The organism is Pseudomonas sp. P4795 (assembly GCF_048822895.1).
Classification (GTDB): Bacteria; Pseudomonadota; Gammaproteobacteria; order Pseudomonadales; family Pseudomonadaceae; genus Aquipseudomonas.
This window is the reverse complement of sequence record NZ_JBMFBT010000002.1, coordinates 1-228225: the sequence shown is the minus strand read 5'-3', so window position 1 is coordinate 228225 and position 228225 is coordinate 1. Positions and strand designations below refer to the sequence as shown.

General features: G+C 58.5%; 204 protein-coding genes and 4 pseudogenes (1 of these 208 only partly in view). 119 read left to right on the top strand and 89 right to left on the bottom strand.

The features are described 5' to 3' along the window. Positions 1-303, top strand: partial view of a C40 family peptidase gene (locus ACOI8A_RS05285; RefSeq protein ID WP_420657649.1) — the 3' portion only. The gene continues 465 nt to the left of window position 1, outside the view; only the last 303 of its 768 coding nucleotides appear in the window; its start codon lies off the left edge, out of view; it ends in the stop codon at positions 301-303. Positions 304-328: 25 nt separating this feature from the next. Then, positions 329-493: a hypothetical protein gene (locus ACOI8A_RS05280; RefSeq protein WP_420657648.1), complete on the top strand. Its 165-nt coding sequence runs from the start codon at positions 329-331 to the stop codon at positions 491-493. Here the strand turns inward: ACOI8A_RS05280 and ACOI8A_RS05275 are convergent. Continuing rightward, complete coding sequence (locus ACOI8A_RS05275) at positions 462-701, bottom strand: hypothetical protein (RefSeq protein WP_420657647.1); 240 nt, start codon at positions 699-701, stop codon at positions 462-464. The genes ACOI8A_RS05280 and ACOI8A_RS05275 overlap by 32 nt on opposite strands. A 79-nt stretch (positions 702-780) precedes the next feature. Further along, positions 781-1041, bottom strand: a complete 261-nt coding sequence (locus ACOI8A_RS05270; protein WP_109503461.1) for a hypothetical protein — start codon at positions 1039-1041, stop codon at positions 781-783. A 116-nt stretch (positions 1042-1157) separates the two neighbouring features. Here ACOI8A_RS05270 and ACOI8A_RS05265 point away from each other — a divergent pair, with 116 nt between their 5' ends. From ACOI8A_RS05265 to ACOI8A_RS05225, 9 genes are read left to right on the top strand one after another with little or no spacing between them, the layout of a single operon-like run. Further along, complete coding sequence (locus ACOI8A_RS05265) at positions 1158-1502, top strand: hypothetical protein (RefSeq protein WP_420651164.1); 345 nt, start codon at positions 1158-1160, stop codon at positions 1500-1502. A 39-nt stretch (positions 1503-1541) separates the two neighbouring features. Beyond that, on the top strand, positions 1542-2141 hold the full coding sequence (locus ACOI8A_RS05260; RefSeq protein ID WP_420651163.1) for a tail assembly protein: 600 nt from the start codon (positions 1542-1544) through the stop codon (positions 2139-2141). Positions 2142-2199: 58 nt separating this feature from the next. Next, positions 2200-5763, top strand: a complete 3564-nt coding sequence (locus ACOI8A_RS05255; protein ID WP_420657646.1) for a host specificity protein J — start codon at positions 2200-2202, stop codon at positions 5761-5763. A gap of 3 nt (positions 5764-5766) precedes the next feature. Beyond that, the gene (locus ACOI8A_RS05250; protein ID WP_420651148.1) at positions 5767-6123 is read left to right on the top strand and encodes a hypothetical protein; all 357 of its coding nucleotides are present in this window, start codon (positions 5767-5769) and stop codon (positions 6121-6123) included. After that, positions 6120-6782, top strand: coding sequence for a hypothetical protein (locus ACOI8A_RS05245; protein ID WP_420651149.1), 663 nt, complete (start codon positions 6120-6122; stop codon positions 6780-6782). The genes ACOI8A_RS05250 and ACOI8A_RS05245 overlap by 4 nt, the downstream gene beginning before the upstream one ends. A gap of 24 nt (positions 6783-6806) precedes the next feature. After that, complete coding sequence (locus ACOI8A_RS05240) at positions 6807-8015, top strand: hypothetical protein (protein ID WP_420651150.1); 1209 nt, start codon at positions 6807-6809, stop codon at positions 8013-8015. Next, positions 8015-8365 (top strand): tail fiber assembly protein, encoded by a 351-nt coding sequence (locus tag ACOI8A_RS05235; protein WP_420651151.1) that lies wholly within the window; start codon positions 8015-8017, stop codon positions 8363-8365. Before ACOI8A_RS05240 ends, ACOI8A_RS05235 begins: the two co-directional genes overlap by 1 nt. A gap of 29 nt (positions 8366-8394) precedes the next feature. Next, positions 8395-8820 carry a cell wall hydrolase gene (locus ACOI8A_RS05230; protein ID WP_420657644.1) on the top strand — a complete coding sequence of 142 codons (426 nt, stop codon included), beginning with the start codon at positions 8395-8397 and terminating at the stop codon, positions 8818-8820. Continuing rightward, positions 8820-9317, top strand: coding sequence for a lysis system i-spanin subunit Rz (locus tag ACOI8A_RS05225; protein ID WP_420657642.1), 498 nt, complete (start codon positions 8820-8822; stop codon positions 9315-9317). Before ACOI8A_RS05230 ends, ACOI8A_RS05225 begins: the two co-directional genes overlap by 1 nt. Positions 9318-9632: 315 nt before the next feature. Here the strand turns inward: ACOI8A_RS05225 and mnmC are convergent, their stop codons facing one another. Beyond that, entirely contained in the window at positions 9633-11612 is a 1980-nt protein-coding gene (gene mnmC / locus ACOI8A_RS05220; RefSeq protein ID WP_420646574.1) for a bifunctional tRNA (5-methylaminomethyl-2-thiouridine)(34)-methyltransferase MnmD/FAD-dependent 5-carboxymethylaminomethyl-2-thiouridine(34) oxidoreductase MnmC, read from the bottom strand. 355 nt (positions 11613-11967) lie between these two features. On the opposite strand from mnmC, the gene pap reads away from it, so the two are divergent. Next, complete coding sequence (gene pap, locus ACOI8A_RS05215; protein WP_420646575.1) at positions 11968-13482, top strand: polyphosphate:AMP phosphotransferase; 1515 nt, start codon at positions 11968-11970, stop codon at positions 13480-13482. 103 nt (positions 13483-13585) lie between these two features. Next, a complete protein-coding gene (locus ACOI8A_RS05210; protein ID WP_420646576.1) occupies positions 13586-14770 on the top strand; it encodes a thiolase family protein in 1185 nt (394 codons plus the stop codon). A 137-nt stretch (positions 14771-14907) separates the two neighbouring features. Here ACOI8A_RS05210 and ACOI8A_RS05205 read toward each other — a convergent pair whose 3' ends face one another. Beyond that, positions 14908-15102, bottom strand: coding sequence for a DUF6316 family protein (locus ACOI8A_RS05205; RefSeq protein WP_420646577.1), 195 nt, complete (start codon positions 15100-15102; stop codon positions 14908-14910). 212 nt (positions 15103-15314) lie between these two features. Between ACOI8A_RS05205 and ACOI8A_RS05200 the strand changes: the two genes are divergently transcribed. Further along, on the top strand, positions 15315-16274 hold the full coding sequence (locus ACOI8A_RS05200) for a DMT family transporter (protein ID WP_420646578.1): 960 nt from the start codon (positions 15315-15317) through the stop codon (positions 16272-16274). Between the two features lie 105 nt (positions 16275-16379). On the opposite strand, the gene ACOI8A_RS05195 is transcribed toward ACOI8A_RS05200, so the two are convergent. After that, positions 16380-17774, bottom strand: coding sequence for a class II fumarate hydratase (locus tag ACOI8A_RS05195; protein ID WP_420646579.1), 1395 nt, complete (start codon positions 17772-17774; stop codon positions 16380-16382). A 192-nt stretch (positions 17775-17966) separates the two neighbouring features. Between ACOI8A_RS05195 and ACOI8A_RS05190 the strand changes: the two genes are divergently transcribed. From ACOI8A_RS05190 to ACOI8A_RS05170, 5 genes are all read left to right on the top strand, one after another. Further along, positions 17967-18488 carry a DUF2059 domain-containing protein gene (locus tag ACOI8A_RS05190; RefSeq protein WP_064676461.1) on the top strand — a complete coding sequence of 174 codons (522 nt, stop codon included), beginning with the start codon at positions 17967-17969 and terminating at the stop codon, positions 18486-18488. Between the two features lie 12 nt (positions 18489-18500). Beyond that, positions 18501-18800 (top strand): BolA family protein, encoded by a 300-nt coding sequence (locus ACOI8A_RS05185; protein ID WP_420646580.1) that lies wholly within the window; start codon positions 18501-18503, stop codon positions 18798-18800. Positions 18801-19111: 311 nt separating this feature from the next. After that, positions 19112-20053, top strand: coding sequence for a rhodanese-related sulfurtransferase (locus ACOI8A_RS05180; protein ID WP_420646581.1), 942 nt, complete (start codon positions 19112-19114; stop codon positions 20051-20053). A 36-nt stretch (positions 20054-20089) separates the two neighbouring features. Then, positions 20090-20692 carry a DsbA family protein gene (locus tag ACOI8A_RS05175; protein WP_420646686.1) on the top strand — a complete coding sequence of 201 codons (603 nt, stop codon included), beginning with the start codon at positions 20090-20092 and terminating at the stop codon, positions 20690-20692. After that, on the top strand, positions 20685-22502 hold the full coding sequence (locus ACOI8A_RS05170) for an ABC transporter ATP-binding protein (RefSeq protein WP_420646582.1): 1818 nt from the start codon (positions 20685-20687) through the stop codon (positions 22500-22502). The genes ACOI8A_RS05175 and ACOI8A_RS05170 overlap by 8 nt, the downstream gene beginning before the upstream one ends. A 1-nt stretch (position 22503) precedes the next feature. On the opposite strand, the gene ACOI8A_RS05165 is transcribed toward ACOI8A_RS05170, so the two are convergent. Beyond that, entirely contained in the window at positions 22504-27096 is a 4593-nt protein-coding gene (locus tag ACOI8A_RS05165; RefSeq protein ID WP_420646583.1) for a deaminase domain-containing protein, read from the bottom strand. Between the two features lie 229 nt (positions 27097-27325). Between ACOI8A_RS05165 and ACOI8A_RS05160 the strand changes: the two genes are divergently transcribed. Both ACOI8A_RS05160 and ACOI8A_RS05155 read left to right on the top strand, forming a co-directional pair. Beyond that, on the top strand, positions 27326-29785 hold the full coding sequence (locus ACOI8A_RS05160; RefSeq protein WP_420646584.1) for an EAL domain-containing protein: 2460 nt from the start codon (positions 27326-27328) through the stop codon (positions 29783-29785). A 46-nt stretch (positions 29786-29831) separates the two neighbouring features. Then, positions 29832-30626, top strand: coding sequence for a TenA family transcriptional regulator (locus ACOI8A_RS05155; RefSeq protein WP_420646585.1), 795 nt, complete (start codon positions 29832-29834; stop codon positions 30624-30626). 55 nt (positions 30627-30681) lie between these two features. Here the strand turns inward: ACOI8A_RS05155 and ACOI8A_RS05150 are convergent, their stop codons facing one another. The 5 genes from ACOI8A_RS05150 to ACOI8A_RS05130 form a co-directional block, all read right to left on the bottom strand. Further along, a complete protein-coding gene (locus tag ACOI8A_RS05150) occupies positions 30682-31608 on the bottom strand; it encodes a GGDEF domain-containing protein (protein ID WP_420646586.1) in 927 nt (308 codons plus the stop codon). A gap of 361 nt (positions 31609-31969) precedes the next feature. Beyond that, positions 31970-32710 carry a YciK family oxidoreductase gene (locus ACOI8A_RS05145; RefSeq protein ID WP_420646587.1) on the bottom strand — a complete coding sequence of 247 codons (741 nt, stop codon included), beginning with the start codon at positions 32708-32710 and terminating at the stop codon, positions 31970-31972. A 33-nt stretch (positions 32711-32743) separates the two neighbouring features. Further along, the gene (mupP, locus tag ACOI8A_RS05140; RefSeq protein ID WP_420646588.1) at positions 32744-33415 is read right to left on the bottom strand and encodes an N-acetylmuramic acid 6-phosphate phosphatase MupP; all 672 of its coding nucleotides are present in this window, start codon (positions 33413-33415) and stop codon (positions 32744-32746) included. A gap of 4 nt (positions 33416-33419) precedes the next feature. After that, entirely contained in the window at positions 33420-34118 is a 699-nt protein-coding gene (gene ubiG, locus ACOI8A_RS05135) for a bifunctional 2-polyprenyl-6-hydroxyphenol methylase/3-demethylubiquinol 3-O-methyltransferase UbiG (protein ID WP_420646589.1), read from the bottom strand. 57 nt (positions 34119-34175) lie between these two features. Then, positions 34176-35510 carry a TRZ/ATZ family hydrolase gene (locus tag ACOI8A_RS05130; protein ID WP_420646590.1) on the bottom strand — a complete coding sequence of 445 codons (1335 nt, stop codon included), beginning with the start codon at positions 35508-35510 and terminating at the stop codon, positions 34176-34178. 108 nt (positions 35511-35618) lie between these two features. Here ACOI8A_RS05130 and mtnA point away from each other — a divergent pair, with 108 nt between their 5' ends. The 33 genes from mtnA to ACOI8A_RS04965 all read left to right on the top strand — a co-directional run bounded on the left by mtnA (position 35619) and on the right by ACOI8A_RS04965 (position 77668). Continuing rightward, positions 35619-36695 (top strand): S-methyl-5-thioribose-1-phosphate isomerase, encoded by a 1077-nt coding sequence (mtnA, locus tag ACOI8A_RS05125; RefSeq protein WP_420646591.1) that lies wholly within the window; start codon positions 35619-35621, stop codon positions 36693-36695. Between the two features lie 424 nt (positions 36696-37119). Then, a complete protein-coding gene (gene gyrA, locus ACOI8A_RS05120) occupies positions 37120-39909 on the top strand; it encodes a DNA gyrase subunit A (protein WP_420646592.1) in 2790 nt (929 codons plus the stop codon). A gap of 103 nt (positions 39910-40012) precedes the next feature. After that, positions 40013-41098: a 3-phosphoserine/phosphohydroxythreonine transaminase gene (gene serC, locus ACOI8A_RS05115; RefSeq protein WP_420646593.1), complete on the top strand. Its 1086-nt coding sequence runs from the start codon at positions 40013-40015 to the stop codon at positions 41096-41098. Beyond that, the gene (pheA, locus tag ACOI8A_RS05110; protein WP_007908404.1) at positions 41098-42192 is read left to right on the top strand and encodes a prephenate dehydratase; all 1095 of its coding nucleotides are present in this window, start codon (positions 41098-41100) and stop codon (positions 42190-42192) included. The genes serC and pheA overlap by 1 nt, the downstream gene beginning before the upstream one ends. Before the next feature lie 13 nt (positions 42193-42205). Further along, complete coding sequence (gene hisC, locus ACOI8A_RS05105; protein WP_420646594.1) at positions 42206-43318, top strand: histidinol-phosphate transaminase; 1113 nt, start codon at positions 42206-42208, stop codon at positions 43316-43318. Between the two features lie 28 nt (positions 43319-43346). Continuing rightward, positions 43347-45554: a bifunctional prephenate dehydrogenase/3-phosphoshikimate 1-carboxyvinyltransferase gene (locus ACOI8A_RS05100; protein ID WP_420646687.1), complete on the top strand. Its 2208-nt coding sequence runs from the start codon at positions 43347-43349 to the stop codon at positions 45552-45554. Next, positions 45551-46240, top strand: a complete 690-nt coding sequence (gene cmk / locus ACOI8A_RS05095; protein WP_420646595.1) for a (d)CMP kinase — start codon at positions 45551-45553, stop codon at positions 46238-46240. The genes ACOI8A_RS05100 and cmk overlap by 4 nt, the downstream gene beginning before the upstream one ends. A 119-nt stretch (positions 46241-46359) precedes the next feature. Beyond that, the gene (gene rpsA / locus ACOI8A_RS05090) at positions 46360-48051 is read left to right on the top strand and encodes a 30S ribosomal protein S1 (RefSeq protein WP_420646596.1); all 1692 of its coding nucleotides are present in this window, start codon (positions 46360-46362) and stop codon (positions 48049-48051) included. Positions 48052-48264: 213 nt separating this feature from the next. After that, positions 48265-48543 (top strand): hypothetical protein, encoded by a 279-nt coding sequence (locus ACOI8A_RS05085; protein WP_420646597.1) that lies wholly within the window; start codon positions 48265-48267, stop codon positions 48541-48543. Positions 48544-48692: 149 nt separating this feature from the next. After that, the gene (gene ihfB, locus ACOI8A_RS05080; RefSeq protein WP_003189779.1) at positions 48693-48989 is read left to right on the top strand and encodes an integration host factor subunit beta; all 297 of its coding nucleotides are present in this window, start codon (positions 48693-48695) and stop codon (positions 48987-48989) included. 27 nt (positions 48990-49016) lie between these two features. Further along, on the top strand, positions 49017-49256 hold the full coding sequence (locus ACOI8A_RS05075) for a lipopolysaccharide assembly protein LapA domain-containing protein (RefSeq protein WP_420646598.1): 240 nt from the start codon (positions 49017-49019) through the stop codon (positions 49254-49256). A 230-nt stretch (positions 49257-49486) separates the two neighbouring features. Next, positions 49487-50563: a dTDP-glucose 4,6-dehydratase gene (gene rfbB, locus ACOI8A_RS05070; RefSeq protein WP_420646599.1), complete on the top strand. Its 1077-nt coding sequence runs from the start codon at positions 49487-49489 to the stop codon at positions 50561-50563. Next, on the top strand, positions 50560-51453 hold the full coding sequence (rfbD, locus tag ACOI8A_RS05065; protein WP_420646688.1) for a dTDP-4-dehydrorhamnose reductase: 894 nt from the start codon (positions 50560-50562) through the stop codon (positions 51451-51453). Before rfbB ends, rfbD begins: the two co-directional genes overlap by 4 nt. Beyond that, positions 51450-52340 carry a glucose-1-phosphate thymidylyltransferase RfbA gene (gene rfbA, locus ACOI8A_RS05060; RefSeq protein WP_420646600.1) on the top strand — a complete coding sequence of 297 codons (891 nt, stop codon included), beginning with the start codon at positions 51450-51452 and terminating at the stop codon, positions 52338-52340. The genes rfbD and rfbA overlap by 4 nt, the downstream gene beginning before the upstream one ends. A gap of 54 nt (positions 52341-52394) precedes the next feature. Beyond that, positions 52395-53318, top strand: coding sequence for a glycosyltransferase (locus ACOI8A_RS05055; RefSeq protein ID WP_420646601.1), 924 nt, complete (start codon positions 52395-52397; stop codon positions 53316-53318). Next, positions 53315-54277 carry a UDP-glucose 4-epimerase family protein gene (locus ACOI8A_RS05050; RefSeq protein WP_420646602.1) on the top strand — a complete coding sequence of 321 codons (963 nt, stop codon included), beginning with the start codon at positions 53315-53317 and terminating at the stop codon, positions 54275-54277. The genes ACOI8A_RS05055 and ACOI8A_RS05050 overlap by 4 nt, the downstream gene beginning before the upstream one ends. 384 nt (positions 54278-54661) lie before the next feature. Then, positions 54662-55654: a glycosyltransferase family 2 protein gene (locus ACOI8A_RS05045; protein WP_420651190.1), complete on the top strand. Its 993-nt coding sequence runs from the start codon at positions 54662-54664 to the stop codon at positions 55652-55654. Between the two features lie 117 nt (positions 55655-55771). Continuing rightward, positions 55772-56602, top strand: coding sequence for an ABC transporter permease (locus ACOI8A_RS05040; protein ID WP_420646604.1), 831 nt, complete (start codon positions 55772-55774; stop codon positions 56600-56602). 44 nt (positions 56603-56646) lie between these two features. Further along, entirely contained in the window at positions 56647-60135 is a 3489-nt protein-coding gene (locus ACOI8A_RS05035) for a glycosyltransferase (RefSeq protein WP_420646605.1), read from the top strand. Further along, positions 60132-61076: an NAD-dependent epimerase/dehydratase family protein gene (locus ACOI8A_RS05030; protein ID WP_420646606.1), complete on the top strand. Its 945-nt coding sequence runs from the start codon at positions 60132-60134 to the stop codon at positions 61074-61076. Before ACOI8A_RS05035 ends, ACOI8A_RS05030 begins: the two co-directional genes overlap by 4 nt. Beyond that, positions 61076-62119 carry a glycosyltransferase gene (locus ACOI8A_RS05025; RefSeq protein ID WP_420646607.1) on the top strand — a complete coding sequence of 348 codons (1044 nt, stop codon included), beginning with the start codon at positions 61076-61078 and terminating at the stop codon, positions 62117-62119. The genes ACOI8A_RS05030 and ACOI8A_RS05025 overlap by 1 nt, the downstream gene beginning before the upstream one ends. A gap of 92 nt (positions 62120-62211) precedes the next feature. Then, positions 62212-63546 carry an ABC transporter ATP-binding protein gene (locus ACOI8A_RS05020; RefSeq protein WP_420646689.1) on the top strand — a complete coding sequence of 445 codons (1335 nt, stop codon included), beginning with the start codon at positions 62212-62214 and terminating at the stop codon, positions 63544-63546. Next, positions 63543-65540, top strand: coding sequence for a class I SAM-dependent methyltransferase (locus ACOI8A_RS05015; protein ID WP_420646608.1), 1998 nt, complete (start codon positions 63543-63545; stop codon positions 65538-65540). The genes ACOI8A_RS05020 and ACOI8A_RS05015 overlap by 4 nt, the downstream gene beginning before the upstream one ends. A gap of 407 nt (positions 65541-65947) precedes the next feature. Next, positions 65948-67369 (top strand): UbiA family prenyltransferase, encoded by a 1422-nt coding sequence (locus tag ACOI8A_RS05010; protein ID WP_420646609.1) that lies wholly within the window; start codon positions 65948-65950, stop codon positions 67367-67369. After that, positions 67366-68682 carry an FAD-binding protein gene (locus ACOI8A_RS05005; protein WP_420646610.1) on the top strand — a complete coding sequence of 439 codons (1317 nt, stop codon included), beginning with the start codon at positions 67366-67368 and terminating at the stop codon, positions 68680-68682. The genes ACOI8A_RS05010 and ACOI8A_RS05005 overlap by 4 nt, the downstream gene beginning before the upstream one ends. Next, positions 68679-69419, top strand: a complete 741-nt coding sequence (locus ACOI8A_RS05000) for an SDR family oxidoreductase (RefSeq protein WP_420646611.1) — start codon at positions 68679-68681, stop codon at positions 69417-69419. The genes ACOI8A_RS05005 and ACOI8A_RS05000 overlap by 4 nt, the downstream gene beginning before the upstream one ends. Before the next feature lie 23 nt (positions 69420-69442). Further along, positions 69443-71371: a hypothetical protein gene (locus ACOI8A_RS04995; protein ID WP_420646612.1), complete on the top strand. Its 1929-nt coding sequence runs from the start codon at positions 69443-69445 to the stop codon at positions 71369-71371. Next, complete coding sequence (locus tag ACOI8A_RS04990; RefSeq protein ID WP_420646613.1) at positions 71368-72318, top strand: NAD-dependent epimerase/dehydratase family protein; 951 nt, start codon at positions 71368-71370, stop codon at positions 72316-72318. Before ACOI8A_RS04995 ends, ACOI8A_RS04990 begins: the two co-directional genes overlap by 4 nt. A 2-nt stretch (positions 72319-72320) precedes the next feature. After that, positions 72321-73607, top strand: a complete 1287-nt coding sequence (locus ACOI8A_RS04985; protein ID WP_420651187.1) for an NAD(P)/FAD-dependent oxidoreductase — start codon at positions 72321-72323, stop codon at positions 73605-73607. Then, on the top strand, positions 73604-74005 hold the full coding sequence (locus ACOI8A_RS04980; protein ID WP_420646615.1) for a GtrA family protein: 402 nt from the start codon (positions 73604-73606) through the stop codon (positions 74003-74005). The genes ACOI8A_RS04985 and ACOI8A_RS04980 overlap by 4 nt, the downstream gene beginning before the upstream one ends. Positions 74006-74102: 97 nt before the next feature. Next, on the top strand, positions 74103-75125 hold the full coding sequence (locus ACOI8A_RS04975; RefSeq protein WP_420646616.1) for an MraY family glycosyltransferase: 1023 nt from the start codon (positions 74103-74105) through the stop codon (positions 75123-75125). A gap of 111 nt (positions 75126-75236) precedes the next feature. After that, complete coding sequence (locus ACOI8A_RS04970; protein WP_420646617.1) at positions 75237-77231, top strand: polysaccharide biosynthesis protein; 1995 nt, start codon at positions 75237-75239, stop codon at positions 77229-77231. 113 nt (positions 77232-77344) lie between these two features. After that, positions 77345-77668 carry a ComEA family DNA-binding protein gene (locus ACOI8A_RS04965; RefSeq protein ID WP_420646618.1) on the top strand — a complete coding sequence of 108 codons (324 nt, stop codon included), beginning with the start codon at positions 77345-77347 and terminating at the stop codon, positions 77666-77668. 165 nt (positions 77669-77833) lie between these two features. On the opposite strand, the gene ACOI8A_RS04960 is transcribed toward ACOI8A_RS04965, so the two are convergent. From ACOI8A_RS04960 to eat, 5 genes and pseudogenes are all read right to left on the bottom strand, one after another. Further along, the gene (locus ACOI8A_RS04960) at positions 77834-78406 is read right to left on the bottom strand and encodes a TetR/AcrR family transcriptional regulator (protein ID WP_420646619.1); all 573 of its coding nucleotides are present in this window, start codon (positions 78404-78406) and stop codon (positions 77834-77836) included. A 213-nt stretch (positions 78407-78619) separates the two neighbouring features. Next, positions 78620-80266: an alginate O-acetyltransferase AlgX-related protein gene (locus ACOI8A_RS04955; RefSeq protein ID WP_420646620.1), complete on the bottom strand. Its 1647-nt coding sequence runs from the start codon at positions 80264-80266 to the stop codon at positions 78620-78622. After that, on the bottom strand, positions 80170-81648 hold the full coding sequence (locus tag ACOI8A_RS04950; RefSeq protein WP_420646621.1) for an MBOAT family O-acyltransferase: 1479 nt from the start codon (positions 81646-81648) through the stop codon (positions 80170-80172). Before ACOI8A_RS04950 ends, ACOI8A_RS04955 begins: the two co-directional genes overlap by 97 nt. A gap of 401 nt (positions 81649-82049) precedes the next feature. Continuing rightward, on the bottom strand, positions 82050-82217 hold the full coding sequence (locus ACOI8A_RS04945) for a DUF2897 family protein (RefSeq protein ID WP_420646622.1): 168 nt from the start codon (positions 82215-82217) through the stop codon (positions 82050-82052). Between the two features lie 174 nt (positions 82218-82391). Beyond that, a pseudogene (gene eat, locus ACOI8A_RS04940) lies at positions 82392-83420 on the bottom strand (ethanolamine permease); the annotation flags it as partial. Between the two features lie 414 nt (positions 83421-83834). On the opposite strand from eat, the gene kdpF reads away from it, so the two are divergent. The 6 genes from kdpF (at position 83835) to ACOI8A_RS04910 (ending at position 92081) form a co-directional block, all read left to right on the top strand. Beyond that, the gene (gene kdpF, locus ACOI8A_RS04935) at positions 83835-83924 is read left to right on the top strand and encodes a K(+)-transporting ATPase subunit F (RefSeq protein WP_007899818.1); all 90 of its coding nucleotides are present in this window, start codon (positions 83835-83837) and stop codon (positions 83922-83924) included. A gap of 8 nt (positions 83925-83932) precedes the next feature. Next, complete coding sequence (gene kdpA, locus ACOI8A_RS04930; RefSeq protein WP_420651184.1) at positions 83933-85627, top strand: potassium-transporting ATPase subunit KdpA; 1695 nt, start codon at positions 83933-83935, stop codon at positions 85625-85627. Positions 85628-85637: 10 nt separating this feature from the next. Next, positions 85638-87704, top strand: coding sequence for a potassium-transporting ATPase subunit KdpB (kdpB, locus tag ACOI8A_RS04925; protein ID WP_420646624.1), 2067 nt, complete (start codon positions 85638-85640; stop codon positions 87702-87704). Positions 87705-88014: 310 nt separating this feature from the next. Next, the gene (kdpC, locus tag ACOI8A_RS04920; RefSeq protein ID WP_420646625.1) at positions 88015-88560 is read left to right on the top strand and encodes a potassium-transporting ATPase subunit KdpC; all 546 of its coding nucleotides are present in this window, start codon (positions 88015-88017) and stop codon (positions 88558-88560) included. Positions 88561-88682: 122 nt separating this feature from the next. Continuing rightward, positions 88683-91334 (top strand): DUF4118 domain-containing protein, encoded by a 2652-nt coding sequence (locus ACOI8A_RS04915; RefSeq protein WP_420651183.1) that lies wholly within the window; start codon positions 88683-88685, stop codon positions 91332-91334. A 48-nt stretch (positions 91335-91382) separates the two neighbouring features. Beyond that, the gene (locus ACOI8A_RS04910) at positions 91383-92081 is read left to right on the top strand and encodes a response regulator (RefSeq protein ID WP_420646627.1); all 699 of its coding nucleotides are present in this window, start codon (positions 91383-91385) and stop codon (positions 92079-92081) included. 141 nt (positions 92082-92222) lie between these two features. Here the strand turns inward: ACOI8A_RS04910 and ACOI8A_RS04905 are convergent, their stop codons facing one another. Then, a complete protein-coding gene (locus ACOI8A_RS04905) occupies positions 92223-93269 on the bottom strand; it encodes a patatin-like phospholipase family protein (protein ID WP_420646628.1) in 1047 nt (348 codons plus the stop codon). Between the two features lie 215 nt (positions 93270-93484). On the opposite strand from ACOI8A_RS04905, the gene ACOI8A_RS04900 reads away from it, so the two are divergent. From ACOI8A_RS04900 to ACOI8A_RS04890, 3 genes are all read left to right on the top strand, one after another. Then, positions 93485-93763: a hypothetical protein gene (locus tag ACOI8A_RS04900; protein ID WP_401269573.1), complete on the top strand. Its 279-nt coding sequence runs from the start codon at positions 93485-93487 to the stop codon at positions 93761-93763. 77 nt (positions 93764-93840) lie between these two features. After that, positions 93841-94605: a CHAD domain-containing protein gene (locus ACOI8A_RS04895; protein ID WP_420646629.1), complete on the top strand. Its 765-nt coding sequence runs from the start codon at positions 93841-93843 to the stop codon at positions 94603-94605. Between the two features lie 120 nt (positions 94606-94725). After that, positions 94726-95520, top strand: coding sequence for an acyl-CoA thioesterase (locus tag ACOI8A_RS04890; protein WP_420646630.1), 795 nt, complete (start codon positions 94726-94728; stop codon positions 95518-95520). A gap of 44 nt (positions 95521-95564) precedes the next feature. Here the strand turns inward: ACOI8A_RS04890 and ACOI8A_RS04885 are convergent. The 3 genes and pseudogenes from ACOI8A_RS04885 to ACOI8A_RS04875 all read right to left on the bottom strand — a co-directional run. Then, positions 95565-95783 (bottom strand): annotated as a pseudogene (locus ACOI8A_RS04885) (terminase); the annotation flags it as partial. A gap of 218 nt (positions 95784-96001) precedes the next feature. Beyond that, on the bottom strand, positions 96002-97483 hold the full coding sequence (locus tag ACOI8A_RS04880; RefSeq protein WP_420651181.1) for a methyl-accepting chemotaxis protein: 1482 nt from the start codon (positions 97481-97483) through the stop codon (positions 96002-96004). Positions 97484-97580: 97 nt separating this feature from the next. Next, on the bottom strand, positions 97581-98387 hold the full coding sequence (locus ACOI8A_RS04875; protein WP_420646632.1) for a TatD family hydrolase: 807 nt from the start codon (positions 98385-98387) through the stop codon (positions 97581-97583). 235 nt (positions 98388-98622) lie between these two features. Between ACOI8A_RS04875 and ACOI8A_RS04870 the strand changes: the two genes are divergently transcribed. From ACOI8A_RS04870 to ACOI8A_RS04860, 3 genes are all read left to right on the top strand, one after another. Continuing rightward, positions 98623-100044, top strand: coding sequence for a transglycosylase SLT domain-containing protein (locus ACOI8A_RS04870; protein WP_420646633.1), 1422 nt, complete (start codon positions 98623-98625; stop codon positions 100042-100044). Between the two features lie 107 nt (positions 100045-100151). Further along, positions 100152-100586 (top strand): DoxX family protein, encoded by a 435-nt coding sequence (locus tag ACOI8A_RS04865; protein WP_420646634.1) that lies wholly within the window; start codon positions 100152-100154, stop codon positions 100584-100586. Positions 100587-100837: 251 nt separating this feature from the next. Further along, entirely contained in the window at positions 100838-101146 is a 309-nt protein-coding gene (locus ACOI8A_RS04860) for a class I SAM-dependent methyltransferase (protein WP_420646635.1), read from the top strand. Positions 101147-101149: 3 nt separating this feature from the next. Here ACOI8A_RS04860 and greB read toward each other — a convergent pair whose 3' ends face one another. The 3 genes from greB to ACOI8A_RS04845 are packed head-to-tail and all read right to left on the bottom strand — an operon-like array spanning position 101150 to position 104869. After that, the gene (gene greB / locus ACOI8A_RS04855; RefSeq protein ID WP_420646636.1) at positions 101150-101647 is read right to left on the bottom strand and encodes a transcription elongation factor GreB; all 498 of its coding nucleotides are present in this window, start codon (positions 101645-101647) and stop codon (positions 101150-101152) included. Between the two features lie 34 nt (positions 101648-101681). Further along, positions 101682-104186 carry an ABC transporter permease gene (locus tag ACOI8A_RS04850; RefSeq protein ID WP_420651180.1) on the bottom strand — a complete coding sequence of 835 codons (2505 nt, stop codon included), beginning with the start codon at positions 104184-104186 and terminating at the stop codon, positions 101682-101684. Continuing rightward, on the bottom strand, positions 104186-104869 hold the full coding sequence (locus tag ACOI8A_RS04845; protein WP_420646638.1) for an ABC transporter ATP-binding protein: 684 nt from the start codon (positions 104867-104869) through the stop codon (positions 104186-104188). Before ACOI8A_RS04845 ends, ACOI8A_RS04850 begins: the two co-directional genes overlap by 1 nt. Positions 104870-104879: 10 nt before the next feature. Here ACOI8A_RS04845 and ACOI8A_RS04840 point away from each other — a divergent pair, with 10 nt between their 5' ends. From ACOI8A_RS04840 to ACOI8A_RS04830, 3 genes are all read left to right on the top strand, one after another. Continuing rightward, positions 104880-105485, top strand: a complete 606-nt coding sequence (locus ACOI8A_RS04840; protein WP_420646639.1) for an arylesterase — start codon at positions 104880-104882, stop codon at positions 105483-105485. A gap of 57 nt (positions 105486-105542) precedes the next feature. Further along, a complete protein-coding gene (locus tag ACOI8A_RS04835) occupies positions 105543-105836 on the top strand; it encodes a hypothetical protein (protein WP_420646640.1) in 294 nt (97 codons plus the stop codon). Positions 105837-105973: 137 nt separating this feature from the next. Continuing rightward, positions 105974-106945 carry a L,D-transpeptidase family protein gene (locus tag ACOI8A_RS04830; RefSeq protein ID WP_420646641.1) on the top strand — a complete coding sequence of 324 codons (972 nt, stop codon included), beginning with the start codon at positions 105974-105976 and terminating at the stop codon, positions 106943-106945. A 125-nt stretch (positions 106946-107070) separates the two neighbouring features. Here the strand turns inward: ACOI8A_RS04830 and oprI are convergent, their stop codons facing one another. Then, positions 107071-107322: an outer membrane lipoprotei OprI gene (gene oprI, locus ACOI8A_RS04825; RefSeq protein ID WP_003199355.1), complete on the bottom strand. Its 252-nt coding sequence runs from the start codon at positions 107320-107322 to the stop codon at positions 107071-107073. 638 nt (positions 107323-107960) lie between these two features. On the opposite strand from oprI, the gene ACOI8A_RS04820 reads away from it, so the two are divergent. Next, positions 107961-108242 carry a GNAT family N-acetyltransferase gene (locus ACOI8A_RS04820; RefSeq protein WP_420646642.1) on the top strand — a complete coding sequence of 94 codons (282 nt, stop codon included), beginning with the start codon at positions 107961-107963 and terminating at the stop codon, positions 108240-108242. A 69-nt stretch (positions 108243-108311) separates the two neighbouring features. Here the strand turns inward: ACOI8A_RS04820 and ACOI8A_RS04815 are convergent, their stop codons facing one another. Both ACOI8A_RS04815 and ACOI8A_RS04810 read right to left on the bottom strand, forming a co-directional pair. Continuing rightward, entirely contained in the window at positions 108312-109388 is a 1077-nt protein-coding gene (locus ACOI8A_RS04815) for a 3-deoxy-7-phosphoheptulonate synthase (protein ID WP_420646643.1), read from the bottom strand. Between the two features lie 141 nt (positions 109389-109529). Then, complete coding sequence (locus ACOI8A_RS04810) at positions 109530-109973, bottom strand: PilZ domain-containing protein (protein WP_420646644.1); 444 nt, start codon at positions 109971-109973, stop codon at positions 109530-109532. On the opposite strand from ACOI8A_RS04810, the gene ACOI8A_RS04805 reads away from it, so the two are divergent. From ACOI8A_RS04805 to cysB, 5 genes are all read left to right on the top strand, one after another. After that, positions 109972-110358 carry a thioredoxin family protein gene (locus ACOI8A_RS04805; RefSeq protein ID WP_420646645.1) on the top strand — a complete coding sequence of 129 codons (387 nt, stop codon included), beginning with the start codon at positions 109972-109974 and terminating at the stop codon, positions 110356-110358. The genes ACOI8A_RS04810 and ACOI8A_RS04805 overlap by 2 nt on opposite strands. Next, the gene (locus ACOI8A_RS04800; protein ID WP_420646646.1) at positions 110355-111311 is read left to right on the top strand and encodes a putative 2-dehydropantoate 2-reductase; all 957 of its coding nucleotides are present in this window, start codon (positions 110355-110357) and stop codon (positions 111309-111311) included. The genes ACOI8A_RS04805 and ACOI8A_RS04800 overlap by 4 nt, the downstream gene beginning before the upstream one ends. A 23-nt stretch (positions 111312-111334) precedes the next feature. Beyond that, complete coding sequence (locus ACOI8A_RS04795; protein ID WP_420646647.1) at positions 111335-112240, top strand: 5'-nucleotidase; 906 nt, start codon at positions 111335-111337, stop codon at positions 112238-112240. Between the two features lie 99 nt (positions 112241-112339). After that, a complete protein-coding gene (locus tag ACOI8A_RS04790; protein WP_420646648.1) occupies positions 112340-112843 on the top strand; it encodes a universal stress protein in 504 nt (167 codons plus the stop codon). 112 nt (positions 112844-112955) lie between these two features. After that, on the top strand, positions 112956-113930 hold the full coding sequence (cysB, locus tag ACOI8A_RS04785) for an HTH-type transcriptional regulator CysB (protein WP_093224933.1): 975 nt from the start codon (positions 112956-112958) through the stop codon (positions 113928-113930). Between the two features lie 8 nt (positions 113931-113938). Here cysB and ACOI8A_RS04780 read toward each other — a convergent pair whose 3' ends face one another. Both ACOI8A_RS04780 and ACOI8A_RS04775 read right to left on the bottom strand, forming a co-directional pair. Further along, positions 113939-114421: a GreA/GreB family elongation factor gene (locus ACOI8A_RS04780; protein ID WP_420646649.1), complete on the bottom strand. Its 483-nt coding sequence runs from the start codon at positions 114419-114421 to the stop codon at positions 113939-113941. A 2-nt stretch (positions 114422-114423) separates the two neighbouring features. Then, the gene (locus ACOI8A_RS04775) at positions 114424-114837 is read right to left on the bottom strand and encodes a hypothetical protein (RefSeq protein WP_420646650.1); all 414 of its coding nucleotides are present in this window, start codon (positions 114835-114837) and stop codon (positions 114424-114426) included. 124 nt (positions 114838-114961) lie between these two features. Here ACOI8A_RS04775 and earP point away from each other — a divergent pair, with 124 nt between their 5' ends. Further along, a complete protein-coding gene (earP, locus tag ACOI8A_RS04770) occupies positions 114962-116104 on the top strand; it encodes an elongation factor P maturation arginine rhamnosyltransferase EarP (protein WP_420646651.1) in 1143 nt (380 codons plus the stop codon). A gap of 48 nt (positions 116105-116152) precedes the next feature. Then, the gene (locus ACOI8A_RS04765; RefSeq protein ID WP_223483792.1) at positions 116153-116722 is read left to right on the top strand and encodes an elongation factor P; all 570 of its coding nucleotides are present in this window, start codon (positions 116153-116155) and stop codon (positions 116720-116722) included. A 68-nt stretch (positions 116723-116790) separates the two neighbouring features. Here ACOI8A_RS04765 and ACOI8A_RS04760 read toward each other — a convergent pair whose 3' ends face one another. The 3 genes from ACOI8A_RS04760 to ACOI8A_RS04750 form a co-directional block, all read right to left on the bottom strand. Then, positions 116791-117210, bottom strand: coding sequence for an organic hydroperoxide resistance protein (locus ACOI8A_RS04760; protein WP_420646652.1), 420 nt, complete (start codon positions 117208-117210; stop codon positions 116791-116793). 574 nt (positions 117211-117784) lie between these two features. After that, entirely contained in the window at positions 117785-118249 is a 465-nt protein-coding gene (locus tag ACOI8A_RS04755) for a MarR family winged helix-turn-helix transcriptional regulator (RefSeq protein WP_420646653.1), read from the bottom strand. A 63-nt stretch (positions 118250-118312) separates the two neighbouring features. Then, positions 118313-119275: a LysR family transcriptional regulator gene (locus ACOI8A_RS04750; RefSeq protein ID WP_420646654.1), complete on the bottom strand. Its 963-nt coding sequence runs from the start codon at positions 119273-119275 to the stop codon at positions 118313-118315. Positions 119276-119386: 111 nt separating this feature from the next. Between ACOI8A_RS04750 and ACOI8A_RS04745 the strand changes: the two genes are divergently transcribed. Continuing rightward, complete coding sequence (locus ACOI8A_RS04745) at positions 119387-120136, top strand: sulfite exporter TauE/SafE family protein (protein WP_420646655.1); 750 nt, start codon at positions 119387-119389, stop codon at positions 120134-120136. Here ACOI8A_RS04745 and ACOI8A_RS04740 read toward each other — a convergent pair. Continuing rightward, positions 120126-120980, bottom strand: a complete 855-nt coding sequence (locus ACOI8A_RS04740; RefSeq protein ID WP_026000633.1) for a LysR substrate-binding domain-containing protein — start codon at positions 120978-120980, stop codon at positions 120126-120128. The genes ACOI8A_RS04745 and ACOI8A_RS04740 overlap by 11 nt on opposite strands. A gap of 97 nt (positions 120981-121077) precedes the next feature. Here ACOI8A_RS04740 and ACOI8A_RS04735 point away from each other — a divergent pair, with 97 nt between their 5' ends. Then, positions 121078-121293, top strand: coding sequence for a DUF1127 domain-containing protein (locus ACOI8A_RS04735; protein WP_420646656.1), 216 nt, complete (start codon positions 121078-121080; stop codon positions 121291-121293). 64 nt (positions 121294-121357) lie between these two features. Then, positions 121358-122584: a winged helix-turn-helix domain-containing protein gene (locus ACOI8A_RS04730; RefSeq protein WP_420646657.1), complete on the top strand. Its 1227-nt coding sequence runs from the start codon at positions 121358-121360 to the stop codon at positions 122582-122584. A gap of 131 nt (positions 122585-122715) precedes the next feature. Here ACOI8A_RS04730 and ACOI8A_RS04725 read toward each other — a convergent pair whose 3' ends face one another. Next, on the bottom strand, positions 122716-124062 hold the full coding sequence (locus tag ACOI8A_RS04725) for a class II 3-deoxy-7-phosphoheptulonate synthase (protein WP_007964815.1): 1347 nt from the start codon (positions 124060-124062) through the stop codon (positions 122716-122718). A 152-nt stretch (positions 124063-124214) separates the two neighbouring features. Between ACOI8A_RS04725 and ACOI8A_RS04720 the strand changes: the two genes are divergently transcribed. Further along, positions 124215-124970 carry a spermidine synthase gene (locus ACOI8A_RS04720; RefSeq protein WP_420651179.1) on the top strand — a complete coding sequence of 252 codons (756 nt, stop codon included), beginning with the start codon at positions 124215-124217 and terminating at the stop codon, positions 124968-124970. Between the two features lie 109 nt (positions 124971-125079). On the opposite strand, the gene ACOI8A_RS04715 is transcribed toward ACOI8A_RS04720, so the two are convergent. Further along, positions 125080-125871: a crotonase/enoyl-CoA hydratase family protein gene (locus ACOI8A_RS04715; RefSeq protein WP_420646659.1), complete on the bottom strand. Its 792-nt coding sequence runs from the start codon at positions 125869-125871 to the stop codon at positions 125080-125082. A gap of 421 nt (positions 125872-126292) precedes the next feature. On the opposite strand from ACOI8A_RS04715, the gene ACOI8A_RS04710 reads away from it, so the two are divergent. After that, on the top strand, positions 126293-127966 hold the full coding sequence (locus ACOI8A_RS04710; protein WP_420646660.1) for a DEAD/DEAH box helicase: 1674 nt from the start codon (positions 126293-126295) through the stop codon (positions 127964-127966). A gap of 148 nt (positions 127967-128114) precedes the next feature. Here the strand turns inward: ACOI8A_RS04710 and ACOI8A_RS04705 are convergent, their stop codons facing one another. Next, positions 128115-128882, bottom strand: coding sequence for a DODA-type extradiol aromatic ring-opening family dioxygenase (locus tag ACOI8A_RS04705; protein ID WP_420646661.1), 768 nt, complete (start codon positions 128880-128882; stop codon positions 128115-128117). A 102-nt stretch (positions 128883-128984) separates the two neighbouring features. On the opposite strand from ACOI8A_RS04705, the gene ACOI8A_RS04700 reads away from it, so the two are divergent. Continuing rightward, positions 128985-129641 carry a thiopurine S-methyltransferase gene (locus ACOI8A_RS04700; RefSeq protein WP_420646662.1) on the top strand — a complete coding sequence of 219 codons (657 nt, stop codon included), beginning with the start codon at positions 128985-128987 and terminating at the stop codon, positions 129639-129641. 55 nt (positions 129642-129696) lie between these two features. Here the strand turns inward: ACOI8A_RS04700 and htpX are convergent, their stop codons facing one another. Together htpX and ACOI8A_RS04690 are read right to left on the bottom strand one after the other, a co-directional pair. Beyond that, a complete protein-coding gene (htpX, locus tag ACOI8A_RS04695; protein ID WP_420646663.1) occupies positions 129697-130584 on the bottom strand; it encodes a protease HtpX in 888 nt (295 codons plus the stop codon). 304 nt (positions 130585-130888) lie between these two features. Next, positions 130889-132100, bottom strand: a complete 1212-nt coding sequence (locus ACOI8A_RS04690) for a pyridoxal phosphate-dependent aminotransferase (protein ID WP_420646664.1) — start codon at positions 132098-132100, stop codon at positions 130889-130891. A gap of 224 nt (positions 132101-132324) precedes the next feature. On the opposite strand from ACOI8A_RS04690, the gene msrB reads away from it, so the two are divergent. The 3 genes from msrB (at position 132325) to ACOI8A_RS04675 (ending at position 133765) form a co-directional block, all read left to right on the top strand. Next, positions 132325-132720 carry a peptide-methionine (R)-S-oxide reductase MsrB gene (gene msrB / locus ACOI8A_RS04685; protein ID WP_420646665.1) on the top strand — a complete coding sequence of 132 codons (396 nt, stop codon included), beginning with the start codon at positions 132325-132327 and terminating at the stop codon, positions 132718-132720. Between the two features lie 101 nt (positions 132721-132821). Beyond that, positions 132822-133307, top strand: coding sequence for a glutathione peroxidase (locus ACOI8A_RS04680; protein ID WP_420646666.1), 486 nt, complete (start codon positions 132822-132824; stop codon positions 133305-133307). After that, positions 133304-133765 (top strand): MarR family winged helix-turn-helix transcriptional regulator, encoded by a 462-nt coding sequence (locus ACOI8A_RS04675; RefSeq protein ID WP_420646667.1) that lies wholly within the window; start codon positions 133304-133306, stop codon positions 133763-133765. Before ACOI8A_RS04680 ends, ACOI8A_RS04675 begins: the two co-directional genes overlap by 4 nt. Here the strand turns inward: ACOI8A_RS04675 and ACOI8A_RS04670 are convergent. Continuing rightward, the gene (locus ACOI8A_RS04670) at positions 133749-136070 is read right to left on the bottom strand and encodes a response regulator (protein WP_420646668.1); all 2322 of its coding nucleotides are present in this window, start codon (positions 136068-136070) and stop codon (positions 133749-133751) included. The two genes, ACOI8A_RS04675 and ACOI8A_RS04670, sit on opposite strands and share 17 nt — an antisense overlap. 165 nt (positions 136071-136235) lie before the next feature. Here ACOI8A_RS04670 and ACOI8A_RS04665 point away from each other — a divergent pair, with 165 nt between their 5' ends. Both ACOI8A_RS04665 and ACOI8A_RS04660 read left to right on the top strand, forming a co-directional pair. After that, on the top strand, positions 136236-137126 hold the full coding sequence (locus ACOI8A_RS04665) for an ATP-binding protein (RefSeq protein ID WP_420646669.1): 891 nt from the start codon (positions 136236-136238) through the stop codon (positions 137124-137126). Beyond that, positions 137123-137605 (top strand): GAF domain-containing protein, encoded by a 483-nt coding sequence (locus tag ACOI8A_RS04660; protein ID WP_420646670.1) that lies wholly within the window; start codon positions 137123-137125, stop codon positions 137603-137605. The genes ACOI8A_RS04665 and ACOI8A_RS04660 overlap by 4 nt, the downstream gene beginning before the upstream one ends. Here ACOI8A_RS04660 and ACOI8A_RS04655 read toward each other — a convergent pair whose 3' ends face one another. Genes ACOI8A_RS04655 through ACOI8A_RS04645 form a run of 3 tightly spaced genes read right to left on the bottom strand, consistent with a single transcriptional unit; the run spans position 137606 to position 144879 of the window. Then, on the bottom strand, positions 137606-140551 hold the full coding sequence (locus ACOI8A_RS04655; protein WP_420646671.1) for an HD domain-containing phosphohydrolase: 2946 nt from the start codon (positions 140549-140551) through the stop codon (positions 137606-137608). Between the two features lie 48 nt (positions 140552-140599). After that, entirely contained in the window at positions 140600-144244 is a 3645-nt protein-coding gene (locus tag ACOI8A_RS04650) for a transporter substrate-binding domain-containing protein (protein ID WP_420651178.1), read from the bottom strand. 8 nt (positions 144245-144252) lie between these two features. Then, positions 144253-144879 carry a response regulator gene (locus ACOI8A_RS04645; RefSeq protein ID WP_420650472.1) on the bottom strand — a complete coding sequence of 209 codons (627 nt, stop codon included), beginning with the start codon at positions 144877-144879 and terminating at the stop codon, positions 144253-144255. 104 nt (positions 144880-144983) lie between these two features. On the opposite strand from ACOI8A_RS04645, the gene ACOI8A_RS04640 reads away from it, so the two are divergent. The 6 genes from ACOI8A_RS04640 (at position 144984) to ACOI8A_RS04615 (ending at position 149431) form a co-directional block, all read left to right on the top strand. Beyond that, a complete protein-coding gene (locus ACOI8A_RS04640) occupies positions 144984-145268 on the top strand; it encodes a helix-turn-helix transcriptional regulator (RefSeq protein ID WP_420650473.1) in 285 nt (94 codons plus the stop codon). A 65-nt stretch (positions 145269-145333) separates the two neighbouring features. Further along, complete coding sequence (locus ACOI8A_RS04635; RefSeq protein WP_420651177.1) at positions 145334-147277, top strand: primase-helicase family protein; 1944 nt, start codon at positions 145334-145336, stop codon at positions 147275-147277. A 184-nt stretch (positions 147278-147461) separates the two neighbouring features. After that, positions 147462-147995 (top strand): hypothetical protein, encoded by a 534-nt coding sequence (locus ACOI8A_RS04630; protein WP_420650475.1) that lies wholly within the window; start codon positions 147462-147464, stop codon positions 147993-147995. Positions 147996-148001: 6 nt separating this feature from the next. Further along, positions 148002-148442 (top strand): type II toxin-antitoxin system YafO family toxin, encoded by a 441-nt coding sequence (locus ACOI8A_RS04625; RefSeq protein ID WP_420651176.1) that lies wholly within the window; start codon positions 148002-148004, stop codon positions 148440-148442. A 57-nt stretch (positions 148443-148499) separates the two neighbouring features. Beyond that, entirely contained in the window at positions 148500-148715 is a 216-nt protein-coding gene (locus ACOI8A_RS04620) for a hypothetical protein (protein ID WP_420650477.1), read from the top strand. Positions 148716-148795: 80 nt separating this feature from the next. Next, positions 148796-149431, top strand: a complete 636-nt coding sequence (locus ACOI8A_RS04615) for a hypothetical protein (protein WP_420650478.1) — start codon at positions 148796-148798, stop codon at positions 149429-149431. Between the two features lie 175 nt (positions 149432-149606). Here ACOI8A_RS04615 and ACOI8A_RS04610 read toward each other — a convergent pair whose 3' ends face one another. From ACOI8A_RS04610 to ACOI8A_RS04575, 8 genes are read right to left on the bottom strand one after another with little or no spacing between them, the layout of a single operon-like run. Beyond that, positions 149607-149909, bottom strand: a complete 303-nt coding sequence (locus ACOI8A_RS04610) for a hypothetical protein (RefSeq protein ID WP_420650479.1) — start codon at positions 149907-149909, stop codon at positions 149607-149609. 11 nt (positions 149910-149920) lie between these two features. After that, positions 149921-150856 (bottom strand): hypothetical protein, encoded by a 936-nt coding sequence (locus ACOI8A_RS04605; protein ID WP_420650480.1) that lies wholly within the window; start codon positions 150854-150856, stop codon positions 149921-149923. Further along, on the bottom strand, positions 150856-151401 hold the full coding sequence (locus ACOI8A_RS04600) for a hypothetical protein (protein ID WP_420650481.1): 546 nt from the start codon (positions 151399-151401) through the stop codon (positions 150856-150858). The genes ACOI8A_RS04605 and ACOI8A_RS04600 overlap by 1 nt, the downstream gene beginning before the upstream one ends. Continuing rightward, entirely contained in the window at positions 151394-151648 is a 255-nt protein-coding gene (locus ACOI8A_RS04595; RefSeq protein ID WP_420650482.1) for a hypothetical protein, read from the bottom strand. The genes ACOI8A_RS04600 and ACOI8A_RS04595 overlap by 8 nt, the downstream gene beginning before the upstream one ends. Beyond that, positions 151645-155019 (bottom strand): hypothetical protein, encoded by a 3375-nt coding sequence (locus ACOI8A_RS04590; protein ID WP_420650483.1) that lies wholly within the window; start codon positions 155017-155019, stop codon positions 151645-151647. Before ACOI8A_RS04590 ends, ACOI8A_RS04595 begins: the two co-directional genes overlap by 4 nt. Before the next feature lies 1 nt (position 155020). Then, entirely contained in the window at positions 155021-155932 is a 912-nt protein-coding gene (locus ACOI8A_RS04585; RefSeq protein WP_420651175.1) for a hypothetical protein, read from the bottom strand. A gap of 32 nt (positions 155933-155964) precedes the next feature. Continuing rightward, positions 155965-156162, bottom strand: coding sequence for a hypothetical protein (locus ACOI8A_RS04580; protein ID WP_420650485.1), 198 nt, complete (start codon positions 156160-156162; stop codon positions 155965-155967). Then, complete coding sequence (locus tag ACOI8A_RS04575) at positions 156159-156623, bottom strand: hypothetical protein (protein ID WP_420650486.1); 465 nt, start codon at positions 156621-156623, stop codon at positions 156159-156161. Before ACOI8A_RS04575 ends, ACOI8A_RS04580 begins: the two co-directional genes overlap by 4 nt. Before the next feature lie 628 nt (positions 156624-157251). On the opposite strand from ACOI8A_RS04575, the gene ACOI8A_RS04570 reads away from it, so the two are divergent. Then, positions 157252-157845: a recombinase family protein gene (locus ACOI8A_RS04570; RefSeq protein WP_420651174.1), complete on the top strand. Its 594-nt coding sequence runs from the start codon at positions 157252-157254 to the stop codon at positions 157843-157845. Between the two features lie 469 nt (positions 157846-158314). Here ACOI8A_RS04570 and ACOI8A_RS04565 read toward each other — a convergent pair whose 3' ends face one another. The 7 genes from ACOI8A_RS04565 to ACOI8A_RS04535 form a co-directional block, all read right to left on the bottom strand. Beyond that, positions 158315-159616, bottom strand: a complete 1302-nt coding sequence (locus ACOI8A_RS04565) for a tyrosine-type recombinase/integrase (RefSeq protein ID WP_420650488.1) — start codon at positions 159614-159616, stop codon at positions 158315-158317. 483 nt (positions 159617-160099) lie between these two features. Further along, positions 160100-161428, bottom strand: coding sequence for a deoxyguanosinetriphosphate triphosphohydrolase (locus ACOI8A_RS04560; RefSeq protein WP_420651173.1), 1329 nt, complete (start codon positions 161426-161428; stop codon positions 160100-160102). 68 nt (positions 161429-161496) lie between these two features. After that, a complete protein-coding gene (locus ACOI8A_RS04555) occupies positions 161497-162660 on the bottom strand; it encodes an EAL domain-containing protein (RefSeq protein WP_420650494.1) in 1164 nt (387 codons plus the stop codon). A gap of 123 nt (positions 162661-162783) precedes the next feature. After that, a complete protein-coding gene (locus ACOI8A_RS04550; RefSeq protein WP_420651172.1) occupies positions 162784-163122 on the bottom strand; it encodes a hypothetical protein in 339 nt (112 codons plus the stop codon). Next, positions 163119-163508, bottom strand: coding sequence for a phage holin family protein (locus tag ACOI8A_RS04545; protein WP_420650496.1), 390 nt, complete (start codon positions 163506-163508; stop codon positions 163119-163121). Before ACOI8A_RS04545 ends, ACOI8A_RS04550 begins: the two co-directional genes overlap by 4 nt. Positions 163509-163510: 2 nt before the next feature. Next, positions 163511-163825 (bottom strand): DUF883 family protein, encoded by a 315-nt coding sequence (locus tag ACOI8A_RS04540; RefSeq protein WP_420650497.1) that lies wholly within the window; start codon positions 163823-163825, stop codon positions 163511-163513. Between the two features lie 252 nt (positions 163826-164077). After that, complete coding sequence (locus ACOI8A_RS04535) at positions 164078-165790, bottom strand: cation:proton antiporter (protein WP_420650498.1); 1713 nt, start codon at positions 165788-165790, stop codon at positions 164078-164080. A 192-nt stretch (positions 165791-165982) separates the two neighbouring features. Here ACOI8A_RS04535 and ACOI8A_RS04530 point away from each other — a divergent pair, with 192 nt between their 5' ends. The 3 genes from ACOI8A_RS04530 to ACOI8A_RS04520 all read left to right on the top strand — a co-directional run bounded on the left by ACOI8A_RS04530 (position 165983) and on the right by ACOI8A_RS04520 (position 167680). After that, positions 165983-166219 (top strand): glutaredoxin family protein, encoded by a 237-nt coding sequence (locus ACOI8A_RS04530; RefSeq protein ID WP_420650499.1) that lies wholly within the window; start codon positions 165983-165985, stop codon positions 166217-166219. A 172-nt stretch (positions 166220-166391) separates the two neighbouring features. Further along, positions 166392-166709: a transcriptional regulator gene (locus tag ACOI8A_RS04525; RefSeq protein ID WP_420650500.1), complete on the top strand. Its 318-nt coding sequence runs from the start codon at positions 166392-166394 to the stop codon at positions 166707-166709. 80 nt (positions 166710-166789) lie between these two features. Beyond that, complete coding sequence (locus ACOI8A_RS04520) at positions 166790-167680, top strand: pseudouridine synthase (protein ID WP_420650501.1); 891 nt, start codon at positions 166790-166792, stop codon at positions 167678-167680. 74 nt (positions 167681-167754) lie between these two features. Here the strand turns inward: ACOI8A_RS04520 and ACOI8A_RS04515 are convergent, their stop codons facing one another. Both ACOI8A_RS04515 and mobA read right to left on the bottom strand, forming a co-directional pair. Further along, positions 167755-167976 (bottom strand): YgdI/YgdR family lipoprotein, encoded by a 222-nt coding sequence (locus ACOI8A_RS04515; RefSeq protein ID WP_420650502.1) that lies wholly within the window; start codon positions 167974-167976, stop codon positions 167755-167757. Positions 167977-168055: 79 nt separating this feature from the next. Further along, a complete protein-coding gene (mobA, locus tag ACOI8A_RS04510) occupies positions 168056-168658 on the bottom strand; it encodes a molybdenum cofactor guanylyltransferase MobA (RefSeq protein WP_420650503.1) in 603 nt (200 codons plus the stop codon). A gap of 79 nt (positions 168659-168737) precedes the next feature. Here mobA and moaB point away from each other — a divergent pair, with 79 nt between their 5' ends. Both moaB and glp read left to right on the top strand, forming a co-directional pair. Further along, positions 168738-169277, top strand: coding sequence for a molybdenum cofactor biosynthesis protein B (gene moaB / locus ACOI8A_RS04505; protein ID WP_420650504.1), 540 nt, complete (start codon positions 168738-168740; stop codon positions 169275-169277). Next, positions 169261-170487, top strand: a complete 1227-nt coding sequence (glp, locus tag ACOI8A_RS04500) for a gephyrin-like molybdotransferase Glp (RefSeq protein WP_420650505.1) — start codon at positions 169261-169263, stop codon at positions 170485-170487. Before moaB ends, glp begins: the two co-directional genes overlap by 17 nt. Before the next feature lie 57 nt (positions 170488-170544). Here glp and ACOI8A_RS04495 read toward each other — a convergent pair whose 3' ends face one another. Continuing rightward, a complete protein-coding gene (locus tag ACOI8A_RS04495; protein WP_420651171.1) occupies positions 170545-170853 on the bottom strand; it encodes a hypothetical protein in 309 nt (102 codons plus the stop codon). Between the two features lie 313 nt (positions 170854-171166). Between ACOI8A_RS04495 and yegS the strand changes: the two genes are divergently transcribed. Continuing rightward, on the top strand, positions 171167-172084 hold the full coding sequence (gene yegS / locus ACOI8A_RS04490; protein WP_420650506.1) for a lipid kinase YegS: 918 nt from the start codon (positions 171167-171169) through the stop codon (positions 172082-172084). Here the strand turns inward: yegS and ACOI8A_RS04485 are convergent. The 3 genes from ACOI8A_RS04485 to ACOI8A_RS04475 all read right to left on the bottom strand — a co-directional run bounded on the left by ACOI8A_RS04485 (position 172068) and on the right by ACOI8A_RS04475 (position 174541). Next, positions 172068-172727, bottom strand: a complete 660-nt coding sequence (locus tag ACOI8A_RS04485) for a response regulator (RefSeq protein WP_420650507.1) — start codon at positions 172725-172727, stop codon at positions 172068-172070. The two genes, yegS and ACOI8A_RS04485, sit on opposite strands and share 17 nt — an antisense overlap. After that, a complete protein-coding gene (locus tag ACOI8A_RS04480) occupies positions 172724-173617 on the bottom strand; it encodes a sensor histidine kinase (protein WP_420650552.1) in 894 nt (297 codons plus the stop codon). Before ACOI8A_RS04480 ends, ACOI8A_RS04485 begins: the two co-directional genes overlap by 4 nt. Before the next feature lie 468 nt (positions 173618-174085). Further along, positions 174086-174541 (bottom strand): hypothetical protein, encoded by a 456-nt coding sequence (locus ACOI8A_RS04475; RefSeq protein ID WP_420651170.1) that lies wholly within the window; start codon positions 174539-174541, stop codon positions 174086-174088. Positions 174542-174997: 456 nt separating this feature from the next. Here ACOI8A_RS04475 and ACOI8A_RS04470 point away from each other — a divergent pair, with 456 nt between their 5' ends. Next, on the top strand, positions 174998-175933 hold the full coding sequence (locus ACOI8A_RS04470; protein ID WP_420650509.1) for a chemotaxis protein CheV: 936 nt from the start codon (positions 174998-175000) through the stop codon (positions 175931-175933). A gap of 86 nt (positions 175934-176019) precedes the next feature. Next, positions 176020-176826: an MOSC domain-containing protein gene (locus ACOI8A_RS04465; RefSeq protein WP_420650510.1), complete on the top strand. Its 807-nt coding sequence runs from the start codon at positions 176020-176022 to the stop codon at positions 176824-176826. 71 nt (positions 176827-176897) lie between these two features. Here ACOI8A_RS04465 and ACOI8A_RS04460 read toward each other — a convergent pair whose 3' ends face one another. The 9 genes and pseudogenes from ACOI8A_RS04460 to ACOI8A_RS04420 form a co-directional block, all read right to left on the bottom strand. Then, positions 176898-177182 (bottom strand): pyrimidine/purine nucleoside phosphorylase, encoded by a 285-nt coding sequence (locus ACOI8A_RS04460; RefSeq protein WP_249482929.1) that lies wholly within the window; start codon positions 177180-177182, stop codon positions 176898-176900. Positions 177183-177263: 81 nt separating this feature from the next. After that, entirely contained in the window at positions 177264-177806 is a 543-nt protein-coding gene (locus tag ACOI8A_RS04455) for an exonuclease domain-containing protein (protein ID WP_420650511.1), read from the bottom strand. A 69-nt stretch (positions 177807-177875) separates the two neighbouring features. Further along, positions 177876-178235: pseudogene (locus ACOI8A_RS04450) on the bottom strand (acetyl-CoA carboxylase biotin carboxyl carrier protein subunit); the annotation flags it as partial. A 134-nt stretch (positions 178236-178369) separates the two neighbouring features. Then, positions 178370-179837 (bottom strand): annotated as a pseudogene (locus ACOI8A_RS04445) (acetyl-CoA carboxylase biotin carboxylase subunit); the annotation flags it as partial. A gap of 68 nt (positions 179838-179905) precedes the next feature. After that, on the bottom strand, positions 179906-180703 hold the full coding sequence (locus ACOI8A_RS04440) for an enoyl-CoA hydratase/isomerase family protein (protein ID WP_420650512.1): 798 nt from the start codon (positions 180701-180703) through the stop codon (positions 179906-179908). Then, entirely contained in the window at positions 180700-181857 is a 1158-nt protein-coding gene (gene atuD, locus ACOI8A_RS04435; protein ID WP_420650513.1) for a citronellyl-CoA dehydrogenase, read from the bottom strand. Before atuD ends, ACOI8A_RS04440 begins: the two co-directional genes overlap by 4 nt. 27 nt (positions 181858-181884) lie before the next feature. After that, the gene (gene atuC, locus ACOI8A_RS04430; RefSeq protein ID WP_420650514.1) at positions 181885-183501 is read right to left on the bottom strand and encodes a geranyl-CoA carboxylase subunit beta; all 1617 of its coding nucleotides are present in this window, start codon (positions 183499-183501) and stop codon (positions 181885-181887) included. Between the two features lie 3 nt (positions 183502-183504). Continuing rightward, positions 183505-184374, bottom strand: a complete 870-nt coding sequence (locus ACOI8A_RS04425; protein WP_420650515.1) for an SDR family oxidoreductase — start codon at positions 184372-184374, stop codon at positions 183505-183507. Positions 184375-184386: 12 nt separating this feature from the next. Further along, complete coding sequence (locus ACOI8A_RS04420; protein WP_420650516.1) at positions 184387-186177, bottom strand: acyclic terpene utilization AtuA family protein; 1791 nt, start codon at positions 186175-186177, stop codon at positions 184387-184389. A 187-nt stretch (positions 186178-186364) separates the two neighbouring features. On the opposite strand from ACOI8A_RS04420, the gene ACOI8A_RS04415 reads away from it, so the two are divergent. The 3 genes from ACOI8A_RS04415 to ACOI8A_RS04405 all read left to right on the top strand — a co-directional run bounded on the left by ACOI8A_RS04415 (position 186365) and on the right by ACOI8A_RS04405 (position 188978). Beyond that, positions 186365-186988: a TetR/AcrR family transcriptional regulator gene (locus tag ACOI8A_RS04415; protein ID WP_420650517.1), complete on the top strand. Its 624-nt coding sequence runs from the start codon at positions 186365-186367 to the stop codon at positions 186986-186988. A gap of 91 nt (positions 186989-187079) precedes the next feature. Then, positions 187080-187877: a substrate-binding periplasmic protein gene (locus tag ACOI8A_RS04410; protein ID WP_420650518.1), complete on the top strand. Its 798-nt coding sequence runs from the start codon at positions 187080-187082 to the stop codon at positions 187875-187877. Between the two features lie 87 nt (positions 187878-187964). Next, on the top strand, positions 187965-188978 hold the full coding sequence (locus ACOI8A_RS04405) for a GNAT family N-acetyltransferase (RefSeq protein WP_420650519.1): 1014 nt from the start codon (positions 187965-187967) through the stop codon (positions 188976-188978). Between the two features lie 108 nt (positions 188979-189086). Here ACOI8A_RS04405 and ACOI8A_RS04400 read toward each other — a convergent pair whose 3' ends face one another. After that, on the bottom strand, positions 189087-189641 hold the full coding sequence (locus ACOI8A_RS04400; RefSeq protein WP_420650520.1) for an RNA polymerase factor sigma-70: 555 nt from the start codon (positions 189639-189641) through the stop codon (positions 189087-189089). A gap of 369 nt (positions 189642-190010) precedes the next feature. Between ACOI8A_RS04400 and ACOI8A_RS04395 the strand changes: the two genes are divergently transcribed. Both ACOI8A_RS04395 and ACOI8A_RS04390 read left to right on the top strand, forming a co-directional pair. Beyond that, positions 190011-203009, top strand: a complete 12999-nt coding sequence (locus ACOI8A_RS04395) for a non-ribosomal peptide synthetase (RefSeq protein WP_420650521.1) — start codon at positions 190011-190013, stop codon at positions 203007-203009. A 292-nt stretch (positions 203010-203301) separates the two neighbouring features. Continuing rightward, positions 203302-204339, top strand: a complete 1038-nt coding sequence (locus ACOI8A_RS04390; RefSeq protein WP_420650522.1) for a ParB/Srx family N-terminal domain-containing protein — start codon at positions 203302-203304, stop codon at positions 204337-204339. A gap of 34 nt (positions 204340-204373) precedes the next feature. On the opposite strand, the gene dsbG is transcribed toward ACOI8A_RS04390, so the two are convergent. Genes dsbG through dsbD form a run of 3 tightly spaced genes read right to left on the bottom strand, consistent with a single transcriptional unit; the run spans position 204374 to position 207725 of the window. Then, a complete protein-coding gene (gene dsbG, locus ACOI8A_RS04385; RefSeq protein ID WP_420650523.1) occupies positions 204374-205144 on the bottom strand; it encodes a thiol:disulfide interchange protein DsbG in 771 nt (256 codons plus the stop codon). Next, positions 205120-205992, bottom strand: coding sequence for a prolipoprotein diacylglyceryl transferase family protein (locus tag ACOI8A_RS04380; protein ID WP_420650524.1), 873 nt, complete (start codon positions 205990-205992; stop codon positions 205120-205122). Before ACOI8A_RS04380 ends, dsbG begins: the two co-directional genes overlap by 25 nt. Then, positions 205992-207725, bottom strand: coding sequence for a protein-disulfide reductase DsbD (gene dsbD, locus ACOI8A_RS04375; RefSeq protein WP_420650525.1), 1734 nt, complete (start codon positions 207723-207725; stop codon positions 205992-205994). Before dsbD ends, ACOI8A_RS04380 begins: the two co-directional genes overlap by 1 nt. A 153-nt stretch (positions 207726-207878) precedes the next feature. Here dsbD and ACOI8A_RS04370 point away from each other — a divergent pair, with 153 nt between their 5' ends. From ACOI8A_RS04370 to ACOI8A_RS04350, 5 genes are all read left to right on the top strand, one after another. Further along, positions 207879-208559, top strand: coding sequence for a response regulator (locus ACOI8A_RS04370; protein WP_420650526.1), 681 nt, complete (start codon positions 207879-207881; stop codon positions 208557-208559). After that, positions 208559-209881 (top strand): ATP-binding protein, encoded by a 1323-nt coding sequence (locus ACOI8A_RS04365; RefSeq protein ID WP_420650527.1) that lies wholly within the window; start codon positions 208559-208561, stop codon positions 209879-209881. Before ACOI8A_RS04370 ends, ACOI8A_RS04365 begins: the two co-directional genes overlap by 1 nt. A 124-nt stretch (positions 209882-210005) precedes the next feature. Further along, on the top strand, positions 210006-210491 hold the full coding sequence (locus ACOI8A_RS04360) for a GNAT family N-acetyltransferase (RefSeq protein WP_420650528.1): 486 nt from the start codon (positions 210006-210008) through the stop codon (positions 210489-210491). A gap of 141 nt (positions 210492-210632) precedes the next feature. Beyond that, the gene (locus ACOI8A_RS04355) at positions 210633-212045 is read left to right on the top strand and encodes an aspartate aminotransferase family protein (RefSeq protein ID WP_420650529.1); all 1413 of its coding nucleotides are present in this window, start codon (positions 210633-210635) and stop codon (positions 212043-212045) included. Between the two features lie 82 nt (positions 212046-212127). After that, positions 212128-212349 carry an MbtH family protein gene (locus ACOI8A_RS04350; protein ID WP_420650530.1) on the top strand — a complete coding sequence of 74 codons (222 nt, stop codon included), beginning with the start codon at positions 212128-212130 and terminating at the stop codon, positions 212347-212349. Between the two features lie 63 nt (positions 212350-212412). Here the strand turns inward: ACOI8A_RS04350 and ACOI8A_RS04345 are convergent, their stop codons facing one another. The 10 genes from ACOI8A_RS04345 to soxR all read right to left on the bottom strand — a co-directional run bounded on the left by ACOI8A_RS04345 (position 212413) and on the right by soxR (position 219868). Next, positions 212413-213318, bottom strand: coding sequence for a metal ABC transporter substrate-binding protein (locus ACOI8A_RS04345; protein ID WP_420650531.1), 906 nt, complete (start codon positions 213316-213318; stop codon positions 212413-212415). Then, complete coding sequence (locus ACOI8A_RS04340; RefSeq protein ID WP_420650532.1) at positions 213319-214218, bottom strand: metal ABC transporter permease; 900 nt, start codon at positions 214216-214218, stop codon at positions 213319-213321. Further along, positions 214218-214961, bottom strand: coding sequence for a metal ABC transporter ATP-binding protein (locus ACOI8A_RS04335; protein ID WP_420650533.1), 744 nt, complete (start codon positions 214959-214961; stop codon positions 214218-214220). Before ACOI8A_RS04335 ends, ACOI8A_RS04340 begins: the two co-directional genes overlap by 1 nt. Continuing rightward, entirely contained in the window at positions 214958-215887 is a 930-nt protein-coding gene (locus ACOI8A_RS04330) for a metal ABC transporter substrate-binding protein (protein ID WP_420650534.1), read from the bottom strand. The genes ACOI8A_RS04335 and ACOI8A_RS04330 overlap by 4 nt, the downstream gene beginning before the upstream one ends. 35 nt (positions 215888-215922) lie before the next feature. Beyond that, entirely contained in the window at positions 215923-216498 is a 576-nt protein-coding gene (locus tag ACOI8A_RS04325; RefSeq protein ID WP_420650535.1) for a DUF6162 family protein, read from the bottom strand. Next, entirely contained in the window at positions 216495-216839 is a 345-nt protein-coding gene (locus ACOI8A_RS04320) for a hypothetical protein (protein ID WP_420650536.1), read from the bottom strand. The genes ACOI8A_RS04325 and ACOI8A_RS04320 overlap by 4 nt, the downstream gene beginning before the upstream one ends. Continuing rightward, entirely contained in the window at positions 216836-217375 is a 540-nt protein-coding gene (locus tag ACOI8A_RS04315) for a thiamine pyrophosphate-binding protein (protein WP_420650537.1), read from the bottom strand. Before ACOI8A_RS04315 ends, ACOI8A_RS04320 begins: the two co-directional genes overlap by 4 nt. Next, entirely contained in the window at positions 217372-218571 is a 1200-nt protein-coding gene (locus tag ACOI8A_RS04310; RefSeq protein ID WP_420650538.1) for a PepSY-associated TM helix domain-containing protein, read from the bottom strand. The genes ACOI8A_RS04315 and ACOI8A_RS04310 overlap by 4 nt, the downstream gene beginning before the upstream one ends. A gap of 260 nt (positions 218572-218831) precedes the next feature. Continuing rightward, entirely contained in the window at positions 218832-219290 is a 459-nt protein-coding gene (locus ACOI8A_RS04305) for a VOC family protein (RefSeq protein ID WP_420650539.1), read from the bottom strand. A gap of 119 nt (positions 219291-219409) precedes the next feature. Further along, entirely contained in the window at positions 219410-219868 is a 459-nt protein-coding gene (gene soxR / locus ACOI8A_RS04300) for a redox-sensitive transcriptional activator SoxR (protein ID WP_420650540.1), read from the bottom strand. Between the two features lie 93 nt (positions 219869-219961). Here soxR and ACOI8A_RS04295 point away from each other — a divergent pair, with 93 nt between their 5' ends. The 5 genes from ACOI8A_RS04295 to ACOI8A_RS04275 all read left to right on the top strand — a co-directional run bounded on the left by ACOI8A_RS04295 (position 219962) and on the right by ACOI8A_RS04275 (position 224671). Beyond that, positions 219962-220327: an antibiotic biosynthesis monooxygenase gene (locus ACOI8A_RS04295; RefSeq protein ID WP_420650541.1), complete on the top strand. Its 366-nt coding sequence runs from the start codon at positions 219962-219964 to the stop codon at positions 220325-220327. A gap of 121 nt (positions 220328-220448) precedes the next feature. Continuing rightward, on the top strand, positions 220449-220718 hold the full coding sequence (locus ACOI8A_RS04290; RefSeq protein WP_420650542.1) for a hypothetical protein: 270 nt from the start codon (positions 220449-220451) through the stop codon (positions 220716-220718). Between the two features lie 100 nt (positions 220719-220818). Then, entirely contained in the window at positions 220819-221433 is a 615-nt protein-coding gene (locus tag ACOI8A_RS04285) for a LysE family translocator (RefSeq protein ID WP_420650543.1), read from the top strand. Positions 221434-221638: 205 nt separating this feature from the next. Next, a complete protein-coding gene (locus tag ACOI8A_RS04280; RefSeq protein WP_420650544.1) occupies positions 221639-222805 on the top strand; it encodes an aminotransferase class V-fold PLP-dependent enzyme in 1167 nt (388 codons plus the stop codon). A gap of 57 nt (positions 222806-222862) precedes the next feature. Further along, positions 222863-224671: an aminopeptidase P family protein gene (locus ACOI8A_RS04275; RefSeq protein WP_420650545.1), complete on the top strand. Its 1809-nt coding sequence runs from the start codon at positions 222863-222865 to the stop codon at positions 224669-224671. A gap of 61 nt (positions 224672-224732) precedes the next feature. On the opposite strand, the gene ACOI8A_RS04270 is transcribed toward ACOI8A_RS04275, so the two are convergent. Further along, positions 224733-225323: a 2-hydroxychromene-2-carboxylate isomerase gene (locus tag ACOI8A_RS04270; protein ID WP_420650546.1), complete on the bottom strand. Its 591-nt coding sequence runs from the start codon at positions 225321-225323 to the stop codon at positions 224733-224735. A gap of 29 nt (positions 225324-225352) precedes the next feature. Further along, entirely contained in the window at positions 225353-226081 is a 729-nt protein-coding gene (locus ACOI8A_RS04265; RefSeq protein WP_420650547.1) for an SDR family oxidoreductase, read from the bottom strand. Between the two features lie 93 nt (positions 226082-226174). Here ACOI8A_RS04265 and ACOI8A_RS04260 point away from each other — a divergent pair, with 93 nt between their 5' ends. Continuing rightward, positions 226175-226744, top strand: a complete 570-nt coding sequence (locus tag ACOI8A_RS04260) for a TetR/AcrR family transcriptional regulator (RefSeq protein ID WP_420650548.1) — start codon at positions 226175-226177, stop codon at positions 226742-226744. 10 nt (positions 226745-226754) lie between these two features. Here ACOI8A_RS04260 and ACOI8A_RS04255 read toward each other — a convergent pair whose 3' ends face one another. Then, a complete protein-coding gene (locus tag ACOI8A_RS04255; protein WP_420650549.1) occupies positions 226755-227036 on the bottom strand; it encodes a hypothetical protein in 282 nt (93 codons plus the stop codon). Positions 227037-227205: 169 nt separating this feature from the next. Next, entirely contained in the window at positions 227206-228093 is an 888-nt protein-coding gene (gene rhtA, locus ACOI8A_RS04250; RefSeq protein ID WP_420650550.1) for a threonine/homoserine exporter RhtA, read from the bottom strand. Positions 228094-228225 lie beyond the last annotated feature (132 nt).

The window sequence follows — 228225 nt, the reverse complement described above, 5'->3', positions numbered from 1 at the left end:
GACAACGTCAGTCTCTACGAAGCGAACTACGAGGCCGCCGGTTTCTTTCGCGTAGACCAGCCTCGGCGCGGCGACATGATCGTCATGCAGGTCGGTCGAACAGTGCACCCGAACCATGCGGGGATTTACCTCGGCGCTGAGCCGGCTCTGCCGGGCGGCGAGGATTCGGCTACGTTCGGCCCCGGTCCGTTTCTGCTGCACCACCTGTACGGGCGCCCGAGCGAGATCATCGTCTTCGGTGGTCCGTGGCTGGACCGAACACGCCTGATCCTCAGGCACAAAGATGCACAACCAACTACATGATGCGGCTCGGCCGCGGGAGATATCCATGAGCGAGAAACAAAAACATCAAGAGAAAGCCAACCTGATTGAGCGTCGGCTTCAAAGCATTGAGTCAGATATTGAAGGTCGTCGCGCTGCCGACAAAAGGATTGCGGCTCAAGCGGACAAACTGCAAGTGTTTATCGGCGGACTTGTGGCTGTTCCGTCGTAATGAGGCAGGCGGATTTCGCCGTTTCTATCACTTTGTTGTAGATCTTATTGTTCCCCTCGGCATCTTCTTTATGGTCCTTACGCATCGACTCGATCATCTGATTGAACAGGATCAGGTCGAGAGCATCTTTCTTCCTAACCGATGCAATCAACGCTGTGATTATTTGCGACTGGGCGATAACGGTTTCTTCTAGAGCTTTGTTTGACACATTGACCTCCAGGTCATAACGCGCCGAAATTGGCGCAATCCCAGTCCTTGGGCTTGCAGGCAAAGGACTGGGAAATCCTTTAATCGGTTTTGAGTTCCTTCAGCCCTTCGTTTGGCTGAATGGTTATATCAATGCCTTCAAGAAAACTGTCTTCGCCCCGGGTAAGCTCAATCGACATGCCTGGAATCAGCGTTTGTTCGACGACCCAGCCACCAGCAAATTTGTATTTGACGTCTACCGGACGAGGCAGGCCCTTGAAGTTGACGGTGAGCTTTTTCCCTACCTCAGTTTTCTCAAGGGATTCCAAGAAAACACGCGCCAGATCTTCTTCGATAGCCATGACTGCCTCCACTGGGTGAGCAGCAACGCTACTACGCACGAATCATTGGGCGTTACTGGGGATTCGTACAGCAGCAACCGGTGATACAGTCAGCGCTTTCAGGATGAGGATTGATCATGCGGATTTTGATAGCGGCGGCAGCAATGGCGGTTTTGGCGGGGTGTGTGTCGCCCAGCGACCTAGAAAAGAACGATCCTAGTATCACTACGGCGACGAAAAAAGATCCAAAACGCTATGCCTTGTGTGTCTTCCCAAAGTGGCAATCGGAGCGAACGGATTCGTCAATGGTTGAAACTGAAATAGGATATCGATTGTGGGTGGCAAGCAACAACATGGCCGATGAGCTGCTTGAAATCAAAAAGACTTCAAGTGGTAGCTCCGTAACACTTCATCAGCGAATGGCGTGGTCAGCCATGCCAGGCAGGAGCGGGATCGAATCGGCAGTTAAAAGCTGCCTCTGACCCTAAATATTCAATCAGCCGCCTCCGGGCGGTTTTTTTATGCCCGAGGAAGACATGTCAGCACTCGCAATCAATTATCAGCCCATGACTACGATCAAGCTTTCCGGTTCGCTGGCAAAAAAGTTTGGCCGAACTCATCGTCGGCTACTGGACTCAGGCAGGTCTTGGGAAGTGCTCAAGGCACTCAAATACACGATAAGTGGGTTTGAAGAAGAAATCCGGCGCCTTGATCGACTCGGCATGCGATTCGCAGTTTTTCGGAACGGCAAAAATGTCGGCTTTGATGGCTTTGACTTGGCCGGTACGCGTGAGATTCGCATTGTTCCTGTAATCGAAGGCAGCAAGCGCGCTGGCATTCTTCAAACAGTCCTCGGCGCGGTGCTCTTGGTGGTCAGCATCTGGGTTCCGGCTCTGGCCCCTGCGGGTATCGCCTTGGTTGCTGGTGGTGTGCTCCAAATGCTGAGCCCCCAAGCTTCCGGCCTCAAGCAAAGCTCATCGCCAGAGAACGCCCCGTCCTACGCCTTCGGCAGCGCCAAGAACACCACGGCGAGCGGCAACCCTGTGCCGATCTGCATCGGCGACCGGAGATGGGGCGGGATGATCATCTCAGCATCGATTTACGCCGAAGACAAAACGTAACAACGCACGCAGTAAGCAGGCCGCCCATGAGGCGGTTTTTTTTCGCCTGGAGGAAAGTATGGGCGCAGCACAGATGATCGATATCCACGGCGCGAAAGGCGGGGAAAGCAAGCCGAAGTCGCCGACCGAGGCCAGCGATAGCCTGCGCTCGACCAACTTGGCAAAAATCCTGATCGCCGTGGGCGAGGGTGAGTTCGACAGCGTCCCGACCGATTACGACATCTACCTGGACAACACGCCAATCCGCGATGCCAGCGGCAACTACAACTTTCCGAACGTGCGCTGGGATTGGCGTTCCGGCTCGGTCGATCAGACGTACATCCCGGGCATCCCGTCCGTAGAGAACGAAACGTCGCTGAACGTTGAGTTGCGCAGCGATGCGCCGTGGGTGCGCTCGATCACTAACACGCAACTTTCGGCCGTGCGCGTGCGCCTGGCATGGCCCGCGCTGCAACGACAGGACGATCAGGGCAATGTCGGCGGCTACCGCGTCGAGTACGCCATCGACGTGGCCACCGACGGCGGCGCCTATCAGCAAGTGCTGGTGGACGCGGCCGACGGCAAGACCACGACCCGCTACGAGCGCTCGCGCCGCATCGATTTACCGGACGCCACCACGGGCTGGCAGATCCGCGTGCGCCGCCTGACGCCGAACCAGAATACGAACAAGATCGCCGACACGATGCTGGTCGCCGGTTACACCGAAGTGATCGACGCCAAGCTGCGCTACCCGAATACCGCGCTGCTCTACATCGAGTTCGACGCCGAGCAGTTCACCAACATTCCGGCCGTGACTGTGAAGTGCAAGGCGCGGCGCTGGATGGTTCCGAGCAACTACGACCCAATCCTTCGCACCTACACCGGGACGTGGGATGGCAGCATGAAGTCGGCGTGGACCAACAACCCGGCGTGGATCACCTACGGGGTGTGCACCGAAGACCGTTTCGGCCTCGGCAAGCGCATCAAGCCGTTCATGGTCGACAAATGGGAGCTGTACCGGATCGCACAGTACTGCGACCAGTTGGTGCCGAATGGGTTGGGCGGCGTAGAGCCGCGCTTCCTATGCGACATGAACCTGCAAGGCAAGGCGGATGCCTGGTCGCTGCTGCGCGATATCGCCGGTATTTACCGTGGCATGACGTACTGGGCGCAGGGGCAACTGGTGATGCAGGCCGACATGCCGCGTGCGCAGGATTTTGACTACGTCTTCACCCGGGCCAACGTCATCGACGGCAAGTTCTCCTACGGCAGCGCCTCGGCGAAGACCCGGTACACCCGTGCGCTGGTCAGCTATGACAACCCGGCGAACAACTACGACACCGACGTCATTCCGTTCGCGGATCTGGCTCTGCAACGTCGCTACGGCGACCGGCCAACCGAATTGAGCGCCATTGGCTGCACTCGCGCTTCCGAGGCGCAGCGGCGCGGAAAGTGGGCGATTCTCAGCAACAACCAAGACCGTACCGTGTCGTTCAAGACCGGTATGGAGGGGGTGATTCCACTGCCGGGCCATATCATCCCGGTGGCGGATTCGCTGCTGGCAGGGCGCGAGGTGGGCGGGCGGATCTCGTCGGCGTCCGGCCGCGTGGTGACGCTTGATCGTGACACTCAAGCCAAGGCTGGTGATCGGCTGATCATCAACTTGCCCGGCGGCCGCGCGGAAGCTCGCACAGTGCAGAGCGTCAACGGCCGAGCCGTGACCGTTACCACCAACTACAGCGAGCCGCCGATTGCGCAACTGCAATGGGCGCTCGACGCCGATGACCTTGCGATTCCGCTGTATCGCGTGTTGCGCACCCGGCGCACGACCGAAGGCGACTTCGAGATCAGCGCTCTGCAATACGAGCCGAGCAAGTTCGCCTACATCGATACCGGTGCACGCTTGGAAGAGCGTCCGATCAGCGTGATTCCGATCACCGTGGTGCCAGCGCCGGCGAGTGTATCCCTGTCCTCGACCTCGTCTGTTGTTCAGGGTCTGGCCGTGGCCACCATGACCATCAGCTGGCCAGCCGTGCCCGGAGCGGTTGGCTATGACGTGGAGTGGCGCAAGGACAGCGGTAACTGGATCAAGCTGCAGCGCACTGGGATGACCAACGTGGACGTGGTCGGTATTTATGCGGGCGCCTACGTGGCTCGCGTTCGCGCGGTGAGTGCATTCGACATCACTTCGATCTGGCGTAACTCTATTCTGACCAACCTCACGGGCAAGCAGGGATTGCCGCCGGCGCTCAGCTACCTGACGGCCACGCCGCTTTTGTTCGGCATCTACCTGAAGTGGGGTTTCCCTGCTGGTGCAGAGGACAGTCAGCGGACGGAAATCTGGTACGGCCCGACGACTGTACTTGATGCCGCCACTAAGCTGACCGATCTGGCCTATCCGCAGAGTGACTTCTCCATGCTCGGCCTGCGGGCCGGTGTGACGTTTTACTTCTGGGGCCGGATCGTCGACAAGATCGGCAACATCGGGCCGTGGTATCCGATCGGGATTGGTGTGCAAGGGCAGTCGAGTTCGGACGCCGCCGCGATTCTGGAAATGATCGCCGGCCAGATTGGCGAAACGGAACTTGGCCAGGACTTGTTGGACGAGATCCAGAAAATTCCCGGCCTTCAGGATCAGATCGACGCGCTTGATGGGCTGAAGGGTTACAACCCAGAACAGGCCTACCTGAAAGGCCAACTGATTGTCGGAGGAGGGCAGATCTATCAGGCGGTTCAGGATGTACCGCTCGCAACGCCTCCGCCGAATCTCGTGTACTGGGCCGACGTAGGCGACCTTCTTGAAACGGCCAATGGCTTGGCTGAGCAGGTCGCTACTCACACAACACAAATCACTGAGCTGGACGGCGAGGTAACGGCTACCTCGTCGGCCTTCGAGGCGCTTCGCGCTTCATGGCGTGATGACGACGGGCAGGGTGATCTGGATGGCGCCCTGAAGGAATGGGGAAGCACAGCCGCAATCGCCAAGGAAGAAAAGGTGCGCGCCTCGGAGCATCTGGCAATAGCGCAAAAGACCGAAACGCTCACATCAAAAGTCGGCGAGAACGAAGCCAGTGTCACAGATCTGCGGCAGACCGTGGCCACCGACAAGGAAGCCACGGCGCAGGCGCTCACTCAGGTGAATGTGAAGGTCGGCGAGAACACAGTCGCCATTCAAGAAACCTCGACCGCCTACGCGGACACCAGCGGCAAGCTCTCGACCATGTGGTCGGTGAAGATGCAGGTCACCCAGAATGGCCAGTACGTGGCGGCGGGTATTGGGCTTGGGATCGAAAACACCGGCGCCGGTCTGCAAAGCCAGTTTCTAGTCAGCGCTGACCGGTTTGCCATCGTCAACACCATTGCCGGCGGCGCCATCTCCGTCCCGTTCGCGGTGCAGGGTGGGCAGGTGTTCATGAACTCGGCGTTCATCGCCGACGGCACGATCACCAACGCCAAGATTGGCAACTACATCAGCTCGACCAACTACATTGCCGGCCAGCAAGGCTGGATTCTCAACAAAGACGGGACGCTTGAGATCAACGGCATCGTGCCTGGACAGGGCCGACTGGTGATTAACTCGCTGAACGTCTCCGTCTACGACAGCAACAACACGTTGCGCGTCCGGCTCGGTTATTTGGGGTGATCAATGGCTTCATTCGGCCTGCGTGTTTTTGACGAGAGCGGCCAGCTCGCCATGGACACCAACAGCTTTACCTACCAAGTGATCTGGCAGGGCGCAATCGACTTCAGTGGGGCCGTGCCCAGCTACACCATCAGCATCCCCGGCTTCAACCCGGCCAACTGCGTGCTCATGATCATCCCGACGAGGGCGCAGGATGTGCAGGCGGCGGAGAACGATGGCCTGGGCAACACCAAGTCCTACCCCTTTGTAACCACGTCAGTCGGCCAAGTGATAGTTCTCCCGAAGAATCCATCGTCGACCGCCTCAACTCTGCAGACAAGGATCGTCGCCAAGGGTTACGCCATCAGGTACTCGACATGAGCTATGGGTTTCAGAGCATCAACGATAATTCATTTGTTCAGATCGATTCGGATGCACCAAGGCTCTGCGTTTTGACCAAAGGGTCGTATTCCGGCAGCACCAATGTCACCGGGACGTTTGCGAGGGCGGTGACAAGCGCGGATCCACCGCTTGTGTTCATTCGCCCAAATCAGACCGGGACCATCCAGGTGCCGATCTCGGTATGGTTCACCGGAGGCCCCGGCAATTGGACCGGGTTCTCCATGAAGGCTTCGGTGGTTGATGCAAACCTCAGCGGTCTGTACTTCGTGGCCGCTTGGGCGTCGATGGGGACAGCCGCGTACGGGATGTGCCTTTGGGATGGGGCTGGCGCGCTCGTTTACGACAGCGGTGCGCCTGCCGTCGTGGTCACTTTTGCCGCTGGCAACTGGACCTACGCGGGCAGTGAGCAGCTGACGGTTGGTCGTCGCTACATCTGGACGATCAGCAAACTCCTCGGAGTCGGCGAGTACATCTCCCTTAACCCGTTCGCGATGAATTGCCATAACGACGCAACCGGTGGCGGCTGTGCGCTGGGTGTCGATTACGCTGGGGGGCGAATAATGATGTACAGCCTCGCAACAACTGCCTGGACTGACCAAGGTCACCGTCCATTCCTCTGCGCCAAATTACTGGCCTGATCCTGAATTTTCTGGAGACACTCAATGCCCTGGTACAAGTCAGGAACGGTTTCTGTCACCCAAAATTCCAACGCCATCATCGGCACGAATACAGCATTTATCGCCAATAGCCGGGTAGGGGATGCTTTTCGTGGCCCAGACGGCGGTTGGTACGAGGTCACCAACATCGCCAGCAATACTGCGCTGTCGATCGCACCGCCCTATCTGGGGGCCACCAACGCATCCGGCACTTATGCGCTGGCGCCGATGCAGGGTTACGTCAAAGATTCAGCTGATGCGCTGCGGGCGCTGGTCAACCAGTTCGGCGGTGTGTTGGCTGTGCTTGGCGTTGATCCTACGACCGCCGGCGTTCGTGCTGCTCTTAACCTGACGAACAGCGACGGGGTTCCCGAGGGCGCAACGAATCTGTATTTCTCAGCGGTCAGGGCGATCGCCTCGGCGCTCTCAGGGTTCGTGACCACGACAAATACGCCAGTAGTCGCGACTGACTCAATTGTCATCGCCGCCGGCAAGCTTCAGGCGCAAGTTTCATCGGCCGCCGCATCGGCCGCGGCTGCCGCCTCCTTGGGCGTCGGTCGTGGTTATATTGACGGGCTGCTTCCGGTATACACGTCCGGCACCGGGATCAGCGTTACCTCGGGAACGGCCTACATTCCCGGCCCAGGCAAAAACATCTACGTCCCGAACGGTCTGACGCTTTCGGGGCTGAGCCTGTCTGGCAACACTTGGTACTACCTTTACCTTTACGACAACGCAGGAACGCCGGCGATTGAGCTGGTCGCCACGACACCTTCCGCACCCTATAGCGGAACCGCGAGAACTAAGACCGGTGATGCGTCCCGTCGATTTATCTGCGCTCTTCGAACCAGCGGCGCGACAGGGCTGTACAGCTTCATCGTCAACCAAGGATTTATCGAGTACCGCGAAAATATTCCGGCAGCGCCGTTTCGCGTGCTTGCCGCCGGCGCCGCGACCACTCCGACCGGTGTCAACTGCTCGACAGTGGTGCCCCCTGTGACACAGACCGCGATTTTCATGTTCTCCAACATTGGGACGCCGGTGATGTTTGTCCAATTTCCCGGATTGACCTCAGCTGTTCTTCAGCAGGTCGCGGCGGGCACCAGATTCAAGTCTCAAGCGCCCCTTTCCACCGCTCAGTTTGTGGATTATTCCAACAGCGGCACGGGCGGCAACTCTTACATTGATGTCTGTGGCTACGGGATGGAACGATGATGGCTTATGCAATTACTGCGATCGGTTGGCGAGGCGTTGACCCTGATACCGAGTTGGCGCCGGGCGAAACATTGGTAGAGGAAGTCCCGGGTTGGCTGGTGAGTCTTGACGCTGATCGGGAGAGGGTTGCTAGCGCAAAATCGCAGCTGGATACGTTGCGCGCCACTGCCAACGAAGTTTTAAGCCCCTTGCAGGCCGGCGTAGACATTGACGAGATCAGTGATGACGATCGAGTGCTGTGGAAAGCATGGAAGCGTTATCTGATCGCTCTCAGCAAAACACTAGAACGCCCCGGATGGCCAGACACCCCCGACTGGCCTGCATTACCTGACCCTGAAACCCGCCATTGAGCGGGTATTTTTTTGCTTGGAGAAAACCGATGACAGCAACCGAAAAAGATCGCGATATCTTGGCGCGCACACTTTACGGCGAGGCTCGTGGCGAAGGTGCGGCCGGCCAGATCGCCGTGGCCTGGACAATCCGTAACCGCGTCTTCGATGGTAGGGAGAAGTCGTGGTGGGGCGAGGGCTATGCCGGTGTGTGCCTGAAGAAGTACCAGTTCAGTTGCTGGAACCAGAACGACCCGAACTACGCCTACCTGAGTGGCGCCAAACCGATCCCGGCCGCGCAGTTCGCCCAGGCCCAGCGCGCAGCTGACCAGGTGATGTCGGGCGCAGTACCAGATCCAACTGGCGGGGCCACGCACTACTACGCGACCACGATGCCCAAGGCTCCGACCTGGGCGGCGAAGGGCAAGGAGACACTGCGCCTGGGGCATCACGTGTTCTTCAAGGATGTGCCGTGATGACGCCAGTGCAGAAGCTGGCCGTGGTGCTGCTGGCGATGGCCATTGCTTGTTTTTCCACATGGAAAGTGGATGCCTGGCGCTACGGAAAGCAGCTGAGTGACCAGGCCCTGGCCCACCAGTCCGACCTGACCACCATCGGCAATGCCGCGCACGCCCAAACCAGTCAGGCGCTGGAGAAGCAGCAGGCCGCCGAGCAAGCCCGTGCCGACCTAGATGCCAAAGCAACCAAGGAGAAAACGAATGATCTCGCTGAAAATGAAAGGCTGCGCCGTGCTGCTGACGACTCTGCTCGCCGGCTGCGCATCGCGGGCAGTTGTCGTGCCGATAGCGGCGACGTGTCCGGTACCACCAACCCCGCCGGCCTGGGTAATGCAGGAACCGTCGAACTCACTTCAATTGCTGGGCGAACTGTTTTCGATATCCGCGCCGGAATCATCGCGGATCAAGCAGCCTTGAGGGTGTTGCAGAAGCATGTGAGAGAATCGTGTCAGTAGGGATTGTGATCGGTCGGCAGAACGCCGGAGGAAGGGGAAAATGCTTTGTACCAGTTTTCGTACCAACAGTAGTTCCTTGGAGTTCCTTTCAGGGGCCTCAAAAGGCGCTAAAACCCCCGTTCTAGCGCCTCTGGAATACGCCAGCTAATCCGCACATAAATTCCTTACCGGTTTTTCCGTTGGGGAGGGTCAATCGTTTCTGCGCCAGAAGGGCGCGCACTCAGAAACTGACCCGGTGCGGATGTGGGAGTTTTAGAACGATAAGTTATAAGACGCAGTGGCTGACGGGCGGAAGGGCCATCCGCCGCGCTGGATTTATTTGCCTCGAATAAGCTGGCGCAAGGCGAAACGGTTGGGATGACAGGCCTCGGCGACGGCGCGCGGCAGTGGCAGCGGCTCGTTGTCCAGCCACGCTGCGAGCAATTCGCCGGACAGCGGCGCGGTGATCAAACCGCGCGAACCGTGGCCGCTGTTGACGTACAAACCGTCGAGCCACGGACAGGCGATGTCTGGCACCTGGCGGGCATCTTTGCCGAGTGCCGCGTACGCTTCTGCGAAGGCTTGGCGGTCGGCGAGCGGGCCGACGATCGGCAGATAATCCGGGCTGGTGCAGCGGAATGCGGCACGACCCTGCAGGCTTTCGGCGTCGAGTTCGCTGATGTGTAGACGGCTGACCAGGTCCGAGGAAATTTCTTCAAGCATTGCCAGATTGCCCTGGTGCTCGGCAGTGGTCGGGGTCAGGTCGTCGCTGGTGAAATCGAAACTCGCGCCAAGCGTGTGTTCACCCAGACGCGCCGGGGCGACGTAGCCTTCGGCGCACACCACGGTAGTCAGAGCCTGACTCTGGTCGGTCTGCGCGAGACGGGTGATTTGTCCGCGAATGCGCTTGAGTGGCAAGTCAGCGCTTTGCGCAAAGCGCTTGATCTCGGCGGCGCCGGCCAAAATCACCACGGGTGCTTCGGCTATCAACCGTTCTCCATCGAACGCCTGCCACTGATCGCCGACTTTGCGCAGTTCCACGGCTTCTTGATGGCTGAGCAATTCAATCCCCGGTTGCGCGGCTTGTGCCTGACACAACGCCGGCGGATGCACCCAGCCACCTTGCGGGTAGAACAGACCACCGTGGGCCAGCGCGACCCCGGCGCGGGCTTGCGCCGCAGGCTGATCGAGCCAGTGCACCAAATCATCTGGAAACGCCGCAGCGATTTGCGTATGACGCTCGGCTTCCTTGGCATTGAACGCCAGTTGCAGCACGCCGCAATCGTCCCAGTCGGTGCCGCGTTGCAGGCTTTCGAGCAGGCGTCGGGTGTAGCCGAATCCGCTGACGATCATTTGCGAAAGCGCCGTACCATGCGCGGACAATTTCAGATAGAGCACGCCTTGCGGGTTGCCCGAAGCCTCCTGCGCCACCGCGTCGTGGCGCTCCAGCAGGCTGACCTGCCAACCGCGTGCGGCGAGGCTGGCGGCGCTGGCGCAACCCGCCAGACCGGCGCCGATCACCAGCGCGCGGCGTTCACCGCTTAGAGGCGCAGGGCGGGCGAACCATGGTTTGGCCGCGAGCGGTGGCGCTGCATCTTCTGGCCAGCCAAGAAACGCGCCGCGCAGGATTTCCCATTTATGGCCAATGCCCGGTGTGCGTTTCATCTTGAACCCGGCAGCGTTGAGCAGGCGTCGCACCCAACCGGTGCTGGTGAAGGTGCTGATGGTCGAACCGGGCGCTGCCAGTCGCGCCAGTTCGGCGAATAGCTCGGCGGTCCACATGTCGGGGTTTTTCGCCGGGGCGAAACCGTCGAGAAACCATGCGTCGATCTGCGCGTCGAGTTGCGGCAGTTGCTCCAGCGCATCGCCGATCAGCAGGGTCAAGGTCACGCGACCGTTATCCAGCACGATGCGCTGAAAACCTTGGTGGATCGCCACGTATTGCGCGAGCAACTGATCGGCCAACGGTTTCAGCTCTGGCCACAACGCCAAGGCGCGTTGCAGGTCGGCGGGGCTCAGTGGGTACTTTTCCACGCTGACAAAATGAAGTCGCGCACCGGCCACCGCGTGTTGTTCGAACAGCTGCCATGCGCAAAGAAAATTCAGCCCGGTGCCGAACCCGGTTTCGCCGATCACCAGCCGCCCGTTTGACCCCAGCTCGGCAAAACGCTCGGCCAGGCGGTTCTGTTCGAGGAACACATAACGGGTTTCATCCAGCCCCGACAGGTCGGAAAAATACACATCATTGAACACCCGCGAGCGCGGGAGTCCCTGGTCATCCCAGTCGAGTTGGGCGTGGGGCAATGCAGGTTTCATGGCAGGCTCGGCAACGACAAGGGCGCCATTCTAGCCGATCAGGCGGGCGGCGCTTGATCCATGGCAAGCCGGGCATTGGCAGGTTGAAGCACACTCGATGGTTGGAGATGAGTCGGCGAACTCTTGTGGCGAGGGAGCTTGCTCCCGCCGGGTTGCGAAGCAGCCCTGAAATCAGGCGATTCGATTAAACCTGACACAACGCAACTGCCTGATTTGCGACTGCTGCGCAGTCGAGCGGGAGCAAGCTCCCTCGCCACAGGATGTGCATTCATGCAACTTGCTTTAAGGCAGGAATTTCTGCGCCACGCTCGTGCCCAATCCGCTAGTCTTGCTGCATTCTGAAAAGGAGTCGCCCATGTTCGAATCCGCTGAAATCGGTCACGCCATCGACAAAGAAAACTACGAGGCCGCAGTCCCTGCGCTGCGTGAAGCGCTGCTCGAAGCGCAGTTCGAGTTGCAGCAGCAAAAGCGTTTCCCGGTGATCATTCTGATCAACGGCATCGAAGGCGCCGGCAAGGGCGAGACGGTCAAACTGCTCAACGAATGGATGGACCCGCGCCTGATCGAAGTGCGCACTTTCGATCAGCAGACCGACGAAGAACTGGCGCGACCACCGGCCTGGCGCTACTGGCGGATGCTCCCGGCCAAGGGGCGCATGGGGATTTTCTTCGGCAACTGGTACAGCCAGATGTTGCAGGCGCGAGTGCACGGGATGTTCAAGGACCCGCGACTCGATCAGGCCATCGCGGGTGCCGAGCGCCTGGAAAAGATGCTCTGCGACGAAGGCGCGCTGATCTTCAAATTCTGGTTCCACCTGTCCAAGAAACAGATGAAGGCACGGCTCAAGGCACTCGCCGACGACCCGCTACACAGCTGGCGCATCAGCCCGCTGGACTGGCAGCAATCGGCAACCTACGACAAGTTCGTGAAATTCGGCGAGCGCGTGCTGCGCCGCACCAGTCGCGACTACGCGCCATGGCATGTGATTGAAGGCATGGACGCGCATTACCGCAGTCTGGCGGTGGGCAAGATCTTGCTTGAGGGGCTGCAAGCGGCGCTGAAGCGTCCGGATGTCCGTCCAAAAGATGTCAGCGCGCAGCCGCTGGGTATCGCTGTCGATCAGTTGAACCTGCTCGACAGCCTCAAACTGACCCAGCATCTGGACAAGAAAGACTACGAAGAACAACTGATCACCGAGCAGGCGCGGCTGTCGGGTCTGATGCGTGACAAACGCATGCGTCGCCACGCTTTGATTGCGGTGTTCGAGGGCAATGATGCCGCGGGCAAGGGCGGGGCGATTCGCCGGGTGGCGGCGGCGCTCGATCCGCGTCAGTACAGCATCGTGCCGATTGCCGCGCCGACTGAAGAAGAACGTGCGCAGCCGTATCTGTGGCGTTTCTGGCGACACATTCCGGCACGCGGCAAGTTCACCGTGTTCGACCGCTCGTGGTACGGACGGGTGCTGGTGGAACGGGTCGAGGGCTTTTGCAGCACCGCCGACTGGATGCGTGCTTACGGCGAGATCAACGACTTCGAAGAGCAGATCGCCGATGCCGGGGTGATCGTGGTCAAGTTCTGGCTGGCGATCGACAAGGACACGCAAATGGAGCGTTTCCAGGAGCGCGAGGAAATCCCGTTCAAGCGCTTCAAGATCACCGAAGACGACTGGCGCAACCGCGACAAGTGGGACGCGTATCGCTCGGCAGTCGGCGACATGGTCGACCGCACCAGCACCGAAATCTCGCCGTGGACGCTGGTCGAGGCCAATGACAAGCGCTGGGCGCGGGTCAAAGTCTTGCGCACCATCAACCAGGCGCTGGAAGAGGCATTCGAGAAATCCGACAAGAAGGCCAAAAAACACAAAGACTGAAAACGATGAACACGCATACGCGAGGTGAATGATTGTCGCGGTCGGGAATCGGGTGGACTTATGCTCGGTCCACTCTCAACCGACAACAACAATGAGGTATGCCATGCGTGAAGTGGTGATCGTCGACAGCGTACGGACCGGCCTGGCCAAATCCTTTCGCGGCAAGTTCAACCAGACCCGCCCCGATGACATGGCCGCGCATTGCGTCAACGCGCTGCTCTCGCGCAACGACATCGACCCGGCCAGCGTCGAGGATTGCATCGTCGGCGCCGGTTCCAACGAGGGCGCGCAGGGCTACAACATCGGCCGTAATGTGGCGGTGCTCTCGCAATTGGGCACTGGCACGGCGGGCATGACCCTCAACCGTTTCTGTTCGTCGGGCTTGCAGGCGATTGCCATTGCGGCGAACCAGATTGCCTCAGGCTGCAGCGACATCATTGTCGCGGGTGGCGTCGAGTCGATCAGCCTGACCATGAAAAGCGTCAACACCGATCACCTGATCAACCCGCTGCTCAAGCAGCAGGCGCCGGGCATCTATTACACGATGGGCCAGACGGCCGAAATCGTCGCACGTTGCTATGACGTCAGCCGTGAGGCGCAGGATCGTTATGCGCTGCAAAGTCAGATTCGCACTGCGCAGGCGCAGGCGGCGGGTTTGTTCAACGATGAAATCGTGCCGATGGCGGTTAAATACCGGGTAGAGGACAAGAACACTGGGGACGTGCAGATCCTTGACGGCATCGTCGAGCGCGATGACTGCAATCGCCCGGACACCACTTATGAAAGCCTCGCCGGGCTGAAACCGGTATTCGCCGAGGACGGTTCGGTGACCGCCGGCAATTCGTCGCAGCTGTCCGACGGTGCGTCGATGACGCTGGTGATGAGCCTGGAAAAAGCCCTGCAACTGGGGCTCAAGCCGAAAGCGTTTTTCCGTGGTTTCACCGTGGCCGGTTGCGCGCCGGATGAAATGGGCATCGGCCCGGTGTTCTCGGTGCCGAAACTGCTCAAGGCAAAAGGTTTGCAAGTGGCGGATATCGATTTGTGGGAATTGAACGAGGCGTTCGCTTCGCAGTGCCTGTACAGCCGTGATCGGCTGGAGATCGACAACGAGAAGTACAACGTCAATGGCGGCTCGATTTCGATTGGTCACCCGTTCGGCATGACCGGATCGCGGCAGGTCGGACATCTGGTGCGCGAGTTGCAGCGGCGCAATTTGCGTTATGGGATTGTGACCATGTGCGTGGGTGGCGGGATGGGGGCGACGGGGTTGTTTGAGGCGGTTCGTTAAGCTCTGAGATATTTTTTGTCAGTTGGATAGTCATCGCTGGCAAGCCAGCTCCGACAGGTTTTCGGGGTAGACACCGATATTGTGTACACCAGCGAACACTGTGGGAGCTGGCTTGCCAGCGATTGGATCACCACAACTTACCTGTGGGAATCCAACAGCTGCATCCGCGCGATGTAGGCGCGGATCTCTTGCTCGGCTTTCTCGGGACTGTCAAACGGCCCTTCGAGGGTATTCTCCCGGGTGCTGAAAAACAGTTCGCCATTCACCCGGCACAGGCGATCGCTGCGAAAGTGCGTGGCGGGAGCGGGATCCTGGGCGCGCATGCCTAACATGACGGTCTCCTTGGTCAGTAGTGTCCCGAGTGGATGCAACGAGCTTATGCCTGAACCACTTACCGCGCCCGGCGAGCCGATCAACGGCCAATCGTCAATATTCTGCTGCGACCTGCACAGTTGCGTTTGCGGCTGGAGCGCAACTGTCTCTGTGTCGCCTGTGCCGCTGCGCCTAGAATGGCCGTTCCTGTCGCAGTCTTTTTGGGGTTCTCATGCACGTTTCATCGGGTCGCTGGGTCTACGGAATGTTCCTCGCCTTGCTGACCGCGGTGCTGTGGGGAATTCTGCCGATCAAACTCAAACAGGTGCTGCTGGTGATGGACCCGGTCACCGTGACCTGGTTTCGTTTGTTGGTGTCAGGCGGCTGTCTGTTCATTTATCTGGCGGCTACCCGACGTTTACCGAGTCGCAAGGTGCTCGGGCCAAAGGGCGGCTGGCTGGTGCTGATGGCGGTGCTCGGGCTGGTCGGCAATTACGTGTTGTACCTGATGGGCCTCAACCTGCTCAGCCCCGGAACCGCGCAATTGGTGGTGCAGATGGGGCCGATCATGTTGCTGATCGCCAGCCTGTTCGTGTTCAAGGAGCGCTTCAGCATTGGCCAGGGTATCGGGCTGCTGGTGCTGTTGCTTGGCTTTGCGCTGTTCTTCAATCAGCGCCTGGCTGAGCTGCTGACCTCGTTGTCCGATTACACCGCAGGCGTGCTGCTGGTGCTGCTGGCTTCAACCGTGTGGACGTTTTATGCGCTGGGCCAGAAGCAGTTGCTGACGGTGTGGAATTCGCTGCAGGTGATGATGGTGATTTACCTGTTCTGCGCGTTGCTGCTGACGCCGTGGGTGCATCCGCTGGAAGCGTTGGAACTGAGTCCATTGCAAGGCTGGCTGCTGCTGGCGTGCTGCATGAATACCTTGATTGCGTATGGCGCGTTTGCCGAAGCGCTGGCGCATTGGGAAGCATCAAGGGTCAGTGCGACGTTGGCGATTACGCCATTGGTGACGTTCGGTGCGGTGGCGATTGCGGCGCGGATGTGGCCGGAATATGTGCATGCCGAGCAGATCAATGCGCTGGGCTACGGCGGGGCGGTGTTGGTGGTGGTTGGATCGGCGCTGGTGGCGTTGGGGCCTTCGTTGATTGCCGGATTACGCGCGCGGCGGTTACGGATGGCTGCCGGTTAACCGCGTCATCGTTCATCGCGGGCAAGCCACGCTCCCACAGGGTTATGCAATTTCCTGTGGGAGCGTGGCTTGCCCGCGATGGCGGACTATAAATCACTACAAATTTCAGCCCTTGGCACCAGCCTCGATCATGTTCTCCGGCCGCACCCACGCATCAAACTCTGCATCGGTCAGATAACCCAGTTGCAGCGCCGCCTCACGCAAGGTCAGCCCCTCGCTGTAAGCCTTCTTGGCAATCTCCGCCGATTTGTCATAACCGATATGCGGATTCAGCGCCGTCACCAGCATCAAGCCACGTTCCAGATGCTTGGCCATGACTTCGGCATCCGGTTCCAGCCCGGCAATGCAGTGCTGCTGGAAGTTGCTGCAGCCATCGGCCAGCAGGCGAATCGATTGCAGCAGGTTATGGATGATCACCGGTTTGAACACGTTCAATTGCAGGTGACCTTGACTCGCCGCGAAACCGATCGCGACGTCATTGCCCATGACCTGACAGGCGAGCATCGACAGCGCTTCACACTGCGTCGGGTTGACCTTGCCGGGCATGATCGAGCTGCCCGGTTCATTGGCCGGCAAACGCACCTCGGCAAAACCCGCGCGTGGGCCGGAGCCGAGCAGACGCAGGTCGTTGGCGATTTTCATCAGCGCCACGGCGAGGGTTTTCAGCGCGCCGGAGAGGGTGGTCAGCGGCTCGTGACCGGCCAGCGCGGCAAACTTGTTCGGCGCGGTGACGAATGGCAAACCGGACAGCGCCGCCAGTTCTGCTGCTATCGCCTCACCAAAACCATGTGGCGAATTCAGCCCGGTACCTACAGCCGTGCCGCCCTGCGCCAGCTCACACACTGCCGGCAATGCCGCACGAATCGCGCGTTCGGCGTAATCCAGTTGCGCGATGTACGCCGAAATTTCCTGGCCGAAGGTGATCGGCGTCGCGTCCATCATGTGCGTGCGTCCGGTTTTCACCAGTTTCATATGGCGCGCCGCCAGTTCCGCCAAGCCTCCGGACAGCTCGGCGATGGCCGGCAGCAGTTGCGCCTGCACCGCTTGCACGGTGGCGATGCTCATGGCCGTCGGGAAGCAGTCATTGGAGCTTTGCGAGCGGTTGACGTGATCGTTCGGGTGTACCGGCGACTTGCCGCCGCGCGGTTTGCCGGCCAGTTCGTTGGCGCGACCGGCAATCACCTCGTTGACGTTCATGTTGCTTTGCGTGCCGCTGCCGGTCTGCCAGACCACCAGCGGGAAGTGTTCGTCGTGCTGGCCGTCGAGGATTTCGTCGGCGGCTTGCTCGATCAGGCGGGCGATGTCGGCCGGCAGGTCGCCATTGCGGTCATTGACCCGGGCCGCGGCTTTCTTGATCAGGGCCAGTGCGTGCAGCACCGGCAGCGGCATTTTTTCCTGGCCGATGGCGAAATTGATCAGCGAGCGTTGCGTCTGAGCGCCCCAGTAGGCGTCGTCCGGGACATCGATCTGGCCCAGGCTGTCGGTTTCGATACGGCTCATCGTGCACACTCCTGTTGGTCTGTTTGCGCTGTTTAGGCCGGGCTCGACCCAAGTGGTTCCATCGATCTGATTGTTGACCGCTAACGCCCGCCAATCAAGCGCGGCAAGGCTCGGGGGTTGAGCCGCAGCGTTATTCAGGCGCAGAATGGTCGCCCTTGGGGTTTTACCTCGCTCAGCTGAAAAGGAAACTCGATGACTCGTCTTCGTGCCATCTGTACCGCGGTAGCTCTGGTTTGCGCCAGCGGCCCGGTTTTTGCCGATACCGCCAGCCATAACGCCAGTGCCGAAGCCTTCCTGACCCTGGCACACGCTGACAAACTGGGCACTCCGGTGTACATGCAAGTTCAGCAAATGTTCGCTCAGCGCTTTGAGCAGACCAAAGCCCCGGAATCCAAGAAAGCCCTTCTGGAAACCTATCAGGCCAAGGCCAACGCCGCGCTGGATCAGGCCATTGGCTGGAACAAGCTCAAGCCGGACATGGTCAAGCTCTACACCACCAACTTCAGCGAATCCGAGCTGAAAGACCTGGTAGCGTTCTACAAGTCGCCACTGGGCAAGAAAGTCCTGGAAAAAATGCCGCAGCTGACTCAGCAATCGGCCCAGATGACTCAAGCCAAGCTGGAAAGCGCAGTGCCTGTAGTCAACAAGCTGCTGGCTGACATGACCGCCGAGCTGGAGCCTAAAGGCGCCGCTCCTGCCAAGAAAAAGCCATAAGCGGAGTTCGTGATGAGCATGCAACAACGCATCGAATCGACGCTGGGCCTGCTACAGCCCGAGCATCTGCAAGTGCTGGATGAAAGCCACATGCACAGTCGCGGGTTACAGACCCACTACAAAGCTGTGGTTGTCAGCGCGCAGTTCGAGGGTCTGAGTCGGGTCAAGCGCCACCAGAAAGTCTACGGCACGCTCGGCGAGCTGATGGGCGAGTTTCATGCGTTGGCGCTGCACACCTACACCCCGCAGGAATGGGTAGACGTCGGCACCGCTCCGGCCTCGCCGACGTGTGCCGGCGGCAGCAAGCACTGATTTGGATCTGAAGAGTCATTGTGTCGAGGGGCTTTTGTGGCGAGGGGATTTATCCCCGTTGGGCTGCGAAGCGGCCCCAAAACCATTCAACTCCGTTGTTTCTGCCGAAACCGCGTTTACCGGGTTTACGACTGCTGCGCAGCCGAACGGGGATAAATCCCCTCGCCACAGGGTCTTGTGTTGCTACATAGATATCTGGCGGTCCTAAAATCTTCGTGTTTTTGCTAGAATCCGCAACGCGCCGCTCACCCGGCGCGTTTTTTTTCGCATCCGGTTCACCCTTTACGAGGGTAGCCACCTGGAGAATTACCATGACACAACCGATTGTCGTGGCGGCACTGTATAAGTTCGTCACCCTCGAAGATTACGTCAACCTGCGCGAGCCACTGCTGCAAGCGATGGTCGACAACGGCATCAAAGGCACGCTGCTGATTGCTGAAGAAGGCATCAACGGCACCGTTTCCGGTAGCCGCGAAGGCATCGACGGCCTGCTCGCCTGGCTGCGCAGCGATCCGCGTATGGTCGACATCGATCACAAGGAATCGTACTGCGACGACCAGCCGTTCTACCGCACCAAGGTCAAGCTCAAGAAAGAGATCGTGACCCTCGGTGTCGAAGGCGTCGACCCGAACAAAAAGGTCGGCACCTACGTTGAACCGCAAGACTGGAACGCGCTGATCAGCGACCCGGAAGTGCTGTTGATCGACACGCGCAACGATTACGAAGTGTCGATCGGCACCTTCGAAGGCGCCATCGATCCGAAAACCACCAGTTTTCGCGAATTCCCTGATTACATCAAAGCTCACTTCAACCCGGCCGTGCACAAGAAGGTTGCGATGTTCTGCACCGGTGGCATTCGCTGCGAGAAGGCCTCGAGCTACATGCTCGGCGAGGGCTACGAAGAGGTTTACCACCTCAAGGGCGGCATCCTGAAGTACCTCGAAGAAGTGCCGCAGGAAGAAACCAAGTGGCAGGGCGACTGCTTCGTGTTCGACAACCGCGTGACCGTGCGCCACGACCTCAGCGAAGGCGACTACGATCAATGTCATGCCTGCCGCACACCGGTCAGTGTTGAAGATCGCGCTTCCGAGCACTATGTGGCCGGCATCAGCTGCCCACATTGCTGGGACACGCTGAGCGAGAAGACTCGCCGCAGTGCGATCGACCGCCAGAAGCAGATCGAACTGGCCAAGGCCCGCAACATGCCGCACCCGATCGGCTACAACTATAAGCAAGCATCCACCGAGGCCTGAACCATGTCAGCGCGCCTGCTCTATGTGATGGATCCGATGTGTTCCTGGTGCTGGGGATTTGCTCCGGTGGCCAAGGCGCTGGTCGAGCAGGCGCAGGCAGCCGGGGTCGAGCTGCACCTGGTGGTCGGCGGCTTGCGCACCGGCAGTGGTTCGGCGCTGGAGCCGACCACCCGGCGCTATATCCTCGAGCATTGGCAAGCAGTCACCGACACCACCGGTCAGCCGTTCAATTTCTACGGTGCGCTGCCCGATGGTTTTGTCTACGACACTGAGCCGGCCTGTCGCGCCATCGTCACCGCGCGCAGTCTGGCACCGGATTGCGCATGGATTCTGCTCGGTCTGATTCAACAAGCGTTTTACGTTGAAGGCCGCGACGTCACCCGCGCCAGCGTGCTTGTCGAGTTGGCGGAACAGGCCGGCGTACCGCGCATCGAATTTGCCGCTGCTTTCGACCGGGCCGATCAGCACCTCGCCACCGAAGCCGATTTCACCTGGGTGCAGGATCTGGGCATCGCCGGATTCCCGACCCTGCTCGCCGAGCGCAATGGCCAACTGGCGTTGCTGACCAACGGTTACCAGCCGCTCAGCGAACTGTCGCCGCTGCTCGGCCGATGGCTGGAGCGCGCCGCCTGTGTCTGACCCGGCCGATGACACGCCAGCCGTAAAGCGTGTCGACCGGCTGAGCTGGGCAGAAGTCCGGCGACTGGCACTGCATCACAAAAAATCCCTGTGGATCGCCAACGGCGTGGCCGTACTGGCGACGCTGTGCAGCGTGCCGATTCCGTTGCTGCTGCCGTTGCTGGTGGACGAAGTCCTGCTCGGCCACGGTGATTCCGCACTGAAAGTCATGAACCATCTGCTGCCGTCGATGTGGCAGCAAGCGGCGGGCTATATCGGCCTGATGCTGCTGGTCACACTGACCCTGCGCTGCGGCTCCCTATGCTTTGGCGTCCTGCAGTCGCGGCTGTTTGCGCGCCTGGCCAAAGACATCGTCTACCGCATTCGCGTGCGTTTGATCGATCGCCTCAAACGCATTTCCCTCGCCGAGTACGAAAGCCTCGGCAGCGGCACGGTAACCACGCATCTGGTGACCGATCTCGACACGCTGGACAAGTTTGTCGGCGAAACCCTCAGCCGGTTTCTGGTGGCGATGCTGACGCTGGTCGGCACCGCGAGCATCCTGATGTGGATGCACTGGAAACTCGCGCTGCTGATTCTGCTGTTCAATCCGCTGGTGATCTACGCCACGGTGCAGTTGGGCAAACGGGTCAAGCATCTCAAGAAACTCGAGAACGACAGCACCGCGCGCTTCACCCAGGCGCTGAGCGAAACCCTCGATGCGATTCAGGAAGTGCGCGCCGGCAACCGTCAGGGATTCTTCCTCGGACGGCTTGGTTTGCGCGCGCAGGAAGTGCGCAACTACGCGGTCAATTCGCAGTGGAAGACTGATGCTTCCAACCGCGCCAGCGGTCTGTTGTTTCAGTTCGGCATCGATATCTTTCGCGCGGCGGCCATGCTGACCGTGCTGTTTTCCGACCTGTCGATCGGGCAGATGTTGGCGGTGTTCAGTTACCTGTGGTTCATGATCGGCCCGGTCGAACAACTGCTCAATCTGCAATATGCCTACTACGCGGCCGGCGGTGCGCTGACGCGGATCAACGAGTTGCTGGCGCGGGCCGACGAGCCGCAATATCCGGGCGGCGTCGATCCGTTCAAGGGCCGCGACACCGTGGGCATTCAGGTGCAAGGACTGAGCTTCGGGTATGGCGATGATCTGGTGCTGGATCAGCTCGATCTGTCGATTGCACCGGGCGAGAAAGTCGCGATTGTCGGGGCCAGTGGCGGCGGCAAAAGTACTTTGGTGCAGTTGCTGCTCGGGCTATACACGCCGTTGTCCGGGACTATTCGATTCGGTGGTTCGACCCAGCAGGAAATCGGCCTCGACACCGTGCGTGAAAACGTCGCGGTGGTGCTGCAACATCCCGCGCTGTTCAACGACACAGTACGCGCGAACCTGACCATGGGCCGCACGCGCAGTGACGAAGCCTGCTGGCAGGCACTGGAAATCGCTCAGCTCGAAGCGACCATTCGCGCACTGCCGGAAGGGCTCGACAGCATCGTCGGCCGCTCCGGGGTGCGCTTGTCCGGTGGCCAGCGCCAACGCTTGGCGATTGCGCGGATGATCCTCGCCGAGCCGAAAGTGGTGATCCTCGACGAAGCCACCTCGGCCCTCGACGCCGCCACCGAATACAATCTGCATCAGGCCATGGCGCGCTTCCTCAATGGCCGCACCACGCTGATCATCGCCCACCGCCTGTCAGCGGTGAAGCAGGCTGATCGGGTGCTGGTGTTCGATGGCGGGCAAGTGGCCGAGGATGGCGACCATCAGCAACTGATTGCCGATGGCGGGTTGTACGCCAAGCTTTATGGGCATTTGCAGCGCTTGTAGGTCATTTCCATAGCACCTGCAGTGCGTCAGACGCGCCGTTATGACCAAACTCCTTGATCACCACCGAACAGCTGTTGCATGGCGGCATGGTGGTCGCCACGTCGATCGTCTGGATGTCCTTGCTGTCTGGATACTTGGCGCGGATCACGCTGATCAGTTTGGCCTCGCTGTCCAGCGAAGTCGGTCGCGTGGTCAACGCAGGCGTGTAGGTCTCGATGTTTTTTATCGTATGCGGGATGGCCAGCACTTTGCCGTCGCTGGATAGGTTCAACGACGTTCTGCTGAATGTCTGGCCGAAATCAATGTTGAAGTAGGTGGTATCTCCCACTATGACATTGCCCGGCGCGACTGAATTTTTGAACAGCGGCAATTCGCTGGTCAGTCCCTGTGCACCTGACACGCTGACGTAAACTTCGCGGGCGCCGGTCGTAGTCACGATATCTGCAAAGGCGATATTTCGTGGGTTGCCCGCGCGGAATCTGCGCGGCAGCAGTTTCTGGAATTTAGCCATCGTCGCATTGATCCGCAGATCAGCGTTGGGCCTGACGTTGATTGTGCTGCTGGCAAACAGCGTGTCGAAGATGTCTGCGCTTCTCTGGCGAAAGGTCTGCGAGGCGTCCCGACTGCGCGACCACGACGTGGCGCCAGCCGGGAGTGTGCTGACAATCATCCGTGTGGAGTGGTCGAACAGCACGGCTTCGCCAGGGCTGGTATCGACCTTGAGCAGCTTCAGGGTATCGGGCGGGTTCACGTGACCACCAATGGGAATGGCAATGTCATTCATGGTTTTCAAGGCGCGCTCGACAGTATCGACCCCGTATATCCTGGCCATGTTGTTGGCGTTGATGGAGCCGGTATACACCGTCAGCAATTCCTCACGCAGATCGGCCGCCAATGATGAAGCCTTGTTGAACGTCAGTGCGTCACTCAGGCTTTGCTGGATTGGCAACTCGGCGACGTAAAACTCAGCGGCATCAAGGCGCGCGAAAACATATTGCTTCGCGCCGTCCATTGACTCGACGATGATCGCCCCCGATTTGAACGTGTGAAGGTCGCCTTGGCTGGTTACGCGGATATCGACGCGAGCATAGATGCCTTTGCGAAAGTCCACTTTACCCTTTAGGTGCGCGCGGGCTCGCAGGCCATTGACTGTCAGGTTTGGACGGCCAGGCGCGGGGATGTAAACAGTGTCTCCGAACCAGAGTGCCCAGCCCTTTGTTGTATCGAAGGTACCGTCGGCCGGAGTAGGCGCTGGAGTTCTTGTCACGTAACGGGTCATGCAGTCATCACCCCCCGCGCGCCGGATCCGGCACGGGAGCGCAGTGAGCCTGTCAGTGGTGTCTATCGTGTCGGTGCGACGCAGGACGTTTTGGTCGAGTCGGTAGGCTGCATCATCGATGAATGTCGTTTGACTGCCGTCGACCTCCATTATCTGGCGGATTCTGCTGTTCTGCGCTACCTCGACAATCGTGAAACCGTCAGCGGTCTGCGTCGGTAGATACGCGGTTCGCCCGAGTGTCATTTTAGTGCCGAGTGTCGGGCCGAAAGGTTTGCCGGCCAAGGGGTCGATTACTCGATAGTCCGCTGCGCCGGCATCTGCAATGTTACGAACAGGGACATTGTCGACCCCTTTTACGGATGCCAGATCATCTACACCGGACAGAAGCCGGTAGTGGCCGGAATCCGCCAGTTGCGGGATACCGTTGATGAAGTCGTATTGACCGGTCTTGCGGGCGATTTTTTCAATACCTTTGGCCGCGCTCTTGAGCGCGAACCTGGTCGCCGCATAGAGTCCCCGCGCAGCAGCGGCGACCAGTGTCGGAACACCGTCCAGTGGATTGAAATTCTGCAGAGATGAGACCAGCAGTTTTCGCGACAGGCTGGAAAACTCGGGGAGAGCACTTTTGAAGCCCAGTCGGGCAGCGGTGCCGGCCAGTTTGGCGGTGCCGGAGATGAACTTGCCCAAGGGCAGAAAAAACGACACGGAGTCGGTATACATGCCAAACACCGCTGCTATGCGTTTGTTCGGATTGTCCGAATCCAGATCGTCGACATTGCCGAAGAACGGTAAAAACTTCAGAAGCTTGCCAAGCAGAGGGCCTTTCGACTCCCTGCGTTCCAGTTCCGTTTCCTGTCGTGCAGCAGCCAAAAGCTTTGCATCGTCGAAATAAAACAAATCGTTGGCAATGAACGCTGCAATCTTTGCTGTGCGCGTGGATGAAATACGCGGCGGGGTCTCGCTTGAGGGGTCAGCCCTGAACGCCTCGCCGAATTGGTCAATGATTGCGTTACATGTTGCATCTTTTTTCGGAATGCGGCCGTTTTCATGGGCATCCCAGTCAAAGGGCACTTCCCGACCACGCAGTACCTCAACTGTTGCCGAGCCGCCGAGCAATCGCCAGTCTTCAGTTGTCTTGCGGCCGTTTAACACACCAGGTGAAAAGTCGGGCAGCCTGCGAATGATTCCCGCGCGAGGCAGGCACTCGTACCAGCATGTGTGCTGGCCTTCGTTCAGTCGCAGGATGAACCCCATGCGCAGCCTTAGCGACTTTGTGAGAGCCGGTGTTTCCTGACCGAATTCGAGGTCTTTGGTGGGCGCTCTCAAGGTGAAAATTCTTGTTTCGCCATACTCCATGGCTTGCCGGTCATCATGGGGAAGCTGGGTAAACAGACTCATCAGCAGCGTTTTGTAGGCATCTTTGGTGGATGACAGATAAGTGTTGAAACTGGCTGCAAACAGCTTGTTGACATCGGGTAGCTTGCGCTTGATCACGATGTCGGGAATCCACTTGGCTGTGGTTTTCATGTTGCCGTTGGCATCGATACTGAAACGCGACGTGGATCTGCTCTGGCCGTCCGGCAGGGTGATGAACCATCCACAGGTGTGGTGCCGGTTCCACATGTATACATCGCGAAAGGCGTAGCTCTTGCTCTTGAAATCCGGTGGATCCTTTGGCCCGCTTCTGGCACCGTCCCCCTGGCCATAATCCCTGATCAGTTTTCGCCCATCCCGGGTAAATACATCCCAGCCGAATACTTTTCGTATCTGCTCATCGGCGATATCTCGTCGTAGTGGATAGTCGACGTCCATCTGGACGATGGCTGCTTTCAGAGCGCGGATGTGTTCGTCGAGTGCTTTGAGTGCGCGACCGTGTATTTCATCGCTTCTGACGTAATCCTCTTCTTCCTGCACGATGCCATTGGATATCGCCCAATCGACTGCGGGGGCAATTCTGCTCCACATGATCAGGTCTCGCTCCTGAGCCGTGGCTGTCTTGAGCGATTGCGCAGCGAAGTCCACCAGTTGCTGGAAGGTCATGTCAGGCACCCGCTCGGGCTGCAGCACTTCTGCGAGGGTTAGCCCTTGGACATAATTCACCCAGACTGGCGAGCTTCTGTAGGAGAGGTCAGGCGGAACGTCACGTACGTGGAAGTCACTGGGAAACTCGCACCGATAAAGACGGGCGAGCAGAATGGCTTCGCGCTGCGTCGCGGCGCGTTCGCTGCGCAGAAGATGCCTTTCGAACTGGCTCCAGATGGCCTGATAGCTTTTGCCGTAATTCCAGCGTTGTTGCCAGTCATATCCCGCAACCGTGCGCAGATCGTCGCCCTGCCGGCCCCATGTACGGATGGCTCTGCTCAGCAGTTTGTAACGGACGAAGGCTGATGTCTCCTGGTCGGGGCTGGCGCCGAACCATTCCAGCTTTTCCAGCAGTGCCTGGGCCAATCGGGAAGCGTCGGGTGATTGCAGGATCTTCTCGAGATAAACCGTAGGCGTAGTGCGAATCTGCTCGACAGTGGTCTGCGCGGCGATATTTCTCATCAGATAGCTGATTAGCGATGTTTGCGTACTGGGCAGAAATGACCTGACAGCGTCGATTATTCTTGCATTCGCTGTCTGCAACAGCAGCTTGTCCATGCTCATGTTTTGCTCGGGTGCCACAGCCCGGATGAGTGCCAGTGCTTTGCGATCGGTTGCCGAAGCCGGGTGCGTGAGCGAGTCGATGTTGACGCCGCAATCCAGCTGCAGCGAATGCCTGGCCAGTTTCTCTTGTAGCCAGTGAATGGACGCCTGATGCGCTGTTTCATCAACACGGTTCCAGGGGGCCATGCCGTAATACAGTGCCATCTTTGCGAGACTGAAATAACCGTCTGCGCGAATCTGACCACCAGTTTTGCGTGCGGCGGTTTCGATTCGGGATGAGTGGGACCGCCATTCGGGTATTTCTGCCAGAGACAAAGTGACCCGTTGAAGGCTGTCTGTTCGCTGTCCCTCATAAAGGCTCTTGTCACCCGTCATAGTGAGCATCAAATGGCTGGGAGAAGCGTTCACGCGCGCGCATATTTGTTTAAAGACTTTATCTTTCAGCAGCGTTTGCAGCGCCGTAGTGCCTTCCCTCGCGTCAAGTTCAAGAGGAGATGACAGTTGGGGTTTGATGAATGTGTGCGTCAGTGCGTCGGGAAGCGAAGGCGCCTGGCGCAGCTTCACTAAAAGCTCTTTGTATTCTGCTTCGAGCGCGTGATGACGCTGAGCGAAGGAGGGCGAGGATGTAGCAGCAGATAACTCGGTTTGCGGGATTGAAGGAGGTTGCATGATCGACTGTCCTTGTCGGAGCGATTGGTCTGGTAGTCTTCAGTTCGGGATTTGGCCGTTGAAGCATTTGCAGTTAACTGTTTTCCAACGGTCGCCCTGAGGTACATATCTATTGCCAGCAAGAAAAGGGCTGATCGGGTGCCGCTTGCCTAGACCCTGAACCCCACCTAGTCTCCTCCTAGCGATTTCGTCCGGATGACGAGCGGACAGTGCTCATGCAAGGAAAACCATGAAGCAAAAGCGCACTCTCGGAACGCCACGGTTGTTGGGCATCGTCTGGCCATTTATTGCCGTCGTGTTGTTTCAAGCGTTGTTGGGCGGTGTGAGCCTCTATGTTCTTTCCGCCGTGCGCGGGTATGTGGCGGGCGAGAGCCTCTGGTCCAAGGGCCAGAAGGACGCCATCTATTACCTCAACCTGTACGCCGACAGTCGCGATGAAGAGATTTTCCTCAAGTACCAGAGTGCGATTGCCGTGCCGCAGGGCGGTCATCAGTTGCGTCTGGCGCTGGATCGGCAACCGCCGGATCTGCAAGCGGCGCGCGAGGGCATTCTCAAGGGCGGCAACCATCCCGACGATGTCTCCAGCCTGATCTGGCTGTATCTGAATTTTCGTCACTTCAGTTATCTGGAAACCGCCATCGAGCGCTGGACCGTCGGTGATGCTTATCTGGTGGAGCTTGATAACGTCGCGCAGGAGATGCATCAGCGCATCAGCGCTAATGCTGCCAGTGCAGGCGATATCCGGCGCTGGAAAGACCGCATCTTCGCCATCAATGACAGCGTGACCCCGGCCGCCAAGGGTTTCAGCGATGCACTGGGTGAAGGCTCACGGATGATCCTGCGCCTGCTGCTCTTGACCAACCTGGCCACGGCGCTCGGGCTGATCGTGCTGGCGCTGTGGCGCACCGACAAATTGCTCAAGCAGCGGCATGCGTTTGCCGAGGCGCTGCAGATGGAAAAGGATCGCGCGCACGTCACGCTGCAATCGATCGGGGACGGCGTCATCACCACCGATGTCGACGGTGCCATCGACTACATGAACCCCGCTGCCGAGGCCATGACTCACTGGAAAGCCGAGCAGGCTGCCGGCCTGCCACTGGCTGCGTTATTCAACTTGCTGGATGACAACGCCCAGACCGAGGGGCTGACGCTGATCGAGCACATTCTCAGCGGTCAGCTCAGCGGTGGTAGCGAGCATTCGAAACTGATCCAGCGCCTCGATGGCAGCACGGTTTCGGTGACGCTGGTCGGCGCGCCGATCCGCAACGCCGGTAAGGTCAGCGGCACCGTGCTGGTGTTGCATGACATGACTCAAGAACGGCAGTACATCGCCAACCTGTCGTGGCAGGCGACTCACGATGCTTTGACCGGGCTGGCCAACCGCCGCGAGTTCGAATATCGCCTCGAGCAGGCACTGCACAATCTCACGCGCCAGCCCGGGCGCCATGCGCTGATGTTCCTCGATCTGGATCAATTCAAACTGGTCAACGACACCTGCGGGCATGCGGCGGGCGATGAACTGCTGCGGCATATCTGTGCTCTTTTACAATCGGGCCTGCGCGAGGGCGACACGCTGGCGCGCCTGGGTGGCGACGAGTTCGGCATTCTGCTGGAGAACTGCGCGCCAGAAGCGGCCGAGAAGATTGCCGACAGCCTGCGGCAGACCGTACAGAATCTGCACTTCGTCTGGAAGGGCCGGCCGTTTCTGACCACCGTGAGCATCGGCCTGGTGCACGTTGCGCAGGCCCCGACCACCCTTGAAGCCTCACTGCGCGCGGCCGATATGGCCTGCTATATGGCCAAGGAAAAGGGGCGGAATCGAGTGCAGGTGTATCACGCCGACGATTCCGAGTTGTCGCTGCGCTTCGGCGAGATGGCCTGGGTCCAGCGTCTGCACATGGCCCTGGAAGAAAACCGTTTCTGTCTCTACGCCCAGGAAATAGCCCCGTTGGGATCTGGCGCCGGTGGTCGCGGGCACATCGAGATTCTGTTGCGTCTGCATGACGAGGCGGGGCGCATGATTCTTCCGGACAGCTTCATACCGGCAGCCGAACGTTACGGCTTGATGACTTCGCTGGATCGCTGGGTAGTTACTAACGTATTCAAGTTAATTGCCCAATGTATTAAAGAGCAGCACGAAGGCCCCTTGGCGATGTGTGCGATTAATCTTTCAGGCATTACTATAGGAGATGACGCGTTTTTGCACTTTCTGCGCGACCAGTTTGATAACTACTGCATACCTCCTGAAATGATTTGTTTTGAAATTACTGAAACCAGCGCTATTGCGAATTTGGGTAGTGCAATCCGTTTTATCAATGAACTCAAAGGCTTGGGTTGTTACTTTTCGCTTGATGATTTTTGCGCCGGAATGTCTTCATTCGCTTATCTGAAACATTTGCCTGTAGACTTCCTGAAGATCGACGGGAGTTTCGTAAAGGATATGCTGGACGACCCGATTAACCGCGCAATGGTCGAAGTGATCAATCACATTGGGCATGTCATGGGTAAACAGACAATTGCCGAGTTTGTCGAAACAGCGCAGATCGAGCAGGCATTGCTTGAGATCGGTGTGGATTACGCTCAGGGTTATGTGATTGAACGCCCGCAGTTGTTTACCTGCGACAGTTTGCAAAGTCGCCCCGCCAGACCGCAACCGCTGTTATTCAAAGCGCCTGGCACGTTCCGTTGAAGTCTCTCGCCGATCCGTATAATCACAAATCAAAAGGAGCCGAACAGTGATCGACACATTCAACCGAACCGGACCACTCATGGAAGCTGCAAGTTACCCCGCCTGGGCACAACAGTTGATCCAGGATTGCAGCGAGAGCAAACGCCGGGTTGTCGAACATGAACTTTATCTGCGCATGCGTGATAACAAGCTCAGCGCCAAAACCATGCGCCAGTACCTGATCGGGGGCTGGCCCGTCGTTGAGCAATTCGCGTTGTACATGGCGCAGAATCTGACTAAAACCAAGTTTGCCCGGCATCCGGGCGAAGACATGGCGCGGCGCTGGTTGATGCGCAATATCCGCGTCGAACTCAACCACGCCGATTACTGGGTGCATTGGAGTCGGGCGCACGGCGTGAGCCTCGAAGACTTGCAGGCGCAACAAGTGCCACCGGAACTGCATGCGCTAAGTCATTGGTGCTGGCACACCAGTTCGGCGGATTCGCTGATCGTGGCAATCGCTGCGACCAACTATGCAATCGAGGGCGCGACCGGGGAGTGGTCGGCGGTGGTCTGTTCCACCGGGGTATACGCTGCTGCGTTCCCGGAAGAGGATCGAAAGCGTGCGATGAAGTGGCTGAAGATGCACGCCCAGTACGACGATGCGCATCCTTGGGAAGCGCTGGAAATCATCTGCACGCTGGCCGGGATGAACCCGAGCAGGGCATTGCAGGCGGAACTGCGTCAGGCCGTGTGCAAGAGCTACGACTACATGTTCCTGTTTCTCGAGCGTTGCATGCAGCTCGAGTTGTCGGAGCGAGTAATGGTCGGGCGCGAACGCCGAGCGCTGGTTGAAAGCTGATTTCAGCTGATAAAAAAACGGGAGCCGCAAGGCTCCCGTTTTGGTTGGTGTGGATCTAACCGGCCATCGCCAGGCGATTACGGCCTTCGCGCTTGGCCACATACAGCGCACTGTCGGCGCGGCGCAACAGACTGTCGGCCGACTCGCCCGGCAGCAGCGTCGAGCAGCCGAGGCTCACGGTCAGCTCGATCAACTGATCATTGGCGTAATATTCCTGAGCCTGTGCGGCACTGCGCAAGCGCTCGCCGACCATCGCTGCGGCATCGCGGCTGGTGTTCGACAGCAAAATCAAAAACTCTTCGCCGCCGTAACGGAACACCATGTCGACATTGCGCAACTGGCCCTTGATCGACGCGGCCACGGCTTTGAGTACATCGTCGCCGGCGCTGTGACCGTGACTGTCGTTGACCCGTTTGAAATGGTCGATATCGAGCATCAGCAGCGATAGCGGTTGCTGATGCCGGCGTGACATCTCGATTTCGCGCTGCAGAGTTTGCTCCATGGCGATGCGGTTGCCGGTGCCGGTCAACGGATCGCGCAAAGCGCTCTGAGTCGCCGCGCGGTACAGCAGCGCATTGCGCATCGGGAACAGCAGCGATGACAGCAATGATTCGAGATTGCCTTGTTCTTGCTCGCTGAATCGCTGATTGCGGCGGAACACCAGCTCGCCCATGTGCTCGCCTTCATGGCTGAGGCTGTAGCTGAGCGAGTGATGACCGCGTGTGCCGAGCTCCAGGCGCAAATCACTGCCCTGATGCACATAGCTCAAGGCATCAAGCGGCACAAGGCGTTGAATTTCGCGAAAAAACAGACCGAGGATCCGTTGCGGCTCAAGACTGGTTTGCAGCTGCAAGCTCAGTTGTTGGCGCAGTTGCGCCAGACTGACCGGGCGTTGCAAAAGCGCAAGCTGCTGACCGAAGCCCAGGCGTTGCAATTTGGCACTGTCGAAGTCAATTGCATTGGTCTGGGAAGGTGATTTCATATGGCGTGAGCCCCTAAGCAGTAAGTCTGTCTTACAGGCTGGGTGAGAGCGGCTATGGGCTGCGCGTCATACTGATCCATCAGTCCCGTAGGACGTATGGCGTAAGTTTAGTCTGCCTGATGTCGATTAGTAAGCTATCGAATCAAGTCATGCCCCAGTGCCTTCACACGGCGTGCTTCGTGGGAAATTAGAGCGAAAGTCATGCCATTCGGTTCATGTTTATTAAAACCGTTTTGAATCAATGGCTTGAAGGTTGTTGGCGAGATGCGACGCTGGTTATTTGACTGAATTAGCTCGGCTGATAGCGGCAAATGTATGCCGCGACGGGAAACCGCCACGGCAACAAATGCGACGTATGGCACTACTGGGCGTTGAAAGCCTGGCCGTTGATGCCGGTACTGTCTGGACCCATGAGGTATAGATAGACCGGCATGATCTCTTCCGGCGTCGGGTTGTTCAGCGGGTTTTCCCCCGGATACGCCTGGGCACGCATGCTGGTGCGAGTCGCGCCAGGGTTGATGCTGTTGGAGCGCACCGGCGCGACGGTCTCGACCTCGTCAGCCAGCGTTTGCATCAGCCCTTCGGTGGCGAACTTGGAAACGCCATAGGCGCCCCAGTACGCGCGACCCTTGCGTCCGACGCTGCTGGAGGTGAACACCACCGAAGCGTCCTGCGACAGCTTGAGCAGTGGCAGCAGCGTGCTGGTCAGCATGAACATCGCGTTGACGTTGACCTGCATGACGCGCATGAAGTTTTCGCCGGACAGCTGTTCGATCGGCGTGCGCGGGCCGATGATCGATGCGTTGTGCAGCAGGCCGTCGAGGTGGCCGAACTCGGTTTCGATCATCGCTGCCAGTTCATCGTATTGATGGGGCAGGGCGGTTTCCAGATTGAACGGGATCACCGCGGGTTGCGGATGGCCGGCGGCTTCGATTTCGTCGTAGACCTGCGACAGGTTGGCTTCGGTCTTGCCCAGCAGCAGCACGGTCGCACCATGCGCAGCGTAGGTTTTCGCCGCAGCCGCACCAATGCCACGACCGGCACCGGTGACCAGAATGACCCGATCCTTGAGCAATTCGGGACGAGCGGAATAATCAAACATAAAAACCTCTACACAAATCCATTTTGATTTCGGTCAGCAGCTGCAGAGCGCGTTATCGAGGACTTTGCGCAATTCCAGCGGATGATCCACCACCACGTCCGCGCCCCAATGCCTTGGGTTGTCGTCCGGGTGAATGTAGCCATAGGTCACCGCGCAGGTCTTGGTCCCGGCATCGCGGCCGGACTCGATATCGCGCAGATCATCGCCCACAAACAGAACCGTCGCCGGATCCAGATCAAGCATCTTGCACGCAAGGATCAATGGTTCAGGATCCGGCTTGCTGTTTTTCACATGATCCGGGCAAATCAGCAGCGCCGAGCGCTCGGCCAGCCCCAGTTGTTGCATGATCGGCTCGGCAAAACGCAGCGGTTTGTTGGTGACCACGCCCCAGATCAGATTGGCTTTCTCGATGTCGGCCAGCAGTTCGCCCATGCCGTCGAACAGCTTGCTGTGCACCGCGCAGCCGACGACGTAGCGCTCGAGAAACTCCAGGCGCAGCTCCTCGAAGCCCGGCGATTCCGGGTCCATCGAGAAGGTCACCGCGACCATGGCTTTGGCGCCACCGGAGATCTCGTCGCGAATGTGCTTGTCGTTGATCGGCGGCAAACCACGGTCCGCGCGCATCGCCTGGCAAATTGCGATGAAGTCCGGCGCGGTGTCGAGCAGGGTGCCGTCCATGTCGAAAAGGACTGCTCTGATGGCCATCGGTTTATTCCTCGCGCAGGGTCTGGATCATGTAGTTGACGTCAACGTCCGCCGCCAGCTTGTAGTGCTTGGTCAGCGGGTTGTAGGTCAAACCGATGATGTCCTTGACGGTCAGGCCAGCCATACGGCTCCACGCGCCGAGCTCTGACGGGCGGATGAATTTCTTGAAGTCGTGAGTGCCGCGCGGCAGCAGCTTCATGATGTATTCGGCGCCGACAATGGCGAACAGATACGCCTTCGGGTTGCGGTTGATGGTCGAGAAGAACACTTGGCCGCCAGGCTTGACCATGCGGAAACAGGCGCGGATCACCGAGGATGGATCGGGTACGTGCTCGAGCATTTCCAGGCAGGTCACGACGTCGAACTGCTCAGGCATTTCTTCAGCGAGATCTTCGGCAGTGATTTGGCGGTATTCGACGCTGACGCCGGATTCGAGCTGATGCAATTGCGCGACCGCCAGCGGCGCTTCGCCCATGTCGATGCCCATCACGGTCGCGCCGCGCTGGGCCATGGCTTCGCTGAGGATGCCGCCGCCGCAACCGACGTCGAGCACCTTCTTGCCGGCCAGATTGACCCGTTCGTCGATCCAGTTGACGCGCAGCGGGTTGATGTCGTGCAGCGGTTTGAATTCGCTTTCACGGTCCCACCAGCGATGGGCCAGGGCTTCGAATTTGGCGATTTCGGCGTGGTCGACGTTGCTCATGGTGCAATCCTCTAAAACTTGAAAAAGGCTGTAGCTGCGGAGTTTGCTCCGCAGTGTTTACGATTCGGTGTGGCCGCTGATGCGCTGGCCCCAGGCTCTGGCGGTGGCGCCGAGCTGTTGTTCGTCCATGCGCGTCAGGCGACGATCGTCGAGCAATTGTTTGCCGGCGACCCACAGGTGTTTCACGCAGTCGCGGCCAGTGGCGTAGATCAGTTGCGAAACCGGGTCGTACACCGGTTGCTGCGCCAGCCCGGACAGGTCAAAAGCCACGATGTCGGCAGCTTTGCCGATTTCCAGCGAGCCGGTTTCAGCTTCGATCCCCAGCGCCCGCGCACCGTTCAACGTAGCCATGCGCAACGCGCGGTGGGCGTCGAGGGCGGTGGCCGAGCCGGCGACGGCCTTGGCCAGCAGCGCGGCGGTGCGGGTTTCGCCGAGCAGATCGAGATCATTGTTGCTCGCCGCGCCATCGGTGCCGACCGCGACGTTGACGCCAGCCTGCCACAGACGCTCGACCGGGCAGAAGCCGCTGGCCAGTTTCAGGTTGGATTCCGGGCAATGGATCACATTGGTGTTGCTTTCTACCAGCAACGCCAGGTCTTCATCGCTGATCTGGGTCATGTGCACGGCCTGGAAACGCGGCCCGAGCAAGCCCAGACGGCCGAGGCGCGCCAGTGGGCGCTCGCCGGTTTGCTCGACGGCTTGCTGCACTTCGAATGCAGTCTCGTGGACGTGCATGTGGATCGCGGCGTCCAGTTCCTCGGCGATCACGCGGATTTTCTCCAGGTTCTCATCGCCCACGGTGTAGGGTGCGTGAGGGCCGAAAGTGATCTTGATCCGCTCGTGGTGCTTGAGATCGCCGAACAGTTCGACGCCCTGGCGAATGGCTTCATCGGCGCTGCTGGCGCCGGGGATCGGGAAATCGAGGATCGGAATCGCGATCTGCGCGCGGATGCCGCTGTTGTGCACGCGCTCGCTGGCAACCTTGGGGAAGAAATACATGTCCGAGAAGCAGGTGATGCCACCTTTTATCTGCTCGGCAATCGCGAGGTCGGTGCCGTCGCGCACGAAATTTTCATCGACCCACTTGGCCTCGGCCGGCCAGATGTGCTTTTCCAGCCAGGTCATCAACGGCAGATCGTCAGCCAGACCGCGGAACAGTGTCATGGCCGCGTGGCCGTGAGCGTTGATCAGGCCAGGGGCCAGCAGCACGTCCGGCAGTTCGCGTACTTCGGTGGCGTTACACTTCAGCGCTTCGGCACGCGGGCCGATAAACACAATGCGACCGTCGCGGATGCCCAGACCATGCTCCTTGAGCACCACGCCTGCGGGTTCGACGGGTACCAGCCAGGTCGGCAGCAATAATAAGTCGAGCGCAATGGCAGGTTTCGGCATCGAGGGGCGGTTCCAGTGCTTTTGTAAAGGATGGCGAAGTATACCCGAGCGTCTTCGCGGGGGGATCGCTATAATCGGCGGCTTTTGTTCATGAGTGCGGGGTGTGGGATGCGCGATCGACTGTTGGCTGCGGAGAAAGTTAAGGCCATCGATTGGCGCGATGGCGCGCTCTACCTGCTGGATCAGCGTGTTTTGCCGTTCGAGGAAAACTGGATCGCCTACACCAGCGCCGCTGGCGTGGCCGAAGCGATTCGCTCGATGGTCGTGCGCGGCGCGCCGGCCATCGGCATCAGCGCGGCCTATGGCATCGTGCTCGCCGCGCGTGCTCGGGTTGCTGAAGGTGGCGACTGGTACGCGGCGCTGGAAGAGGATTTCGCGCTGCTGGCCGACTCCCGCCCGACCGCCGTCAACCTGTTCTGGGCGCTGGGGCGCATGCACGACCGGCTCGATCGCCTGAAACAAAACGCCGATCCGCTGGCGGCGCTGGAAGCCGAAGCCATCGCGATTCATGAAAGTGATCGCGAGGCCAACCTGACCATGGCCCAGCTCGGCGTCGACTTGATCCGCAAGCATCAGGGCAATGCTCAGGCGATTCTCACCCACTGCAACACCGGCGCTTTGGCCACCGGCGGTTTCGGCACGGCGCTGGGCGTGATTCGTGCGGCTTTTCTGGAAGGCATGGTCGAGCGTGTCTACGCCGACGAAACCCGGCCGTGGCTGCAAGGCTCGCGCCTTACTGCTTGGGAATTGGCTAATGAAGGCATTCCGGTGACCCTCAACGCTGACTCCGCCGCCGCGCACATCATGAAAACCAAAGGCGTGACCTGGGTGATCGTCGGCGCCGACCGCATCACTGCCAATGGCGATGTGGCGAACAAGATCGGTACCTATCAACTGGCGGTCAACGCCATGCACCACGGCGTGCGCTTCATGGTGGTGGCGCCGAGTTCGACCATCGACATGAACCTGGCCAGCGGCGATGACATTCCGATCGAAGAACGTGACGGTGCCGAATTGCTCGAAGTCGGCGGCAAGCGTGTCGGGGCGGATGTCGAGGCGTTCAACCCGGTGTTCGACGTGACCCCGGCGGATCTGATCGATGCGATCGTTACCGAGAAAGGCATCGTCGAGCGCCCGGATACGGCGAAGATGGCGCAGCTGATGTGCCGCAAGCGCCTGCATTGATTGCCATTGGCGCCTGAAAGGACGCCATCGCTGGCAAGCCAGCTCCCACACGATTCGTGAGTACCGCAAATCCTGTGGGAGCTGGCTTGCCAGCGATGAGGCCCTAAAAGTCAATAAACATCTCTAAACCAAACCAGATTTGTGCATTCGCAGAGTCTCTAAGCCTCTCTCGTCCCCCTTTCAGACGAATACCGGCCAACTAACTATGCTCCATGCGCTTGTGGGGGATAGGTGCGTGGCGGCGTTTGTGGTAGCATCGGGCGTTTTCCGAGGCAGTCCCACGGGGTTGTCTTCACTGCGCAAATCCAGGGTTCAACTTGTTGATTTGTCGTAAGTCGGCGCGTGGCACTCGGCCTGCATCGACGAGCTTCGTGATCCCTATGGATATGACGAGGTTTCACCAGAAAAAGGAATCAGGCTTCTCATGGGCGAACTGGCCAAAGAAATCCTCCCGGTCAATATCGAAGACGAGCTGAAACAGTCCTACCTCGACTACGCAATGAGCGTAATCGTGGGCCGTGCACTGCCGGATGCGCGCGATGGCTTGAAGCCCGTGCACCGTCGCGTGCTGTTCGCGATGAGCGAGCTGGGCAACGACTACAACAAGCCGTACAAGAAATCTGCCCGTGTTGTCGGTGACGTGATCGGTAAGTATCACCCGCACGGTGATACTGCGGTGTACGACACCATCGTCCGCATGGCGCAGCCATTCTCGCTGCGTTACTTGCTGGTTGACGGTCAGGGCAACTTCGGTTCGGTGGACGGCGACAACGCCGCGGCCATGCGATACACCGAAGTGCGTATGACCAAGCTGGCGCACGAGCTGCTGGCCGACCTGCACAAAGAAACCGTGGACTGGGTGCCGAACTACGACGGCACCGAAATGATCCCGGCGGTCATGCCGACCCGTATTCCCAACCTGCTGGTCAACGGCTCCAGCGGTATCGCCGTGGGCATGGCGACCAACATCCCGCCGCACAACCTCGGTGAAGTCATCGACGGTTGCCTGGCGCTTATCGACAATCCCGAGCTGACTGTCGATGAGCTGATGCAATACATCCCCGGTCCGGACTTCCCGACCGCCGCGATCATCAACGGTCGCGCCGGCATCATCGAGGCCTACCGTACCGGCCGTGGCCGCATTTATATGCGCGCCCGCTCGATCATCGAGGACATCGACAAGGTCGGTGGCCGTCAGCAGATCGTTATCACCGAACTGCCGTACCAGCTGAACAAGGCGCGTCTGATCGAGAAGATCGCCGAGCTGGTCAAAGAGAAGAAGCTCGAAGGCATCACCGAGCTGCGCGACGAGTCCGACAAGGACGGTATGCGCGTTGTGATCGAGCTGCGTCGCGGCGAAGTGCCTGAGGTGATCCTCAACAACCTCTACGCCCAGACCCAGCTGCAAAGCGTGTTCGGCATCAACATCGTGGCACTGATCGACGGCCGTCCGCGGATTCTCAATCTCAAGGATCTGCTGGAAGCTTTCGTACGTCACCGTCGCGAAGTGGTGACCCGCCGTACCGTGTTCGAACTGCGTAAAGCCCGCGAACGTGGCCACATCCTTGAAGGTCAAGCGGTTGCCCTGTCGAACATCGACCCGGTCATCGCCCTGATCAAGGCTTCGCCGACGCCGTCGGAAGCCAAGGAAGCGCTGATCAAGACTGCGTGGGAATCCTCCGCTGTGGTCGCGATGGTTGAGCGTGCCGGTGCTGACTCTTGCCGTCCAGAGACGCTGGACCCGCAATACGGTCTGCGCGAAGGCAAGTACTTCCTGTCGCCGGAACAGGCGCAAGCCATTCTGGAACTGCGTCTGCACCGTCTGACCGGTCTGGAGCACGAGAAGCTGCTGGCCGAGTATCAAGAGATCCTCAATCAGATCGGCGAGCTGATCCGCATCCTCAATAGCGCCGTGCGCCTGATGGAAGTGATCCGCGAAGAACTGGAAGTGATCCGCGCCGAATACGGCGACGTGCGCCGCACCGAGATTCTCGATGCGCGTCTCGATCTGACCCTGGGTGACATGATCCCGGAAGAAGAGCGCGTCGTGACCATTTCCAACGGTGGCTATGCCAAGACCCAGCCATTGGCTGCGTACCAGGCTCAGCGTCGTGGCGGCAAAGGCAAATCGGCAACCGGCGTCAAGGATGAGGACTACATCGCTCACCTGCTGGTCGCCAACAGCCACACCACGCTGCTGCTGTTCTCCAGCAAAGGCAAGGTGTACTGGCTGAAGACCTACGAGATTCCTGAAGCCTCGCGCGCTGCACGTGGTCGTCCACTGGTCAACCTGTTGCCGTTGGACAAGGACGAGACCATCACCGCGATGCTGCCGGTAGATCTCGAAGCGCTGCAAAAACGCGCTGGCGCCGAAGATGAAGATGATGCCGACGATGCAATCATCGAAGGTGAGCTGGTTGAAGCTGAAGAAGCCGCCGAGCTTGAAGAAGTCGACGGCGAAACCTCCGAGCTGGTGGCTGAGCCGACTGGTGAGTTCATCTTTATGGCCACCGCTTCCGGTACCGTCAAGAAGACCCCGCTGGCACGCTTCGCCCGTCCGCGCTCCAACGGCCTGATCGCCTTGAAGCTGAAAGAAGGCGACACGCTGATCGCGGCGGCCATCACCGATGGCTCGAAAGAAATCATGCTGTTCTCCGACGCCGGCAAGGTGATTCGTTTCGCTGAAGCGGCCGTGCGTGAGATGGGTCGTGGTGCTCGCGGTATTCGCGGCATGCGTATCCTCAAGGATCAGAAGCTGATCTCCATGCTGATTCCTGAGTCGGGCGCGCAGATTCTGACCGCTTCCGAGCGTGGTTTCGGCAAACGCACCGCGCTGAACAAGTTCCCACGCCGCGGTCGCGGTGGTCAGGGTGTGATCGCGATGGTCACCAAAGACCGCAACGGCAAGCTGGTCGGTGCGATCCAGGTGCAGGAAGGCGAGGAAGTCATGCTGATTTCCGACCAGGGCACGCTGGTGCGTACCCGGGTTGATGAAGTGTCGAGCCTGGGTCGTAACACCCAAGGCGTGACGCTGATCAAACTGGCCACTGATGAAACCCTGGTCGGGCTGGAGCGGGTTCAGGAGCCATCGGAAGTCGAAGGCGAAGAGCTTGAAGGTGAAGAAGGGCTGGTGACCGGTGCGGACGTCGTGATCGACGACGTTGCCGAGGACCAGCAACTCGACGCCGCAGCTGACGAAGAACCGCAGGAATAAGCGGACAAACAGGGGGCGGATGAGAATTCGCCCCCTTGTTGTTTGTCCCGTATGAATTGTTTGAAGCAGCGTTGATTACCAACAGATCAGAGCGAGATTGGATGTGAGCAAGCGAGCCTATAACTTCTGTGCCGGTCCCGCGGCGCTTCCCGAAGCTGTCCTCAAACGCGCCCAGGGCGAATTGCTCGACTGGCACGGCAAGGGCCTGTCGGTCATGGAAATGAGCCATCGCAGCGATGAGTTCGTGTCCATTGCGACCCAGGCCGAGCAGGATCTGCGTGACCTGCTGGATATCCCGTCGAACTACAAAGTGCTGTTTCTGCAAGGTGGCGCCAGCCAGCAATTTGCGCAGATCCCACTGAACCTGTTGCCTGAAGGCGCCAGCGCCGACTATATCGACACCGGTATCTGGTCGCAGAAAGCCATCGAAGAAGCTTCGCGCTACGGCCACGTCAATGTGGCAGCCACCGCCAAGCCTTACGACTATTTCGCCATTCCCGGCCAGAACGAATGGAACCTGTCGAAAGACGCGGCCTACGTTCACTACGCGCCGAACGAGACCATCGGCGGCCTGGAATTCCAGTGGATCCCGGAAACCGGTGACGTGCCGCTGGTGGCTGACATGTCTTCGGACATCCTCTCGCGTCCGGTCGACATCTCGCGTTTCGGCATGATCTACGCCGGCGCGCAGAAGAACATCGGCCCGAGCGGCATCGTGGTCAATATCATCCGCGAAGATCTGCTGGGCAAGGCGCGCTCGTTCTGCCCGACCATGCTCGACTATAAAGTCGCAGCGGATAACGGCTCGATGTACAACACGCCACCAACCCTGGCTTGGTACCTGTCCGGTCTGGTATTCCAGTGGCTGAAAGAGCAGGGCGGCGTTGCAGCCATCGGCAGGCTCAACGAAGTGAAGCAGCGCACGCTGTATGACTTCATCGACGCGAGCGGCCTCTACAGCAACCCGATCAACAAGTCGGATCGCTCGTGGATGAACGTGCCGTTCCGTCTGGCGGATGATCGTCTGGACAAGCCGTTCCTGGTCGGTGCCGAAGAGCGCGGTCTGCTCAACCTCAAGGGCCACCGCTCCGTGGGCGGCATGCGCGCTTCTATCTATAACGCCGTCGACATCACCGCCGTCAATGCGCTGGTGGCGTACATGGCAGAGTTCGAGAAGGAACACGGCTAATGTCTGAGCAAGAACTCAAGGCGCTGCGCGTACGCATTGACGCTCTGGACACCAAGGTCATGGAGCTGATCAGTGAGCGCGCGCGCTGCGCCCAGGAAGTCGCGCGCGTCAAGATGGCCTCGCTGGCCGAAGGCGAAGTGCCGGTGTTCTATCGCCCCGAGCGTGAAGCTCAGGTGCTCAAGCGCGTGATGGAGCGTAATCAGGGGCCGCTGGGCAACGAAGAAATGGCGCGGTTGTTCCGCGAAATCATGTCCTCGTGCCTGGCGCTGGAGCAGCCGCTGAAAGTGGCTTATCTCGGTCCCGAAGGTACCTTCACGCAAGCGGCGGCCATGAAGCATTTCGGCCACGCGGTGATCAGCAAGCCGATGGCGGCGATCGATGAAGTGTTCCGTGAAGTGGCTGCCGGTGCGGTGAATTTTGGCGTGGTGCCGGTGGAAAACTCCACCGAGGGCGCGGTCAACCACACCCTCGACAGCTTCCTCGAGCACGACATGGTGATCTGCGGCGAAGTCGAGCTGCGCATCCACCATCACCTGTTGGTTGGCGAGAACACCAAGACCGACAGCATCAGCCGCATCTATTCCCACGCGCAGTCGCTGGCCCAGTGCCGCAAATGGCTGGACGCGCATTACCCGAATGTCGAGCGCGTGGCGGTCTCGAGCAACGCCGAAGCGGCCAAGCGGGTCAAGGGTGAGTGGAATTCGGCGGCGATTGCCGGCGACATGGCGGCCGGTCTGTATGGCCTGACGCGTCTGGCCGAAAAGATCGAAGATCGCCCGGACAACTCGACGCGCTTCCTGATGATCGGTAACCAGGAAGTGCCGCCGACTGGCGACGACAAGACCTCGATCATCGTCTCCATGAGCAACAAGCCCGGTGCGCTGCATGAGCTGCTGGTGCCGTTCCATGACAACGGCATCGACCTGACCCGGATCGAAACCCGTCCGTCGCGCAGCGGCAAATGGACCTATGTGTTCTTCATCGACTTCGTCGGCCACCACCGTGATCCGCTGATCAAGGGTGTGCTGGAGAAGATCAGTCAGGAAGCAGTGGCACTCAAAGTGCTGGGTTCTTACCCGAAAGCAGTTCTCTAAGGGGCAGTAGCAAATGAGTGGCAACTTCCTCGCTCTGGCACAGCCGGGCGTGCAACAACTTTCGCCATACGTTCCGGGCAAGCCTGTGGACGAACTGGCGCGCGAGCTGGATCTGGATCCGGCGAGCATCGTCAAACTGGCGAGCAACGAAAATCCGCTGGGCGCCAGCCCGAAGGCGCTTGAGGCGATCCGTAATGAGTTGGCCGAGCTGACCCGTTATCCGGACGGCAATGGCTTCGCGCTGAAGTCGTTGCTGGCCGAACAGTGCCGCGTCGAACTCAATCAAGTGACGCTGGGCAACGGCTCTAACGATATTCTCGAGTTGGTCGCGCGTGCCTACCTGGCGCCGGGTCTGAATGCGGTGTTCAGCGAGCACGCGTTCGCGGTCTATCCGATCGCCACGCAAGCTGTCGGCGCGCAGGCCAAAGTGGTTCCGGCCAAGGATTGGGGGCATGACCTACCGGCGATGCTGGCGGCTATCGACGCCAACACCCGCGTGGTGTTCATCGCCAACCCGAACAACCCGACCGGCACCTGGTTCGGCGCTGAAGCGCTGGACGATTTCCTGCAAGACGTGCCTGAGCATGTGTTGGTAGTGCTCGATGAGGCCTATATCGAATACGCCGAAGGCAGTGATCTGCCGGACGGTCTGGATTTCCTCGCGGCCTATCCGAACCTACTGGTCTCGCGCACTTTCTCCAAGGCCTATGGCCTGGCAGCATTGCGCGTCGGTTATGGCTTGTCGACTCCAGTGGTCGCCGATGTGCTGAACCGCGTTCGTCAGCCATTCAACGTCAACAGCCTGGCTCTGGCTGCGGCGTGTGCGGCGTTGAAGGACGAAGAATATCTGGCGCAAAGCCGTGCGCTCAACGAAGCCGGCATGCAGCAGTTGCAAGCAGGTTTCCGTGAGTTGGGGCTGGGCTGGATCGAATCCAAAGGCAATTTCATCTGCGTCGATCTCGCTCAGGTTGCAGCTCCGGTATTCCAGGGCTTGCTGCGCGAAGGCGTAATCGTGCGTCCGGTGGCCAACTACGGCATGCCGAACCACCTGCGAGTGACCATTGGTCTGCCAGCGGAAAACAGCCGCTTCCTTGAAGCGCTGCGCAAGGTTCTGGCCCGTGGTTGATGTCACTGCACTGCAATCTGCTGCACCTATGATCGGTCGCCTTGTAGTGGTCGGTCTGGGATTGATCGGTGGTTCGTTTGCCAAAGGCTTGCGTGAAAGCGGCGTGTGCCGCGAAGTGGTCGGCGTCGATCTCGATCCGCAATCGCGCAAGCTGGCGGTCGAGTTGGGTGTGGTTGACCGTTGCGAAGAAGATCTGGTGGCTGCTTGCCAGGGCGCGGACGTGATTCAACTGGCGGTGCCGATCCTGGCCATGGAGAAAGTGCTGGCGCGGTTGGCGAGCATGGATCTGGGGTCGGCGATTCTGACTGACGTCGGCAGCGCCAAGGGCAATGTGGTGCGCGCAGCAACTGAAGCGTTCGGCGGCATGCCGGCGCGCTTCGTGCCGGGTCATCCGATTGCCGGCTCCGAGCAGAGCGGGGTGGAAGCCTCGAACGCCGAACTGTTCCGTCGGCACAAAGTGATCCTCACGCCGCTGGCGCAAACCGATCCGCAGGCACTGGCGGTGATTGACCGCTTGTGGCGCGAACTGGGTGCCGATGTCGAACACATGCAGGTCGAGCGTCACGACGAAGTGCTGGCTGCGACCAGTCATTTGCCGCACCTGCTGGCATTCGGTCTGGTCGATTCGTTGGCCAAGCGCAATGAAAACCTTGAGATCTTCCGGTACGCTGCGGGCGGTTTTCGCGATTTCACAAGAATCGCCGGAAGCGACCCGGTCATGTGGCACGACATCTTTCTCGCCAACCGCGAGGCTGTCCTGCGCACACTTGATACATTTCGCAGCGACCTCGACGCCTTGCGCGACGCGGTCGATGCAGGGGATGGGCACCAATTGTTGGGCGTCTTCACGCGCGCCCGGGTTGCCCGCGAGCATTTCAGTAAAATCCTGGCCCGCCGGGCCTATGTGGACGCTATGAATTCCAACGATCTGATTTTCCTGGCTCAACCTGGTGGACGCCTCTCCGGTCGGATTCGCGTACCGGGTGACAAATCGATTTCCCACCGTTCGATCATGCTCGGTTCCCTCGCTGAGGGCGTCACCGAAGTCGAAGGTTTCCTTGAGGGCGAAGACGCTCTGGCAACCTTGCAGGCGTTCCGCGACATGGGCGTGGTCATCGAAGGCCCGCACCACGGCCGCGTGACCATTCACGGTGTCGGCCTGCATGGTCTGAAGCCTGCGCCGGGCCCGATCTATCTGGGCAACTCCGGTACTTCGATGCGTCTGCTTTCCGGCCTGCTCGCCGCGCAGAACTTCGACAGCACTTTGACCGGCGATGCTTCGCTGTCCAAGCGTCCGATGAATCGTGTGGCCAATCCGCTGCGCGAAATGGGCGCCGTGATCGAGACCGCCGCCGAAGGTCGTCCGCCGATGGTCATTCGTGGCGGGCACAAGCTCAAGGGTCTGACCTACACCATGCCGATGGCTAGCGCCCAGGTTAAATCCTGCCTGCTGCTCGCCGGTCTGTACGCCGAAGGCAAGACCACCGTCACCGAGCCTGCACCAACTCGCGATCACACCGAGCGCATGCTGCGCGGCTTCGGCTACCCGGTCAGCGTCGATGGCGCGACGGCATCGGTCGAGTCCGGTAGCAAACTGACCGCAACCCACATCGAAGTACCGGGCGATATCTCTTCGTCGGCGTTCTTCCTCGTGGCCGCATCGATTGCCGAAGGTTCGGAGCTGGTTCTTGAGCATGTCGGCATCAATCCAACCCGTACTGGCGTAATCGACATTCTGCGTCTGATGGGCGCTGACATCACGCTGGAAAACCAGCGTGAAGTCGGCGGCGAGCCTGTAGCCGACCTGCGCGTGCGGGCAGCTAAACTCAAAGGTATCGAAATCCCGGAAGCACTGGTTCCGCTGGCTATCGACGAATTCCCGGTGCTGTTCGTGGCGGCTGCTTGCGCCGAGGGCCGTACCGTTTTGACTGGCGCCGAAGAGCTGCGGGTCAAGGAATCGGATCGCATCCAGGTCATGGCCGACGGTTTGCTGGCGCTGGGCGTCAAGTGCGAGCCGACTCCGGACGGCATCATCATTGATGGCGGGCAGATCGGCGGCGGTGAAGTGCATGGTCACGGCGATCACCGGATTGCCATGGCATTCAGCGTGGCTTCGCTGCGCGCCACTGCGCCGGTCCGCATCCATGATTGTGCCAACGTCGCGACGTCGTTCCCGAACTTCCTCGCGCTGTGCGCGCAGGTCGGCATTCGTGTGGCACAAGAGGCTCAGTCGTGAACAACATTGCACCGGTCATCACCATTGATGGGCCAAGCGGTTCGGGCAAAGGCACGATAGCCGGGATTCTGGCCAAGCGTCTGGGCTGGAATCTGCTGGATTCCGGTGCGCTGTATCGCCTGCTGGCATTCGCTGCGCATAACCATGGTGTCGATCTGACCAATGAAGAGCTGCTGAAAAAACTTGCCGCTCATCTGGATGTTCAGTTCATCGCGGCGACCGAAGGTCAGCTGCAGCGGATCATTCTGGAAGGTGATGAGGTCAGCGATGTGATTCGCACCGAGACCGTCGGTTCGGGGGCCTCGCAAGTGGCTGCATTGCCCGCTGTGCGTGAGGCGCTGCTGCAGCGTCAGCGTGCTTTTCAGGAAGCGCCGGGCCTGGTGGCTGATGGTCGTGACATGGGTACCGTGGTTTTTCCAGGTGCGCCGCTGAAGATTTTCCTCACCGCCAGTGCCGAGGAGCGAGCGCGCCGCCGATATTTGCAGTTGAAGGGCAAAGTCGAGGGTGTTAGTCTGTCGAGTCTGCTAGATGAGATCCGTGCACGCGATGAGCGTGATACCCAGCGCGCAGTAGCCCCGCTCAAGCCGGCGGCTGATGCCATACAGCTGGATTCCACGGAGTTGTCCATCGATCAGGTGCTTGCACGCATCATGAGCGAGATCGCACTCCGCGATATCGCCGGGTGACCAAGAAGCGACGCAGGGGACCAGTCATAGTCCTGCGCTGCCTCTTTAAATGAACGTAACCCACGTCGTCTGGGATGTGGAGATGGGCGTATTCTTCGCCCTTATACTCAGGAATTAAAATGAGCGAAAGCTTTGCGGAACTCTTTGAAGAAAGCCTAAAAACCCTGAACCTTCAGGCAGGCTCCATCATCACCGGTGTTATCGTTGATATCGATTACCAGGCTCGTTGGGTAACCGTTCACGCTGGTCTGAAGTCTGAAGCTCTGATCCCGCTGGAACAGTTCTACAACGATGCTGGCGATCTGACTATCAATGTCGGTGACGAAGTTCACGTTGCTCTGGACTCGGTTGAAGATGGCTTTGGTGAAACCAAGCTGTCCCGTGAGAAAGCCAAGCGCGCTGAGTGCTGGATCGTTCTGGAAGCAGCCTTCGCAGCTGAGGAAGTGGTCAAGGGCGTTATCAACGGTAAGGTTAAAGGCGGCTTCACTGTCGACGTTAACGGCATCCGTGCGTTCCTGCCAGGTTCCCTGGTTGACGTCCGTCCAGTGCGCGACACCACGCACCTGGAAGGCAAAGAGCTGGAATTCAAGGTCATCAAGCTGGACCAGAAGCGCAACAACGTTGTCGTTTCCCGTCGCAGTGTCCTGGAAGCCGAGAACTCCGCCGAGCGTGAAGCTCTGCTGGAATCCCTGCAGGAAGGCCAGCAAGTCAAAGGTATCGTCAAAAACCTCACCGATTACGGCGCATTCGTCGATCTGGGTGGCGTGGACGGCCTGCTGCACATCACCGACATGGCCTGGAAGCGCATCAAGCATCCTTCCGAGATCGTTAATGTTGGCGACGAAATCGACGTTAAGGTTCTGAAGTACGATCGCGAACGCAATCGTGTTTCCCTGGGCCTGAAGCAACTGGGCGAAGATCCATGGGTTGCTATCAAAGCCCGTTACCCAGAAAGCACTCGCGTTACCGCTCGTGTAACCAACCTGACCGACTACGGCTGCTTCGCTGAGCTGGAAGAAGGCGTTGAAGGTCTGGTACACGTTTCGGAAATGGACTGGACCAACAAGAACATCCACCCTTCGAAAGTCGTACAAGTCGGCGACGAAGTGGAAGTTATGGTTCTGGACATCGACGAAGAGCGTCGTCGTATCTCCCTGGGCATCAAGCAGTGCAAATCTAACCCGTGGGAAGATTTCTCTGGCCAGTTCAACAAGGGCGATAAAATCTCCGGCACCATCAAGTCGATCACCGATTTCGGTATCTTCATTGGTCTGGACGGCGGCATCGACGGTCTGGTTCACCTGTCCGACATCTCCTGGAACGAAGTGGGCGAAGAAGCCGTTCGCCGCTTCAAGAAGGGCGACGAGCTGGACACCGTTATCCTGTCGGTTGACCCAGAGCGCGAGCGTATCTCCCTGGGTATCAAGCAACTGGAAAGCGATCCGTTCTCCGAGTACGTCTCGGTTAACGACAAAGGCGCAATCGTTACTGGCACCGTGAAAGAAGTTGACGCCAAAGGCGCCATCATCGTTCTGGCCGACGATATCGAAGCGACTCTGAAAGCCTCCGAAATCAGCCGTGACCGCGTTGAAGACGCGCGCAACGTTCTGAAAGAAGGCCAGGAAGTAGAAGCCAAGATCATCAGCGTTGATCGCAAGAGCCGCGTAATCCAACTCTCCATCAAGTCGAAAGATGATGCTGAAGAGAAAGAAGCTATCCAGAGCCTGAAACAAGCTCCGGAAGCTGAAGGCGCAGCTGACACCACCATGGCTGGCCTTCTGCGCCAGGCAATGGCGGCCAAACAGAACTAAGTTCTGATTGGGCTGTAAAAAGGGCGACTTAGGTCGCCCTTTTTTATTGCCTGCGATTTGGTGCTTATGCCATGCATGGCTTGCTCGGATTACGAATGAAACCAATCACTTCGCTGGACTGTCTGTTCTTTAGTCGGAACAAATGTCTATTCGCGACTAGGCTTAGGCTGAAGATCGCAGTAGTCGGGCAGTGCGCCTGGCATAAGGAAGTGAATGAACAAGTTTATCGTCCTGATCGCAGTAATGCTGTTGGCAGGGTGTACCACCAGCGCCAAAACCCATGCGGTACGCGGTGTAAGTGGTATCGAGGTCGATTGTTCAGGTTTGGGCTCTGGCTGGGAAAAATGCCAGAAGCGTGCCGCGAAAGAATGCAAAGGGGCGGGTTACAAGGTTGTAGTGCGATCCGATGACGCCAAGGAGGAGGATGATTTTCCATTCGGTTTCAATCCGGCCGGTTATCTCACTCGCAACATGTTGGTGATTTGTCGTTGAGAGGGCAAATATCCAAACGTTGTGCTGCCCTGAAAAAGGGCGCTCCGACGACGAAGAAGATATGTCAATCCCTGGGCTGTTCAAATTCTTCCGGGCGTGCTAAAACCTTTCAAGCGCTGATCTAGCTGCTTGAAAAAGAAGGGAAAAATATGACGAAGTCGGAGTTGATCGAACGAATTGTCACCCATCAAGGGCTGCTCTCATCCAAAGATGTGGAGCTGGCCATCAAGACCATGCTTGAGCAAATGTCCCAATGTCTGGCCACTGGTGATCGCATCGAGATCCGTGGTTTTGGCAGCTTCTCCCTGCACTATCGCGCGCCGCGCGTAGGTCGCAATCCGAAAACCGGTCAGTCCGTCAGTCTCGACGGCAAGTTCGTTCCGCATTTCAAGCCTGGAAAGGAACTGCGAGATCGGGTGAACGAAGAAGAGGAGGAGGGGGTTTGATTGTCACCGTATTCAAAGGGACTGCGCATGCGTAATCTAAAACGCATCCTGTTGGCCGTGCTTATTCTGGTGCTGGTAATGGCAGTGCTCACCTTCGTTCTGGAGAACCAGCAATCGGTTTCATTGCTGTTTCTTGGTTGGGCGGGGCCGCAACTTCCGGTGTCGGTGGTTCTCGTGCTGGCATTGCTGATCGGTATGTTGATCGGGCCGGTTCTTGGCTGGTTTCTGGGACGTACGTCCAGAGCTAACCGCAAGCGCCTAGTCTGACATCGGCGTAAAGCAAACCGCGATCCAGACTTTGGCCACTGCTTGTCTATATCCATTAGTAAAACGTTCATTAAGCTGTAAAATGCTGCGCTTATCCGATACTGGCAGATTCCCAGATCGGTTCAGACTGACATCGTCAGAAGCCACAGCTGAAATGATGGCTTTTGCATTCATGGATTAGACAGCGCTCGCTCGACGGCCCTGTCAGCAACTCAAGGGTATGGTTTCGCGTGAAAATTCTAGTAACCGGCGGCGCAGGTTTTATTGGTTCGGCAGTCATTCGTCACATCATCTCCAATACTTCAGACGCAGTGATCAACGTCGACAAGTTGACGTACGCCGGTAACCTGGAGTCGCTGGCTGAAGTCAGCAGCGATTCGCGCTATGTGTTTGAGCGCGTCGACATCTGCGACCGTAACGAAATTGATCGCGTACTGCGTGAACACCAACCGGATGCGATCATGCATCTGGCCGCAGAATCCCACGTCGATCGCTCGATCACCGGTCCGTCCGAGTTTATCCAGACCAATATCATCGGTACGTATACCCTGCTGGAAGCCGCCCGCCAGTACTGGTCGGCGCTGGATGACACCCGCAAAGCCGCTTTCCGTTTTCACCATATTTCGACCGACGAAGTTTACGGCGACCTTGAAGGCCCGGAAGATCTCTTCACCGAAACCACGCCTTATCAGCCAAGCTCACCGTACTCGGCCAGCAAGGCAAGTTCCGATCACTTGGTTCGCGCCTGGGCCCGTACTTACGGTCTGCCGACTCTGGTGACCAACTGCTCGAACAATTACGGCCCTTGCCACTTCCCTGAGAAATTGATCCCGCTGATCATTCTCAACGCGCTGGAAGGCAAGCCGCTGCCAGTCTATGGCAAAGGCAATCAGGTTCGTGACTGGCTGTATGTCGAAGATCACGCCCGCGCGTTGTACAAAGTCGTGACCGAGGGCGTCATCGGCGAGACCTACAACATCGGTGGCCACAACGAGAAGCAAAACATCGAAGTCGTGCACACACTGTGCGCGCTGCTTGATGAACTGCGTCCTGATTCTGCTCACCGTCCGCATGCCAGCCTGATCACTTATGTTCAGGATCGTCCGGGTCACGACCAGCGTTATGCCATCGACGCGAGCAAAATCCAGCGTGAGTTGGGCTGGACGCCGGAAGAAACCTTCGAAACCGGTATTCGCAAAACCGTCGAGTGGTACCTCACTAACACTGAATGGGTAGAACACGTCAAAAGCGGTAGCTACCAGCAGTGGATCGACCAGAACTACGCAGATCGCTCGAACAAGGCATGAAAATTCTCCTGCTGGGCAAAAACGGTCAGGTAGGTTGGGAGCTCCAGCGCTCTCTTGCGCCGCTGGGCGAACTGATTGCGCTTGATCGTCATGCGGTTGATGGATTGTGCGGCGATTTGTCCGATCTGGATGCGTTGCGCGCAACCATCCGGCAAATCAAGCCAGACGTCATTGTCAACGCAGCAGCCTACACGGCGGTCGACAAGGCTGAGTCCGAGACGGAACTGGCCAGTCGTGTGAACGGTGACGCCAGCCAGCTCATGGCCGAGGAAGCCGCGACGCTGGGTGCCTGGCTGATTCACTACTCGACCGATTATGTTTTCAGCGGCCAAGGCTCTGCGCCCTGGCAGGAGACTGACGCCGTTGCTCCGGTGAATCACTACGGTGTGAGCAAGCTGGCGGGCGAGCAAGCCATCAGTGCGTCAGGCTGCAAGCACCTGATCTTTCGCACAAGCTGGGTCTATGGCGCACGCGGCAACAACTTTGCCAAGACCATGCTGCGGCTGGCGACCGACCGCGACACGCTCAACGTCATCACCGACCAGATCGGCGCACCGACGGGCGCCGACCTGATTGCCGACGTGACTGCGCTGGCCGTCCGTCAGGCCATGCAGCGTCCCGAGTTGTCGGGCTTGTATCACTTGGCAGCCAGCGGCGAAGTGTCCTGGCATGGCTATGCAAGCCATGTGATCGCATTCGCGCAAGACAATGGCGAGCAGCTCGCCGTCAAGACTGTCAGCCCGATCGATACCACCGCTTACCCGACACCTGCGCGGCGGCCTCTGAATTCACGCCTGAATACTCAGAAGCTGCGCGACAATTTTTCTCTACACTTGCCGGATTGGCAAAGTGGCGTAACCCGAATGCTTAGGGAAGTTCTGAACAAATGACCACGACAAATCGTAAAGGCATCATCCTCGCTGGCGGCTCGGGCACGCGCCTGCACCCGCTGACTCTTGGCGTATCCAAACAGATGTTGCCGATCTACGACAAGCCGATGATCTTTTATCCGCTGTCGGTGCTGATGCTGGCGGGTATGCGAGAGATTCTGATCATCTCCACCCCTGAAGACTTGCCGTTATTTCGCAAGCTGCTTGGCGATGGCAGCCTTTATGGGATCAAGCTGACCTATGCCGAGCAGCCTAGTCCGGATGGTCTGGCACAGGCCTTCATCATCGGTGAGGAATTTATCGGCAGTGATCCTTGCTGTTTGATTCTTGGCGACAATATTTTTTATGGTCAACATTTCTCCGACAATTTGCGTTCCGCCAGTTCGCAAACGAAAGGGGCTACCGTATTCGGCTATCACGTATCCGATCCGGAGCGTTTTGGTGTCGTCGAATTTGACAAAGACGGTCGGGCCTTGAGTATTGAGGAGAAACCCCTCAAGCCCAAGTCGAACTATGCGGTGACCGGTCTCTACTTCTACGACAACGAAGTGGTTGAGATCGCCAAGAACATCAAGCCTTCCGAGCGTGGTGAGTTGGAAATCACGGACGTGAACCGGGCCTATCTTGAGCGCAAGAATCTCAACGTCGAAATGTTGGGCCGTGGCTTTGCCTGGCTCGATACCGGGACTCATGATTCCCTGCTGGAAGCCAGTCATTTTGTACATACCATTGAACAGCGACAGGGCCTTAAAGTCGCCTGCCTTGAAGAGATTGCCTATCACAACGGCTGGATCACTCCCGAGCAACTGGCTGCACAGGCTAAAGCCCTGAAAAAGACGGGTTACGGCCAGTACCTGCAGAAGCTCCTGGACGCGCCCTCTAACTGATTCGAAATAGCATTTTTCGAACGGTAGCGCTCAATCGGTTCAAGTAGGAAAGGCATGCCAGTAAAACATCCCAAGGTTGCGGTTTTGCTGGCTGCCTTCAATGGCATGCAATGGATCGAGGAGCAGTTGGCTTCGATTCTTGGGCAGTCGCTTGTTGACGTCACATTGTTTATCAGTATTGATCCCTCCAGTGATGGTACGGAAGAATGGTGCTGCGCCTTTGCTGCTCGGCGCCCGAATGTTTTTGTTCTGCCGGCAGCAGGTAAATTTGGCGGTGCATCCCGTAACTTTTTTCGGCTGATTCGCGATGTCGACTTTCAGGGTTTTGATTATGTCGCTTTTGCCGATCAGGACGATGTCTGGCACGCGGACAAGCTCTTGCGTGCAACCCGTCACATCCAGGCAGGCCATATAGACGCCTATTCGAGCAACGTCACCGCATTCTGGCCGAACGGCGATACCCATCTAGTTAACAAGGCGCAGCCGCAGGTCGCCTGGGACTATCTGTTCGAGGCGGCTGGGCCTGGCTGCACTTATGTCATGAGCAACAAAATGGCAGGTGCGCTGAAAACCGACATGCTTGCCAATTGGCAGCGGTTGCAAGATGTCAGCCTTCACGACTGGTATTGCTACGCCTTTGCGCGCAGTCATGGCTACCGTTGGTACATCGACCCTGTCCCCTCAATGAATTACCGACAGCATGAGCGTAACCAGGTGGGGGCGAACAAGGGTCTCAATTCCCTGGTCGTTCGTTACAAGACGATTCATGAAGGCTGGTGGTTCCATCAGGTGCAGCTCATAGCCTGTCTGGTCGGTTTGCAGAGTGAGCCCTTTATAAAACCATGGCTGGGGCTTCGCCGTCGAAATCTGATGGGATTGTCTTTCAGTGCCTGGAAGTGTCGGCGTCGTGTTCGGGACAAGTTTTTTTTCTTTTTTGTCTGTTGGGCCGCTGCAGTTTTTGGAAATAAGAACGGATGAGAAAGCCCAAAGTGCTTGTGACGGGGGCGAACGGTTTCGTCGGTGAGGCGCTGGTATTTCGACTGCTTCTGGACAAGAAATTCACGCCGATCGCCGCAGTACGCGGCGAGACGCGTCTACAGGGGCTGTGTCCCGTCGTCCGCTTCGATATCGTCGAACTCGGCACCTTGCCGTCGCTCGCTGACGTCGAGGTAGTCGTGCACGCTGCAGCTAGAGTGCACGTGATGCATGAGACTGTGACGGATGCGCTGGCGGAATTTCGCAAGGTCAATGTGGAGGGGACTTTAAGGCTTGCCAGGTTGGCGGCAGAAGCGGGGGTGAAGAGGTTCATTTACCTGAGTTCGATTAAGGTGAACGGCGAGAGTACTCCGCGGGGTGAGAGGTTCATGCCTGACGATACGCCGGCTCCGGTAGATCCTTACGGTGTCTCAAAGCTGGAGGCCGAAATAGCGCTGCAACAGCTAGGTATGCAGTTGGGGATGGAAATCGTCATTATCCGTCCCCCTCTGGTATACGGGCCGGGAGTAAAGGCCAATTTCCATAGCATGATGCGCTGGGTGGCCAAGGGAGTGCCATTGCCATTGGGCGGGCTGTGCAATAATCGAAGCCTGGTCTCTATTGGTAATTTGGTGGACCTGATTGAACGCTGCATTGCTCACCCCGCTGCAGCGGGCAACACCTTTTTAGTCAGCGATGGCGAGGATTTGAGCACCACTCAATTGCTCCGGAGCATGGCCGCTGCCATGGGTGTGAAATCGCGGCTGGTGGCGATTCCACCAGCACTGTTGCGTTTGGGGGCGTTTCTCGTGTGCCGTCCTGCGATAGCGCAACGGTTGTGCGGCTCGTTACAGGTCGATATTCAGCAAACCTGCAGGATATTGGAGTGGTCACCTCCAGAGAAGATAGATCAAGCCTTGTGCAGGGTAGCGAATGAGTTCTTGCAACATGGCGTGCATTGAACTCTCGGGTTTCTTGATCGAAAGGCTTGCAAAAATTGACGAGGTTGACGCCTTCGGTCGGAATGGGCAGATGAGGTCGACACGTTTTGAATTCGAAAGGCAAGAAGGGCAGAATGCTACCCTTTTGCCAATGCGGGGCGCTTTGATACCCTAGCTGACTGGGCTGCGAGGCGTATTTGTCGCCGATCCGTGGATGCGCAAATCAAATGAATCGTAGGGTGATGTCATCGAGCTATTAACGGCAAGGCTTAATTCGCTACAATGCCTTTTTTTGCGTCGCCTTGGCTCAATGATGAGACCCTCGGGAGCTTTGTACGTTTTCTGCTGCGCTCGTGTAGTGAACGAATACGGTACTATTTTTATTTTTATGCGATGGAGTGCTCGGTGGTAATCCCTTTTTCATCTGTTCAGCAAGAGTCGGGTCCCGGATCCTTCGGTTCAGATGCTTCCACTGGAGTACCGTTGGTTTCAGTACTCCTGTGTACTTACAACGGTGAGCGGTTTTTAAGAGAGCAGTTGGAATCAATTGCACGGCAGACATATTCTGGCTGGGTTGTTGCGGTTTCTGATGACGGCTCTACGGATTCGACTCTGGAGATTCTTCAGGAATACAAGGAGAAGTGGGGAGAGGAAAAACTCAAGGTTTATTCCGGTCCACGACAAGGATTTGCTTTAAATTTCATCTCGCTGGCCTGCCGGAATGAAATTGAATCAGCGTTTTACGCCTGGGCTGACCAGGATGACATCTGGCGTGATCATAAGCTTGAGACCGCGCTCGATCAGCTCCAGACCATTCCTCAAGATGTACCCGCTCTGTATTGCGGCAGGACCGAGTTGATCAATGAGGATTGCCAATCCATCGGGCTCTCACCGTTATTCAATCGTCCTGCCACATTCTCCAACGCATTGGTGCAAAGTATCGGTGGGGGAAATACGATGGTGTTCAATCACGCAGCCTGCCGCCTCTTGCGAGAAACGGGCAAGTATCTGACCATCGTATCCCACGACTGGTGGGCATATCTGGCCGTGACCGGGGCAGGTGGGCGTATTCTTTATGACGCCACGCCCACCGTCCTTTACCGGCAGCACGCTGATAATATTATTGGTTCGAGTTCCGGCTTTTTCTCGCGGATTGATCGGCTGCGCATGATCTTCAAAGGGCGTTTTCGCAGTTGGAATGAGTCGAATATCCGTGCCTTGGACTCGATCGACTACCGATTGAACGAAGAAAACCGTAGCATATTGAACAGTTTCAAGGAGGCGAGGGCGCACCGGGGCGTGAGGCGGTTTATGTATCTGCGGCGCTCGGGAGTCTACCGGCAAACTTTTTTGGGCAATCTCGGCCTGATCCTCGCGGCAATCTTCGACGGTATTTGAAGAGGCGCCTGCCAGTGCTTCGACGCATCCGAAAGGTCAAAAGCCGGGCTTTCGCATACGTATTACCAAGATGATGATGCTCTTCATTTCAAACTTCGCATTTCCTCGGATTCGCTAATGAACCCCCATACACCGTCACCTTCCAGCATGTTCGATATGGTCCGCACCTTTTGGGAGCGCCGATCCATTATCCAAAAAATGACAGTCCGAGAGGTCATCGGTAGATACCGCGGTTCGGTCATGGGGCTGGCGTGGTCCTTTTTCAACCCGATTTTACTACTGGTTGTTTATACATTTATTTTTGGCGTGATTTTCAAATCTCGTTGGGGTAATACGGAGACTCATGACACCGGTGAGTTCGCTATAATTATTTTTTCGGGGATGATTGTGCATGGACTATTTGCAGAATGTTTCAATCGCGCGCCCGGTCAAATCGTCGGTAATCCCAATTACGTCAAAAAAATTATTTTCCCTTTAGAGATCCTGCCATGGATTTCAATGGGGGCTGCGCTGTTTCACACAGCCATCAGTTGGTTTGTTTTGCTGGTAGCAGAGTTGTTGCTCAAGGGCTCGATTCCCTGGACAGCCATATTATTTCCGGTCGTGTTGTTTCCTCTGGTGTTGCTCACTATGGGGTTTTCTTGGTTTCTGGCTGCGACTGGCGTCTACTTTCGGGATATTTCCCAACTCACGGGTATCATCACTACCGTTCTGATGTTTTTGTCACCGATGTTTTACCCTATGACCGCTATATCCGAACAATATAGATATCTTCTTTACCTGAATCCGTTGACCTTCATTATCGAAACATCCCGGGGTGTTTTGATCTGGGGAACTTTGCCTTCGATCGTTCCACTGGCTAGCTATTATTTGTTGAGCATCGTCGTCGCTTGGGCGGGCTTTTGGTGGTTCCAAAAAACCCGTAAAGGTTTCGCCGACGTCCTTTAAGGACGCGCGAACCGTTCGATAAATGTATTCGTAGAGAACATTCCATGAAACGACTCTTCAAAACGCTCCCATCCAGACTGGGAAAAAAACTGGAGCAGCGGCGATGGCAAGCTGCGTTGGAGACGAGCGCGCTGTTCAACGCCCCTTGGTATCTGGCACAAAATGCCGATGTGGCTGCCGCGGGAGTTGATCCGCTACGGCACTACCTGAGTGTCGGCTGGAGAGAGATGCGTGATCCCTGCGCGGAGTTTGATGGTACTTATTATCTCAGCCGTTATCCGGATGTGGCCGCTTTGGGCGTTCCTCCGTTAGTACACTACTGGCTGCATGGGCGTCATGAGGGCCGCCATCTCAATCCGTCACTGGATCTGGAATGGATAAACGCCAAGCATCTTGCAGAGCAAAAGGATGCGGATACAACCGTGCCGATTCTTTCATCGACTACGTCAAACCTGGCTCCTTACATCAGTGTGATCATTCCGACCTACAACAGATTGCGCCTGTTGCCCACGGTAATCGAGGCATGGCGTATTGTTGATAGGCAAACTGATTTTCCGTACGAGATTATCTTTTCGGATGACGGCTCGGAAGATGGCAGCGTCGAATTTCTTGAACAGGTCTCCAATCTTCCGATCAGGGTTCTGAAAAACGATCACGGTGGTGCGTCGAAAGCGAGAAATGCTGCCATAGGCGCCGCCGCAGGCGAGCGCTTACTCATAATTGGTGATGATATTTTCCCCGCACCGGATCTGTTGAATGTCCACGCAAATCTGGCAAAGCGACTGGGTCGCAATGTTGCAACGCTTGGCGTTGTTGATTGGGCTTCTGATCTGACGGTCAACCACTTGATGGAGCACATTACTGAAATCGGTAATGAGCAATTTAGTTATAACCGGTTGCCGGACGAGTCCTTTGTGGATTTCAGGCACTTTTATACCTGTAATATTTGTATTGATCGGGAGCTCGTTGCCTCTCAGGAAACGATTTTTGATGGTCGTTTTGACCAATACGGATTTGAAGACATCGAGTTGGGATATCGCCTCTCTTTGCAGGGTATGAAGATTTACTACAGTACCAGTGCCAAGGGCGATCATTATCATCCGTACGTTGTGGATGGTTTCTGCAAGCGCCAGATCTGTGCCGGTCGTATGGCGGTGGTTTTTCGAGATGCTCACCCGGGCGTAGGCAGGATACTCGGGATCGATACGCTCGCGGAGGCATTTAAGAATTCCAGAACGGAGCGTCAGGGGGTAAGCCAGGCAGAGTGGCAGGCGAGGCTTGATAGGCTGGTCGAGCGTTGCAATTATCTTGAAAGCTTAATCCAGAAAAATGGAAAGAAAGCCAGAAAGGTGATCGGCGCTTATTTGAGTTTTATTTATACGACGCTCTTTCGGGCGATGTACGAATATGGCGTCCTGCAAAGAATTTCGGGTAGTGACCAGGTTTTAGCCCTAGCAATGTCGCGACATTTTGGCCCGGTCTGGAATAGCTACTGGACGCAGTTGGAAAAGCACAAAACTGAGTCTCTGGAGTTCGATGACGAGTTGACGTCCAACTTATTTGCCGCTCATATCAGTCGCTCTGCCTCAGAGTTGCTCCAGCCTCAAATACAACGCCAGGCGTTCGATGAACTAGAGATGCTGTTTGCTATGTCCAATCAGCCAAGTGCTGATAACAACAAGCGTGTTCGTCTCCAACGACAGGCTGGCCGGGCGCTCTACTACCTCGCCAAGGATCCACGTTATCTTTTCAGGCGTCTACATGAGGCCGTGAAGCGTCGTACCGCCGCGCCGCAAGTAAAGGTTCAAGATTTTCCGGCATCGGGCTCAAGGGTTTCGTTGCGCTTGATCGTAAACCGCGACAATGCGCAGTCTGAGCAAATTATCGAGCGTTTTCGGGGCATTATGGGTGCCGACGCCTCGATATCCTGGCTTGAAAATGACGGAAAGTTGTCTGCTGAAAAAGTTCACAGTGACGATGCGGCTCAGGATTTCTGTTACTTTTGGCCCAATACCCTCGCCGATTTTCCGCACCGCGACCATCTGATCGGAGCCTGGCTTGCGCTCGTCGAAAATGCTTGCGACGTCGTGCTGCTTTCCTATGACTTGCGTAATGACGGTAACGTTAGTTATGGGCAACTGCGCAATCAGATGGTGTTCTCGCGGGCCATTAGCAGCAATATTCTGCGCAAGGACCTGAAGGGCGTGGAGTTTTGCGGAAAACTGTATCGAACTGAGTGCAGGCATATCAGTGCGGATAACATTTCATCCGTTTCTGAGCTCCTAGGTAGAGAAGTACAGTTCAATGAGCATAACTCCTGGTTTCAGACCAGCCAATTCAAACAACGATCAGCCGGTCAATCTTTACCCGCGCTGATAAAGTCACCAAAGAATCGCCCGCTTGTTTTCGTGTTCCCGGTATTTGTCGCGGTGGGTGGGGTGGAGCGTAATACGGTAGAAGTCATCCGACGACTCAACGATTCCTATGATTTTGTAATCGTCACGATGGAGCGCTTGCGCCATGAGCAGGGCAGCTTGGCTAGTCAGTTCCAGGATGCAGGCGCGCGAGTAATCGAGATGTCGGAAATTGCGCCGCACTCCGAGTTTTTGCGTATTCTCCTGCGCTTGAAAAACTGGCTTGCGCCGGATTTGGTATGGATTTGCAACGGCTCACCATGGCTTTGCGATAACGCATTGAACCTGCGAGCGCTATTTCGCGATATTCCGATCGTCGATCAAGAAGTATATGACGCCAAGGAAGGATGGATTAATCGTTACCATGAACCCGGTATTCGTTCCTTTGATCGGTTTATAGCAATCAATCAAAAGATTCGTCATCGTTTCGTGGGCGATTTGAACATTCCCTCGAGTCAGGTTGATTTGATTTATTCGGCAGTCGATATTCAGCGGATAATCGATTTCAAGGCGACGCAGAGCACCCCCGAGGCTGTCCGACTAAAGTTGGGACTGCCGGCAAGCAGTAAACTGTTTACATTTGTCGGGCGCCTGACTGATCAGAAACGCCCTCTTGAATTCCTGAAGATTGCGAAGTCACGCCAGGGATATCGGGACGAATTCTACGTTCTTGTCGGTGATGGGGAGCTTGCGAAAGAGTGCGTTGATTTCATCCAGCGAGAAAAGCTCGATAATGTCATGCGGATTCCGTACGTCGAAAATACACTTGAACTTGCCAGTGTCACGGAAGGCTTGGTCATCACATCGGCATACGAAGGTCTGCCAATTGCAATGATTGAGGTTTTGAACTTTGCTGTTCCTGTTTTTGCCACGGATACAGGTGATATTCAGAATGTCCTGGACGATTATGCTGGCGGGCGAACTATCCCGGTAGAGCTTGGCGGCGAATCGCGCGACATCGCATATGCAGAATGGTTAGCATCGTTGGCCCAATACAAGGCATCACTGCTGGCTTTTGAAAATGATATTTTGCAGCGATTCTCCAGCGCTGAGATCGCCAATCAGTACATCGATTGCTTCAATAAAGCCAGTCTAGGTTATGAAGAGGCTGCGTCATGAGGAAGGTTGTCCTGATCGGCGGTGGCGGTTTTATTGGGCAGCACGTTGCTCGTCACTTATTAAAAGATGGCCTGAAGGTTGATCTGTTGTGCCGCAACAGCCATTCTGAATCCGATGCCGTCATTCAGAATCTGGATGTTCACTATGGCGATTATGCTGATCGCGAGCTGTTGCGGAAAGTCTTATCAGGAGCGCACGCGGTAGTTCATCTGGCTCATGACAGTTTGCAGCTTAACCAGGCCTGCGATATGGCGGATGAGTATCAGCGCAATATCGCACCCGCTATCCAGTTGATGGAGGAGTGTATTGCTGCTGGCGTTGCCCGAGTCATATTTGTTTCCTCCGGTGGCACAGTCTACGGCAACCCGGATACCAGAAACCCGCTGAGAGAAGACGCGGCAGCGCAGCCCATTTCTCTCTACGGGACCTCTAAGCTCTGTATTGAGCATATGGTGCACTTGTACTGCCGGCAGCGTGGTTTGCCGGGTATCGTTGTGCGCCCGGCAAACGCCTATGGTCCTGGCCAGATTCCTTTCAAGGGGCAGGGCCTGGTGGCGACGGCGTTTGCGTCTGCTCTGCAGGGTAAATCCATTACGATTTTTGGTGATGGCGGGGCAGTACGTGATTATGTGCACGTCGATGATATTGCTTTTGCAATTACTGGGCTTCTCGAAACTGGCCAGATTGGCGAAGTTTACAATGTGGGTAGCGGAGTAGGGACTTCGGTTCTGCAGCTCGTCGAAGAGCATGTTTTGCCGATTGTGAGAAGCGCGGGGTACAACCTGCTGTTGGAAAGAAGGGACGCGCGCGCGATTGACGTTGCTTACAACGTGCTTGATGTAGAAAAGCTAAGTCGCTGCATTCATTTTTCACCCATTACTCTAGCTGCAGGCTTGCCTGGCAGTTGGGACTGGGTTCAGAACCATCTGAGTCGTAACTGATGACCAAGATTTCGGTAGTAATTCCAAGTTATAATCACCGCCACTATATTGAAAAGGCTGTCGAGAGCGTTTTAAATCAAAGTGAGCGCGATCTTGAGCTTATCGTTATCGATGATGGATCGACAGACGACTCGTTGTCTTATCTGCGGCAGATCAGTGACTCGCGATTCAAGCTTGTTGAACAGAAAAATTCAGGGGCACATAACGCAATCAATCGAGGGTTGGCGCTTGCTCAAGGTGAGTATCTAGCCATCCTGAACTCCGATGATATTTTTCATCCCGATAGGTTGAAGCGTTGCGTGGAAGCACTTCAGCGTGAAAATGCTGACCTGGTTACCACTTGGATCGAGGTTATCAATGCCGATGGCAAGCCATTAGGCGTTAAGGAAGCATGGAAAAACATGCTGCCTTGGTCGATCCCACATATGGAGAGATCATTTTCAGCGACAGACGATTTTTCCTTGAATTTGATCGTGTCAAACTTTGTATCGACCACTAGTAATATAGTATTTACCCGCAAGCTTTACGAAAAAATTGGCGGTATGCGCAATCTCAGATTCGCCCACGACTGGGACTTTATGTTTCGTGCTGCTGAAACGTCGAAGTGCGTCGTTCTGCCTGAAGCGCTTATGCAATACCGGATTCACGGGAGTAACACCATCTCTTCAAATCGAGCATGGATGCTGTTTGAGATTTGTTGGGTGATGGCAACTGGAATGCGGCGTTTTGAACGTGATTTGCTCTATAAGGGGGCGAGCGTCGAGAGCTGGCTGGTCGACGTCCATCGATTGCATAATTCGGTGAATCTCCAGGGTAACGACAAAGTTTATTGGATGATTCAGCAGTTTATCAGCTCGCAGGAAGCCAAGGGTGTAATGGAGGCAGAGCTACTTCTGCTGGATAGCGCCGAGCTTCGCGCCGGGTTCATCGAATATATTGTGATTGAGCAACCTCTTGCGGAGGCTGTCAGTGCTCCCGAAGTCCAGCGAATGTCATTGTTTTCGCTGTTGAAAATGTGGCTCAAGCAATACATCAAGGCATAACCGAGTCGTGAGGAGCCAGTTTTTGAGCGGCTCCAGGAGCGATTGTTTGATTGAGCGTGGTGTTGCCGCTCCCGAAATATATAGGCTGTGTAATGTCATCAGATAGCGCGATCATCATTTCAGATATTAGCAAGTGTTACCATATTTACGATAATCCTCAGGATCGTCTGAAACAGATGATCTTTCGTGGGCGGCAGAACCTGTTCAGAGAGTTTTGGGCGCTGAAGAACATTTCTTTCGAAGTGCCTCGTGGTGAGACAGTCGGCATTGTCGGGAGAAACGGTTCCGGCAAGTCGACGTTGCTTCAAATTATCGCTGGTACACTGACACCTACCAACGGCTCCGTCGCCAGTCATGGGCGTGTCGCGGCGCTGCTTGAGCTAGGCTCCGGATTCAATGCCGAATTCACTGGCCGCGAAAACGTTTACATGAACGCCGCGCTGTTGGGATTGAGTCAGGAAGAGATCGATAATCGCTTTGACAGCATTGCCTCTTTTGCAGATATCGGTCATTTTATTGATCAGCCCGTAAAGACTTATTCCAGTGGCATGCTGGTGCGACTAGCTTTCGCAGTTCAGGCACAAATTGATCCTGAGATTCTGATTGTCGACGAAGCACTGGCAGTAGGCGACGCAAAGTTTCAGGCGAAATGTTTTGATCGACTTAAAAGATTAAAAGATAACGGCACTAGTATTTTGCTTGTGACACACAGCAGTGAGCAGGTAGTCACGCATTGCTCGAGTGCCGTGCTGCTTGATCAAGGTCATATGGTTCAGCAAGGTAACCCGCGAGATGTTATCAATAGTTACTTGGATTTGCTGTTTGGCCGGGAGCAGAAGAAAAAATTAGAACTACCGTCGCCTTCTGAAGATGTAGTTGACGTCGAGTCCGAAGTCAGCAAAGTCCAGCCTGTTCCGATAGATACCACTCAGCTATCGTTTGATCTAGACAACTTTAGCAAACGTCCGCTTTATAATTCCTACGAATATCGCTGGGGAGATGGCAGCGCTCAGATAACCGATTTTTCCTTTTTCAGTGAAGGCGAGGAGTTTCCAGCGCTAATAAGCAATGGTTCTCAGGTTAATTTGAAAGTTGCAATAAAAATTATCCAGCCATTGATGCGGCCGATCCTCGGTATGACGATAAAAACAAAAGATGGCGTTACCCTTTTTGGCAGTAACTCTGAGCTTCTACAATGTGATGGTGTTCAGACCGTTTACGAAGGGGGTAAGACGCTCACAGCGGACATTTCTTTCAACTGTAATCTGGGTGACGGCGATTTTTTCATATCGCTAGGTCTTGCAACTCGTGAGGGTGAGGAAATCGTCCCGCACGACCGACGTTATGACTCAATCCACTTTGCAGTCAAAACTGACTCTCGTTTTTTTGGACTTACAAATTTGAACATGGGGATGAGTATTAAATGAGCCATTCATCTCTTGATCTCGCCGAACTGGGATATACATTTCAGGCTGAACAACGAATCTGGGCACGCACAACACCGGCGGCCTTTACTTACAGTGATGGTGATGGAACCGAAAATAAACTGTATCGGATCATCCACGAAGCATCTGACGTTTCTATTTTTTCCAAAGAGCTGCGTAACGCATGTAATGACTGGCCCACGCGCTATCATTTGAGCGCTTCGCGGGGAAATCTACTGCGACCATTGTCGCAGCGTCTCAAGGGCGATGTGCTTGAGATCGGTGCTGGATGCGGTGCCATTACCCGTTTTCTGGGCGAAAATGGTGGCAATATCATTGCCATTGAAGGTAGCAGTCGTCGTGCAATGATCGCTGCCGAGCGCACACGGGACCTGCCGAATGTCACAGTGATAAACGATCACTTTGATCTATTCGAGACAGATGTACGCTTTGACGTGATCACATTGATCGGTGTTCTGGAGTATTCCGGGGTTTTTGGCGCGGGCGCAGATCCGGTTCAGTCTATGCTGATGGCAGCCAGAAAGTTGCTCAAGCCTGAAGGGATACTTGTAGTCGCTATTGAAAACCAGTTGGGGCTCAAATATTTTGCAGGGGCGCCGGAAGATCATCTAAGTGTTCCGATGGTTGGTATTCAGGGCTTATACCAGCGGCCTGGTGTTGAAACATTTGGTCGTGTAGAACTCTCGAACCGATTTCTTCAGGCGGGTTTTCAGCGCATTGAGCTGGCACTCCCGCTTCCGGATTATAAATTGGCAACGAGTGTCGTCTTGCCTGCTGCCAGTGCAGAAAATTCTTCCTTCAATGGCTCGGTGCTTGCTGCTCAGACCGCGTCTCGTGACGCACAAACCTCATCCGAATATCTGAACTTTTCACTTGAGTGTGTATGGCCTGTTATCGCACAGAATGGCCTATTTCCTGATCTGGCAAACTCTTTCTTGTTTGTCGTTTCACCTGCCGCGAATAGAGATGAGCCCATCTTCGATAACCAAACTCTGGCCATTCATTATTCGAGCGAGCGGCAGGGGGCTTTCTGCAAGTTTGCGGAATTCAAGCAGGTGGGCGAGGTGGTCAGTGTGTTGCATCAGCGCTTATGCCCTGATGCGATAGCTGTGGATTCGGAAGATGAATACCAGCATGTTTTGCCAGCAGAGGCGTTTTCCTCCGGCCATGCGATGAGTGCTGAATTTGTCCGTATCGTCCAGACGCCGGGTTGGACGGCGAAACAGATTGCCCGGTTTCTCTCCACTTACCTGAACATCGTGCAGCAGTCGGTCGGTCTGGAGTCGGAAGGGTCTGAACTCGATCTATTGCTCAAAGTATCAGGTAAGTTACTGGACACTGTTCCTCAGAATATTATCTTGTCTGACGGCGCTCCTGCGATTATCGATCAGGAATGGTCAGTAAAAGGTGATATCTCGCTGGGCTATCTGGCCTACCGATCACTGACTACTCTGGTTCGGATGATTTCCAGTTTTGCTGTGCCTGCCGATATGCGTCTGTTAAATCAAGGGCAATTGTTTTGTGTGGTTTTTGCTCATCTTGGAGTCGATTTTACCGAGTCCATGTTTGAGGAGTACTCCCTCCAGGAGGCCCGTTTCATGACTTTTGTCTCGGGCGAAAAAAACGAAGCGATCAAATACACTGATTGGTCGTCACATCAATTACCAACTTTTCTTGATCGATCACGCTCTCTCACGCAGCCTTTGGTTGAGTTTGTTGGCCAGCTACAAGATTTGTCCGACACCTATCTGGCTCAGATCAAATGGCTTGAAGGGCAAAATGACTCGCGACGCGAGCAGATTGATCACCTTAATCAGCTAGTCGGCGAGACTCAGGCGCAAAAGCAGGCTTCGTTAGTCGAAAGTGAAAACAAGCTTCTGGCCCTGGCAGAAGAGCTTGAATCAATAAAAGAATCGAAAAGCTGGAATCTGATTTGTCGCTTACGTTCTATTCGACGCCTTTTCTTGAAAGGTTGACGTAGAGGTCAACTGCTCTGAAAGGCAATGTGCATACGGTGTCGACGAAAATTGGCTTTTGCCGCGATGCGTGTTGCCAGTCAGGTCTTGCTCGGTCCCTGGCCTGCCTGGCCCGCGCGTTCTCGCATAAATGTCTGATGGAGTGTTTGCCAGCAGTCTCCGTTCTTCTCTGTCGTCTGTGCAGCCCTGGCGCTTTGGGCCGACGCCGCTCGCTGCGGGCCGTTCTGCAGTTGTTGCGCTCTCGAATCCGTGAAAAAAGTCGTCTATTGTGGTAGTTTCTCCGCCCAAATGATTGGCAGACGGCGAATTGATTTGCTTTGGTTGTTCATCAGTGGCTGATGGGGGTCTCTAGCTCAAGATCGCTTTAAAACAGGCACAACCAGAGTCGCACTCAAGGAAGTTAAAGCTTGAATACCCCCCTCGTTGTCGATCTCGACGGCACCCTATTGCGCTCAGATTTACTATTGGAAACCGGGCTGGCCTTTGTTCGCCACCGACCTCTCAAGTCTCTCAGACTGTTCAAATGGCTTGTAAAGGGCAAGGCTGCGCTCAAAGCTAATCTTGCTCGCGCGGTAGACATTGATGTCACCGTTTTACCTTATGACCCTGCGGTTCTTGATCTTGTTAATTCCGCACGGAATTCCGGGCGAAAGGTAGTCCTAGCGACGGCCAGCCACATTTCCCTGGCCGAACGTATTGCTGAGCATCTGGGTATTTTCGATCAGGTGCTCGCCTCCGACGAAAAGGTCAATCTGTCATCCCATCGAAAGCGAGATTTGCTGGTCGAGCATTTTGGTGTGAAAGGCTTCGACTATGTCGGGAACTCTTCGGACGACTTGTCTGTGTGGGAAGTGGCGCGTGACGCTTATGTCGTTAACCCTGAGCGCGGGGTGGAGCGGCGTGCTCAGGCAATAGGTAACGTGAAGGAGGTGATGCTCTCCAACGTGGCCGGCGTCAAAGACTGGCGCAAAGCGTTGCGGCTACATCAGTGGATGAAAAATATCCTTATTTTTGTACCGCTTTTGGCTGCACACCAGTTGGGTAACTATTTACTGATCTGGCAGGGAGTCATGGCCTTTTTGTTTTTTGGCCTCTGCGCTTCCAGCGTCTATCTTCTCAATGATTTATTGGATCTGGCGGATGACAGGCACCATGGAACCAAGAGGTTTCGACCTTTTGCGTCCGGTCGCTTGAGCATCAGTTCCGGGATTATGGTGTTTCCGGTACTGTTGATCGGTGCCTTTGCCGGCGCTGCGCTGTTTTTACCTTGGGCGTTTGTTGCCACATTGGTTGCCTATTACATCCTCACATTTGCCTATTCTCTCTGGCTGAAGCGGCAAATGGCGGTGGACGTAATCGCATTGGCAGCACTTTATACTCTGCGCATTATCGCAGGCGCGGCGGCTTTCGGTCTGGAGCTTACTTTCTGGATCCTGGCGTTTTCCATGTTCATGTTTCTGAGTCTTGCACTGGTCAAGCGCTACGCGGAACTTGGAGAAGCCAGGCGCAAAGGTCTTACCCAGAAAACCCGCGGTCGTGGATACTATCCAGGCGATCTAGAGATGATCTCTTCATTGGGAGCATCATCCGGTTACCTCGCAGTCATGGTTTTGGCTCTTTATATCCATGATCAGGCCACTACCAGTTTATATGCTCATCCGCAAATCATCTGGCTAGCTTGCCCGCTCCTGCTGTTCTGGGTGACGCGAGTCTGGATGCTGACGCATCGTGGTCAGATGCATGATGACCCGGTTGTATTCGCCATACGGGATCGCGTCAGTCTGATGGTAGGCGCGTTGTTCTGCCTCGTTTTCTGGGCGGCAGCATGAGTGCCTCGTACCATTCCTGGGGGCGTTACCCCTATGAGTGGCTGACTGGCGACGCTTGTCAATGGCAGAGTGATTTGCCTGGTGCACTTCGGCGCATCGTGGATACCCACGGCACGACACTGCCTTTTGGTAACGGTCGTAGTTACGGCGACAGCTGTATGGCTGCGAGCGGGCACGTGCTCTCCATGCGGACGTTGGACCGATTTATCGAGGTTGACTGGGCAGAGGGGATCATTCGCGCAGAGGCGGGAGTGACGTTGGCCGAAATTCTATCGCTTGCAATTCCGCGAGGATGGTTTCTCGCAGTGACACCGGGAACCAAGTTCGTGACTCTGGGGGGCGCGATTGCCAATGACGTGCATGGAAAGAACCACCACGTCCGCGGCACATTCGGAAACCACGTCAGGTGTTTTGGTCTGGTGCGCAATTGCCAGGAACCTGTTGTCTGCTCTCCCTCGCAGAATGCCGATTTGTTCGCAGCAACCATAGGTGGGTTAGGGCTAACAGGGATTGTGAACTGGGCCGAGATTCAACTGATCCCGATACAATCCAGTCAAATTGATTGTTCGGTCGTTCGCTTCGACAATCTGGGAGAGTTCTTTTCCCTTTCTTCCGAGCTGGATCCACAGCATGAATACAGCGTGGCCTGGATTGATTGTCTGGCTAAAGGTGATCAAACCGGACGCGGCGTATTTATTGTCGGTGATCACGCCAAATACGGCAGTCTTGAGGTTGAAACTCGCTCCAGGCTCATGGTGCCGGTAGCGCCCCCTGTTTCGCTCATTAACCGACTCAGCTTGAAGGCTTTCAACGAAACGTACTGGCGGGTACACCCGGCAGCTCTGACCCGTAAACGAGTCAACTACGAACCGTTTTTTTATCCATTGGATCGAATTCTCCACTGGAATCGAATCTATGGTCGCAAAGGGTTTCAGCAATATCAGTGCGTAATCCCGGATGTCGAGGCAGAGTCGGCTACGCGTGAACTGCTAAAGAACATCGCGGATTCGGGACAAGGTTCGTTTTTGGCAGTGCTTAAACGTTGCGGAGATATCTCATCTCCCGGTTTGCTGTCTTTTCCTCGTCCAGGCACTTCATTGGCATTGGATTTTCCGCAGAATTCGAGGCTGGAGAAGGACTTGTTTTCCCGTCTTGACTGCATCGTCAGAGAGGCCGGCGGGCGCCTGTATCCCGCTAAAGATGCGCACATGCTAGGTAGTGACTTCCGTCGGTTTTATCCGGCGTGGGAGAAGCTGGAAGCTCTGCGAGACCCGTCCCTGAATTCCCGCTTTTGGAGAAGAGTTACAGCATGAAACGTGTTTTGATTATCGGAGCGACATCAGCGATCGCCAATGCCTGTGCCCGCCTGTGGGCAGAAGACGGCAGCGAGTTTTTTCTGGTTGCGCGCAACGCGGAAAAACTGGAACAGGCTGCAGCAGATCTGCGGGCGCGCGGTGCCAAGTCAGTAACAACCTGTACGTTGGATTTAGCTTATTTGGAGGAACACTCGACTCTGGTTGAAAGTTGCGTCCAGTCTTTGCGACAAATTGATATAGCTCTGATTGCTCATGGCACGCTGCCTGATCAGAAAGCGTGCGAGCAAGATGTGAATGTTGCTTTGAAAGAGTTCGCTAATAACGGTACTTCGGTGATCAGCCTTTTAACGTTGTTGGCGAATCAGTTCGAACGCCAACGTTGCGGCAGCATGGCGATAATTTCGTCGGTCGCCGGGGATAGGGGGCGCCCGTCAAACTACGTTTATGGCACAGCAAAAGCAGCGGTTTCCACGTTCTGTGAAGGTTTGCAGGCGCGGATGTTCAAACTTGGCGTTCACGTGATGACGATCAAACCGGGTTTTGTTGATACGCCGATGACTCAAGGTCTCAAGTTACCAGGTCTGTTGCTTGCGAGGCCTGATGACGTGGCGCGATTGATTCTGAGTGGTTTACAACGCAAGAAAGCGGTTCTTTACACGCCGCGGTTTTGGAGTTTAATCATGCTAGTTATCAAATTTGTACCTAATTTCGTTTTTAAAAGAATAAATCTGTAAGCCAAACTCAGTAGGGGTGTGTGTTGAAACTGAATGTTTTTTTAAAGGAACGCATAACGATCGAGCTTGGGGTAAAGCTCGTCGCTTTGCTGGCGTTTGGTTTTGCTGCGTTTGTTGCGTTGTACTATTCCGGACAGCCACTGCTGGAACAGCATGCTTTCCGGCAGACGCAAACCGCGTTGACGTCGTATTGGTTCATAAAGGATGGTTTCAGCCTTGCTTATCTGACGCCCGTAGGCGGCGCGCCATGGACCATCCCCTTTGAGTTTCCACTGTATCAATACATAGTTTCAGTCTTTTCCATGCTGACTGGTCTGGATCTGGGCGTGGTGGGGCGTGTCACCTCTTTTGTTTTTCTCGCATTGTGCGTTTTACCGGCAAAATCAATCTGCAAGAAGTTGTCGTTTGACAATGTAGTCCTGTATGTCTTTGTCGCTTTGTTGTTTTCGACGCCGATCTACTTGTTTTGGGGGCGTACCTTCATGATGGAAACCGCTGCATTGTTTTTTGCAGTGGTAGCGATAGATTACTTTGTGTCCTTCGTACGTACGCGTGCAAAATTGGATGCTGGGCTGTTTGTTTTTTTTATCGTACTGTCGGTTTTGCAGAAGGCTACAACAGGTTTTGCGGTGTTGGCCGTTATGGCGTTCGTATTTCTTTTTTATGAACTTCATAAAAATTCAGGCTTGTTTAAGTCCATCACCCCTCAGAATATCTTCTGGTGTCTCGTATTGTTCGCGGTGCCACTGGCGATAGGGTATGGCTGGACACGTTACACGGATATTGTGAAAGTCAAAAGTGAATTTGGTACCAGCATTACTTCTGCTGCGCTGTCCAAATGGAATTGGGGCACTTTTGATCAGCGTTTTTCTTCGAAGCTGTATGAAGACGTTTTATGGGGAAGAGTTTTAAAAGATAACTTTTCCGGATTTGTTGGTGTGCTGCTTGTGTTTGCAGCGCTGTTCTGCTCCCGCTCCGGAATGCTCAAGCGCGCGATCGGTGTGTCGTTGGTTCTGGGGCTTGCGCCGTTCCTCATTTTTACCAATTTACACTTGATACATAACTACTATCAAAGCGCTAACGTTCTGTTTCTGGTATTTGCACTGGCACTGGCCGTTGGTGAACGCTTGCAAGCAAATCAGCAAGGCAAAGGATGGTTCTTTTGTATCTTTCTAGCGTTGATGATCAATAACTACATTGCATTCGCCAATGGTTATTTTGTAAATGTAAAGGACACCTACACCATAGGTAACTCCAAGGATCTTGGCATCGCCTCGGTGCTAAAACACAGCCTTCGCAGTGATCAGGCTTTTGTGGCATTCGGGAATGACTGGAGTTCTGCACTCTCGTATTACTCGGAGCGTAAATCCTTCACCGTGCCTAGTTGGTTCAAAGGTTACGATGCAGTTGTGAAAAATCCGTCGTCGTTCCTGGGGCAGGCAGAACTGGGCGGTGAAGTCATCTGCCCTGATGCCAGAAAGCCGCACGTGCAGCATCTCAGCAGTCTCGTTGCTGATCCGCAGTGGAAGGTTTCAGAAGTCGCCGGCTGTTATGTGGCTGTGCAGAAACAACAGATCGGGCTGGACTACCCACGGGTGGACACGCTTGATTGCGAGGGCAGCCTCGATTACGTCGGTACTGAGGGCGTAGAGGTCGAACACGCAGTGAGAGTACGCGGTTGGACCACCGTCTCCGGTAAAAACAACGTCTTGCCAGACGCCGTTTACGTGACACTGATAGACGCGGCCGGGGCTATTTCTTACCACGATGCAGTGCAATTTCCGCGGGTTGACGTAGACGAGTACTTTGGGGTTCCAAATCTTGGCCCTTCCGGTTTTGGCGTGATGATCCCGTCACTCCCATCCGGAACCTATCACGTTGGCATTGCCAGGGTTGTAGACAAGCATCTGGAGTTTTGCCAGTTCCAAAAAGTTTTGCAGGTGGGTAAATGAACGCTATCAATTTAAACAGTCGAATCGTCATTCCGGGCGGAGCGGGTCTGGTTGGCCAGAATCTGGTCGCGCGGTTGAGGGCAAAGGGCTATACGGATATCACGGTATTCGATAAGCATAAGGCCAACCTGGCGATTTTGAAGCAGGTCCAGCCGGATGTGCGCGTTGAGTACGCTGATCTTGCAGAACCTGGTGATTGGCAAAAGAGTGTCACGGAAGCCGATGTGGTTGTGATGCTTCAGGCGCAGATTGGCGGGAACGATTATCAGGATTTCGTTCGTAACAATGTTGATTCCACCCGGTTGATCCTCGACGCTATCAAGTTGGGCAACTCACCCTATCTGGTGCACGTCAGCTCGTCTGTTGTGGAGTCTGTTGCGGACGACTTCTACACGCGGAGCAAGATAGAGCAAGAGCGGATCGTGCTTGAGAGCGGCACTGCCTGTCCAGTACTACGACCAACCTTGATGTTTGGCTGGTTTGATCGCAAACACTTGGGTTGGTTATCCAGATTCATGAAGCGGGTTCCGGTGTTTCCTATTCCCGGTGATGGCCGATACATGCGTCAGCCGTTGTACGTTGGTGACTTCTGCAATGTCATCATGAGTTGTATTGAAGGGCGTCGTGGCGCGGGTATCTATAATATTTCCGGTCATGAAAAAATTGACTATGTGGATATTATTCGGCAAATCAAGAAAAGCACAGGCGCGAAGACAATTATCGCGCATATTCCTTACAGACTGTTCTACTTTTTGATTTGGTTGTGGTCCCTGTTTGATAAAAATCCGCCGTTTACTACTCAACAGCTGGAAGCACTCAGTGCGAAAGATGAGTTTGAGGTAATCGACTGGCCCGGCATCTTCAACGTACCTTGTACGCCTTTTGCCGAGGCGATCAACGAAACCTTCAATGACCCGGTCTACGGTAAAGTAATTCTGGAGTTTTAATCATGGGGCAACGTATTGCAGTTTTGGGTGCAGGTCCCATGGGATTGGCTGTTGCCTATCAATTGGCACGAGACGGACATACTCCAATTGTGTTTGAGGCGGATGATCGCGTCGGTGGAATGACAGCGGCGTTTGATTTTTCAGGGCTCAGTATCGAGCGCTATTACCATTTTCATTGTATTTCCGACCATGACTTTTTGAATGTCCTGGGTGAGCTTGGTCTGGCTGACAAAATGCGCTGGACCGAAACCAAGATGGGATACTGGTATCAAAATCGCCTTCAGCCATGGGGTAATCCTGTGGCGCTGCTCAAGTTCCGTGGTTTGAGTCTGGTGGCGAAGATCCGCTACGGCCTTCATGCTTTTCTTTGCACCAAGCGAAATGACTGGCGCCCTCTCGATAATGTAGAGGCGACAGGCTGGATCAAGCGCTGGGTCGGAGCGGAGGCGTGGGAGGTACTTTGGCGTCGGCTGTTCGATTTCAAGTTTTACGAGTATACGGACAATCTTTCTGCTGCCTGGATCTGGAGTCGGATTCGACGTATCGGACGTTCCCGTTACAGTTTGTTCCGGGAGAAACTCGGCTATCTTGATGGCGGTTCCGAAACGCTTCTTCAGGCGATGAAGAAAGACATTGAGTCTAAGGGTGGAGAGTTCCGTCTGAGTTCCCCGGTGACCCGTGTCATGATGGACGGAAACAAGGTCCAGGGTGTTGAGGTTGCAGGGCGGGCTGAGCGATTCGACAAGGTGATTAGTACGATTCCTCTTCCTTATGTACCCAGAATAATGCCTGACTTGCCAAGTGATGTTCTGGCGAAATTTTCATCGCTGAAAAACGTCGCCGTGGTGTGCGTCATTGCGAAGTTGAAAAAAGCGTTGACAGAAAATTTCTGGCTGAATACCAATGACCCGGAGATGGATATTCCAGGTCTGGTTGAGTACACCAATCTGCGCCCGCTGGATCAACATATTGTATATGTACCTTTTTATATGCCCGGTGAAAATCCAAAATTTTCAGATTCCGATGCGGTTTTCATTGAAAAAGTCCGTACTTATTTGAAGAAGATTAATCCGCAACTGTCCGATTCTGATTTTATCGATGTGCGTGCTAGCCGCTATCGTTATGCTCAGCCGATTTGCGATCCGGGCTATCTGGACCGTCTTCCACCGGTATCACTGCCCATCGAGGGTTTGTGGGTGGCGGATACTTCCTACTACTACCCGGAAGACCGAGGTATTTCCGAAAGTATCGGCTTCGGCCGCAAAATGGCACGGGATGCAAGTCATTGATAAAGCAATTTGCTTCTCGTCAGTTTCTGATGTTCCTGTTGACCGGCGGGACGGCAGCGGCCGTGAACTTCGGCTCTAGAATTATCTACAGTCTGTGGTTTGACTTTTCGACTGCCGTAATTTTGGCGTACATCACCGGAATGATCACTGCGTTCTGCTTGATAAAATGCTTTGTTTTTACCAAGAGCGAACAATCCACCCAGCGATCAGTCCTGTGGTTCATACTGGTCAATGTAATTGCGGTTGCACAGACCTGGGCCATCAGTCTCGGCCTCGCCAATTACGCTCTGCCTGCGCTTGGAGTCAATTCGTTTCAACATGAGATCGCTCACGCAGTGGGGGTCGCAGTGCCGGTTTTCACCAGTTACATTGGCCATAAACGGTGGTCGTTCAAATGATTTCAGGCAAGCGGCGTACTTGCTTCTGGTGTCATGCTGACTCGCAATTGGATAAAGCTGTGCAGGTATCAGTGCCTCAGTCAGAAAGAGTTCATTCATGAATAATGTCTGGTGGGTTCCGGTCATTGCCGGTATCTCGTTTTTCCTGACGAAACTGCTTCGACACTACGCGCTTGTCCAGCGCTTGGTTGATGTGCCCAACGCCCGTAGCTCCCATGTTGTGCCGACACCTCGGGGGGGCGGGGTAGCCATTGTGTTGTCGTTCTTGCTTGCTGTTGCGCTGTTGTATGCTACGGGAGTTATCTCGCTCGGTGTTTTTGCGGCGTACATTGGCACGGGAGGGCTGATTGCCGTGATCGGGTTCATGGATGACCATGGGCATATCGCCGCGCGCTGGCGTCTTCTTGGGCATTTCGCCGCCGCATCCTGGGGGCTGTTCTGGTTGGGTGGCCTGCCAGTTGTCACCATTTTTGGATTTGATTTCGATTTGGGCTGGGTCGGAGACATCCTCGCGGTGTTCTATCTGGTATGGATGCTAAATCTCTACAACTTCATGGACGGAATAGACGGCATTGCCAGTGTCGAGGCCATATGCGTCTGTCTGGGGATATGCCTGCTGTACTGGATTAGCGACATGCCTGAACTGATCTGGCTTCCGTTATTTATGGCGGCGTCTGTTATCGGGTTTCTGTGGTGGAATTTCCCCCCCGCACGGATTTTCATGGGAGACGCAGGCAGTGGCTTTCTGGGCTGCGTGCTTGGCCTGCTTTCGTTGCACGCAGCATGGACAAAACCTCAAATGCTCTGGGCTTGGGTCATCTTGCTGGGTGTGTTTATCGTCGACGCGACCTTCACATTACTTCGGCGGCTGTTTCGAGGCGATAAAGTCTATGAAGCTCATCGCAGTCATGCCTATCAATTCGCATCTCGCAAGATGGGCAGTCATATGCCGGTCACGCTCGCGGTGGGAATGATTAATCTTTGCTGGTTGTTCCCCGTCGCTTTGCTCGTGTCGAAATTTGAACTTGATGGCCTTGTCGGGGTCGTTGTTGCTTATGCACCGTTAGTGTTTCTCGCGTTCAAGTATCGAGCAGGGGAGCTGGAAATAAATCAGGGATAGAAACGCAGCATCCGGAGGTGGTTTGGGTCTAGAGTACCATGGGTGTTTCGGCAGTTTTGAATGTGGCGATCCGGCTCATTCGAGGGAGCATAAGAGGTGACTGAGGGGGTTATGGATAAAATCAGGGTTTTTCTGCTCGGGCTGCCACGCCGTAAAAAGCGGTTGATCCAGGTCGCCACTGATGTGGTGCTGGTGTGGGCGGCGCTGTGGTTGGCCTTTATTGTCCGACTCGGCATTGATGACATGTATAACCCCTTGAGAGTGCACCTCTGGCTTTTTGCGTGCGCTCCGGTCATTGCCATCCCGCTGTTCATCCGGTTCGGTATGTATCGTGCGGTGATGCGCTATTTCGGCAACGATGCTCTTATCGCCATTATCAAAGCAGTCAGCCTGTCGTCACTGATCCTTGCGTTGGTTGTGTATTGGTACAGCAATCACGAAGCTGTGGTTCCTCGCTCCATCATTTTCAACTATTGGTGGCTAAGCCTCGTGGTGATCGGCGGATTGCGCCTTTGCATGCGCCAGTATTTCATGGGCGACTGGTTCAATGCCGCACAGCATGTGCCTTTTGCCAATCGTGATGATGGCCTGACCAAAGTAGCCGTCTACGGTGCAGGTGTTGCAGGCAATCAACTTGTCGCGGCGCTCAGGATGGGGCGTGTGATGCGTCCGGTTGCGTTTGTCGACGATGACGGCAGTATTGCCGACCGCTCAATTTCCGGGCTTCAAGTCTATAAACCCAAAAATATCCAGCAGATGATTGATGTCACCGGAGCTCAGGAAATTCTGCTCGCGCTGCCTTCTTCCACGCGCGCGCGACGCAGGGAGATTCTCAACCTGCTGGAGGGCTTCCCGCTGCATGTTCGCAGTGTCCCAAATTTCACTGACCTGGCGAGTGGGCGGGTGAAAGTCGACGATATCCAGGAAGTGGATATTGCAGATTTGCTTGGTCGCGATGCGGTGCCGGCGCAGCCCGATCTGCTCGAACGGTGTATCAAAGGCAAGACTGTGCTGGTGACAGGAGCCGGTGGCTCTATAGGTGCGGAACTCAGTCGGCAGATTTACGCCCTGGGTCCGACCACTCTGCTGTTATTCGACCATAGCGAATTCAATCTCTACAGCATTCTGTCCGAGCTGGAGGAGCGGGTTTCTCGTGAGTCGCTTTCCGTTCGCCTGTTGCCGATCCTCGGTTCCATTCGCCATCCTCACAAGCTCTTGGATGTGATGAAAACCTGGCGAGTGGATACTGTCTATCATGCAGCCGCCTACAAGCACGTGCCGATGGTTGAACACAATATTGCCGAGGGCGTGCTGAACAATGTTATCGGTACGCTCAACACGGCTCAGGCGGCGCTGCAATCGGGGGTGGCCAACTTCGTTCTGATCTCGACGGATAAAGCGGTTCGTCCAACGAATGTCATGGGCAGCACCAAGCGTCTTGCCGAGATGACTCTCCAGGCGTTGAGCCGAGAAATGGCCCCCGTTCTATTTGGTGACAAGGCCAATGTTTCCCGGGTTAACAAAACCCGCTTTACGATGGTGCGCTTCGGCAATGTGCTGGGATCTTCCGGTTCGGTCATTCCGCTGTTTCACAATCAGATCAAGTCCGGGGGGCCGTTGACGGTTACACATCCGAAAATCACCCGTTACTTCATGACTATTCCCGAAGCTGCGCAGTTGGTCATTCAGGCAGGGTCGATGGGGCGGGGCGGTGATGTCTTTGTGTTGGACATGGGCGAACCGGTGCGGATTGTCGAACTGGCAGAAAAAATGATCCATCTCTCCGGATTGAGCATTCGTTCGGAAAAGAATCCTCATGGTGACATTTCCATTGATTTTACCGGTCTAAGGCCGGGCGAAAAGCTGTATGAGGAGTTGCTGATTGGCGATAACGTTTGCGCTACCCAGCATCCGATGATCATGAGCGCAAACGAAGATCATCTGCCTTGGGAGACGCTGAAGGGCCGTCTTGACGAGCTATTGAGGTCCGTCGAAAACGACGACTACTCGCGCGTTCGTCAACTCCTTCGCGAGACCGTCAGCGGTTACTCGCCTGACGGTGAAATAGTCGACTGGATTTACCAGCAACGGCACCTGGATCCTTGATTGTTTCACATCTTGTAATAAACGTATTTTTGACTCTTTCCTGATACCGCCTAAGTTTGAGATGCAGCTTTGGAAAAGCTGTTTCTTCTAATCGGTATCATGGAGCTTCACTTATGCGTAAAGGCTATTTTTACTCGTTGGTTTTCGCGTTGTTGACAGGCGCTGCGGTAGCTGCGGTAGCTGCGCCAGTCGCCACCGACAGTGCGCGTCCGCCAATGACGGTGTCTCAATCGCCGCCGGCGAAAGTCGATCTCAACAACGCCGATGCAATCACTTTGCAAAAGTCGCTTGCGGGTGTTGGAGAGGCTAAAGCGAAAGCGATTGTTGCGTACCGTGAGAGTAACGGGCCTTTCGCTTCGATCGACGAGCTGTTGGAAGTGAAAGGCATCGGCAAGGCGATCCTTGACCGAAATCGCGATAATCTCGAAATCAATTAAGCGCGAAGTGAATAGAGAGGCCGGTCTTTGACCGGCCTTTTGACTTTCTGGAAGGGCAATCGCAGGCATAAATCATCAATACATCAATACATCAATACATCAATGATCATGAGCGCGGCCAATTGGCTGTAACACTAACGATGGAGTGATCAACACAATCATTGACTATGCGTCAGATGGGGTGATCTGCGCGTGTTTAAGGTGTGTGCCGACGACTTCTAGAATCCTGTCAGCCGTCTCGGGGTTCTTTACGCTGCGTGATAACAATAAAGCCCCTACCAGAGTTGCCATAATGACAATGGACCGATCAATCGTGTCTTCGCCCGGGAGAGTCCCTTGGACTTGTTCCAGGCGAGCATCGAGTACCCGATCAGTTGTTGGACTGGCTTGTCCACGTAACCCGAGTTCGGATGACATCGTGGGTAACGGGCAACCTTCTCCGGGGGAGGTTCGATGCCAATCCGAGAGATAGCTGTCGATGAATGCATGCAGCGGATTGTGCTCTGCAAAAAGAGCCGCGCAGTGCGCGTCCAGCTCCTCGCTCGCTGCTATCAGGGCCTTTTCCACCAGTTCGTCTTTGGACTTGAAGTGCGAGTAAAAGCCGCCATGGGTCAGCCCCAATGCTTTCATCAACGGTTGCAGGCCGGTCGCGCTGATGCCATCCCTGCGAAATCGGACCGAGGCTTCTTTGATGATCCGCTGATGTGTCTGAGCTTTGTGATTCAGCGAGTAACGCATTTGGAGTCTCCCCAACAATACGTCATCTTAAACAATCTAAATAAGATGGCGGCTGTACTTCTATAGCTAAGGCGCATAGAACACAGTTCAGCGTGAGGGCTATCCGCTGGGGCGTCATGGGGAGCGTAGGTGGTTTTTGTTGCTGATGAATCGTGATGTGATGAGCGTCACAGGCACCTGTTCATGTGCCTGTGACGCTCGACCAATTTTTTCCTAATGAGGCAGGGAGCTGGCACCGGGTTCGGGCGCTGTAATCAAAACCTCCGGGCAGGCCCCAGGAGCGTCCAGATCAAGGCGCAGTTCGGTAATCGCGGCTCCTTTGGCCCAACTGGAGTCAGGGGCAAAGGTCAGCGCAGTCAATCCGCTATTGGCCGAGAAACGTACACTGTCTGCTTCACTGAACTGCGTTCCTTGCGAGCGCCAGAACAGTTGGATCGGTACTCGTTGGGACGAGTCCCGGCAGCGGACGTTGAAGACGATTTTTCTCGCTTGAGTCGGTTCGACGGGAGAGTCGAGTCGATAGACAATGAACGGATCAGGACCTGTCACTGTGTAGGCATTCTGCTCTTTGCCAGCGAGATCATTGGCTCCGATCTGTAAACCTTGAGCGATCCTTTTGAAGGGGGTGATTTTTTTTGAAATTGAAAAAGACGGTGCGGATTTCTGGAAAAATTCGCTGAGGATTTCACGTTCCACCCCCATTACAAATACATAGTCCGGTTGATATTCCTCTACGAGTTCTGCGATCTCTCGATGGCTGGTAAACGCGTAGTGCAACTGCAGGGTCTCGCTGAAAGTTTCTGCCATGTACGGTGCCAATGCGTTACCGAACGAGTCGCGCAGCCAAAGCACTTTCTTTTTGTTCAGGGCTTTTTCTGACTTAACCAGCAGGGGCCGTTGTGATGCCTCCAGCGCGGAGTTACGTCCTAAGGCGAGTAACTTTCCGGATGGATATTCGTACTGCTCGATCGTAATCGGATTTCGATAAATGAAATCCAATATGACCTCTTCGTCCGGAACCGAGTCGGTTATTCTTTGGAATCTGGCCAGATCGCCGCCTGTTCTCGCGAGGATTTCAGTAGGCTGACTGATATCTTTGCTCGGCCACCTCAATTCAGGATGGGTAAGGGACAAGTTTTTCGCCAGTTCCTGGAAGGCAATACCTGCGCCCACAAAATTCCAGTGTGTGTCTGTTCGATAATACAGAGGACTATGTCCTTCGCTCTTGGCTTGGCGTAATGCTCCAGTGGGATTCACATAGGTATCAATATTGGCATTGCTGGTCAGATACTCGGTCCGGGACGAAGGCGAATGCTTCGCCCAGCCTGGCAAAAACTCCGGGTAGAGGGTGTCTTTATCGGGGCCGATGATAATTCGATAGGCGCTGACACCGTTATCCTTGTACCAGGACGTCCAAGACTTCGTGGCGTCAGTGACTAGCTGATTTGTCAAAATACTCTCGGGAGTCACACCGGTTCTTTTTACGGTAATCGACTTGGCGTACGCATCGCCGAGATAAAACCAGCCGTCTTTGCCGATGATTACCTGCTTGGGATCGATAGAGATACCCACGGCATAAAACGCGCGCCCCACCAATGGCATCAGGATGTCGGTGTTGTATAAATTGCTGACTGACCACCAGTTCAGGTTTTTTTGAACTGCTTGCGTGCCATAAGAAACAAGGTTGGCGGCTGGAATCAAAGTCAGCGAGATCAGGGCTAAGGCAAGAAATACATGGATTTTGGTTTTCATGAGTTCGCCGATCAAAAGTTGAAGTACAGAAAAACAGAACTGGTCGTCAAAATCGTTGAGTAGATGGCCACGCTGAACAGAAGCGACATGCCAACGATTTTTGGCCAACTGATCCGGCCTTGAGTCGTCAATTCAAAAGAGTTTTTCTGGGCGATGAGGATAAAACCGAAAGCGATCATGAGGTAGCAGACGGCATTCGCCGCGATGCCGGTAGGAAGCACCGTCAGTAAGTGGTCTACCAATACACCACCCCACGCAAAGCTTGAAGTCGGGACAACTTCAACTGGCGTCGCCACAGAACGAAAGTCCACCATGCCGGCAAGGATCCGCTTGGCATCATCGAGGGAATGCGCCCTGAAGAATACCCAGGTTACATTGACGAAAAGGAAGGTAGTCAGCCATGCCAGCGGTGTTGGCATGCGCATACCGCATTGTTTCCAAGCCCTGTGCAGCACCAGCGCCCCACCATGCAGCGCACCCCAGATAATGAACATCCAGCTGGCGCCATGCCACAGGCCGCCGAGTACAAAGGTGGCCATCAAGTTGATATAGATTCTTGCCGAAGAGCAGCGATTACCGCCAAGTGGGATGTACAGATAGTCGCGCAGATAGCGGCTGAGAGTCATGTGCCACCGGCGCCAGAAGTCCTGGATATCGTACGATTTGTAGGGCGAGTTGAAGTTTATAGGCAACCAGATGTTGAACAGAAGGGCTGCGCCAATGGCCATGTCACAATAGCCACTAAAGTCAAAATACAATTGGAAAGTATAAGAAAGACTGGTCGCCCAAGAACTATAAAAATCATGCTGTGCGCCAGGCTGGAAGCCAGCGTCTGCCCACACCGCAAACGTATCTGCGATCATGACTTTCTTGAACAGTCCAATGCTGAATATAAACAGGCCCATCAAGATATAACGGTATCTGATGGCAAGCGTCCAGCGGGACTGGAACTGCGACATCATTTCCTTGTGGTGCAGGATTGGGCCAGCGATGAGGTGCGGGAAAAAAGTTACAAAAAGCGCGTAGTTAATAAAATCGTATTCTTTGGCTTCGCCCCGATAGCTGTCTACGAGGAAAGCAATTTGAGTGAAGGTATAAAAGCTGATCCCTAGAGGCAGGATTATTTGCTGTAACTCGATATGAGAATTAGACAGTGAGTTGATGTTTTCAATAAAAAAGTTAGCGTATTTGAAGTAGCCCAGTAATCCCAGGTTTACTCCAATGCTCAAGGTTAAAATGGTTTTTCGGGATAGCTTGAGGCGCAGACCAGTCGTGGCCGGCGAAAGGGCGCTGCCTACCATGAAGTTGAAGAAAATTGAACCAAGTAGAAGCGGCAGATAAGCAACGCTCCAGTAACCATAGAAAAACAGACTTGCCGCTACCAACCAGCATTTTCCCGCGAGTATCAGGCGCCTCTTGTTAAGCAGGAAATAAACGAGGAAAACAATGGGTAGATAGAGCAATATGAACGTGGGAGAGCTGAATACCATTTTCCGTCTCGTATTAAAAATTGGCTGTATCTTTGTTTTTTCTAGATGGCGAAAGACTAGAGAGCCTGCGCGATCTGTTGTGACACATGGGGCCTGGATCTGCGAGACAGGCGGGCCTTTTTGTAACCTGAGCGTTGATGATGCAGTAACGCAAAAATTAACTTCTGGCCTGTTACTAACCGATCCGCTTTTTCTGCCGTCTATTGGAAATCTGTAGCAACAAAATTCCATTGCGCGGGAAAATACCACAAAGAAGGCTGTATTTATATTGAGACTAGTGATTGCGCGGAGTGGGGGATCGGGAAATTGACAGGGGATGCTGATCGGCTGGCTTGGGTAGCAATGGCACTGCCCGAGGGGGGGGTAAAACAAACCCCGCCAGTTCTGGCGGGGTTTTTTATTCAGCGATCCTGCGCATCCTTGACGTCCGCTGCGGCGTTGCGCTCAGCGACACGCTTACGTTGCTCGTCAGTCAGCTCGACCTTGGTGGCGGTGTCACGCAGCATCATCAGACCGCCAACGATCGAGCCGATTGCGACCACCAGAATCAACCAGGCATACCAGGGCATAACGGCTCTCCTTAAGGGCAGATCGACGGGCGAGGATTTCGCCGTGCGACGCTGCATACCACATTTGAGCGATGCTGATTCGCAGTGGTTCCATTCTAGGCCGCTTACACCCGGTATACCCGATTTGCCTTCACACGCCCGTCAACATCGCATCGGCCGGTGCATTCGCACGCGATCGCTGTAAATCGCCGCGATGCCGATCACGCCGCCGGCAATGATCGCGCGGTGCGGCGTCTGGAAGCGTGACAGTTTGGCCAGCGAGCTCGGCAGATAGCCCGCGCGGGCGAGGGCGAAGAACTGGCGCGAGTAGCCAAGAATGATCCCGTGGAAACTCGCCACCAGCCCGAACAGGCCGATCCAGACCAGCATGTGCAGCCAGCCGGAATTGTCGCCGACCACGGTTTTCATCGCCTGCGGCAGCGGGTCGTTGATGTTTGACAGGGTGCGCCAGTCGCCGACGCCACCGGCAAAGAACATCACGCCCATTGCCAGAAACACCAGGGTCAGAATGCCGCTGATGTAGGCTTTGGGAATCGTGCGTTTCGGGTCTTTGGCTTCTTCGGCGGCCATGGCGGCACCTTCGATAGCGAGGAAAAACCAGATCGCAAACGGAATCGCCGCGAACATCCCGGCTATCGCAGGTGCACCAAAAACATCCGAACCGGCCCAGCCATTCAGGGCGAAGTTGCTGAAGCTGAAGGCCGGCGCGACCACCCCCATGAACACCAGCAACTCAGCGACAGCCAACACGCACACCACCAGTTCGAAGGTCGCCGCCAGTTTCACCCCAAGGATGTTCAATCCCATGAACACGATGTAAGCGCCGACCGCCGCATGCTTCGGATCGAGCGCCGGAAACTGCACATTCAGGTAGGCGCCAATCGCCAGCGCGATGGCCGGCGGGGCGAAGACGAATTCGATCAGCGTCGCCAGCCCGGCGATCAATCCACCTTTTTCGCCGAATGCCCGGCGGCTGTAGGCGAAAGGCCCGCCCGCGTGGGGAATCGCGGTGGTCAGTTCGGTGAAGCTGAAGATGAAGCAGGTGTACATGGTCGCGACCATGAACGAGGTCACCAGAAAACCCAGCGTGCCGGCCACGCCCCAGCCGTAACTCCAGCCGAAATATTCCCCGGAAATCACCAGCCCGACGGCGATACCCCACAAGTGCAGCGTGCCCAGCGTGGGTTTGAGTTGTGTGTTCATGCGCTTGCTCCCTGAACGGTTTGGAAAGCTCGGGAGAGGGCGCGTGCAGTGGGCGTGCCATTTTGTATTTGCACGTCGTAATGCGTTGAATGCCGTCGTATCTGGGATGTTTACCGGTGTAGGGCGGATTTTCATGCGCCAGTCGGGTGCGATATCGACAGTACCGCCGTCATCGCGGGCAAGCCCGCTCCCACAGTGACCCGTGTTGTGCACAAATATTATGTTCTCCCGAGAAACCTGTGGGAGCTGGCTTGCCAGCGATGAGGCCCGTGCAAACACCGCCGTAAACCGCGCGTAAACCCACTCTTTACGCTTTCTTTATGTCCCGCCGCACCCCTCGCTCTCGTTCCTTTACAGCCTCCTTTCCGACAATGCCTCCACACGCGGCAATACGCCGTAACACGGAGATCTTCCATGAGCGTTCTGGACGGGGTGTCACTGCTACTGGCAGTGGGGCTGTTCATTTATCTGTTGGTTGCGCTGTTGCGCGCGGATCGGAACTAGGAGCGGCTATGCACAGTTATGACTATTGGCTGATCATCGCGTTCTTCGCGCTGGTTTTGCTGCCGGCGCCGTTCCTCGGGCGCTTTTACTACAAGGTGATGGAAGGTCAGCGCACGTGGCTGTCGCCAATCCTCGGGCCGGTCGAGCGTGGTTGCTATCGCGTCGCCGGGGTCAATCCGCAGGATGAACAGAGCTGGCAGAAATACACGCTGGCGCTGCTGGCGTTTAACTTGGCGGGTTTCCTGCTGTTGTTCACTATTTTGCTGTTCCAGGATCACCTGCCGCTGAACCCGCAAAACCTTCCGGGTCAGGAATGGACGCAGGCGTTCAACACCGCCGTCAGTTTCATGACCAACACCAACTGGCAGTCCTACAGCGGTGAAGCGACGCTCAGCTACCTGAGCCAGATGGTCGGCCTGACCGTGCAGAACTTCGTCAGTGCCGCCACCGGCCTCGCTGTGCTGGTCGCGCTGTGCCGTGGCATCGGTCGCAAATCGACCAAAACTCTGGGCAATTTCTGGGTCGACATGACCCGCGCCACGCTCTATGGATTGCTGCCGCTGTGTCTGCTGCTAGCGCTGTATCTGGTGTGGCAGGGCGTGCCGCAGACCTTCGCGCAATATGTGAACGCAGTGACCCTGCAGGGCGTCGATCAGGTGATCCCGCTCGGCCCGGCCGCGAGTCAGATTGCGATCAAGCAACTGGGCACCAACGGTGGTGGTTTCTTCGGCGTCAACTCGGCGCATCCGTTCGAGAACCCGACGGCGTGGAGCAACCTGTTTGAAGTGGGCTCGATCATCCTGATCCCGGTGGCGCTGGTGTTCACTTTCGGTCACTACGTCAAAGACCTGCGTCAGAGCCGCGCGATCCTCGCTTGCATGCTCGCGCTGTTCATCATCGGCGGCGCGACTTCGCTGTGGGCCGAATCTCAGCCAAACCCGACACTGAACAACGTCGCCGTCGAACAGACTGCGCCGCTGGAAGGTAAAGAAGCACGCTTCGGTACCACCGCCACCGTGCTGTGGTCGGTGACCACCACGGCGGCGTCGAACGGTTCGGTCAACGGCATGCACGACAGCCTCAACCCGCTGAGCGGCATGGTCGCGCTGGTCAACATGATGGTCGGCGAAGTGATCTTCGGCGGCGTCGGCGCGGGTCTGTACGGCATGTTGCTCAACGTGTTGATCGCGGTGTTCCTCGCCGGTTTGATGATCGGCCGTACCCCGGAATACCTCGGCAAGAAACTCCAGGCGCGTGAAGTGCAACTGCTGGTGGTGACCTTGCTGGTGATGCCGGTCGGTGTGCTGGTGCTCGGCGCGATTGCCGCCAGTCTGCCTGGCCCGGCGGCGACCATCAGCAACCCCGGCCCGCACGGTTTCAGCCAGTTGCTCTACGCCTACACCTCGGCCAGCGCCAACAACGGCTCGGCGTTCGGTGGCCTGGGTGCCAACACGCCGTTCCACAACCTGATGTTGGGCTTGGGCATGTTGATCGGTCGCTTCGGTTACATCCTCCCGGTACTGGCTCTGGCCGGCAGCCTGGCGATGAAGAAAACCGCGCCGATTGGCCAGAACAGCTTCCCGACTCACGGTGCGCTGTTTGTGACCCTGTTGACCGTGACCATTTTGCTGGTGGGCGGCCTGACGTTCTTGCCGACCCTGGCTCTTGGGCCAATCGCTGAACACCTGAGCATGGGCTTCTAAGGAATCCATCATGAATATGCATGTTCCTGCTTCAAAACCAGTGGCGCCTGCCAAGTCGGCTGAAGCCCCTAAAACCGCGATCAGCGCACTGTGGCGCCCGGCGCTGGTGCAAGCTTTCGTCAAACTCGATCCACGCCAGCTGAAGCGTTCACCAGTGATGCTGGTCGTCGAACTGACGGCGATTCTGACCACCGTGCTGTGCTTCATTCCCGACGAAACCGTGCCGACGTTTGTCGCCGCGCAAATCGCCCTGTGGTTGTGGTTCACCGTGCTGTTCGCCAACTTCGCCGAAGCCTTGGCCGAAGGTCGTGGCAAGGCCCGCGCCGACAGCCTCAAGGCTGGCAGCGAAGGCCTCAGCGCCCGTCGTAAATTGGCCAATGGCAGCTTTCAGGTAGTGCCGGCGACAAGTCTGCGCAAAGGCGATGTGGTGCGCGTCGAAGCCGGGGAGATGATCCCGGGTGATGGCGAAGTCATCGAAGGCATCGCTGCGGTCAACGAGGCGGCGATTACCGGCGAATCAGCGCCAGTGATTCGCGAGTCCGGCGGTGACCGCTCGGCCGTGACCGGCAACACGCGACTGGTGTCCGACTGGTTGCTGGTGCAGATCACTGCCAACCCCGGTGAGTCGACGCTCGACCGCATGATCGCGCTGGTCGAAGGCGCCAAACGCCAGAAAACCCCGAACGAAGTCGCGCTGGATATCCTGCTGATCGGCCTGACGTTGATCTTCCTGCTGGTGGTCGTGACCCTGCAACCGTTCGCGCATTTCGCCAACGGCAGCCTGCCGCTGGTGTTTCTGGTGGCGCTGCTGGTTACCCTGATTCCGACCACCATTGGCGGTCTGCTGTCGGCCATCGGTATCGCCGGGATGGATCGTCTGGTGCGCCTGAACGTGATCGCCAAATCCGGCCGTGCAGTCGAGGCCGCGGGTGATGTGCACGTACTGCTGCTGGACAAGACTGGCACCATCACCTTCGGTAACCGTCGTTGCAGCGCGGTGTATGCCGCACCGGGTGTGAGCGGTCGTGATCTGGCCGAAGGCGCGCTGTTTGCCTCGCTGGCGGATGAAACCGCTGAAGGCAAATCCATCGTCGAGTTTCTGCGTGGCCTGCATCCGCAACCGGAACCGTCGCCGGAAACCCTGACCGCCGTGCCGTTCAGCGCCGAAACCCGGCTGTCCGGTGTCGACTATCAGGGCCGCGTGTATCGCAAAGGCGCGGTGGATTCGCTGCTGGCATTTATCGGTCAGGCCCGTGCCGATCTTGCTGCGCCACTGTCGCGGGAAATCGACAAGATCGCGCAGAGCGGCGGCACTCCGCTGCTGGTGTGCGCCGACGGCAAACTGCTCGGTGCGATTCATCTGAAAGACGTAGTCAAACCGGGCATTCGCGAGCGCTTTGCCGAGCTGCGCAAGCTGGGAATTCGCACGGTAATGGTCACCGGCGACAACCCGCTGACCGCCGCCGCAATTGCCGCTGAAGCCGGCGTCGATGACGTACTTGCCGAAGCTACACCAGAGAAAAAACTCGCACGGATTCGTCTCGAGCAGAACGACGGACGTCTGGTCGCGATGTGCGGCGACGGCGCCAACGACGCCCCTGCGCTGGCTCAGGCTGACGTCGGCATGGCGATGAACGACGGCACCCAGGCGGCGCGCGAAGCGGCGAACATGGTCGACCTCGACAGCGACCCGACCAAGCTGCTGGACGTGGTGCAGATCGGCAAGGAATTGCTGGTCACCCGTGGCGCGCTGACGACCTTTTCCATCGCCAACGACGTCGCCAAATACTTTGCGATTCTGCCAGCGCTGTTTGCCGCGATTTATCCGCAGCTCGGCGTGTTGAACATCATGCATTTGAGCAGCCCGCAGAGCGCGATTCTCTCGGCCATCGTGTTTAACGCGCTGATCATCGTGGTGCTGATTCCTCTGGCGCTGCGCGGTGTTCGAGTGCAGGCGGCGAGTGCGGCGGCGTTGTTGCGGCGCAATCTGTTGATCTATGGGTTGGGCGGGTTGCTGGTGCCGTTTGTGGGGATCAAGGCGATCGACATGCTGTTGACGGCGTTGCATCTGGTTTAGGTGATGTGGCGTTCGCGAGGTCTGGGTAAGACTTGAGATCTTTTCCCCTCACCCTAGCCCTCCCGAAACGTCGGACCGCCCGGAGGGAGAGGGGACTGACCGGGGTGTATGGAAGAGCTACATCGACCTGAGAGATCGAGCTGATCTCAGGCCTTGCAAAAAAACACGATTTCCTCAAGCCGAATGCGGATTTTGAAAAGCATGCAGATCGGCTCCCTTTCCCCCTCGCCCCCTTGGGGGAGAGGGCTGGGGTGAGGGGGAAATGATCTCCCTGACACCCCACCCACTAACGAATTCGAGGATTCAAAAAATGTCCACAATGATACGTCCGGCCCTGAGCCTGCTGGTGCTGATGACCCTGGTTACCGGCGTTGCCTATCCGCTGGTGGTCACCGGTGTCGCGCAGGTCGCGTTCCCCGAGCAGGCCAACGGCAGCCTCGTCCACGATGCTGCCGGCAAGGTGCGCGGCTCGGCTCTGATAGCGCAGGATTTTGTCGGCGATGCGTGGTTCCACCCACGTCCTTCGGCCGGTGCCTTTGCTACGGTCTCCAGCAGCGCGAGCAACCTGGCACCGAGCAACCCGGCACTGGCCACGCGGGTGATCGATGACGCCAACAAGTTGCAGGTTCCCGGTCAAGGCCCGGTGCCGCTGGCACTGTTGACCACCTCCGGCAGCGGCCTCGATCCGCACTTGCCACCGGCAGCGATTGCCTATCAACTGGCGCGTGTTGCGGCGGCGCGCAATATGCCGGTGTCGACCTTGCAGCAGTTGCTGGATGCGCATATCGAACAGCCGCTGGTGGGACCACCGGTGGTCAATGTGCTGGCGTTGAACATGGCGCTAGAAAAGCTGTAGATCAAAAGATCGCAGCCTTCGTCAGCTCCTACAATGGATCGACGAACATCCTGTAGGAGCTGCCGCAGGCTGCGAGCTTTTAGCGAATACACCCAATTTCAAGACAGACAAGGCAACCTCAGATGAGTGACTCCGGCCGCGCCGATGCGCTGTTAGCAGACCTGCCCCGCGACGGTCGTGGCCGGCTCAAGGTATTCCTCGGCGCTGCGCCGGGCGTGGGCAAGACCTACGCCATGCTGCAAGCGGCCCACAGCCAGTTGCGCCAAGGCGTGAAAGTCATCGCCGGAGTGGTCGAAACCCATGGCCGCGCCGAGACCGAAGCGCTGCTCGGCGGTCTGCCGCAGCAACCGCTGGTGCGCTCGGAATACCGTGGCGTGACCCTCGAAGAAATGGATCTCGACGGACTGCTCGCGGCCAAACCCAAGCTTGTGCTGGTCGATGAGCTGGCCCACAGCAACGCCCCCGGCAGTCGTCACGCCAAACGCTGGCAAGACATTCAGGAACTGTTGTCCGCCGGCATCGACGTGTTCACCACGGTCAACGTTCAACATCTGGAAAGTCTCAACGATCAAGTGCGCGGCATCACTGGCGTGCAGGTACGCGAAACCCTGCCTGACTGGGTGTTGCAGGAAGCCTTCGAGCTGCTGCTGATCGACTTGCCGCCGCGCGAATTGCTCGAGCGTCTGCGCGAAGGCAAGGTCTATGTGCCGGAGCAGGCGCGCGCGGCGATCGATGCATTTTTTACTCAGACCAACCTCACCGCATTGCGTGAACTGGCGATGCAGACCGCCGCCGCGCAAGTCGATAACGATCTGGCGCAAGGTTATCGCCAACTCGGTCAAGCGGCGCCAGCGGTGCGCGGGCGCTTGCTGGTGGGAGTCGATGGCGATGCGCATGCCGAACGTCTGGTGCGGCATGCCAGTCGCGTCGCTCAGCGTCGACATCTGCCGTGGAGTCTGGTGCACGTCGACAACGGAACCGTACGCGACGAGCAATCGCGCTTGCGCTTGCAGAGCGCTCAACAACTGGCCGAACGCCTCGGCGGTGAAGTGGTTTTACTGCGCGCCGGTGAGGTGGCAAAAACCCTGATCCAGCATGCCGCCGAACGCCGCGCGAGTCTGGTACTGGTCGGCCAATCGCGTCCGAGTCTGCGCCGCAGAATGTTTGGCGGCGGCTTGGCTGCGCGGCTGTTGCGCCAGGCCCATGGCTTGGAAATCAACGTCCTCGACAGTGATCACGAGCAACATCAACCGCGCACACGATCCGCGCCGACGCTGGTGTGGTTCGACTATGCGCTGGCGCTGCTGGCAACAGTGTTGGCCACTGCGCTGGCGTGGGCGGTGTCGAGTGTTTTGCCGCTGCCGAACATCTCGCTGGTGTTCCTCGCCGCCGTGCTGCTGGTGGCGGTGCGCAGCAGTCTGGGGCCGGCGCTGGCGTGTGCCGCGTTGTCGTTTCTGACCTACGATTTTCTGTTCATTCCGCCGAATTTCTCCTTCAGCATTCAGCGCGAAGAAGACGTGCTGACCTTGCTGTTTTTCCTGCTGATGGCGGCGCTCACCGGCAACCTCGCGGCGCGTCAGCGTCGGCAGTTGCAGGCGTTGCGCGACACCCAGGAAGAAACCACCGAGCTGCTTGATCTGTCGCGCAAACTCACCGCTGCCACTGACCGCCAGGCTGTGGTCAGCGCCGCCGCGCAGCACCTCAACGGCTGGAGCGATCTGCAGCTGTGCCTGCTCAATCGCGACGGGCAGGGCGGCTGGAAAGTCGAGACCGGCGGGCCGCTGCAATTCAGCGAGTCGGAACGCGCCGCCGCCGACTGGGCCTGGCAACACGATCAACCGGCGGGCATGGGCACCGGCACGCTGCCGTTTGGTCGTTGGTGGTGGTGGCCGCTGTCGGTCGAGGACGGGCCGCTGGCGCTGCTCGGCGTGTGCGCCAAAGAAGGCCAGACTTTGAGCGGCCAGCGTCGGCGGTTGCTCACCGCTTTAAGTCAGCCATTGGCTCAGGCTCTGGCGCGCGCGCAGTTGGCGGATGATCTGGAAGCGGCGCGTCTGCACGGCGAAACCGAACAATTGCGCAGCGCCTTGCTGGCCTCCGTTTCCCACGATTTGCGCACGCCGTTGACTTCGATGCGCGGCAGCATCGACAGCCTGCTCGCACTGGGTGAAGCAATCCCGCTGGAAGATCGCCGCGAACTCCTCGAAGGCACCCGCGACGAAGCCGAACGGCTCGACCGCTATATTCAGAACCTGCTGGACATGACCCGACTAGGCCACGGAGCGCTGAAACTGGCGCGCGATTGGGTGTCGCCGGCAGATATCGTTGGCAGCGCACTGAATCGACTGCGCGCGGTGTTGGCGTCGTTGCAGGTCAGCACCGATGTGCCGGCCGAGTTGCCGCTGCTGTTTGTCCACGCTGCACTGATCGAGCAGGCGCTGGTCAATGTGCTGGAAAACGCCGCACGTTTCTCGCCGCTCAATGGCCGTCTGCAACTGCGCGCCGGGGCCGATGACAGCGAAGTGTTTTTCTCGGTCAGCGACGAAGGCCCGGGAATTCCCGCCGATGAACGCGCGAAGATTTTCGACATGTTCTACACCGCCGCGCGCGGTGATCGCGGCGGGCAGGGCACGGGGCTGGGGCTGGCGATTTGTCAGGGCATGGTCGGCGCGCACGGCGGGCGAATCAGCGTCGATGACGGCATCGACGGCCACGGCACTTGCATCACCTTGCACTTGCCTTTGCCTACCCAACCGGGAATGGACGATGAAGCCTGATCGCGCCTGCGCTACTCTCTTGCCAATCTTTTGCATTGATGTGAATTCATGAGCCAGACCGCGACCATTTTGGTCATCGATGACGAACCGCAGATTCGCAAATTTCTGCGCATCAGCCTCGTGTCCCAAGGCTACAAAGTGCTCGAAGCCGGCACCGGCACCGAAGGCCTGGCGCAAGCTGCGCTGAACAAACCGGATTTACTGGTGCTCGACCTCGGCTTGCCGGACATGGACGGCCAGCAAGTGTTGCGCGAGTTTCGCGAATGGGCAACGGCGCCAGTGCTGGTGCTGTCGGTGCGCGCCAGCGAAGGGCAGAAAGTCCAGGCACTGGATGGCGGCGCCAATGACTACGTGACCAAGCCGTTCGGCATTCAGGAATTTCTCGCCCGAGTGCGTGCTTTATTACGTCAGGCACCGGCCGGAGAGGCGCAGCAAGCGGCGCTGAATTTTGGTCCGTTGACGGTGGATCTGGCTTATCGGCGGGTGCTGCTCGACGGCGTCGAAGTGGCCCTGACGCGCAAGGAATACGCGGTGTTGGCGCAACTGGCGCGGCATCCGGGACGGGTGATTACCCAGCAGCAACTGCTCAAGGATATCTGGGGGCCGACGCACACCGAAGACAGTCATTACCTGCGCATCGTGGTCGGGCATCTGCGGCAGAAACTCGCCGACGACCCGACCCGGCCGCGGTTTATCGTGACCGAGGCGGGGGTTGGTTATCGCTTGATGAGTGAGAACAGCCTGTAGTTATGCGTTGACCAGACTGACGCCATCGCTGGCAAGCCAGCTCCCACAGGTATCTCGGGTGTGAATGAAATTTGTGTAACACACCGATCACTGTGGGAGCTGGCTTGCCAGCGATGAGGCCCTTCCAGGCGATAGAGAACTTCAGGGCTCTCTACTCTGCTCACTCTCATACCGATCCATCGTATCCCGCGCAATCTCTCGACCCAGCGCGATCAACTCCGGCGCTTTGTAGAACTCGAAAAACCGGCACACGCGCTTCGGCACGTTGATCAGTATGTCCGGCGGATACCCGGCAATCTTGTACTGCGCCAGCGAGGTTTGCATCACCTCGAAACTCTGGTTGATCAAGTCCAGCAACGATGCCGGCCCGACGTTATCGATGATGAACGAACCGGTTGCGGATTTTGGCGCACCTTCACGTTCAGGCGCGGCGGCCGGTTGCTGACTTTCCGGCTCCGCGCCTTCGACCCACGGATTGACCTCCGCAGATTGCGCGCGCAGAGCTTCCCGTTCCAGCTCCAGCAATTTCTCGGCCTGAGTCCGGCGAAACGGCATCTTCGAACCCAGCGAACTGATCAGGTTGTCGAAGCGGCTTCGAAACGCCGGCGGACGTTGAATGACCGGCAATTTGTAATGACGCTGGTTGGTCGAGTTCAGATTCACCGCAATGATCAAATCGCAATGGCTCGACACCACCGGCACAATAGGCAACGGATTGAGAATACCGCCGTCCACCAGCATTCGATTGCCTTGCATCACCGGAGTGAACAGGCTGGGAATCGCCGCCGAGGCGCGCATGGCTTGGTGCAGGCAGCCTTCCTGAAACCAGATTTCCTGCTGATTGGTCAGGTCGGCAGCCACCGCGGTATAGGGGATTCGCAGCTCTTCGATATTGATCTCGCCGACGATCTTGCGGATCTGCCCGAAGACTTTTTCGCCACGAATCGCACCAAGGCGGAAACTCACATCGACCAGACGCAGCACGTCGAGGTAGTCGAGGCTTTCGATCCAGTTCTTGTACTCGTCAAGTTTGCCGGCAGCATAGATTCCGCCCACGACGGCGCCCATTGAACAGCCGGCGATACAGGCGATTTCGTAACCACGACTTTCGATTTCTTCAATGACGCCGATATGGGCATAGCCCCGGGCGCCACCTGAACCCAGAACCAGTGCAACACGCTTTTTCATCAAACTTCCTCCGACAAGCTTGCACAATGCACCCATCGAGGGCGGGGCTTCAATCGCCGAGGTCGCTCGGGGCAGGGGCGGCGTCGTTTTTTCGATACTTCATGACCCGCTGACGCTATCTTTGCGCTGCGGCGGATTACCGGGGCGCAAGGCACTTTTTGCGCGCCAGACCGTCTTACCTGCACGACTGTTGACCTATCTTTGAGGTGTGAGTGATGAAAGCCTGGATCTGTGTGCCGTTGATGGCTTTGGCCTTGGCCGGTTGCGCCGGTAAAACCGCGTACCGCGACAGCTGCGGCAGCCAACTGGATACCGCGTGGCATGAGCTGGACCTGGCCAAGGCCGAAGGTTTCGCCGGCACCGTCAGCTACTCCAAAGCCCTGTCGTTGCTGACGGCGGCCAAGACTCAGCAGCAATTCGAAGGTTTCGAAGGTTGTGCGAGCAAGGCCGAGAAGGCGCGGTTCTACATTCGCGAATCGCGCGCCGGACGCTAAGCTGCTGACATGGCGCAAGTGCCGAAGGCTTGCGCCAGCGCATATTCGTGCCGAGTCATTGGATCGAGGAGCAAGTGATGTCTGCGTTGGTTGACCGGTTGGTGGCTCAGGTGCTGAGCATTGAAGTGCGGCTGCTGGCCTGTCAGGCACGTCTGACGGCGCGCACCGATCCCGAAGCGCTGCACGATTTGCGTACCACGGTGCGGCGCTTGCGCAGTCTGCTGCGGCCATTGCGTGGCTTGCCGGGTGTCGAGCAGCTGGAAACGGAGGCCTCCAGCGTCGGCCAACTGACCACGCCGTGGCGCGACCGCGAAGTGCTCGCGGCGTATCTGCTGGAGCATGATCAACCCGAGGCTGCACGTCGGCGCATGACGCAAATGGCCGAGGCGTATCCGGCGTTGGCGGCGAGCGGTGAAGTGGCTGCGTTGCTAATGATCCTCGACGCGTTTCCGCGTTTTCTGCGCGCGTCCCAGCGTCAGGGGCTGCTGAATGGTCTGGGTAAACGCATCGAAAAACGTCTGAGCAAACAATGGAAGAATCTCGATGTGGCGCTGCACGATCCGGCCCATGACCGCCATCGTTTGCGACTGCTGATCAAGCGTGTGCGTTATGGCATCGAGGCCTATCCCGAGCTTGATCGTCTGCCTGAGCCGGCGCTGGAGCGGTTGAAGTCGGCGCAAGCGGGGTTAGGCGACTGGCACGATTGCTGGCAATGGCTGGCCAAGGCTGAACTGGAAAGCGATCTGCAACCCTGCGTTGCGACCTGGCAGGCGACCATGATCAAGGCCGAAGCCAAGGCAGACCGGGTCCTCGAAAAACTCAGCTCGACCTGCTTCAAATAATCTTCAAATCAAATGCGGCGCGCGGCCTATCTGTCAGTCTCTTTGACCGGAATAGACGCTGCGCCGCTCTGCCATGCTGGTTAAGATCCCTGCATTCCCTTTCCAGTGTCCGAGGTTTCCATGCGCTTTAGCGATCTGCTCGATGTCGTCCGCGTTAAACCGGAGGTCACTATCCCGGCTGAATGGGGTCAGGGCCGCGCCAGTTTCGGCGGGCTGGTTGCCGCGCTGCAATACGAGGCCATGCGTGCCAAGGTGCCAGCGGAGCGGCCGGTACGCTCGCTGGCGATCACCTTTGTCGGCCCGGTCGAACCGCAAGTGCCGGTGAGCTTCGAAGTCGAAATCCTGCGTGAAGGCAAAGCCGTCATCCAGGTACTTGGTCGAGCCATGCAGAACGGTCAGGTGGTGACGATGGTGCAAGGCAGCTTCGGCGCCTCGCGCACGTCCGAGGTGGCTGTGGATGCGCAACCTGCGCCCGAGATGAAACACTTTGATGAGTGCCAGGAACTGCCCTACATCAAAGGCGTGACCCCGGAATTCATGCGTCACTTGGCGATGCGCTGGAGCGTCGGCGGCATGCCGTTTACCGGCACCAAATCGCGGCAAATGGGCGGCTGGGTGCGCTTGCGTGGGTATGTGAAGGAAGAACCGGTCAGCGAAGCGCATCTGCTGGCGCTGGTCGATGCCTGGCCTCCGGCATTGTTGCCGTATCTGAAGAAGCCGGCGCCGGGCAGTACGCTGACCTGGACCATCGAATTCGTTCAGCCGCTACGCGATTTGAGCACGCTGGATTGGTGCAAGTATCTGGCGGAAATCGAGTACGCGGCCGACGGTTACGGCCACGTCGCCGCCAAGCTGTGGAGCGAGCAGGGTGAGCTGATCGCCATGAGTCGGCAGACCGTGACCATTTTCGCCTGACTCACTGCCAGCGCTGGCGCTCACGCCCGGTACGAATCTTCGCGGTTGCCGTGGCGATGCAGCGCCAGTGCGGCAACGATGCCGATCGTGCCGATGGCGATGCTTGCCAGACTGGCGCTGAACACGCCGGAAACAATCAGCAGAAATGCGACGATGAACAGTGGCACGGCGATCAGGTGCAGGCCCAGATTGGTCGGGTGCTGATGATTACCCAGGTCCGTGCGCCATTGCCACGCGGGAAGGTTGGGATGACGTTTGCCCATGATGCTGCTCCTCAATCCAGGTTCGACTCTATGATTGAAGAATAGGCCCGGGCGGGAAGGGCGGCGAATCGAGGTTGGCTATGGAAGCGATAGGCGTCATCGCAGGATTCGATGTTGCCGCGGCTGACGCCATCGCTAGCAGGTTAGCTCCCACAGCAATCGTGTGATCGACCACACATCCCCTGTAGGAGCTGCCGAAGGCTGCGATCTTTTGATCTTCAAAGTTTCAACTGACCTATAGCCCTGCTCAACTCCCCGGCCAACGTCGCCAGTTCATTACTGGTAGTCGCCGAATCAACCGTCTGCTGCACGGTGTTCTCGGTCACATCACGAATGCTCACCACCGCGAGATTCATCTCCTCGGCAACCTGACTCTGCTGCTCGGCAGCCACGGCAATCTGCGTGTTGCTCTCGCGCATCTGCGCCACCGCTCCGGTGATCTCCGCCAATGCCTCGCCAGCCTCCTGCGCCTGCTGCACGCAGTCATCGGCCTTGTACGAACTCTCCTGCATGAAATCCACCGCATCGCGCGTCCCGGCCTGCAGCGCCGAGACCATAGTGGTGATTTCATCGGTTGAAGCCTGCACACGCTTGGCGAGGTTGCGCACCTCGTCGGCGACCACTGCAAAACCGCGTCCCATCTCTCCGGCGCGCGCCGCTTCGATGGCGGCATTCAGCGCGAGCAGATTGGTCTGCTCGGCAATGCTGTGAATCACGCTGACTACGCCGTTGATTTTCTGACTGTCCTCGGCCAGCCGTTGAATCATCTCGGCCGTCTGCTGCACGCCGCTGGACAGGCTGGCAATCGAAGTCTGCACGCGACTCACCACTTGTTGACCGCTGCCGGCCAGACCATCGGCGGTCTGCGACAGGTCGCGGGTGGCGCCGGCATGTTGGGCGATGTGGTAAACGGTGGCGGTCATCTCGTTGATCGCGGTGGCAGCCTGATCGGTTTCGCTCTGCTGGCCAAGCATGCCGTGACGTACCTCGTTCATGCTCGCCGCCAGTCGCGCAGCGCCGACATCCAATTGCCGCGCGGTGTTGGCCACTGTGGTGACCACCCGCTGATAACCGGCCTGCATCGCGTTGAAGGCATTGGCCATCTGTCCGACTTCATCCGTGCAGGCCAACGGCACGCGCGCGGCGAGATCGCCGGTTTTCTCGACGTGCAGCATCACGTCTTTCAAGGTGTTGAGTTGGCTGAGCAGGAAGCGAATCAGCAGTTGCGAAGCGCCGAGCATCGCCAGCATCAGGATCAACACCGCGACCGCGTAATTGGTGAAGCGCTCGCCGAACACCTGGCTCAGGCTCGGGCCGTAGGCAATCACTGCGACCTGCTGACCATCGGCACGGCCGAATACTTCGGCGCCGATCAGCAGGTTGTCACCGAACAGCGGCAGGTGATTGATCTCGATCCAGCCCGTGCTGTCGCTGATTTCCAGCAACGGTTGATCGTTGAGGCGCGGTGCTGCGCCCCGTTTGAAGGTCAGCACCTGATCGGCTTTGGGCAACGCTTGATCGGCCGGCCAGGCCTTGAGCAATTGCGCCTGAGCTTGCGCAGAGATTTGCGCAGCATGGCTGCGTGCCTGCTGTTCGAGTTGCACGGCGTACAACACCAGCAGCAGCGTGGTGACGAAGGCGACCGCGTTGACCGCCCAGAATTTGTATTTCAGCGAGATATTGCTAAGCCAGGCACCCATGGAAGGTCTTCTCTGATAGCGGAAACAGCATTGGCAAGGTGCCAGCATTGTGCCGCTATACAGAGGTTCGAATCTTGATATGCATCAATGGCGCGTATCAGGGGAGATTCGGCAGGCCGAAGAATGCCCGGGCACACGCGGTGGTATGCGTCGCCAGATCTACCTCGGTTTCACCGCGATGCAGTGCCACCTCGCGCAGCACTTCGGTCAGATACGCCGGCTCGTTGCGCCCGTTCTTCGGTTTGGGCCGCAACGTGCGCGGCAGCAAGTACGGCGCATCGCTTTCCAGCATCAGCCGTCCGCGTTTGATCTCTTTGACCAGTGGATGCAGATGCGTACCGCGCCGCTCGTCACAGATCCAGCCAGTGATGCCGATGTGCAAATCCATATCCAGATAACTGAACAGCGCCTTCTGCTCGCCAGTGAAGCAATGCACCACGGCGGCGGGCAATTGATCACGATAGTCGCGCAGTATTTCCAGCAAACGCTGGCTGGCATCACGCTCATGCAAGAACACCGGCAATTGCAGTTCGACCGCCAGCGCCAGATGTTCTTCGAGAACTTTTTCCTGCTGCGGACGCGGCGAGAAGTCGCGATTGAAATCCAGCCCGCATTCGCCGACCGCAACCACGTTCGATTCCTTCAGCAGGCTGCGCAAACGGCGTGCGCTGTCCGCATTCCAGTCACTGGCCGAATGCGGATGAATGCCGGCGGTAGCGAACAGTCGCTGGCCAGTTTCATCCAATTGTTGGCACAGCTCGAAGGCCTGCTCGCTGCCCTCGACGCTGGTGCCGGTCAGCACCAGTTGGCAGACCCCGGCGGCATAGGCGCGCTCGAGGACTGCCTGGTGTTTGTCGGCGAAACTCGGGTTGGTCAGGTTGACGCCGATATCGATGAGTTGCATGGTGCTACCTCGGGCCGAAGGCCGGAAAGCATATCAGAGCTGTCGGATTATAAAAAAATCCAAGAACTACAAAGACTTATGGCTGTCTGTTGAGGCCGCGTGACCGGTTGGGGTAGCAGCGATGCTATCACTGTGCCAGTCTGCCGCACTTTGCCAGCGCTCAGGCGCTCTGTTTTCGTCGGTGTTGTTGCCGCTTTCAACGGTGATTGCGCCCCGTATTCTTTCCGGAGAGTGGATGGTTCGTCCCTCGGTTTTGCTCCTGCTATGTGGCTCGTTACTGCTGCCGATGACGGCGGTCGCGCGCCTGCCCGGGCCGCTGCAAGCCGTGCCGGCCGCCAAGGTCCGCGATCTGGCGGAAATCCGCAGCAGTCGCGTGCTCAAAGTGCTGGTCAACCAGAGCCGCAACAGCTCCGGCGAAGTCCAAGGCCAGTCCATCGGCGTCGAATACCATCGCCTGCGCGCCTTCGAGCAATACCTCAATGGCCATGCCCGCGACGGCCAGGAAGTCACCCTCAAGATCATTCCCAAAGCCAAGGATCAACTGCTCGGCGCGTTACGGCGTGGCGAGGGGGATCTGGTGGCGCCGGGAGAATTGCTTGATCTGCAACCGGGCCTCGCCGTCGCCAGCAGCGAGCCGATTGCCACAAATGTGCCGCTGGTGCTGGTCGGGATCAAGGGCGAGCGACGCTACACCAAGGTTGAACAACTCGCCGGTAAAACCGTGGCACTGCCGACCGGCAGCGTGGCGGGGGAGGCGGTCAACCAGATCAACCAGAAACTCGCGCTGCATAAACTCGCGCCGATCAAGATCGAATGGGTCGATCCGACGCTGGCGGTCGAGGACGTGCTGGAAATGGTCCAGGGCGGGATTTTCCACCTGACCATCGTCGAGCAACCGATAGCCGAGCGCTGGGGCAAGATCCTGCCCAAGCTGCGCGTCGACCGGCAAGTGATGATCAGCGAACCGGGCGAGGAATACTGGTTTGTGCGCCGTGATGCATCGATGCTGCGCGCGAGCATCGACCGCTTCCTGACCGGCTACAAAAAACCGTCCAATGAAGATGCAGCATTCCTGCGCATCTACCGCCGTCTCTATCAAGTCCACTATCCGTTGGCCAAGGCTGATCGCCAGCGTCTGGAAAAACTCCGTCCGACGCTGCAAAAACATGCGGATGCGCAGAACATGGACTGGCTCAACCTGGCGGCGCTGGCCTTCAAGGAGTCGAGGCTGCAACCCAACGCGCGCAGTGGCAGCGGCCCGACCGGGCTGATGCAGATCACCCCGTCTGCGGCGCAGCGGGTCGGCGTCAGCAATATCCAGAATCTCGATGCGAATGTGCAGGCTGGGGCCAAGTATCTGGCGATGATCCGCCGCAAGTTCTTCAACAGCCCCAAGCTCAACGAGCGCGAACGCATGGCCTTCACCCTGGCGGCGTACAACATCGGCCCCGAGCGTGTGCAAGGCATGCGTGCCGAAGCGCGGCGCCGCGGCTTGAATCCCAATCAGTGGTTCTTCCAGGTCGAGCGCGTGGCCATGGAGCAGGTGGGAATGGGCCCGGTCAGCTATGTTAATAGCGTGAACAAGTATTACTTGGCGTTTGATCGGGAGCGGGAGTCGCTGGAGCCCCGTGCGCAAAAAGTAGCTTCACGCAAATGATCTAATAAATCGATTGTTATGGCGGAATATTTGCGCTTTTAACATGAAATTAACTGATTAATATAGCGGCCAACCAACAAGCACTTCTCACAACAAGGAAACGCAACATGAGCTCTCTGATCAACAAGGTACTGTTCACCCGCGCCGGTTACGGCCTGACCATTCTGCGTATTGCCGTCGGCGTGATCTTCGCCGCTCACGGTGCGCAGAAACTCTTCGGTCTGTTTGGTGGCTACGGCCTTGCTGGCACAGCGCAGTACATGGAAAGCCTCGGCCTGACCCCTGGCTACCTGATGGCCACACTGGCTGGCGGCACCGAATTCTTCGCCGGTCTGGCGCTGATCATCGGCCTGCTGGTTCGTCCGGCAGCACTTGGCCTGACGTTCCTGTCGCTGGTCGCCATCTTTACCGTGCACATCAGCAACGGCCTGTTCATGGCCAACAACGGTTATGAGTTCGCGCTGGCGCTGCTCGGTGGCAGCCTGGCAGTCATGATCGAAGGTGCAGGCAAGTTGTCGGTGGACCGCGCCATCGCCGGTTGACCGCTCTGGCTCAAGCCAAAGGCCCGCATTGTGCGGGCCTTTTTTGTTGCCGCTGATTCTTGACACTGGCCAGTCACGTTCTCTAGGATGCCGCTCATGCGCCGATTTAAACAGCTACTTGCGGGGCGCCAGGTGACTACACTTCAGTTGCCGTCAGAAGCCGGAACACTGGCTTCGAAATACCGCTAAAGCGCTGGTTCGGTGTTGCCTCTCACCTGCCATGCAGACTTTTGAGGCAGAGACACGACACGATGAATGCACTACGCCCTCCAGCACGTCCCGCGCCGATCACGGCACACGCCACTCAGCGCAATCCGAAAATCCTGCTTGGCGGTAAACACCAGCCGACCCTGTTGCGTTATCTCGATGGCTGGCCACGTCGCAGCGGCGGTCCTGCCGCATTCCTGATCCAGTTTGTCGAAGACGGCGAGTCGCTGGCACGGTTTGCCACAGACAGTTTTGATCTGGCGGTGATTCAGTCGCCGAGCACCGAAGATGCTCCTGAAATGATCAGGCAGCTGACGCGCGTCGCCCGCCAGGGCTTGATTACCCGGCGCTAAATGTCAGGGATATTCGATTGCGACGATGTAGACGAACTGCTCGCCAGTTGGCGTCTCGACCCGAACTTCGGCGTCGAGCGCCTTGCCGATCAAGGCGCGGGCCAGCGGTGAGTCGATGCTGATCAAGCCGAGTTTCAGATCCAGCTCATCCGGGCCGACAATGCGGTAGCGCGACTGCTTGCCGTCTTCATCTTCGATGGTCACCCATGCGCCGAAATACACCTTGTTCGGATCGCTGGGTTTTTCGCTGACCACCTTCAACGCTTCCAGACGTTTAGTCAGAAAGCGCACGCGACTGTCGATCTCGCGCAGCATCTTTTTGCCGTAGGTGTACTCGGCGTTTTCCGAGCGATCACCCTGAGCTGCCGCTTCGCTGACCGACTGCGTCACTTGCGGGCGGCGCACATGCCATAGCTCATGGAATTCGGCACGCATCCGCGCTTCACCTTCAGGGGTGATCAGCGCGGTGCCGGCGGTGCGGGGAGGGCGATAACGGCTCATGGCGATTTCTTGTGATAGAGACGGCGGGAGTCTATCAACCCTCGCGCAACACTGTCAGTGGACTTGCATTCAGTGCCCGGCGCGTGCCGAACACTCCGGCGCCACCGATCAGCGCCGCACCGATCAACGGCAGCACCAACAGCCACGGATGTGGATGCCACGGCAGGTCGAAGGCGTAGCGGTACAACACCAGACTCACCACTTCCGAACCGATGGCTGCGAGCAATCCGCTGACCGCGCCCAGCAGTCCGAACTCTATCCGTCGCGCCTTGACCAGCAACTTGCGCTCGGCACCCAGTGCACGCAACAGCGCACCTTGGCGAATGCGTTCATCCAGCGTTGCCTGCAAACCGGAGAACAGCACCGCCATGCCCGCCGCCAGAACAAACAACAACACATATTCCACCGCCAGCGTGACCTGGGCGAGGATGCTGCGCAGCTGTTCGAGCAAGGCTTCGACCTGCAGGATGGTCACGGCCGGGAACGCGCGCGACAGTTCGACGATCTGCTGATCGTGACCGGGTGCCAGATAGAAACTGGTCAGGTAGGTCGCCGGCAGATCCTTCAATGTGCCGGGCTGGAAGATCATGAAGAAGTTCGGCTGGAAGTTATCCCAGTTGATCTCCCTCAGGCTGGTGACCCTGGCTTCGCGATTGACCCCGCCGACGGTGAACACCATGTGGTCGCCAAGTTTGAGCTTGAGGCTTTCGGCGACCTTGCCTTCGACCGATACGCCGGGAACAGCGTCCGGCGCTTGCTCGGTCCACCAGGAACCGGCGGTGAGCTTGTTGCCGTTCGGCAAATCGGCGGCCCAAGTCAGGCTCAGGTCACGTTGAATCGCGCGGTCACCGGCCGAGTCCTTGCTGACCAGTTGCTGCACCGGTTCGCCATTGATGCTGATCAGGCGTCCCGGCACCACCGGATACAGCGGCGCCGCTTGCGCGGAGACTTTGATCAGATGATCAGTGAACGGCTGTTTGTCTGCCGGCAGAATGTTCAAAGCAAAATAGTTCGGCGCGTTTTTCGGCAACTGGTTCTGCCAAGTGTCGAGCAGTTCACCGCGCAATAAAGCGATCAGCGCCATGGACAGCAGGATCAGCCCGAATGCCAGCGCCTGACCCGCCGCTGCCAGTGGATGGCGCAGCAATTGCCCCAGACCCAGACGCCAAGGCAATGGCGCGCGAGCCAGCAGGCGGCGCAGGCTGTTGAGCAGCAACAGCAGCAGGCCGCCCAAAACCACAGCGGCAACCACGCCACCGCCGAGCAGGGCGAAAGTCAGCAACAGATCCAGGCTCAAGCGCCACATGATCAGGCCCAGCGCGCCCAGTGCCGCGCCGTAAACCATCCAGGTGCTCGACGGAATCGGCAGCATGTCGCGACGCAGCACGCGCAACGGTGGCACGCGACCCAACGCCGCTAACGGTGGCAAGGCGAAACCGGCCAGCGCCACCAGCCCCGTGCCGATCCCGGCTACCGCGGGCAGCAAACCTCCAGGAGGCACCGCAGTCGGCAGCAGGTCATGCAGCAGTGCGAATAAACCCAGCTGCGCCAGCCAGCCGAGTAAAGCGCCGCTCACACTGGCGAACAATCCCAGCACCGTCAGTTGCAAACTGAACAAGACCATGGTCTCGCGGCGCGACAAACCGAGGCAGCGCAAGAGGGCGCTTGCATCGAAGCGACGGCTGGCGAACCGGTTCGCCGACAGTGCCACTGCGACACCGGCCAACAGCACCGCGACCAGACTCGCCATATTCAGATAACGCTCAGCCTTGCCCAATGCGCCGCCAATCTGCTGGTTGCCATCACGGGCATCCTGAATTCGCTGATTCGCCGCCAAGCCCGGTTTGATCAATTGACGATAGGTTTCCAGCGCCTGCGGCTCACCCCGCCACAGTTCACGGAAGCTCACCCGGCTGCCGGGTTGCACCACGCCAGTGGCTGCAAGGTCGTCGAGGTTGATCAGCACCCGCGGGGTCAGGCTGTAGAAATTGCCTGCGCGATCCGGTTCGTAAGTCAGCACCCGCGTCAGTTTCAGCGTCTTTGAGCCGACGTCGATGCTGTCGCCGATCTTCAGATCCAGTGCGACCAGCAGGCGCGATTCCACCCAGGCTTCACCGGGTTGCGGTTCCCCGCCAGATTCTTCGGCAGCGAATGGCGCCGGGGCGCTCTTCAGTTCTCCGCGCAGAGGATAGGCGCGGTCCACTGCTTTGATGCTCGACAGTTGAATGCCGTTGTCGGTGGCGACCACGCTGGAGAATTCGACGATCTGCGCGTGATCCAGACGCAGCTCGGTGCCGCTTTTTATCTGTTCTTCGCGGGCCGGTGAGCTGCCTTCGAGCACCAGATCGGCACCGAGAAATTCGGTGGCGCGCAAGGTCATCGCGCCGTTGAGGCGAGCACCGAAGTAACCGATGGCGGTACTCGCCGCCACAGCCACCAACAGGGCGAAGAACAACACGCGCAATTCGCCGGCGCGGGCATCGCGCATCAGTTGGCGCAGGGCGAGACTGAACAGACGCAACAGCGGCAGACGTGCCATCAAGGCTCCAGAGGGGCGACCAACAGGCCGGCTTCAAGACGGATCAGGCGCCGGCAGCGATGTGCCAGGCGTTCGTCGTGGGTCACCAGCACCAGGGTGGTGCCGCGTTCCTTGTTCAATTCGAACAGCAAGTCGCTGATGCGCTCGCCGGTGTGGCTGTCGAGGTTGCCGGTGGGTTCGTCGGCGAACAGCACGTCCGGCTCGGCAGCAAACGCCCGGGCAATCGCCACGCGCTGCTGTTCACCGCCGGAGAGCTGGCGCGGCGAGTGCGTCAGGCGTTGGCCGAGGCCGACACGCTCGAGCAACTGGGTGGCGCGTTGGCGCGCGTCTTTGCGGCCGTCGAGCTCCAGCGGCAGCATGACGTTTTCCAGCGCATTGAGGCTGTCGAGCAACTGAAACGATTGAAAGACGAAACCGACGTGCTCGGCACGGATACGTGCGCGCTGATCTTCGTCGAGACCGCTCAGGCCCTGGCCAGCGAGCGTGACTTCGCCGCTGCTCGGCAGATCGAGGCCAGCGAGCAAACCGAGCAGGGTGGATTTGCCGGAACCGGACGCGCCAACGATGGCCAGGCTGTCGCCCTTGTTCAATTCCAGGCTGAGTTCGTGCAGGATGGTCAGTTCACCTTCCGCGCTGGGAACCACTTTGCTAAGGTTCTTCGCGGTGAGAATACTTGCGCCCATGGAGAATCCGATGCGTGTGTGGTTTTTGAGTGCTGGCCTGGCCTTGATGTGCATGGCCCAGAACGCAGCGGCGGGTACTGTCCTGATCGTTGGCGATAGTATCAGCGCCGGTTTCGGACTGGATACCCGCTTGGGGTGGGTATCGCTGCTTGAGCAACGGCTCAAGGCCGAAGGTTTCGACGACAAAGTGGTCAATGCGTCCATCAGCGGTGACACCAGTGCCGGAGGCCAGGCGCGCCTGCCCGCGCTGCTTGCAGAGCATAAACCCGAGCTGGTAATCCTCGAACTGGGCGGCAACGATGGCCTGCGCGGAATGCCCCCGGCGCAATTGCAACAAAATCTTGCTTCGATGATCGACAGCTCCCGCAAGCAAGGCGCCAAGGTGTTATTGCTCGGCATGCAACTGCCGCCCAATTATGGCAAGCGCTACACCGATGCTTTCGCACAGGTCTATGGCCAGCTCGCCGAGGATAAAAAGATCCCGCTGGTGCCGTTTTTCCTTGAAGGCGTCGGTGGCCATCCGGATCTGATGCAGGCCGATGGTCTGCACCCGGCGGTCGGGGCGCAGGGCAAGTTGCTGGAAAATGTCTGGCCGACGCTAAAACCGCTGCTTTGAGGCTTTTCTAGCGGCAGGCTTTCGGCTAATGTGGCGCCCCCCTGATCGGAGGCCCCGATGTCGCGTTCTGCCTGGTCCCTTTTTGCCTATCAACTGATCGAGCCTGACGAGCAGCTGGATCTGTTCGCCTGCCAGGAAGTGCGGGTGCATCTGGTAACCCGTCAACTGGAGCTCGGCGGCTCGGCCGATCGCACTCTGTGCGGCAGTCTGCTGCCGGCGCAACCGCGTTTGTCGAGCGTGGATCGCCGGGTGTTTCAGGATCAGCGCCTGTGTTCGCTGTGCCGGGCGATTCTCGAATCGCAGAAGCGCGGGACTTCGCCGATCTGGCCTGAGTTGCGTTTCGAGCTGTAGTTGGGGTGAAGAGGGCCGCTGCGCTTCCCATCGGGGGCAAGCCCCCTCGCCACAGGTCTTGTGGCTGCCCGAATATCCGAAGTGCGGTGTACAATTGCGCTCTTATACCCTTGTTGATCATGCGAAGGATGTCCCGGATGTTGCCGCGTTTGCCTGCCGTCACCCGCTGCCTGTCTCTTGCCGCCCTGTGTGTGGCCGGTCCCGTTGCTGCATTGGAGTTGCCCCTGCCACCGCCCGGTGAAGACATCATCGGCCAGGTGCAGGTGATCAAGGCCAAGTACGAAGATACCTTCGCCGACCTTGGCACCACCTACGATCTGGGCTATTCGGAAATGGTCGCGGCCAACCCGGGCGTCGATGCCTGGTTGCCGGGCGCCGGTACCGAGATCGTGTTGCCGACGCGTTTCATTTTGCCGCCCGGCCCGCGTGAAGGCATCGTGATCAACCTTGCCGAATACCGCCTCTACTATTTCCCGAAAGGCCGGAACGTGGTTTACACCTTCCCGCTGGGTATCGGTCGCGAGGGCTGGGGCTCGCCAATCGCCCACACCACCATCACCGCAAAAACGCCGAATCCGACCTGGACTCCGCCAGCCTCGATCAAGGCTGAACATGCCGCCGACGGCGATCCGCTGCCGAACGTTGTGCCGGCCGGTCCGGATAACCCGCTGGGTCCGTTCAAGTTCACCCTGGGCACGCCGGGCTACTTGATCCACGGCTCGAACAAGAAGTTCGGCATCGGCATGCGCACCAGCCACGGTTGCTTCCGCATGTTCAACAACAACGTGCTGGAAATGGCCGGCATGGTTCCGGTGGGCACCTCGGTACGGATCATCAACGATGCGTACAAGTTTGGTCGCAGTGGCGGCAAGGTCTATCTGGAAGCGCACACGCCGATCGACGACAAGGGCAACCCGTCGGTGGTCGACAAGCACACCGCTGTGATCAACGCGATGCTCAAGCGTGAAGACATCACCAACAACCTGCGCATGGACTGGAATGTGGTGCGTGACGTGGTCGCGGCCGAAGATGGTCTGCCAACTGAAATTGGCACGCCAGGCACGGCGGCACCGATGGTTTCCAGCGCCCCGCTCGATCTGCAGCAGTAAGCGCAGACAAAAAACCCGCCGATGCGTGATGCGTCGGCGGGTTTTTTATTGCATGAAGAAAATTTCAGGCAAAAAAAAGCCGACCCAAAAAAACGGGTCGGCTTGATAACAATCCCGAAGGACTATTACTTGCGGCTAGCTTTGTCCAGCATGCGCAGAGCACGCTCGTTAGCTTCGTCAGCAGTCTGTTGTGCTTTTTGAGCAGCAGCCAGAGCTTCATCAGCTTTACGGTAAGCTTCGTCTGCACGAGCCTGGGAGCGAGCAGCTGCGTCTTCAGTAGCGGTCAGACGTGCTTCAGTTTCTTTCGATGCGCTGCTGCAACCGGTAGCCAGAACTGCGGCTAATGCCAGAGCAGAGAATTTCAGAACGTTGTTCATCGTGTTCCCCTTCAAGGACTTTCAATTAAGTGGCTGTCTCCTCCGATTGAGGAAATAGCCGGCGTACATACTACCCATTACTTGTAGTAAGTAAACTGACGTATGGCAAGAAGCAAAAAAATTGTAGGCGTTGATTCTTTTTCGAGCAACTTTTAACTGCATTGTTTAAAAAATAAACAGCTGCAAGCCCCGAGCTGAGCGAGTCAAGGCAAAAAAGTTCCCGCTGTCGCAGACTGCTTTAGCCAGTCTTGGCTAAAGTCTGTCTACATGGATTCGTCCATACTTTTGTTGTGAAATTGCGGGCTGCCTCGCACATCTTTGTCCATGTTGAGGTGACTTTAAAACAGGTCGCACGTCTTAAGTCTCAACATCCGGCAATGTTCAGGCTTTGGCTTCGGGAGGATATTTCCCCCCGGCCGCACCTGCGTCCACCGGAGCAGCCCGTCGCGGGCGAGCACGATGACGAGTGCACCTTGAGCAATTATGCCAATGGTGCCTACTATTTATAACGTGCTCGGGTTCGCGAGATCGGTGTGGCTCTTCTCGGTGACCAGCAGGCACGGGGTGGCGTAGATGTTCCTTCGCCGGGAAAACATCGGTAAGGTAGGGGTCGAATCCAAGACCCGCGAGGAGTAGTGATGAGCGAGGCGTTGTCCATCCACCATGACCAGGCTGGTCATCAGTTCGAGACCAATGTGGACGGTCATCGTGCCTATCTGACCTATATGGATCTGGGGAAACAGACCCTGGATATCTATCGCACCTTCGTGCCTAACGCCCTGCGTGGCCGAGGCATTGCAGCGGCCCTGACCGAACAGGCGCTGCAATATGCCGACGAAATGGGCTACACCGTTATTCCGTCGTGCTCCTACGTCGAGCGCTACATGGAGCGTCACCAGCGCCGCGCTGCCAAGATCTGACGCAGACAAAACGAACACACAAAAACGCCGGGCAATGCCCGGCGTTTTTTTATGCGTGCGAAACGCTGATCAGCTGCGCTGACGCTTCGGCAGCACATCCTTGAGCTTGGCGTGCATGCTGCGCAAGGTGGTTTCAGTGGCGGACCAGTCGATGCAGGCATCGGTGATCGACACGCCGTATTGCAGATCGGCGAGGTCTTTCGGGATCGCCTGGCAGCCCCAGTTCAGGTGACTTTCGACCATCAGGCCGATGATCGACTGGTTGCCTTCGAGGATCTGGTTGGCAACGTTCTCCATCACCAGCGGTTGCAGCGCCGGGTCCTTGTTGGAGTTGGCGTGGCTGCAATCGACCATGATGTTCGGCTTGATCTTCGCCTTGTTCAGCGCCTGTTCGCACAGGGCGACGCTGACCGAATCGTAGTTCGGCTTGCCGTTGCCACCGCGCAGCACTACGTGACCGTAGGCGTTGCCCTTGGTGGTGACGATCGACACGCCACCTTCCTGGTTGATGCCGAGGAAACGGTGCGGGCTGGACACCGACTGCAAGGCGTTGATCGCCACGGTCAGGCCGCCGTCAGTGCCGTTCTTGAAGCCGACTGCCGAGGACAGGCCGGAAGCCATTTCGCGGTGAGTCTGGGATTCGGTGGTGCGCGCTCCGATGGCCGACCAGCTGATCAGATCCTGCAAGTATTGCGGGGAGATCGGGTCGAGCGCTTCGGTGGCGGTCGGCAGGCCTTTCTCGGCCAGATCCAGCAACAGTTGGCGACCGATGTGCAGACCGTCCTGAATCTTGAACGAGTCATCCAGGTACGGATCGTTGATCAGACCTTTCCAGCCGACGGTGGTACGCGGCTTCTCGAAGTACACGCGCATCACCAGATACAAGGTGTCGGAGACTTCCGCCGCCAGCACTTTGAGGCGCTCGGCGTATTCGTGGGCAGCCTTGATGTCGTGGATCGAGCATGGGCCAATCACCACGAACAGACGGTGGTCGGTGCCATCGAGAATGTTGCGGATGACTTCGCGGCCCTTGGTCACGGTGCGCAAGGCAGCGTCGCTCAGAGGGATATCGCGCTTGAGCTGATCGGGAGTGATCAGCGTCTCGTTGGAAGCGACGTTTAGGTCGTTGATCGGTAAATCAGCCATCGTTTACTCGTCAGGTCACGGGTGCCGGCCGCCAGCGATCCCCGCGCGGCGGAGCACAGCGAATTTAAGCGCGTCGGGGGAGCAGAACCTTAGCGCGTTAGACGCCCGCTCGACAATGGGCAAACCGCGCTTTGCAGCCAGTTAATCCGGCGTTTGCTCGGCAAAAGCCTTGCGCACGTTGTCGTGGGAGAACTCATCGGCGTGCTGCTCGACCCATTGCAGCGCCCGCGCCTGAATATCCTGCAAGTCTTCGTGGGCTTCGTTGATGCGGCAAAAACGCTCGATCTGACACACCTGTTCACCCATTCGCGCGCTGAACAGCGTCTGTTCATCAGTGAAGGCAATCCCCAGCAGATAGCCCTTTTTACGGCGCAGGCACCACGCGACATAGCCCGGACAGGCGAAGTCGGCATTCAGCGTCGGCATGCGCACTTGCAGCGCCGTGCCATGGCGCCAGGCGCGGTGGTAATTGCAAGCAATGCCGCCGAGGCTGATAGTGTGCAGCCGTTGTCGCGAAATACACTCAGGTGTGAGCAAAGTCAGTTCGACTGGCACATCTTCCGGATGAGGAATGAAACGTCCCATGAGCACAGACTCCATGTGTCGGCCATTTGACATTGTTTCCCCCAGTATAGTGGTCGAATTGCACCTGACCGATTTCGACGCCGACCAACGGCTGCTGGCGATGGATGGCGTTTCGCTGGTGATTTTCATCAGTGTTGGCTGCGCCAGTTGCCGCTTTGCCCGCGAAGTTTTGCCGGGGCTCGAACTGGCCGTCGATCGCCTGTGCTGGATCGATGCCGGTGACAACGGTGGGCTGGTCGAGCGTTATCAGGTGTTTCATTTGCCGGCGCTGTTTGTGGTGCGCGACGGCGAATTCTTTGGGGCGTTGCACACGCGTCTGAGCGCCGACGAGCTGAACATAGCCGTGGCCCAGGCGCTGGGTCGAACTGCAGAGGAGTTGCCATGATGGGGGAAGTCAATAAACCGGTGGTCGGGATCATCGGCACCGGGGCAATCGGTGGTTTCTACGGCGTGATGCTGGCGCGCGCCGGTTTCGATGTGCACTTTCTGTTGCGCAGCGAATTTGCCGCCGTGGCCGAGCGCGGCTTGCAGGTGGATAGCGCGGTGCACGGTTTGCTCACGTTGAATCCTGCGCAGGCCTATTCCAAGGCCGAAGACATGCCAGCCTGCGACTGGCTGCTGGTGGGCGCCAAGACCCATAGCAATGCCGATCTGGCGCCTGCAATCATTCATGCGGCCAAGCCCGACGCGAAAGTGCTGTTGCTGCAAAACGGTCTGGATGTTGAAGACAGTCTGCGTGAGTTGTTGCCCGACTCCCTGCATCTGCTCGGCGGCTTGTGCCTGATTTGCGTACACCGCGAAGGTCCGGGTTTGATCACTCATCAAGCTTTGGGCTCGGTGAATGTCGGCTACCACAGCGGCCCGGAGCTGGATGACGCAGCACGCATGGCAATCGTCGAGGAGGGCGCCGGACTGTTCCGCAGTGCTGGCATCGACTCGCAGGCCATGGCCAATCTGCATCAGGCGCGCTGGCAGAAACTGGTGTGGAACATCCCTTACAACGGTCTTTCGGTGCTGCTCGGCGCGAGCACTACGCCGCTGATGGCCGATGCCGACAGCCGCGCGCTGATCAAGGATCTGATGGCCGAAGTAGTGCAAGGCGCCAAGGCCTGTGGTCACGACATCCCGGCGGGTTACGCTGATTTTCTATTCGGCATGACCGAGAATTTGCCCGACTACTGGCCGAGCATGCATCACGATTTTTTGCACAAACGTCCGCTGGAACTGGCAGCCATTTACGCTCGGCCACTGGCAGCGGCGAAGGCGGCCGGTTGTGAGTTGCCGGGGATTGAAGCGCTGTATCGCAGTTTGAGTTTTATCGACCGGCGCAACGTTTAAGCCGGTCGCTTTGGGGGAAATGCATGGCCAAGAATATCGATGACAAACTGGTGCTGGCGATTTCCTCGCGGGCGCTGTTCGACCTGAGCGAGAGCCACAAGATTTATCTGGCGAGCGGCGTCGAGGCCTATCGGCAATATCAGATCGAGCACGAGGACGAAATTCTCGCGCCGGGTGATGCGTTCCCGCTGGTGGAAAAACTGCTGAACCTCAACAGTCGTCTCGGTCGCGCGCGGGTCGAGGTGATTCTGGTATCGCGCAACAGCGCCGATACCGGGTTGCGCGTATTCAACTCGATCACTCATTACGGCCTGGCGATTTCCCGCGCGGCGTTCGTTGGCGGGCGCAGTCCTTATCCGTATCTGAAGGCGTTCGGCTGCGATCTGTTTCTCTCCACGCACGCCGAAGATGTGCGCGCCGCGCTTGACGCTGGTTTCGCCGCGGCGACGATCTTGTCCGGTGGCGCCAGTCGTGCGGCGAGTGACGAATTGCGCATCGCTTTCGACGGCGATGCGGTGCTGTTTTCCGATGAGTCGGAGCGGGTCTATCAGTCCGGCGGACTCGAAGCGTTTCAGGCCAAAGAGCGCGAATCGGCGCGCGAGCCATTGCGCGGTGGCCCGTTCAAAGGCTTTCTGGCGGCGCTCAATCTGTTGCAGCGCGAGTTTCCGGATGAGGACTGCCCGATCCGCACAGCGCTGGTTACCGCACGTTCGGCACCTGCGCATGAGCGGGTAATTCGCACTTTGCGCGAATGGGATATTCGTCTGGATGAGTCACTGTTTCTTGGCGGACTGACCAAATCGGCATTTCTCGAAGCGTTCGCCGCTGACGTGTTTTTCGACGATCAGGCCGGTCACTGTGAGCTTGCGCGCGAAGTGGTCGCCACCGGCCACGTGCCTCACGGCATCAGCAACGAACCCGCGACCTAAAGCCCACATTGTTCAAGACGTTGCGTCACACGTCGTACTCGCCAAGGCACTGCTAAGCTGAATCAAATCTCCGCCAATCTTGGCTTGCGAGGAGGTCATATGATTCGTTCGATGCTGTATGCCACTGACCTCGGTCTGTACGCACCGTTAGTGATGCAGCATGCCTTGGCGATGGCGCGAACGTTCAATGCCGACTTGTATGTGGTGCACGCGGTCGAGCCGATGGGCTTGTTCGCCGAGTCGGTGTTGCAGAGCTATCTCGACGAGCAGGCGTTGAACGAATTTCACAGCCAGGGTCTGAAAACTGTGATCGCCAATATCGAGCAGCGGGTGCTCGACAGCTTTCGTGAAGAGCTGGGGGACGAGGGCGAGCAAGACCTGCTGCGGATTCGCGCGGTACGCGTGCTGCAAGGCGATCCGGCGCAGGTGATTCTTGATCAGGCGCAGAAACTCTCTGTCGATTTGCTGATCGTAGGCAGTCATAGCCACGGAGTCGGTGCGCAGACACCACTGGGGCGTACGGCAGCGCGGGTGCTGCAAATGGCCCCGGTGCCGGTTTACATGGTTCCGTTGGTGGAGCGTCGGCGCCGGGAGGATCGCTAAAGCAGAATAATGGTGCTTTGATAAAAAAGTTCTAGATTTATTCTTCAAACCATTAATATAGTTATATACCGTCGCTGATGCCCGTGGCGTCTACCTGCTTTGAGGGACACATATGAAGCTTCAACAACTGCGCTACATCTGGGAAGTGGCGCACCACGACCTCAACGTTTCCGCTACAGCCCAAAGCCTCTATACCTCTCAACCGGGCATCAGTAAGCAAATCCGCCTTCTCGAAGACGAACTCGGCGTCGAAGTATTTGCCCGCAGCGGCAAGCACCTGACCCGCGTTACGCCGGCCGGCGAGCGCATCATCACCACCGCCGGTGAGATTCTGCGCAAAGTCGAAAGCATCAAGCAGATCGCCCAGGAATTCTCCAACGAGAAGAAAGGCACGCTGTCGATCGCCACTACCCACACCCAGGCGCGTTACGCGTTGCCACCGGTCATCAGCAACTTCATCAAGCAATACCCGGACGTGGCGCTGCACATGCACCAGGGTTCGCCGATGCAGATCGCCGAAATGGCCGCTGACGGCACCGTCGATTTCGCCATCGCCACTGAAGCGCTGGAGCTGTTCGGCGATCTGGTGATGATGCCGTGCTACCGCTGGAACCGTTGCGTGGTCGTGCCGCAGGGCCACCCGCTGACCAAACTGCCGAAGCTGACGCTCGAAGCATTGGCCGAATACCCGATCGTGACGTACGTGTTCGGTTTCACCGGCCGTTCGAAACTCGACGAAGCGTTCAGCCATCGCGGCCTGACGCCGAAAGTAGTGTTCACCGCGGCCGACGCCGACGTGATCAAAACCTACGTGCGTCTGGGGCTGGGTGTTGGCATCGTGGCGAAAATGGCCGTCGATACCAAACTTGATAATGACCTGGTGGTGCTCGATGCCAGCGAATTGTTCGAGTCCAGCGTGACCAAGATCGGGTTCCGTCGCGGGACTTTCCTGCGTGGCTTTATGTGCGACTTCATCGAGAAATTCGCGCCGCACCTGACCCGTGAAGTCATGGCCAAAGCCATTGCCTGCCACAACAAGCAGGAACTGGAAGAGCTGTTCGACGGCGTCGAACTGCCGGTCCACTAAGCAACTTTCTACAGCACCTCGGTGACAGCAAACTGTTGCCGAGTGCCCGCCACCAGAATCTCCACCTCATCACCCTCGAACTTGCCCAGCAGGCTTTTGCCCAGCGGCGAGCGCGGGGTGATGACGGTAATCGGCTGACCGACCATGTCGATCTTCAGGCCCGCCGCATCCGGCGCCAGAAACAGCCATTGCTCGCGACCCTTTTCGTCTTCCAGCCCCAGCAGGGCGCCGATTTCGATTCCGCGCTGCTCGTCATACGCGCGCAGAACCATGTTCTGGCACAGCACCAGTGACTGACGAATTTCCTCAACCCGTTTCGCCTGACCGGCCGCCAGATAAGACGCCTCCAGGCCCAAAGTGTCGTACTTGTTTTCGGCGATGTTCTCTTCGTGGGTCGCGGTTTCGTAAGCGGTCTGCGCGGCGCGCTCGGCGATGTCCAGGTCAAGCCGCAGTTTGTCGAGAATCAATTGGTGCACGGTTTGCTTGTTCATGATCAATCGCAAAATTGCAGGACGTTGGCGCGGCTTTTTTCGCTCGGGGCATTCTTGTCCTGTTGCAGCCAGAACTGACATTTCGGATTCGCCTGATTACGGCTGCTGGCGCGCGCTGCATCCAGACGTTGCGCCTGTTCGTTCTTGCGCAGGTTTTCTTCGTACTGCTCGAACATACGGTTTTGCGGCTCCGGTTGCGGCGCGGCTTCCGGCTGCACCACCACCGGCGGTTTGCTCAACTGCTGCACGGCTTCGGCGACTGGCGCGAGTTGCTTACTGAACAGCATCGAGGCCAGCCAGCAGGTCAGCGCAATGGCCAGAAAACCCAGCCACAGTCCCAAGGCAATGCTGCCGGTCAATTGCAGCGCGCTAAGCTGAACAGGCAAGGGGCGACGCGGGTTGGGACGGTAGGGCATGACTGCCTCCTGGCGGATGAATGCGGGCAAGTGGCGATTGTCGCAGAAAGATTAATCGCCGTCGGCTCTTCTGCACCGACAGATTTATGCGGACAATCAGCGCTTTTGCCAACGGGAGTCAGGAATGCCGCAAGTGAACACCCGCTGGGACATCTTTTGCACGGTGGTCGACAACTTCGGTGACATCGGCGTGACCTGGCGACTGGCCCGGCAACTGGTGGCCGAGCATGCAGTCAACGTGCGGTTGTGGGTCGATGACTTGCGCGCGTTCGAGAAGATCTGCCCGCAGATCGACGCCAGCCTTCAACAGCAAACCCAACAAGGCGTGGAGGTTCGCCACTGGCCGAGCGAATGGTCGCAGACAGATTCTGCCGACGTAGTGATCGCCGCGTTCGCCTGCCAATTGCCCGGCGCATATATGGACGCCATGGCCGCGCGGGACAAGCCACCGTTATGGCTCAATCTCGATTACCTCAGCGCCGAAGACTGGGTAGTCGGTTGCCATGGCCTGCCGTCGGTGAAGTACAAGTCGGTGCAGAAGATTTTCTTCTTTCCGGGCTTTCATCCAGACACGGGCGGGTTGTTGCGTGAGCACGGATTGCTGGAACGGCGTCAGGCATTTCAGCAGGATCCAGAAGCGCAGCGACAATTCCTGCAAGAGCTGGGGATCGACCCTGCCCCCGGATCACAGCTGATTTCGCTGTTTGCCTACGAAAACGCCGGGCTGGCCAGTTGGCTGGATGTGCTGGCCGCCGATGCCATGCCAACGCATTTGCTGGTGCCGGAAGGGCGGGTTCTCGGCGATGTAGCGCGCTGGCTCGGCGCGGATTCGCTGGCGGCGGGTGCATTGCACGTGCGTCAGTCTCTTACCGTGCAGGTGCTGCCATTCGTGCGTCAGGATCAATACGATCAATTGCTCTGGTGCTGCGATTTCAACGCGGTGCGCGGCGAAGATTCGTTCGTGCGCGCGCAATGGGCCGCACGACCGATGCTCTGGCACATCTATCAGCAAGACGAAGACATCCATCTGGACAAGCTCGACGCCTTCCTGAATATCTATACGAAAGGTCTCTCCCCGGCTGCGGCCGAGGCGATCAACGGTCTGTGGCACGCCTGGAACGCCGGCCAACCGATCGGCGCGCACTGGCTCGCGGCCCGCGAACATTGGCCCGAGCTGCAAAAGCATGCCGAACAATGGTGTCTGGAACAGGCCTTGCAGGCTGATCTTGCCGCAGCGCTGGTAAGCTTTTACCTAAATTGGATATGATACGCGGCCTAGATTTTTGTAAATCCCATCCAAATTCGGATATTCGTAATGAAAACTGGTAAAGAACTGAAACCCGGGATGGTGATCCGTCTCGAAAACGATCCTTGGCTGGTGCAGAAAGCTGAGTTCACCAAGTCGGGCCGTAACAGCGCGATCATGAAGACCAAGCTGAAAAACCTGCTGACCGGTTACAAGACCGAGATCGTTTACAGCGCCGACGACAAACTGGACGACGTGATCCTCGACCGCAAAGAAGCGACCCTGTCCTTCATCAGCGGCGACTCCTACACGTTCATGGACACCACTGACTACACCATGTACGAGCTGAACGCTGAAGACATCGAAGCCGTTCTGCCTTTCGTTGAAGAAGGCATGACCGATGTTTGCGAAGCGATCTTCTTCGAAGAGCGTCTGGTTTCGGTAGAACTGCCGACCACCATCGTACGTGTAGTTGATTACACCGAAGGTTCGGCTCGCGGCGACACTTCCGGCAAAGTAATGAAGCCAGCCAAGCTGAGCAACGGTACCGAGCTGCAAGTTGCTGACTTCATCGAAATCGGTGACAAGATCGAGATCGACACCCGCGAAGGCGGTTCCTACAAAGGCCGTGCTAAATAAGCACCGTTTTTTACGGAAAGAAAAAGCCCGACCATTGAGTCGGGCTTTTTTGTGCCTGCGATTTGCCGTCAGACGGTGACGTGCAGGCGTACTTCGACATTGCCGCGAGTGGCGTTGGAGTAAGGGCAAACCTGGTGGGCGGCGTCGACCAGACTTTGCGCGTCGGCTTGTTCCAGACCCGGCAGGCTGATGTGCAGGTCGATGTCCAGACCGAAACCGCCAGGGATCTGGCCGATGCCGACATGCGCAGTGATCGCGGCGTCGTTCGGAATAGTGCGTTTGGTCTGGCTGGCAACGAATTTCAGCGCGCCGATGAAGCAGGCCGAATAGCCAGCAGCGAACAGTTGCTCAGGGTTGGTCGCTGCACCGCCGGCACCACCGAGTTCTTTCGGAGTGGCGAGTTTGACGTCGAGGACGTTGTCGCTGGAAATCGCACGACCGTCACGGCCGCCAGTGGAGGTTGCGATTGCGGTGTAGAGAGTTTGCATGGTCTGAGCCTCGAACGATGTGGGTTATGTGCGCTAATTGTTTGCGCGTTAACTAAGTGCGAGGCGAATGTATCGCGCTAATGTTTAGTGCGCAAGATAAATATTCAGATTTTTCTGTCTCGTGGAAAATCATGTGGAAGCCAGCTACCACAGGGCTGGGATACACCCGAGAACCGCACTTCGCTTTTCACCACTCAACACAATGAGCGTTAGCTCGAGTAAAGCTTTTGATCTCAAGCGCCCATCGGCAGGCTGAGTGGAGGGATTGATCCGGGGGAGGGAGCGAAGCGACGTTTGGCGCAGCCAAACACATCGAGAGGAGGTGCAGCGCAGCAAACCGGAGGCGATGCCCCCGGATCATTCCCGGAGCGAAGGAACCCGAGCCACAGCGAGGGCCGAACGTCAGGGTGAAAGACCTTTGGTTACTTTGGGGCATTTGCCAAAGTGACCCGCCGTCAGGGCGGAACCCCAATAAGCCGTTACCGCAGCAACGGATATGTCCACCAAAAAAAACCACCACCCGCCCCGACGCCATCGCTGGCAAGCCAGCTCCCACAGGAGTCAGGTGCAGGCCTTAGATCAGGCTGTCCTGCAGATGACCGCGCAACGCCTGCAATTCGCTTTGTAGATTCTGCAACCGCTCCAGGCTGAAACCGCTGGCGCCAAGGATGCACGGCGGAACACTCCGCGCCTGCTCTTGCAGCGCTCGGCCCTTGGCGGTCAGTTCGACAATCACCACCCGCTCATCCTCACGGCTGCGAGTACGACTGAGCAGACCTTCAACCTCCAGACGTTTAAGCAACGGCGTCAGCGATCCCGGATCGGTCAGCAGACGGGTGCTGATTTCTCCGACAGTCAAACCATCCTTCTCCCACAGCACCATCATTGCCAGATACTGCGGATAGGTCAGGCCCAGCGCTTGCAACAGCGGCTTGTAGACCTTGGTCATCATCAGCGAAGTCGAATGCAGCGCGAAGCACGCCTGGTTGTCCAGTAACAGTTCTGCGCAATGGTCGGTGGTGGTACGGTCGGTGGTCATGTCAAAGCCTTGATCAGTAATGGGATGAATCTAGCGTCCGAATCTTTAACGCGCCAGATAATTCTAGCCGGCGTGCCGCTGCAGATCCCGTTGCAGCGCCAGGTCCCATGGCGGTACCGGGCTGAAGCGGGTTTTCAGATATTCCAGCAACAAACGGCTGCGCGAACTGGCTTGTTGCTCAAGACGCAGTGCATAAATACCGGTGGATTCCGGCTTCGGCAGGCCGTTCTCGCAAAACAGCGGCAGCAATTCGCCACGCAACAGGTATTCGCTGGCCAGCCACGTCGGCAAGTGCGCGATGCCCAGCCCCGCGAGCGCGCCACAGACCAGCGCTTCGGCATTATTGGCGCTCATGCGGATCCGCGCTGGACGCTGCAATTGCATCTGTCCGTCGCGTTCGAAGCGCCAGGCAAAAGGCGGGGCGAGGCCTTCCCAGTCGAGGCCGTCATGCTCGCCGAGTTGCGCAGGGTCACTCGGCACGCCACGCCGTTGCAGGTATTCGGGGCTGGCGCAGGCGATGCGCACCATGCTTGCCAGCGGCGTGGCGACCAGTCGCGTGTCGGCCAGTTGCCCGGCACGCAGCACCAGATCGACCTTGCCCAGGTTCGAGCCGCCCATGTCGACGAAACTGTCGATCAGATGCAACTGCACATCGAGCCCCGGGTACAGCACCAGAAAATCAGCGATCACCGGCGCCAGATGTCGCCGGCCAAACGCGGCGGGGGCATCGACCCGAATCAAGCCTTCCGGCGCACTGCTTAGCGACACGGCTTCCGCTCGAGCCAGTTGCAGCTCGGCAACGATCCGCCGCGCCCGTTCAGCAAATGCCAGACCGGCCGGTGTGGCGCGCACCGCATGAGTGCTGCGGATAAACAACTGGCTGCCGACTGCCGCTTCGAGACTGTCGATACGCCGCGCGACCGCCGAAGGTGTCAGCGGATGGCGGCGCGATGCGGCGGAAAAGCTGCCGCTCTCAAGAACATCGAGAAACAAGCCGAGTTGGTCGGTCAGTTGATTGGGATTCATGGCTATAACCGCTGCTTGTGCGAAGTTGGCACAGCCATTGTGCGTTGCTGTGCGTTTCCGTGCCAGCGTCGACTGCGTAGGATGACTCGCCTGACATATGAGGATGGTGCTGTGATCGAGTTCTTGTTGTACCTGTTGTTTGGCGCCGCCCTCGGCACCCTGGGTGGCATCTTCGGTATCGGCGGTGGCCTGATCGCGATTCCATTGCTCGGCGTGTGGTTCGGCCTCGATCAACAACTCGCGCAAGGTACGGCGCTGGTGATGGTGGTGCCCAACGTGATGCTGGCGCTGTGGCGTTATCACCAGCGCAATCGCATCGAACTGCGCCATGCACTGCCACTGGCGCTGATGGGTTTCTGTTTTGCCTGGCTCGGTTCGATCTGGGCGGTGGGCATCGACGCACAAACCATGCGCATTGGCTTCGTCGCGTTTCTGGTGGTGCTGTCGGCGTACAACCTGATCCGCATGTTCGGCGCGCGGCCGTCGAGCACTTCCGAAATGCGCTACTCATGGCCGTGGCTTGGCGTGCTGGGCGCGGCGTCCGGCACCATGGGCGGTTTGTTCGGAGTGGGCGGGGCGGTGGTGGCGACGCCGGTTTTGACCAGCCTGTTCGGCACCACGCAAGTGGTCGCGCAGGGTTTGTCGCTGGCGCTTGCCTTGCCGAGCACTGGCGTCACGCTGGTGACTTACGCGGTGCATCACGAGGTGGACTGGATGATCGGCCTGCCGTTGGCGGTTGGCGGTTTACTGAGCATCAGTTGGGGCGTGAAGATCGCCCACGCGATGCCGGAAAAACTCCTGCGTGGGCTGTTCTGCGGTTTTCTGATGCTGTGCGCGGTGATGCTCGCCTTTAAAGTTTGAAGCCTTCGACGATGTGCTCGGCCAGACACTCGGTGATCGGCGACGGGTTGTTCAAGTTGCGGATCAACATGATGCTCGCCTCGGGCAGCAGCGGCAGATCTTCGGCAGCGCCGAGAATGCGCATGTCCGGGGTGATCAGGCTTTCCAGTTGCGCGGTGATCGCCAGACCCGCGCTGACCACTGCCATCAGCGCCGACAGGCTGGTGCTGTTGTAGGCGATGCGGTAATCGCGGCCCATCGCGTCCAGTGCGTTGCACGCCCACAAGCGGCAGAAACAGTCACTGTTGAACATCGCCAGCGGCAACGGCGTCTGTTCGTGGGCGCTGAAATTCTGCGCCTCGGCCCAGACGAAACGCTCCTTGCGCAGTAACTGACCAATCTCGTTGCCCGGTTCGCGGGTCACGATCGACAAATCCAGATCGGTACGTTGCAGCAACTGTTTGGTCGATTCGCAATGCACTTCAATCTGGATCAGCGGATAGAACTGGGCGAAGCGCGACAGAATTCCCGGCAGAAACCGCATCACGTAATCGTCCGGCGTGCCAATCCGCACCGTGCCGACCATGTGCGGCTCGCGCAAGGTGTTGAACACCTCGCTGTGCAGCTTGAGGATGCGCCGTGCGTAACCCAACAAAACCTGGCCTTCGGCAGTCAGTCGCACCTGACGCCCGTCGCGCTCGAACAATTGGCGCTGCAACACGTCTTCTTCCAGACGCTTCATCTGCATGCTCACCGCCGACTGCGTGCGGTTGACCATTTCGCCGGCGCGGGTGAAACCGCCCTGATCGGCAATCGCGACAAAGGTGCGCAGAACATCGGTATCGATACTGGGGTAGGCGGACAATTGATGAATCTCCGTGATGCTTGCCATCAGAAACATTCGTTGGATTGATCGTAGTCCTGGCGCGAGACTGAAGCCATCCCTAAAGGAGGGCGACACGATGAAAGGTCAAAAAGCGTATGTAAGTGATGAGCGCGTTTCGGTCCATCTCATTTCCGATCTGTTGCATAAATTCAACCGCTGGTACGAACTGCACCGCGAGCGTGAACTGCTCGCCAGCCTGAGCGACGAAGCGCTGAAGGATATTGGCGTTAGCCGTGCCGATGTCGAACATGAGTCAGTGCGGCCGTTCTGGGACGATCCGATGCATAAATGATGAGGGCGGCGCTACACAAAACCCTTTGCGGTGAGGTAGGTTGCGAGCAGACACGGAGATGCTCATGCCCGCGACTTTGTCCTTTTCCATTAAACAGGCTCGACGTCTGGCACTGGCCGCCCAAGGGTTCAACGGGCGCCAGCCGCCGGTCGTCAAAGCGCCGCATCTCAACCGGCTGATCGAACGGCTCGGTCTGCTGCAAATCGATTCCGTCAACGCGGTGGTGCGCTCGCACTACTTGCCGCTGTTTTCCCGCCTTGGTTCTTACTCTTCTGAATTGCTCGACCAGGCTGCCTGGAGTTCGGGCCGGCGTCGTACTTTGTTCGAATACTGGGGCCACGAAGCGTCGTTGCTGCCGCTGTCGATGTATTCGCTGATGCACTGGCGTATGCAGCGCGCCAAACAAGGCGCGGACATTTATCAGCAACTGGCAAGGTTTGGGCGAGAGCAGCAAGAGACCATTCGCCGGGTGCTGGCGTCGGTCGAGGAGTTGGGCGCGTTGGGCGCCGGCAGTTTGTCGACCCGTCAGGACAAGGCCGGGCCTTGGTGGGACTGGAGCGCCGAGAAGCATGCGCTGGAATGGCTGTTCGCGGCGGGCGAAGTCACCGTCGCCGGGCGCCGTGGTTTTGAGCGTTTGTATGACCTGCCGGAGCGCGTGCTGCCAGCGTCAATCCTGCAACAGCCGTTGCCGGATGAGGCCGAGGCGCAACGCGGTTTGTTGCTGCACGCGGCAACGGCGTTGGGCGTCGGCACCGAGAAAGATCTGCGTGATTACTTCCGCTTGAACCCCAGCGATGCTCGCCCGCGTCTGGCTGAGCTGGTCGAGGATGGGCAATTGCTGACTTGTGAAGTCGCCGGTTGGCGGCAAGTCGCCTATTGCCTGCCCGAGTCGAAAATCCCGCGCAAGGTCGAGGCCAGTGCGCTTCTGTCACCGTTCGATTCACTGATCTGGGAGCGCAGCCGCACCGAGCGGTTGTTTGATTTTCGCTATCGGCTGGAGATCTACACGCCGCAGGACAAGCGGGTGTTCGGCTATTACGTGTTGCCGTTTCTGCACAACGAACGGATTGCCGCGCGAGTAGATCTGCGGGCGGAGCGGGCGCTGGGGCGGTTGGCGGTGCATGCGGTGCATGAAGAGGAGCAGGGGCTGGATGACGCGGGGATGCAGGTGTTGGCGCTGAATCTGCGGCGGATGGCCGATTGGTTGGGGCTTGAGCGAGTGCAGCTCAATTGTCAGCGCGAGAGTGCCAGTCGGCTCCGGGTGGCTATGGTTCACATCGGCTGCGACTGATCGGGCCTCATCGTTGGCAAGCCAGCTCCCACAGTGTCCGTGTCGTTCACAAAATAAATGTACGACACCAATCCTGTGGGAGCGTGGCTTGCCCGCGATGAGGCCCGATCAAACAATGAAGATTTCGGAACTCAGCGTCGAACCTGTTTAAGCGTTTCAGCAATCAAAAACGCCAATTCCAGAGACTGATCAGCATTCATCCGCGGATCACAGTGCGTGTGATAGCGATCCGACAAGCCGTCTTCAGTAATCGGCCGCGCACCGCCAATGCATTCGGTAACGTTCTGCCCGGTCATCTCGATGTGGATGCCGCCGGCGTAAGTGCCTTCCGCTTCGTGCACCTGGAAGAATTGCTTCACTTCGCCAAGGATCTGCGCGAAGTCGCGGGTCTTGTAACCGCTGCTGGCCTTGATCGTGTTGCCGTGCATCGGATCGGAACTCCACAGCACTTGCTTGCCTTCGCGCTGCACGGCGCGGATCAACGCTGGCAGATGATCGCCGACCTTGTTCGCGCCCATCCGCGCGATCAGGTTCAAGCGGCCCGGGTCGTTGTCCGGGTTAAGCACGTCGATAAGACGGATCAAATCGTCCGGGTTCATGCTCGGGCCGACTTTGACGCCGATCGGGTTGTTCACCCCACGCAGGAATTCGACGTGGGCGCCGTCCAGTTGACGGGTGCGGTCGCCGATCCACAGCATGTGCGCTGAGCAATCGTAGTAATCGTTGGTCAGGCTGTCGCGGCGCACGAAGGCTTCTTCGTAATTCAGCAGCAGCGCTTCGTGGGCGGTGAAGAAGCTGGTTTCGCGCAATTGCGGCGAGCTGTCCATGCCGCAGGCGCGCATGAAGGCCAGGGTTTCATCGATGCGGTCGGCGAGGTGGCTGTATTTCTCGGCCAGCGCCGAGTTGGCGATGAAGTCGAGGTTCCACTTGTGCACCTGATGCAGATCAGCGAACCCGCCCTGAGCGAACGCGCGCAGCAGGTTCAGAGTGGCGGTGGACTGGTGATACGACTGCAGCAGACGCTCCGGGTCCGGCACGCGGCTCTTTTCGTCGAAGCCGATGCCGTTGACGATGTCGCCACGGTAGGCGGGCAGGGTCACGCCGTCGATGGTTTCGTCGTTGGCCGAACGCGGCTTGGCGAACTGACCGGCCATGCGCCCGACTTTGACCACCGGGCAACCAGCGGCGAAGGTCATGACGATGGCCATTTGCAGTAGCACTTTAAAAGTGTCGCGAATCTTTGCGGCGGAGAACTCGGCGAAGCTCTCGGCGCAGTCGCCACCCTGCAACAGGAACGCGCGGCCTTGGGTCACTTCGGCAAACTGACGGCGCAACTCCCGGGCTTCACCGGCAAACACCAGCGGCGGATAGCTGGCCAGCGTCTGCTCGACCTGGCGCAGGTGCGCGGCGTCGGGGTATTGGGGTTGTTGCTGGATCGGCAAGGCGCGCCAGCTGTCAGGGCTCCAGGGTTGGCTCATCATGTTCTCTAAAAGGTTCTACGCACGGACGGCCATGTTAGCAGCAATTAGTGCGTGACCTGCTCCCGCCGCTTCGCCGACAATCGCCGCTTTGCCACGGCGCCATCGGTGCGCCATCGCGTCACCGCGCCCGGTGACCATCAGGAGACGAAATGACTGAGGAGCGCGTCGAGCTGTTGCTCGCCGAGGTACAGGATGAGTTCGGCGTGATTCGCGTGCTGGAAGTCGCCGACTACCGTTTTCTGGAATTCGGCGATGCCATCGAGCAAAGCTGCGTATTCACCGCCGACCCGAGCTGGCTGGAGTACGACTACACCCGTGCAATGTTGATCGGCGCGCTGTGCCACGAACATCCGGAGAGCGCGCTGTTTCTGGGGTTGGGGGCGGGAACGCTGACTCAGGCTTGCCTGAAGTTTCTGCCGCTGGAAGACGTCGAAGCCATCGAGTTGCGCCCCGACGTGCCGCGTCTGGCGATCGAATACCTTGGGCTGGATGATGACCAGCGGCTTTATATACGCGTTGGCGATGCGCTGGATCTGCTGCCGACTGCCGAGCCTGCGGATCTGATCTTCGTCGACCTGTATACCGACGTCGGCCCCGGCGCTGCGCATCTGGCGTGGAATTTCCTCGGCGATTGTCAGAAACGTCTGAATCCGGGTGGCTGGCTGGTAATCAATCAGTGGGCCACCGATGACGGCAAGCCGCTAGGCGCGGCGTTGCTGCGCGGTCTCTATCACCGGCATTATTGGGAATTGCCGGTGAAGGAGGGCAACGTGATTCTGATCGTGCCGGCGGATCTCGATCAGGAACTGGACATGGACGCACTGAGCGCCCGAGCTGAAGCGCTGGCGCCGAAGTTGGGTTACTCGTTGCAGTCGTTGATCAAAGCAATTCGCCCGGCCACCTGAATATGGCGATACCCCCCTGTAGGAGCTGCCGAAGGCTGCGATCTTTTGACTTTGACCTTAAAAACAAGATCAAAAGATCGCAGCCTTCGGCAGCTCCTACAGGGAGTGTTTAAATGCCTTTAAAGACCCCGGGCCGGCGCTCCACCATCGAGCGCACACCTTCTTTGGCATCTTCACTGGCGAGCAACTTCTTCACCAGCGGCGGCAAACCTTGCGCGGCTGCCGTCTCGCCTTCATAACGCGCCTGCCGCGCCGACTCCAGCGTCGCCTGCACTCCCAACGGCGCCTGCCGGGCAATCCGTTCGGCCAGTTCAATCGCGCGTGGCAGCAAGTCTTCGCTGGCCATGACTTCCTGCACCAGCCCCAGTCGCAACGCATCATGCGCATCGAACTCATCACCGGTCAGCAGCCAGCGCATCGCATTGCCCCAACCCGCAACTTGGTGAAAGCGCAATGTCGCACCGCCAAACGGAAAGATCCCACGCTGCACTTCCATCTGCGCAAAGCGCGTATTGCTCGCGCACAGGTTAATGTCAGCGGCCAACATCAGCTCGATACCGATGGTCAGGCAATAACCCTGCGCCGCGACGATCACCGGTTTGCTCACCCGTGGCCCGACGAACACGCCCCACGGATCGCAACCGCCGGGCGGCACTTGCCAGCCGTCGGCGAGGGCGGCGCTGGCGTTTAGCAGATCCAGCCCGGCGGTGAAGTGCTCGCCATGCGCGAACACCACCGCTACACGCGCCTCGCTGTCGGCCTCGAACTCGCCATAAGCCAGGCTGAGTTCGTTCAGCAGGTCGAGGTCGAAGGCATTGCGTTTGGCCGCTCGATCCAGCCCGATCAGATGGACGTGACCACGACGTTCACGGCTGACGCGGCCGGGGCAGGGCTGATTCATGGGAGTGTCCTCGAGCGGGAAGGGAAAGTGCAGCGACCACATGCCGCACGTCGGTGAATCGTTTAAGCGCCATCGCCAGCAGGGCCGGGCCTGTGAAAAATAGTCCTTTGCGCGATTATCCGCAAAAGCCCGTGACACAGCGGTGACAGACGGATTCAGGCGATAAAAAAAGCTCCCTTTTTCGGTAATTTCCGGTATAGTGCGCGCCGGCCTTTAGCCGGGCCGCGTCAAGGTAGCGCAATTACCGAAGTCAGCTTCGGCTGCATGTCCGCACTGCGGGCTCTTCCAGGACGTTTCTTTTTTTCTTTCATTCGTTTTCGCAAATCCCCGCCGACAAAGCTGCCAGGGCGACTCTTGAGTCTTACACGGCATGCGCAGCTTTGGAGCATGGGTCTTTGCGGATGCACTTAGAGGCAGACCCATGACCCAGGAAACCGGCGGATTCGCCGCTTTTAATCTTAATCCGAACATTCTTGCAGCCGTCATCGCGACTGGCTACGAAGAGCCTTCGGCTATTCAGCAGCAATCGATCCCGATCATCATGGCCGGCCAGGACATGATCGGTCAGGCGCAAACCGGTACGGGTAAAACCGCCGCGTTCGCACTGCCAATTCTCCATTGCATCGATCCTGCAAAGCGCGAACCGCAAGCCCTGATCCTGGCGCCAACCCGTGAGTTGGCGCTGCAAGTAGCAACCGCTTTCGAAACCTACGCCAAGCAAATGCCGGGCGTTACCGTTGTGGCCGTTTACGGCGGCGCGCCTATGGGCCCACAACTGAAAGCAATCCGTAATGGCGCACAGATCGTTGTCGCCACTCCGGGCCGTCTGTGCGACCACCTGCGTCGTGACGAAAAAGTCCTGTCGACCGTGAACCACCTGGTTCTCGACGAAGCGGACGAAATGCTCAAACTCGGTTTCATGGACGACCTGGAAGTTATCTTCAAGGCTCTGCCAGCTACCCGTCAGACCGTTTTGTTCTCGGCAACCCTGCCGCAGTCGATCCGCGCCATTGCCGAACGCCATCTGCGCGATCCGCAACACGTGAAGATCCAGACCAAGACCCAGACCGTTACCGCGATCGAACAGGCTCACCTGTTGGTTCACGCTGACCAGAAGACTTCGGCCGTTCTCAGCTTGCTGGAAGTGGAAGATTTCGACGCACTGATCATGTTCGTACGCACCAAGCAAGCGACCCTGGATCTGGCAAGCGCCCTTGACGCCAAAGGCTACAAAGCCGCTGCGCTGAACGGTGACATCGCCCAGAACCAGCGAGAGCGCGTCATCGACTCGCTGAAAGATGGCCGTCTGGACATCGTTGTCGCGACCGACGTAGCTGCTCGTGGTCTCGACGTTCCGCGTATCACTCACGTGTTCAACGTTGACATGCCGTACGATCCAGAGTCCTACGTGCACCGTATCGGCCGTACCGGCCGTGCAGGTCGCGAAGGTCGTGCACTGCTGCTGGTGACTCCACGTGAGCGCCGCATGCTGCAAGTGATCGAGCGTGTAACCGGCCAGAAAGTTGCTGAAGTACGTCTGCCGGACGCTCAGGCCGTTCTCGATGCGCGCATCAAGAAACTGACCAACAGCCTGTCGCCGCTGGTGGCTGATGCCGAAGCGACTCACGGTGATCTGCTCGATCGCCTGACCGCCGACATCGGTTGCACCCCGCGTGCACTGGCCGCTGCTCTGCTGCGCAAGGCCACCAATGGCCAGGCGCTGACTCTGGCTGCGATCGAGAAGGAACGTCCACTGGTGCCGAACAACGCACCGCGTGGCGACCGTCCTGAGCGTACCGGTGATCGTCCTGATCGTGGCGAGCGTGAGCGTCGTGCGCCAATGCCTTTGGGCGAAGGCCGTGCTCGTTGCCGTACCGCGCTGGGTGCGCGTGACGGTATCGCTGCGAAAAACCTGCTGGGCGCCATCCTCAACGAAGGCGGTCTGGCCCGTGAAGCGATCGGTCGCATCCAGGTGCGTGACAGCTTCAGCCTCGTCGAGCTGCCGGAAGATGGTCTGGAGAAACTCCTGGCCAAGCTGAAGGACACTCGCGTTGCCGGTAAGCAGTTGAAACTGCGTCGCTACCGCGAAGATTGATCCGCCCCTGGGCTGATTGATCGAACATAAAAAATCCCCGACTGGTTCGGGGATTTTTTTTGCCTTTTTTTAAGATCAAAAAATCGTCCAATCACAGCCCGAGCCCCCTGTAGGAGCTGCCGCAGGCTGCGATCTTTTGATTTTGCTTCTATCCGAAACGGTAAATGTCCATACCCAACGCGCCCATGGTGAAGCCTTTGTGCGCGACACTGAACTCGCCCCCTGCGCCTCGGGCGAAGTACAGCGGTAAAAGATGCTCATCACTCGGATGGCTGCGCACGGCATTCGGTGCCTGCTGGCGATAGTCGTGCAGCGCCGCTTCATCATTGGCTGCGAGTTTCTCGATCATCCAGTCACGGAAGTCCCGCGCCCATGGCTCGACGCTCTCCGGACCGGCGTGCCAATCCAGTTCACGCAGATTGTGGGTGATGCTACCGGAACCGATCAGCAGATAGCCCTGCGCGCGCAGATTGCTGAGTGCCTGGCCGACGCGCGTCTGTAGTGCCGGGCCGCCACGAGTCGGCAGCGAGACCTGCACCACCGGGATGTCCGCTTGCGGGTACATCAGCGACAGCGGCACCCACACGCCATGGTCGAATGGCCGTTGCGGGTCGAGGCGTGCCGGCAGGTTATTGGCGGCCAGCAGCTCGGCGACCTGCGCGGCCAGTTGCGGATTGCCCGGCGCCGGATATTGCACTTCAAACAGGGCGCGGGGGAAACCACCGAAGTCATGCCAGGTTTCCGGCTGCGCATGGCTGCTGACCAGCAGCTCGTGGCTTTCCCAGTGGGCGGACACGATGATGATGGCTTGCGGCTTAGGCAATTCGGCCGCCAGTCGCGCCAGAGCCGGGCCGCTGGCCCCGGGTTCCAGCGCGAGCATCGGTGAACCGTGAGAGATAAACAGGCTGGGAAACATGGAAGGGTTCCTGAGCGTTAAGATGACCCATCTTCAGTCAGATCATTGATCGGAATCTAATATAAGTTTTAACGCCTTTTGATCGAATTTTTGGGGGTATGCATGCAACCGGAGTTTTGGCACAAGAAGTGGGAAGCGAATCAGATCGGCTTTCACCAGCCTGAAGTGAACCCGTATCTGGCGCGGCACTGGCCAGAGCTGAATATCCCGGCGCAGGCGCGCGTGTTAGTGCCGTTGTGTGGGAAAAGTCTGGATTTGCTGTGGCTGGCCGGGCGCGGGCATCAGGTTCTCGGCGTTGAGCTGACGGAAAAAGCCGTCGAGGATTTCTTTCGCGAGCAACAGTTAGAGCCGGAAATCAGCGAGGAGGGTGCGTTCAAGGTTTATCGCGCCGGTGCCATCGAACTGCGCTGCGGGGATTTCTTTGCGCTGACGGCTGACGACGTTGCCGGTTGCTCGGCGTTGTACGACCGAGCCGCGATCATTGCCCTGCCGGCACCGATGCGTGAGCGCTATGTGGCGCATCTGCACGCGATCCTGCCAGCGGCTTGCCGAGGCCTGCTGGTGACGCTGGATTACGATCAGACGCAAATCCCGGGGCCGCCGTTTTCGGTGGATGATGCCGAGGTGCGGCGCTTGTTTGCCGGTGCATGGCCGGTTGAAGTTGTGGAGGAGCAGGACGTACTCGCCGAGAGCGACAAATTCCTTCAGGCCGGGGCGACGCGACTGGCGGAGCGGGTGTATCGGATCGGCAGCAAGTAAGCGACCAACAAAAAGGCCCGCATCTCTGCGGGCCTTCTTGTTATTGCCTGTTCACTTAGCCGCGACGACGCAGGGCGTCAATACGCTCTTCCAGCGGCGGGTGGCTCATGAACATGCGGGCGAAGCCCTGTTTGATGCCACCGTTGATGCCGAAGGCGTTCAGAGTGTCAGGCATATGCACCGGCAGGCCCTGTTCCGCACGCAGGCGTTGCAACGCACCAATCATCGCGCTGGTGCCAGCCAGGCGGGCACCTGCTTCGTCCGCGCGGAACTCGCGTTTGCGCGAGAACCACATCACGATCGAGCTGGCCAGGATACCCAATACCAGTTCGGCGAAAATGGTCGCCACGTAGTAGGCAATGCCCTGGCCGCCTTCGTTCTTGAAGATCACCTTGTCGACGAAGTTGCCGATGATCCGTGCGAAGAACATCACAAAGGTGTTCACCACGCCCTGGATCAGCGCCAGGGTGACCATGTCACCGTTGGCCACGTGACCGATTTCGTGGGCCAGAACCGCTTTCACCTCATCTGGCGAGAAACGCTCCAGCAGACCCTGGCTGACCGCGACCAGTGCGTCGTTCTTGTTCCAGCCAGTGGCGAAGGCGTTTGCTTCGTAGGCCGGGAAAATACCCACTTCGGGCATCTTGATCCCGGCTTCGCGGGACAGTTGCTCGACGGTTTGCAGCAGCCATTGCTCATGCCGCGTGCGCGGCTGAGTAATGATCTGGGTGCTGGTGCTCATCTTCGCCATCCACTTGGAGATGAACAGCGAAATCAGTGAACCGGCGAAACCAAAGACCGCACAGAAAACCAGCAGCTGACTGAGGTTGAGATCAACCCCGTTGGCCGCCATGAACCCGTTGAAGCCGAACAGGCTCAGGGTGATGCTGGCTATCAGCACGACCGCCAGGTTAGTGGCCAAAAACAGCAGGATGCGCATCATGGTTGTAGAAATCTCCTCGAGCTAAAGATGTAGCGTACTGCGGGGTATATAAGGTGCGGCACCGGGCTATTCAACCGGGTGACTATTTCAAACTGTGTCCTACAGCGAATTCCGTGCTCCGCAGGCATTTCCCACGAGCAATAGCGACATGGACGACGCACAGGCATTCCCCGTCGGCATTACGTCACACGCATGCAGTGCAGACGCAGCGCAAGTGTAGAAGGCATCTGAAGATGGGTGGCGCAGAAGTGTTGCTGAATCAGACAGTGCGCAACGTCCGGGGCCGTTGCGCACTGATGGCCAGTTACTGGCGGTAGGACTTGAGGAAGTTGCCGATGCGTCCGATGGCCATGTCGAGGTCATCAACGCGTGGCAGGGTCACGACGCGGAAGTGATCCGGCCACGGCCAGTTGAACGCCGTGCCTTGCACCACCAGCAGCTTCTCGGACAGCAGCAGGTCGAGGACAAATTTCTCGTCGTTGAAGATCGGGCAGACCTTCGGATCGATGCGCGGGAACGCGTACAGCGCGCCCATCGGCTTGACGCAGCTGACGCCGGGAATGTCGTTGAGCAATTCCCATGTGCGGTTGCGCTGCTCCAGCAGACGACCTTGCGGCAACACCAGATCGTTGATGCTCTGATAGCCGCCGAGGGCAGTCTGGATTGCGTGTTGGCTGGGCACGTTGGCGCACAGGCGCATGTTGGCCAGCATGTCGATGCCTTCGATGTAGCTCTGGGCGTTGTGCTTGGGACCGGAAATCGCGATCCAGCCGGAGCGGAAACCGGCGACGCGGTACGACTTCGACAGACCGTTGAAAGTCAGGCACAGCAAGTCTGGCGCCAGTGAAGCGGTGCAGATGTGCACGGCGTCGTCGTAGAGAATTTTGTCGTAGATCTCGTCGGAGAACACCACCAGATTGTGCTGGCGTGCCAGTTCGAGCATGCCCAACAATACTTCTTTGGAATACACCGCGCCGGTCGGGTTATTCGGGTTGATGATCACCATGGCCTTGGTGTTCGGGGTGATCTTGGCTTTCATGTCGGCCAGATCCGGGAACCAGGCGGCACCCTCGTCGCACAGGTAATGCACCGCGTTGCCGCCAGCCAGGCTCACGGCGGCAGTCCACAGCGGATAGTCCGGCGCCGGCACCAGCACTTCGTCACCGTTGTTGAGCAGTGCCTGCAACGACATCACGATCAGCTCGGACACACCGTTGCCGAGGTAGATGTCTTCGATGCCGACGCCTTCAACCTGCTTCTGCTGGTAATACTGCATCACGGCCTTGCGCGCGCTGAACAGGCCTTTGGAGTCGCTGTAGCCTTGAGCGGTCGGCAGGTTGCGGATCACATCCTGAAGAATTTCGTCCGGCGCTTCGAAACCAAAAGGCGCCGGGTTGCCGATGTTCAGCTTGAGGATGCGATGGCCTTCCTCTTCCAGACGTTTGGCGTGCTTGAGCACCGGGCCGCGAATGTCGTAGCAGACGTTGGCGAGCTTGTTCGATTTGCTGAACTGCATGGCGATGTGATCCCGAAAATGAACGATCCAGGCGGCGGGTGGACTACCGTGCTGGGATTGCTGCGTCTTCACACAGGCAAGTGTCTTGAGTGGCGGTTACCAGAATCCGTTTGAATGCGCAGGATCCCGCTGCCAGACTGGCGTATGACGAGGCGCAATCATACGTGCCACCCGATCCGTGGAAAAGGTACAGATCGGGCTTTTTCAGCCGCTGAGGTGTGATGATGGAAAAGTTGCAGAAAACCCTGGAAGAATGGAAAGCCATGCTCGATCCGGAGCAGTACAACGTCTGCCGTCTGAGTGCGACCGAGCGACCGTTTTCCGGCAAATACAACGACACCAAGACTGACGGCGTCTACCACTGCATCTGCTGCAATGAGCCGCTGTTCGATTCGAAGACCAAATTCGACTCCGGCTGCGGCTGGCCGAGCTTCTACGCGCCGATCGGCGACAGCGCGATGACCGAAATCCGCGACACCACCCACGGCATGATCCGCACCGAGGTCAAATGCGCGCGTTGCGATGCGCATCTGGGCCACGTATTCCCCGACGGCCCGGCGCCGACTGGCCTGCGTTACTGCATTAACTCGGTATGCCTGGATCTGGTGCCGCGCGAATAGGGTGTCCGGGCGATCCACGGGTCGCCATTCGGATAATTAAATTGCACACAATTCAATTGCTCGCTACTTTTAGCGCTTCTCAACTATTTCGAGTGCGCACCATGAGCGATAACCTGCTGAGCATCCCGTGCACCACCATCCAGGGTGAGCAGAAGACCCTCGCCGATTTCGCCGGCAAGGCGGTGCTGGTGGTCAACACCGCGAGCAAGTGCGGGTTTACCCCGCAATACAAAGGTCTTGAAGAGTTGTGGCAGACCTACAAGGACCAAGGGCTGGTGGTGCTGGGCTTTCCGTGCAATCAGTTCGGCAAGCAGGAGCCGGGCAATGAGGGCGCGATCAGCGAGTTCTGCGAGATCAACTACGGCGTGAGCTTCCCGCTGTTCAAGAAGATCGACGTCAATGGCTCCGACGCGCATCCGCTGTTCGTGCAGTTGAAGAAACGCGCACCCGGTCTGCTCGGGTCGCAGGGCATCAAGTGGAACTTCACCAAGTTCCTGATCGGCAAGGACGGCAAGTTGGTCAAGCGGTTCGCCCCGACCACCAAGCCGCAGGATCTGAGCAGCGAGATCGAAGCCCTGCTCAAATGAGCAAGCTGTCGGTTGATTCGCTGCAGCTCGATAACCAGCTGTGTTTCAAGCTGTATGCCGCATCGCGCGCGGTGATCCGTGCCTATAAACCCATGCTCAATCAGCTCGGCCTGACCTACCCGCAATACCTCGCAATGCTGGTGTTGTGGGAGTGGCAGGTCGCGGCGCCGGAGCAACCGACGGTCAAGGCGCTGGGCGAACGTCTGGCACTGGACTCCGGAACGCTGACGCCGCTGCTAAAACGTCTGGAACAGCTGCAATTGGTGCAGCGCCAGCGTTCGGCGCGGGACGAGCGCGAGGTGCATCTGAGCCTCACGCCCGATGGTCAGGCATTGCGCGAGCAAGTCGGGCCGATCAAGGCCCGTTTGCTGTGTGACAGCGGGGTCGATCTGGACCAGCTCAACGATTTGCGCAACGGCCTCGATCACCTGTTGGGGCAGATCAAAGCGCTGGCGTAGCGGGAATCCACTGATCGAGCAGCGCGGCCAGTTCTTCGCGGCGAAACGGCTTGGCCAGGTAGTCGCTCATGCCCGCCTGGCGGCAGCGTTCGCGTTCTTCGGACATCGCGTTAGCGGTCAGGGCGACGATCGGCAAGGCTGGCCAGCGGCCGCTCTGGCGGATCTGCCGGCTCGCCTCGTAGCCATCCATCACCGGCATGTTGCAGTCCATCAGCACCAGATCGAATTCGTCATGTTCCAGCTGATCCAGCGCTTCAGCGCCGTGGGCGGCCACCACCACCTCACAACCGAGTTTGCCGAGCATGCCTTTGGCCACCAACTGGTTGACCGGATTGTCTTCGACCAATAGCACGCGCCCGCGTCGTCGCGATGGCGGCGCTACCAGGCGCGTGTCGTCGATCGTGGCGATGTCCGGTTGCAGGGTGCGGCGCAGATTCTGATACAGCGCATTGCGCGCCAGCGGCCGTGCCTGCTGCTGCAACGGCGCCAGTGCAGCGGCTTCTTCGCTGGGCAGAAAGCTGCCGTAGGCCGTCACCAGCAGAATCGGCGCAGTCAGCGTCGGGCGCAGGCCGAACAGGCATTCCGGGCAATCGGTTATCAGCACATCCGGCGCCAGACCCAGTAGCGAGTCATCGATCGTGCGTTGTTCATAACTCAGCCCCCAGACCGGCAGCTGGGTTTTCAACATTTCTGCCAGACCGCTGCTGGTGCCTGTGATAGCGAGGATTTTGCCGTTCAACGGCGGGGGCGTTACCGCGCGGGTGTGGCAGGGCAGCGGCAGCTCAGCGCAGAACTGACTGCCGAACCCGGCCTCGGAGCTGATGGTCAGGCGCCCATGCATCGCTTCGCACAGGTTGTAGGTCAGCGCCAGACCCAACCCGGTGCCGCCGTACTGACGAGTGATGCCGGCGCCGGCCTGGGTGAATGGCTGGAAGATCTTCACCTGCGCGTCCTGCGCAATACCGATGCCGGTATCGCAGACTTCAATGCGCACGCCGTCCTTGCAGGTCGACAGGCGCACGTCGACCCGGCCGAAGCGGGTGAATTTCAGCGCGTTGGACAGCAGATTGCTGACGATCTGCCGCACCCGCGTGGGGTCGCCGAGTACCAGCGCCGGAAAATGCGGATCGATCAGGCAAGTCAGCTCGACGCTAGGGGCGGCGTTCTGCGACAGCAGGTTGGCGGTATCTTCGATCAGCGAACCGAGGTCGAACGGGATGTGCTCAAGCTCCAGTTGCCCGGCGTCGAATTTCGACAGGTCGAGAATATCGTTGAGCAACTCCACCAGGACCTTGCCCGAGTCGTGGGCAATCGACAGTTGCTGTTGCTGTTCGGCGTTGAGCGGGCCGTCGAGCGACAGCGCAATCATTCCCAGCAAGCCATTCAGCGGCGTGCGGATTTCATGGCTCATGTTGGCGAGAAATGCCGAGCGCGCTTCGGCCATGTCCAGCGCAGTGCTGCGTGCGACTTCCAGCTCCTGATTGGATTGGCTGAGCCGGGCGTTGATCGCTTTGAGTTCAGCGGTGCGCGCCGAGACGATGTCTTCCAGTCGCGCGAGGTATTCGGTCAGGCGATTTTCGGCGTTGCGCCGTTGCTGGATTTCCGTGGCGATGTTTTCAAACTGTTGATTGGCGACTTTGACCAGTACGCCGATTTCGTCATTGGCGTGCCCGGCCGGGCATTCCAGCGTAGTTGGGTCGGCGCTGCGCGGATCGCGACCGCTGAGTTCGCGAATCACCCGCACGAAAGGTTTGGTCAGCATCACGTAGAACAACGCCAGCAGAATCCCGGTGAGGATCAGACTGCGGGCGAAGCCGTTGAGCAGGGTGATCTCGGCGCGGCGCAGGAAGCGGCTGCCAAACGCGTAAGTGTCGACTTCAAGACTGAGCACGCCGAGGGATTCGTTGGGTAAATGATCAAGGTACAGGCGGTCCTCGAACTGGCGTTTGGCACCGAACAGGAAGTCGCTGATCATCCGGTAACCGCTTTGCAGCTCCGGGCGTTTGACGCTGGCCAGCACCGTCTGGTTGTTGTCGGTCAACTGTGCGGAGATGATTGCGGGCGAGCGCAGCAGGCCCAGTGTCAGCTCTTGCGCCAGTTCAGCGTCGATGTTGTAGGCGATGCGCGATGCCGGGTTATGGCTGATTTCCAGCAACGAGAGGATTTCCCGGTTGATGGAGGCGTCTTCGCTGGCATAATCGATGCCGATTTGCAGCAGGCTGAGCAGCGTGCCCAGAATGAACCCGACCAGCACGGTAAGCCGGGCCTGTTTGTACGACAGCCGGTGGGTGAATTTGATATCCATGGGGTGTTGAACCACTTCCGTTTCCCTTCGCTGCTCAAGCATAGTCGATCACGTACGGATAACGGGGTTCCCGAATCGCCTTGTAACAAGGGCCGGGCCGGTGTCGAACGCTGTACATCATCGCCGCATCGCCATCATCACTGTGAACGAGCCCGAGGAGAAGACGTGGATTCCCGATTGAATGCTTTTCTTGAGCGCGCCGAGTCGGTTCTGGCACGTATCGAACCGTTGCTGCCGGCAACACGCCCGGTCATCGACTGGAACACCTGCCTCGCCGCCCGCTGGCAGCGTGACGGCCGCACCGGCTATCTGCTGCCGCTGGACGTCAGCCTCGACATGCGCCTGTCCGACCTGATCGGCGTGGATCGGCAGCTGGAGCAGTTGGGGCGCAACACCCGGCAGTTCCTCGACGGCATGCCGGCCAACCACGCTTTGCTCTGGGGGTCGCGCGGCACCGGAAAATCCTCGCTGGTGCGCGCGCTGCTTGCGGAACACGCCAGCGCCGGCCTGCGCCTGATCGAAATCGAGCGCGATCACCTGGCAGACTTGCCGCGCGTAGTCGAGCAGATCGGCAAACTGCCACAGCGCTTCGTTCTTTTTTGCGATGACCTGTCGTTTGAGTCCGGCGAAGGCGATTACCGCGTTCTCAAAAGCGTGCTGGATGGCTCGCTGGAACAGGCGCCGGACAACGTTCTGCTGTACGCCACGTCCAACCGCCGCCATCTGGTTCCAGAGAAAGAAAGCGACAACGAGAACTGGAAACGCGTCGACGGTGAGTTGCACCCAAGCGAAGCGGTGGAAGACAAGATCGCGCTGTCGGACCGCTTCGGCCTGTGGCTGTCGTTTTATCCATTTACCCAAGAACATTTTCTCAACGTCGTTGAACACTGGATCGGCCAGTTGGCGGCCAAAGCCAATCTGAGCTGGCAGCGCGACGAAGCGCTGGACATCCTTGCCGTGCGCTGGGCCACTGGCCGCGGCAATCGCAACGGACGCTGCGCGTACCAATTCGCCCGATATTGGGTGGGACTGAAATTGCTGGAGCACAAGGCATGATTGATTTGCAACAGAGCGGCCAGGGCCTGGAAGGTTATGGCATGTTGGCCGCGCAACTGGAGTCGCTGCTGGCGGACGAGCGCGATTTTATCGCCAACGCGGCGCAGTTTTCAGCGTTCCTGTTTAACCAGCTCGATGATCTGAACTGGGCCGGGTTCTACCTCAACCGCAACGAAGAGCTGGTGCTCGGCCCGTTTCAGGGCCAGATCGCTTGCGTGCGCATTCCGTTCGGTCGGGGTGTATGCGGCGCAGCGGCCGCGAGTTTGCAGACGCAGCGAGTGGAAGACGTTCACGCGTTCCCCGGCCATATTGCTTGCGACAGTGCGTCGAACAGTGAATTGGTCGTGCCGTTGGTCAAGGATGGTCGCCTGATCGGCGTGCTCGATCTCGACAGCCCGAAAATTGCCCGTTTCGGTGCTGCTGATCAGGCCGGTATCGAGCAACTGGCGGCGATCTTTCTGCGTCTGACCGACTGCTGATCAAGGCTTGATCCCGGCCTTGAGCAACACGGCGTCGGGGTCGACTGCATCGATCTGCTTTGGATCGAGAAAACGCAGGGCGTATTGCAGGTACACGCCGTCGCTGATGAACAGCCCGAACAGTTCGGCATCGATATGCGCCTCGCGGCACATGGTGGCCATGATTCCCAGCGCCTCGCTGAGAGTCTTGGCCTTCTTGTAGGGGCGGTCGGCCGCGGTCAGCGCTTCGAAGATGTCGGCAATCGCCATCATCCGCGCCGGCAGGCTCATCTCTTCGCGCTTGAGACGTTTCGGATAACCGCTGCCGTCCATTTTTTCATGGTGACCGCCGGCGATCTCCGCGACGCTGTCCAGGTGGCCGGGGAAGGGCAGGTGGCTGAGCATCAGGATCGTCTGCACCATGTGATGGTTGATGATGTAACGCTCCTCGCGGGTCAGCGTGCCGCGGGTAATGCTCAGGTTGTACAGCTCGCCGCGGTTGTATTTATAACGCGGCACGTCGAGTTTGAAACCCCACGGATTGTCCGCCGGAATCAGTTCGCTGTCGGCGCGCTCGAGCAGATGTTCGGGCTTGTCCGCCAACAACGATTCGCTGACCGGCAAGATCGGTGGCGGTGTTTGCGCCTGACGCCGGTTCTCTTCCCAGGACACGCCCAGGCGGTCGTCCAGCGTGCGGCTCCAGGTGCGCTGAGCGATTTGTGCGAGGCGTTGCAGATCGGCTTCCGCCATGGCTTCGCTGCCCAGATTGCAGCGCGCGACGAAGGCGAAGTCATCGTCCAGACCGGCGAGAAGTTCGTCGCGTAATTTGGCCAGCTGCGTTTCATCGCCGCCAAGGGCCAATGCCTGCCAGTAACTGATCCAGGCATCGCGTTTAAGCACTTCGAAGCGGGTGCGGATTTCATGAATACGATCGTTGATGGTTTCCAGTTTGGTGGCTTTATCCACCACGTATTCCGGCGTGGTGACCTTGCCGCAGTCGTGCAGCCACGCAGCGATGTGCAAGGCTTCCCACTCATCCTCGCTGGGTTGGTAGTCACGAAATTGGGTTTTCTGACTGGCAGCGGCGGCATGCGCGAGCATCAGCGTCAGTTCCGGTACGCGCTGACAGTGCCCGCCGGTGTAAGGACTCTTGGCGTCGATCGCCCCGGCCAACAACTGAATGAACGCATCCAGCAGTTGTTTCTGTCTGGCTTGCAGGCGCTGGCTCTCGATGCTCACCGCCGCCGCGCCGGACACCGCTTGCAGGAAGGCGATGCGGTCGGGGCGCAACTTCTCCAGATCGGCCTGAGCGCCGCTGTCATTGATCAACAGAATCAGCAGGCCAACGGTTTCATTGTGGCGATTGCGCAGTCGGATGCCGATCAGGTGCACACGTGGCGCAGCCATGGCCAGCAGGACTTTTTGCAAATCGGCGGCCTGTTCGAAGCCGAGGTTGCTCACCACATTGTCGGCGTTCGTCAGTTGCTCAAACCACGCCGGACTCTGCGCGGCGTCGAGGCTCTGGCCTTGGATATCGAACGACGCCAGCGCTTGCGAAGTCCCGTCGATCACCAATCCGGAAGGCTCCATGCGATTGCCGTCGCTCTCGCGCAGGTAGATCAGGCCGGCCTGGGCCTGAGCAATCTGCACCGTTTCGAACAGCACCCGTTGCAGCAGCGGGGCGAAGCGGGTTTCGGCGGTCAGGCTGTCGGTGATGCGGAAGAAGCTCGAGAGTGTCTCCTTCATGCGCGCCATCGACACGCTCAACTGATCGACCTCCAGCACCGGGGAGCGGCGCGTCACGGGAAAATTGAAATCGAAACTGCGGATCGCATCGGCTTCCTTGACCAGCGCGTGCAGTGGTTTGACCAGAATGCGCGAAATCAGCCAACCGAGTGGCAGGCACAGGAGCAAGGTCGCGAGGGTGATCAGCGCGCCTTGCCAGCGCATGCGGTAAGCGTCGACCAGCAATTCGTCTTCGGGCACCAGCAATGCCATCTGCAGACCTTGCGGCCCGCCTTCCTGCAGGCTGCTGCGGGCGACGATCCATTGCCGACCCTCGGCTTCCAGGCGGTTGCCGGTATGTTCACCAGTCAGCAGTGCATGCAGGCTCGGACTCAGGTCGGCAGCCTTGGCCAGGCGCGCAGTGCGATCATCGACGATCAGTCGGCTGCTATCGGGGTAGGCCACGGCGTTGCCGTCGGCATCGAACAGGACGATCTCCGTCGCTGGCGTCACCACGTGTTTGGTCAGGGTTGCGGAAAGGGTATCAAGGGTCAGGTCGGCGCCGATGACGGCATGGTCGCCGCTGCGGCGGGCGAGGGTGGTGCCGACGTTGTGCGTGGAAAAAAACACGTAGGGTTCGGTGGTGATCTGCTCGGTTTGTTGCCGCGCGTTGCTATACCAGGCGCGGCTGCGGGGATCATAGGCGTCGTCAGGATTGTCCTGGCGGCCCAGCGGCACCAGCAGTTGATCAAAGAACAAGGATTGAGAACGCGATTCGCCGGTGGCGTCATGCTCGATGCTCCACACCTGATACGCCGCGGTTTCTGGTGCCTTGAGCAAGCTTTTCAGTGCTGCGCTGCGCAAGGGCCGCACCATGAAAAAATCACCGTTGGCATAACCGAGGTAGAGCGACGCCAGATCCGGGTTGTCGGTGAGTGAGCGGGCAAACGGTTTGAGCAACGCCAGCCGTTGTTCGAGGCCGGATGCCTCGGTGGCCGGGTTATCCGCCAGCAGGCTCAGCAGATGGCGGATCGGTGCGTAAGTGGCCTGCAAGTCAACGCGCACATCCTGCTCGATGCGGTTGAACAGCTTTTCGCTGCTCGACAGGATGATCTGCGTGGTCTGCCGGTAATTGAACAGCCCGAGCACGATCCCGGTGAGCAGCAGCAGAAAGGTGAACATGACGCTGATGTGCACGTGCAGAGGAAACCGGCGTTGATCCGGGCGCAGTGGGCTGGGCATTGCGGTCGCTCCGTGATGTTAAACACACTGCTCAGCGCCCAAGCATAGTTAACCCGGGCTCATTTCGCTTTGCTCACTCAGCACAAGTTGTTGTTCGAGTGCCCGCTCGAGTTCGAGGATAGCCAGGCTGCTTGCTTTGCAGCGCCGTTCGATTTCTTCCAGCGGCATTGCTTGCAGGCAGGCTTCTTCGAGTGCATCGCAACTGTCGATCAGGCGCGTCGCCTGAGCAATGCGCGCGGCGCCCTTGATTTTGTGGGCAATCGCCGCAAGCGCCTGACGATCATGCTCGGCGGACAGTGCCAGCAGATCTTGCCGATCGATCCGGCTGCTGTTGAGCAACTCGGCCAGCAATCGCCGCGCCTGGAGTGGGTTGCCACCCGTCAGCAGATTGAGGCCCTGCACATTGAATGCCGGGGTCTCAAACAGCGGCTGGATGCTGTTGACCCACTCGCTCAGGACACTCAGGCTCAGCGGCTTGAACAGGCAATCGTTCATGCCGGCCTGCTTGCAACGCAAAATCTCTTCGGGTTGAGCGTTGGCGGTAAAGCCCAGCACGGTGCACGGCGGGCGTCGAGTGTGCTGTTCATGTCGGCGAATCGCGCGGGTCAGCTCGTAGCCGTTCATGACCGGCATGTTGCAGTCTGCGATGACCAGGTCGAACGAGCCATTCTTCCATTTTTCCAGCCCGCTGCCGCCTTCTTCGGCGATGCAGAAGTGATGCCCGAGAAACTCCAGTTGCTGACACATCAACAGGCGATTGGCCGGATGATCGTCGACCACCAGCACGCTCAGGGGCGCAGCGGCAGGCTGGATTTCAGGTTGGCTTGTTGCTGATTTGACCTCGGCGGGCAGAATGTTCAGGGGCAGGGAAACGCTTACTTGCGTGCCGATTCCGGGCTGACTGCTCAACTGCAGTTTGCCGCCCATCATTTCGCACAGGTTGCGGCTGATGACCAGGCCAAGGCCCGCGCCGCCTCCGGATTTCAATCCGGGGTTGTGCGCCTGGGTAAAAGGCTGGAACAGTTGGCGCTGGTCTTCGGCGCTGATACCAACGCCGCTGTCCTGGACGGTCAACTGCACCAGAGAGCAACTCGGGGTATCACTCGCCAGAAGATCCAGCGTGACCCGCACATGCCCGCTTTCGGTGAACTTGATGGCATTGCTGATCAGGTTCGACAGTACCTGCTTGAAGCGCAACGGGTCGAGGCAGACGTCAACGTTCAACTCCGCCGGCGAGACGCTCAGAAGCAGGGTGAGCCTTTTTTGTCGGGCCAGACCTTCGAAAATTCTGATCACCGAGCCAATGGTGTCGATCAGATTGATCCGCTCCGGGCTCAGGCTCAGGCGCCCGGACTCGATCCGCGCAATATCCAGAATATCGCCGATCAGGCCCAGCAGGTCTTTGGCCGAGTGGTAGGCGGTTTCAATGCTGGAGCGGTCCGGATGCTCCTGATCCATACGCTTGAGTGTCAGCTCAAGCATGCCGATCACGGCATTCATCGGGGTGCGGATTTCGTGGCTCATGGTGGCCAGGAAGGTGCTTTTGGCCCGATTGGCGTCATCCGCGCGCTCCTTCGCGCTACGTAGCTCGTCCAGTAGTTCGCGGCGTTCACTGATATCGATCCAGCCACCGATGATCCCTTGCACTTCGCCGCTGGAGTCGCGATACGGCAGGATCCAGTGATAGATCGTCAGCCGGCGATTGCCGATATGCAGTGGCCGGTCGAGCACCAGCGCTTTGCCTTCGGCCACCACCCGCTGATAGTCCGCCTGATAAACCCTGGCTTCGAAAGCGTTGTTCATTGCGCCCTGCATCACGCTTTTGCCGATCACGTCTTCGCGGCGGGCATTGAACGCCTGGAGATAGCTGTCGTTGCAACTTTGCAGCAAACCCTGGCGGTCACGCACATAGATCGGGTGCGGCGTGCCATTGACCAGCGAACCCATGAACTCCAGCTGGTCGTTCAGCGCCCGCTCGGCGGCCTTGCGCTGATTGATCTGGCGGCGCATGTAGGCATTCCACAGCAGTGACAGCAGCAACAGCAGACAGCCCGTGCCGATCACTTGATAGAACAGGCGCTGGTAATGGCGCCAGGTGCCTTGCGAAAGGCTCGAATAACCGCGCCAGCGACCGTTGATGATGCCCAGCTCTTCAGGCGTGATGCTCATCAAAGTCTTGTCGATGATCGAGGCCAGCTCGGTGCTGTCCTTGGCGGTCGCCAGCGAGAAAGCCGCTTGGCGCGTGCCGATGGTGGTGGTGATCTGCAAAGGATGTTCAAAGATCCGTGAGCCGATGAAATAGTTGGCAATGACCAACGAATTGACCGCGCCTTCGACCTGGCCTTCGTCAAGCATTGCCACTGCGCTGAAGGTGTCAGGTGTTTCGATCAACTGAATCCGCGGAAACTCGCGGCGCAGGTACGCGATCATCGGGTTGCCCTGGGCAATCGCCAGCCGCTTGCGTTTGAGCTGTCCCAGATGGGTTGGACTGTCGGCCGATTTGCGGGTCAACAGCACGTAGGAATTCTCGAGGTAGGGACGACTGAAATTCAGGGTTTCCTCACGCTGATCGGTTGGCAGCAAGGCTGCGATCAAATCGGCCTGATGACTTTCAACCTGTTTGATCATTTCTGCATCGCTGCGGCTGCGACGGATTTCGAAGCGCAGCCCAGTGCGCAGGCGGATCAATTCGAGCAAGTCAGCGCTGATGCCGCGGAAGTTGTCCTCGCTGTCGAAGAACGTCAGCGGCGCGAACGCCTCGTTGACCACTACGCTGGCCACCGGGTTCTTTTTCAGCCATTGCTCTTCGCGTGTGGTCAGTTGCAGTTTTTGATCGGTGAGCAATATGTCGCTGCCGGCGCTCCAGCGCTTGGCGATGTTTTCCCGTTCGTTGCCCGACACAGCTTTGAGCGCTGCGTTGATGACGCCCAGCAGTTGCGCGTTGCTGCGCAGCACTGCGAAGCTGAATCCGTGGGCCTCGTGCTTGCCGAAGTTGGCCATCCGCACGTTGTTCAGGTAACCCTTGTTGATCATGTAGTGAGTGGAAATGGTATCGCCGAGGAACACGTCGGCCTGATCGAAGGCGACCGCATTGATCGCGTTCTGATAGGACGGCCAGGAGGTGATCAGGGCTTTGGGGTATAAAGTCCTGACCTCGTTCAGCGGGAGATAGTGATAAACCATGCTCAGGCGCAAGCCGGCCAACCCCTCCGACAGGGCGCGGGTTTCGCCTTCTCGGGTCACCAGTACTGGCTGGTCGATGGCGTAGGGTCGCGACAGGACGATATTCGCGTTACTGGCCTCGAAGCCGTTGGCGGTACCGAGCATGTCGATATTGCCATCGATCAATGCACGAATTGCAGCATCGCGCGAGGCAAAGCGTTTGACCTTGATGGGTAGCCCCGTCGCCTGGCCAACGAGGCCGGCATAGTCCGCGGTATAACCTTCATAATCGTTGCCACCGGCGGTCATGTCGAACGGTGGGTAGTCTGGAGCTGACGTGCCCAGAATCAACTCGTTGCGCGTGCGCAGCCATTCCTGTTGCGAGGGGTCAAGCAAGAGCGGTATTGATCCCTTCATTGAGCGACTGAGCAAAGTGAGCTCTTGCGCACTATTGGGCGTGGCGGTCGCAAAAGTGCTGAAACAAAAACCAGCGCCAAGTGCAATCAGGAAATTCTTTAAACCGCGGGGCATGTTGGCTCTCACACAAGTGCGTTACGTTTGGCCATTTCGATAAGTTCTACCAGTGATCTGGCCTTGAGCTTTTGCATCAGACGTTTTTTATAGGTGCTTACTGTCTTGTTACTCAGAAACATGCCTTTGGCAATTTCCTTGTTGGTACGTCCTTGGGCGAATAGTTGCAAGACCATGAGTTCGCGGTCATTGACGGATTTGAGTAGTTCCAGTTCTGCATAACGCACATCATCATTGCGAACAGGGTTCAAGGCTTGACTCGGGAAGTAGTTATAACCGGAAAGTACGGCTTTTATCGCGCTGACCAGTTCGCTCAAGTCTTCCTGTTTGCACACATAACCCGACGCCCCGGATTGCATGCAGCGAATTCCGAACAAGGTCGGGCACTGCGCGGTGAGTACCAGAGTCTTGAATGGCGAGCTCATGGCGTTGAAGCGGGCGAGGACTTCCAGGCCGTCCAGCTTGGGAATGCTGATATCGAGAATGATCAGGTCGGGCAAGCATTCGCGAACCATCTGCATGGCATCGACCCCGTTATCGGTTTCTCCGACGACTTTATAACCTTCATGTTCCAGTAACATTCGAACCGCGAGGCGAATGACCGGGTGATCGTCGACAATAAAAACGGAGTTCATAATCAACTGCGGCACAGGTGCAAACAGGCGCTCTAGAACAAGGCTCCTACTGCTGGCCGCGCGATGATCTACCCCGAAAGCTACCCCGGCAGGAGCGCCCCGACATGAGCAGAGCCAGAGCCAGAGAAATCGCCAAGACCGTCGACACCTTTCTGCACCCGGATGACCTGATGCGGGCGATCGGTGTCAGTCGCAACACACTGGACAACTGGGTGGCAGCTGGGCATTTTCCCGCCCCCGTGGAAATCGGCATGACCCGCGCCGGTGGGTATGCCGGCCGTGTGGCCTGGCTGAAGAGCGAGGTGGATGCCTGGATCCTCGCACGCGCAGCGGCACGGCCTGTGCCCAGCCCTCTGGCTGCGTTCGACGGTGCCAATCAGCCTGCCTGAATTTTCTACGGACAAAAGAAAACCCCAAGGAGCGCGAACTCGAAGGGGTTAAGGGGTATTTCCTGATGAGTAATTATAGCTCGACTGCGTCCGCAAGTCTTCGACTGCCGCCGTCAATCTTCGACCTCGCCGCGCAGTTCCAGGCCAAGCGAAACGTAGCGCCCTCTGCGCTGACAATGGCCGGACAATCAGTCACTGCCACAGCTACCACTTCCGCCATAACCTTCGCGGCGGATCCACAGCCAGCAGCCAACGAAGCAGTGGTGTGGGACGCCGAGGCGTGGCTCTCTGCTTTTGACCTAGCGCTGGCCACGGACGATGGCGACCAGCAGGACGCGCTCGCGGTACACGCCAAGCAGGCCATGGAGGACGCACAGCGCCGCGGCGATAAGGTTTGTGTGCAATCGATCCAGTCAGCAGCCAAGCAGGCCAGAACCGCGCGCGAGGACAGCCTCCAGCAGACAGAGGATGATGTCCAGGAAGGCCCCGTGCCGAATGTAGAGGCACCTTTCGGCACGAATGCCGCCAGCCTATTAGTTGCGCCTGTTGGCCAGAGTCAGCAAGTGACGCCACAGCCTTCCGGCCGGCAACCTAAGGCGGGGGATATCGACCTTGAGTCTCGTGAAATCCTTCGCTACATCAGCGAAGATTTTGTGCTGCTGACGTCCGGCGGCAAGGTTGTTGCCTACCACATCGAAAGCGGCGATACGTTCTGCAAGGAAGGCATGCGCCAGCATTGCGCGAAGCATTACGGGAGCATTCAGATACTGGCTGCCGACAAGGACGGAAGCATGGCGTGGAAGCAGGCGCCTGCCGGGGATGTCTGGTGGCAGTGGAACGAACCGGATCGCCGCGTGGTTCGCCGCATCGTGATGGAGCCGACCAGCAAGGCGGCTTTTCAGGATGCCGATGATTGCCCTGACGTGTTCAACCGCTGGCACCAGTTGAAAATCACCATGGCTGAACGAAACCCGGCAGCTACCGCACAAGACGTCACGATCCTGACGAATCACCTGATGTACCTGGCCGGCGGCGATGTGGTTGGCGTAACGTTCTTTCTGTGCTGGCTGGCGCAGCTGTACCAGACGCCAGAGATCAAGATGCCGACCGCTGTGCTGCTGTATTCGCAACAGGGGAGGGTGGGCAAGAACCTGCTCGGTCGACTCATCTCGAAAGTGTTCGGCGCCCCGTTGGTACTGACCAGCGGCAGCAGCAAGATCCTGACATCGAAGTTCAACGACAGCATCCTGCACAAGCGAATCATCTTCATCAATGAGGTACGGATCGGGCCGAAGGACAAGGATGCGGTAGAGGAATTCAAGAACACGATCTCCGAACCCACCATGCAGTTCGAAGGCAAAGGCGTCGCGTCGAAAGAAATCAAGAACATCGCCCACTACATCATCACGTCCAACCATGCAGACGCGCTGCCGTTGATGGAGAAGGACGGCCGGATCGCGGTACTGCGCTGCCTCGCCGAGCGCCAAAGCGACCAGTACTACAAAGACCTGATTGACTGGATTGACGGCCCCGGTGCACCTGCGTTGGCACAGGTACTGGCCACATGGGTGTTTCCCAAGGATTGGGACCCGTATGCGCCAGTACCGCAGACAGAAGCTGCACGAGCGATGCAGAAGGCTGCGAGGGGGCATGGTATCTACTGGCTCGAAGAGCGCGTTGCGGGGCGTGAAGGCCCGTTCGCCAAACAGATTGTTCGTTGTCAGAGCATCTTCATTCAGTTGGCGGCGATCCCCACCTACGAATCAACCATGAAAGCCTACGGGATCAGCCCTCAGACGCTCCCAGGCATGCTGTCGAAGTTGGGGTTTAAGCAGCTGTTCAAGCCAGACAAGGAGGGTAGGCCTTCCACCAACCCGAACCGCAAGTGCTGGTGCTCTGACAATCCTGATTGGTGGGACCAACGCCCGGACACCGTATGGACCGACTACATCAAGGACGGCATCGCCCCCGAGGGCATGCCGCCGTTTGAGAGTGACAACGACGGCTAGAATCCAGCTGCTTTTAGGACCTTGGCCCTGTTTTTGCAGGGCTATAGCCACCCGTCAGATAAAGCGGAATACGTTAAAAATGTGGTGACATAACGGTGGCACATTTGGTCAGACGATATAGAGTCACTGGAAACGAAGACCTGATTGACACTGCAACCAGACCACGCCCCAGAGGGCAGAGACCATGAAACACCATCGCCATGACCCCTACTCGAAGGAGATCATGCTTTCGCTCACATTACGCGCATCGCTTTACTGCGCGCAGGTTGCGGCTGCCTCAAGTAGCGAACTAGAAGTTTCAGTTGAGGAAAACGCGTCTACGATCAGTAAAGTTCGAAATGCGATCAAGGAAGCTATTGTTAATTTGAACGACTTGAATGATTTCGTGTTTGATGCTGGGCGAGCCATGCTCACCAATACGCCTCCTCGACATATTATAGAGGCCGAACCATACTCGGAAGTCGCCAATACACTACGTGGATTGGAGTCTGTTTTATGTGCGAAGACTGAGCAGTATGCAAATCTGCCTGTCATGTGCGAAGAGTTTAAAGCGCTTCGGCGTAACTTGGCTACTACTCGCTCGCGCACAGCCCAAAACGCCATGGTCCTCAAACAGATGTCGCATATTCCTGAATGTTTCGAGAGTTCGATAGATATGAAAGGGCTGGAAGCCTTGGCTTCTAATTCGACTGAGCGTTTGCATCATCTTGTGAGCTGATGTTATATGGCGATTATCGTCGAGTTTAGTGATGAAACATATCCTGATCTTTTTGAAACTGTACTTGTAAATCATCCCACTGTTTTGAATTCGCTGTGTGATGACCTCCGGAGGTATATCGAATCCAATAGGCTGAACCCACCACACTACTTCGGATGTGACGTTCCTTACGTGCACCCGCATGAGGCCTACACGAATTGCTTGATGCATATTCATATAGCAATCCCTCCGCACGTATTATCCAAGCACAAGCCGCAGCACGATCGGAAATGCCCTCCTGGTGATCCCAGCAAAGACGCTGCATTGGTCTATACGCAAGGGCTGTACGATGAGGATCGATACGTCCTCATTGCGATGCTACATCCCGGCGCGCACGTCAAGGCAAGTAACGAGAAAACTATCAAGCAGCTAGCGGGTGTGGCCAAGCGCTTTCGAGATATCTATTAGTCTAATTTGTTGCGATTCACTGCTACGCTTTCGGTTTTCTCGAACGGAATCGAATCCATGCCCGCCGAATACTCCTTACCCGACACCCTCGATCGTCTCTACACCAACCAGTTGGCGCTTGAAGCGGCGATCATGGAGCTGACTTTGCTCATCGAGCAGCAGGGCCATACCGAGGTCGGCGAGAATGTGCGTGGTGCCCTCTACGCGATTGGGGAGAACGCTGGGCACATCAAGCAAGGGATCGCCAAGCTGAGCCTTGAGCGGCGCGGCTGACGTTTGATCGTCAGTAGACACAATAGTGGCAAATAGGTAGTTTTCCCGCCCTATCGATGGACAAGGTTTGAGAGGGGCGGGTGAAAGAGCTTATTGCTGCGACGAAGAAAACATTAGTGGAGCGTGTCGACGATATAGCGGAAGGCGTCGATCTCGTGCTCTCAGCTGCGACCGATTCAGAAGTTCTTGAGAAGATCCCCTTGGTATCCGTCGGTGTGAAGCTGTTAAACGCGAGAGATGCGTGGGTTAGACACCGGTACATCAGAAACTGTATGGCGCTCCTACAAGCCTGCAAGAGTGCAGATCAGGCACGTCGGGAGAAACTCTGGACCAAGCTCTCGGAGGATCCGGACAAAATTCAGGATTTTGTCGACACTCTGTTTCTCATAACGGCGGACAGCTCCAAGCCGATGAAGGCGGCAATTGTCGGTCACCTGATTGCTGCACTGTGCAATGAGCAGATCACTTACAAGGATTATGATGCTCTTGTGCACATGGTTCATGACGCCTCGATTACCGCGCTAGCAACGCTCCCCGAATACTTCGAGCGCTCAGAGGGGAAAGCCACTTTCCGGAATATGTCTTTTTCTGAAGAGCCTCTGCTGCAATCATTGGGCGTGGCACAGCGGTCCGGGTATATGTTTCGCATCAGCGAGCTTGGGCAACTGCTGTACCGCTTTGGCTTCGGCGGTGTAATTGTGCCTTACACTCCTTAATCCGATTCTTCAGAACAAGGGCGCCTCTCGAGGGCGCCCTTGTCATTTGTGCTGCGTACCGATCACTTCCCCTTACCTTTCTCAGCCTTGTCTTTCGGCGGTTTGCCTGGGTTCGACTGCGGGAAGTACTCCTGCGTCTTCACCGGTTTCTTGCTCACACCCTCGCGCTTGTCGATCATTTCACCACCTCGTCTTCAGTGCCGGATTGGCACAGTTCGTTTTCTTCGTCAGCCGCTGCTGGCAAGCGATGCCCGAACAACTCAGCCCGCAGCGCCTGTGCAACCTCATTAATGTCTGGACGGTCGACCATCACCCAAAGCCCCGCACGGAAGCCCCGCAGAAGAAGTCGCCGCCGCTGCTTCGTGGCTTCGCTGCCGCGCTCTTCAGCATCTGCCTGGAAGTCACGAAGCATGGCTTCCAGTGCTGTCGCCGTGGTGGCAGGCCGCTTGCGCGTCTTGTAGCCGCTCAGTTCGCCCATGGCGCCGCTCCCTAGAATGCTGGCCCGATTGCACTACCGGACTTCAGCCCAGCCCAGTACTTGTCGAACTCGGCTTCGCTCATGCTTGAGATGTCGGACGCACTGACAGCCCCTTTCTCGTCTGGCGCGCGTGCACTGCCACTGAGGTTGCCCAGGCTGGTCGGTGGCTCGCGTCGTGGCATTTGACCGGACGTTTTGAACCCCAACGCCTGCGCCTTCGCGTAGATTTTTTCGGCCGGGTTGGCTCCGCTCATCAGGCATTGACGGGCGAACTCGCCTAATGCGGTGGAGCGAATCATCTGAAATTGTTCCTCGGTCGCCTGTGGGTACAGCTGCCGTATCTGTGCGTCGGCGTTTCGCTGCACCAAGTCGACCGCCTGTTCATAGTCCGGCACCGCCGCCATGAACTGCTGTTCAAGATTGACGACGGCGGCTGTTACCTGCTGGCGCTGCAGTGCAGCCTCCTGCTGTTGAGCGGGCCTGTTCTGCAGTTGGTCGAGCGCCTGCGCGAACTGGCGTTCCTTCGCCTCGATGTACCCGCGGGGATCTTCATCAAAGTCCGGGATGGCTGCTTGTTCGGCAGCTCGTTGCTGTGCCTGTTGCGTGGCCTGCCACTGAGCTTGAAGCTGCTGCAACTGCTGTGCCTGTGCCTGGAGCTGCAGCTCAAGTGCCTGACGCTTGCTGCGCTCTTCATGCAACGCAGCAAGTGGCACTTTGCGTTTGCTGTGACGTTCAGCATCTTGCTCGGCTTCCCGGTCGAGTTCCCCCTGTGCCGTGTCCTGCACATCGTCACTGACGGGAATGTTCTTTTCGGCAAGGTGTTGCTCCTGGCCGGCGAGGTCAGCAGCGAGCGCGTCCGACATGCCTTCGCCGGTATCGTCCATCCCGACAGAGCCAGTCAGCTCAGCGGCCAAGGATTCTGAAAGATCTTCGTTCTCGGTACTCATTAGGATTTTGCTCCACGAGACGGCGCACGTTGAAGCTTGGCGCTGGGGGATGATTTGGATGACTTCGGAGCGGCCTTTCCAGACAGCCCGTATCGATCTTTCAAACTTTCGGCACTGGCCGTGTTGGCGGCGCTCGCGGCGTTGGATTCCAGCACCTGTGCCAGCTCTTTTTGCAACTTGCTGACTTGCTTCCTGTGTGCGAGGTCGGCCAAGTACTCGTCAACCTCGGCAGCGGTCAGTGGCCGACGGCTGATCTGGTCGCCGCTCAGTCCGAAGCAGCGGCCAATGCGCAGCTTCTGGCGCTCGGCGCGCTGGATCAGCAGCAGGCCGCTCAGCAGTTCACCTTCGGCGTTGCCGGCGGTACGTGCGTCGCGCTCGGTCGGCACATCGTCGTGCGCAAGCACCGGGGAGCAGTCGAACAAAGGCTTATCGAAGGTCACCGTGTAGCCACCGCCTTGGGACTCGCGGATGTGCCCACGGGCAAAATCGATGTTGTTGAGCTTCGCCTTATGGCGAAGCTGTTCGAGCCGTTTCAAGTCAAACATGGGTGCAGTCCTCGGGCTGACGAGCGTTGACGATCTTCGCGCGCAGCAGATTCAGCTCGGCTTCGCGCTCAGCTTTTTTGTCTGGGCGAGTGGCCTCGCGCAGCTTCTTTTCTGCTGCCTGAAGCGCAGCGCGGGCGGCGGGTAGCTCGGTTTCAAGCAGTCGCTCGATACGCAGTAGCTCGTCGAGGTCAGCCCGCGCCTTCGTCACGGCTACTGCGGCTTCGATCGCTTGTTGATTGGTGCTCATTTACCCTCCTGTTGCCCGGTGAGCCGGCGCAAGTTGTCGACGGCGCGGCGGTTGCCGTTGGCCAGGTATGGAACGAACGCAACACGCACAGCTGTGCGGGCTTTTTTCAGTTCGGCATCCAGAAAATCGCGCTTCTCGTCGTCGCCCAACGCAGCCCAACCTTTCGAGCGCATGGCGCGCAGCACCGTCTTGCTGGTCAGTTTCCCGGCCAGCTCGTTGAACTCGCTCATTTGCTCGTCGCTGAGGTTGTAGCGCTGTTTCTTGATTGTGAAATGGTCTTGCGTCTTGCCCGGCGCCCAACCGATTCGGGCGGCTTCCAGGCGTACAGGGTCGGTCGTCTCTTTCGACTGCGCGATAGGTGCGGCAATCGATAGCGGGCCACCTGGGTAGGTGCGGTTCGGAACAGGGGCGCCGAAGTGGTCAAGCTTGGTCGGCAAGTCCTGACGTAGGCCCGGTACCCGGTACTTGATCGCATCCAGCACAGAGCTCGTTTCACGGCCGTAAGGGTCGTTTTCGCTGGCGATGTTGCTGAGCAGTGTGAATGGCTGAGCCAAGGTGCCGGCCTGCTGCCGGAGGTACCAACCACCATTGCGTTTAGGGTCGCTGAGGAACTCGCTGAAGTTCGACAGACCTTGCATGTAGGTCTTGTTGATTGTGGCGTTCGCGAAGCTGCCGAGCAGGCCGGCGGCGATGTCGCCAGCGTCCTTGTGCTGGTAGTCAGTGGTCGCCAGGTCGGCAGCCATGCTGAGCCATTGTGCAAATGGATCGAGTCGGGAGTATTCGTGGTAGGTATCGTCGATCTTGATGCTGTACGGGCGCCAGCCTGTGGCCATCAGCGCCGCCTTCTCTTCCTTGTCTTCAGGGCCAGCACCGGTGATGTATCCCGCCTGAGCCAGGGCCCCGGCACCGATCATCACACTGGTGCCCCAAAGTACCCGAGCGATAGCGCGTTCCTGTTTGGCGCCTCCGGCTTTGATGTCAGCTCGCACATCTGCGAATGCCGGAGCAAGGGGAGTGCGTTTGAGACCGAACTTCACGATGTTCGCGGGCGTACGCACAAACGGCACGATGATGTTCAGCCACGGCGCTTTGGCTTTTGCAGACATGATCGCTTGAGCGAACGCGCCGGCTTTGTTGTTGAAGGTGTTGGTTCGAGCATGCTCACCCGCTTTTTCGATCATCGCGGGCGTAGGGTTCTGCACAAGCTGCTCAATGCGTTGGCTGAGTTTGGTGTCTTGAGGGATTGCACCAGACTTCCTGTCTGCCATTGCCTGGTGACGGGCGAGCGAGCGCAGTTCGCCTTCGTAGTTGAGCGTTGCAAACCAGGCATCCTCAGCTCCCAGCGCACGGTATGGCAGCGAAAACGCTTTCTCCGCGATGCCTTGCGTAGCCCTGATGCCCACGCCGGACTCAGCCTTACCGACGCCCAGCATAGGCGACTCACCGGACTTGAAAGCGTCGTATGCAGCAATGCCAGCTTTGTTCATTCCTTTGGCCGAACCGATCAGCAGATCCAGCGGTTCCGCAAATAATGTCTCCCCGGACTTGCCGCCTGTAGCTAGGCGCTTCGCTCCGCCGACGCCGGCAGCGATGCCGCGCTCGATCATTTCGTTACCGAGCGTCATCGTGTTACTGAGGATGTTCACCGCGTGAGTGCGGACGCCGCTCTGCAGTGCTGCACGGTAGTAGTAATCGAACAGGCCCGGCTTGCGGTTGGCGATCAGCTTGGAAGCATTGGCGACACCGCCACTTTGAACGGCTTTGCTCAAGGCGAGCGCTAAATCATCAGCCCCTTGAACACCGCCTATCCCTTCGAGGATGTGTTGCGCCTGGCGATAGTCGAATACCTGACGGCGCTGAGCCGCAAGCGCGCGGCCCGATTCTGCGCGAGCGCCGGCGAGTGCGCCGAATGTATTCTGCAGATCCGCTACGCTCTGTACGAATTCTGCCCGCTGTATATCGTTGGCTTGCCCGCTGGTGATCTGCGCTTGTTGTTCGAGCACAGACTTCAGTCGGTCGCTGACGTGATCCGTCATCGCGATGATTTCTTCAGCGTTGAACGCTTTGCCGATCTTGCGCGAGAACACGTTGTCGATCTTGCCGTCAGAACCATCAATGCCGATCAGTCGAGCAAGCCGGCGCTGTTCATCGAGCGTGACGACTCCGCGTCGACGAGCCTCAATATCTGCTTCCGCCGGGCGCAACAGATCCATCGTCTGCGCGCGGGCATCTCCCTGCACACCGAGGTTATCCATCAGCGGGTTGATATCTTGCGATTTGGCGAAGGGTGTCGGCGCGGCCGAAGGGGTTGGCGCTTCTGTCGCAGGTTCTAGCGTGGGTGTAACAGCTAGCTGTGGTTGCGCCATACCTTGCTGTTGTTGCACTGGCAGCGGCACCGGAGCGGGTTGTGGATCAGCAATGGTCGGGCGACGCAGTCCGCCTGCCGCCCCCATGAACCCACCCAAAACCGCGCCTTGGCCGGCGGCGTTTCCGAGACCTTGGCTCAGCGGGTTGCCGAGTGCGGCGTTCTGCATGGCCTGCTCTTGAGAGGATTGCAGTGTCTCTTCGCCCGCTTCCATCCCGGCGCCGATACCCATGCGCGACAGCACGTTGCGCCCAACTGCTGGGCCAGATGCGCCTGCCAACATGGCATCGATATCAGCCGCTCCGAGGCGATTGCCCAACCCAGCGGAGCCGGCACCAATCAGGCCGGTGAGTCCGCCTGCGCCGAGTGCTGCAGCCGTCTGACCGAGCGTGAGGTCGCCGGTTTGCTGGACTGTGTTGGCAGCCTGCTGACCCGCCGTTGCGAGTCCTTCGCCCGTACCTGCGCCGACCAGTGCTGCGCGACCTGCATTCATTCCGAGTGCCTTGGCGCCCAGTGCCGCGCCTTTGCCTGCAGCACCGCCGACTACCATCGTCGGCACTGATTCGACGACCTGGCCTGCGGCGTACGCCGGGTTTTGCAGTAGTGCGGCGATGGTCGAGCCGAACCCCTGCGCATTAACGACCTCATCACGCTGCGCTTTGGCTTGGGGCGACATCTCGTCATCCAGTACCTTGCGCGCTGCCTTGGAATCCAGACCATGCCGGGCCAGCCACGGTGTAACCTCGCCGCCCGTGGCGATGTCGCCCAGCCCTGCAAGGCTATCGAATAGGTTGTAAGCACCGCGTCCGACATTGCCGCCGATGTCCGTTACCCACTGGCCGGCAGTACGATCGGGCAAGTCAGCACTCGCACTGCCGTCGATTGCATCGCCAAAGGCTGAGGTCTGCGGTGAAGGGACTACGGCAGGCGCAGGCTGATTGGGTGCTGACGATTCGAGGGCATCACCGAAGGCGCTTAGCTCATCGCCGAATGCGGACAGGGCCATTTCATGCTCCCCGCTTCACAGCGACTTTGCCGCTGGCCGGATCGATGTAGGCTGCTCCGGCTGGCAACGCATCGTATTCGGCGCGGGTCTTGGGGGCCGCAGGTCCCTGCGCGCTGGATGCGGGGGCAGGAGCACGAGCCTGCGGGTTGGAACCGCTGCCATACATGAGCAAATCAGCACCCTGCAGTGGCGCCGCGGATGCGTTCGCACCCGGCAGCCCTGGTACGGCAGGACCCGCGCCAGCGTTATCATCCGGCGCGACGTCGCCGAGCAGTGCCTGCATCGGATCGGCTTTGCCTGGCGCGTACTGGCGGTACGGCTTGCCGTAGGGTTTGTAACTGCCGGTGGCTGGGTCGAAGATGTGCTTCTGCAACATGCCGTTTTCGAGCGGCTCTTCGAGAACCTGGCGCGGCGTTGGGACCTTAGGCCCCGCAGGTTGACTACCACCGCCAGCACTGCGGTTGGCTTGCGCTTGGGCAAACTGGCTGGCTTGCTGCTGGAGCTGCGCCGCGCGATGGGCCTGCAGCGCGTCGCTGCTGTTCGCTTTCAGGATGGTGTCGGGATCGATGCCAAGCGATGCCAGCTGCTTGGCCATCGGCCCGAGCTGAGCCTGCAGCGTAGGGTCTGCAAACGCCTGCTGTTGGCGTTGCGCCGCTTCCTGTTTCGCTTGGGCTTGCGCCTGCCGCAGCGCCATTGCCTGCTGTTGCTGCGCGATCATTTGATCACGATATTGCTGCAGGGCTTGAGCGCGCTGCATTTCTGACATGCCGGCCAATGCCTGACCGAGCCGAGCACCGCCGCTTGGGTTGCCAGCCTGTGGACCAGCATTCGCGAGCAGTTGCGTACCGAGCTGACCGAGCGGGGTATTTAACCCTTCGATCCCTTGGTTAAGCATTTCCATGATGGTCGCCATTTCGGTATCTCCCCCGGCACCGGCCGGCAGTTTTAACTACGGGATTCACGCGCAGCCTTGTCGAGGGCGGCACAGGTTGTTATCCACGCGCGATCCTGAGCGCGATCTTCGGCGTCGATGATCAATTGCGTCTGAGCAGTCAAGTCGGCAGAAAGGGCTGCTGATAACTCTGGATCTGCCGTAGGAGGCAGATCGTTCGGGTAATGGCAGAACATCTCGGCGAAAGTCATGGCTCTACTCCTTCGGTATTGACGGAACGTGTACGAAGTTGGCGACGTGCAGTGCGACGTGCTCGGGTATCGGCGTGTTCACGGTTGATCATTGCTACGGCCTTGGCGGCGAGTTCTGGCGTCAGGAGGCTATGGTCACGCGGCAGCACAAGATGCTCGCCGTCAACTTCCATCAGGGTGTGAGCTTCGAGAAAGCGGGACATCGGCGATTTCCTCTTACGCAGGTTGGCGCTCAGGGCCACACGCAGGCGGCACTCGGCGTCTGTCAGGAAACTGGTTTCGTTCAGAATGAATTCGGCGAGCGCTTCAAGGCTGTAGGCCTTGGCAGGTCTGCCTCCCAGCGGACTTGCAGATGGCACATCGAAGGCCTCAGGCAGCTCTGCACGGTGCAGGGTGAAAAACGTCGGGGACAAATCTGCCAGGTCGGCCAATTGCTGCGTGGTAATGACGGTAGGCTTCATTTCCAAACCTCCCCCTAGAGGTTTTTGAATACCTAGAGCCTACTCAAAACTCGATTATGCATAGATCGAGAATAGTACCGTTCGTCTGAAATGGCACGACGTGTGCTATTGCAGAATTCGAGCCTAACCGTGAGAATTTCAGCGGCTAGTTATGATCAACGGGGATTGAGTGATCTGACCCAAGTCGTCTAAGTCGCGGACTCTGGAGGCAATCCGTGGGGAAATTTAAATTTTCGGGGGGAGAAATTCACACGGTTTCGATTCCTGGTAGGGATATCTGAAATCTCAGCCCCTGTTATGTGTAGTGAGCGGTGCGAAAAGGACGATACCCCCCCATACCCACCCCCTCGTTATCTCACCTGCCCCTTCCTCCAGGCACCCAGCCGGCAGCCGTGCCTCCTGCCAGCATTGGCGGCATCGACAATCAGCGAACGAGTTGTTGTGTGCCATGCGCAATGACTCTGGAGGCATGCCCAATTTTGGCTAGCTCAAAAGGTACACCTTGTGAGCCACCTGTCGGGTATGCGTTTCAGGGTAGCTCAAATGTGTTGATTTATTATGAGCTAGGCATTTATATATGACCTATAGATTGTGAGCTACCCAGCCACAACGCATGGAGGGAAGGGCTATGGCGCTTCTGGGATATGTACGCGTGTCGAGTGATGGTCAATCGGTAGAGGCGCAACGTCATGCGCTCGGGGCCACCTACAACATCGAGAAATGGTTTGAAGATTCCGGCGTGTCGGGTGCTGTGAAGGCGCTGGAGCGGCCAGGGTTCAGGGCGCTTGCAGACTTTGCCCGTCAAGGCGATGTGCTGCTGGTAAGCGCTGTGGACCGCCTGGGGCGCGACACAATCGACGTGTTGAGCACAGTGGAGATGTTGCAGGGGAAAGGCGTCAGCATCATCAGCCAGCGTGAAGGGTTCGACCTCTCGAAGCCCATAGGCAAGGCGATGCTTACCATGCTTTCAGCTGTCGCCGAGCTTGAGCGTTCTAATATCAAGGCTCGACAGATGGCGGGGATCCAGCGTGCTCGGTCCGAAGGCCGACCGCTGGGCCGCAAGCCCAGTGTTAACAGTGGAGATGTAACGGACTGGCGCCGGGAGAACTCGGCGAGCATCAAAGATACTGCTGCACACTTCGGTGTCAGCGAGTCGACCGTCAAGCGCCTTTGTGCGATGCACTGGCAGGTGAACTATGCCCCTGAGGGGCAGGACCTTTAGTCAGGCACAAGCTGTCTATTCTTCCAGGTGGGCGAGTCTATTAGCTCTGTATTAGGGTAATACAGAGCTAATAATCGGCTGAAAGCACCGGAATAGAGCGGTCAGCACAAAAGTCGTTGTTACCTTTATTACCTGAAACGCATTCCAGCGCTTTTAGCCTTTTACGGCCTATATACAGCCTGTACAAACCTGTACATTCACTTCCTTTTACTTCTACTACTACTAAGAGTAATAAAGGTAATAAAAGGGATAATCCGCCCTGTGCCAGAGCCTCTATTCCAGGCCTCCCAAGTTTTTATCACCTGTGCCAGCAGCCTAATAATCGGCGGCCCTCAGGTAATAAAATTCCGCCCCTTGTGCTAAAAAGTCCTAAGAGCTAATTTCTTAGATCGATCTAAGCTATGCTCTTTTCCTGACTCTGAGGGCAGCTTTACTGCATTCACCCTCACGTACCTGTCATTTACGGCACTCAGGCCAAACCAGTGACCTCTGCCCATAGCTCCTCGATATAGTCCGCCCACTTCTGCATCGCCTCCCGCCGCTGATCTAGCAACTGTGCCCGTGCATAGGTGGCGCCCAGTGCTCCGGGCATGCGGTGGCCCAAGCACAGCTCAAGGACGATCGGGTCGAGTTTCAAAATCTCGTGTCCGAGGGTGCGGAATGTCGAGCGGAAGCCGTGGCTGGTGATGGTGCCGCGTTCATAGCCAAGCCCTGTGCGTATACGCACCAGCAGCGTGTCGGCGGAGATGGGCACGCCGAACTTCGCTGCGGAAGGAAATACCCAGGTCGGCGGGTCGACTTGTTCGCTGGCGGCGGTATTGCCGAAGGGTGAAGTGTTGGGCACTGCTTTCTTGTTGAGTGCCCGGCTGTGTTCTTGCAGTGCACGCAATTGCCCGACAGCCTGCGTTGGCAAGGGAACAATGAGGGGTTGGCCGGTCTTGGGCACCACGAAGCGCCATTCGGCTTTGTCGAGGTCGACCTGTTCCCACTTCATCGCGGCGAGTTCGGCGGGGCGCACGGGCAGCAGGACTAGCATCCACAGTGCTGAGATGACGCTGTCGTTGTACGCAACGAAGTTGTTCAGTCGGCGCAGGAACTCGGTGAGGTCTTCCGGGGATTCAAGGGCAGCGCGGTGCACAGTCTTGTGCTTCTTCAGCAGCCCGCTTCGCCCCACGGCCACGTTCTTGTCGACCAGTTCGTGGTTCATGGCGTGGTCGAGGATCATGCGTAGCAAGGTCAGCGAGTAGCGGGCCATGGTGGGGGAGTGGGCGAGGCGATCCAGGATGGTCTTCACCTGGCTGACGGTGATGTCGGCCACCGGCATGTTGCCCACAACGGGGTAGAGGTGGTTCTTCAGTGCACCGCGGTGACCTGACAGGGTCTTCGGTGCCAGGCCTGCGTTGAATTCGAGCCACTGCTCGGCGACCTTGGTAAAGATCCAGCCCTCCTGAAGGCGCTGCGCTTCTTCCTTGATCGCTCGGGCGCGCTTCGGTGCGATGCCATTGGCAACTGCGGTACGCGCTTCCTGTGCAAGTTCTCGCGCTTTGGCGATCGATATGTCCGGGTAAGCACCGATGGCGAACAGACCTTCTTTGCCGTCCAGCAGAAACTTGAATCTCCAGAGTTGGGAAGTGCTACTAACTTGCAAGTAAAGGCCTCGGATAGTTCCTTCGGAATATTTACCGGGCTTTTGCAGTTCTTTGATTATAAGTGCAATGTTTTCATCGCTGTCGGCCTGACGCCTGATGGCTGGTGTAAGTGGTTTCTGCATTGGGGTATCCGTGGGGCTTCTTGGCGATGGATACCCCAAAAGTACCCCATAATTTTCTAGCGAACAATGAAAAAAAGGGGTATGTTGAGATCGTGAAGTCGAAAATATCCCAGCAATTGCGGGATTTATGATGGTAATTGATGAAATCTGACGTGTCCTCTGGACTTCATAATCAAATCCCATACGAGCGCAAATAAAGGGCGCACCTTAGCTCAGATGGACGAGTGGTCGCATGGACTGACAGGCCTTCAGCGGCAATCTAGGATTAATCCTACAAGTAATGAGGAATGTGACTACGCGCGAACTAGGTATGACGTAGGTAGAGAAGTCGCTTCGACAGTTGTGATATTTCGATGGGGGCTGCGTGTATTGCTGAAAGTCTGTTTGTTTAATCTCAAATAACAGCTGGAGACTAATCTTCAGTTGTTATTTGAGGTTTTATTATGCTTGGGCCGGTCAATCACTGGCGGCCCGGGCAGTGTTTCAATGGCTGGAGCGTCCAGTCATCTCCAGCGCCATATCACTGGCGTAGCTGTCGGTCATGCCCGCGATGAAATCGATCATGCGCAAGAACGAAGCGTGTAACGGACCTTGCGGGTCTGGCGCATTGTTACCGAGCAGGTCGAGGATCCTGCGACTCTTGAACGAAGGCGTTCGCCCATTGTGTTGTTCCAGGGCCGCGCCACAGAACGCATTGAGCAAGATTTCCAGCGTGGTGTAGGCGCCGATCTCATGCAGGGTCTTGCGTTTGTCCTGGAAGATTTTCCGGCGGGCGATGTCCTTGGCGTTCAACACGCAACGTTTGGCCGGGCCATGCATATGCTCAACCAGGTCGCCGGACAAGGTACCCGCGAGCAACGCATCCTGCTGCTCGACGAACGCCCGGGCGGCGGCGTTGGTCAGGTGTTCGATGGCCTTGCCACGCAGGATCGCCAGTTTGCGCCGGCGCGAATCCTCCGGCCCGAGCAGGCGATAGGTTTCCGGCAGATCGTCGCCGACCAGGCCGAGCAGCAAGGCTTCGACTTCGGAATACTCGAGCAGCTCCATTTCGACGCCGTCTTCCAGATCGATCAGCGCATAGCAGATGTCATCCGCCGCTTCCATCAGGTACACCAACGGATGGCGCGCCCAACGCTGGTCTTCGATCTGCGGCAGGCCGAGCTTGTGGGCGATCTGTTCGAGCAACGGCAACTCGCTCTGATAGCAACCGAACTTGTGTTTCTTGTAGCCGAGGGCGTCGGCGTGGCGCGCAGTCCACGGGTACTTGAGGTAAGTGCCGAGGGTCGCGTAGGTCAGCCGGGTGCCACCGTCGAACTGGTGATACTCGAGCTGGGTGAGCACGCGAAAGCCTTGGGCGTTGCCTTCGAAATTGAGAAAGTCGCCGCGTTCGGCCTCGCTCATCGCATCGAGCCAGCCGCGTCCGGCCGCTTGCTGAAACCAGTGACGAATCGCATCTTCGCCGGAGTGGCCGAATGGCGGGTTGCCGATGTCGTGCGCCAGGCAGGCCGATTGCACGACCATGCCCAGGTCGCTCGGGTCACACCAGTCGGGCAGGGCGCTGCGCAAGGTTTCGCCGACGCGCATGCCCAGCGAGCGGCCGACACAGCTGACTTCCAGCGAATGGGTCAGGCGTGTGTGGATATGGTCGTTGCTCGACACCGGATGCACTTGGGTCTTGCGCCCCAGACGGCGAAAGGCGCCGGAGAAAATGATCCGGTCATGGTCTTTGTGGAAGGGGCTGCGGCCGAGTTCTTGCGGGCTGTGCAGCGGTTTTCCGAGGCGTTCGCGGTTGAGCAGGGTCTGCCAATCCAAGGCTGATTCTCTCCGTCAGGTGACTGATGCCGTAGCTTCCCGGTTCGCGCTGGCATCCGCAAGCGCAACTACAGACCGGCAGCGTCGATGTCGATCAGCAGCAGGCGTTCGCCGTTGTCGAAAAACTGTCCGGCAGTCAGGCAGTATTGGTTGCTGGTGGCGTCGCGGTAGGTGTTGGACAGCGTCAATCGGCGCTCCTCCCAACCCTCGGCCAGCAGATGATAAAAGTACGGCCGCCACGACCAGTTGTGGCCCAGATAACGATTGTCGGCGATCCAGCCGCTCGCGCGCCATTCCAGATTCGGCGTCAGTTGCGTGCCATGACGATCACACTGGTAGAAACGCAACAGCCACGGAAAGGCGTCCAGTTGCGGCAGGGCGCTGAGCGGCGCGCGCGCTTGAGCCCAGGTTTGCAGAATGCTCATCAGCTCGCCGAGTTGGCGGCGCATGCTCATCAATTGACCGCGTTCGGCCAGTTTCTGTTTTACATAGCGCTGACGCAGTTCGGCGAAGCGCGGGACGAATGCGTCGGTGGAGAAAAACGCTTCCTCCGCCCGTGCAAACAGAAAGCCTTGCACGTAGCGCGATCCGCATTCGAGTGCGAAATTCAGCTGCGCTTCGGTTTCCACCCCTTCGGCAATGATCCAGCAGCCGGTTTTCTCGGCCATTTGCGCCAGTGCCTTGACCACATCGCTGCTCGGCCCGCCAAGGGCTGCCGCTTGAAACAGACGCATGTCGAGCTTGAGGATGTCCGGTTGCAAGGCCAGCACGCGGTCCAGTTGCGAATAGCCGGCGCCGAAATCGTCGATGGCAATCCGCGCCCCGGCATCGCGGTAGCGCTTGACCACCTCGACCAGACGCTGGCTGTTGCCGCCCAACTCAGTGATTTCGAAGACGATGCGCTGCGGATCGACACCGTGTCGGGCGATTTGTTTGAGGCTCGGCAAATCCTGATCGGCGCGCAGGCGGCTGATCCAGCGCGGCGATATGTTCAGGCTGAGAAACCAGTCGGGCGGCGCTTCATGCAGGCGACTCAAGGCGTTGTCACGAATCTGTCGGTCGAGGCGTCGCAATGCAATTGCCGGAGTGTGCGGGACGGCGAACAGCGGGCCGACCGAGGTCAGTTGACCATCGGCCTGACGCAGCCGCCCCAGTGCTTCAACGCCGGCAATGCGTCCGGTAGCGGTATCGATAAAAGGTTGAAAGCAGGCGAGCGGTTGCCCGTCGATCACGGGGCCTCCTTAGTCATTCTTGTTCTGGATGTTCCAGTCGGCCGGATAGGCGCGCGGGATTGAACCTCCGGATAAGAGATTCAATCCCGCAGCCTTTGCAAGAATGCAGCCAGATGCTCGGCGTCAGCGTTTGCCCGAGCTCTGCATGACCAGTTTGATCAGCGGCCCGAGGCTGGTGCCCAGGCGAACCAATCGGGTCAGACCACCGACACCGCCGCTTTTCGCGCCTTTGCCGGTGATGAAACCGAGCAGTGTGACAGCGGCTACGCCCCAGAGCGGCGCGTGCTTGATGCCGAAACCACCTTGCAGGTTTTGTGTCATGCCGCGCATGCGCTGCAAGGGTTGCAGCACTTGCGCGGTTTCATGACGAATTTCCTGGCGGTGCATTTCCATGCGCAGACGGATCAACGCCTTGCGCATTTCCCGGCGTGAGCCGTTGTGTGGAAGTTCAGGCAGGCTCATGGCAGCAGGCGCTCCCGGTCGTTGGCCAGCTCTTCCAAAGTACCGTGGAAGGGCGAGGACTCATCGAAGATCGCCGCCTTGAGGCGCAATCCACAGAAAATTGCCGCCAGGGTGTAGAACACGCACAGCCCGATGATCGCGGCCAGACGATAGGTGTCCCAGAACACGATCAACACCAGAGTCGACAAACCTACCAGCAGTAGCAAGCCAAACACTAAAGCCAGGCCTGCGAACAACAGCAGGCTGACGGTGCGGGCTTTCTGCTCCTGCAATTCGATGCCGAACAATTCCACATGACTGTGCAGCAAGCCGAGGACGGCGGCGCCCAGACGCCGCGTGGAGGAACTGGTGCCCGCTGCAAACGGGCCGGATTCGCCGATCGACATAATTAGCGCCGAGTGGCCAACAGGCCGATCAGAAAGCCCACGCCAGCGGCGATGCCCACCGATTGCCAAGGATTGGCCGACACGTAGTCCTCGGTGGCGGTAACCGCGGCCTGACCGCGATCGCGCAAGGTGTCTTCGGTCAACTTCAGTGTTTCGCGCGCGCGCAGCAGGCTGTCGTGGATCTGATCGCGCAACTCGTCGGCCTGATCACCGGCAATAGCTGCCGTGTGTTCAAGCAGACGTTCGGTGTCGCTGACCAGAGTCTGGAAGTCGTTCATCAGGATTTCTTGAGCAGTCTTTGCCTTGATGCTGGCCATGGGTGGTCTCCGTAATTGGCTGTTCATAGCTTCGGTAAAAAGCCGCGTTCTGAAGCGTTCGAGTATGAGCCATGCGTGAAGGTTCATTACAAGTCGCAGGTACAATTTTTGCTGTGTCGTGGTGCGTTGACCGACTGCCATGCGCTGTTGCCGGGCGTGCAGCCGGACAAATTCCGGTCTGGATAATAGCGGCGGCTTCGCGGTTTCCGGTGCCGATCTGTCGCTGCGCACGATCGGCGCGGTAAGCCAGGATTAGTTTTCTTCATCTTCAGCCCCCGGGTAAAAGCCGTGTAGCAAGCGATAGCGGTCAATGCGCACCTGATCGACTTTCTCCTGCACTTGATGCGCGGGCAACCCGAGCAGGATCAAGGCGTGCGACGCGAGCATCAGGCTCGATTCCAGCAGCTCCGGCACCACTTCAGTGGCGCCGGCAGCTTTGAGTTCCGCCCACTGACCGTCATCGCGGGTGCGTACCAGAATCGGCACGCGCGGATTGAGTTGCCGCGCTTCCTTGAGCACGCGCAAGGCGATATCGCTCTGATCTACGGCAATCACCAAAAGCCTTGCGCGTAGCAGGCCGACAGCTGTCAGCAGCTCGCCGCGCGTGGAGTCGCCGTAGTGCACGTCGCTTTCGGCAGCCGCGGCTTCCTGCACGCGCACCGGATCACTGTCCAGGGCAATGAAAGGTTGGCCGGCGTTGCGCATGAAGCGGCCGATGGATTGGCCGACACGGCCATAGCCACAGATGACCACGTGCTGATTGAGCCCGGCATTGAGTGCGCTGATCTGTTCGATCTGCGCTTCCTGATTCGGTTTGCGGTGCAGTGCGCCGGCAACGCGCGGGGCGGCACGCAACAGTAACGGCGTCAGCAGCATCGAACAGAAGGTTGCGGCGAGGAGCAGGGGGCCGAGATCGTCGGGCAACAAGCGGTTCTGTTGCATCTGCGCCATCAAGGCGAAACAGAATTCGCCGCCTTGAGCCAGCGCCAGACCGCTGCGCCAGGCGGTTTCACTGTCGCTGCCGCGCCACTTCACCAACAACGCCACTACAGTGCCCTTGATCAACAGCAGGCCGAGGGTCAGACCGACGATCAACAGGCTGTGGCTGACGAACAAATGCACGTCGATCAGCATGCCGATGCTGACGAAAAACAGTCCGAGCAGGATGTCGCGAAACGGTCGGATATCGGCCTCGATCTGATGCCGATAATGGCTTTCCCCCAATAACATACCGGCAAGGAATGCGCCGAGAGCCGGGGACAGGCCGAGCAGGTGCGTCAGCCATGCGGTCAGCAACACAATCACCAGCGCCAGCAGCACGAACAGCTCCGCCGACTTCGACGCCGCCACTTCCTGAAACAAACGCGGCAACAGCCAGCGACTGGCCAGCAGCAGGCCGAGAAACAACACCACGGTTTTCCCCAGCGTCAGCGGCAACGCCCAATACCAGGCTTGCTCACTGCTGCCGGCGAACACTGGCACCAGCGTCAGCAGCAGAACCGCCACTACATCCTGAAACAGCAGAACACCGACGGCATTCTGGCCGTGGCTGCTGAATATCTCGCCCAGACTGCCCAGTTCCTTGGTCACAATGGCGGTGGATGACAGCGACAGGCCTGCCCCGAGCAGCAGCGCAGGGGTGAGCGGCATGCCCAGCAGCATCAACACACCGCCGAGCAGGATCGCGCTGATCAACACCTGCTGGCTGCCCAGACGAAACACCACCTTGCGCAGGGCAATCATTTTCGACAGCGAAAATTCCAGCCCGAGGGAAAACAGCAGAAACACCACCCCCAGCTCAGCCAGATCCGGCAGGTGTTCACTTTCGTTGATCCAGTTGAACGCGGTCGGCCCGACCATCAGGCCCACGCACAGGTAACCGAGCACCGGCGGCAGGCGCAGGCGGCGGAACAGGGCAATCATCACCAGGGATGACGCAAGAATGATCAACAGGTTGGCAAACACAAAACACTCCGCAGGCAGGGTCAAGCATTTCAAGCGTAGAAGTAAAAAACACCGGAGCATGCTGCAAATCGCAATTCGGCTGACTGATGTGCGTCAGGATTTTGCGTGGAGCGGGATCGAGCTGCCTGGGCGGGTCGACGGACTTTCGACGCAGGCCTAGAATGGGGCACTCGAATTTTTGGATGAGCAATCATGCCTCCTGAATGCCAACTGTTCGGCACCCTGGGGTGTCATCTGTGTGAAGTCGCCGAGGCCGAGCTGATGCCCTTTGTCGAGCATGGCCTGCTGGTTGAACTGGTGGATATTGCCGAAGACGAAAGCTGGTTCGAGGCTTACAGCCTGCGGATTCCGGTATTGCGTCGGGTCGATACCGGTGCGGAACTGGGTTGGCCGTTCAGTGCCGATGAGGTCGTGGCGTTTCTCAGTTAAGCGTTCCTTGCCCCTGATCGCTTAATACTCCGCTCATCGCAATCAGTCGTCCCCTGGTTGGCACTCTCGGGTTTATTCGGTTACTGTATGTGCATACAGTAATTGGGTTGGCCTGCTCGGATCGTTGCTTTTTTGCGGCAGGCAGGCGAACCGGAAGTCAGAGGGCAGCACCGTGGTCAATGTCGAACAGTTGAAGAGCAGCGTGAATCGGATGTCGGCGGAAGTGGTGCGCGAGGCCGTCATCGAATTGCGCCTGGACGGCTTGGTCACGGAAGGCAAGACCCCGTTCAACAAGTTGCATTTCAATACCTGCTTTGCCGAGATCGAGGCGCTGTTCCAGCGCGCCGGCTACCACAAGCAGCTCGACGTGGTCGGATATCAGGGTTTGCTGTATGCCTTGTACGATCCGGTGCGTTGGGAAGCCGTCGATGTGTTGCGCTGGCTCAAGGAGTTCACTGAAGCCGCAGCGCTCAAATCGATTCCGGCCTGAATCACGCAGAGGAATCGGCGCTAGGTTCGTTTCACGGCGTGCTGGATAATGCCCGTCTGCATTGAGGGTTCGAATTTCATATGTCCAGTTCAACATTTTCCGCGGCCCACAATCAGGCCAGCACGCTTTATCTGCCACCGGGTACCTGGCTTACGGTGCTTGATTGTCTGTGCGAACATTTTCGTGCGATCAGCCGCGAGCAGTGGCTGGACAGAATTGCCCGCGGCCGGGTGCTGAACGCCGAAGGGCAACCTATAGCGCTGGACTTGCCATACAAGGAAGGCCTGCGCATTCACTACTTCCGCGAAGTGCCGGATGAAAAACCGATCCCGGTGCTCGAGTCGATTCTCTACGCCGATGAGCATCTTGTGGTGGCGGACAAACCGCATTTCCTGCCGGTGACCCCGGCGGGTGAATACGTCGAGCAGACCCTGCTACGCAGGCTGATCCGGCGTTTGGATAATCCGCATCTGGTGCCTTTGCACAGGATTGACCGGCACACGGCGGGGTTGGTGATTTTCTCGGCCAATCCGCAGACGCGCTCGGCATATCAGTCGTTATTTCCGACGCGGCAGATCGAAAAACGCTATGAGGCGATTGCCGCTGCGCTGCCCGAACTGAACTTCCCGTTGGTGCACAAGAGTCGTCTGGTCGATGGCGAACCGTTTTTCCGCATGCAGGAAGGGCCGGGGGTCAGCAATACTGAAACGGCAGTGGAAGTGCGGGAAAAGAATGGCGATCTGTGGCGCTACGGGCTGTATCCGGTAACCGGCAAGAAGCATCAGTTACGCGTGCACATGACTGCGCTGGGTGCGAGTATCTGCAACGATCCGTTTTATCCGCAGGTCTTGAAAGACATCGAGGATGATTATGCCAATCCGCTTAAACTGCTGGCGCAAGGTTTACGATTTGTTGATCCGGTGACGAAGCAGCAACGCGAATTCGCGAGTGAAATCACCTTGAACTGGTGATCACGTTTTTCTTTCGCCCATGAAAAAGCCCGCAAGAATGCGGGCTTTTTTGTATCAAATGCGAACCTGAGAGCTTACAGCTCTTTAACGGTGCGGACCTGATCCTTGTTGATGCGAGTCTGCTTGCCGTCCAGCTGTTCGAACTCGTAGAAGCCCGAATCTTCGTCGTACTTAGGCGCGTCGACAGCCTGGATTTCGCGACCGTCATTCAAGGTGATCACTGTTGGCGAAGCGCAACCGGCGAGGGAAGCGAGGCCCAGTGCGAGCATGAAAGTGGCGAGAGTCCGTTGAGTCATGAGTGTGTCTCCGAAGGGATAATTCTTTTGGTTACTGAGCTTGAGACGTATCCGAAGCGTGCAAGTTCCTTGCATGGTGTCAGTCTGACACAGACTTGTGCGCACTTAACAGTTCGGGGGTATTGAGGTTGGCCAGTCGCGGGTCGTGGTCCGGGCATTCCAGTGCGTTGGCGCCGAGGCTGCGCATGATCCGCCCGGGGCTGCGCTCGCCGGCGTTCCAGGCCTCTTCGAATACCGGCAACAGCGCCTTCGGTATTACGCAAAGCAGGGGTTCCCAATGCGCGTCATGACGCAACATTAAAGGTTTTTCACGATACTGATTGGCGGTTTCGCGCATGTTGCGCAACAGTGGCTCATCAATGCTCGGTACATCGCACGGCAGAACCAGCAGGTGGCTGTGACGTGCAGCTTTGAGTCCCGCAAGAATCCCGGCCAACGGGCCGGGAAAGTCAGCCTCTTCATCCGCTACCAACTGGTCAGCGAACGGCGCATACAGTTCACGATTGCGGTTGCAGGAGATGATCAGATCGTCGGTGAGCGGACGCACTTTGCGCTGCAGATGTGCAATCAGCGGTTCACCCTGCCACTCGATCAGGCCTTTGTCCTGGCCACCCATGCGCTGGCCGCGTCCGCCTGCCAGGAGCAAGATGGAGCAGGGCGGCAATGGCGGATTCGAGGTCATGGCAACTCTCCCGGGGCGGCGAAAAAATGCAGCGCTGTGATATAACACCGGGCTGTTTTTCCTACAACTGGACGAGCCTATGAAAGCCAAGGCTGATGTACCTTTCGTACCGCTGAATATCGCGGTGCTGACAGTCAGCGACACCCGCACCCTGGAAACCGACACCTCGGGCCAGGTCTTTGTCGACCGCCTCAGCGCTGCCGGCCACAACCTGGCCGAGCGGGTTTTGCTCAAGGATGATCTGTATAAAATTCGCGCCCAGGTTGCCAACTGGATTGCCGACGATGTGGTGCAGGTGGTGTTGATCACCGGCGGCACCGGCTTTACCGGCCGAGATAGCACCCCGGAAGCGGTTGCCTGTTTGCTCGACAAACAGGTTGATGGTTTCGGCGAATTGTTCCGCCAGATTTCAGTGGCCGATATCGGCACCTCAACCGTGCAGTCCCGTGCGTTGGCCGGGTTGGCCAATGGCACGCTGGTCTGCTGCCTGCCGGGCTCGACGAACGCGGTACGCACCGGGTGGGACGGCATTCTCGCCGAGCAACTGGATTCGCGGCATCGCCCGTGCAATTTCGTGCCTCATCTGAAACAGGCGGCGCCTTGTGAATCCCGCGGGTAAGCCGGGCAAAACCGGGGCGTTGATGCCGGTGGAAGCGGCATTGGCGCGGTTGCTGGAAATGGCCGAAGCTGCGCCGATTCGCGAGCGTGAGCATCTGCCATTGGCCGAGGTTGAAGGGCGGGTGCTGGCGCAGGATCTGATTGCTACGCTGGACCTGCCACCCTGGCCGAACAGTGCCATGGACGGTTACGCCCTGAACCTGGCGGACTGGAGTGGCGAGCCGATGTTCGTCAGCCAGAAAATCTTTGCCGGACAGGCGCCAGAACCATTGCAGCCCGGAACCTGTGCGCGAATCTTTACGGGTGCGCCGGTGCCTGCAGGTGCTGACTGCGTTGAAATGCAGGAAAACGTTCAGGTGCAGGCCGACGAGCGCGTGGTGTTTACTGAGTCGATGATCGTGGGGCAAAACATTCGCCCGCAGGGCCAGGAAACCACCGTTGGTGAATTGGTCTTGCCCGCAGGCACCCGACTGGGTCCGATCGAGCAGGGTCTGGCCGCGTCCTTGGGCTGTGCCGCGCTGGATGTGGTGCGCAAGGTTCGCGTGGCTGTTCTGTCAACTGGCGATGAGTTGGTCGAGCCGGGTACAGCGCTGGGCCCGGGACAGATTTACAACAGTAATCGCGTGTTGCTGTGCAGCTGGTTGCAGCGCCTGGGTTGTGAGGTGATCGATGCCGGGATTCTTCCGGATGATTTGCCGACCACCCGCGCGAAGCTTGGCGAATTGCAGGACGTCGATCTGATTCTGTCGACCGGTGGCGTATCGGTAGGCGAAGCGGATTTCCTTGGCATTGCGCTCAGGGAAGAAGGTGAGCTGACTCTGTGGAAACTCGCGATCAAACCGGGCAAGCCACTGACTGTCGGCCATTTTCGTGGGGTTCCGGTCATCGGCCTGCCTGGCAATCCTGCGTCGACGCTGGTGACCTTTGCCTTGCTGACGCGGCCGTATCTGTTACGCCGCCAGGGCGTGCAGGATGTCGAGCCACTGAAGTTCGAGGTTCCGGCAGGGTTCGCTTGGCCCCAGGCCGGCAATCGTCGTGAATACTTGCGCGGACGTCTGGAACAGGGCAAGGCCACCATCTACCGGAACCAGAGTTCGGGCGTCCTGCGCAGCGCTGCGTGGGCAGACGGGTTAGTGGAAGTGCTTGAGGGGCGTACGTTGACCGCAGGGGATGAGGTGACTTTCATCCCACTGACCGAGTTGCTGGGCTGACGCTGTACGTGAGTATGCAGGCGCGGCTCGCCACAGCCATCGCCTGCACTCATGCATTCAACGGGCCAGCAGCGCAACCAATTGGTCGAATCGACTGTTGGCCACCCAGCCTACCAGACCCATTACCACAGCAGCCGCACCAGCCGAATAGGCGAGGCGATGCTTGATGGCTTTTACATCGCCCCGCACCTCGTCCATGTCCCGACGGATGTACTTCAGATGGGTTTCCAGTTCGGTAACGCGAGGTTCCATTCCGGTATCTCCAGCGTTTTTGGCAGTACCTTTGAATTCGCTTTGATGATTGGCGCGACTATCGGCAAGTGGGATAAATGCACTTGCGGTTGCTTTGGTGTCATGACTTGGCATGGACGTCTCCATGCAGTGCTATTGATGCCGGTTGGCTCCCGCAGTTTTTCGAACAGTCGAAAGTACTAAGAGTGTATCCATTCATTACATGCACATCCTTGTGTGGTCGGGTTGGAAATTGATACCGCCGAGCCACGTTGAAGCAAACACCGCACCCGGTCAATTGAGCCAATTCCTGTTATTTCGTAAGAAAAGATACCGTCCTGTAGGACGAGCCGCCCGGAAATCAGAATTAAATGTTATTCGTGCGACTTTTTTGCGTGTCTGAGTGGTCAAGATGTCCCGAACTGATTCAATTTTAGGAGCTACCTTGATGAGTGAACGCAGGGCATTGTTAATTCTGCATGGCAAGCAGGCACTCAACGAGGCGGTGCGTGCTGCCGTCGAAACCAAGCGTGAACAAGGTTGGGAGCTCGCAGTGCGGGTGACCTGGGAGGCCGGTGATGCGCAACGTCTGGTAGAGGAAGCGCTGGCAGCGGGATACACGAAAATTATCGCTGGCGGTGGTGATGGGACATTGCGCGATATCGCCGAAGCCTTGGCCGCGCACCCGGACAAGGCCAGTCTGGTGTTGTTACCACTGGGCACGGCCAATGACTTTTCCCGCGCTGCCGGCATCCCTCTTGAACCCGAAGAGGCTCTCGATTTGCTGGACGCGCCACCTCGCAAGATTGACCTGGGGGAAGTCGGCGGGCAAATTTTCCTGAACATGGCCACCGGCGGATTTGGCAGTCAGGTCACCGCCAATACTTCCGAGGATCTGAAAAAGGTGCTCGGTGGCGCAGCCTATTTGTTCACCGGGTTATCACGCTTCAGTGAATTGCATGCTGCTTACGGAGAATTGCAGGGGCCGGATTTTCATTGGAGTGGGGAGATGCTGGCGCTGGGTATCGGCAACGGTCGGCAGGCGGGCGGCGGTCACGTGCTATGCCCCGAGGCATTGGCCGATGACGGATTGCTGGATGTCAGCATTTTGCCAGCGCCACAGGAATTGGTCGGCACGCTGAAAACCTTGCTCAGCGATGGTTTCGGTCTGGACAACATGTTCGTGCGAGCGCGGTTGCCGTGGGTTGAGATCAAGGCTGCGGAGGGCCTTTACATCAATCTCGACGGCGAACCGCTGGAAGGCGAGAACATGCGTTTTACTGCGCGCCCGGCGGCGCTGCAGGTGCACTTGCCGCAAGACTCGCCGTTGTTGAGTTCAGCGCAGTCGATCAGTCATCAAGGCTGATGATCTGCTCGCGTACGGCAAATAGAACGAGGCCCGCCACGTCGTAGATCTGCAGACGCTTCATGATCTGCGAGCGGTGGGTTTCGACAGTCTTGATACTGAGGCCGAGGCCGTTGGCGATTTCGCGGGTGGATTTGCCGCGTACGATCAGACGCAGGATTTCCAGCTGGCGCGCCGTCAGGTTGTGCGACTCGGCGACTTCCGGCTGATGCTTCTGGTTGCGGGTCAATGCCTGGTTGATCACCGTGTGAGCGATGGCCGGACTCAGGTAGCGTTCATTATTGCGCAGGGCTTCCAGTGCATGCTCGAGCTCGGTGGCGGTGGTGTCCTTGAGCAGATAGCCATGCGCACCGGATTCGAGTGCCTGCATGATCAGCGCAGGGTCGGTGTGCATCGACAGGATCAGCACTTTGCTCTGCGGACGCACGCGTCGCAGTCGTTGCAAGGCTTCAAGGCCGCCGGTTTCTCTCATCGAGATATCGAGCAAGACAATATCGGGATTCAGTTGCTCGACCATTTCGAGCAACTGCGAGCCATCGTTGGCCTCGCCGATTACCGCATAACCCGGAATATCCAGCACCAGAGCGCGTACGCCAGCCCTGATCAGCGAGTGGTCATCCACCAGAAGTAAGTTACAAGTCAACGCATAACCTTATTCGTACTGGCCCGCTCGAGTGCCCGCGGCGCCCAGGGGAAAAGTGCTTCGATTTGAGTGCCTTTGCCCGGTTCGCTCGTGACGTTCAGGGTGCCACCCAGTTGCTCGATCCGTTCGGCCATCCCGGCCATGCCACGTTGTCCTTCGCGACCGGGATCGGCGGCAGGCGCAAATCCCTGGCCGTCATCGCTGATCAGCAAGGTCAGACCCTTGGGCAGACGCTGGACCCGGATCAACAGATTGTTCGCCTGCGCATGGCGCAGGATATTGGTGACTGCCTCTTGAGCAATGCGAAACGCCGCAACCGCCATTTCTTCCGGCAATCCGTTCAGCCGCTGCTGGCAGTCGAGGCTCCAGTGCAGCGAAGTGTTGGTCAATGTCTTGAGCAGGTGCGCACGCAGACTCGCCTCCAGCCCCAGACTGGTCAGCTGTCGCGGATTAAGAATGGCCGATACGTCGCGCACTTTATCCAGCGTTTCATCCAGGGTCGTACTCAGTAGTGCGCAGTGCTCCTGCAAGTCATCGGGCAAGCGGCGTTTGAGCCAGTCGCTTTGCAGTTTGGCGGCGGTCAGCAACTGGCCGATATCATCGTGCAACTCACGGCTGAGCCGATGACGCTCGTTTTCCTGGACTTCCAGTAAACGGTCGGCAAGTTCCTGCGGCTGGAATTTGATCGACTTGCGCGACAAGCGATGGTGGACGAAGACGCAAACGGCAGCGCTCACATTGAGCACCAGCAGACCGAACGACAGCGGAGCGGACAGGCCAAAGGTGAGCACGCTGCCGAGCGCTGAGCCGACGCACAGCAACAGCGTGAAGCGGCGTGCGTTTGCTCGCGAGGGCGGCCATGTGGTGATTGACTTGAGGCTGGCGTACATAGCGGATGGAGCCAATGAATGTTCGCTGCGGGTAGATCGTGCAGCGAGGCTGGCCGATCTCTGTCTGAAACTGCTGTCGATCATGTGGCGCTTTCGAAGGGCTCTTTAACTGCCAATCGGCCGAAAACTTTTATGGAAAACATATCGCTGAAGTCACAGTGCCATTAACCGCGAGCAACTAACGGGCGGGATAATACCACTTAACATACCGCTGGTCGCGTTCGCGCTATATGTTCAAAGAGTCAGGAATGCCTTTGCATTGGACGTCGGTTCCATAATGGAAAGTTATTAGCCGGACTCTATAGATATCGACGCTGTACAAGTTGGGCTTGTTTTACACAGGAAAACCCTGACACCGGCGGAAGAGCTTCGCGCCGTTCAAGAGTGATATTTAATTTTTGATTGTCGCTGGCAGGCATGAATGATGTATTTGCGACATCGCCAGCTCAAGCTATCTGCGCCGCGCTCCTAACAGGAGACGAGCGACAGTGGTTTGGCGTGCATCGGCGGTTGGAACTGGCTCTGGCCTACCTGAAAGGCGAACGCTTCAATCAGGGAAGTCCGTTCGCTGTCATCCAGACTCAACTGACCGGTGCTCAGATCGACCAGTTCCAGTTGCCAGGCGATCAACGTGAAGCAGTCTTTCAGTGCCTCAAGCGCTTGGGCGTGCAGATCAACATGGTCTTGTGCCTGAGTGAGCAGCCCGTGCAGATGCAGCGAAAACCCGGAGACCGGCTCCAGCGCCAAGGCATCGGCCTTGTTCGCCAGTTTGAGCAGGGTACTGAGCATGCAATCGACGGCATCCTTGTCGTTGCGGATCAGTTGCAGGTGACTCAGGCATTCTTCGGACTTGGCCAGGAGCAATTCAGCCTCGACGAGAAACTCGGCGAACCGCTGCGCCCACTCGTTACGGTCGTTCGGCATGCTTATCTCCACAACGTCATGTCTGATGAACGAATGTCGTGTGTGTCGACGATCATGAATCGTCGTGAGATCGCGCCCCACAGTGCCATGGCTCTGGCCGGGATTTTCGTGAGGGTGGGTATCCACTGACCTGCGATCGCACACAAAAGCCTGACTCCGTTCATGCAATGAGAATGGCGTCACATTAATGGCTATTGGATATTGCGAACATCAGGTTGGGCCTGATGATTCCTAGGGGAAACCCTTAGGCGCGGGAACCTGTTGCGCAAACCGAGGTCGCGCTGGAGAGGAATGCAGCAGATGAATTCAGCGGCCTCAGTAAACCATGATGTTAATGTGACATCAATGCTTTGGCGTGGCATTTTGATAGCGCTTTTCGCGGCTATCAAGAATCGCGCGATACAGCCGATAAACCACCCAATAGTGAATTCATCAGTACAAGCCCAGGAGTCATTGATGGCCGGCATTCTCGACACGGTAGACCAACGCACGCAACTGGTGGGTGAGAATCGCCTGGAAATCCTCATGTTCCGCCTGGCCGGACGTCAGTTGTTCGCGATCAACGTGTTCAAGGTTCAGGAAGTCCTGCAACTGCCGAAGCTGACCCTGATGCCTCAGCGACATCCGTTCGTCTGCGGTGTAGTCAACCTGCGCGGGCAGACGCTGCCGGTGATCGACCTGTCGCAGGCGATCGGCATGCGCCCATTGGTGCCGAGCCCGACCAGTACAATCATCGTCACTGAGTACAACCGTTCGGTGCAGGCGTTCCTCGTCGGTGGTGTCGATCGCATCGTCAACATGAACTGGGAAGCCATCCTGCCGCCGCCGACCAGCGCCGGTCGCCAGCACTACCTCACGGCAATCAGCAAGGTCGACGATCAACTGGTGGAAATCATCGACGTCGAGAAAGTCCTCGCCGAAATCGTCCCGTACAACGCCAAAGTCTCGCGCGAGAAACTCGAAGACCCGGTACTCGAACGCGCCGCTGGCCGCGAAGTGCTGCTGGTGGACGACTCGAAAGTGGCACTGTCGCAGTTGCGCGACACCCTCGGCCAGTTGGGCGTGAAGATGCACATCGCCAGCGACGGTTTGAAAGCCCTGAACATGCTCAAGGCGTGGGCCGATACCGGCGTGAACATGACCGAAAAACTGCTGATGATCTTCACCGACGCCGAAATGCCGGAAATGGACGGCTATCGCCTGACCACCGAAATTCGCAACGATCCGCGTCTGCGCAGTTTGTACGTGGTGCTGCACACCTCGCTGTCCGGCAGTTTCAACGATTCGATGGTGAAGAAGGTCGGTTGCGACAACTTCCTCTCCAAGTTCCAGCCGGACAAGCTGGTCGACGTGGTGCGCCAGCGCCTGATGCTTGACGAAGTACCGGCCTGACACAGGATGAGGCTGATCTCGCGTCAGCCTTTGATTCGCCGCTCAGCTCGTATAGGGTGGCGTTTTTGCCCATCAGGGAGCTGGCCATGCTGCGTCTGAGCGCGCTTTATCGTTACCCGTTGAAATCCGCCAAGGGCGAGACTCTGCAAGAGATCGCTCTGGACAAGCTCGGGCTGGCTGGCGACCGACGCTGGATGCTGGTGGACGAGGCCAGCGGGCGTTTTCTGACCCAGCGTGCCGTGGCGCAGATGAGTCAGTTGTCGGCGTTGTGGAATGCCACCGGTGGCCTGACCCTGGCTGCACCCGGCCATTCGCCGATCAATATCGACTTGCCCGGCGCCGACGCCGAGCTTCGTGGCGTGACGATCTGGCGTGACACCCTGCGCGTGCCGGATGCAGGCAATGACGCTGCGCAATGGCTCAGCGAGTTCATCGGCAAACCGACCCGTCTGGTGCAGGTGCCGCTGGATCGCGCCCGCAGCACGCAATCCGGTTACGGCAAAGATGACGACCAAGTGGCATTCGCCGATGGTTTCCCGCTGCTGTTGATTGGCGAGGCGTCGTTGCAGGATCTGTCGCAGAAAGTCGGACGTCCGCTGGAAATGCTGCGTTTCCGGCCGAATCTGGTGATCGAAGGCAGCGAGGCTTATGCCGAGGACAGCTGGAAGCGCATCCGCATTGGCCAGGTCGAGTTCCGCGTGGTCAAGTCCTGCTCGCGTTGCATTCTGACTACCATCGATCCGCAGACCGGCGAGCGCAGTGCTGATCGCGAACCGCTGGCGACCTTGCAGAAATACCGCTCCGAGGCCGATGGCGCGATGTTCGGCCAGAACCTGGTGAACGACAGCAATGGTCGACTTGAAGTCGGCATGCCTGTGGAAATTCTCGAATAACCTGGCGCCACAACGAAAAATGCCCGTGTCCTTGGACACGGGCATTTTTTATGACTGTGAACCCTGCGGATTTAGCCGCGGTATTCGCACAGGTAAGCGGTATCAACCGCGACTTTTAGCTGGAACTTGCTGTCGGCCGGTACGTTGAACTGGCTGCCGGCGGCGAAGGTTTCCCAGTCGCTGCTGTCCGGCAGTTTTACGGTCAGTGCGCCCGATACCACGTGCATGATTTCACGCTGGCTGGTGCCGAATTCGTATTCGCCCGGGGCCATGACGCCGATGGTCGCCGGACCTTCAGCAGTGCCAAAGGCGATCGACTTGACGGTGCCGTCGAAGTACTCGTTGACTTTAAACATGGGCGATTCCTCTCGAAAAGGGCATAAAAGGGCTGAAAATGGCCGGCCAGTATGCACAAGGCTCTCGGCGTCGTCATCTGTCTAAAGTGGCAAGACCAGCGGCAGTAATCGCGCGGTGTTGCGCGCATCTTCCAGCGCGCGATGCTGCTGACCGCTGAATTGCATGCCGGCCAGTTGCAATGCGCCGTTGAGTCCCAGCGGACGCTCGAGGCGCCGGGCCTTGGCAAAGCGCTGTTTGAGGTTCATGTGCGGCACGCGGCCCAGCGCGCTGTCGATTTGCAGCCGTTGCCATTCCTGAAGTAATTGCTTGCGGTCGTAATCGCCCCAGCTGACCCAGCCTTCAAGACGGGTCTGATGCTGGCCGAGCCAGCGCTCGAACGCCGGCCACACCTCTTCCAACGGCTGTGCTGCGTCGATATTTGCCTGAGTGATGTGCGTCAGCTCACGACAGAACGGCGTCAGCAACGGCCGCCGCGTCGGTTTCACAAAACGCTGGAAGTGATCCTGCTCGCGGCCGGCGCGATCCACCAGGGTCGCACCGATCTCGATGATTTCCATCTCTGTAACCGGCCAGCCACCGTCATCGGTGGTGGCTTCCAGATCTATGACCAGCCAATGGGGCATCGCAGGGTTCCTGATTTACGCGTTCTGATGTTCAGAGCGTAGTCAAACCTTGCGGATGCGCCCGGCGACTCACTCGACCTGCAACAGAACCTGACGATTTTTTACCTGATCGCCGACTTTCACCTGCACCCGCTTGAGCACGCCGTCGATGCCGGCCTTGAGCGGGTGCTCCATTTTCATTGCTTCCAGCACCACCAGCAATTGTCCTTTGCTGACTGGGCTGCCTTCGCTGACCAACACATCAATGATCGCGCCGTCCATCGGTGCCTTGAGGGTGCCGGAACTGACGCTGGTCTGACTGTCGATTACCGCGTGAGTTCGATCCTCCAGGCGCAGGCTGCCGGGGTGGGTGAACAGCCAGAGCTGGTCGGCTTCGAGTCGATAGGCGTGGCGTTGGCGCAGGCCGTTGATCTCCAGGGTTACGGCGCGGTCGCTGTGTTCAATAAGCTTCACGGCGCAGCTATGTTCAGCAACCCGTACGGAAAAGTTGCCATTCGGGGTGGTGCGCAATTGCACATGCCAATCCTGCCCCTCCAGACCGAGGCGGTAATCCAGCGGCACACTGGCATTATTGCGCCAGCCGGCCAGTGGCGCGCGATGTCGTTGCGCCGAGAATTGATAGAACAGCAGCGCCGCGATGGCCAGTTGTTCGGTACTCGGAACATGCTTTTGCAGACACGAGTGATCGGCAAACTGCTGCGCAATAAACGCCGTGCTGAATTCGCCAGCAATGAATTGCGGATGCTGCAACAGTTCGACCAGCAGCCGCTGATTGGTCTGCACGCCCAGCAATACGCTGTCCTGCACCGCACGCAGCAATTTGCGGCGCGCCTCTTCGCGGGTAGCGCCGTGGGCGATCAGTTTTCCGAGCATCGGGTCGTAGAACGGGCTGACGCTCTGACCTTCGAGCAAGCCGTGATCAATCCGCGTGCCCGCATGCAGCGCCGGTTGCCACGCCTCGACGCGCCCGGTCTGCGGCAGAAATCCCTGCGCCGGATCTTCGGCGTACAGCCGCACTTCCATGGCATGTCCGTTGAGCTGTACTTGCTCCTGGGTCAGCGGCAGCGGCTGGCCTTCGGCGACCAGCAACTGCCACGCCACCAGATCCAGCCCGGTGATCAACTCGGTCACCGGATGCTCGACTTGCAAGCGGGTGTTCATCTCCAGAAAGTAGAATTGGCCACGGGCATCGAGCAGAAACTCCACGGTGCCGGCGCCGACATAGTTCACCGCACGCCCGGCCTTGAGCGCCGCTTGGCCCATCGCCTGACGCAGCTCGGCGGTCAGCACCGGGCAGGGCGCTTCTTCGATGACTTTCTGATGGCGGCGCTGGATCGAGCAGTCGCGCTCGCCAAGGTAAATCAGGTTGCCGTGTTGATCGCCGAACAGCTGCACTTCGACGTGGCGCGGTTCGATCAGCGCTTGTTCGAGGATCAGTTCATCGCTGCCGAAGCCGTTCAATGCCTCCGAGCGCGCCGTGCGCAACTGCGCTGGCAGATCATCGCCGCTGTGCAGCAGACGCATGCCGCGACCACCGCCGCCAGCACTGGCCTTGATCATCAGCGGATAACCGATGCGCTCGGCTTCGCGCAGCAACGTTGCGTCATCTTGCTCGGCGCCTTGATAGCCAGCGATGCACGGCACTCCGGCAGCGAGCATGGCAATTTTCGAGCGGCGTTTGCTGCCCATCAGTTCGATGGCTTCCACACTTGGGCCAATGAAGGTCAGGCCGGCCTGCTCGCAGGCGCGGGCGAATTCGGCGTTTTCCGAGAGGAAGCCGTAGCCGGGATGGATCGCGTTGGCGCCGCTGCGGCGGGCGGCGTCGAGGATTGCCGGGATGTTCAGGTACGACTGTTGCACTGGCGCCGGGCCGATGTTCACGGCTTGATCGGCGATTTGTACATGCAGGGCGTTGGCGTCGGCGTCGCTGAATACGGCGACGGTGCGATAGCCCAGGGCTTGCGCGGTGCGCTGGATGCGGCAGGCGATTTCCCCGCGGTTGGCGATCAGGATTATGTGGATGGCGGGCATGGTGGGGTTCCTGAAGATTTGCGGTGAAAGTGGCGGCCTCATCGCGGGCAAGCCCGCTCCCACAGGGGTCAGGTGGCCCACCGTGGTTTACGCTTTTGCACGAAGGCCATCGTGCCCTCAACTCCTTCGGCGCCTGTCACAGCAGCGCTGAACCACTGCGCCGCTTCATCGAGCAATGCACTCGAGGGCTGCCCGGCGCTGGCGAGCAGCAGTTTTTTGGTCGTGGCATTCGCCTCGGGCGCGCAACACAAAACATGATCCAGCACTTCGTCCAGCCGCTGCGCCAGCGCCTGCGGATCATGTTCGACAAAATGCACCAGGCCCATGCGTCTGGCCTGTGTGCCGTCGAATCGCGCGGCAGTCAGCGCCAGTCTGCGGGTTTCAGTCAGGCCGATGCGTTGCACCACAAACGGCGCAATTTGCGCCGGCAGCAAGCCAAGACTGGTTTCCGGCAAACCGAACTGCGCCTGATGATCGGCAATCGCGATATCGCTGACACACGCCAGACCGAAGCCACCGCCGAGCACCGCGCCTTGCAACACGGTGATCAGCACTTGCGGCGCATGCTGTGCCTCTTCAAGCAAGGCACCGAACGCACGGTTCAAATGACGGTAAGCATCGGCGCCCTGCGAGCGCGCGTTGGCCATGTCCTTGATGTCGCCGCCAGCGCAGAAATGCCCGCCGGCACCACTGATCACCAACGCGCGAACGCTGCGATCATCACGCACCGCCGCCAGCACCGCGCGCAATTCGGCAACCATTTGCAGGCTCATCGCATTGCGGCTGTCGGGGCGATTGAGGGTTACATGCAGCACACCGTTATGGGCCTCAAGTAACAGCGTCTGGCAATCGGGCAGGGCGCTCATTTCTTTTTCCCCGGCAGAATGCCCATCAGTTTGCAGATGATCCCGAGCATGATTTCGTCGGCGCCGCCGCCAATCGACACCAGTCGCACGTCGCGATAAGCGCGGGCCACCGGGTTGTCCCACATGAAGCCCATGCCGCCCCAGTATTGCAAGCAACTGTCACTGACTTCCCGGCCAAGCCGCCCGGCCTTGAGCTTGGCCATCGACGCCAGTCGAGTCACATCCTGGCCTTTCACATATTGCTCGGTGGCCTGATACACCAGAGCGCGCAGGCATTCGATTTCGGTCTGCAGTTCGGCCAGGCGGAAATGGATCACCTGATTGTCGATCAGCGCGTTGCCGAAGGTTTTGCGTTCCTTGCAGTATTCGATGGTGCTGTCGACGCAGTATTCCAGGCCCTTGATCATGTTCGCCGCGCCGAACAGTCGTTCTTCCTGAAACTGCAGCATCTGCATCATGAACCCCGCGCCTTCGTGCCCGATGCGATTGCGCTGCGGCACCCGCACATTGTCGAAAAACACCTGAGCGGTTTCCGAACTGCGCATACCGAGTTTGTCCAGGTGCGAACTGAGGCTGATCCCCGGCGTGGTCATCGGCACCATGATCAGCGACTTGTTGATGTGCTGCTTGTCGTCCGAAGTATTGGCCAGCAAGCAGATGAAATCGGCACTCGGCGAGTTGGTGATCCACATCTTGCTGCCGTTGATCACATAGTCGTCGCCGTCCTTGCGCGCCGTGGTTTTGAGCCCGGCGACATCGGAGCCGGCGCCGACTTCCGAGACGCCGATACACCCGACCTGCTCGCCACTGATCGCTGGCCGCAGAAATTCTTCGCGCAATTCATCGGAGCCGAAGCGGGCGAGGGCCGGGGTGCACATGTCGGTCTGCACACCGATCGACATCGGAATGCCGCCGCAATGAATGGTGCCGAACTCTTCGGCGGCGACAATCGAATAACTGTAATCGAGGCCCATGCCGCCGAATTTTTCCGGTTTGGAAATTCCCAGCAGGCCGAGGTCGCCAGCCTTGCGGAAGATCTCGTGAATCGGAAAACGCCCGGCCTTTTCCCATTCGTCGACGTGCGGATTGATCTCGTGTTCGACGAATTGGCGGACAGTGCGGCGCAGTGCTTCGTGTTCCTGGGTGAAGATCATTTTTATTGTTCTCCTGAAATCGAGGCGTTAGAAGCGGCTGACGCCGAAGCTATTGGGCTGAAGATTGCGCACGTCGGCTTCGTGACAGATGTCCAGCAGGTAACCGAGCAGGGTGCGCGTATCGCGTGGATCGATCAGGCCGTCATCCCACAGGTTGGCGCTGCCGTAGAGCGCGGTCGATTGGCTGTCGAGTTTCTGCGCGGTGACCTGCTCAAGCATGTCGAGCATTTTCGGATCCGGCACCAGACCATCCTTGAGCTGTTTGGCCTCGGTGACGATGCGCAGGACCTTGCCCGCCTGGGCGCCGCCCATCACCGCCGTGCGGCTGTTGGGCCAGGCGAAGATGAAGCGCGGATCGAGACCGCGCCCGCACATCGCATAGTTGCCGGCGCCATAGGAACCGCCGACCACAATCGTCAGTTTCGGCACCCGCGCATTGGCCACTGCTTGAATCAGTTTCGAGCCGTGTTTGATCACGCCGTTTTGTTCCGATTCGGTGCCGACCATGAAGCCTGTGGTGTTGTGGAAAAACAGCAGCGGCGTCTGGCTCTGATCGCACAGCTGAATAAACTGCGCGGCCTTGCTCGCGCCGTTGGGCGTGATCGGGCCGTTGTTGCCGATGAAGCCGCAAGCACTGCCGTGAATTTTCAGATGGCCGCAAATGGTCTGCTGATCGAACTCGCCCTTGAACTCGAGGAAGCGCGATTCATCAGCAATGCGCGCAATGATCTCGCGCACGTCGTAGGGCTTTTTCGCATCGTCCGGGATCAGGCCGAGCAATTCGTCGATGGGATACAACGGCTCTTTGTATTGCGGCTCGGGCAGCCATGGCAGTTGCTCGTTCCAGTTCAGCAGGCTGACGATCTCGCGCACCTGACGCACGCCATCGGCATCGTTTTCGACCAGGTATTCGGCGGTGCCGGCGACTTGCGCATGCATCTCGGCGCCGCCCAGTTCTTCGTCAGTCGCGACTTCACCGGTCGCCGCTTTGAGCAATGGCGGGCCAGCCAGAAACAGCTTGGCCTTGCCGCGCACCACCACCACGTAATCCGACAACCCCGGCTGATACGCGCCGCCAGCGGTGGCCGAGCCATGCACCACGGTGATCTGCGGCAGACCCATGGCCGACATCCGCGCCTGGTTGGCGAAACTGCGCGCGCCTTCGACGAAAATCTCCGCCGCGTAATTGAGGTTGGCGCCGCCGCTTTCGGCGAGGGTGATCACCGGCAATTTGTTGTCTTGCGCGATCTGTTGCAGGCGCAGGGATTTTTTCAGGCCAGAAGGCGAAATGGTCCCGCCCTTGATTGCGCTGTTGTTCGCCACCACCAACGCGCGCACGCCGGACACATAACCGATGCCGGCGATCAGACCGCCTCCAGCTGAGCTGCCGTCCTTGTCGTCGTGCAATTTGTAACCGGCGAGGCTGGCCAGTTCGAGGAACGGCGAACCGGGGTCGAGCAACAAATTCAGGCGCTCACGCGGCAGCAATTGGCCGCGCTTGTCGAATTTCGGTTTAGCCTCGGCGGCTTTGTTCAACAGGTTCTGTTCGAGTTGCTGCACATGCTCGATGGCCGCGAGCATCGCCGTGCGATTGCGCGCAAAGCTTTCGCTGTGCGGGTCGAGTTCGGACTGGATCTGCGGCATGACTTATTCCTTGTCCTTGAGCACATCTGGCAAATACGCGCGGTGAAAACCGTTGAACGATTCGCTGTGGGTCGCCTTGTGCAACGGCCAGGCGCGACTGCCCAGACTCGCCGCGCCATCGATGCGCAGCGTGCTGCCACTGACGAACGCCGCTGCCGGACTGAGCAGAAACACAATCGCTGCACTGACTTCCGATTCGGTGCCGATGCGTTTCAACGGCACGTGTTCACGCAAGGTCGGGATCACTGCTTTGAACGCGCCTTCATAGGTGTCCATGCCGCTGGAAGCGATCCAGCCCGGCGCCACTGCGTTGACTCGCACCCCGGCGTAACCCCATTCGAACGCGGCAGTCTTGGTGAAGTTGTCCATGCCCGAACGCGCCGCACCGGAGTGGCCCATGCCGGGCATGCCGCCCCACATGTCGGCGAGCATGTTGACGATGCTGCCGCCGTGTTTGCTCATCGACTGATTGAACACTTCCCGCGCCATCAGAAACCCGCCGACCAGATTGGTTCGCAGCACGGTTTCAAAACCTTTCTGATTGATCGAGGCCAGTGGCGACGGGTACTGGCCGCCGGCATTGTTGACCAGTCCGTGGATCGGCCCATGTTCGTCAATCAGTTCGCGGATCAATGCCTTGACTGCTTCTTCATCGCGGATATCGCAGGCCTTCCAATGCGCAAGGCCGCCGTCCTCGGCAATTTCCGCGGCGACGCTTTGCAGCTTTTCTGGTTTGCGTCCGACCAACACCACGCTGGCGCCGAGTGCCGCCAGTTCATGCGCGGTGCATCGGCCGATGCCGCTGCCGCCCCCGGTGACGATGATGGTCTGGCCGCTGAACAGGTCAGCCCGGAAAATCGACTCGTATGCCATGGCGACATTCCTCTAATCGAGCTGTTCGGCGATGCTCTGCGGCACCGGGATCTGGATTTCCAGCAGTTGCTGGGCGAATGCCTTGCCCTGCGGATCGATGCGCAAACTCGCCACGCCACCGCCGCCGAGAGCGTTTTCCAGCAGGAAGTTCAGACTGTTCGTCCCCGGCAGATACCAGCGTTCGACGCGGCCGTGAATCGGGTCGAGGACGTGACTCATCCACTCGACCATCACCTCTGGTGTCAGCGCTTCGGCGATCCACGGCAAGTATTCCGGACGCCGTGGCAGCAGGCCGATGTTGCTGTGATTGCCCTTGTCGCCGGAACGCGCCACCGCCAGTTTGACCAGCGCGACACTGGCGTCGGCGCGGCCATCGGGTTTGGGCGGGTCGTGGGGGAGCGGCAGGTTGGCGCTGTCCAGCGTGGTTAGAACGGGAAGGGTGCAGGAGTGACGCTGCCCGGCAAAGTCGATGTGCAATGTGCAGGCGCTTTTGTCGATCAGGAACGAGAACAGCCGAATCAGCGGATACACCGTCGGCCGACCACCAACGATGCCGGTCAGCCCCGGCGCCATACCGGTAGCGGCCTGGGCGATTTCCCGCGAGAACAGCACCAGCGCCTGCTTGTTTGAATGGCGTACCGCCAGTTTGATCACCACTTCACGGCTATCCCGGCGCTGGCCGTGGGGTCCGTAAGTGGCTTCACTGCCGAGCAGTTCGATGTGCGTTTCGGTATAGGGCGCCCAGCCGCGCTGGCTGAACATCTCGCCGGTCTTGTCGATGATCGCCTGACTGACGCGGCGCGCCTTGTCTACCGCATCGATGCCGGCAATCAGGCAACTGGCGGTGCAGCGGAAGCCGTCGAGATACGTCGCACTGACCTTGTATTTGTTGCTGGGTGGCAGGCCTTTGGCACCGTGCACCTGCACAGCATTTTTGCCTTGCTGCTGAAGTTTGACCTGACTGAAATCGCAGACCACATCGGGCAGCAGATAGGCCTGCGGATCGCCGATTTCATAGAGCATCTGTTCGCCAACGGTCAGCGGCGTGACCAGTCCGCCGGAGCCTTCGGGTTTGCTGACGATGAACTGGCCGTCGGCGCTGACTTCGACGATCGGGAAACCGATGTGCTCGTAGTCCGGCACATCGCGCCAATCGGTGAAGTTGCCGCCAGTGCACTGCGCGCCACATTCAATGATGTGCCCGGCCAGCGCTGCTTGCGCGAGTTTGTCGTAGTCCTGCCACGACCAGCCGAACTCATGCACCAGTGCCGCGCTGACCACGGCGCTGTCGACCACGCGCCCGGTGATCACGATGTCGGCGCCCAGGCGCAGTGCTTCGACAATTCCCGGCGCGCCGAGATAGGCGTTGGTCGAGATGCACATCGGCGGCAGCGGTGCGCCGCTGAACATTTCGGTGATGCCTTGGGATTGCAGCTGGTTGAACTGCGGTTGCAGGTCATCACCGAGCAGCACGGCGATTTTCAGCGCGACGCCGGCCTTGTCGCACGCCGCTTGCAACGCGGCGGCGCAGGCTTGCGGATTCACCCCGCCGGCATTGCTGATCACGCGAATATTTTGTTCTGCCAGTTGCGGCAGCAGAGGCGTGAGAACTTCGATGAAATCACTGGCGAACCCGGCTTGCGGATCTTTCAGGCGTGCGCCGGCCATGATCGACATGGTGATCTCGGCCAGGTAGTCGAACACCAGATAGTCCAGTTGCCCACCTTCCACCAACTGCGCGGCGGCGGTCGAGGTGTCGCCCCAGAACGCGCTGGCACAACCGATGCGGATTGTTGTTGGCATTGTTGTCTCCGACTCAGAAACCTGCGACTGAAGTGCGACGAGGCTACCAAGCAAGCGCTTGGTTTGTAAACAGCTGAAATTATCTTCTGCCCAAGCGCTTGCTTGGTCGCGGCCGGCGGCTTAAATTGCCCGCGCCAGCCTGTGGTTTCCGGGCGGCTGCCGACTGATCGACTGTAGGAGAGAACGGGTGGACGAGCAAAAAGCCCTGCGGGTAATGCGCGAACTGGTGGACGCCGGCCAGTTGACCGACCCGGACAGCGCGCGCGGCAAATTGCTGCAAGTCGCGGCCCACCTGTTCCGCAACAAAGGCTATGAACGCACCACCGTGCGCGATCTGGCCGGTGCCGTGGGCATTCAGTCGGGAAGCATTTTTCATCACTTCAAAAGCAAGGACGAAATCCTCCGTGCGGTGATGGAAGAAACCATCCGCTACAACACTGCGCTGATGCGTGCGGCACTGGCCGACGCCGGCAGCGTGCGCGAACGGGTGCTGGCGCTGATCCGCTGTGAATTGCAGTCGATCATGGGGGGCAGCGGCGAAGCCATGGCCGTGCTGGTCTACGAATGGCGTTCGCTGTCCGAAGAAGGTCAGGCCCAGGTGCTGGCGTTGCGCGACATTTATGAGGACCTGTGGCTGCAAGTGCTCGGCGAGGCCAAGGACGCCGGGTTCATCCGTGGCGATGTGTTCGTAACCCGACGCTTTCTAACCGGGGCGTTGTCGTGGACCACCACCTGGTTCCGAGCCGGCGGCAGTTTGAGCCTCGATCAGCTGGCCGATGAGGCGTTGATTCTGGTACTCGAGGAGCGTTAGACGCTTTCTATCGTGCGGCGAAACTGGCTAACTGGGCGAAACCGCCTAGCTTGAGTAGATTGATCGGTATTTTTTCGGGGAGTGGGGTGTTTTGAAGTCTTCGCCAATTCGGACAGCCGCGGGGCTGATGCTCGCAGCGCTGGCTGCAATATGGGTACTGCCCGCTCCAGCGGCGCAAGTTGTCCGGGTGGGCGCTGCGCATTTTCCGCCGTACACCATTCGCCCGGAAAACGGCGCCGACACCGGTCTGTTGCCGGAGCTGGTCGCCGCGTTGAACGGCCTGCAGAGCGACTATCGTTTCGAGCTGGTGCCAACCTCTATTCCGCGCCGCTTCGGTGACTTCAAGGATGGTCGCACCGACATGGCAATCTTCGAGAACCCGGAGTGGGGCTGGAAAGACATTCCCCACACCACCGTCGATATGGGCCTGGAAGACGCGGAAATCTTTGTCGCGCAGAACCAGCCTGGTCGGCAGCAAGCCTACTTCGCCGACCTCAAGGGCAAACGCCTGGCGCTTTACAGCGGTTATCACTATGAGTTCGCCAACTTCAAGGCCGACCCCAAATACCTCGCCGAAACCTACAGCGCGACGCTGACCTATTCTCACGACAGCAACCTGCTGATGGTGCTGCGCGGTCGCGCCGACATTGCGCTGGTGACACGTTCATATCTGTTCGATTACCTGCTGCGTAACGAAAAGGTGCGCGACGAATTGCTGGTGTCGCAGCGCATCGATCAGATCTATCACCACTACGCGATTCTGCGTCCGGCCGCGCCGATCACCGGCGAGGCGTTTGGCGCGATGCTCAAACGCCTGCGCGACAACGGCCAGATGTTGAAGATTTTTGATCCGTACAAGATTGCCGTGGTGCCGGTGCCCGGCAATTGAAGGACGGATTTACCCCGGCGGCCTAAATTTTGCCCTGCGGATCACGTCACATCGTTGAACTGTCGACGATTATCGTGAGCCCGACCCATGTCCAATCTGAATGACCTGACTGCCCTGGCCTTGCCATCGGGTAGTCAATTGCAAGCCGATGCCACCGAGAGCCGTCTGAGCCTGAGCCTGGACGGGCAACCGTTGATCCGCCTGCGCCTTGATCGTGAGGCGCAAGGGCCGATCCAGATTGACGAACGCTATGCACTGCCGCCAGGCCAGGCGCTGTGGGCGGCATGTTATTGGTTGTTCAGCCGCGATCCGGCGCGTCAGCAATTGGTCTGGCAGCTCGATCAGCCGCCGACTGAAGCCTTGCTCAGCGGCTTGCTGGTGAGCACGGAGGTGGCTGGCGAATACCGTTGCGAGCGCACGCTGTTCTGGCAATTGCCCCAGCCATGGCTCGGCACTTCGTTGACCGGCAGCTATCCGCAGCAGATGGTCATCAGCAATGGCAAACGCCATCCCTTGCGCCCGGTCAAACCGCGCGGTGAGGTTTATCGGCGTTTCGATTCGCGTCTTGGTGCGTGGATTTCCTTGCGCACGGTAGAGATCGAAGAAGACCTGCCGCGCTTCAACCGCTGGCAGAACAGTCCGCGCGTCGCCAGTTTCTGGCAGGAAGAAGGCAGCATCGAAAAGCATCGCGAGTATCTGAGCAAGCTCGAGGCTGACCCGCACACACTGACGTTGATCGGCTGTTTCGACGATCAGCCGTTTGCCTATTTCGAAGCCTATTGGGCCAAGGAAGATCGCATCGCGCCGTTCTACGATGCCGACAATTACGACCGTGGCATCCACATGCTGGTGGGGGAGGAGAGCCATCGTGGCCCGCACAAGGTTGCGAGCTGGCTGTCGGCGTTGGTGCATTATCTGTTTCTGGACGATCCGCGTACGCAACGTGTAGTCGCCGAACCACGTGCGGACAACACGAAGATGATCGGCCACATGCACAATCAGTGTTTCCACTGCGAGAAAGAGTTCGACTTCCCGCATAAGCGCGCGGCGCTGATGATGCTCGGGCGTGAGCGGTTTTTTGATCGGTGCACGTTGGGTTGAAATACCGTTAAAACCAAAAGCTCGCAGCCTTCGGCAGCTCCTACATTGGAATGCGTTCCTTGTAGGAGCTGCCGAAGGCTGCGAGCTTTTTTTGCGGGCGATTCGGTCTTAACGACGACCCATCGCCACCGCATCCCCACGACTGCCCGACACCTTGCGGCAGTGCACCAGCGCATCGCGGATCATGAAGTTGACCAGGGTCGGCGAGACGCCAAGTTCCTTGGCGATGTCTTTTTGCGGCACACCGTGCAGGCGATACATCTCGAACGCGTAACGGGTGCGGCTCGGCAGCTCGGTGAGCGCGTCGGCGATGTGTTCCAGGGTCGAGAAGTTGATGTGCGAAGTTTCCGGCGACGCACCTTGAATGACCACGTTCAGGCCTTCCTCTTCAGGGCCGGAATACTTCATCTCCAGTGCCTGTTTGCGGTAGTGATCGATGGCGAGGTTGCGCACGATCTGGAACAGATAACTCAATTGCGCCTTGATCGACGAAGTGATCGGCGGCGCCGATTGCAGCCGGAAAAACGCATCCTGCACCACGTCTTCGGCACGTGAGCGGCAGCCGGTAATACGCGCTGCGATCTTGACCAGAATCAGTCGATTGTCGACGAATGCCTGAAGTAGCGGTGAATCGCACCTGCTTGTGGATACTTGTTCCGTCATGGAAATCACCTTGCTGCCAATAGGTTTGTGGGAGGCCTCGGGGGCGGCCGTCCTACACATCGAGCGACAAATTATGTTGAATGATAATGATTGTCAAATGAGAAAGAGAAGTAATGCTCCGGTTCGGTGCGATTTGAGAACTGCGACGCACTGCCGCACCCCGGCCCTGTTGGCGATCCAGCCTGCCGACTAATTATTTCAAGACGTCATCCGTTCTCATTGGTGAATGGTTTCGGGCGCAAACCCCGGCCATACAGCATTCCAGTGCCTTGCGCGGTCGGCGTAGACCGCGCCCTGCGCGCCCTTTGAAAGGGCGCGACGCAGCGAACCCCGATTCCACCAGCAAGCCGAATTCAGGCAGGAAACCTCATGACCGACGCGTTCGAACTCCCCAGCACTCTGGTCCAAGCCCTCCAGCGCCGCGCGGCCCTGACGCCGGATCGGCTGGCCTTGCGCTTCTTGGCTGAAAGCGCGGAGCAGGCTGTGGCGCTCAGTTACCGCGAACTCGATCAACGTGCGCGCAGCATTGCCGCCGCGTTGCAGGCCGAGGCCGAATTCGGTGATCGCGCGGTGTTGCTGTTTCCTAGCGGCCCGGACTATGTCGCGGCGTTCTTTGGCTGCCTGTACGCGGGCGTGATCGCCGTGCCGGCCTATCCGCCGGAGTCGACCAAGCGTCACCATCAGGAACGCCTGCTGTCGATCATTGCCGACGCCGAGCCACGACTGCTGCTGACCAGCGCCGACTTGCGCGACGCCCTACAGCAGATCGAAGGCGCGCCGCCGCTGTTGTGCGTCGATACCCTCGACAGCGCGCTGGCCGAATGCTGGGTCGAACCGACTTTGCCGCAGGATCACATCGCCTTTCTGCAATACACCTCAGGCTCCACCGCGCTGCCCAAAGGCGTGCAAGTCAGCCACGGCAATCTGGTGGCGAACGAACTGCTGATCCGCCACGGTTTCGGCATCGACGTGAACCCGGATGACGTGATCGTCAGCTGGCTGCCGCTGTATCACGACATGGGTCTGATCGGCGGTCTGCTGCAACCGATTTTCAGCGGCGTGCCATGCATTCTGATGTCGCCGGCGTACTTCCTCGGCCGGCCGTTGCGCTGGCTCGAAGCGATCAGCCAATACGGCGGCACCATCAGCGGCGGGCCGGATTTCGCTTACCGCTTGTGCAGCGAGCGAGTCAGCGAATCGGCGCTGGAACGACTCGATCTGAGCCGCTGGCGCGTGGCCTATTCCGGCTCCGAGCCGATCCGCCTCGACACCCTTGAGCGCTTTGCCGAGAAATTCGCCGCCAGCGGATTCAGCGACAGCAGTTTCATGGCCTCGTACGGTTTGGCCGAAGCCACGCTGTTCGTCGCCGGCACCCCGCGCGGCAAGGGCATTCCCAATCTGCGCGTTGATGATCACGCATTGGCGCAAAACCGCGCCGAGCCGGGCGCGGGCAGCCCGATCATGAGTTGCGGCATCAGCCAGCCCGGGCACGCGGTGCTGATCGTCGAACCGAACACGCTGCAAGAACTTGCTGACAATGCCGTCGGCGAAGTCTGGGCCACAGGCTCGAGCATCGCCCTCGGCTACTGGCGCAACCCTGAAGCCAGCGCCAAAACCTTCGTCGAGCACGCCGGCCGTACCTGGCTGCGCACCGGCGATCTGGGCTTCATGCGTGACGGCGAACTGTTCATCACCGGGCGCCTGAAAGACATGCTCATCGTGCGCGGGCACAACCTGTATCCGCAGGACATCGAGCAGACTGTCGAGAACGAAGTCGAGGTGGTGCGCAAGGGTCGCGTGGCGGCGTTCGCGGTCAATCAGAATGGCGAGGAAGGCATCGGCATCGCCGCAGAAATCAGCCGCAGCGTGCAGAAAATCCTCCCGCCGGAAGCGTTGATCAAAGCCATCCGCCAAGCCGTGGCCGAGGCGTATCAAGAAGCGCCGAGCGTTGTGGTGTTGCTCAATCCGGGCGCGCTGCCGAAGACTTCCAGTGGCAAGCTGCAGCGTTCGGCGTGCCGCAATCGTCTGGCTGACGGTAGCCTCGACAGCTACGCGGTATTCCCGTCGAACGAGGTTCAAACCTCGGACTTGACTGCCTCTGGCAGTGAACTGGAAATCCTCATCGGCAAGATCTGGGCAGAGCAACTCAGCGTCAAACAGGTCGCTGCGGATGATCACTTCTTCCTGCTCGGCGGCAACTCGATTGCCGCCACACAAGTGATCGCCAAGGTGCGCGAAGAGCTCGGTCTTGAGCTGAACCTGCGCCTGCTGTTCGAAGCGCCGACGCTTTCCGCGTTCGCCGCAGCAGTTGCCCGTCAGCAACAGGACGGCGGCAGCGCCCAAGGCCAGATCAGCACATTAGGGCGCAACGACGCACTGCCGCAATCGCTGGCGCAAAACCGTCTGTGGATCACCTGGCAACTTGACCCGCAAAGCAGCGCCTACAACATCCCCGGCGCTCTGCGTTTGCGCGGCGAACTCGACGAGGACGCCCTGCGCGCCAGTTTCCAGCAACTGATCGAACGCCACGAATCCCTGCGCACGCGCTTCTTCGAACGCGATGGTGTGGCGCTGCAGCAGATCGTCGCCGCTGGCGAATTCAACCTGCAACTGATCGACATCAGCGACCTGCCAATCGCCGAACGTGAAATCCGTGCGCAGCAAATCCGTGAAGACCAGGCGCGTACTCAGTTCGATCTGGAGAAAGGCCCGCTGCTGCGAGTAACGCTGATCCGCCTCGACGATGAAGATCACCAGTTGCTGGTGACCCTGCACCACATCATCGCTGACGGCTGGTCGCTCAACGTGTTGATCTACGAGTTCTCGCGCCTGTACGCCGCCGCCGCGCAAGGCCAGCGCGTCGAGCTGGCGCCACTGCCAACCCAATACGCCGACTACGGCAGTTGGCAGCGCCAATGGCTGGCGCAAGGCGAGGGCGAGCGGCAACTGGCGTACTGGAAAGCGCAGTTGGGTGACGAGCATCCGACCCTGGAACTGGCCACCGATCATCCGCGCTTGGCCAGGCAAAAACACAGTGCCGCGCGACACACTGTGCGACTGGATGTAAGCCTCAGCCAAGCAATTCGCCAGACTGCACAGGCGCACGAAGCCACGTCGTTCATGCTGTTGCTCTCGGCATTTCAAAGCCTGCTGCATCGCTACAGCGGTCAGCGCGATATCCGCATCGGCGTGCCCAATGCCAACCGTCCGCGCCTGGAAACCCAAGGCCTGATTGGCTTCTTCATCAACACCCAGGTGCTGCGCGCCGAACTCGATTCGCGTCTGCCGTTCACTGAGTTGCTGGCGCAGACGCGTCAAGCCGCACTCGGTGCGCAGGCGCATCAGGATCTGCCGTTTGAACAACTGCTCGAAGCCTTCCCGCAGGCTCGTGAGCAGGGTCTGTTTCAGGTCATGTTCAACCACCAGCAACGCGACTTGAGCGCGCTGAAACGCCTGCCGGGATTGCTCGCCGAGGAACTGCCGTGGCACAGCCGCGAAGCCAAGTTCGACCTGCAACTGCACAGCGAAGAAGACCGGAATGGGCGCCTGACGCTGTCGTTCGACTACGCCGACGAACTGTTCGACGCTGCGACCATCGCGCGTCTGGCCGAGCATTTCAGCAACCTGTTGCGCGAAGTTTGCGAACGTCCACAGCAAGCGATCGGCGACCTGCAACTGCTGACTGCCACCGAACACCAGCAGCAAAAACACTGGAGCATCGCTCCATGTGCCGCCGCGCAACAATGGCTGCCGGAACTGCTCAACGAACAAGTACGCCATACACCTGAACGCACCGCGCTGGTGTGGGACGGTGGCAGCCTCGATTTCGCTGAGCTGCACGCCCAGGCCAACCGTCTCGCGCATTACCTGCGCGACAAGGGCGTCGGCCCGGATGTGTGTGTAGCAATCGCCGCCGAGCGCTCGCCGCAATTGCTGATCGGCTTGCTGGCGATCATCAAGGCTGGCGGCGCCTACGTGCCGCTGGACCCGGATTACCCCGCCGAGCGTCTGGCCTACATGCTCAGCGACAGCGGCGTCGAATTGCTCCTGACCCAGACTTCGTTACTCGATCGTCTACCGGCCAGTGACGGCGTCAGCGTTATTGCCATGGACACTCTGCACCTGGAAAACTGGCCTAGCCACGCGCCGGGTCTGCACCTTCACGGCGACAACCTCGCCTATGTGATTTACACCTCCGGCTCCACCGGCCAACCAAAAGGCGTCGGCAACACCCACGCCGCATTGGCAGAACGTCTGCAATGGATGCAGAACACTTATCGCCTGAACGAAACCGACGTGCTGATGCAAAAGGCGCCGATCAGTTTCGACGTGTCGGTGTGGGAATGCTTCTGGCCGCTGATCACTGGCGCACGCCTGCTGATCGCAGGCCCCGGCGAACACCGCGATCCGCATCGCATCGCGCAGCTGGTTCAGCATTACGGCGTGACCACACTGCACTTTGTGCCACCGCTGCTCGCGCTGTTCATCGACGAACCTTTGAGCGCCGAATGCACCAGCCTGCGCCGGGTGTTCTCCGGTGGTGAAGCGTTGCCGGCAGAGCTGCGCAACCGCGTGTTGGCGCAACTGCCAGCGGTGCAACTGCACAACCGTTATGGTCCGACCGAAACCGCAATCAACGTCACCCACTGGCATTGCACTACTGCTGATGGCGAGCGTTCGCCGATTGGCCGGCCGCTGGGCAACGTGGTCTGCCGCGTGCTCGACAGCGATCTCAATCCGGTTCCGGCCGGGGTGCCGGGTGAGCTGTGCATCAGCGGTATCGGTCTGGCCCGTGGATATCTGGGTCGCCCGGCGCTGACCGCCGAACGTTTCGTGGTCGATCCTTTAGGCGAGCAGGGCGCGCGCTTGTACCGCACCGGCGACCGTGCATGCTGGACCAACGATGGCGTGATCGAATACCTCGGCCGTCTCGATCAGCAGGTCAAACTGCGCGGCTTCCGCGTCGAGCCGGAAGAAATTCAGGCACGTTTGCTGGCTCAGGATGGCGTCGCCCAAGCCGTGGTGCTGGTGCGCGAAACGGCTGCCGGCGCGCAACTGATCGGTTACTTCACCGCGACCGATGCCAGCGAAGATCAGGACGCACAAATCGCACGCCTGAAAACCGCACTCGCTGCCGAGCTGCCGGAATACATGGTCCCGGCGCAACTCATGCGCCTCGACCAAATGCCCCTCAGCCCAAGCGGCAAACTCGACCGTCGCGCCTTGCCCGAGCCGCAATGGCAGGTGCGCGAGCACGTCGAGCCGGTCAGCGCGCTTGAGCAGCAGATCGCCGCGATCTGGCGCCAGGTGCTGGGTCTGACGCAAGTTGGCCTGCGCGACGACTTTTTCGCCCTCGGCGGTCACTCGCTGCTGGCCACACAAATCATCTCGCGCACCCGTCAGGCCTGCGACGTCGAGCTGCCGTTGCGTGCGTTGTTCGAGCACAGTGAACTGGGCGACTTCGCCGAGCAGATCCGTCTGATTCAGGCCAGCGGTCGCACCAACAAACAGCCACCTATCGACAAGGTCGAACGCAGCCAACCGGTGCCGCTGTCCTATTCGCAGCAACGCATGTGGTTCCTCTGGCAGATGGAGCCGGACAGCCCGGCGTACAACGTCGGCGGCATGGCGCGTTTGCGCGGGGTAATGGATGTCGGGCGTTTCGAAGCGGCGTTGCAAGCGCTGATCCTGCGTCACGAGACCCTGCGCACTACATTCCCGAGTGTCGACGGCGTGGCCCGTCAGCAGGTGCATGCCGAGACTGGCGTGCGCATGGACTGGAAGGATTTCTCCAGCTTCGCGGCTGACCTGCGAGAGCAAAAAGTCCAGCAACTGGCCGACGCCGAAGCGCACCTGCCATTCGATCTGGAAGCCGGTCCGTTGCTGCGCGCCTGTCTGGTCAAGACCGCCGAGCAAGAACACTACTTCGTCCTGACCCTGCATCACATCGTCACCGAAGGCTGGGCGATGGACATCTTTGCCCGCGAACTCAGCGCGTTGTACGAAGCATTTGTCGATGATCGTGAATCGCCGCTCGAACCGCTGCCGGTGCAATACCTCGATTACAGCGTGTGGCAGCGCAACTGGCTGGAGTCCGGCGAGCGTCAACGTCAGCTCGATTACTGGACCGCGCAACTCGGTCGCGAACATCCGCTGCTGGAATTGCCCGGCGACCGTCCGCGTCCTCCCGTGCAAAGCCATCAAGGTGAACTGTTCCGTTTCGATCTGAGCGATGAACTCGCCGCCCGCGTTCGTGCGTTCAATGCGCAGAACGGTCTGACCCTGTTCATGACCATGACTGCCGCACTGTCCGTGCTGCTTTACCGCTACAGCGGCCAGACCGATCTGCGTATCGGCGCGCCGGTAGCCAACCGCATTCGCCCGGAAAGTGAAGGGCTGATCGGCGCGTTCCTCAACACTCAGGTGCTGCGTTGCCAGCTCGACGGCCAGATGTCGGTCGGCGCGTTGTTCGAGCAGGTGCGCCATACCGTCATCGAAGGCCAGTCGCATCAGGATCTGCCGTTCGATCATTTGGTCGAGGCTTTGCAGCCACCGCGCAGCGCTGCCTACAACCCGCTGTTCCAGGTGATGTGCAACGTGCAGCGTTGGGAATTCCAGCAGAGCCGCATGCTCGCCGGGATGACCGTCGAGTACCTGGCCAACGATGCGCGGGCGACCAAGTTCGACCTCAATCTGGAAGTCACCGACCTCGATCATCGCCTCGGTTGCTGCCTGACGTACAGCACCGATCTGTTCGACGAGCCGACCATTGCACGCATGGCCGGGCATTGGCGCAATCTGCTGGAAGCACTGATCGCCGATCCGCAGCAGCGCCTCAGCGAATTGCCGCTGCTCGACAAACCTGAGCAACAGCAACTGCTGGAAAGCCTCGGCGTCGAGCCGGGTGAGCATCGTCTGGACCAGTGCATTCATCATCTGTTCGCCGAGCAGGCATTGCTGCGCAAAGACGCGCCGGCCCTGACTTTCGCCGGTCACACCCTGAGCTACGCCGAACTCGACGCCCGCGCCAATCGGCTGGCCTGGGCACTGCGTGAGCGTGGAGTCGGCCCGCAAGTGCGCGTGGGTCTGGCGCTGGAGCGTTCGCTGGAAATGGTTGTCGGCCTGCTGGCGATTCTCAAGGCTGGCGGCGCCTATGTGCCGCTGGATCCGGAATACCCGCTCGACCGTCTGCATTACATGATCGAAGACAGCCGCATCGGTCTGCTGCTCAGCGACCGCGCGATGTTCAAAGCTCTCGGTGATCTGCCGCCTAGCGTGGCGCGCTGGTGCCTGGAAGACGATAGCGCCGCACTGGCCGATTACCCGGCAACCGAACTGCCATTAATCAGCCTGCCGCAACATCAGGCCTACCTGATTTACACCTCGGGCTCGACCGGCAAGCCGAAAGGCGTGGTGGTTTCCCACGGTGAAATCGCCATGCATTGCCGTGCGGTGATCGAGCGCTTCGGCATGCGCCCGGACGATTGCGAACTGCACTTTTATTCGATCAACTTCGACGCCGCCACCGAGCGTTTGCTTGTGCCGCTTCTCAGCGGCGCGCAAGTGGTGTTGCGCGCGCAGGGTCAGTGGGATGCTGAAGAAATCTGCGGTCTGATTCGCGATCATCAAATCAACATTCTCGGCTTCACCCCAAGCTACGGCAGCCAGTTGGCGCAATGGCTAGCGACGCAGAACGAGATTCTGCCGGTACGCATGATCATCACCGGTGGCGAAGCGCTGACCGGCGAACACCTGCAACGGATTCGCGCGGCGTTCAAGCCGAGCCTGTTCTTCAACGCCTACGGCCCGACTGAAACGGTGGTCATGCCTCTCGCCAGTCTGGCGCCGGAAGTGCTGGAAGAGGGCGCGGGCAGCGTGCCGATCGGCAGCGTGATCGGTGCTCGCGTGGCCTACATTCTCGACGCCGATCTGGCGTTGGTGCCGCAAGGCGCGACGGGTGAATTGTTCGTCGGCGGCGCCGGTCTGGCCCAGGGTTATCACGACCGCGCCGGCATCACTGCCGAGCGTTTTGTTGCTGACCCGTTTGCCGCTGATGGCGGACGCATGTATCGCACCGGCGACCTGGTGCGCCAACGTGCCGATGGTTTGGTTGAATACCTCGGCCGCATTGACCATCAGGTGAAAATCCGTGGTTTCCGTATCGAGTTGGGCGAAATCGAAACGCGCCTGCTCGATCATGCGTCGATCCGCGAAGCTGTGGTGTTGGCACTCGATGCGCCAAGCGGCAAGCAACTGGTCGGCTACCTGGTCACCGAAGTCGCCGAACAGAACGAGGCCAAACAAGCCGAGCTGCGCGACGCACTCAAGTCTCACCTCAAGGCGCAACTGCCGGATTACATGGTGCCGACGCACCTGATTCTGCTGGCGAGCATGCCGCTGACTGCTAACGGCAAACTCGACCGTCGCGCGCTGCCGGCGCCGGATCCTGAGCACAATCGTCAGGATTACGTGGTGCCGAGCAACGAACTCGAACAGACCCTGGCGCAGATCTGGTGCGACGTGCTCAACGTCCAGCAAGTCGGCCTCAACGACAACTTCTTCGAACTCGGCGGCGACTCGATTCTGTCGATTCAAGTGGTCAGCCGTGCGCGCCAGCAGGGCATTCATTTCAGCCCGCGTGATCTGTTCCAGCATCAGACTGTGCAGACTCTGGCTGCTGTCGCCAGTCGCAGCGAAAGCGTGACGGCCGAACAAGGTTTGGTGACCGGTGAATCGCGCCTGACGCCGATTCAGCACTGGTTCTTCGACACTGATATTCCCGAGCGTCAGCACTGGAACCAGGCCTTGCTGCTGGAGCCGACTGTCGCGCTGGAACCGCATCGTCTGGAACAAGCGCTGCTGGCGGTGATCGAGCAACATGACGCCTTGCGCCTGCGTTTCACCGAGGTTGATGGCGAGTGGCAAGCAGCGCATCAAACGGTGTCCGAGGCTCCAGTGTTGTGGCAGGTGCGAGTGGCCTCGATGGACAAGTGCGCGGCACTGTTCGCCGATGCTCAGCGCAGCCTCGATCTTGCACAAGGCCCACTGGTGCGCGCCTTGCTGGTCGATGGTCCTGAAGGGCAGCAACAGCTGTTTATCGCCATCCATCACTTGGTGGTTGACGGTGTGTCGTGGCGGGTTTTGCTCGACGATTTGCAAACCGTGTATCGCCAACTCGACAGCGAGCAATCGGTGAAACTGCCGGCGAAAACCAGTGCCTTCAAAGACTGGACGGCGCGCTTGCAGGCCTACGCTGGCAGCGAATCCCTGCGCGAAGAACTCAATTGGTGGCAAACGCAACTGGCCGGGTCGAACGCTGATCTGCCTTGCGAAAATCCGCAGGGCGGGCAACAGAATCGTCACGCGCAAACCGTCAGCGTGCGTCTGGATGCCGAGCGCACCAGACAACTGCTGCAACAGGCACCGAGCGCTTACCGCACGCAGGTCAACGACTTGTTGCTGACTGCATTGGCCCGGGTGCTGTGCCGCTGGAGCGGTCAGCCATCTGCACTGATTCAACTGGAAGGCCACGGCCGCGAAACCCTGTTCGACGAGATCGACCTGACCCGCACCGTCGGCTGGTTCACCAGCGCCTACCCGCTGCGCCTGACCCCGCACAATATCGAAGAAGCCGCCGGGCAAGACGCTTCGATCAAGGCAATCAAAGAACAACTGCGCGCGGTGCCGCATAAAGGCCTGGGTTATGGCGTGCTGCGTTATCTGGCGGATGACCTCAGCCAGCGCAGCATGGAGGCCCTGCCGAACGCGCCGATCACCTTCAACTACCTCGGCCAGTTCGACCAGAGTTTCGGCAGCGATGCGCTGTTCCGTCCACTGGATGAAGCGGTCGGCGCGGCACACGATCCGCAGGCGCCGTTACCTAACGAATTGAGCGTGGACAGTCAGGTCTACGGCGGGGAACTGCAATTGCGCTGGACCTTCAGCGCCGAGCGTTACGACGCGCAGACCATCAATGATCTGGCCGATGCTTACCTCGGTGAGTTGCACAGCCTGATCGAACATTGCCTGCAAGATGAGGCGGGTGGTCTGACACCTTCGGACTTCCCGCTGGCCAAGCTGACTCAGGCGCAACTCGATGCCTTGCCGGTTCCGGCCGCGCATATCGAAGACGTGTATCCGCTGACGCCGATGCAGGAAGGCATGCTGTTGCACACCCTGCTCGAACCGGGCACCGGTCTGTACTACATGCAGGATCGCTACCGCATAAACAGCGAACTCGACCCGCAGCGTTTTGCCCAGGCCTGGCAAGCGGTGATCGCCCGTCACGAAGCGTTGCGCGCCTCGTTCTGCTGGAACGTCGGCGAAGACATGCTGCAAGTGATTCACACGCCGGGGCGCACGCCGATCGAGTATCTCGACTGGACCGCCATCGCCGACGCCGAGCAGGAGCCGAAGCTGCAAGCGCTGCTCAAGGCCGAGCGCGAAGCCGGGTTCGATCTGCTCCATCAGGCACCGTTCCACCTGCGCCTGATCAAGGTCGGCGCGGCGCGCTACTGGTTCATGATGAGCAACCACCACATCCTGATCGACGCCTGGTGCCGTTCGCTGCTGATGAACGATTTCTTCGAGATCTACAGCGCACTGGGCGAGGGGCGCGATGCACAACTGTCGGTGCCGCCACGCTACCGCGATTACATCGGTTGGCTGCAACGCCAGAACCTCGCCGAGGCGCGGCAGTGGTGGCAACAGAATCTGCAAGGTTTCGAGCGCACCACGCCGATCCCGAGCGACCGGCCATTCCTGCGTGAACACGCGGGCGAAAGCGGCGGCATGATCGTCGGCGACCGCTACACCCGACTGAATGTCGAGGATGGCGCTCGCCTGCGCGAGTTGGCTCAGGCGCATCAACTGACCATCAACACCTTTGCCCAAGCGGCGTGGGCACTGGTGCTGCGGCGCTTGAGCGGGGATCGCGACGTGTTGTTCGGCGTGACCGTGGCCGGACGTCCGGTGGAAATGCCTGAGATGCAGCGCACCGTCGGCCTGTTCATCAACAGCATCGCACTGCGGGTGCAGATGCCTGAGGACGATCAGCGCTCCAGCGTACGTCAGTGGCTCAGCGCTTTGCTCGACAGCAACATGCAGCTGCGCGAGTACGAATACCTGCCGCTGGTGAACATCCAGGAGCAGAGCGAACTGCCCAAAGGCCAGCCGCTGTTCGACAGCCTGTTCGTGTTCGAGAACGCCCCGGTTGAAGTCTCTGTGCTGGATCGCGCGCAGAGCCTTAATGCGACCTCGGATTCGGGGCGTACGCACACTAACTTCCCGCTGACGGCGGTCTGCTATCCGGGCGATGACCTCGGCTTGCACCTGTCTTACGACCAGCGTTACTTCGACGAATCGACCATCGAGCGCATGCTCGGCGAGTTCAAGCGTTTGCTGCTGGCGCTGGTCGACGGCTTCCATGGCGACATGGCCGATCTGCCGCTGCTGGGTTCTGAAGAGCAGGATTTCCTGCTGCACGGTTGCAACCAGAGTGCGCACGACTATCCACTGGAGCAAAGCTACGTCGAGTTGTTTGAAGCACAAGTGGCGGCGCATCCACAGCGCATTGCCGCGAGTTGCATTGATCAGCAGCAAAGCTATGAGGTGCTGAACCAGCGCGCCAACCGTCTCGGCCATGCATTGGTTGCGGCCGGCGTGCAGATGGATCAACCGGTGGCGCTACTGGCCGAGCGTAATCTCGATCTGCTGGGCATGATCATCGGCAGCTTCAAGGCTGGGGCGGGTTATCTGCCGCTGGACCCGGGGCTGCCGGGTTCGCGTCTGCATCGGATCATCGACATGAGCCGCACGCCGATTCTAGTGTGCAGCGAGGCTTGCCGTGAGCAGGCGCTGGCGTTGCTGGATGAGTTCGGCTGTTCCAATCGTCCAAGGTTGCTGGTGTGGGAGGAGGTTCAGGCTGGCGTGGCCTCGTCTGAAAACCCTGGCATCTATAGCGGGCCGGACAACCTCGCTTACGTGATCTACACCTCGGGTTCCACCGGATTGCCCAAAGGCGTGATGGTTGAACAGCGGGGCATGCTCAACAACCAACTGAGCAAGGTGCCTTACCTGAACCTGAGCGAGGCTGACGTGATCGCGCAGACCGCTTCGCAAAGCTTCGACATTTCGGTCTGGCAATTCCTCGCCGCGCCGCTGTTCGGTGCGCGCGTGGACATCGTGCCGAACACCATCGCCCACGATCCGCAAGGCTTGCTGGTGCATGTGCAGCAGCAGGGCATCACTGTGCTTGAGAGCGTGCCGTCACTGATTCAGGGCATGCTCGCCTCGGAGCGTCTGAGCCTCGATGGCTTGCGCTGGATGCTGCCGACCGGTGAAGCGATGCCGCCGGAACTGGCGCATCAATGGCTGCTGCGTTATCCAGAGATTGGTCTGGTCAACGCTTACGGCCCGGCGGAATGCTCGGATGACGTGGCGTTCTTCCGCGTGGATATGCAATCGACACGCGGCAGCTATCTGCCGATCGGGACGCCGACCGACAATAACTTGCTCTATCTGCTCGATGGTGCGCTGGAACTGGTGCCGCTGGGTGCCGTGGGCGAATTGTGTGTGGCCGGGACCGGGGTTGGTCGCGGTTATGTCAGCGATCCGCTGCGCACTGCACCGGTGTTCGTGCCGAATCCGTTCGGTGCGGCGGGCGAGCGTCTGTATCGCACCGGTGATCTGGCGCGGCGTCGCAGCGACGGGGTGTTGGAATATGTCGGTCGGGTCGATCATCAAGTGAAGATTCGCGGTTACCGCATCGAACTCGGTGAAATCGAGGCACGGCTGCACGAACAACCGGAAGTGCGTGATGCGGCGGTCGGCGTGCAGGAAGGCGTCAACGGCAAACACTTGGTTGGCTATCTGGTTGCATCCGATTCCGTGCTGAATCCAAGCGAACGTCTGGAGCGCATCAAGCAGCGCCTGCGCACTGAGCTGCCGGAATACATGGTGCCGCTGCACTGGTTGTGGCTCGAGCGGATGCCGCTCAATGCCAACGGCAAACTCGACCGCAAAGCCCTGCCTGCGCTGGAGATCGGTCAGTTGCAGAGCCAGGATTACCTGGCCCCGCGCAACGAGCTGGAGCAGACCCTGGCCGACATTTGGGCCGAGGTGCTCAAGGTCGACAAGGTGGGTGTGCGCGACAACTTCTTCGAACTGGGCGGGCATTCATTGCTGGCGACGCAAATTGCTTCGCGGGTACAGAAAACCCTGCAACGCGACGTGCCGCTGCGAGCGATGTTCGAGTGCAGCACGGTGGCGGAACTGGCGGAGTACATCGACGGGTTGGCGGCGAGTGACATCACCGAGGACAAGGTGGATCGCCTGAATGATCTGATGGCGGAGCTGGAGGGTCTGTAATCTTCAGCGCCTATGCTGGCCTCATCGCTGGCAAGCCAGCTCCCACAGGGTCAGTGGCGTTCACAACATTTGTGTTCACCGCAGAAACTGTGGGAGCGGCGGTGCGACGATTCGACTTGCCCGCGATGGCGTCAGCCCCGTCACCGTGAAGCCATCGCACCCTCACGGCAGCCGATGCAACGTTGGTATTTGCCGCTTTGGTATAGTCGCGCCTGCTCGCTGTGGCCATACAGCGAAGCAAACAATCCGGGTTGCCAAATCCGGAAGTTTGGGCACTTATCAAGGGACTGATGTGGAACAATTTTTCTGGCGTGATCTTGAAGACCTTGCGGGGCATTGGGCGGGACTGAGCATTGATGTCAATCGCCCGAGGCAGGGCAAGCCTGCGCTTCATCTGCTTAGCGGGAACAATGATCGGCTGAAGTTGATGCTTAACGATACGCCGTTGCTGTGGGCAACTATTGCCACTTCGTATTACGGTGCGTGGCTGGTGCGCAACCCTCAGCTCATACAATCGGAAATGCCTACGGTGCCCGCCATCGATTCGGCAGACGTCGAACGCCATCTCCAATTACCTCCCGAACAGCGCATCAAAGCCTGGAGCCGATACTTCATCAAGCGCTTGACGGAGCACCAGCCGGACTTTCTGTATCCCGGTCACTGGGTGGCACGCCCCATGCTGCCTACCCCTGCGCGCAGAAAACGTGGAGAGGGTGTGAGCGCCTGGTATTTTTCCACGCCGCAGGACGCTTCCAGTCATTTGCCCACTTGGTCGCTGCATGGCGACGGGATTCTCGACAATTTACAGCCAGAAAAAGTTAAGTGGCTCGACTGGAGTTTGGGGCAACTGATCGGGTTGCATACGGTCGATCCATTGACGGGGCGGATGAAGTGGTGGCGCAAAAAAGCCAGAGAAGGCAGCTTGCCGCCAATTCTGCTGTGGTATGTCGGCGGAATGTGTTCGTACGTGATTATCGACGGGCACTACCGGTTGCAGGCTGCAATCACCGAGTGCATCCAACCGACATTTATTGTTTTGAGTTCAACTGAGGCGAGAGAGGTCAGATTGTGTGGCAGTGCGCAACAACGCGTGCTGAGTTCGTTAATGCTGCAAAGCGCAAAAAACCCTGATTTTGATGTACGAACTTTGAATCAGGCGTTGATTCACACCTTTGATGATCGGCCCTACCACTGGGCGGGAACTCATACATGGGCGGGCATCGCTTCAGATCGGGCGTGGAGCGATGAGGTGACGGAGTTTCTGACAGAGCAAGGCGCGACAGACGACCTGGAAGACATCATTGGTCGGTGCGAACCTTGTCAGTGGTGATTGCTCCCGCACATAGTGCGGGAGCAGCGGCAGATTATTTCGGGCCGAGAATCTTCGCCAGTTTCTCCGCCGTCGGCGCACCTTGCTGTTGTTGCAGTTCGCCTTTGTCGTCCATGTAGAAGATCGCCGGGGTGGCTTGCAGGTCGAGGTCTTCCATCAATTGCATGTTCGCCGCCAGTTTGGTCTGCACGGCGACTGGAATGTCCTTTAACGCTTTCAGCGTACTGGCCTTGCCGGCCTTCTCGTGATCTTCGAGGGCTTTGCTCGGGTCCTTGGCGGCCAGCAGGGCGGCGGATTTGGCCGGGCTGTCTTCGCGGATAATGCCGACCATGATGTGGCGCAGTTGCACCTTGCCGGACTTGACCCATGGCCGCGCCTGCTCCCAGAACATGTTGCAGTACGGGCAGTTGGGATCGCTGAACAGGTACACCGTGCGCGGTGCATCCTTATTGCCGTCCTGAATCCAGTTGCTCGCCTCGAACTTGGCCCAGACTTCCTTGGCCATCGGCGCGTAGACGAGTTTTTGCAGCGGTTCGCTGCTCAGATCCTTGCCGTCGGCGTCGTACAGATTGCCCAGCAGCACATGCTTGCCGTCTGGCGTCAGGTACAGCGCCATGCCGCGATTCTGATATTGCGCCGCATAGCCGCGCAGACCGTCCGGGGCGTCGAACTGGCCGACGATTTTTGCGCCTTTGGCTTCGATCTTCTTGATTGCTTCTGGCAGTTCTTCAGCGGCCTGCACCGCCGGCAAGTGCAGCAGAGCAGCGCCGAGGGACAGCGTCAGCAGGTGGCGGAAGCGGGGCATGGCAGTTTCCTTGAAGAAGAGGTGGCCGGATTCGGAGTGGCGGCCGGGGTATCAAAATTTTCCAGTGCGCGCGCCAGGCTGGCGTTCGACAGTTCGCCCAGATGGCTCGACAGCAAGCGACCGTCAGGGCTATAGAACAGCGTAGTCGGCAATGCCATGGAACCCACGGCTTGACCGAGATGACCGCCGCGATCAAACAGCACGTTGCTCAGGCTCAGGCCCTGGGTTTCGAGATAGGTCGCGACGCTTTGCATGCTCTCGGCCTGATTGACGAACAGGAAAGTCAGATCCGGACGTTGTTGCTGAGCGTTTTCCAGCACCGGCATTTCCCGGCGGCATGGCGGGCACCAGGTTGCCCACAGGTTGATCACCAGCGGGCCGCCCTGATAGTCGCTGAGTTTTATGGTTTCCCCGGCGGCATTGCGCAGACTGATGTCCGGAAGACGTGTGCCTTGTTCGTAGATGTTCAGTGACAAGGTCGCGAGCAGCCAGAAGGCCACGCCACTGACCACGCCAAAACCCAATGGGCGGCGCAATCCCGGGCGGCGCCAGCCGCGATACAGCGCCACCAGCAGCAGCACGATCACGCCGGGCCAGGCGAGAAAACCGCCATCGCGCAGGTCGATGATCTGCCACGGATCGCTGCGGTAATGTCCCCAGTACAGGGCGACAAACGCCACGCGCGCCGCGAGCATGCCGATCAGAAACAGACTGAACAGCGCCGACTCAGGGTTGTCGCCCCCACGCTTGGCCACCCGCCAGCCGACGAAAGTCGCCAGCGCCAACGCACTGATCAGCAGTAGATGATTGAGCGCGATGGCAAAGGTGCCGAGGGTGAACGTCAGCATTAACGGGCGTCCCGAGTGGTGGTCCAGCGTTGCAGAAAGGTATCGGCATCGACTTCGCCGGTGATGCGCTGGCTGCGGCGCTCTTCACCGTCGGTGCCGATCCACACGAAACTCGGTGGCCCCGGCACTTTGTAACGGCCGAGCAGCTCGCGGCTGGCAGCGTTGTCGGCGGTGACGTCGAGGCGCAGCAGACGTACATCGCTCAGCGCCTGCATGACCCGCGCCTGACCGAATACCTGTTTTTCCATGACCTTGCACGACACGCACCAGTCGGCGTAGTAGTCGAGCAACACCCATTGGCCCTGCGCCTTGGCCGCGTCGAGCTCGCGTTGCAGGGCGGCGGGTTCCTTGATCGTGGTGAATGCTTCATGGCCGTTCGGCGCGGCACTGGCGCTGCGGCCTGCGCTGTACACCTGCAATGGCTGATACGGATCGTCACTGCCGCCCGCCGCACCGATCACCAGCAAACTGCCCCACAGACCCAGCAGCAGCGAGAGGGCGCCAAACATCTGGGCGACGCGGCCAAAACCTTCGGCCTGTTTCCAGGCGCAGTAGGCTGCGATCAACAGCAGCGCGCCGCACAGGCCGAGCCACAAACTCGGATCGAGCACCGGGCGTAACATCAGCACCGCGGTGGCAAGGAACAGGAAACCGAACACGCCTTTGAGCAGGTTCATCCATGCGCCGGGTTTGGGCAGGAAACGATTTCCCACAGTCACCAGCAGCAACAGCGGCACACCGATGCCGATGCCCAGTGCAAACAGAATCAACCCACCGTGTACGGCGTTGCCGCTTTGCGCGATATACAGCAGCGCACCGGCCAGCGGCGCGGTCATGCACGGCCCGACCAGCAAACCGGACAACGCGCCCAGCACACCCGCGCCGATCAAACTGCCGCCACTGCGACTGCGCGAGGCGTGTTCCAGCCGATCACGCAGCGCCACCGGCAATTGCAACTCAAAGAAGCCGAACATCGGCAGCGCCAGAATCACGAACACCGCCGCGAACGAACCCAGCAGCCACGGGTTCTGCAACCACGCCTGAAGGTTGGCCCCAAGCATCGCCGCAATCACACCCATTGCCGCGTAGACCAGCGCCATGCAAATCACATAGCTGCTGGCCAGCGCGAAACCGCGACGCGGGGTAGCGCCGCTGCCGACAACCATACCTGCGAGGATCGGCAGCATCGGCAACGTGCAAGGCGTGAATGCCAGCAGCAGCCCGAGGCCGAAGAACACCAGCAGGCTCCAGCCCAGCGAGCGCTGTTGCAGATTGCTCGCCAGCGCTTGATCAGGTGCTTCAGCGCTGCCAGTTGCAGTCGCTTTGCCGCCGAGATCAATCACGCGGGTTTGCGGCGGATAGCACAGGCCGGCATCGGCGCAGCCTTGATAACCGACCTTGATCTGGCCGCTGGCGCCTGCCGGAATCTTCAGCTCCAGGCCCTGGCGATACACCGGTTGTTCGCCGAAGAATTCATCACTGTGGGATTCGCCCGCGGGCAACACTGGCGCATGCTCTGCGGCGAGTCCGTCGAATTTCAGGCGTTTCTGATACAGGTAATAGCCGTCGGCAATCTGCCAGAACAGCTGAGTTTCACCGGATTCCAGGCGTTCTGAAGTCAGTACGAATGCCTTGTCTACCGGTAGAAAGTCCGGTTTTGCTGCAAACGGATCGTTGCCTGCCTGGGCCAGGCCCGAGATCAACAGTGCAAACATCAAAAATAAATGACGCATTAAGGTGCCTTGTCCATGTGCAATTGAGGTGCACAATGTGCGGCGCCGATTAACCTTGGATTAACCGTGACGCCCTTGTCGGTGCGGTGTTGGAGGCATAATGTCGGCTTAATCGGCCAGCGGCCTAATCAGCTTTTTTATACGGGACTCACCATGCACGTACTGGTTTGTGAAGACGATGAGTTGATCGCCAGTGGCATCGTTGCCGGTCTGACGGCGCAAGGCCTGACTGTCGAGCACGTTAACACTGCCTCGAAGGCGCGGGCGATCCTCAAGGTCGCTGAATTCGACGTGATGGTACTCGACCTCGGTTTGCCCGACGAGGACGGCCTCAAGCTGTTGCAGCAACTGCGCCAGCATGGCCTGGAGATTCCGGTGCTGATCCTCACCGCGCGCGATTCGGTCACCGACCGCGTCGACGGCTTGCAGTCGGGTGCTGATGATTACCTGCTCAAACCCTTCGACCTGCGTGAACTGTTCGCCCGTCTGCAAACGCTATTGCGACGAGTGGCCGGGCGCAGCGTCAATCTGATCGAACATGGCGCGCTGACTTATGACCCGAGCAGCCGCGAAACCATGCTCGCCGGGCGCTCGATAGATTTGTCGCGCCGTGAGCAGTCGCTGTTGCAAGCCTTGCTGCATAACCGTGGCCGAGTGCTGTCCACCGAGCAGTTGAAGGACAGCGTCTACGGTTTCAACGACGAATTGGAGAGCAACGCGCTCAACGTGCACATTCATCACCTGCGCAGCAAACTCGGCAAAGGCATCGTCGAAACCGTGCGCGGTCTGGGGTATCGCCTCGGCCCGGCGGATGGCGGAGAACCACCGAAGTGATGAGTCTGCGTCTGCGTTTGAGTCTGACCCTCGGCGCCGCGTTTGCGCTGATCTGGGCGCTTGCGGCGGCCTGGATGCTCAGTGATCTGCGCAATCAGATGATGTTCTCCCTCGACCAGCGCCTGGTGGCCTCGGCGCGCATGGTGGCCGGGCTGCTCGAGCAGCTGCCAACCTTGCCGAGCAAGGGCGAGGGCACGCATTTCAGTGCCGAACAATTGAACATTCCCGGCGGTATGGCCTGTCAGGTCAGCTCGTTGCGCGGGGAAATTCTCGCCCGCAGCCACAACAACCCCGAGGAAACGCTGGAAGCCGAGAAAATGGGCTTCCACGACCAGATGATCGACGGCGCGCCGTGGCGCAGTTTTACTTTGGCGCGCGGTGATGTGCGCATCACCACAGCGGATCGGGTGATCGAGCGCGAAGCGCTGAACATGTCGATTCTGCTGGCAGCGTCGGTGCCGGTCGGCGTGGCGTTGCTCGGTTGCTTGTGTCTGCTGTGGCTGGGGATCGGTCAGGGGCTGGCGCCGCTCAATCGACTGCGCGAAGCCTTGATGCGGCGCAATGCCGATTCGCTCGAACCACTGCAGTTGCAGGCGTTTCCCAGCGAACTGAAACCGTTGCTCGACACGCAGAATCAACTGTTCCAGCGCATCGGCAAAACCATTGAGCGCGAACGCCGACTGACCGGCGACGCCGCGCATGAATTGCGCAGCCCGCTAACGGCGATCAAGACCCACCTGCAGGTCGCGCGCATGACCGAGGGCAGCGCTCGCGATCAGTCGTTGGCGCGGGCCGAGGAGGGCGCCGACCGATTGCATCGCACGCTTGAGCAATTGCTGTTGCTGGCGCGGGTCGAGGGCAGTCTTTCATTCGATGACGGCGTGCAGTGCAGCGCCGAGCAAGTGGCGCGGCTGGCAATTCAGGACTCGGCGAGCGGCGAGCGGCAACGCATCAAGCTGCACTTGCCCGATGTGCTGTCCAGTGCGCCGTTGCAAATGCCGGCGGTGCTGTCGATTGCCGCGCTGCGCAATTTGCTCGACAACGCGCTGCGTCATACTCCTACGGAAGGGGCGGTGGAGCTGAGTCTGGAAACCACCGGCAACCGCGTGCGCTTTCTGGTGCGTGATCACGGGCCGGGAATTGCCGCGGATGATCTGCAGCATCTGACCCAGCGTTTCTGGCGCAACGGTCAGAGCACCGGTTGCGGTCTGGGGCTGGCGATTGTCCAAGCGATCGTCCAGCGTTGCGCCTGCACCCTGCATTTCGACAGCCGCCCGGATGGCTTGCGGGTTGAACTGACGATGCCGTTGCAGCCGGTCTGAGTTCAGCGCCGGCCTTCGCCAATGGCCGGCACATCAAATGTAACCTCTCTCCATTAGCCATCCGCGCGCTGCGCCGTTATCTTCGGCGCAGCCATTTGACTCAATGGATTGAGGAAACAGCGCCATGGAAGCAGCCGTCTACATTCAGCCTGCGACACCCGCCGATGCGGGCATCATCAGTCGCATCGTCGAGCGCTCGATCCGCGTCGGTTGCGCGCTCGATCACCGTAATGACCCCCGCGTCGTCGAGAGCTGGATACGCCAGCAATCGACCGAACACATCAGCGTCTGGCTTGCCGATCCGCACCTTTATCTGAATCTCGCGCTGCTGCATGACAAGCCGGTCGGCGTCGGCATGGCTGCCGCCAATGGTGCTGTCATGTTCTGCCACGTGCAGCCGGAGTGGTTTCGCCGCGGTGTCGGGCGGGCGCTGATGTCAGACCTTGAAGGCTGGCTGCGAATCCGTGGCATGGCGCATTCCAGACTCAAAAGTACGCGCACCGGCGAAGCGTTTTATCGGCGTCTGGGATACCGCGAAACCGCCTCAGCGGTTTTCCAGCAAGGCGTTCATAGCCTTCCCATGTACAAACCTTTGGAGCAATCGACCTGACATCTCGATCAAGGGTGTAAATCCTCGACCCGCTGGTGCGTTTCCAGAACAGGAAAACCTGCATGTGCGCCCCGACCGGAACGCGCACCTGTGCAGTGTGCCGTTTTGGTCACTACCCATAGCGTATAGAGGGGTCGAGAGATGTCAGTCGCCACCAGCCTTATCGAACAGTCGTCGGCGCGGATCAGCCCTGCGCCAGCGGAAACCTTGTATCAGTTCAACGAATCGCCACTGCTCGCTCGGCAGAGCCAGCAGGAATCCAACGCGCGCAGTTATCCGCGACGCATTCCGCTGGCGCTTAAACGTGCCAAGGGCTTGTACGTGGAGGACGTCGAAGGTCGCACGTTCATCGATTGCCTGGCCGGTGCTGGCACGTTGGCGCTGGGACACAACCACCCGGTGGTGATCGAAGCGATTCAGCAGGTGCTGGCCGATGAGTTGCCACTGCATACCCTCGACCTGACTACACCGGTCAAGGATCAGTTCGTGCAGGACTTGTTCGGTCTGCTGCCGCCAGCCTTGGCGGCTGAGGCAAAAATCCAGTTCTGCGGCCCGACCGGTACTGACGCCGTGGAAGCTGCGCTGAAACTGGTGCGCACTGCCACCGGGCGCAGCACGGTGCTGTCGTTCTCCGGGGGTTATCACGGCATGAGCCAAGGCGCGTTAAGCCTGATGGGCAGCCTGGGGCCGAAAAAACCGCTGGGCGCGTTGCTCAGCAGCGGCGTGCAGTTCATGCCGTTCCCGTACGACTATCGCTGCCCGTTCGGCATTGGTGGCGCTGCCGGGGTGAAAGCCAACCTGAGCTATTTGGAAAACCTGCTGAACGATCCCGAGGCCGGCGTGCAATTGCCCGCAGCAGTGATCGTCGAAGCGGTGCAGGGCGAGGGCGGCGTGATTCCTGCCGATATCGAGTGGCTGCGCGGTCTGCGCCGCATTACCGAGCAGGCTGGCGTGGCGCTGATCGTCGATGAAATTCAGAGCGGCTTTGCGCGGACCGGCAAGATGTTTGCCTTCGAACACGCCGACATCATTCCGGATGTCGTGGTGCTGTCGAAAGCCATCGGCGGCAGCCTGCCGCTGGCAGTAGTGGTTTATCGCGAGTGGCTCGACACTTGGCAGCCGGGCGCGCACGCCGGTACGTTCCGTGGCAATCAGATGGCGATGGCTGCCGGTTCGGCGGTGATGCGTTATCTGGTTGAACACAAGGTCTGCGAGCATGCGTTGGCCATGGGCGATCGCTTGAGTGAGCATCTGCGCATCCTGCAACGGGACTTCCCGCAACTCGGTGACATTCGCGGCCGCGGGCTGATGCTCGGTGTCGAACTGGTCGACCCGAACGGTGCCAAGGACGCGCTGGGTCATCCGCCAGCCTTTGCACGTCTCGCACCACTGATACAGCGCGAATGCCTCAAGCGTGGCTTGATTCTAGAGCTGGGCGGTCGCCATGGCGCCGTGGTGCGCTTTCTGCCGCCGCTGGTGATCACCGCCGCTGAAATCGACCGGGTGGCCGAAATCTTCGGCCGTGCCTTGGTCGCCGCGACCGCCGCCGTGTAAATTTTTCAGCGCGCCGAACGTTCCTTCTACATACCCGGCTGCACCCCTCGTGCAGCCCACCTTACAGCGATGGAGACACAGCATGACGTCAGTATTCGACCGCGAGGACATCCTCTTTCAGGTCGTGGTCAACCACGAAGAGCAGTACTCGATCTGGCCGGATTACAAGGCTGTGCCAGAAGGCTGGCGCACCGTGGGCAAGAGCGGCATGAAGAAAGAATGCCTGGCCTACATCGAGGAAGTCTGGACTGACATGCGTCCGCTGAGTTTGCGTCAGAAGATGGAAGCGCAGGCGGCGCAGTAATTCGCCGGGCAATAAAAAACCCGCTGAACCGGTGACGGTCAGCGGGTTTTTTACATCTGGGCTTTATGCCCCTTTCAAGCCCTTGAGCAGCAAATCGACATTGCCTTCGAGTTCCGCCACCGGATCCGCCGCGTCAGTGCTCAGCACCAACAACTGACTGCCGGACTCGGCAATCGCCGCTTTCACGGCGTCTGAAGGCTGGCGATGATGCAGCACCAGCGCCACGTCATTGTCTTTGAGCGTCGCCGTGAGTTTTTTCAAATCCTCTGGCGTCCACTCCGCATCTGCCCGCGCATCCTCGCCGATCAGTTCCAGATTGAGGCTGCCGATCAGATAGCCGAAATGGTCGCTCAGGCTCAGCACACTCAGATTGTCGGCTTTGGCCAGACGCGCCTCGCTGTCGGCACTGAGTTTCAGCAGACGCTGTTTCAGCGCCGCCAGATTGGCCTCGATTTGCGGTTTGGACGTCGGCGCCAGGCGCACCAGATCTGCCGCCATCACATCGGCCATGCGTCCCATGTTGTTGCTCGACAGCCACGGCTGGCTGTTCAGGCCGTCAATCTTCAGCCCCGGTTGCACGGCAATGCCGGGCAGGGCGCCGTCGACCGGGCGCGCGGCGTCGACTTCGACGATGCGGATGTTGCTGCGGCGCGAGATCGGGTACAGCGGATCATCGGCCCACAACGAGCGCACACCGATCACGGCGTCGGCATCGGTCGCCAGTTTGCTCAGCGCCGGAGCGCCGCGACCGGTGAAGTACGCAGTCTGACGGCTGCCCGGCAGATTCGCTGGCGCCGCGCGTTCAAGGTTGATGTCGGTGCCTTTGAGCAGCACTTCACCGAGGCCGTAAGTGATCGGCAGCGAAGCCAATACTCGCAGCGGCTTTGCGCTTTCGGCGGCCAACGCAGTGGTGGATGCCACGCCGCACAGGGCGATGGCCAGGGTCAGTTGTCGCAATGAAAAAGACATTTATCCAAGGTTCCCTTTCAGGCTGGGGACGACGCCCCGGGCAATGGCGGCGAGGGCGAAGCCGATACCGGCAACCAGAATGATTGCGGCTCCGGACGGGATCGGCAGATCAAACACGATTGGCGCGAGAATCCCGCACAGCGTGCTCACCGTGGCAATCGCTACCGAACACCAGAAAAACCCCTTCAGTGACTGGCTCAGCAAGCGTGCCGCTGCGGCCGGAATCACCAGCAGTGCACCGACCAGAATCGCGCCGATGACTTTCACCGCAGCAACGGTGATCAGTGTCACCAGAATCACGAACAGGTAATCCAGCGTCTTCACCGCGACCCCGCGCACCGCCGCCAGTTGCGGGTTGAAACTGGCGAGCATGATGCGGTTGTACAGCGGCAAGGCCAGCGCCATCACCAGCGAACCGACGATGGCTAGCACCGCCAAGTCATTGCCATTGACCGTCAGCACCGAGCCGAACAGCACGTTTTCCAGAATGTGTACGTTGATCTTGCCCGCCAGAATCAACAGCAGACTCGCACCCAGCGCCAGCGACACCGAGAGGAATACGCCGATCAATGTGTCAGGCGCCAGACCCGTGCGGTTGCGCAGGTAGTTGAGCAGAATGCCGAACAGCAGGCAGTAACCGAACAGGCTGCCGTACGGCCCGGTGTAGGGTTCGCCGAGCAGAATGCCGATGGCCACGCCGGTCAGTGCCGCATGGCCGACCGCTTCGGAGAAAAATGCGAAGCGTTTGACCACCACCAGCGTGCCGAGGCCGCCGAGCACCGGGCCGATCAACAGACCGGCGAGCAGCGCGTTGACCACAAACCCGTAGGCCAGGGCTTCCGGCAAGTAACCTGACGAGGCCCAACCCTGAATCATCAAACGAAAGGCTTCGTAGCTCATCAGGCAGCGCTCCGTGGATGGGTCGAGAACAGTGTCAGCAAACGTTCCGGGGTCAGCGCCTGTTGTGGCGTGGCGTCGAACAGTACCCGGCGATTGAGGCCGGTGACGCGATTGGCGAGACGTCCGACCGCTTCCAGGTCGTGCTCGATCCACAGCACCGTAATGCCCGCCGCGCGCCAGTCGTTGAGCAGGCGTTCAAACACCTGAATCCCGGCTTCGTCGAGCGCTGACATCGGCTCGTCCAGCACCAGCAATTGCGGGGCGGGGATCAAGCCCTGCGCGAGCAATACGCGCTGACGTTCACCGCCAGACAATGCACCCATCCGGCGTTTGCGTTTGTCCTGCATGCCCACCCGCTCCAGCGCCTCGCCAATGGCCGCGGCGTAGTGCTTGCTCAGGCCGAGAAACGCCGGACGCCGCTGACACATCGCCGCCATGAAATCGTCGACGGTCATCGGCAAGCCACGGTCGAATTCCAGCGCCTGCGGCACGTAGCCGATGGTCCCCGGTTCGCCGGGCCATTGCAGGCTCAGTTGGCCTTGATGCGGCATCTGGCCGAGCAGGGTCTTGATCAGCGAACTCTTGCCGCCACCATTCGGGCCGACCAGCGCGTGCACGCTGCCGGGCTGCACTTGAAAGGTGACTTTGTCGAGAATCACCGTGCGGCCGAGGGTCAGGCTGACATCGGCAAAATCCAGAGTCGGGCCGCTGTGTTTGACTGCAATGTTTTCCTGGGCCGTCATGCACCGGACTCCTGAATCGCCCGGACCACGGTGTTGAGGTTGCCGGTCATTTCCTTTTCGTACTTGTCGGCGGTGTATTCGCCGTAGGAAATGTGCGACAGCGGATACAGCTTCACCCCGGATTCACGCTGAATGGTCTCGACATAAGTGGACGGGAAATCCATCTCGGAGAAGATCACTTTCACGTCGAGCTCGCGCAGTTGATCGATGGTCTTCTTCAACTGGCTCGGGCTCGGCTCGATACCGTGGGCAGGTTCTACCACGGCGGTCACTTCGAGGCCGAATTCGCGCAGCAGATAATCGTAAGCTGCGTGCACCGTGGCCACGCGCAGTTCGGCGTTGGGTGCCTGAGTCAGTTTTGCCAAGGCATCGGCGCGCATCTGCCGCAGGCGTTTGCCGTAAGCGCGGGCGTTCTGCGTGTAGGTCTTGGCGTTGTCCGGGTCGAGTTTGCCCAGCTCGCGAGCGATGTTGTTGACCTGGGCAATCGAAGCGCTGATCGAAAGGAACGTGTGCGGGTTGACCACTTTACCGGCGCCGCGGGCAGCAACCCCGGTGGCGGCGAGCAGCGGCACGTTTTCGTTGGCTTCGATGGTCTTGATGTCGGGTGTTTCGCTGGCGGCGATCATGCGGTCGGCAAAGTCATCATGGCCGACACCGTTGAGCACGATCACATCGAGACCGCCGATGCGTTTGATGTCTTCGGCGCGCGGCTCGTAGGCGTGCGGGTTGAAACCGGCCGGGATCAGCGGCACGACTTCGGCCTTGTCACCAACGATGTTCGCGACGTAGCTGTAATAAGGATGCAGGGTGATGCCGATGCGCAGGCGTTTGGCCTGATCGGCGCTGGCCAGCGGACTGAGCAGGCAGGCGCACAACCCGAGCAGGAGCATGCGCAACAAGGGACGGCTTTTAAATGAACTGGACATGGGCAAGCGGTCTTCTCTCGAATGAAGGCGAGGGTTCAATGACGATGCTCGCGGGTTACCCCGGCATCGAATTGCGCGACGATCTGCTTCCAGCCGGCAGCGGACAGTGCTGCATCAGACAGATCCGGCGGCGTCTGCAGGTCAGTGCTGCGATTGAGCCAGATGTCCGGCGCCGCGTTCGCCTCGGCGCTCAGGCGCATCAGAAACGAACCGGCCACCGTAGGCGCCTGGCTGTGGCCGAAGTAGGCCGAGTCGGCGAGCAGTTGCCAGGCATGCGCGCCACGGCTGACCGAGCTGGCGTCCTGCGCGAACGGGGCGAAACCTTCGTCGGCGAGCGCATTCGGCGTCGGCATCGCCTGTTGTTCTTCACGCAACAAGCGGATTTCGTCGAGGGTCACCCGCAGGTCGGCATAGATGCCTTGCTCGCTGGCGCCGAGGTCGCGACGGGCGTCGAGCTGATGGCTGGACACCGGCTCCGGCTCATGAGACACACCGCGCCACGCGACCACCGAACCGGCCACCGCGAGGATCAGCAGGCACAGCAGCAACACATACAGGGTTTCATGGCCGGCACCTGCCGGGCGCACGACTTGAGTGGTGGGCGTGGTCATGGTGCCTCGATATCCGCTTGGTCGATTTCGACCACATGGCCGGGGCCCGCGTCGAACAGCACGTAGAACTCGGCACCGGGTTTCTTGAAAGTCAGCGTCGAGTCAGCGCCGAGTTTGCCCGGCACGAGGATGGTTTCGTCGTAGCCGATCACGTCGAGGGTCACGCCAGGGGCGCCGCTGCCGTCGGAGAAACCACCCGTGCATTTGATCTGCTCGGCATCGACGGCTTTGCATTCGCACATCGGGTTGTGAGCCAGGGCGCTGGCGCTGAAAGCGGCGCACAGCATCAGCAGCACAGCGTTCAAACGCAGGCGGGACGGGCGGTAGTGAGCGTGGCTCATGGTTTGGCTCCTTGTTTATTCAGCCAGGCGATGGTGGCGGGGGAGGCCTGGCTCAGGGGAATCGAGGCCTGATGCATGCTGCCGTCCCAGCCTTCCATGGTGATCCACAGCTCGGCGTCGGCTTTGGTTTTTTCCGGCACCAGTAACTGCGTGCCCATGCGGTATGGCGTGCCGAAGAAAATCACCCCGGCGGCGCGCAGGCTGCGTGGCTTGCCGATACGCAGATACGTCGCCTTGACCTGCTCGATGCAGGCATCGCACAACGCCGCGTTGAAATCTTTCATGTAACCGGCGGGACCGCTGAGCGGTGCTTCATTGCGCATCTCGGCCAGGCGCAAGCTCCACGGACCGACCTGGACCTGGCCAATCTCGCGCTCGCCCAAACCACTGTCCCCGCGAAACAGCGCGGCATCGGCGAAGTACTTGGGCATGAATCCCAGGGGAACCAGCAACAGCAATACGTTGATGTGGAAGCGCCATTTATGCCAGAACTGGCGCAGCCGTGAAGGTTGAGGGGCAGTCATGGCTTTGCTCACTGGTCGACCTCCGACAGTTCACGCAGCGGCGTTGTTTTTGCTACCGCGCGCTGTTTCTTGTTTTCGCGTTTGAGCGCATTGGCCGTAGCCAACGCAGTGCGTTTAGTCCAGATCAACAGTCCGCTGAGCACCATCATGCTCAGCAGCAGGCCGAAGAAGAACCAGATCAGCTTGATCCACAGCCCGCCAAAGTCGCCGGTGTGCAATGGACGCATGGACTCGGTGACGAACTCCAGCGAGGTGCGGTCAGACAACAGGCGTGACGCCGCCATTTCACCGTTGTATGGATTGAGCGTGGCGGTCTGGAACATCAACGGATACCAGCCGCGACCACCGATGCTCAGGTGGCTGTAGGCATTGGCTGGCAGGCTGACGAAGCTGACTTCGAGGCCGGGAATCTGTTGTTCGGTGATTTCGATCGCGCGATCCAGGCTGATTCTGGCCGGCGGCCTCGCGTCGACCGACAGCGGTACGGCTTCGCGCGACAGCGCCGGGATGATCGGTTCGCTGGACCAGGATATCTGGTTGTCCGAGAGCAGCGCCTGGATCAGGAACCAGGTGCCGGTGACGGCAATCACCGCGATGAACCAGATCGACCAGATGCCGCTCAAGCGGTGGAAATCGCCCCAGAAAATCCGCGCGCCGTGGCGGATGCGCAGGGTCGGTTTGAAAAAGGCTTTCCAGAAGCGCTTGTACACCACCAGCCCGGTCACCAGCGATGCCAGCAGCGGCAGGCCGAGGAACGACACCAGATACCAGCCCCAGCTGTAACCGTTGGTGAACGGCACCAGCCACCAGCCATGTAGCGCGCGTGTAAAGGCCTTGAAGTCGAATTGTGGCGCGCCACCCTGGATCACGCCGGTGTAGGGATTCACATAGACCGTTTGCGAGCGTCCGTCCGGATAACTGACTTCGACATCGAGGGCGAAGTGCGACTCGTCGGGACGGCTGATACTTTCTACCAGCGTCTGCGGTTCGGCTTTTTTGATCGCGGCGAGGACTTGGTCGTAACTGAGCAGTGGTGCATCGTCCGAAGGCGCACTGGCGCGCATTTGCGGATTGGCCAGCCAGACGATTTCCTGACTGACTACTGCGAGGGTGCCGGTGACACACACGATCAGTACAAAGAACCAGATTGGTAACGCCAGCCAGCTATGTACCAGGAACCACAGTTTGGAGCGGGATTTCTTCGACATGATTGAACGTCTTGATTCAATGGGGGGAGTCGGTACTACGGGCTTCGCAGCACAGGAGTCCCTGAAAGTCCGGCCGTGGCTGTTGCCGACGCGGCCGATCCGCATCTTTATAAGACGGATGAGCGAAGCAAATCCCGATGAGGGATATGAAAGTAAATGTTTCGCGATCGCAATCTCACTACCGTGGGCGGCGTAAATGCGTAGCGGTTTGGGGCAAATCGAAACTGGCGGCAGTCGCCGCCAGAACTGAGGCAGAATAATTACCCTTGCTTGAACATCTCCTGCGCCCGCTGCTCGATCTGCTCCTGGGTCAGATCTTCCTTGCGCGTGGCGAGAAACCACAGATGGCCGTAGGGATCTTTTAAAGTGCCGCTGCGGTCGCCATAGAATTGGTCTTTCACTTGCGACACCGAGGTAGCCCCGGCATCCAGCGCTCGTTGGAAGGACTTGTCGACATCTGTCACATACAGATGCAAACCGACCGACACCGATTTATCGGGATTGCTCAGCGGACCCTGATCGCAGGGCGATCCGAGCATGATCGCGCTGTCGCCGATGCGCAGTTCGGCATGGCCGATGCCGCCGTCGGGCATCGTCAGGCGCATCACTTCAGTCGCGCCGAAGGCGGTTTTGTAGAAGTCGATGGCTTCGGCTGCCTTGTGGATGCCGAGATACGGGGTAATGCTGTGATACCCCTCGGGAATGGGTTTGACGCTCATGACGTTCCTCCCTGTGGTTATTGTGGGATGAGGGTGGAGCTGAACCGGATTTCCGGTCGGTTCACTATAGATCCAGCCTCGCACCACAATCGGGCAACCGACGAGCAACCACTTCGACCTCAGACCGGCTTGTCGAGAAAATGCGCCCCCGGGCCTTGCTCGCCGAGTACATCGCCCTGATTGCGCAGCGGACAGGCCTCCATCGACAGACAGCCGCAGCCGATGCAGCCATTCAGTCGATCACGCAGCACCATCAATTGGTTGATGCGATCATCGAGTTCCCGGCTCCATTGCTCGGACAACACCTTCCAGTCCGCCGCGGTCGGTGCGCGGTTATCTGGCAACTGCTGCAACGCCTGGCCAATCTCCGCCAGCGGAATTCCCAGCCGCTGCGCAACTTTGATCAACGCCACCCGCCGCAACACTTCCCGTGGATAGCGCCGCTGGTTACCCGCATTGCGCTGGCTCTTGATCAAACCTTTGCTTTCATAAAAGTGCAGGGCGGTGACCGCGACGCCGCTGCGCGCCGCGACTTCGCCGACGCTCAGCTGCTTGTGCAGGTTTTCCGGGGTGATCATTGGAAAATGTCTCTTGACCTTGACTTAACTAGAGGTTTTACCCTGCACGCCTTCGAGTCGCAAGATTCGTCCTACAGATTAGCGGGGGCTTTCATGCAAGCATTGGCGAAAAACAGCAGTTTTACCCAATTGATCGAGTTCGAGATCGAACCAAGGCAACAACCGGCGTTGGTGTCTGCGCTGTCGATCCAGACCGAACGCCTGGCTCAGCGCTACGCCGGTTTCGTCAGCGCCAGCGTTCAGGCGAGCGACGATGGCCGACGGGTGCTGAGTTTTCTGCAATGGCAATCGCGCGAAGCGGGGGAGGCGGCGTTCGAGAGTTTCGAAACCGGCGAGCAGGATTTCTGGCAACTGATCCGCGCGCATCACGCCAGAACCGTGACTTTCGGTTCATTTCAGGTGCTAAGCAGCATCGCGCGCAATCAGGACGACGGTCTGCATTGCCAACTGGTCGGCTAGACGAGAACTGGAGCGACGTTCCTGAATCCTGATAGCCACTATTGAGAGCGTTGATTTCTGCGCAAGCGGGCGCGGGCGTAGCCTTGCTCCATCGACTAACGCTGCTCGCCAGGACGCTCCCATGAATCATTTACTGACTGTTTCGCTAATGCTCGCTGTCTCCGTTCTCGCCGGATGTGCGAGTCACGTTTCCCCGGAATTGCGCCCTTATTCGGCGGAGGAATCCCGCGAACTGGCGCTGGAAACGCTGAATCGTCGCGGCCTCTCTTTCGAGGAATACCACGCGAAAAAAGCCGAATTGCTCGGCCAGCCGCAGAAGGTTTTTGGTTTCGACAACAACGGTGAAATGAGCGCCGAGCGTGCCGTACAGCTGCACGGTCGTCCCAGCTGATCAGTAACTGTACTGCTCGAAGTTTTCGCAACTGTCCGTGGGTTTGCGCCGTCTCGTGCGATAGGGTCATTACCTGAATGACCCCGACGGATTGCCTGCCATGACCCTCTCGCTTGATCTGCTGCTGGGCTTTGCCCTGTTTGCCCTTGTCACCTCGATCACACCGGGGCCGAACAACACCATGTTGCTGGCATCGGGCGTGAACTTCGGCTTTAACCGCACCATCCCGCACATGCTCGGCATAACCTGCGGCTTCTTCGTATTGGTGGTGGCGGTGGGCTTTGGCTTAGGTGCGGTGTTCCAGACTTATCCGCTTCTCTATACCGTGCTGCGTTATGTCGGTGCGGCGTATCTGCTGTACCTGGCGTGGAAAATCGCCCACTCGGGTCCAGTCAGCGACAGCGAAAAGGGCGATGCCAAGCCGATCAGCTATCTGAGTGCGGCGGCGTTTCAATGGGTCAATCCCAAGGCGTGGATCATGGCCATCGGTGCCATCAGCACTTACACGCCGATGCAGGGTTATTTCACTAACGTGGTGGTGATCGCCGCCGTATTCGCCATCATCAATCTGCCGAGTGTGGGCGTCTGGGCGGCGTGCGGCACGCTGCTGCGCAATGTGCTCAAGGATCGTCGCTGGTTGCGCGTGTTCAACTGGGGTATGGCGGCGTTGCTGGTGATTTCGCTGTATCCGTTACTTCTCGAAAGCTTTAGCTGACGCATTGCTTCAACCGCCGGCCCGATGCCTGTTAAAGTCGCGTTCAGGAGCGTTCCTACGCACTTTTAAATGAAGTTGTCCTTCTTTAACGGCATCCGATCAGGTATTGATGACGCTCTCGAACCCGGGCGCAGCTCACGAGGCTGTGCTTTGCCGTTTGCAGACACGAGCCTCCTGATCCCGGAACACGCTCTGCGAGTTTTTTATGAACCAACGTCCGCTGTATTTCGATTACGCCGCCACCACTCCGGTCGACGAGCGGGTCATCCAGGTGCTGATCGAGTGTCTTGGCTTCAACGCCAATTTCGGCAATCCGGCCTCCAGCTCTCACGCGTTCGGCCAGCAGGCCCGGCAGACGGTCGAGCACGCCCGCCGACAAGTCGCCGAACTGGTCGGTGCCCAGGCTGAACAGATCGTCTGGACGTCCGGTGCTACCGAATCCAACAACCTCGCCCTCAAAGGCGTAGCGCAGGCGCGCGGTGTGTCCGGTGGGCACATCATTACCAGCCAGATCGAACACAAAGCCATTCTCGATACCGCCCGGCAATTGCAGGACGCCGGTGTCGCCGTGACTTATCTGGTGCCGAATGCCGAAGGCCTGATCACTGCGCAAGCGGTCAGCGAAGCCATGCGCGAGGACACGTTTCTGGTGTCGCTGATGCTAGTCAACAATGAGCTCGGCACGCTCAACGACATTCAGTCCATCGGCGAAGTGGTTCGCGGCCGCGAAGCGTTGTTCCATGTCGATGCGGCGCAGGGTGCAGGCAAAGTTGCGATTGATCTGGCGCAGTGGCCGGTGGATCTGATGTCGTTCTCGGCGCACAAACTCTACGGTCCCAAAGGCATCGGCGCGTTATATGTCGGGCCGCGCGCGCAACAACGCTTGCAGGCGCAGATTCATGGCGGGGGGCACGAGGGCGGTTTGCGCTCCGGTACGCTGGCGACGCATCAGATCGCAGCGATGGGTGCAGCGTTTGCGCTGGCCGGTGCCGAGTTTGATCAAGAGAAGCGCGCCATCGTTGCATTGCGCGAACGTTTGCTTGAGCAACTGTTGAGTTTGCCGGGTGTGCGCCTCAACGGCAGCGCGACTCAGCGTATTCCACACACCTTGAGCCTGACCTTCAGCGAAGGTGAATTCAATTCGGCGGCGCTGAGCCATTCGATTGCGTTCTCCGCGACCTCGGCCTGCAATTCCGCGAGCAATGCGCCATCCCACGTGTTGTTGGCATTGGGACATGACGCGCATCTGGCCGGTCGCACCATCCGCCTGAGCCTCGGCCGTTTCACCACCGCCGAAGATATCGATCAGGCCATTCAACTGATTAAAACCGCCTGCACCAGTGCTCCGGCATTTTGGGCGACCGGGCTGTAACGCGCCGATTTTGCACGGCACCGAACAATAACGAAAAAGTGATTAGCAGGAGACACGATGAGTATCCAGACCCTGACCGAAGGATCGGTTCCCCAGCGCTTGGCGCAAACCCGTGAAGCGATGCATCGCGAAGGCATTCATGCACTGTTGGTGCCGTCCGCCGACCCGCATTTATCGGAATACCTGCCGGGTTATTGGCAGGGCCGCCAGTGGCTTTCGGGTTTTCATGGTTCGGTCGGTACTTTGATTGTCACCCCCGATTTCGCCGGTGTTTGGGCCGACAGTCGTTATTGGGAGCAGGCGACGAAGGAGCTCGACGGCAGCGGCATCGAACTGGTCAAGCTGCAACCGGGTCAACCAAGTCCGCTGGACTGGCTGGCTGAGCAGACCCCTGAAGGCGGTGTGGTCGCGGTCGATGGCGCGGTCATGGCCGTGGCTTCGGCGCGGACTTTGAGCGGCAAACTTGAAACCCGTGGCGCCAGCCTGCGCACTGATATCGATTTGCTCAAAGAAGTCTGGAGCGACCGGCCGAGTTTGCCGACCGCGCCGATCTATCAACATCTTCCGCCGCAAGCGACCGTCAGCCGTGGCGAGAAACTCGCGGCATTGCGCGAGACTTTGCAGGAACGCGGTGCTGACTGGCACTTCATCGCTACTCTCGATGACATTGCCTGGCTGTTTAACCTGCGCGGCGCAGATGTGTCGTTCAACCCGGTGTTCGTTTCTTTTGCACTGATCAGTCAGCAGCAAGCCACTTTGTTTGTGGCCCTGAGCAAAGTCGACGCCGAGCTGCGCGCGGTACTGGAGCAAGACGGCGTGACGCTGCGCGATTACAGCGAAGTGGCTGACGCCTTGCGCGCGGTTCCGGCCGGCGCGAGCTTGCTGGTGGACCCGGCGCGCGTCACCTCGGGGCTGCTGGAAAACCTCGATAGCGCTGTGCAACTGGTCGAAGGACTCAACCCGACTACGTTGGCCAAATCGCAAAAAAGCCAAGCCGATGCCGGCCACATCCGTCAGGCGATGGAGCAGGACGGCGCTGCGTTGTGCGAATTCTTCACCTGGCTGGATTCGGCGTTGGGCAACGAACGAATCACCGAACTGACCATCGACGAAAAACTCACTGCAGCGCGTGAGCGTCGTCCCGATTACGTGTCGCTGAGTTTCAACACCATTGCCGCGTTTAACGCCAACGGCGCAATGCCGCATTACCACGCCACCGAGCAAGAGTACGCGGTGATCGAGGGTGACGGCTTGCTGCTGATCGACTCTGGCGGCCAGTATCTGGGCGGTACCACCGATATCACGCGCATGGTGCCGGTGGGTACGCCCACCGCTGAGCAGAAACGTGATTGCACACGCGTGTTGAAAGGCGTGATCGCATTGTCCCGCGCGCAGTTTCCGAAAGGCATTCTGTCACCTCTGCTCGACGCCATTGCGCGCGCGCCGATCTGGGCCGAAAGTGTGGATTACGGTCATGGCACCGGCCACGGCGTCGGTTATTTCCTCAATGTTCACGAAGGCCCGCAGGTGATTGCCTATCAGGCGGCTGCGGCGCCGCAAACGGCGATGCAGTTGGGGATGATCACTTCGATCGAGCCGGGTACTTACCGTCCGGGTCGCTGGGGCGTGCGTATCGAGAACCTGGCAATGAACGTTGCCGCTGGCAGCAGTGAGTTCGGTGAGTTCCTCAAATTCGAAACCCTGACCCTGTGCCCGATTGATACTCGTTGCCTGGAACCAGCGTTGCTGACTCAGGAAGAGAAACAGTGGTTCAACGCTTATCACGCCGAAGTGCGCGAGCGCCTGAGCCCGCTGCTCAACGGTGCGGCGCTGGAGTGGTTGAACGCGCGCACGGTCGCTATCTAATAGCTTGAAGCTCGGGCGCTGCTGCCAGCACCCGAGCCTTTTGGTTTAGGGCGCCCCCCGTTCAGCGCAGGGCTTGTTCGACGAAATCCAGTCGATCCTGGCCGAAAAACATCTGATTGCCGATAAACATGCTCGGCGCCCCGAAAACACCGCGTTTAATGGCTGTTTCGGTATTTTCCTTGAGTGCGCTTTTGACGGCATCGTCGTTGCTCAGGGCCAGCACTTCTTCAGGGTTGAAGCCGTGTTCGCTCAGTACCGCTGCGACGGTCGCCGGTTCATCGAGACTACGGCCGTCGACCCAAAGCGCTTTGAACAGGCAGTCGATGAATGCGAGGAAGCGCTCTGGCTGCCGCAGTTGAATGCCGGTGACGGCGCGCATCAGCAGCAACGTATTGATTGGGAAATGCGGATTGAATCTGAGCGGCACGCCGTAGCGTTTGGCGTAACGATCCAGATCCTGAAACATGTAACGGCCCTTGGCTGGAATCATCGCCGGTGAGGCATTGCCGGTGGCTTTGAAAACGCCGCCGAGCAGCATTGGAACGTAGACCAACTGACTGTCGGTGTCGGCGCAGATCTTCGGCAATTGCGTGTAAGCCAGGTAAGTGGCGGGACTGCCGAGATCGAAATAGAACTCTACGGTTTTGCTCATGTTCGCTGCTCTTTTTGTTATGGGAAGGATTACCAGCGTTCGTTCCACGGGCGCAGATCCAGCTCGAAGGTCCAGGCGTCCCGTGGCTGGCTGTGCAGATACCAGTAGTTTTCGGCGATGTGTTCAGGGTTGAGAATGCCGTCCTCATCCTTGGTCGCGTATTTCTCGGGAAAACTGTTGCGGATGAAATCTGTATCGATGGCGCCGTCGACCACTACATGAGCGACGTGGATGTTCAGGGGTCCAAGTTCGCGGGCCATGCTTTGCGCCAAAGCGCGGATGCCATGCTTTGCGCCGGCGAACGCGGCGAATCCCGAGGCGCCGCGCAGTCCGGCGGTGGCACCGGTGAACAGGATCGTGCCGCGATTGCGCGTGACCATGCGTCTGGCCACTTCGCGCGCATTGAGGAAGCCTGAGAAGCAGGCCATTTCCCAAATCTTGAAATACTTGCGCGCGGTTTCCTCGAGGATGCTGCAAGGCACGTTGGCGCCTATGTTGAAGACGAACGCTTCGATTGGTCCGATGCGTGTTTCGATGTCTTCGATCAGCGCGATAACGTCTTCTTCCTTGCGTGCATCGCAGGCAAAGCCGTGAGCTTCACCTCCTTCAGCCTCAATCGAGTCCAACAGCGGTTGCAGCTTGTCGGCGCTGCGTCGCGTGACGCATGCCACGAAACCTTCCTTGGCAAACCGTTTGGCGATGGCACCACCCGTGGCATCCCCCGCACCTACAACCAGTACGACCTTCTTGTTATTCATGGGCAAAACCCCTTTGGTTAACGATCGTTAAGTGAACGAACGTTATGCTAGGATTCGCTCAGCGTCAAGGCAATCAAATTTGAGGTCATACGTATGCGTTACTCCGCCAGTCACAAGCTGGAAACCAGAGAAAAATTGCTGCAAAGCAGTTCCCTGTCGGCGAAGAAGGCTGGCTTCTCTACGGTAGGCGTTGATGGGCTGATGAAGGCTATCGGGTTGAGTGGTGCAGCGTTCTATAGCCACTTTTCATCGAAGGATGATTTGTTCGCGGCCATTGTCGAGCGTGAGTTGAGCCAAAGTCTTGAGCGTCTTGGCGGGCAGGGAACGCAGGATCGTGATCGGCTGCAGCGTTGTCTGAAAAAGTATCTGAGCATGGCGCATGTCGAGAGCCCTGAACTGGGCTGCGCGTTACCTGCGCTGGGAGCGGAGATCGCACGTTCGGATGAAGTGGTGCGGGAGCAGGCGGAGCTGTGGATTTGTCGGCTGCAGGAGAGCTGGGCGCAGATTCTGCAGAGTGACAGCCTGGCTTGGGCCATCCTGTCGCAGTGTGTAGGCGCCTTGGTGGTTGCGCGAATGCTCGCCACGCCGAAGATTCAGCGCCAGGTGTTGCAGGCCAGTCACGAGGAAATCGGCCGCCAGCTCGCTATTCAACGAGTACCTTAGCGGCCGCAACTTACTTGCAGATGACGATCATGCTGCGGCTGGTGTAACCGGCAGGATTGAGACCAAATGGGTAATCCCCCGGTTCTTCCACCGAGTCACCTGATTTGGCGATGACCTTGTAACCCTTCGGCGCGCAGGAGTTGGCGGCGCGGGTGTAGCACTTGTCCCAAGAGGACGAAAGGCCCGAGCAGTTGATGTGCAGGCCCTTTTTACCGTGTTTCACTTTGGGGCTGGAGGTTGCCGCGCAACTCGCAACGGCGAGCATGGCGATCAGTAGCAAAATTCGTTTCATTCCCGTCCTTATGACAGCCTCGAGTCTTGTGCTCGGGTCCGCCTGCATGCGCTCTCGCTTGAAGCGTTTCTGATATCCCTATCCGAAAAAATCCATGTCTGGCATTGGGTTGCGAGGCTAAACATGGCCTAAATGCGCGCCAATTGCCAGACCTTCGTCAAATCCTGTTTCAATCCGCCGCAATCGCAGGTTTGACGCCACTACTCATGGTCAGAGTTGCGCCGACTGAGGCCAGAATAATGCACAGAATGGCCATCCATTGTGACAAGGAAAGGTATTCCTGCAGGAACAGCAGGCCCGACAGTGCACCGAATGCCGGTTCGATACTCATCAGGGTGCCGAATGTTCGCGCGGGCATGCGGGTCAGTGCGACCATCTCCAGTGTGTAGGGCAGGGCGGTGGACAGGATCGCGACGCCAATCGCGATCGGGATCAGAGAGGGTGTCAGTAGAGCGGCGCCAGCGTGGACGATGCCGATGGGAGCAACAAACAGCGCAGCGATCATCACGCCCAGCGCGGCAGTCGTTACGCCATTGTCCGCGCCGGCCTTCTGACCGAACAGAATATACAAGGCCCAGCACACGCCTGCTCCCAGTGCATAGCCGGCGCCGACCAGATCAATACCGGCGCTCGTCGCACCCGTAGGTATGAGCAGTAGAAGTCCTACCGCTGCCAGCGCGATCCAGAGAAAGTCGATCGCTCGCCGGGATGCGTAAATAGCAACTGCCAATGGGCCAGTGAACTCCAGCGCCACGGCGATTCCCAAGGGTACTGTGCGCAATGACATATAGAAGAGGAAGTTCATGCCACCCAACGCCATTCCGTAGACGATCACCGTGCGCAGGGATTTCGCGGTGAGCTTGGCTCTCCAGGGTCTGAGCAATATCAGCATGATCACGCTGGCGAAGATCAGCCGTAGAGTAGTGGTGCCCTGGGCGCCAATGATGGGGAACATACTTTTGGCCAGAGAGGCACCGGACTGGATTGATGCCATGGCTATTAATAGCAGGCCGACCGGGAACAGAATCGAGGCAAGGCTGCGTGGGTGGTCATTCATGGAATGGCGTCATCCGAGGTGAGGCAGTGGAAAGTGTTGTTTTTGGTGTTGGGCAATATAGTGCGCATTCGGGCTGGAGACGTCTATATATAAGCAGTGTTTTACGTGCGCTGATAGAAAAACTAAATTAGG

What these genes read in the sequence shown, in the direction of transcription:
- ACOI8A_RS05280 (WP_420657648.1), top strand. Translation starts at nt 329, where the DNA reads ATGAGCGAGAAACAAAAACATCAAGAGAAAGCCAACCTGATTGAGCGT.
- ACOI8A_RS05270 (WP_109503461.1), bottom strand. Translation starts at nt 1,041, where the DNA reads ATGGCTATCGAAGAAGATCTGGCGCGTGTTTTCTTGGAATCCCTTGAG.
- ACOI8A_RS05265 (WP_420651164.1), top strand. Translation starts at nt 1,158, where the DNA reads ATGCGGATTTTGATAGCGGCGGCAGCAATGGCGGTTTTGGCGGGGTGT.
- ACOI8A_RS05260 (WP_420651163.1), top strand. Translation starts at nt 1,542, where the DNA reads ATGCCCGAGGAAGACATGTCAGCACTCGCAATCAATTATCAGCCCATG.
- ACOI8A_RS05255 (WP_420657646.1), top strand. Translation starts at nt 2,200, where the DNA reads ATGGGCGCAGCACAGATGATCGATATCCACGGCGCGAAAGGCGGGGAA.
- ACOI8A_RS05250 (WP_420651148.1), top strand. Translation starts at nt 5,767, where the DNA reads ATGGCTTCATTCGGCCTGCGTGTTTTTGACGAGAGCGGCCAGCTCGCC.
- ACOI8A_RS05245 (WP_420651149.1), top strand. Translation starts at nt 6,120, where the DNA reads ATGAGCTATGGGTTTCAGAGCATCAACGATAATTCATTTGTTCAGATC.
- ACOI8A_RS05240 (WP_420651150.1), top strand. Translation starts at nt 6,807, where the DNA reads ATGCCCTGGTACAAGTCAGGAACGGTTTCTGTCACCCAAAATTCCAAC.
- ACOI8A_RS05235 (WP_420651151.1), top strand. Translation starts at nt 8,015, where the DNA reads ATGGCTTATGCAATTACTGCGATCGGTTGGCGAGGCGTTGACCCTGAT.
- ACOI8A_RS05230 (WP_420657644.1), top strand. Translation starts at nt 8,395, where the DNA reads ATGACAGCAACCGAAAAAGATCGCGATATCTTGGCGCGCACACTTTAC.
- ACOI8A_RS05225 (WP_420657642.1), top strand. Translation starts at nt 8,820, where the DNA reads ATGACGCCAGTGCAGAAGCTGGCCGTGGTGCTGCTGGCGATGGCCATT.
- mnmC (WP_420646574.1), bottom strand. Translation starts at nt 11,612, where the DNA reads ATGAAACCTGCATTGCCCCACGCCCAACTCGACTGGGATGACCAGGGA.
- pap (WP_420646575.1), top strand. Translation starts at nt 11,968, where the DNA reads ATGTTCGAATCCGCTGAAATCGGTCACGCCATCGACAAAGAAAACTAC.
- ACOI8A_RS05210 (WP_420646576.1), top strand. Translation starts at nt 13,586, where the DNA reads ATGCGTGAAGTGGTGATCGTCGACAGCGTACGGACCGGCCTGGCCAAA.
- ACOI8A_RS05205 (WP_420646577.1), bottom strand. Translation starts at nt 15,102, where the DNA reads ATGTTAGGCATGCGCGCCCAGGATCCCGCTCCCGCCACGCACTTTCGC.
- ACOI8A_RS05200 (WP_420646578.1), top strand. Translation starts at nt 15,315, where the DNA reads ATGCACGTTTCATCGGGTCGCTGGGTCTACGGAATGTTCCTCGCCTTG.
- ACOI8A_RS05195 (WP_420646579.1), bottom strand. Translation starts at nt 17,774, where the DNA reads ATGAGCCGTATCGAAACCGACAGCCTGGGCCAGATCGATGTCCCGGAC.
- ACOI8A_RS05190 (WP_064676461.1), top strand. Translation starts at nt 17,967, where the DNA reads ATGACTCGTCTTCGTGCCATCTGTACCGCGGTAGCTCTGGTTTGCGCC.
- ACOI8A_RS05185 (WP_420646580.1), top strand. Translation starts at nt 18,501, where the DNA reads ATGAGCATGCAACAACGCATCGAATCGACGCTGGGCCTGCTACAGCCC.
- ACOI8A_RS05180 (WP_420646581.1), top strand. Translation starts at nt 19,112, where the DNA reads ATGACACAACCGATTGTCGTGGCGGCACTGTATAAGTTCGTCACCCTC.
- ACOI8A_RS05175 (WP_420646686.1), top strand. Translation starts at nt 20,090, where the DNA reads ATGTGTTCCTGGTGCTGGGGATTTGCTCCGGTGGCCAAGGCGCTGGTC.
- ACOI8A_RS05165 (WP_420646583.1), bottom strand. Translation starts at nt 27,096, where the DNA reads ATGCAACCTCCTTCAATCCCGCAAACCGAGTTATCTGCTGCTACATCC.
- ACOI8A_RS05160 (WP_420646584.1), top strand. Translation starts at nt 27,326, where the DNA reads ATGAAGCAAAAGCGCACTCTCGGAACGCCACGGTTGTTGGGCATCGTC.
- ACOI8A_RS05150 (WP_420646586.1), bottom strand. Translation starts at nt 31,608, where the DNA reads ATGAAATCACCTTCCCAGACCAATGCAATTGACTTCGACAGTGCCAAA.
- ACOI8A_RS05145 (WP_420646587.1), bottom strand. Translation starts at nt 32,710, where the DNA reads ATGTTTGATTATTCCGCTCGTCCCGAATTGCTCAAGGATCGGGTCATT.
- mupP (WP_420646588.1), bottom strand. Translation starts at nt 33,415, where the DNA reads ATGGCCATCAGAGCAGTCCTTTTCGACATGGACGGCACCCTGCTCGAC.
- ubiG (WP_420646589.1), bottom strand. Translation starts at nt 34,118, where the DNA reads ATGAGCAACGTCGACCACGCCGAAATCGCCAAATTCGAAGCCCTGGCC.
- ACOI8A_RS05130 (WP_420646590.1), bottom strand. Translation starts at nt 35,510, where the DNA reads ATGCCGAAACCTGCCATTGCGCTCGACTTATTATTGCTGCCGACCTGG.
- mtnA (WP_420646591.1), top strand. Translation starts at nt 35,619, where the DNA reads ATGCGCGATCGACTGTTGGCTGCGGAGAAAGTTAAGGCCATCGATTGG.
- gyrA (WP_420646592.1), top strand. Translation starts at nt 37,120, where the DNA reads ATGGGCGAACTGGCCAAAGAAATCCTCCCGGTCAATATCGAAGACGAG.
- pheA (WP_007908404.1), top strand. Translation starts at nt 41,098, where the DNA reads ATGTCTGAGCAAGAACTCAAGGCGCTGCGCGTACGCATTGACGCTCTG.
- hisC (WP_420646594.1), top strand. Translation starts at nt 42,206, where the DNA reads ATGAGTGGCAACTTCCTCGCTCTGGCACAGCCGGGCGTGCAACAACTT.
- ACOI8A_RS05100 (WP_420646687.1), top strand. Translation starts at nt 43,347, where the DNA reads ATGATCGGTCGCCTTGTAGTGGTCGGTCTGGGATTGATCGGTGGTTCG.
- rpsA (WP_420646596.1), top strand. Translation starts at nt 46,360, where the DNA reads ATGAGCGAAAGCTTTGCGGAACTCTTTGAAGAAAGCCTAAAAACCCTG.
- ACOI8A_RS05085 (WP_420646597.1), top strand. Translation starts at nt 48,265, where the DNA reads ATGAACAAGTTTATCGTCCTGATCGCAGTAATGCTGTTGGCAGGGTGT.
- ihfB (WP_003189779.1), top strand. Translation starts at nt 48,693, where the DNA reads ATGACGAAGTCGGAGTTGATCGAACGAATTGTCACCCATCAAGGGCTG.
- ACOI8A_RS05075 (WP_420646598.1), top strand. Translation starts at nt 49,017, where the DNA reads ATGCGTAATCTAAAACGCATCCTGTTGGCCGTGCTTATTCTGGTGCTG.
- rfbD (WP_420646688.1), top strand. Translation starts at nt 50,560, where the DNA reads ATGAAAATTCTCCTGCTGGGCAAAAACGGTCAGGTAGGTTGGGAGCTC.
- rfbA (WP_420646600.1), top strand. Translation starts at nt 51,450, where the DNA reads ATGACCACGACAAATCGTAAAGGCATCATCCTCGCTGGCGGCTCGGGC.
- ACOI8A_RS05055 (WP_420646601.1), top strand. Translation starts at nt 52,395, where the DNA reads ATGCCAGTAAAACATCCCAAGGTTGCGGTTTTGCTGGCTGCCTTCAAT.
- ACOI8A_RS05050 (WP_420646602.1), top strand. Translation starts at nt 53,315, where the DNA reads ATGAGAAAGCCCAAAGTGCTTGTGACGGGGGCGAACGGTTTCGTCGGT.
- ACOI8A_RS05040 (WP_420646604.1), top strand. Translation starts at nt 55,772, where the DNA reads ATGAACCCCCATACACCGTCACCTTCCAGCATGTTCGATATGGTCCGC.
- ACOI8A_RS05035 (WP_420646605.1), top strand. Translation starts at nt 56,647, where the DNA reads ATGAAACGACTCTTCAAAACGCTCCCATCCAGACTGGGAAAAAAACTG.
- ACOI8A_RS05030 (WP_420646606.1), top strand. Translation starts at nt 60,132, where the DNA reads ATGAGGAAGGTTGTCCTGATCGGCGGTGGCGGTTTTATTGGGCAGCAC.
- ACOI8A_RS05025 (WP_420646607.1), top strand. Translation starts at nt 61,076, where the DNA reads ATGACCAAGATTTCGGTAGTAATTCCAAGTTATAATCACCGCCACTAT.
- ACOI8A_RS05020 (WP_420646689.1), top strand. Translation starts at nt 62,212, where the DNA reads ATGTCATCAGATAGCGCGATCATCATTTCAGATATTAGCAAGTGTTAC.
- ACOI8A_RS05015 (WP_420646608.1), top strand. Translation starts at nt 63,543, where the DNA reads ATGAGCCATTCATCTCTTGATCTCGCCGAACTGGGATATACATTTCAG.
- ACOI8A_RS05005 (WP_420646610.1), top strand. Translation starts at nt 67,366, where the DNA reads ATGAGTGCCTCGTACCATTCCTGGGGGCGTTACCCCTATGAGTGGCTG.
- ACOI8A_RS05000 (WP_420646611.1), top strand. Translation starts at nt 68,679, where the DNA reads ATGAAACGTGTTTTGATTATCGGAGCGACATCAGCGATCGCCAATGCC.
- ACOI8A_RS04990 (WP_420646613.1), top strand. Translation starts at nt 71,368, where the DNA reads ATGAACGCTATCAATTTAAACAGTCGAATCGTCATTCCGGGCGGAGCG.
- ACOI8A_RS04985 (WP_420651187.1), top strand. Translation starts at nt 72,321, where the DNA reads ATGGGGCAACGTATTGCAGTTTTGGGTGCAGGTCCCATGGGATTGGCT.
- ACOI8A_RS04975 (WP_420646616.1), top strand. Translation starts at nt 74,103, where the DNA reads ATGAATAATGTCTGGTGGGTTCCGGTCATTGCCGGTATCTCGTTTTTC.
- ACOI8A_RS04970 (WP_420646617.1), top strand. Translation starts at nt 75,237, where the DNA reads ATGGATAAAATCAGGGTTTTTCTGCTCGGGCTGCCACGCCGTAAAAAG.
- ACOI8A_RS04965 (WP_420646618.1), top strand. Translation starts at nt 77,345, where the DNA reads ATGCGTAAAGGCTATTTTTACTCGTTGGTTTTCGCGTTGTTGACAGGC.
- ACOI8A_RS04960 (WP_420646619.1), bottom strand. Translation starts at nt 78,406, where the DNA reads ATGCGTTACTCGCTGAATCACAAAGCTCAGACACATCAGCGGATCATC.
- ACOI8A_RS04950 (WP_420646621.1), bottom strand. Translation starts at nt 81,648, where the DNA reads ATGGTATTCAGCTCTCCCACGTTCATATTGCTCTATCTACCCATTGTT.
- ACOI8A_RS04945 (WP_420646622.1), bottom strand. Translation starts at nt 82,217, where the DNA reads ATGCCCTGGTATGCCTGGTTGATTCTGGTGGTCGCAATCGGCTCGATC.
- kdpF (WP_007899818.1), top strand. Translation starts at nt 83,835, where the DNA reads ATGAGCGTTCTGGACGGGGTGTCACTGCTACTGGCAGTGGGGCTGTTC.
- kdpA (WP_420651184.1), top strand. Translation starts at nt 83,933, where the DNA reads ATGCACAGTTATGACTATTGGCTGATCATCGCGTTCTTCGCGCTGGTT.
- kdpB (WP_420646624.1), top strand. Translation starts at nt 85,638, where the DNA reads ATGAATATGCATGTTCCTGCTTCAAAACCAGTGGCGCCTGCCAAGTCG.
- kdpC (WP_420646625.1), top strand. Translation starts at nt 88,015, where the DNA reads ATGTCCACAATGATACGTCCGGCCCTGAGCCTGCTGGTGCTGATGACC.
- ACOI8A_RS04915 (WP_420651183.1), top strand. Translation starts at nt 88,683, where the DNA reads ATGAGTGACTCCGGCCGCGCCGATGCGCTGTTAGCAGACCTGCCCCGC.
- ACOI8A_RS04910 (WP_420646627.1), top strand. Translation starts at nt 91,383, where the DNA reads ATGAGCCAGACCGCGACCATTTTGGTCATCGATGACGAACCGCAGATT.
- ACOI8A_RS04905 (WP_420646628.1), bottom strand. Translation starts at nt 93,269, where the DNA reads ATGAAAAAGCGTGTTGCACTGGTTCTGGGTTCAGGTGGCGCCCGGGGC.
- ACOI8A_RS04900 (WP_401269573.1), top strand. Translation starts at nt 93,485, where the DNA reads ATGAAAGCCTGGATCTGTGTGCCGTTGATGGCTTTGGCCTTGGCCGGT.
- ACOI8A_RS04895 (WP_420646629.1), top strand. Translation starts at nt 93,841, where the DNA reads ATGTCTGCGTTGGTTGACCGGTTGGTGGCTCAGGTGCTGAGCATTGAA.
- ACOI8A_RS04890 (WP_420646630.1), top strand. Translation starts at nt 94,726, where the DNA reads ATGCGCTTTAGCGATCTGCTCGATGTCGTCCGCGTTAAACCGGAGGTC.
- ACOI8A_RS04880 (WP_420651181.1), bottom strand. Translation starts at nt 97,483, where the DNA reads ATGGGTGCCTGGCTTAGCAATATCTCGCTGAAATACAAATTCTGGGCG.
- ACOI8A_RS04875 (WP_420646632.1), bottom strand. Translation starts at nt 98,387, where the DNA reads ATGCAACTCATCGATATCGGCGTCAACCTGACCAACCCGAGTTTCGCC.
- ACOI8A_RS04870 (WP_420646633.1), top strand. Translation starts at nt 98,623, where the DNA reads ATGGTTCGTCCCTCGGTTTTGCTCCTGCTATGTGGCTCGTTACTGCTG.
- ACOI8A_RS04865 (WP_420646634.1), top strand. Translation starts at nt 100,152, where the DNA reads ATGAGCTCTCTGATCAACAAGGTACTGTTCACCCGCGCCGGTTACGGC.
- ACOI8A_RS04860 (WP_420646635.1), top strand. Translation starts at nt 100,838, where the DNA reads ATGAATGCACTACGCCCTCCAGCACGTCCCGCGCCGATCACGGCACAC.
- greB (WP_420646636.1), bottom strand. Translation starts at nt 101,647, where the DNA reads ATGAGCCGTTATCGCCCTCCCCGCACCGCCGGCACCGCGCTGATCACC.
- ACOI8A_RS04850 (WP_420651180.1), bottom strand. Translation starts at nt 104,186, where the DNA reads ATGGCACGTCTGCCGCTGTTGCGTCTGTTCAGTCTCGCCCTGCGCCAA.
- ACOI8A_RS04845 (WP_420646638.1), bottom strand. Translation starts at nt 104,869, where the DNA reads ATGGGCGCAAGTATTCTCACCGCGAAGAACCTTAGCAAAGTGGTTCCC.
- ACOI8A_RS04840 (WP_420646639.1), top strand. Translation starts at nt 104,880, where the DNA reads ATGCGTGTGTGGTTTTTGAGTGCTGGCCTGGCCTTGATGTGCATGGCC.
- ACOI8A_RS04835 (WP_420646640.1), top strand. Translation starts at nt 105,543, where the DNA reads ATGTCGCGTTCTGCCTGGTCCCTTTTTGCCTATCAACTGATCGAGCCT.
- ACOI8A_RS04830 (WP_420646641.1), top strand. Translation starts at nt 105,974, where the DNA reads ATGTTGCCGCGTTTGCCTGCCGTCACCCGCTGCCTGTCTCTTGCCGCC.
- oprI (WP_003199355.1), bottom strand. Translation starts at nt 107,322, where the DNA reads ATGAACAACGTTCTGAAATTCTCTGCTCTGGCATTAGCCGCAGTTCTG.
- ACOI8A_RS04820 (WP_420646642.1), top strand. Translation starts at nt 107,961, where the DNA reads ATGAGCGAGGCGTTGTCCATCCACCATGACCAGGCTGGTCATCAGTTC.
- ACOI8A_RS04815 (WP_420646643.1), bottom strand. Translation starts at nt 109,388, where the DNA reads ATGGCTGATTTACCGATCAACGACCTAAACGTCGCTTCCAACGAGACG.
- ACOI8A_RS04805 (WP_420646645.1), top strand. Translation starts at nt 109,972, where the DNA reads ATGAGCACAGACTCCATGTGTCGGCCATTTGACATTGTTTCCCCCAGT.
- ACOI8A_RS04810 (WP_420646644.1), bottom strand. Translation starts at nt 109,973, where the DNA reads ATGGGACGTTTCATTCCTCATCCGGAAGATGTGCCAGTCGAACTGACT.
- ACOI8A_RS04800 (WP_420646646.1), top strand. Translation starts at nt 110,355, where the DNA reads ATGATGGGGGAAGTCAATAAACCGGTGGTCGGGATCATCGGCACCGGG.
- ACOI8A_RS04795 (WP_420646647.1), top strand. Translation starts at nt 111,335, where the DNA reads ATGGCCAAGAATATCGATGACAAACTGGTGCTGGCGATTTCCTCGCGG.
- ACOI8A_RS04790 (WP_420646648.1), top strand. Translation starts at nt 112,340, where the DNA reads ATGATTCGTTCGATGCTGTATGCCACTGACCTCGGTCTGTACGCACCG.
- cysB (WP_093224933.1), top strand. Translation starts at nt 112,956, where the DNA reads ATGAAGCTTCAACAACTGCGCTACATCTGGGAAGTGGCGCACCACGAC.
- ACOI8A_RS04780 (WP_420646649.1), bottom strand. Translation starts at nt 114,421, where the DNA reads ATGAACAAGCAAACCGTGCACCAATTGATTCTCGACAAACTGCGGCTT.
- ACOI8A_RS04775 (WP_420646650.1), bottom strand. Translation starts at nt 114,837, where the DNA reads ATGCCCTACCGTCCCAACCCGCGTCGCCCCTTGCCTGTTCAGCTTAGC.
- earP (WP_420646651.1), top strand. Translation starts at nt 114,962, where the DNA reads ATGCCGCAAGTGAACACCCGCTGGGACATCTTTTGCACGGTGGTCGAC.
- ACOI8A_RS04765 (WP_223483792.1), top strand. Translation starts at nt 116,153, where the DNA reads ATGAAAACTGGTAAAGAACTGAAACCCGGGATGGTGATCCGTCTCGAA.
- ACOI8A_RS04760 (WP_420646652.1), bottom strand. Translation starts at nt 117,210, where the DNA reads ATGCAAACTCTCTACACCGCAATCGCAACCTCCACTGGCGGCCGTGAC.
- ACOI8A_RS04755 (WP_420646653.1), bottom strand. Translation starts at nt 118,249, where the DNA reads ATGACCACCGACCGTACCACCACCGACCATTGCGCAGAACTGTTACTG.
- ACOI8A_RS04750 (WP_420646654.1), bottom strand. Translation starts at nt 119,275, where the DNA reads ATGAATCCCAATCAACTGACCGACCAACTCGGCTTGTTTCTCGATGTT.
- ACOI8A_RS04735 (WP_420646656.1), top strand. Translation starts at nt 121,078, where the DNA reads ATGAAAGGTCAAAAAGCGTATGTAAGTGATGAGCGCGTTTCGGTCCAT.
- ACOI8A_RS04730 (WP_420646657.1), top strand. Translation starts at nt 121,358, where the DNA reads ATGCCCGCGACTTTGTCCTTTTCCATTAAACAGGCTCGACGTCTGGCA.
- ACOI8A_RS04725 (WP_007964815.1), bottom strand. Translation starts at nt 124,062, where the DNA reads ATGAGCCAACCCTGGAGCCCTGACAGCTGGCGCGCCTTGCCGATCCAG.
- ACOI8A_RS04720 (WP_420651179.1), top strand. Translation starts at nt 124,215, where the DNA reads ATGACTGAGGAGCGCGTCGAGCTGTTGCTCGCCGAGGTACAGGATGAG.
- ACOI8A_RS04715 (WP_420646659.1), bottom strand. Translation starts at nt 125,871, where the DNA reads ATGAATCAGCCCTGCCCCGGCCGCGTCAGCCGTGAACGTCGTGGTCAC.
- ACOI8A_RS04710 (WP_420646660.1), top strand. Translation starts at nt 126,293, where the DNA reads ATGACCCAGGAAACCGGCGGATTCGCCGCTTTTAATCTTAATCCGAAC.
- ACOI8A_RS04705 (WP_420646661.1), bottom strand. Translation starts at nt 128,882, where the DNA reads ATGTTTCCCAGCCTGTTTATCTCTCACGGTTCACCGATGCTCGCGCTG.
- ACOI8A_RS04700 (WP_420646662.1), top strand. Translation starts at nt 128,985, where the DNA reads ATGCAACCGGAGTTTTGGCACAAGAAGTGGGAAGCGAATCAGATCGGC.
- htpX (WP_420646663.1), bottom strand. Translation starts at nt 130,584, where the DNA reads ATGATGCGCATCCTGCTGTTTTTGGCCACTAACCTGGCGGTCGTGCTG.
- ACOI8A_RS04690 (WP_420646664.1), bottom strand. Translation starts at nt 132,100, where the DNA reads ATGCAGTTCAGCAAATCGAACAAGCTCGCCAACGTCTGCTACGACATT.
- msrB (WP_420646665.1), top strand. Translation starts at nt 132,325, where the DNA reads ATGGAAAAGTTGCAGAAAACCCTGGAAGAATGGAAAGCCATGCTCGAT.
- ACOI8A_RS04680 (WP_420646666.1), top strand. Translation starts at nt 132,822, where the DNA reads ATGAGCGATAACCTGCTGAGCATCCCGTGCACCACCATCCAGGGTGAG.
- ACOI8A_RS04675 (WP_420646667.1), top strand. Translation starts at nt 133,304, where the DNA reads ATGAGCAAGCTGTCGGTTGATTCGCTGCAGCTCGATAACCAGCTGTGT.
- ACOI8A_RS04670 (WP_420646668.1), bottom strand. Translation starts at nt 136,070, where the DNA reads ATGGATATCAAATTCACCCACCGGCTGTCGTACAAACAGGCCCGGCTT.
- ACOI8A_RS04660 (WP_420646670.1), top strand. Translation starts at nt 137,123, where the DNA reads ATGATTGATTTGCAACAGAGCGGCCAGGGCCTGGAAGGTTATGGCATG.
- ACOI8A_RS04655 (WP_420646671.1), bottom strand. Translation starts at nt 140,551, where the DNA reads ATGCCCAGCCCACTGCGCCCGGATCAACGCCGGTTTCCTCTGCACGTG.
- ACOI8A_RS04650 (WP_420651178.1), bottom strand. Translation starts at nt 144,244, where the DNA reads ATGCCCCGCGGTTTAAAGAATTTCCTGATTGCACTTGGCGCTGGTTTT.
- ACOI8A_RS04645 (WP_420650472.1), bottom strand. Translation starts at nt 144,879, where the DNA reads ATGAACTCCGTTTTTATTGTCGACGATCACCCGGTCATTCGCCTCGCG.
- ACOI8A_RS04640 (WP_420650473.1), top strand. Translation starts at nt 144,984, where the DNA reads ATGAGCAGAGCCAGAGCCAGAGAAATCGCCAAGACCGTCGACACCTTT.
- ACOI8A_RS04635 (WP_420651177.1), top strand. Translation starts at nt 145,334, where the DNA reads ATGAGTAATTATAGCTCGACTGCGTCCGCAAGTCTTCGACTGCCGCCG.
- ACOI8A_RS04630 (WP_420650475.1), top strand. Translation starts at nt 147,462, where the DNA reads ATGAAACACCATCGCCATGACCCCTACTCGAAGGAGATCATGCTTTCG.
- ACOI8A_RS04625 (WP_420651176.1), top strand. Translation starts at nt 148,002, where the DNA reads ATGGCGATTATCGTCGAGTTTAGTGATGAAACATATCCTGATCTTTTT.
- ACOI8A_RS04620 (WP_420650477.1), top strand. Translation starts at nt 148,500, where the DNA reads ATGCCCGCCGAATACTCCTTACCCGACACCCTCGATCGTCTCTACACC.
- ACOI8A_RS04610 (WP_420650479.1), bottom strand. Translation starts at nt 149,909, where the DNA reads ATGGGCGAACTGAGCGGCTACAAGACGCGCAAGCGGCCTGCCACCACG.
- ACOI8A_RS04605 (WP_420650480.1), bottom strand. Translation starts at nt 150,856, where the DNA reads ATGAGTACCGAGAACGAAGATCTTTCAGAATCCTTGGCCGCTGAGCTG.
- ACOI8A_RS04600 (WP_420650481.1), bottom strand. Translation starts at nt 151,401, where the DNA reads ATGTTTGACTTGAAACGGCTCGAACAGCTTCGCCATAAGGCGAAGCTC.
- ACOI8A_RS04595 (WP_420650482.1), bottom strand. Translation starts at nt 151,648, where the DNA reads ATGAGCACCAATCAACAAGCGATCGAAGCCGCAGTAGCCGTGACGAAG.
- ACOI8A_RS04590 (WP_420650483.1), bottom strand. Translation starts at nt 155,019, where the DNA reads ATGGCCCTGTCCGCATTCGGCGATGAGCTAAGCGCCTTCGGTGATGCC.
- ACOI8A_RS04585 (WP_420651175.1), bottom strand. Translation starts at nt 155,932, where the DNA reads ATGGCGACCATCATGGAAATGCTTAACCAAGGGATCGAAGGGTTAAAT.
- ACOI8A_RS04580 (WP_420650485.1), bottom strand. Translation starts at nt 156,162, where the DNA reads ATGACTTTCGCCGAGATGTTCTGCCATTACCCGAACGATCTGCCTCCT.
- ACOI8A_RS04575 (WP_420650486.1), bottom strand. Translation starts at nt 156,623, where the DNA reads ATGAAGCCTACCGTCATTACCACGCAGCAATTGGCCGACCTGGCAGAT.
- ACOI8A_RS04570 (WP_420651174.1), top strand. Translation starts at nt 157,252, where the DNA reads ATGGCGCTTCTGGGATATGTACGCGTGTCGAGTGATGGTCAATCGGTA.
- ACOI8A_RS04565 (WP_420650488.1), bottom strand. Translation starts at nt 159,616, where the DNA reads ATGCAGAAACCACTTACACCAGCCATCAGGCGTCAGGCCGACAGCGAT.
- ACOI8A_RS04550 (WP_420651172.1), bottom strand. Translation starts at nt 163,122, where the DNA reads ATGAGCCTGCCTGAACTTCCACACAACGGCTCACGCCGGGAAATGCGC.
- ACOI8A_RS04545 (WP_420650496.1), bottom strand. Translation starts at nt 163,508, where the DNA reads ATGTCGATCGGCGAATCCGGCCCGTTTGCAGCGGGCACCAGTTCCTCC.
- ACOI8A_RS04540 (WP_420650497.1), bottom strand. Translation starts at nt 163,825, where the DNA reads ATGGCCAGCATCAAGGCAAAGACTGCTCAAGAAATCCTGATGAACGAC.
- ACOI8A_RS04530 (WP_420650499.1), top strand. Translation starts at nt 165,983, where the DNA reads ATGCCTCCTGAATGCCAACTGTTCGGCACCCTGGGGTGTCATCTGTGT.
- ACOI8A_RS04520 (WP_420650501.1), top strand. Translation starts at nt 166,790, where the DNA reads ATGTCCAGTTCAACATTTTCCGCGGCCCACAATCAGGCCAGCACGCTT.
- ACOI8A_RS04515 (WP_420650502.1), bottom strand. Translation starts at nt 167,976, where the DNA reads ATGACTCAACGGACTCTCGCCACTTTCATGCTCGCACTGGGCCTCGCT.
- mobA (WP_420650503.1), bottom strand. Translation starts at nt 168,658, where the DNA reads ATGACCTCGAATCCGCCATTGCCGCCCTGCTCCATCTTGCTCCTGGCA.
- moaB (WP_420650504.1), top strand. Translation starts at nt 168,738, where the DNA reads ATGAAAGCCAAGGCTGATGTACCTTTCGTACCGCTGAATATCGCGGTG.
- ACOI8A_RS04495 (WP_420651171.1), bottom strand. Translation starts at nt 170,853, where the DNA reads ATGCCAAGTCATGACACCAAAGCAACCGCAAGTGCATTTATCCCACTT.
- yegS (WP_420650506.1), top strand. Translation starts at nt 171,167, where the DNA reads ATGAGTGAACGCAGGGCATTGTTAATTCTGCATGGCAAGCAGGCACTC.
- ACOI8A_RS04480 (WP_420650552.1), bottom strand. Translation starts at nt 173,617, where the DNA reads ATGTACGCCAGCCTCAAGTCAATCACCACATGGCCGCCCTCGCGAGCA.
- ACOI8A_RS04475 (WP_420651170.1), bottom strand. Translation starts at nt 174,541, where the DNA reads ATGCCGAACGACCGTAACGAGTGGGCGCAGCGGTTCGCCGAGTTTCTC.
- ACOI8A_RS04470 (WP_420650509.1), top strand. Translation starts at nt 174,998, where the DNA reads ATGGCCGGCATTCTCGACACGGTAGACCAACGCACGCAACTGGTGGGT.
- ACOI8A_RS04465 (WP_420650510.1), top strand. Translation starts at nt 176,020, where the DNA reads ATGCTGCGTCTGAGCGCGCTTTATCGTTACCCGTTGAAATCCGCCAAG.
- ACOI8A_RS04460 (WP_249482929.1), bottom strand. Translation starts at nt 177,182, where the DNA reads ATGTTTAAAGTCAACGAGTACTTCGACGGCACCGTCAAGTCGATCGCC.
- ACOI8A_RS04455 (WP_420650511.1), bottom strand. Translation starts at nt 177,806, where the DNA reads ATGCCCCATTGGCTGGTCATAGATCTGGAAGCCACCACCGATGACGGT.
- ACOI8A_RS04440 (WP_420650512.1), bottom strand. Translation starts at nt 180,703, where the DNA reads ATGAGCGCCCTGCCCGATTGCCAGACGCTGTTACTTGAGGCCCATAAC.
- atuD (WP_420650513.1), bottom strand. Translation starts at nt 181,857, where the DNA reads ATGATCTTCACCCAGGAACACGAAGCACTGCGCCGCACTGTCCGCCAA.
- atuC (WP_420650514.1), bottom strand. Translation starts at nt 183,501, where the DNA reads ATGCCGCAGATCCAGTCCGAACTCGACCCGCACAGCGAAAGCTTTGCG.
- ACOI8A_RS04425 (WP_420650515.1), bottom strand. Translation starts at nt 184,374, where the DNA reads ATGGCATACGAGTCGATTTTCCGGGCTGACCTGTTCAGCGGCCAGACC.
- ACOI8A_RS04420 (WP_420650516.1), bottom strand. Translation starts at nt 186,177, where the DNA reads ATGCCAACAACAATCCGCATCGGTTGTGCCAGCGCGTTCTGGGGCGAC.
- ACOI8A_RS04405 (WP_420650519.1), top strand. Translation starts at nt 187,965, where the DNA reads ATGTCCAATCTGAATGACCTGACTGCCCTGGCCTTGCCATCGGGTAGT.
- ACOI8A_RS04400 (WP_420650520.1), bottom strand. Translation starts at nt 189,641, where the DNA reads ATGACGGAACAAGTATCCACAAGCAGGTGCGATTCACCGCTACTTCAG.
- ACOI8A_RS04395 (WP_420650521.1), top strand. Translation starts at nt 190,011, where the DNA reads ATGACCGACGCGTTCGAACTCCCCAGCACTCTGGTCCAAGCCCTCCAG.
- dsbG (WP_420650523.1), bottom strand. Translation starts at nt 205,144, where the DNA reads ATGCCCCGCTTCCGCCACCTGCTGACGCTGTCCCTCGGCGCTGCTCTG.
- ACOI8A_RS04380 (WP_420650524.1), bottom strand. Translation starts at nt 205,992, where the DNA reads ATGCTGACGTTCACCCTCGGCACCTTTGCCATCGCGCTCAATCATCTA.
- dsbD (WP_420650525.1), bottom strand. Translation starts at nt 207,725, where the DNA reads ATGCGTCATTTATTTTTGATGTTTGCACTGTTGATCTCGGGCCTGGCC.
- ACOI8A_RS04370 (WP_420650526.1), top strand. Translation starts at nt 207,879, where the DNA reads ATGCACGTACTGGTTTGTGAAGACGATGAGTTGATCGCCAGTGGCATC.
- ACOI8A_RS04365 (WP_420650527.1), top strand. Translation starts at nt 208,559, where the DNA reads ATGAGTCTGCGTCTGCGTTTGAGTCTGACCCTCGGCGCCGCGTTTGCG.
- ACOI8A_RS04360 (WP_420650528.1), top strand. Translation starts at nt 210,006, where the DNA reads ATGGAAGCAGCCGTCTACATTCAGCCTGCGACACCCGCCGATGCGGGC.
- ACOI8A_RS04355 (WP_420650529.1), top strand. Translation starts at nt 210,633, where the DNA reads ATGTCAGTCGCCACCAGCCTTATCGAACAGTCGTCGGCGCGGATCAGC.
- ACOI8A_RS04350 (WP_420650530.1), top strand. Translation starts at nt 212,128, where the DNA reads ATGACGTCAGTATTCGACCGCGAGGACATCCTCTTTCAGGTCGTGGTC.
- ACOI8A_RS04345 (WP_420650531.1), bottom strand. Translation starts at nt 213,318, where the DNA reads ATGTCTTTTTCATTGCGACAACTGACCCTGGCCATCGCCCTGTGCGGC.
- ACOI8A_RS04340 (WP_420650532.1), bottom strand. Translation starts at nt 214,218, where the DNA reads ATGAGCTACGAAGCCTTTCGTTTGATGATTCAGGGTTGGGCCTCGTCA.
- ACOI8A_RS04335 (WP_420650533.1), bottom strand. Translation starts at nt 214,961, where the DNA reads ATGACGGCCCAGGAAAACATTGCAGTCAAACACAGCGGCCCGACTCTG.
- ACOI8A_RS04330 (WP_420650534.1), bottom strand. Translation starts at nt 215,887, where the DNA reads ATGTCCAGTTCATTTAAAAGCCGTCCCTTGTTGCGCATGCTCCTGCTC.
- ACOI8A_RS04325 (WP_420650535.1), bottom strand. Translation starts at nt 216,498, where the DNA reads ATGACCACGCCCACCACTCAAGTCGTGCGCCCGGCAGGTGCCGGCCAT.
- ACOI8A_RS04320 (WP_420650536.1), bottom strand. Translation starts at nt 216,839, where the DNA reads ATGAGCCACGCTCACTACCGCCCGTCCCGCCTGCGTTTGAACGCTGTG.
- ACOI8A_RS04310 (WP_420650538.1), bottom strand. Translation starts at nt 218,571, where the DNA reads ATGTCGAAGAAATCCCGCTCCAAACTGTGGTTCCTGGTACATAGCTGG.
- ACOI8A_RS04305 (WP_420650539.1), bottom strand. Translation starts at nt 219,290, where the DNA reads ATGAGCGTCAAACCCATTCCCGAGGGGTATCACAGCATTACCCCGTAT.
- soxR (WP_420650540.1), bottom strand. Translation starts at nt 219,868, where the DNA reads ATGATCACCCCGGAAAACCTGCACAAGCAGCTGAGCGTCGGCGAAGTC.
- ACOI8A_RS04295 (WP_420650541.1), top strand. Translation starts at nt 219,962, where the DNA reads ATGCAAGCATTGGCGAAAAACAGCAGTTTTACCCAATTGATCGAGTTC.
- ACOI8A_RS04290 (WP_420650542.1), top strand. Translation starts at nt 220,449, where the DNA reads ATGAATCATTTACTGACTGTTTCGCTAATGCTCGCTGTCTCCGTTCTC.
- ACOI8A_RS04285 (WP_420650543.1), top strand. Translation starts at nt 220,819, where the DNA reads ATGACCCTCTCGCTTGATCTGCTGCTGGGCTTTGCCCTGTTTGCCCTT.
- ACOI8A_RS04280 (WP_420650544.1), top strand. Translation starts at nt 221,639, where the DNA reads ATGAACCAACGTCCGCTGTATTTCGATTACGCCGCCACCACTCCGGTC.
- ACOI8A_RS04275 (WP_420650545.1), top strand. Translation starts at nt 222,863, where the DNA reads ATGAGTATCCAGACCCTGACCGAAGGATCGGTTCCCCAGCGCTTGGCG.
- ACOI8A_RS04270 (WP_420650546.1), bottom strand. Translation starts at nt 225,323, where the DNA reads ATGAGCAAAACCGTAGAGTTCTATTTCGATCTCGGCAGTCCCGCCACT.
- ACOI8A_RS04265 (WP_420650547.1), bottom strand. Translation starts at nt 226,081, where the DNA reads ATGAATAACAAGAAGGTCGTACTGGTTGTAGGTGCGGGGGATGCCACG.
- ACOI8A_RS04260 (WP_420650548.1), top strand. Translation starts at nt 226,175, where the DNA reads ATGCGTTACTCCGCCAGTCACAAGCTGGAAACCAGAGAAAAATTGCTG.
- ACOI8A_RS04255 (WP_420650549.1), bottom strand. Translation starts at nt 227,036, where the DNA reads ATGAAACGAATTTTGCTACTGATCGCCATGCTCGCCGTTGCGAGTTGC.
- rhtA (WP_420650550.1), bottom strand. Translation starts at nt 228,093, where the DNA reads ATGAATGACCACCCACGCAGCCTTGCCTCGATTCTGTTCCCGGTCGGC.